Raw genomic sequence first — 230,686 nt, 5'->3', positions numbered from 1 at the left:
CGCAGGTACGCCTCCATGGTGAAGAGGGCGTCCTCACCGGTGAACAGCGACTCGTCGAACCGCATGCCGTGCCTGTCCAGCAGCTCGCGGCGGAACAGCTTCTGCGCGCTCAGCGTGAACTTGATGTTGGAGGAGAAGACGTCGGTACGGCCGAGGGTCTTGCCCCACATGGACTTCGGCGGGATGCGGTTGATGCCCTCGACCTTGCCGAGCACCACGTCCGTGCCGTTCTCGTCGGCCATGGCCACCATGCGCTGAAGTGCCTCGGGGCCGAGCCGGTCGTCGGCGTCGAGGAAGAACACGTACCGGCCGGCCGCCTTGCCGAGGCCGACGTTGCGGGGGCCGCTGGGGCCGCCGGAGTTCTCCTGGCGGATGACGGTGACGTGCATGGGGGCGCGGGCGGCGAACTGCTCCAGGTACTCCCCGGTGCCGTCCGTCGAGCCGTCGTCGACCGCGATGACCTCGAGGCGTGCCGGGTCGATGGTCTGCGCCTCGACGGAGGCCAGGCACTCGACCAGGTACGGCATCGCTTCGTACGCCCCGATGATCACACTCACATCAGGCTGCGTCACGACGGTCACACTTCCCCCTTACTTACCAAATGACAATTTTCCCCGTATTGCCGCAATGGCAACTTGTTAGACGGACTTCTCATGGGAGCGGTTGCCCTGCGCGGGGAGATCAGTGGCGCACGTCACACGGGGTTCGGGTGTTCACCTGACAGTACGTAGGGTCGGTAAGAGTTGCTCACCGTCGGCCGGCGGCCGGGGTAAGAGCGCCCGTAAGAAGCCTGAACAACGGATTCCGCACAACGAGAAGGGCCGGCCGCGGGATCGTTCCCGGGGCCGGCCCTCGTCGGCAGTAGGGGCTGTCAGCCCGCGTTCGCACCGTCCTGGTCGTCGGCGGACGCGGTCCGCTGGCCGGGCACCGCGTTGGTCAGCTCGACGGCCTCGGCCGGGTCGGCGTTCGCGGCGCCGAGCCGGGACTGCTGGCCGACGTTGCGGGCCTCGGCCTTGAGGGCGAGGTCGTCCACCGCGGTGTTGAACTGGACGATGGACGTCGGCTCGTCCGGGCCCAGCAGATACCGCTTGAGCTGGGTGCGGGCGTCCATCAGCGGATCGGCGGACGGATCGCGCACGGCGTCCAGCAGGCCACCCAGCTCACGGGCGTCGTTGGACAGGATCACGGCGGCGCGCACCGCCGTGTTCTGGCGCTTGAACTCCTCGTGGCCGAGCTCGGCGGAGTCGGTGACCGCGTACGGCTTGCCGCTCGCGATGAAGTCGGAGACCACGGAGGAGATGTCGGAGACCATCGCGTCGGAGACGTTGAAGCAGTCGTACAGGCGCGGCTCGGCGCCGGTGATGACGCGGTGCTCGTACGACGGGAAGGAACGCCAGTAGGCGGTGTTCCACTCGGCGCGCAGCCGGGCGGTCTCCTCGTGCCTGGCCACGTCGACCACGCCGTCGCGGGTGGCCTCGGCCTCGTCGCCCCTGTCGCCGCCGGCCGCGGTCAGCTCGGCGAGCCGGGCCTCGATCCGGGCCAGGTCGGCCTTGGCCTGGGCCACCGCCTTGCCGTCGGCGGTGAAGCGGGAGTCGGCGGCGCGCTCGGCGGCGGCCTTCTCGACCAGGGCGGTGATCCGCTTGTGCGCGGCGCCGGCCTCCTTGCTGACAGTGCCGGTGAACGGGTGCGGCTTGTACAGGACGCGGACCGGCGGATCGGCCTTGACCAGCTTCTTCACGATGTTCACGCCGGCGAGCACGATCGAGGTGTTGCCCGGGTTGCCGTCCCAGCCCTCCCAGGTGGGCGCGTACAGCACGGTCGGGACACGTCCGTCGGGCACGCCCTGCCAGTTCTCGATGGGCGCGAGCTGCGGGCGGCCGACCTCCACGATGTCGTCGTCGCGGACGCCGACGTCGGCGATGGCGTACCGGTCGCGGCCGGCGCGGCCGGCGGTCCACACCTCGTCGTAGACCTTGCTGTACGGGTTGACGCTGGCGAGCTTGTCGCTGTCGCCGTGGCCGATGAAGACGTGTTTCATGGTGGGCACGCGCAGCAGGTGGATGTTCTTGCCCACGTTCGCGGCGTACAGGGCGACGCGCACGGTCGACAGGTCCAGGTTCATCAGGTGCACCCCTCCGGGCACGCAGATGACGGGGACCGTGGTCGGCGCGAGGCTGTTCAGGATGGCCCGCTCGCGGAGGATGATCAGCGGCCGGGTGTCCAGCTGCTCCATCGTCTCCAGCCACATGTTGACCTGGTAAGCGGAGTCCTTGGAGCCGGAGAAGTACAGGACCGTCTGCGGCTTGTAGCCGGCCAGCCAGTCGTCGACGGCGGCGAGGACGACCTCGGCCCTCGGCGGGATCTTCCGGCCGCGCACGTACGGCACGAGCACCAGGACGTACAGGACGCCGAGGCCGACGGTGAGGCCGACGCCGGCGAAGCCCGGGGCGGCGGGTGAGTCCTGCCCCGCGGAGACCAGAATGCCGACCATCGCGAACAGGTCGAGGTGGAGCATCTTCTCCGCGCTGCGGTGCAGCAGGCGGTGCGGCGGGGCGTCCGGGATGCGGATGCGGGACTTCAGGTCGATGTTGCGGGTGGCGACCGGCATCCGACGGCGGTTGCGGATCAGGGTGACCAGCGCGCCGTGCGGGGCCTGGAGGCCGTAGAAGGCGATGAAGCAGGCGACGGCACCGTAGAAGATCAGGTCGTCCGCGTGCGACAGGCGGGCCAGCAGCAGGATCAGCAGCAGCTGCCGGATCAGGAAGCGGATCGACAGACCCGCCCGGATCTTGCTGAGGCGGTTGATCAGATAGCTGCCCTTGCGGTGCAGATAGTGGTCCGCCAGGTACGTCACGGCGGCCAGCGCCGCGAAGGCGGGAACGCTCGGGACGAGCGCGGCCAGCATGAGCGCCGGGAAGCCCAGGATCATGAGCGCCGCCGCGGTCAGCTCGGCCGCGCTGCCCACCCGGGCTACGCGAATAGCGGTGGATATCACGGAGAAACCTGCTCTGGGAGGGGGAGTGCCGGTTCGCTGGAAATTATGAGAAATATGAGAGATGTGAGAGATGTGAGAGATGTGAGAGATGTACGGATTCAGGCCTCTGCTAACGCCCGGTGAACGAGCGACAGCAGAGGCCTGAAATTCCTAAAAAGCTATTGACGAATTATTACACGCCGTCCTGGCGGTCCAGAACGGTGGCCAGTGCCTGCTCGAAACCGGAGGCCTGGGCGGCGCCCGCCGTCGGGTCCTGCTGGCGGACGTCGATGACGTGGCCGGTCAGTTCCGACAGCAGCACGTCCAGGGAGGTACGGGCCACGGCCTCGGAGGAGAGCAGCGAACCCGCGGGCTCCTGGCCGAAGGCCTTGGTGCGCATCGGGGTGGCGGTGCGCTCGGGGTTGATGCAGTTGACGCGGATGCCGTCGCCCGCCCACTCGTCGGACAGCGCCTGGGTGAGGTTCACCATGGCGGCCTTGGTGGAGGAGTACAGGGAGTACTCGGCGCGGCCGCGGGTGTAGCTGCTGGAGGTGTACAGCAGCAGCTGGCCCTTGGTCTCGGCCAGGTACTTGTAGCTGGAACGGGCGATCTGCACCGGGGCCAGGTAGTTGACCTTCAGCGCCTCCTCGATGGTGGCGTTGTCGGTCTCGGCGAGCTTGCCGATGCGCAGCACGCCCGCGGTGTTGACGACGTAGTCGATCCGGCCGGTCTCCGCGTACGCCTTGGACAGCGCGTCGTCGACCTCCTCCGGGTTCTCCACGTGGGTGCCGGTGGTGGAGCGGCCCAGCGCGTAGACCTTCGCACCGTAGGACTCGGCGAGTTCGGCGATGTCCTTGCCGATGCCGTAGGAGCCGCCGAAGATGACGAGCGTCTTGCCGGTGAGCAGGGCGCGGTAGTCGTCCTCGCCGTTCTGCTCGGGGGCGGCGGTGGAGGCGAGCTGGAACAGCTTGTCCGCGATGAAGACGTCGACCGGCTGGGTCACCTTCATGTTGTACTCGTCACCCGCGACGACGTGGATCGGCACGTCCGGCAGGTACTTGAGCACGACGGAACAGTCGTCCGTGGCCTGGAAGTTGGGGTCACCGGCGGCGACGTCGTAGGCACGGCGGATCGTGGACAGCTTGAAGGCCTGCGGGGTCTGGCCGCGGCGCAGCCGGGAACGGTCCGGGATCTCGGTGATGAACTCGCCGTCCTCGCCGTGCGTGCGCGTGACGATGATGGTGTCCGCGGACGGGATGGCGACGTCCACGGCCTGGTAGCGCTCGAGCGCGGCCACACAGTCGTCGATGACGCGCTGCGAGAGCAGGGGGCGTACGGCGTCGTGGAAGAGGACGTTGAGGTCCTCACCCTCGGCCAGGCCCTCTCGAAGCGCGGAGATGGCACGCTCGGTGGTCTCGTTCCGCGTCGAGCCGCCCTCGATGATCTTCTTCACCTTGGTGAAGCCGGCCTTGGCGACGATCTTCTCGACGTCCGGCACATAGCCCGGCGCCATCAGCACGATGACGTCGTCGATGGAGTCGGCCTTCTCGAACGTGGTCAGGGTGTGCTCGATGACTGCCTTGCCGGCGATCTTCAGCAGCTGCTTGGGGATCGACAGACCCACCCGCTGGCCGGTGCCACCGGCCAGGATCACTGCGGTGGTTCGGGGCTTGGCTATGTGCTGTGACACAGGCTGACCTACCTTGGGGCGACAGGGAACCGGGAAATGGTCCCACTTCAGGTAAGGGCAGTGCAAGGTGAGCGACATCCCATGCATATGTGAGCGCAACCTGTCATTCACCTTGCGCTCCTGGTGATTGGGTCCGGGTCTCGCGAACCCCCGTGAATTTGCTGTGAGTAAGTCCACAGGTCGGTCACGGGAGAGCGCCAAGACCCCTTCAGCGCCGCCCGAGCCGCTTCAGGCGGCGGTGTCCGAGTATCCGCACGAGTTCCCTCGACGACGCCTGGTGCACGTCCCGGACGGAAGCCTGCCCGGCCGCCGCGGCCAGGGCTCCGTACAGCGCCCGGGCCGCGGCCTCCGGGGCGATCCGGGGCTCGGCCGGCCCGGGCTCCGGCTGCTCGGGAACGGCGGACAGCAGCGCCGGATCGCCGAGGACCCGCACGCCCAGCGCGGCGATCCGTCCGGCCGACTCCACGCCGATCGCGGCCGCCCGCTCGACCGCCCAGCGCGGGGTCACGATCTTCACCTCTCCGGGCGCGGGAGGGCTTGCGTTCTTCATATGGGGCACGGCGCCGCCCCGCACAAGACGGGAATACAGCTCGTCCGGCAGTCCATTGCCGCGGAATTCGACATTAAGATTCCGCAGCATTTCGGTCTCGGCGAGGGTAAGAGACCGATTGGCGGCGTCCGGAACGGGCCGGAGGAGTTTCTCCGGCAGCCCGAGCAGCACCTCGAGGGTGCGCGGCAGACCACCGCGGTCACGGTCGTCCACCACGACCACGGTCACCCGCCCCGGACCGACGGCCCGCGCCCAGCGCTCGACCAGCCGGTCGTGCCGGTGCCGGTGCCAGAAGCTCGGATTGGGCTTCTCGTACGGCGGCCTGCGGAGCATGTGCTCCAGCCAGTCGGCGTAGCCCATGCGCAGCCCGTTCTGCACGTACTGCTGCCACTGCGAGGGCATGATCTTCACCAGGGGACGCAACGTGACCAGCACATGCACCCGGTCGCCACCGAGCTGCCACCTGGTCCAGCAGCCGCCGCCAGTGCCGGTCGGTGGGCACGGGGTCGCCCATCATCGCGGGCCGGGCGCAGGCGGCGAGGGCGGCTTCCATCGGGTGCCGGGTGTGGGCCGGGAACGCGACACCGTGCTCCCCCAGCCGGTCCTTCGCGGCGAACAGTGCGCCCTGGAGGGCCGTGGTCCCGGTCTTGTGCGGGCCGATGTGCAGCAGCCGGGTGCCGGGCGGCAGGGGTGTGGGTTTCGTACAGTCCGTTTCCATGGTCACGAGACGGTAAGAGACTTACCTGAGGCTTACCTGAGAGCGCCGTGGGACCCCGCTGAGTCCCACGGCGCGCGCACGGACACACGCGCCGCACGGACACACGCGCCGCACGGACACACGGGCCGCACGGACCCACGGGCCGCACGCCGGATGTGACGACATGCCAGAAGCGTCAGTTCGGGAACGCGGTACCGAGGCCCGCGCCGGAGGCGGTCGTGCCGAGGGTGCGGGCGGTGACCGCGTAGGAGCCCCGGGCGGTCGTACGGCCCGGGAACACCCAGAACGCGCCGGCGCCCGAGTCCTCCCGCGGCGCGCCGACCACCGGCTCGGCCCTGCCGTCGCCGTTGCCGTCCACCAGGTATGCGGTGGCCCCGAACATGTCCCCCGACTCGGCGGTCCCCGGTACACCCGCGCTGTCCTGGCTGAACACCTTGGCCCCGGCACCGGTCGCCCCCGAGCGGCCCCCCGGTACGAGGGCGAAGGTGCCGGCGTTCTTCACCCGGCCGAAGTCCTCGTACGGGACGCCCGCGAGGATGTCCGCACAGCCGTCGCCGTCGACGTCCCGGACCGACACGGACCGGCCGAACTCGTCCCCGGCCTCCTGGACGCCGGGCACCCCGGGCGTGTCCTGGGTGATCACCTGCGGGGCACCGGCGCCGAGGCCCTGCTTGCCGGCGTACACGATGCGCAGGGAGTCCTCGCCGACGACGAGGTCAGCGCGGCCGTCGCCGTTGAGATCGCCGAGCGCCACGGCGTCGGCCTTCGGCCCGTACAGGCTCTTCAGCTCGACGGGGGCCCGCAGCCCGGCGTGGCTGCCGCGCGTGGTGTACACGAAGTTGCCGTAGTTGCCCTCGTCGTCCCAGTCGTACGTCCGGGCGATCGTCACGATGTCGTCGATGCCGTCGCCGTCGGTGTCGCCGGCCGCCGCCGCGACCGTGTTCAGGTCGCCGTCGGTGAAGTCCGCGCCCTCCTGGGTCCCCGCGGGGCGACCGTCCCGGCCGAAGGGGCCGAGCAGGACACGGCCGTTGCGGGCGAGGTCCTGGTGCCCGTCGCCGTCGAAGTCACCGGCGACGGTCATATAGGCCTGGCCGATACCGGTGCCCTCCGCGGGCAGCACCCGGCCCGAGACGAACCCCTTGGGGCCGCCCCACAGCACGGTCCGGCTGCCGGCCCGGTCGATGCCGTCCTGCCGCCACCGTTCGTTCCCGGCCTCCACCAGCAGGTCGGTGTACCCGTCCCCGTCGAGGTCCGCCGTGACCAGCCGGGAGCCGAAGAAGCCGTCCTTCTCGGCGGTGCCGGGTATGCCGGGGGACGCCTGTGTGTACACCTTCTTCGCCGAGAGCCCCTTGGCGGACCCGTACAGCACCGCCACGTATCCGGCGCGGGTCCTGCCGCCCACGGTGGCGTACGGCGCGCCGACCGCGAGGTCCTCATAGCCGTCACCGTTGAAGTCCGCGCGCAGGTGCTGGGCGGGCCGCTGCGGGGCGGCGCTCGCGGCGGAGGCCGGCAGCGCACCGGCGGCGGCCAGGGCGATACCCGTGGCGATCGCGAGCGTGCGCGGGTGGAAGGGACGGGGCTGGGACGACTGGGACACGTCGGCTCCGGGAGTCGTGGAGACAGAGAAGTGCGGCGTGGCGAGGCTGAAGTACCTCTCCACGCCGCACAGTTCGACTCACCGGGGCGGGATGCGGTTGCCCTGGAGTGTGCCGGGTGTTCGGCCGACGTTCATCTCGGTGGCCCGTCCCGCCGCCCGGGGGCGGCAGATCCAGGCGGCAACGGCAGCCGACCGAGTCTTACTCGAACGGGTCGAAGTCGTCGTACTCGCGGTGCGCCTCGTCCCGCTCCGCCTGCTTGTCCCGGCGGCGCTGCGCCGCGGGCCTCGGCGCGTCGAAACGGTGGTCCTCGCCGCGGCGGCCCAGCATCTCCGCGCCGGCCATCACCGTCGGCTCCCAGTCGAAGACGACCGCGTTGTCCTCGGGACCGATGGCGACACCGTCGCCGGCCCGGGCGCCCGCCTTCATCAGCTGCTCCTCGACACCGAGGCGGCCCAGCCGGTCGGCGAGGTAGCCGACGGCCTCGTCGTTGTTGAAGTCGGTCTGGCGGACCCAGCGCTCGGGCTTCTCGCCGCGCACCCGGAACAGCGGCTCGCCGCCGATCTCCTCGCGGGTGACGGTGAATCCGGCGTCGTCCACGGCCTTGGGCCGGATGACGATCCGGGTCGCCTCCTCCTTCGGCTTCGCGGCGCGCGCCGTGGCGACCAGCTCACCGAGCGCGAACGACAGCTCGCGCAGCCCGATGTGGGCGACCGCCGAAACCTCGAACACGCGGTAGCCGCGGGCCTCCAGATCGGGTCGGACCATCTCGGCGAGGTCCTTGCCGTCCGGCACGTCGACCTTGTTCAGGACGACGATCCGGGGCCGGTTGTCCAGGCCGCCGTACTCCCGCAGCTCTGCCTCGATGATGTCGAGGTCGGAGAGCGGGTCGCGGTCGGACTCCAGGGTCGCGGTGTCCAGCACGTGCACCAGCACGCTGCAGCGCTCCACGTGCCGCAGGAACTCCAGGCCCAGGCCCTTGCCCTGGCTGGCGCCCGGGATCAGACCCGGCACGTCGGCGATGGTGTAGACGGTCGAACCGGCGGTGACGACACCGAGGTTCGGCACGAGCGTCGTGAACGGATAGTCGGCGATCTTCGGCTTGGCCGCGCTGAGCACGGAGATCAGCGAGGACTTGCCGGCGCTCGGGTAGCCGACGAGGGCCACGTCGGCGACGGTCTTCAGCTCCAGGACGATGTCATGGAGGTCACCGGGCTCGCCGAGCAGCGCGAAGCCGGGCGCCTTGCGGCGGGCGGAGGCCAGCGCCGCGTTGCCGAGGCCGCCCCGGCCGCCCTGCGCCGCGATGTACGAGGTGCCGTGGCCGACCAGGTCGGCGAGCACGTTGCCCGCCTTGTCCAGCACGACCGTGCCGTCCGGCACCGGCAGGACCAGGTCCTGGCCGTCCTTGCCGGAACGGTTGCCGCCCTCGCCGGGCTTGCCGTTGGTGGCCTTGCGGTGCGGGGAGTGGTGGTAGTCGAGAAGTGTCGTCACCGACTGGTCGACGGTGAGGATGACGTCACCGCCACGGCCGCCGTTGCCGCCGTCCGGGCCGCCGAGCGGCTTGAACTTCTCGCGGTGTACGGAGGCACAGCCGTGACCTCCGTTACCCGCGGCGACATGCAGTTCGACGCGGTCCACGAAGGTGGTCATGGTTGGGTGCCTCCAGAAAACGATCGGTATGTCTAGCTCTTAACACGCGAAAGGCGGACCCGCCTTCCCGTCCGGGAAGTGAGGTCCGCCTCGCGAAACGTTCGGTCTGAGCCGTGAAGTCCGAGGACTCAGGCGACCGGAACGACGTTCACGACCTTGCGGCCGCGGTGGGTACCGAACTCCACCGCACCGGCCTGCAGGGCGAACAGCGTGTCGTCGCCGCCACGGCCGACACCGGCGCCGGGGTGGAAGTGGGTGCCGCGCTGGCGGACCAGGATCTCACCCGCGTTGACGACCTGACCGCCGAAGCGCTTCACGCCGAGCCGCTGGGCATTGGAGTCGCGACCGTTCCGGGTGGACGATGCGCCCTTCTTGTGTGCCATCTCTTCTCAGTCCCTTACTTCGCAGCCGTGGGGATCGACGTGACCTTGATCGCCGTGTACTGCTGGCGGTGGCCCTGCCGACGGCGGTAGCCGGTCTTGTTCTTGTAGCGCAGAATGTCGATCTTCTGGCCCTTGTGGTGGTCCACGACCTCGGCCTGGACCTTGATGCCGGCCAGCACCCACGGGTCGCTGGTCACAGCGTCGCCGTCGACAACGAGCAGGGTCGAGAGCTCGACCGTGTCGCCAACCTTGGCAGTGGAAATCTTGTCAACCTCAACGATGTCGCCGACAGCAACCTTGTGCTGGCGACCACCGCTGCGCACGATGGCGTACACGCGGATCTCTCTTTCGCTCGAAGAAACGGCACCCCCGCAGGCCAGCCGCCCAAAACACCACGGACGACCTCTCCCGGCCCGCCTTGCGTCCAGGAGGAAGAGGTTTACGGGGATGTGGCGTGCTCAGTGGACACGCCGACGGTCAAGGTTACGGGGCCATGACCTGGAGGGTCAAACCGGGCCCCGCCGGGTGTGGGGCCGGTCACGCGGACCAGCCCCACAGCGCGGGCGTCAGCCCTCGTCGGTGGCCTCCGAAGCGGCGGCGACCGTGGTGGTCTTCTTCGCCGTCGACTTCGCAGCGGCCGTCTTGGCCGCCTTCTTGGCCGTGGTCTTCTTGGCCGCCGTCTTCTTCGCCGCGGTCTTCTTCGCCGCGGTCTTCTTGGCGGCGGCCTTCTTCGCCGTGGCCTTCTTGGCGGTCTTGCGGACCGCCTTCTTGGCCGGAGCCGTCACCTCGGCCACCTCCTCGGCCGTGACGTCGCCGGCCGGGGCCTCCTCCGCCGCGGCCGACGGGACGACCACGACGGCCGTCTCCTCGGACGCGGTCGGCGCGGCGACCTCACGGACAGCGCGACGGCGCGGACGGGCCGGGGCAGCGGGCTCGGCGGGCGCCTCCTCGGCGGCGACCGGGGCCGGGGCCTTCTCGGCAGGTGCCTCGGCGGCGGGCTCGGCCACCGGCTCGGTGACGGTCACCACGGCCGCCTCGACGGCCGCCGGGGAACCGGCCGGCGCCGACACCTTCCGGGTCGCACGACGGCGCGTACGGCCCTTGGGCGCGGCCTCCTCGACGGCCGCGGGCTGCGGCGCCGGGACCATCTGGTCCTCGACGGCCGTGGGCTCGGCCAGGGCCTCGGCGGCCGGCTCCGGACGCACCGGGCGCGCCGCCGCCTGCTCGGCGGTGACGTCCTGCGCGGTCGGCGCCTCGGCGGCCACAGCGGCCTCGGTCTTCGGGGCCGCCTGGCGACGGGCCTCGCCCTTGGGCGCGCCCGCCGGAGCAGAGGCCCGGCGGCTCGCCCGGCGCCGCGTACGGCCACGGGTGGCCGCCGCCTCCGCTTCGGCGACGCTGCTGTACAGCTCCTCGTCCGGCGCGAAGTCCGGGGCCGGCAGGGCGACCGGCACGGCGGCCGCGGCGGCCACCTCGGCGGCGGTCTCCGCCTCGGGCTCGACGGCCTCGCCGGTCTCCACGGCCACCGCGGCGGTCTCGTGCACGTGCTCCTGGGCGTCGGCGCCCCGGCCGCGCTTCTTGCGCTTGCCGCCACCGCCGCCGGCGGACACCGGCTGCTCCATGTGCACGATGACACCGCGGCCGTTGCAGTGGACGCAGGTCTCGGAGAAGGACTCCAGCAGGCCCTGGCCGACCCGCTTGCGGGTCATCTGCACCAGGCCCAGCGAGGTCACCTCGGCCACCTGGTGCTTCGTACGGTCGCGGCCCAGGCACTCCAGCAGACGGCGCAGCACCAGGTCGCGGTTGGACTCCAGGACCATGTCGATGAAGTCGATGACGACGATGCCGCCGAGGTCGCGCAGCCGCAGCTGGCGCACGATCTCCTCGGCCGCCTCCAGGTTGTTCCTGGTGACCGTCTCCTCCAGGTTGCCGCCCTGGCCGGTGAACTTGCCGGTGTTGACATCGATGACGACCATCGCCTCGGTCTTGTCGATCACCAGCGAACCGCCGCTGGGCAGCCAGACCTTGCGGTCCAGGGCCTTGGCGAGCTGCTCGTCGATCCGGTAGGTGGCGAAGACGTCGACCTCGGAGGTCCACTTCGACAGCCGGCCGGCGAGGTCCGGGGCGACGTGCGAGACGTACCCGTGGACGGTCTCCCAGGCGTCGTCACCGCTGACGATGACCTTGGAGAAGTCCTCGTTGAAGATGTCGCGGACGACCCGGACGGTCATGTCCGGCTCGCCGTACAGCAGCGTCGGGGCGTTGCCGTTCTTCGACTTCTTCTGGATCTCCTCCCACTGCGCCTGCAGCCGCTCGACGTCCCGGCGCAGCTCGTCCTCGCTCGCGCCCTCGGCCGCGGTGCGCACGATCACGCCCGCGTCCTCGGGGACGATCTTCTTGAGGATGGTCTTCAGCCGGGCCCGCTCGGTGTCGGGCAGCTTGCGGCTGATGCCGGTCATCGAGCCCTCGGGGACGTACACGAGGTAGCGGCCCGGGAGGGAGACCTGGCTGGTCAATCGGGCGCCCTTGTGACCGATCGGGTCCTTGGTGACCTGCACGAGGACCGACTGGCCGGACTTCAGGGCGGACTCGATACGGCGCGGGCCGTTGGCCATGCCCAGCGCCTCGAAGTTGACCTCACCGGCGTACAGGACGGCGTTGCGGCCCTTGCCGATGTCGATGAAGGCGGCCTCCATCGACGGCAGGACGTTCTGCACCTTGCCCAGGTAGACATTGCCGACGTACGAGGTCGACTGCTCCTTGTTGACGTAGTGCTCGACGAGCACGCCGTCCTCCAGGACGCCGATCTGCGTGCGCTCGCCGTGCTGACGCACGACCATCACGCGCTCGACGGCCTCGCGGCGGGCCAGGAACTCGGCCTCGGTGATGATCGGGACGCGGCGGCGCCCCTGCTCACGGCCCTCGCGACGGCGCTGCTTCTTGGCCTCCAGACGGGTCGAGCCCTTGATGGACTGCACCTCGTCGGACGGCTCGGCCGGCTTGCGGGGCTCGCGGACCTTGACGACCGTGCGCTCCGGGTCGCCATCGCCGGGCTCGGTGTCGACGCCGGTGTCGCCGGCGCGGCGCCGGCGACGGCGACGACGGCGGCTGCCGGCGGTGGAGGCGCCGGCCTCGTCGTGGGCCTCCTCGGCGTCCTCCTCCTCCTGCTCGGCGGTGTCCTCGGCGTCCTGCGCGGCCTGCTCCGCGGCCAGTTCCTCGGCCTCCGCGTCGGCGCCCTCGCCCTCGACGGCCTCGCCGCGACGACGACGCCGCCCGCCACGCCGGCGGCGACGGCGCGAACCGGCCTCCTCGAAGCCCTCGGCGCCCTCCGTGTCCTCCGTCTCCTCGGCGTCCTCGGCCTCCTCGGCCTCCTCGCCCTCGGCGGACTCCTCCGGCTCCTCCTCGGCGGCGGCCTCGACGGCCCCGGTCTCCTCGGCGGCGGCGCCCCGGCGGCGACGGCGACGGCGCGTGCCGGTCTCGGCGCGCTCCTCCGCCTCCTCCTCGGGTTCCTCCACCTCGGCGGCCACGGCGGCGGCCTCGGCGGCGGCGCGCTCCGGGGTCTGGAAGGTCGGTTCGGTGAACACCGGCGCCTGGAAGACGGCGACGGCCGGGCGGGCGGGCCGGCGCGGGGCCTCGGCCTCGGGGGTCTCCGCCTCGGCCTCCGGCGCGGGCTGCGTGGGCTGCCCGGGCTCGGAGAACCCGAACACGGGGCGCACGACCCGACGCCGGGTACGACGCGGGCCGGCCTCCTCGGTGGGGGCCTGCGGCTCGGGAGCCTGCGGCGCCTGGGCGGCGGGGGCGGGCTCGGTGGTGTGCGTGGTGACGGGGGCCTCCGGGGTCTGGGCGCCGGCCTCGGCCTCGGCGGACTCGGCGATGTCGGTGGCGGGCGCGGACACCCGGCGGGTGGACCGGCGACGGGTACGGCGCGGGGCCGCCTCCTCCGCGACCGGCGCCTGGACGGCTTCCGCGGTCTCCTCCGCTTCCTGGACGGCCGGGGCGGGGGCGGCTTCGGCGGCCGGAGCCTCCTCGACGGCCTTCGGCGCACCGGCGGGCGCGGACGCACGGCGGGCGACCCGACGACGCGGACGACCGGCAGCGGCCTCCTCACCGGCACCGCTCACCTCGGCGGCAGCGACAGCCTCGGCCACGGGGGCTTCGGCAGCGGCGGCCGTGGCCTCGGCGGCAACGGGCTCGGCGGCGGGCTCGGCCGCCTTCGGCGCACCGGCGGGCGCGGACGCACGGCGGGTCGCGCGGCGGCGCGGACGCGCGGCGGAAGCGGCCTCCTCCGCGGCTGCGGGCGCCTCGACGGCGGGCTGCTCCTCGGCCTCGGCGGCAGCGGCCGGAACGACGGTCTCGGCGGCGACCGGCGCACCGGCGGGCGCGGACGCACGACGGGCGACCCGGCGACGCGAACGAGCGGCCGGAGCGGTCTCCTCGGCAGCGGGCGCCTCGACGACCGCCGCTTCCTCCTGAGCCTTCTCGGCCTCGCCGGCGGCGGACGCGACACCGGCCGGGACGACGGTCTCGGCGGCCTCGGCGGCGACCGGCGCCCCGGCGGGCGCGGACGCACGACGGGCGACCCGGCGACGCGGACGGCCGGCGGGCGCGGCCTCTTCCGCGGCGGCGGAGGCAGGGGCGGTGGCCTCAGCAGCCTCCTCGGTCACGGCAGTCTCATCGGCACCGGAAGCGACGGCGGTCGGCGCAGTGACGCTGCGCGTGGCGCGGCGGCGGGCGCGGCGGGGCGCGGCCTCCTCGCCGGAGACGACTTCGCCGCCCTCGGCGACGGTGGCGGGCTTCTCGGTCTCGGCGGCGGACGCGGCCGGAACGACGGTCTCGGCGGCCTCGGCGGCGACCGGCGCCCCGGCGGGCGCGGACGCACGACGGGCGACCCGGCGACGCGAACGGGCGGCGGGCGCTGCCTCGTCGGCAGCAGGCGCCGCAGCGGCCTCGACCGTTTCGGCCTGGGCCTCGGCGGCCGGCGCACCGGCCTCTTCCGCCTCGATCGCCGCCACGGCCTCTTCAGTGGCTTCGGCCGCAGCGGCCTCAGCGGTGTCGAGGACCTCGGCGACCTCGTCGGATTCGGCGGCCGGTATGGCCGGCACGGTCACCTCGGCGGAAGCCTCGGCCGCGCCCGGCGGGCCCGCCGGGCGGGAGGCGGCACGGCGACGCCTGCGCGGCGGCAGGGTGTCGCTGGGAGTGTTCAGTTCGGAACCCTCGCGGGGTTCGATCGGCTCGAGCATGCGGGCGTTTCTCCCGTCAGGCCCCCGGGCGCCGCGCCTGGTCCGGCGTCGGTCACCAGGGACCGTCCGCCGTTGACGTCCACGGCCCGCATTCCGCGATGGCCGCCGTCCGGGGCGCGGGCGCCGCACGGGAGCACTCTGTGTCCTGTCTCGCCGGTTCCGTACGCCTTGTCGGTACGGCCTGGCGAAAGTCTTCTGGTCGGTGCGCTGCCCGACCCAGGTGGCTCCCGAGTACGAGGGCTGCGCTACGACGTCCGTCCCTACGCGGCACCTTCCGGCGCCGTCGCGGCGGCGGCCGGTGTGGCCGTCAGGGCCTCGGCTGCCTCGCGGTCGGGCGCGAGCGGATCGGTCACCGTGCCGGTCTCTTCATCGAGCAGCCCCTGCGCCAGCCTGGTCACCGCTGCGGGGACCGGCGGCGCCAGGTCGGCCACGGCGCGGAGACCGGACAGGACGTCGTCGGGTCGTACGGCAGGCGTCACGTGCCGAACAACCAGCCGCAGTATCGCACAGGGCTGGTCGGTAGGCCTATCAGCCGGTGAACCGTGCGTTTCCAGGCTCACCACGGCCGGGCGGGCGTCGAAGGTGCGGACGCCGTTCTTGGTCATCCGCTGGACCTCGACGGTCTCCGCCCGGTTGAACACGTCGACCGCGCGCTCGGCGTCGGACATGTCGACGCCGTCCAGCCGCAGCTCCCAGACGGAAGCCGTCAGCCGGTCGGCGAGGCCCGAGGTCCGCGCCTCGACCGCCTCGACGATGTCGAGCCCGGTGGGCATCGAGTCGTCGAGGAGGACACGCAGGGTCTCCGGGTCGCGCGATGCGGTGAGCGCGATCTCCAGGTACTCCGCCTCACTGCCCGTGCCGGTGGGTGCGGCATTGGCGTACGACACCTTCGGGTGCGGCGTGAACCCGGCCGAGTACGCCATGGGCACCTCGGCGCGGCGCAGCGCACGCTCGAAGGCGCGCTGGAAGTCTCGGTGGCTGGTGAACCTCAGGCGGCCGCGCTTGGTGTAGCGCAGTCGGATGCGCTGCACCGCGGGTGCGGGCGGCGGGCCTTCGGGCTGTCGCTTGCCCAGTGTCCTAGTCCTTCGTGAGTGCGGTCGTACTGCTACCAAGAGTACGTGCCGCGGGCCCCTGAGGTTCCCGCCGGTCCACGACGGCCGGCTGCCGGGGCTCGCCGAACAGCATCCGCCGGACGTCGGCGCGGGCCTGCCGTACCGTCTCGCGGGCGCTGGTCAGCGCCTCCCGGACGGCCCGGCCCACCACCCGCGCCCCCTCGGCGGCGGGCCGCAGGACGGTGTCCCGGACGAGGTGGCCGACCGGGGTGAGCACGGTCCGGTACACCCGGCGCAGGGGCTCCACGAAGATCCACCGGAAGAGGGTGCCGAGCGCGCGCCCGACGGCCCGCGAGATCCGTCCGGCGATCCGCCAGGCGTGCCCGAGGGCGTCGCCGATCTCGCGCGCCACCACGGCGAGGAACCGGCCGACCGGCGCGAGGACCCAGCGCCACAGCGCGAGGGCGGGCAGCACGAAGAGGACGCGGAGGGTCCAGTACAGGGCGACCTCGATGCCGGTGCCGAGCGCACCGAGCAGCCGTCCCAGGCCTCGTACGCACCAGGCGACGGCACGTCCGACGGGCGTGAGGACCCGGTCGTACAGCCAACGGGCCGGGACGACGAACAGATACCGGGCCAGCCGGGCGAGGACCGTGTACACGCCGGTACCCACGACGGCGAGGACCGCTCCGATGCCCGTCAGCAGCCAGGTGACCGCATGCCCGACGGGCGTGAGCACGCGCGCGTACCCCCGGGCGAGCCCGGCACCCACCCCGCGCGCCAGCCGGGCGACGGCGTGCCCCACGGGCGTGAGCATGTACCGGTACGACCACACGGCCGGTACGACGACGAGGACGGTGCCGAGCCGGGCGAGCACCCTGCCGACGGGGACCAGGGCATGTCGCCACAGACCCGCGAACGGCCAGACGAACAAGGCCTTTCCGACCCACTGCAGTGCCCGGCCGAAGGGTCTGAGCACGGTGTCCCGCAGGAACCTTCCGGTGACGACGAGGGCGTCCCAGGCCATTCGTACCGGCACCACCAGCACCAGGACGACGATCCGCAAGGGCACGCGGATCGCGACGGTGAGGCAACCTTCCGGCTGCCGGGGCTGGGGAGGCGGCTGCTGCGGTTCCATACCGGGGTAGACGCCGGCGCCACGCGTTCGGATCCGGCGATCCAGTGCATCCGGCGATCCGGCGATCCGGCTGGAGCATCCGTGCCTTGTACGACTCCGGATAGCGCTGGGTGAACTTCACCGCGCCCTGGGGCTGCCCATGCCGGCGGGGTGCCCAGCAGGACCCGGCTGAAAAAGGAATTCCCGGCTCTCCTGGCTGTGGATCACGCGCGGGTCCCGCTCTGCTGCAGGTCCTGCTCGGTCCAGATCGTCTTGCCGGAGCGCGTGTAGCGCGTGCCCCAGTGGTGGGTCATCTGGGCGATGATGAACAGGCCCCGGCCTCCCTCGTCGTCGCTCGCGGCGTGCCGCAGATTGGGCGAGGTGTGGCCGGTGTCGGAGACCTCGCAGATCAGGGTCCGGTCGCGGATCAGGCGCACCTGGATCGGACCGCCGACGTAGCGGATGGCGTTGGTGACCAGTTCGCTGATGATCAGCTCGGTGGTGAACGCCAGGTCGCCCAGCCCCCACTCGCCGAGCTGCTTGCTGGCGGCGGTGCGGATGGTGGCCACCGCCGCCGGGTCCGGGGCCACTGCCCACTCGGCGTGCTGGTTCCGGTCGAGCAGGCGCGTGCGGACCATGAGCAGCGTCGCGTCCACGTCCACCGCCCCGGGCAGCAGGGTGGCCATCGCTGTGTCGCACAGCGCGTCCAAGGACGCCCGGTCGCCTGCCAGGACGCGGGACAGCTGCACGAGCCCGGCGTCACGGTCGACGGCCGTCTGGAGGAGGCCGTCCGTGAAGAGGGCGACGAGGCTGCCCTGCGCGAGATCCAGTTCCGTGCTCTGGTACGGCAGTCCGCCGGTCCCCAGCGGCGGCCCGACCGGCAGCTCCGGATACTCGACGACACCCGTGTGCGCCTGGACGACGGCCAGCACCAGGTCTCCGGCCCGCGCGGCGCTGCACTTTCCCGAGACCGGGTCGTACACCGCGTACAGGCAGCTCACGCCCGTGGCCGCGTCGGCGTGCGGCCTCGCGTGGTCCGGGCCCGGGCCGACCCCGCCCTCGTGCGTGGTCTGCTCGAACAGGTCGGCCAGGCGGGACAACACCTCGTCCGGGCTCAGGTCCAGCCGGGCCAGCACGCGCACCCCCGCGCGCAGGCGTCCCATGGTGGCCGCGGCACGCAGGCCATGACCGAGCACGTCCCCGACGACCAGGCCGACCCGGGTTCCCGACAGGGGAATGACGTCGTACCAGTCGCCGCCCACCCCGGAACCGCTGTCGGCGGGCAGATAGCAGCTCGCCGAGTCGACGGCGGCGTGCGGTGGCAGGCGGCTCGGCAGCAGGCTCCGCTGGAGTTTGAGGGTCACGCCGTGTCCACGGGTGACCAACGGCATCAGCAGGAGACCGATCAGCAGGGCGCCCAGGCCGAGCACGGTCACCCCGCCCGTCCTGCCGATGAGCGGCAGGTCGACGGCGGTCGTGCCGTACCCGGGGTCGGCGTAGACCACGAAGGCCGCGTAGAGGAACAGCGAGATCATCAACAGCCCGCCCAGCCCCGGCAGTACGCCCTTGAAGAGCAGGTCTCTGGTACTGCGGGTCAGGACCTTGCGGTAGTGCCAGAGGCAGGCGAAACCGGTCACACCGTACTGGAACGCGATCGCGAGACCGACCGAGTCGATCGAGTCGGCCAGGATGTTCCGGCTGACCGACGCCAGCAGGACGAACAGGGCGATCGAGGCCGCTCCCATGCCGAGGGTCCCCCAGGTCGGAGTGAGGAACCTGCGGTGGACCCGGGCGAACCGGGAGGGAACCGCCTTGTGGACCGCCATGGAGAAGACGGTCCTGGCCAGGGGCAGGATGGTGGTCTCGGCGGAGGCCAGCGCGGAGGTCAGCACCATGAGGATCAGCAGTCTCGACAGGAGCAGCCCCGTGCCCTGGCTCCCGAACACGGCCCTGCCCAGCCCGGACAGCACGTCGTCGGAGTTGTGCGTGTTGCGGAGCCCGACGCCCGAGGTGCCGACTCCCGCGAAGGCCTGTGCCGAGGTGGACACGAGCCCGTACATGACCAGGAGCAGCACGGTGGTCATGACCGCGGAGCGCCCGGGGATACGCGTGCTGTCGATGGTCTCCTCGTTGACCGCGAAGGCGGTGTCCCAGCCCCAGTAGATGAAGACCCCCGCGAGGATGCCCGCGGTCAGGGCCCTTGCCGAGGGCACCTCGAAGGGGTTGAACCACGAGGCCGACACGTGGATCGCCGTCGCGGGAGGGTCGGTGTAGACCCTGACCAGCGCGGCGACGGCGAAAAGGATCAGCATCGCCACTTCCAGGCACAGCAGCCAGCGCTGGACGGCCGCCGAGACCTCGATGCCGACGTAGCAGATCCCGGTCAGCACGGCGATCCAGATGATGCCCGCGGCGGTCGTCCAGAGCCGGTCGCCCGCGAGTTCGTCCAGCCCCACCAGGCGGAAGCCGTAGGCAGCGGCGATCTGGGCGAGGTTCGCCATGACGATGATGTTGGCGACGATGAGGCCCCAGCCGCCCATCCATCCGATGCGCGGTCCGAAAGCGCGGGTGGCCCAGGTGAACGTGGTCCCGCAGTCGGCGTTGGTCGCGTTGAGCTCCCGGTAGGCGTACGCCACCAGCAGCATCGGTATGAACGCCAGCATCGTGACGATCGGGGCCTGCAGTCCGACGCCGGCCACGATGACGCCCAGCGTGGCGGCCAGGCTGTACGCCGGCCCGGTGGAGGCAAGGCCCATGGCCACCGAGGAGAACGTGCCCAGCGCGTCGTTCTTGAGCCCTTTCCGGCCGACCCCCGTCCCGGGAGCGGGGCGGCCGGCGGACACGGCGCCGCCAAAGTGCCTCACACTTGATTGCAACGCGGGGCCACTTCCCTCCGCAACAGCGCGGGACGGCAGGGACGCCGCCCGCCACCCCGCCGGTCGGCGCGCATGACGCCCGCTGTCCCCGTTCCCCCTCTGGGCCGACGGCGAGCATCGACCGTGGACCGGTGCGGGCGAGAGCGGTCAGCGATCCCGCGGAAGTCCTTCGACGGCGGAGAACGAGGGGATGGCGCACTCCGCCCAGATCGTCTTGCCGGTGAGCGAGTAGCGAGTTCCCCAGCGGTCGGCCATCTGCGCGATCATGAAGAGACCGCGCCCGGTCTCGTCGGTGTCGGCCGCCTGGCGCATGTGCGGCGAGGTGCTGCTGGCGTCGGACACCTCGCAGATGAGCGACGCCGCCCGGATGAGGCGCAGTTGGATGGGGGCGCGGGCGTAGCGGACGGCGTTGGTGACCAGTTCGCTGACGACGAGTTCAGTGGTGAAGGCGAGCTCGTCCAGTTGCCAGGCGGCGAGCTGCCTGCCGGCCAGCGAGCGGGCCTGGCCGACGATGGCCGGGTCGCGGGGAAGATCCCACGTGGCGACGCGGTCCGGGCCGAGGGCGTGGGTGCGGGCGAGGAGCAGGATGGCGTCGTCGTCCGGTGTGCGGGAGGGCAACAGGGTGTCGAGAGCGGCGTCGCAGGCGTGTTCCAGGCTGCTGTCCGGGTGGGTGAGGGTCCGGCGCAGGGTGTGCAGGACCGTACCGATGTCGCGGTGGCCGCGCTCGCCCTGCAGCAGGCCGTTGGTGTACAGGGCGAGGGTGCTGCCCTCGGGGAGGTCGAGGTCGGTGGTCTCGAAGGGCATGCCGCCGAGGCCGAGGGGCGGTCCTGGGCGCAACTCGGGAAAGAGCGGGACGCCGGACGGCTGGACGGCGACCGGGGGCAGGTGTGCCGCGCTGGCCAGGGAACAGCGGCGGGCCACGGGGTCGTAGACGGCGTACAGGCAGGTGGTGCCGATGCCCGCCGTGGGCGCCTCGGGGTGGTATTCGGCCGCTTCGGCGGCCTGGGCGACGATGTCGTCGAGCTGGGCGAGCATTTCGTCGGGGGGCGGGTCCTGCTGGGCCAGGGCGCGGACCGCCGTACGCAGGCGGGCCGCGTCGGCGACGGCGTGGATGCCGCGGCCGGGGACATCGCCGACGATGAGGCCGAGGCGGGCCCCCGAGAGCGGGATGACGTCGAACCAGTCGCCGCCCACCCCGGTGGGGCAGGCGGCGGGCAGGTGGCGGCAGGCGGTGGTCGCCGCGCTGTGCTCGGGCGTGGTGACCCGCAGCAGGCTGTGCTGGAGGGTGAGGGCCGCGTGGCGTTCGCGGGTGAAGCGGCGGGCGTTGTCCACGCACACGGCGGCGCGGGCCACGACCTCCTCGGCGACGGTGAGGTCGTCGGCCTCGAAGGGCTCAGGGCGCCGCCACCGGTAGAAGTGGGCGACGCCGAGCGTGACGTCCCGGGCGCGCAGCGGGATGACGATCACCGAATGGATTCCCGCCTCGATCATCTTCGCGGCCCGGTGCCGGTCGTGGGCCAGCCACTCCTCGGAGTCCTCCAGCGTGGTCAGCAGCACGGGCTTCCCGGTGGCCATCGCCCGCGCCTGGGGCGTCGCCTGGTGGAAGGTGATCAGTTCGCCCACCGGGTAGCTGGCCTCCGGAGCCCCCGCCTGCACCGAGCGGACGGCGGCGCGGCGCAGCACGGCGCCACCGCCGACGGGCCCCGGTCCGGACTCCTCGCCCAGGGCGATGCCCCGCAGCAGGTCGACGGCGATGTAGTCGGCGAGGCGGGGGACGGCCACCTCGGCGAGCTCGGCGGCGGTGCGGGTGACGTCGAGGGTGGTGCCGATGCGCTCACCGGCCTCGTTGAGCAGCGTCAGCCGGTCCCGGGCCCGGTTGCGCTCGGTGACGTCGAGGATGGCCGAGGCCACCCCGAGGACCGTGCCGCACGGGTCGACGAGCCGGAACGAGGTGATGCTCCACCCCCGATGCCCTTGACCGGGCGCGGCCGTCCAGTCCCGGTGCTCCGTGGTCACCGGTTCCCCGGTCTCCAGCACCTTGCGCAGTCTGTCCTCCATCCGGTCGGCCTCGGGACCGGGGAACAGGGCGCTGACACGCTGTCCCAGCGACCTCTCCCGGGGCAGGCCGTGGATGCGTTCGAGCGCGTCGTTGACGCGGACGAACCGCAACCGGGTGTCCAGCACCGCGAGCCCGATCGGGGCCTGGGCGAAGAGCCCCTCGACCACCGCCCGGTCGGTGTCCCAGCCGCGCACCCTCTCGACCTCGACGAAGAACGTGTACCAGTGCACCTCCCCCGCGCCGGCCACCACCGGCCACGCCCGCACCACGAGTTCCACCCCGTGACCGTCACGGCGCCGTACGGCCAGCGTTTCCCGCACGCTCGCGCCCATCCGGCACCGCCGCGCCGTGGCGAGCAGCGTCGCGCGGTTCGCGTCGCTCGTCAGCAACTCGGCCGCGTTCCGGCCGACCACCGCCTCCGCGTCGTATCCGAGGATCGCGGTCGCGGCACCGCCCCACGCCGTGATCCGCCCGCCGCCGTCCAGCGCGGCCATACCGAGCGTCGGATCGGGGAAGAACGCCGACCGATGATCCACAGAGCCAGCCTCGCACGCGCCACCGCGTCCCGCATCCTGCCCGGCTCATCTGCTCAGAGACGTGGGTGACCGCCTGATACTCAAGGTGCTGGGTTGAACTGTCCGAGAACATACTGCGGCACGGCACCGAAGGAGGCGGCCGCTGCGCCGCCCCGCTCGCCCCCGCCGGCGCCTCCCTCACCCGATCGAGTGCCTCACCCCACCTCAGTGCGCGGCGCCACTCGAAGCCGGCGTCGGGCCGGCGTTCTTGACCGTCGGAGGCAGCAACTTCTGGCCGGTCGGGCCGATTTGGATGGCCGTGTCCGTCTGCGGACTGAATAAGACGGAAACAGAGGCGGTCCACGGCACGCCTCATTCAAGGAAATGGGACCGCTCTCGAACCTGGTCTGTAGTGGGGATCGCGGATGTCGGCGCCCAAGTGGCTGACGAGATTGCGTAGCCCTTTCCCATGGTCATCGCTCACGCCGACTTCACTGCCCTCCCGCCTGAGGCGGAGAACCGTACTGGTACGTCGACCGACGACAGTCAGCCACGACGTCGGGACTGCCGACCGTTCATGGCCGCCGCCCCTCATCTTTATCAGGTCGACCACAGGGGACCGTTGAGTTTCTGAACATTCGAGAGGACGCCGTCACCTGCAACCAATCGCCGGAATCGAACCCCGTTTGCAGGTGGCGGCTCGGGGAGCAGGGCGTCGGCACGGCACGGTCCGAGGCGCGGTCCGTCCTGATGCTCTGGCATCCGGGCATCGAGAATCCCGGCCCGATTACGGCGGGCCGGGATCCTGTATTGTGCGCCTGGCCGGAGGGCGCCGGCCCGATTCCGGTGGGCCGGCGTCCTCCTGCATGCGCATCAGGCGGTTGCCGGCTTTAGCCTTCGCCGAATCCGCCGCCCTCGCCGAATTCGCCCTCGCCCTTCCCGTGGCGGCAGATGACGCGGAAGCTGGCGACGACTCCGTTCTTGACCTTCACGCCGTCCTCCATCTCCTCGTGGTGCTCGCCCTTCTCGTGGTGCTCGCCCTTCTCGTGGTGCTCGCCGTTCTCGTGGTGCTCGCCGTTCTCGTGGTGCTCGCCGTTCTCGTGGTGCTCGCCGTTCTCGTGGTGCTCGCGCTCCTCGCAGTTCCCGTTCTCGTTCTCCTTCTCGTCCTCGTCCTTGAACCTCGGGCAGACGCCGTTGGCGGAGCTGTGGGGGCCGACGGTGGCGATGGGGGCGCCGTTGTCGCAGACGGCCCCACGGAAGACCTCGACCACGTTGCGGCTGTCGTTGCGGATGTTCAAGGTCTTGGCACCCAGGCCGCTGACGACGGTGATGCAGCCGTCGGGGCGGCCGGAGAATTCGCGCTCGTTGAAGAAGACCCTGCCCTCGAAGTGGCGGCGGTGCTCCCTTCCTTCTCTTCCTTCGTTGCCCTTGCCTTCGTTGTTGTTGGGGGTGCTGGGACCGCCGAGCGGCGCCGCCACGACAGCCGCCGGGGCGGACTGGGGAGACGGCGCTGAGACGGCCGAGGCGTAGGTGATACCAGTCGCGGTCAGTGCCGCGGCGGCCGCGACGGCCGTGGCGATCTTGCGGGAACGGGTCATGAACATGTCGCTTGTTCTCCCTCTGAGACTGAGAGCAGGAGCGCCCGCTGTGGCAGCCGGTGCGTGATTGAACGTACTAACACCCCCTATTGCTGTCATATCGAGCGAATCGGAATCCCGGCTTCGTGGGGCTGATCGGGTATACGGAGGCCCGCTACGGCGCTCCGAAGTTGTGCTGATGAACCATCAAAACTGTTGTCAGTAAGGATGGTTGACTGGCAATTAGCCCTTACAGGTGATCTTCTGACGTCTAGTCACCCGTGGTGGCCGTGGGTCGCCGGGAAGTGTCGGCGAGTCGCTGCTTGACATGCGGTCTGTCGTAGGTTCCAAGTGGGCACGGCCTACCCTCCGCGTCGGGCAGGTAGTGGACCTGCCCGGTAAAGCACGACGTTGGGGCCGTGATCTTCGAGGCTCGCGCCAAAGTGGCTCGTAAAGCCGTGGAGCCGACCGTCCCAGCCACGACGTACCCCTTCTGACGCCTGGTGGCTGATTGCTGTGCGCACGGCCCGGGTGCCGGCCAGGCTGGAGCGGGGCGGAAACAGGGAAGGGGGATCGACGGCCGACCGATCACGCGCAAGCCGGCTGGTCCCTCAAGACCCACTCCATCTCGGAAACGATGTACGGGGTACTTCCAGGGCCCGGCAACGGCGTCCGAGAGGGCGCCGGCGGCGCCGACGGGCGAGGGACCGAAGCGCCGACCGCAGCCGACACAGCCGCCACCTCCTCCTCCTCGCTCGCCCCCGCCGGCGCCTCCCTCACCCGATCGAGTGCCTCACCCCACGTCAGTGCGCGTGGCCACTCGAAGCCGGGGTCGGGCCGGCGTTCTTGACCGTCAGAGGAAGCAACTTCTTGCCGGTCGAGCCGATTTGGATGGCCGTGTCCATCTGGGGGCAGGCAGCTCCACACCCGCTCGAGGCACAGGCCTCTGAAACTTCGCGGGCACAAGCGAGGGACCTGCCGGCGCTAAGGTGTCGGCGCAACCGGGGCCCAAGGCACTCACCCTCAACCAGGTGCCGGCGTCTTCGTCTCAGACCGCCGGGCTGAGCATTCTGCTGATCTTGTACTAGTCCACTCCCATCGACGTCACTGCTGGACTGCTGCGAGAGGCTCTCGGCCGGCTGGTGGCTCGCCACTGATACCTTGCGGTCCAACAGGGGTGATGACGGCCTGTGGGAGGAGCGTTTCCTTCGCACGCATGAGTTGTGGACCGAATTCAGTGCCGCCGTAGCGGCGGTTTCCGTCGCAGGTCCTCGGCAAGTGACACAAGCAGCAGAACCACTGATCGGCGTCATGTTCGAGCTGGACTCTGCGGGGACCGACTGGCGCGATGCGGTGCAAGCCGGCCGACAACACGGCTTGACCGCCTTCGTTGAGAGGTTTGATACCGCCCTGGACGCGATCCAGGCGCCTCGGGCCGCCTTTCGGCAAGCCGTACGCGAAGCATTGGGTACCGACTGACGCCGTGTGCGACCAGCACGAAGTGGCGTTTCTCGACACCTATCAACGAGCTGCCAGTTCGGTCGAGGGCTACCAATCACCGCGCCGCTGCTTCAGCTTGTTGAAGCACCGTTCCACCACGTTGCGCCGCTTGTAGGCGTCGCGATCGAAGGCCGGGGGCCGTCCACCACGGCTGCCGCGGTTCAACCGGTTGCGGACCTGGTCGGCTCGCTCGGGAATGGTGTGGCTGATCCCGCGCCGACGCAGCCGGCTTCGGATCGCCCTGGAGCTGTAGCCCTTGTCGCCCAGGACGTGTGAGGGCCGCACCGGGGGCCGTCCCGGACCCGTCCTGGGCACCCGGATCGCCTCCATCACGGCGATGAACTGGGTGCAGTCCTTGGTGTTGCCGCCCGTGACGGTGAAGGCGAGCGGGCGGCCCGCGCCGTCGCAGCCCAGGTGGATCTTGCTGGTCAGGCCGCCTCGGGAGCGTCCGAGCGCCGGGTTGCGGAGCCCCCTTTTCGGGCGCCGGCGGCATGCTGGTGGGCGCGGACGATCGTGGAGTCGACCGACACCAGCCAGTCGATGTCCCCGGCGGCGCCCGCCCGGACCTGGGCGGCGCGGAGCATCCGCTCGAACGTGCCGTCCGCCGCCCACCGGCGAAAACGGGTGTGCAGCGTGGCCCACGACCCGTACCGCTCGGGCACGTCCCGCCAGGCCGTGCCTGTACGGAACTTCCACACGATCCCGTTGAGGACCCTGCGGTCGTCCAGCCGCTTGCGCCCCCGCGACGACACGGGCAGCAACAGCCGGACGAACTCCCGTTCGGCATCGGACAGTTCATGGCGACGTATCATCCGACCGTGATCCACCACTCAAGATCATTTGACGACAGACCCTAGTCGGGTGAAGGGGCTACAGAGCTGGAGCCCTGTGTGCCGCACCATTCGGTCAATGCTTTACGGGCCGCGTCGATGCGATGTTCAGGTGACTCGTCCGAGATGGCCCATGCGATATAGGCGTCTGGTCTGACCAGAACACTCTTTTTGGTAGCGCCCTTCGGGGATACGATCTCCACCTCGCCGGCCCACTCTGTGATCAGTGAGGGGAAGCCCTCCGTGTCGGACGGTGTGACAAGGACGAACCGTCGCTTACGGAGGGCTTCGTAGAGTCTGCGTCCGTCGCTGAGGGGGACGTCAGGTGCCCGCTTCCCGACAAGGGGATGCGCGCCGACCGCGGCGGCGTAGGAAATGTCGATTCCCGAGATTGCCATGGCCAGTCGTCGGGCCACTGGTGGGATTTGCAGCACCGTACGCGCTGACAAGTCACGGAGGCCGCACAATGCCCGTGGTGTGGTGAGGACGCCGCGGAGCAGTGCCCCGCTCATCCGCAGAACCCGGTGTCCCACCGGGTGCCGTTCGTTCTGATAGCTGTCGAGCAGGGTGTCTGGTGCGCGGCCACGCTGAACGGCTGCGAGTTTCCAGCTCAGGTTTGCGGAGTCCTGGATGCTGGTGTTGAGGCCCATGCCGCCGGCCGGGGAATGGACGTGGGCGGCGTCGCCGACGAGGAATACTCGGCCTACTCGGTAGCGGGGTGACTGGCGTTCGTCGCTGTGGAATCTGGAGAGCCAGCGAGGGTCGTGCATGCCGAAGTCGCTGCCGAGCGCCTGGCGGGCGACGTCCTTGATTTCTTCCAGATCGACCGAGGCGTTGTCGGGCATGGGGTGGTGGCGATTCCAGGCCATGACCCTGAACCAGCCGTCGCCGAACGGGACGACAATGGCGAAGGCGTCTCCGGTCGCCGCCACGGTGGGCGGCTGCTTCGGCGGATCAGCCATCCGGACGTCTGCGAGCATCATGGAGCGAACGGCGGAGCGGCCGGGGAATGGGAGGCCGAGGGACTGGCGCACGCAGCTGTTTCGTCCGTCTGCGCCGACGACGAAGTCTGCGCGCAGGCTGTGTTCAGTGCCGGCTGGTGTCTTCACGGTGACGTCGACACCGCTCGGGTCTTGCTGGACGCCAGTCACTTCGTGGGCCCGCATGATGTTCACGCCGTGTGTCAGGGCGCGGGACAGGAGCAGTCGCTCGGTGTTGTACTGGGGCGTCACGAGCACGTGGGGGTAACGGGTCGGCAGGTGCGACAGATCGATCCGCAGAAATTGCAAGATCGGATTGCGGAGGCCGGTCAGAAGCAGGTCGTCGGCCAGGCCGCGGGCGTCCAGTTGCTCCATCGTTCGGGCGTGAACGGCGAATGCGCGTGTCAGCTGGGATTCCCCTTCTCGCCGTTCCACGACGGTGCAGCGCACTCCGGCCTCGGCCAGGTCACCTGCGAGCAGCAACCCCGCTGGACCAGCACCGACGACCAGCACGTCAACGTCGGATCCCATGTCCTGCCCTCCGCGTGCCACAGAAGGAGTAGTAACGACCCGTGATCACCTGGCTGCCGTCCGCCACCGGTGGTGATGTTCAGGGCGGGTGGGTGACTGTGCCCGGAGTTCACTCGGGTGGCGTAAGCGGTGAATTCTCCTGACCGCAAGGACCACCGTACGAGACAGACCACTTCCTCGCCTGTCAGGCAACGACCGTCCCACTCGTACCGAAGCGGTGGTTCCAGACGCGCTGAATCGCTGCCCCGCAATTAATGTTGATCTCATGCGGCGCCGCTTTCGCGTCACATCCCCGGAGGGCGTGACGTAAGGGACCCGCGAGCGGACATCGAGAGGAGCGCAACCATGCCCTTCGCCACCGCCGAGGACGGCACGCAGATCTTCTACAAGGACTGGGGCTCGGGCCGGCCCGTGCTCTTCTCCCACGGCTGGCCGCTCACCGCCGACGCCTGGGACCCCCAGATGAAGCTCATGGTGGACAACGGATTCCGCGCCATCGCTCACGACCGGCGCGGTGGCGGCCGCTCCGGTCAGCCCTGGGACGGCAACAACCTCGACACGTACGCCGACGACCTGGCCGCGGTCATCGAAACCGAAGACCTGCACGACGTCATTCTGGTCGGGCACTCCACCGGCGGCGGCGAAGTCACCCGCTACATCGGCCGGCACGGCACGGCACGGGTCGCCAAGCTGGTCCTGCTCGGCGCGATCCCGCCGCTGATGCTCAAGACGGAAGCCAACCCTGAGGGCCTGCCGATCGAGGTGTTCGACGAGATCCGCCAGGGTGTGCTCACGGACCGCTCGCAGTACTACAAGGACCTCAGTGCCCCGTTCTACGGTGCCAACCGCGAGGGCTCGACCGTCTCCCAGGGAACGCGTGACGAGTTCTGGCTCTGGAGCATGACAGTCGGCATCAAGGGCGCCTACGACTGCATCAAGGCGTTCTCCGAGACGGACACGACCGAGGACCTGAAGAAGGTCGATGTGCCGACACTGATCGTGCATGGCGACGACGACCAGATCGTGCCCATCGTCTCCGCGGGCGCCAAATCATCCAAGATCGTCAAGGGCGCGCAGTACAAGGTCTACGAGGGCGCACCTCATGGCCTTGCGATGGTGCCCAAGTACGCCGAGATCTTCAACAAAGACCTGCTTGAGTTCGCGCGGAGTTAGCGGCGGCTCGCGCCCCGGTGAACGGCAGCACTACCGCTGGAACTGCTGGGAATCGGCGCTGTGAATTGGCCGCCCGGGAGCGCCGGCTCATCGCCTGACAGACCGCGCGTTGGCCGCATGCGCAAAGGGCATTCGCCGGCCGGCCGCCGCAAACCTGCGTGAGGCAGCGGCGGCGGTCGGCGGCGCCCCCGAACCATGTCCCGGACAACTACGTCCGGAGCGGCTGAATCTGGCTCGGCGGCCAGGTTGATCGGTTCGCCGTGTCAGCCGACCGGGCTTGCTCCTTGCTGGAAGACGTTGATGAGATTTCCGTCGTTGTCACGGATCGCGGTCGAGATACTGCCGTCGCCGAGGTCCATCTGCTCCCAGACGGTCGTCACCCCCAGATCACGGAAGGTGCGGGTCACGCTCTCGAGGTCCTCGACACGGAAGACCAGGGCCTTGTTGCCGATCGGGCGGATGTGGGCGGGGGGCTCTGCCGTCAGTTCAGGGATCCGCACACCGTTTGCGGGCTGAAGGAGCTCGAGCCGGAAACCGGGCCCCTCCAAGAAGGCAACGTCCGCTCCGATGGCGTCGAAGCGGGACTTCGCCACCAGGGTGAGGCCGAACACCCGGTTCCACCACTGGATCGACGCGTCGAGGTCACTGACGGAAATCGTCACGTTGTGGAGGCTGTAGGTGAAGAGCGGCTGGGGAGGGGTGGTCATGATGATCACTTTTCGTTGGGCGTGTGCAGTCGTTTGCGGAGGGGCACGCGAGACCTCGCGCAGTCCCGCCCGGCGGTTTCCCTGCCGTGCAGCGGAACAGTCTGTACCTGTCTACCGCCGACCCGAAGTCCCCTTGCAGTAGCGAATCCGCGGGTCGCATTTCAAAGGTAGAACTTATGGACCGTTCAGTCAAGAACGTAGGTCTCCTTCACATGCGTTGCGAAGTCAGTCGATCAATCCACTATTTGAGCGCTCGCCGCGCCGCCGGCATTCGAAAGAGAGCCGCGAACAAGGTCCTGTGCGGGAATCTGTAGAGCTCGCCCGCAGCGCTCGCGTGAATCGGTCCGGCGCCGTCGGCTGCCAGAGCGTCGTCCGGCCCGCGGTGAGGCGCAGTCGATGGCGCAGCCGCACGGCCGAAGAGGGCCCGCTCAAGGGCATGACGAAAGGGGCGGGTCGGCAACTGTGCCGGGGCGGGCGGCCGGGCCACTCGTGGGAACGTTCGGAGGGCAGGCGCGCTGGACGCTCGCGCGCCGATCCTAGGCGGGCCCACCCTGATCGCTGTTTGTCGGCATATCACCTGTGGACGATGCCGACCCGCAGGATGTTCAGTGCCGGGACAGCTGCTTGAGGGCGGCCTGGCCTATCTGCAGCAGAGCTGAGCCGTCCATGTCGGTCTTGGCGAGAAACTCGATGCCCTGCATGACGGCGAGGAGCAGTCGCCCGAGCTCCTGGGCGTCCGCGCTCGGTTCGACCGTCCCGTCGTCCTGGGCTTCCTTTACGCAGGCGATCAGAAGATCTTCGACCGCCTGATAGGTGGTCCGGGCTTGGGAGACCACATCCGGATCGTTGCTGTGCAGCTCGGACGTGCTGTTGGCCAGAAGACAGCCGCGGCGCTGCGGGTCCTCCGTGAATCCCTTGGCCACCCCCTCAACGAGCAGGGTCAGGCGTTCGAAGGGCGTCCCGGGCCCGGTGAGGACCGCCCGGACGCCGTTCAGCTGTTCCTCGCGGTAGCCGTCCAGCACGTGCAAGAACAGCTGCCGCTTGTCGCCGAAGGCGCCGTACAGACTTCCCTTGCCCAGCCCGGTGGCGTCCGTCAGGTTCTGCAGTGATGTAGCCGCGTACCCCTGATTCCAGAACTGCTCGCGCGCAGACTCCAGTACCTGGTTGTCATCGAAATTCCGCGGTCGTCCCATGGGAAGCAGCGTACGTTCTTCTTGACCCATCGGTCCAGATCGTCGGGCGCGCAGCACAGGCCCGGCTGCTCGCGGTGACGCGCCCTGGGCGTTCCCCTCGTCGCCGCCGTGCAGGGCCGCCGTGCAGGGTGAGGCCGGGCAATAGGGGGCGCGCAATGCACGGCTCTCCGTCAGGGGTTTTCCCGGCGCCCTCGCGGACAGGCCTGTGCCGGCCGCCCTGTCGCGCCTCGACAGCGTGCCCGCGGTCACGTTTTTGTCCGTGCGGTCCATAACAAGGTTCTTTACCGTATAGTCCATAACCGGGCTCGGGGCCGTCCGGTTCGGGCTGTAAAACCGCAGTGACACTTGGTGCACGACTTCTGGCGTTCGCACCGGACAGGGGTAAACGATCATGGGGCAGCTTGACGGGAAGACGGCAGTCATCACCGGAGGCAACAGCGGAATCGGACTGGCCACCGCCAAGCGATTCGCACGTGAAGGCGCCCACGTGTTCATCACCGGCCGCCGGCAGGAGGCCCTCGACGCCGCACTGGCCGAGATCGGCGGCGAAGCCACCGCCGTCAGGGGCGACGTCGCGGATCTCGCGGACATCGACCGCCTCTACGCGGCTGTCGCCGAGCGAGGCCAGCCCATCGACGTACTGTTCGCCAACGCGGGCGGCGGTCAGTTCGCTGCTCTTGAGCAGGTCACCGAGGAGCACTTCGACGCCACCTTCAACATCAACGTACGGGGAATGCTCTTCACTGTTCAGAAGGCCATTCCGCTGCTCAACGACGGCGCCTCGGTGATCCTGACCGGATCGACTGCCGCAACCTCAGGCGGCGCCGCCTTTGGCGTGTACGCCGCGTCCAAGGCCGCAGTCCGTTCCTTCTCGCGCACCTGGGCCAACGAACTAAGCGGCCGCGCGATCCGGGTGAACACCCTGGTCCCCGGCCCGATCGTCACCCCGGGCATCACCGGCCTGGCTGCCGACGCCGACCAGGCCGCACAGATGAGGCACGCCTTCGCCAGCCAGATTCCGCTGGGTCGCATGGGGCACCCGGACGAGGCCGCTGCTGCCGCACTGTTCCTCGCCAGCAATGAGAGCAGCTTCGTCACCGGATCCGAGCTTTTCGTGGATGGCGGACTCAACCAGATCTGATCGCCGCAAGAGGATGCGCTGTGCCTGTCCCGGCGAAGACGACAGTCGCCCTGTCCGCGTCGCGATCACACCGGTAGTCACACCGAACCTAACGGGTGGGCGCAGCCCCGCCAGTGTGTACGCAAATGATGGCATCCGGAACCTGAGGTTGATCCCTGGGAGTGGACACCGGGTTTCATGCGACGAGTGACAGCGTATGTGATGTGGTCAGTTGCTGTTCGAACTCGGCTGGTGTGAGGTAGCCGAGCGCGGAATGCCGACGGCGCCGGTTGTAGTACGAAAGCCAGCGGAACAGCTCCAGCCGAGTCTGTGCCTTCGAGGTCCAGTGCCTTCCGTGGAGCAACTCGCGCTTGAGGAAAGGACCCGGCAACGGCGTCCGGGACAAGGTCGACCGGTCTGGCAAGCGAGGACGCGAAGCGCCGACCGCGGCCAGCGCAATCGCCACCTCCTCCTCGCTCGCCCCCGCCAGCACCGCCATCACCCGATCGAGTGCCTCGCCCACTTCAGTGCGCGTGGCCACTCGAAGCCGGGGTCGGGCCGGCGTTCTTGACCGTCAGGGGGAGCAACTTCTTGCCGGTCGGGCCGATTTGTATCCGAGTGTCCATCTGCGGGCAGGCATCCCCACACCCGCTCGAGGCACAGGCCTCTGAGACTTCGCGGGCACAAGCGAGGGACCTGCCGGCGCTAAGGTGTCGGCGCAACCGGGGCCCAAGGCACTCACCCTCAACCAGGTGCCGGTGTCTTCGTCTCAGACCGCCGGGCTGAGCATTCTGCTGATCTTGTGCTAGTCCACTCCCATCGATCTAATAGCCAGTCGTGGATTCTGGAATAGCAGCAGTGCTCGAGGCAGCAGTAGGTGCGGCAGGTGGGTTGGTAGGCGGTTGGCTGACCCTGCTTGGCCAGTGACAGCAACGCCGTGCTGAACGGGCGCGTTGGCGCGACGACATGCGACGCCAGGCCTACACGTCACTGCGGGAGGAGCGATTCCTTCGCACGCATGAGTTGTGGACCGAATTCAGTGCCGCCGTAGCGGCGGTTTCCGTCGCAGGTCCTCGGCAAGTGACACAAGCAGCAGAACCACTGATCGGCGTCATGTTCGAGCTGGACTCTGCGGGGGAAGATCCTCACGGCCTACACCACCCGGTGGGACAGCGTCCCGTCACGACCCGGCGTAACCCGCACCGTTAAAGATCTCTAGCAACATATGAAGGCAGAACCTGGCGTGCATGTCCAGGCTCTGCTTCATGTAGTAGCGGGGACAGGATTTGAACCTGCGACCTCTGGGTTATGAGCCCAGCGAGCTACCGAGCTGCTCCACCCCGCGTCGGCGTAGGAACACCCTACGTCAATCAGCGGCATCCAGTGACCAGCCCTCGACTGACGACGCCCGTAGAGCTCCTGACACGATCTTGCGGATGTGCGGCGCGCCGGAGGGCACTGCCGAGCCTGCCTGTCCCGTCTCCGTCATCCGCGCGGTGAAGTGATGACGCCGACGATCCTGGAGAAGGCCGGCGTTGGCCTCAGCGTTTGAAGGGGTTGGCGGTCATCTCTGCGAGGGGCTGACGGATGTCCTGGGCATGGTGTTCGGCGTAGTGCGCGACGCAGGCGAGGATGAGCAGCCTGTTGACGCGGTCATCGTGGATGGTGGCGGCGTATCGTGCACGGACTCCACGGAGTCGTGTCAGTTCGAAGCCGGCGGATTCCGGTGACCGGAAGTGGAGGCGAGTGGTGAAGGCGAACTCGCTCGCCGGTACCGCGAGGAGGTTTCCCAGTCTGGAGTCGCGGCGCAGCTTGGTGCTGACGCCGGCCGACTTACCGATCAACTCGCCCAGTCCGTTCTGAATGACGGTCCACTCAACGTCACGCAGCGCCCGATTCCGCGTTTCGGCCTTGCCGAGTGGTGTGCGGTCGGCCAACTTGGCGCTGAAGTCGGTTACATAGCCGACAAGTTGGTCGAGCCCCGGGTCCGTGTACACCCGGTATTCGCTTGGGCTGCTGTATACGGTGTCCTTGTGCATGCGGGCCACCGGAGTCTGCTGTCCGTCGACGTGAACGTTGTACGTGGTGTGCGCGCGACCGTAGTCGGCCGTGACAGTGAATGAGCTGAGCGACTGGATCATCGTCGGCCGCCTCCGCCCCGTCCCACGGCTCGACGGCGGGCGTCCTCGGTGGCGGTCCGGCTCAGCTGCCCGATGAGGTGCTTGATGTCATCGACCTGGGCGCCGGCCTTCAACTCCTGGTAGATCCTGTCGGCGATCTCTTCCTGTTGCGGGCTCCGACCTGTCAGCAGTACGTCGCTGAGCCGGTCGGCCGGCTCTGCCTGCTCTCCCGCGGCGGGGGCGCGCTCGGGGCCCTGTGGGCGATAGTCGTAGTAGGAGGACATGAGTCACACTCCGAGTGCTCAGGCTGCCGGGAGCAGGCCGATACGGGCGGCGCCGACGGTAGCGTTCCAGCCGTCGCTCTTTTCGAATGCGAAGCCGTGCTGCTCGACCTCGTCGAGGAGGCTGCTGACGCTGGGTATCTCGGGCATCTCGGGCGCCTTGCTGAACTCGACGATTTGCCGGACGCCCTTATTGATCGCTTCTACGGCGTCCGAGATCTTGCCGTATATACCCTCGATGATCGCGATACCGGTGATGATGTATTTGACGATCTTGTAGATCTTGTACATCTTGTCCGCCGTGAAGAAGCCTGCGACGGCGTCCGCCAACGGATCCTCGGGCCCCAGGCCGATTCCCTCGATCATGGCATCGCCTGCGGCCATTTCTTCGGCCTGCTTGACGAGTTCCTTGATCTCATTGTTGATCAACTTATTGATTTCCCTGAGGGCGAGATGAACAAGCACGACGATGGTCTCGTAGCCCACCTTGTAGAGCTTGGCCGCCTCCTTGGCCGCATCGCCGACTCCACCCATGCCCATCGTCCAGTTGAACAGGTACGAGTCGAAGGCAGTCGCGGCCTGGCCCGTCCACTCCGTCCCGAGCTCCCAGGAGCCTTTACGCAAGGTACCGGTCACGGTGTACGCGGCATCACCCAACGCATCGTAGACGTCGTGCAGGTAGAGCAGTCGGCCGTACTTGCCGGACAGCGGGGTGAGTAGGAGCTCAACGAGGCTCTTGCCAGTACAGAACTTGAATATCGAGTCTGCACCCCTGAGGTCGCTGTTCCAGCCCAGTGCCCAGAGCTGATGCTCGATGTTCCTGGACGTGTCGTCCTCGGCGCTGTCCGGTGCCTTCAGTTCGACCTCTTCATCGTTGAAGTTGCCGACGCGGTGAAGGCCGGGAATCGCTCCGATGTCCGGGAAGTGGGAGGAAGCCTGTGGGTATATGTTGCGCAGTCGCAGCGCGACGTTCTGGTCGGTTTCCGTATAGACGGCACTCGTACGGTGGATCTTTTCACCGACCAGGACCATGCCCCGCTCGCACTGCGCGAACTTGCCGTGGAAGAAGGCCGAGACTTCTGGGATGAGCGGGCGCAGCGGGAGGAGCAGTCCGTCCAGGCCGTCGGCCTTGGCGCACTCGTTGCTGCTCCATTGCACGAGGGTGCTCAAATGGCTGCCCTGCTTTTTCGCGAGATCCGCGTAAGCGTGGAAGTCGCCCCGTGTGGGCGTGCGAAGGTCCTTCACGGCCGTCCCCCTGTGACGTCATGCCCATGCCCGGCACTCGTAGGGGACACTACATGCTGTAGTAGTGGACTTGATCCATTGTTGGCATGTTCATTGGCAAGTCATTGACTGCGTGCCCGGCTAAGAAACTTGCCGCCGCAGCCAGCCAAGCTATTACTGCGTAAGCAGAGCTCGACCGAGGACTGCTCAGCGCGGGCCTTGGCCCACAGGAACAAGGCACACGCAGCGACGGACAGGGGGCGCCGAGGACGGCGTACGGGCTGAGACAACCTCTAGAGCAGGTGGCCGTGATGACGCTCGCGCCACGTCAACTTGCCCACGCCGAGCACGAGCACTTGCTTCACTCCGAGCTGCGCGCCCGCCTTCACCGACTGGGTGTTCACGTCCCAGTTCGATGCCACCAGCACCACCACGTGGTTTCCGTCATCTGCCCGCAGCTTGATCCGGCTCTTGGGCACACCGAGCTTCGACATCTGTTCCTCGGCCTTCTCGGCGTTCTTCCCGGCCAGATCGGGCATCGTCACCGGGCCTGTCGCGACCGGTGTGGGCGCGCCCTTCCCAAAAGCGCCGCAACCGGCCAGCGCCGGCACCACCGCAAGTATGAGCGCCGCGCCGCAGATGTACTTCCTCATGCTCCACTCCTAGGCTTCGCGGTTCCGCCCCTGAGGTTTCGCCTACGTACGAAGATCCTAGGCAGCACAAGCAGCCTTCGGCTCTGCCGTCCAGCTACCGGGCAGCCGGCATATTGCCATCGCGCCAGTCGTTCACAGGCTTCCGGATGGCGGCCGCCTCAAAGGCAACGGCGTTCACCAGGCCATGCTCGGCGTCGCCCGACTCCCAGACGACGTACCCGAGCCTGGAGTGCGCGGCGCGTACGCGGGATCGTCGATCACCGTGTACGCGGCGATCGTCAGCCCGGTCGCGAGGGCCGCGCGCAGTGAGCGGAGCCAGCCGCCCTGACGACGTAGAGCACAAGTTGCAACTCAGTTGCGTTGAGCACTCCACAGCGCCGCCCACGGACTCACGAGTCACCGAACACCAACGAGCCCCCTCCCAATCAGGAAAGAGGGCTCGCGGGGCCAGGCAGTCGCGCACAGACCTGGAGGGGACCTGAGACCCACTCCACCTCGGAGACGATGTGTGGAACTCGTCCAGGGCCCGGCAGCGGCGTCCGAGAGAACACCGGCGGCGCCGAAGGACGAGGGCTCGAAGCACCGGCCGCAGCCAACGCCGCAGCCACCTCCTCCTCGCTCGCCCCCGCCAGCACCTCCATCACCCGATCGAGTACCTCGCCCACCTCAGTGCGCGTGACCACTCGAAGCCGGGGTCGGGCCGGCGTTCTTGACCGTCAGGGGGAGCAACTTCTTGCCGGTCGGGCCGATTTGGATGGCCGTGTCCATCTGGGGGCAGACACCGCAGTCGAAGCAGGGCGTCCAGCGGCAGTCCTCGACCTCCGTCTCGTCGAGGGCGTCCTGCCAGTCCTCCCAGAGCCAGTCCTTGTCCAGGCCGGAGTCGAGGTGGTCCCAGGGGAGGACCTCCTCGTAGGAGCGCTCGCGGGTGGTGTACCAGTCGACGTCGACGCCGTAGGGGACGAGGGCCTTGTCCGCGCAGGCCATCCAGCGGTCGTAGGAGAAGTGCTCGCGCCAGCCGTCGAAGCGGCCGCCGTCGTCGTACACCGCGCGGATGACGGCGCCGATACGGCGGTCGCCGCGGGAGAGGAGGCCCTCGACGATGCCCGGCTTGCCGTCGTGGTAGCGGAAGCCGATCGAGCGGCCGTACTTCTTGTCGCCGCGGATCTTGTCGCGGAGCTTGGCCAGGCGCGCGTCCGTCTCCTCGGCGCTCAGCTGCGGGGCCCACTGGAAGGGGGTGTGGGGCTTGGGAACGAAACCGCCGATCGAGACCGTGCAGCGGATGTCGTTCGAGCCGGAGACCTCGCGGCCCTTCTGGATGACGTGCGTCGCCATGTCGGCGATCTGGAGGACGTCGTCGTCGGTCTCCGTCGGCAGGCCGCACATGAAGTACAGCTTCACCTGGCGCCAGCCGTTGCCGTAGGCCGTGGCGACCGTGCGGATCAGGTCGTCCTCGGAGACCATCTTGTTGATGACCTTGCGGATGCGCTCCGAGCCGCCCTCCGGGGCGAAGGTCAGGCCCGAGCGGCGGCCGTTGCGGGTCAGCTCGTTGGCCAGGTCGATGTTGAAGGCGTCGACGCGGGTGGAAGGGAGCGAGAGGCCGATCTTGTCGTCCTCGTAGCGGTCGGCCAGGCCCTTGGCGATGTCGCCGATCTCCGAGTGGTCCGCGGAGGAGAGGGACAGGAGGCCCACCTCCTCGAAGCCCGTCGCCTTGAGGCCCTTGTCGACCATTTCGCCGATGCCCGTGATCGAGCGCTCGCGCACCGGGCGGGTGATCATGCCGGCCTGGCAGAAGCGGCAGCCGCGGGTGCAGCCGCGGAAGATCTCCACCGACATGCGCTCGTGGACCGTCTCGGCCAGCGGGACGAGGGGCTGCTTGGGGTACGGCCACTCGTCCAGGTCCATGACCGTGTGCTTGGACACGCGCCAGGGGACACCGCTTCTGTTCGGGACCACGCGGGCGATACGGCCGTCGGGGAGGTACTCGACGTCGTAGAAGGCCGGGACGTACACCCCGCCCGTCCTCGCCAGGCGGAACAGGGCCTCCTCGCGGCCGCCGGGGCGGCCCTCGGCCTTCCACGCGCGGATGATCCGGGTCATGTCGAGCACGGCCTGCTCGCCGTCGCCGATGACCGCCGCGTCGATGAAGTCGGCGATCGGCTCCGGGTTGAACGCCGCGTGGCCGCCGGCCAGGACGATCGGGTCGTCGTCCGTGCGGTCCTTGGACTCCAGGGGGATTCCGGCCAGGTCCAGGGCGGCGAGCATGTTCGTGTAGCCCAGCTCCGTGGAGAAGCTGAGGCCGAACACGTCGAAGGCCTGCAGCGGGCGGTGGCTGTCCACCGTGAACTGCGGGACGCCGTGCTCGCGCATCAGCGCCTCCAGGTCCGGCCACACGCTGTAGGTGCGCTCGGCGAGGACGCCCTCCTGCTCGTTGAGGACCTCGTAGAGGATCTGGACGCCCTGGTTGGGCAGACCGACCTCGTATGCGTCCGGGTACATGAGCGCCCAGCGGACGTCGCACTCGTCCCAGTCCTTGACGGTGGAGTTGAGCTCTCCGCCGACGTACTGGATGGGCTTTTGCACATGCGGGAGCAGTGCTTCGAGCTGCGGGAACACCGACTCGGCGGCTTCGGCAGGCATCTCGCGAACCTTCGTGAGCTGACAGGGGTGACCATCAAGCGTAACCCGGCCGAAGGGCTCCCCCGTACGCTCAGACGGCCGCCGTGGACCCGATCTCCTTCCACAGTCGCGGCAGCTCCGCCTCGGCCTGCGCCGCCCGGGCCTCCTCGCGCCCGTACAGCACCCCGTACGTGAAGGTGTTCTCCCCCGCCGCATGGGCCACCGCGGACAGCTCGCGCAGGGTCAGGCGGGTCATGACGCTGTCCTGGTGGTCGCCGAGGAGGGTGGTCAGGGACTTCATGGCCTTGGTGAGGGAGCGGGCCGGGCCGCCGAGGGCCGGGGCGGCCGCCTCGGCCGCGTACCGGGTGCGCTTGGCCTTCTTGCGGGCCTCGTGCACGGCGACGTCGCGTTCCTCGCCGGGCGGCACGTCGATCGCCTGCTCGACCAGGGCGGACACGGTCGCCAGGTCCTTGGCCGCGGCCTTGGCGAGGACCTTCCCCGGCTTCTTCCCGGCGGCCTTGCGCAGCGGCGGGTCGGCGAGGAGCGCGTCCAGGGTGTCCAGCAGGGTCAGATAGCGGCGGGAGTCCAGCACGCCGGCCAGATGGGACTGTGCGCCGCCGCGGCGGGCCTGGGCCCAGGAGGCGAGGCGTTCGGGGACCGGTCCGGCGACCAGGTGGGGCGGCAGGGCGTCCAGGGCGGCCGTCAGGCGTTCGGCCATCACCTCCTGGTCGCGGCCCACGCCCAGCTCGCCCGCGAGCCACTTCAGCTCGGCCGCGACGGGGTCGGTGACGGCGCGGTCGAGGACGGAGCGGAAGCTGCGCAGGGTGCTGCGGGCGCGACGGGTGGCGACCCGCATACGGTGCACCGAGTCGGGTATGTCGCGGCGGACGGCGGGATCGAGGTCGACCAGCACGTCCCGCTGGGCGCGCAGATAGGCGAGAACGTGGTCGCCGGCGGTCACCTGCGGCGCGGGCTTGTCCTTCCTGGGGCGCCGTCCGCCCGTCTGCTCCAGGGCCCGGGCGAGCTTCGACGGCGACTTCGAGGGCCGTACGCCCGCCCTGCGCAGCCGCTTCTCCACCAGGTCCAGGAAGGCGGGGTCGCCGTCGTCGGCCAGCTCCACCTCGATCTCGGTCCACTGGGCGGCCCCGCCCCTGCCGCCGAGCCGCTCGGCGGTCACGGCGTCGACGCTCGCCTCGGCCAGCAGGGCGCCCTCGGCGTCGACCAGGTGGCGCACGTCCCGGGCGGAGCGCAGCCGGACCAGCGGGACCAGCTCGTCGTCCCGGACCCGGGACCGGACCAGGGCGGCGATCTCCTCGGGGACGGTGTCGGAGAGCGGGGCCCGAATCTCGTCCCGCACGCCCGGTCCGACCGGGAACTTCAGATGCCAGCCGGCGTCCGAGCCCCCGGTGCGGCGGCGCAGGGTGAGGGCGGCGGCGGCCAGGCGCTCGTCGGCGGTGTCGTAGTAGGTGGCGTCGAGCTCCACCACGCCCTTGTCCAGGACGGCCGCCACTCCGCCGACGCCGGTCAGGTCGGGCAGCCCGCTGTCGTCGGACTCGTACTTGCGCTCGATCTCGCGTTTCGCATCCGCCATGGATCGAATCTAGTTGTCCGCGGGGCGGTGCGGCAGGGGCGGTCCGGGGTGAATGGCCGGAAAATTCCCGTCATCCACCCGGTGAACGACCCTCCGGAGCGCGCGGGGAACGCCAACCCCGTAGGCCCCCGCCGGACCGCCGGAGGCCTACGCCGACATGGGTCTTTGGACCTTGATCGACTGCAGCAGTCCCACGGCCACCCAGATCGCGAACATCGACGAGCCGCCGTACGACACGAAGGGCAGCGGCAGACCGGTGACCGGCATGATGCCGAGGGTCATGCCGATGTTCTCGAAGGCCTGGAAGGCGAACCAGGCGACGATCCCGGCGGCCACGATCGTCCCGTACAGCTCGGTGGAGTCGCGGGCGATACGGCAGGCCCGCCACAGCACCACGCCGAGCAGGAAGATGATGAAGCCGGCGCCGACGAAGCCCAGCTCCTCCCCCGCGACCGTGAAGACGAAGTCCGTCTGCTGCTCGGGCACGAACTGGCCGGTGGTCTGCGAGCCGTGGAAGAGGCCGGCCCCGGTCAGGCCGCCGGAGCCGATGGCGATACGGGCCTGGTTGGTGTTGTAGCCGACGCCCGCCGGGTCCAGGTCCGGGTTGGCGAACGCGGCGAAGCGGTTGATCTGGTACTGGTCCAGGATGTGCAGCTGCCAGATCGCGACACAGCCGATCACACCCATGATGAGCAGGCCGAAGATCCAGCGGTTGGAGGCGCCGGAGGCGAGCAGCACGCCCAGGATGATGGCCACCATGGCGAGCACCGAGCCGAGGTCCGGCATGAGCAGCAGGATCAGGCACGGTACGGCCGCGAGGCCCAGGGACTGGGCCACCGTCCGGTGGTCGGGGTACGGCTTGTCGCCGGCGTCCACCCGGGCGGCGAGCATCATCGCCATGCCCAGGATGATCGTCACCTTGAGGAACTCGGCGGGCTGGAGCGAGAAGCCGCCGACGACGAGCCAGTTGCGCTGGCCGTTGATGGTGGCGCCGAGCGGGGTGAGGACCGTCAGCGCCAGCAGCACCGACAGGCCGTAGAGGATCGGCACGGCGTTGCGCAGGGCGCGGTGGCCCAGCCAGAGCGTGCCGATCATCAGGGCGAACCCGATGCCGAGGTTCATCAGGTGCCGTTCCAGGAAGAAGTACGGATCACCCTGGTTGATCTCGGTGCGGTTGCGGGTCGCCGAGAACACCAGCGCGGACCCGATCAGGGACAGCGCGACGGCGGCCAGCAGTATCGGCCAGTCGAGCCTGCGGGCCAGCGAGTCGCGGGCGAAGATCCTGGTCCAGCCGGCCCGCTCGGGGCCGTACCCGGAGACGGAGAAGCTGTTCGCGCCGGTCATGAGGGCATCCTCCGGCTTCCCCGCCCGGGGATCCTGCGTGATCGCCTGCGGGTGTTGCGGTTGCCCGTGGTGGGCGAGGGCGAGGTGGCGGGCTGCTGGTCGTTGCCGTTGCTGGGGTTGCCCTGCTGGGAGGCCTCGGTGTCCTTCGCCGGGTCGCCGGCCACCTTCGGGGCGTCGATCGTGCCGTCGGTGCGGACCTTCGGCAGGCCCTTCTGCGGCTCGGGCAGCAGCGCCTTCTTGGTGTCGATGGAGCCGTCGCCCTGGACGCCGTAGAGCGCGCTGTAGATGTTGCGCACGGCCTCACCGGCGGAACCGGAACCCGTACCGGCCTGGGAGATCGTCATGATCACCGAGTAGTCCTTGGAGTACGTGGCCAGCCAGCCGGTGGTCTGCTTGCCGTAGACCTCCGCCGTACCGGTCTTGCCGTGCAGCGGGATCTTGTTCTGCGGCCAGCCGTTGAACTTCCACGCGGCCGTACCGCGCGTGATGACGCCCGCGAAGGCGTCGTCCATGCCCTTGAGGGTGGCCTGGCTGACCGGCAGCTTGCGCTGCACCTTGGGTTTGATCTCCTGGACGCTCTTGCCGTCGCCGCTGATGATCGCCTTGCCGATGGCCGGGACGTACTCGGTGCCGCCGTTGGCGACGGCGCCGTAGATCATCGCCTCCTGTATCGGCGTGACGAGGGTGTCGCCCTGCCCGATGGAGTAGTTGATCTCGTCACCCTCGCGCATCTTGTTGCCTTCGAGGCAGTTCTCGTAGGCGATCTTCTCGACGTAGGAACCGTCCTTCTTGCCGCTCTTGCACCAGGCGTCCTTGTTGGCCTTCCAGTAGTCGAGCTTCCACTGGCGGTCGGGGACCCGGCCGGTGACCTCGTTGGGGAGGTCGATGCCGGTCTCCTTGCCGAGGCCGAACTGGTGGGCGGTCTTGAAGAAGTAGTCCTTCGGCTGGCCCTTCTTGGGGTTGATGCCGCCGTCCCGCTTCCACTCCTTGTCGGCGAGGCCGTAGAAGACGGTGTCGCAGGAGACCTCGAGCGCGCGCCCGAGGGAGATGTCGCCGAAGTTCTCGCCCTCGAAGTTCTTGAAGACCTGGCCGCCGACCGAGTACGAGCTGGTGCAGGGGTAGCCGCCGTCCCAGGCGTAGCCGGCGTTGACCGCGGCGGCCGTGGAGACCACCTTGAACGTCGAACCGGGGGCCGCCTGGCCCTGGATGGCCCTGTTGAGCAGCGGGTAGTCGGAGTCCTTGCCGGTGAGGGCCTTGTAGTCCTTGGCGGAGATGCCGCCCACCCACACGTTCGGGTCGTAGGTCGGCGCGGAGGCCATCGCGACGATCCGGCCGGTCTTGGCCTCCATGACGACGACGGCGCCGGAGTCGGCCTTGTAGTTCTCGTGGGTGATGTCGTCGTACTGCTGGCGGGCGGCCTTCATCGCCTTGTCCAGCTCGTACTCGGCGACGCGCTGGACGCGGGAGTCGATGCTGGTGACCAGGTTCGAGCCGGGCTCCGCGGCGTCCGACTTGGCCTTGCCGATGACCCGGCCGAGGTTGTCGACCTCGTAGCGGGTGACGCCGGCCTTGCCGCGCAGCTCCTTGTCGTACTCCCGCTCCAGGCCGGAGCGGCCGACCATGTCGGAGCGCAGGTAGGGCGAGCCGGTGCCCTTGGCCTGCTGGATCTCGGCGTCGGTGACGGGCGAGAGGTAGCCGAGCACCTGCGCGGTGTTGGAATTGCCCGGGCCGGGGTAGCGGCGCACGGCCTCGGGCTCGGCGGTGATGCCGGGGAAGTCCTCGGCGCGCTCACGGATCTGCAGGGCCTGCTTGGGCGTGGCCTTGTCGGTGATCGGGATCGGCTGGTACGGCGAGCCGTTCCAGCACGGCTTGGGGGTCTTGGCGTCGCACAGCCGGACCTTCTGGATGACCTCCTCGGGCTTCACGCCGAGGACGCCGGCCAGCTTGGTGAGGACCGCCCTGCCGTCGTCCTTCTGCTTGAGCAGGTCGGTGCGGGAGGCGGAGACGACCAGGCGGGTCTCGTTGTCCGCGAGGGGCACTCCGCGGGCGTCCAGGATGTCGCCGCGCACGGCGGGGTCGACGACCTGCTGGACGTGGTTGCCGGACGCCTCCTTCTGGTACTGGGCGCCCTCGCGGATCTGCAGGTACCAGAGCCGGCCGCCGAGCGTGCCGAGCAGGGAGAGGACGAGGATCTGGATCACGACGAGCCGGATCTGGACCCTTGGGGTCCGACCGGTCTCGGGGATGTTGGTCACTGCGGCTGCCTCCCCCTCTCAGTGCGATGGTGCGAGAGCGCGTACGAATGATGAACGACCAGCCTGTGAACGCGCGTTCCACGAAAGCCGACCCGTTCGGGTGAACTCCGGGGATTCCCCGGCGGCCTGACTCGTCCTCACAGCCGCTTGACCCCCTTGATCCGGCCGACCCGCGCGGAGCGGGTGCGGGCCTTGGCCTTCAGCGCGCCGAAGCCGCCGCGCTGGCTGCCGATGCGCAGGCCGGTGCCGGAGGAGAGCCAGCCGGTGGAGATGTCTCCGGCCTTGACGGCGGGGCCGGACTCGGTCAGCGGGTCGTTGTCCGCACGGCGGGCCAGCCACATGATCCCGGGGACCACGAACGGGGCCAGCAGCAGGTCGTACAGGGCCGCCGAGAACAGCAGCCCGGGCAGGCCGACATGGCGGGCGGCGGTGTCGCCGACGAGCGCGCCCACACCCGCGTACAGCAGCGTGGACCCGATGGCGGCGGCGACCACGACGGCCATCGGGCCGGTCGCCGACTTCAGGCGGCCGTGCTCCGGCCTGATGAGCCCGGCGAAGTAGCCGGTGACGCACAGCACGAGGGCGTAGCGGCCGGCCGCGTGGTCGGCGGGCGGGGCGAGGTCGGCGAGCAGGCCGGCGCCGAAGCCGACCAGGGCGCCGCCGACATGGCCGTACACCATGGCAAGGCCCAGGACGGTGAGCAGCAGCAGGTCGGGGACGGCGCCGGGCAGATGCAGGCGGGACAGGACGCTCACCTGGATCACCAGGGCCACGACGACCAGCGCGCTGGAGAGCAGGATCCGATTGAGGCGCATGGAAAGGTCAGCTCCTACTGCTGCGGGCCGGTCGAGTCGTTCGCGTTGGCCGAGGGGGTCACCGTGACGGTCACCGTCGGTGTCGGTACGGGCTTGGGCTGGGCCGGCAGGACCTCGTCGCGCGGGTCCTTCTTCGGGGCCTGGACGACCACGCCGACGATGTCGAGCTTGGTGAAGCCGACGTACGGGGTGACGTAGATGGTGCGGGTGAGGCCGCCGTTGGAGGGCTCGACACGGGAGACCACGCCGACCGGGACACCGGGCACGAACGGCCGGTCGGCCTGCGAGCCGAAGGTGACCAGGCGGTCGCCCTTCTTCACCTCCGCCTTGGCGTTGAGCAGTTCCACGCGCAGCGGCCGGTCGCCCTGCCCGGAGGCGAAGCCGAGTTCGTCGCTGCCCTCCATGCGGGTGCCGACGGTGAAGTCGGGGTCGTTGGCGAGCAGCACGGTGGAGGTGTCCGGGCCGACGGTGGTGACGCGGCCGACCAGGCCGTCGCCGTTGAGCACGGTCATGTCGCGCTTGATGCCGTCGTTGGCGCCGGCGTCGATGGTGATGGTCCAGGAGAAGCCCTGGGCCGCTCCTATGGCGATGACCTGGGCACCCTTGATGCCGTACTGGCCCTCGCCGGCGATCTTCAGCATCTTGTCGAGCTGGTTCAGCCGGCTGCGGTTGCGGTCGTCGCTGCCGAGTTTGGCCTTGAGAGCCGCGTTCTCCTTCTCCAGCCGGGCGAGCCGGGCGTGCCGGCCGCCGGAGTCCCGGATCGCGGAGACGGCGTTGCCGACCGGCTCGACCGCCGAGGACAGCCCGTTCTCGACGGGGCCGAAGACCGCGGCCGCGGCCTGCCGGGCACCATCGACCGGGGAGTTCCTGCCCCCGCGGATGTCCACCGTGATCAGCGCGAATGCGATGGCAACCAGCAGGACCAGGAGCAGCCGGCTCTCTTTCGTGTCCCTCACGTGCGGCGGCCGTGCCCTTCCTCAATAGGAATTCGGGGGCCCTTTGCTGGGGGCGATACGCGACGCGTTACGCGAAACGCAAACCCGAGGGGCCCATTTGGGGGAGCTTATGCCTCTATATCAACGATCCGCCGCACGAGAGGAGAACGTCTCGTACGGCGGAATCGAAGAGTTACGTCATCTGCGCGGCTGGGCGTCCAGGACCTGCTGCAGCGCTTCGAACTCCTCGACGCACTTGCCGGAACCGAGCGCGACGCTGTCCAGCGGATCCTCGGCGATGTGGATCGGCATGCCGGTCTCCCGGCGCAGCCGCTCGTCGAGCCCGCGCAGCAGGGCGCCGCCGCCGGTCAGAACGATTCCTCGGTCCATGATGTCGCCGGACAGCTCCGGCGGGCACTTGTCGAGGGTGGTCTTGACCGCGTCGACGATCGCGTTGACCGGCTCCTCGATCGCCTTGCGGACCTCGGCGGCCGAGATGACCACGGTCTTGGGCAGCCCGGACACCAGGTCCCGGCCGCGGACTTCGGTGTGCTCGTCGGAGTCGCCGTCGTACGCCGAACCGATGGTGATCTTGATCTGCTCGGCCGTGCGCTCACCCAGCAGAAGGCTGTACTCCTTCTTGATGTACTGGATGATCGCGTTGTCCAGTTCGTCGCCCGCGACCCGGATGGACTGGGCGGTGACGATGCCGCCGAGCGAGATGACCGCGACCTCCGTGGTACCACCGCCGATGTCCACCACCATGTTGCCGGTGGCCTCGTGGACCGGCAGGCCGGAGCCGATGGCGGCGGCCATGGGCTCCTCGATGATGTGCACCTGGCGCGCACCCGCCTGGGAGGACGCCTCGATCACGGCGCGGCGCTCGACGCCCGTGATGCCCGAGGGCACACAGACGACCACCCGCGGCCGGGCCAGATAGCGCCGCTTGTGGATCTTCAGGATGAAATAGCGGAGCATCCGCTCGGTGATCTCGAAGTCGGCGATCACGCCGTCCTTCAGCGGGCGGACGGCCACGATGTTGCCCGGCGTCCGGCCGATCATCTTCTTCGCTTCGGCACCGACCGCGAGGATCCCACCCGTGTTGGTGTTGATCGCGACGACGGACGGTTCGTTGAGTACGATTCCGCGACCCCTGACGTACACCAGCGTGTTGGCGGTCCCGAGGTCGACAGCCATGTCACGGCCGATGAACGACATTGAGTTCCCCATCCGGATTCATCTGGCCTTCCCGAGCTTTTGAGGGCATATCAGGTCGGCGAGGCGGGTGCGGTGACGCGAAGGCCTCCATCGTAAACGTGCCTTCGCTAACACTGCGCGAGGGTCTCCGCCATTGTCACCATGTGGCGCCCCGCCCCGCTTGTGGAGACGGTCCAACGGAGGCACGCGTTCCCCCGAACGGCAAGGCATATGCCAAGGGACGGCCGGAAATGTACGGCCGTCCCTGCTCAGGCGCCACCGGACAGAGCTGACGCCCACTCAGAAAAATTACCGAAAACTCAGCTCGCCGACGCTCACGCCCGGCCCGAGAAGAAGATCTTCACCTCGCGCTCGGCGGACTCCTCGGAGTCGGAGGCGTGGATCAGGTTCTCGCGGACGATCACACCGAAGTCGCCGCGGATCGAGCCCGGCGCCGCGGCGATCGGGTCGGTCGGGCCGGCGAGCGCGCGCACGCCCTCGATGACCCGCTCGCCCTCGACGATCAGCACGACGACCGGGCCGGAGGACATGAACTCGACCAGCGGCTCGTAGAACGGCTTGCCGACGTGCTCGGCGTAGTGCTGCTCCAGCGTGGCGCGATCCAGGGTGCGCAGCTCCAGCGCGGTGATCTGCCAGCCGGCCTTGCGCTCGATACGGCTGATGATCTCGCCGGTCAGGCCTCGACGGACGGCGTCGGGCTTGAGCAGGACGAGGGTGCGCTGGGTCACGGGAGGACTCCTTCTGACGGACGTCTGCGGTGGTGGGACGAGGTTACAGGGCGTGTCGGCCCGCCCGTTACGCAGCGTCAGGTGTAGACGAACCGGACTCCGCCCGGGCGGCGAATCTCGCCTTCGCCTCGTCCACCTTTCTGCCGAAGTGCACCGACGCCCACCACAGCGCCGCGAACACCGCGCCCATGAAGTACATGGTCGGGACGAAGACGCCGGAGGCGATCAGGGCGAGCTGCAGGGCCCAGCCGAGGGCCACCCCGCCGGGCCGGGTCACCATGCCGCACAGCAGCACACACAGCAGCATGGCGATCCCGCTGACCAGCCACACCGTGGAGACGGACAGGCTCGGGTCCTTCATGGCGACGAGCCCGGCGAACCCGATGACGAAGAACTCGCCGATCAAGGTCGATGCACAGAGCGTACGCATCTTCGACTCTCAGCCCTTCCCCAGCAGCAGCCGGGCCTCGCCGACGGTGATGACGGAACCGGTGACCAGCACACCGCCGCCCGCGAACTCGCCCTCCTCCTCGGCCAGCGTGATCGCGGCCTCCAGGGCGTCCGGCAACCGCGGCTCGACCTGCACCCGCTCCTCGCCGAACACCTCGACCGCGATCGCGGCCAGCTCGTCCGCGTCCATCGCCCGAGGGGTGGAGTTCTGCGTGACGACGATCTCGGCGAAGATCGGCTCGAAGGCCTCCAGCAGCCCCCGCACGTTCTTGTCGCCGCTCGCGCCCACGACACCGATCAGCCGGCTGAAATCGAACGCCTCCTGCACCGCCTCCGCGGTCACCCGGGCGCCCGCCGGGTTGTGCGCGGCGTCCAGCACGACGGTCGGGGAGCGCCGTACGACCTCCAGGCGCCCCGGTGACGACACGGCGGCGAAGGCCTTCCGGACGGTGTCGATGTCCAGCGATTCCGCGCGCTGCGCGCCGACGCCGAAGAACGCCTCGACGGCGGCGAGGGCGACGGCCGCGTTGTGCGCCTGGTGGGCGCCGTGCAGTGGGAGGTACAGCTCGGGGTACTCGCCGCCGAGGCCGCGCAGCGTGACCAGCTGCCCGCCGACGGCGACCTGCCGGGCGACGACCCCGAACTCCAGCCCCTCGCGGGCCACGGTGGCGTCCACCTCGACGGCCTTCTTCAGCAGCACCTGCGCCGCGTCGACCGGCTGCTGGGCCAGGATCACGGTCGCGTCCTGCTTGATGATCCCGCCCTTCTCGCCGGCGATCTCCGCGGGCGTCTCGCCGAGGCGGTCGGTGTGATCCAGGTCGATCGGGGTGATCACGGCGACATCGCCGTCGATGACGTTGGTGGCGTCCCAGGAGCCGCCCATGCCGACCTCGACGACGGCGACGTCCACGGGGGCGTCCGCGAAGGCGGCGTACGCCATGCCGGTGAGGACCTCGAAGAAGGACAGCCGGTACTCCTGCTGTCCGTCCACCATCTCGACGTACGGCTTGATGTCCTGGTACGTCTCGATGAACCGCTCGGCGGAGACCGGGGCGCCGTCCAGGCTGATGCGCTCGGTGATCGACTGCACATGCGGGCTGGTGTAGCGGCCGGTGCGCAGCTCGAAGGCACCGAGCAGGGCCTCGATCATGCGGGCGGTGGAGGTCTTGCCGTTCGTGCCCGTGATGTGGATCGAGGGGTACGAGCGCTGGGGCTCGCCGAGGACGTCCATCAGCGCGGAGATGCGGCTGACCGAGGGCTCCAGCTTGGTCTCGCCCCAGCGGGTGGCCAACTCGGCCTCGACCTCGCGCAGGGCCTTGTCGACCTCCGGGTCCTCGGGCCGCGTGGGTACGTCGGCCTGCGACAGCCCGCCCTGGGTGCGCAGGGTGCGGCTGCCGGCCTCGATCACGGCGAGATCGGGGTCGCGGGTGGTCTCGGCGTCGATGATCTCGTCGAAGCCGTCGAGGGGGTCGGGGGTGTCGCTGGTGCCGGGGTGGTCGCTCACGGTGCCAGTCTACGGAGCGGGCGGTGGCTTCGCGGCGCTGGTATGGGGTGGCTTGCCTTGTCGCCCGCGTGCGGGTGCGCGGGGGCTGGTCGCGCAGTTCCCCGCGCCCCTTGGGGAGCTGCGGTGCCGCCCGCTTGTCAGCGCCGCCGCTGCGGGCAGTCGTGCCTCCCCCAAGCGCCATGAAGGCCTGGGGGGACCTCAGGCGGCACGAGTGGGCGGTGGGGGTCCCCCCGCTCGAGCGAAGCCCAGAGTGGCGGCGGAGGCACCTCCCAGCGAGCAGCGCCCGTCCCTGGGTGCGCGAAGACCCCCGGTGCCTGAACAGCTCCGGGGGTCTTCAGCGCCGTACGAACCGTCAGGCCTGCGGCAGCCTCTCCAGCTGCGCGGCAATCCGCGCGATGTCCTCCTCGGCCTTGGCCAGGCGCGTGCGGATCTTGTCCACCACGCTCTCCGGGGCCTTGGCGAGGAACGCCTCGTTGCCGAGCTTGGCCTCCGCCTGCTGGCGCTCCTTCTCCGCCGCCGCCAGGTCCTTCGCGAGGCGCTTGCGCTCGGCGGCCACGTCGATCGTGCCGGAGAGGTCGAGGGCGACCTCGGCACCGGCGACCGGCAGCGTGGCCGTGGCCGTGAAGGACTCGCCCTCCGGCTGCAGACGCAGGAGCTGGCGGATGGCGGCCTCGTGCGGGGCGAGAGCCGTACCGTCGAGCGTCAGGCGGGCCGGGACGCGCTGGCCGGGCTGCAGGCCCTGGTCGGCGCGGAAGCGGCGGACCTCGGTGATGACCGACTGCAGGGTCTCGATCTCCCGCTCGGCGTCGGCGTCGCGGAAGCCGCTGTCCTGCGGCCACTCGGCGATGACGACCGACTCGCCGCCGGTGAGGGTCGTCCACAGGGTCTCCGTGACGAACGGGACCACCGGGTGGAGCAGCTTGAGGGTGACGTCGAGGACCTCGCCCAGGACCCGCTTGCTGACCTCGGCCGGCTCGCCGCCCGCCTGGAAGACGGTCTTGGACAGCTCGACGTACCAGTCGAAGACCTCGTCCCAGGCGAAGTGGAAGAGGGTGTCCGACAGCTTGGCGAACTGGAAGTCGTCGTAGTACGCGTCGACTTCGGCGACGACCGAGTTCAGGCGGGAGAGGATCCAGCGGTCGGTCGCCGACATCTTCGACGGGTCCGGCAGCTCGCCCTCCACCGTCGCGCCGTTCATCAGCGCGAAGCGGGTGGCGTTCCAGATCTTGTTGGCGAAGTTGCGGGAGCCCTGGACCCAGTCCTCGCCGATCGGGACGTCGACGCCGGGATTGGCGCCGCGCGCGAGGGTGAAGCGGAGCGCGTCGGAGCCGTACTTGTCCATCCAGTCCAGCGGGTTGACCGCGTTGCCGAAGGACTTCGACATCTTCTTGCCGAACTGGTCGCGGACCATGCCGTGCAGGGCGATGGTGTGGAACGGCGGGGTGCCGTCCATCGCGTACAGGCCGAACATCATCATCCGGGCGACCCAGAAGAAGAGGATGTCGTAGCCGGTGACCAGGACGGAGTTCGGGTAGAACTTCGCGAGCGACTCGGTCTGTTCGGGCCAGCCGAGGGTGGAGAAGGGCCACAGGCCGGAGGAGAACCAGGTGTCGAGGACGTCGGTGTCCTGGTGCCAGCCCTCGCCGGTGGGGGCTTCCTCGTCGGGGCCGACGCAGACGACCTCGCCGTTCGGGCCGTACCAGACGGGGATCCGGTGTCCCCACCACAACTGCCGCGAGATGCACCAGTCGTGGAGGTTGTCGACCCAGTCGAAGTACCGCTTCTCCATCTCCTGCGGATGGATCTTGACGCGGCCGTCGCGGACGGCGTCGCCGGCGGCCTTGGCCAGCGGGCCGACCTTGACCCACCACTGCATCGACAGACGCGGCTCGATGGTGGTCTTGCAGCGCGAGCAGTGACCCACGGAGTGGACGTACGGCCGCTTCTCGGCGACGATCCGGCCCTCGGCGCGCAGCGCGGCGACGATGGCGGAGCGGGCCTCGAGCCGGTCCAGGCCCTGGAAGGGACCGTGAGCGGTGATGACGGCGTGCTCGTCCATGATCGTGATGGACGGCAGGTCGTGCCGCTGGCCGATCTCGAAGTCGTTCGGGTCGTGGGCCGGGGTGACCTTGACGGCGCCGGTGCCGAACTCGGGGTCGACGTGGGTGTCCGCGACGACCGGGATGGAACGGTCGGTCAGCGGGAGCCTGATGAGCTTGCCGACGAGGTGCTGGTAGCGCTCGTCGTCGGGGTGGACGGCGATGGCGGTGTCGCCGAGCATCGTCTCGGCACGGGTGGTGGCGACGACGATCGTGTCGTCCCCCTCGCCGTACTTCATGGAGACGAGCTCGCCGTCGTCGTCCTGGTACTCGACCTCGATGTCCGAGATGGCCGTCAGACAGCGCGGGCACCAGTTGATGATGCGCTCGGCGCGGTAGATCAGCTCGTCGTCGTACAGGCGCTTGAAGATGGTCTGGACGGCCTGGGACAGCCCCTCGTCCATGGTGAACCGCTCACGCGACCAGGCGACACCGTCGCCGAGGCGGCGCATCTGGCCGGAGATCTGCCCGCCGGACTCGCCCTTCCACCGCCAGACGCGCTCGACGAACGCCTCACGACCGAGGTCGTGCCGGGACTTCCCCTCCTTGCCCAGCTCCCTCTCGACGACGTTCTGCGTGGCGATACCGGCGTGGTCCATGCCGGGCTGCCACAGCGTCTCGTAGCCCTGCATGCGCTTACGGCGGGTCAGGGCGTCGATGAGGGTGTGCTCGAAGGCGTGGCCCAGGTGCAGGCTGCCCGTGACGTTCGGCGGCGGGATGACGACCGTGTACGGCGGCTTGTCGCTCTTGGCGTCCGCCTCGAAGTAACCGCGCTCTACCCAGCGCTCGTACAGCGGCCCCTCTACATCGGCCGGCGCGTACTGGGTCGGCAGTTCGGAGTCGGGCGCGGGTGGCTGCTGCTGAGCGTTGTCGGTCACGGGGGTCAGTTTAGAGGTGTCACGGGGCGGTCCCGAAACGCGTTTGTTGTGTAACGGTGCGCCCCCCGGTGCCGTGCGTTTCCTGTGCCTGGTCCAGGATGTCAGGAACACATAAGCATCTGGAGGGGAACCCAGAGATGAGCAACAACCAGCCGGGCCCGTACGGCGGGCCGCCCCAGCAGCCGGGTCCGTACGGCCAGCAGGGGCAGCCGGGTTCGTACGGTCAGCCGGGGCCCTACGGCCAGCCGGGCCCCTACGGCCAGCAGCCGCAGGCCCCGCAGCCCGGCTACGGCTACCCCCAGCAGGCGCCTCCGGCTCCGCCGCAGCCGGGGTACGGCTACCCCCAGCAGGCTCCCCCGCAGCCGGGTTACGGCTACCCGCAGCAGGGCGCGCCGCAGCAGCCGAACCCGTACGGCCAGCAGCCCTACGGCATGCCCCAGCCCCCGGCTCCGGGCGGCGGCAAGAAGAAGACGGGCCTGATCATCGGCGCGGTGGCCGTGGTGGCGGCCGTGGCGGTGGGCGTGTACTTCGCGATCAGCGGCAGCGGAAGCGGTGGCAGCGGAAGCGTCGCGGACGACGGCCCGCACAAGCTGATCGCTCCGGCGACGGTGATCAACGGGACGTACAAGAAGTCGGCGACCTCAAACGGTGACGAGGTCACCTCGTCCGACCTCAAGGACTTCGAGAAGGCCGGCGTCAAGAACCCGACGGGTGTCAGCGGCTCGTACCAGAACGGCAAGGGTTTCACCGCCAGGGGCCTCTCGTTCAGCGGTGTGTACGGCACGATCGACGACCCGGGAGCGGTCCTCGACGCCGTGTTCGCCAAGGCCAAGGCGGCGTCCGAGAAGGACCAGGGCGGCTCGGACACGAAGGGCAAGCTGATCGGCAGCCCTCAGACGGTCAACCCGTCGGGCTTCTCCGACGGCATCATGAAGTGCCAGGTGATCCAGGTCGACGACACCAGTTCGTCGGCGGGGTCCGGTGGAACGCCGAAGACGGTCAAGGTTCCGGTCTGCATCTGGGCCGACCACAGCACGGTGGCCCGGGTGTCCGGGTTCAGCCTCGCCGCGCTTGCCTCCGGTAACGGCGGCACGATCGATGACACGGCGGAACTGGCAGCCAAGATCCGCAACGACGTACGCGTCAAAGCCTGAGCGGTCGGCAACAGCCTCGGGGGCGCCCCGCGCAATCCAGCGGGACGCCCCCGAACGCTGTCCGCGCTTGCCGGAGTAGCCGTTACGAGCGGCACAACCCCCGCAGCCGCCACCAGGGCTGCTGCCGCCAAAGCCCGCCTCGCTCTATTCACTTTGAACCCACCCGCGTGTGCGGCAGGCCTCAAACGGACGGTGCCCGGCACAGTACGTGCCGGGCACCGTCCGCGGCTTCGCCGATACGGCTACGCCGACTTCTGCTCGCCCGAGCCCCGGCCCCGGGCGTCCCGCGGGATCAGGGTCGGGTTGACGTTGGAGAGGACCACGTCGGCGGTGATGACGACGCGGGCCACGTCCTTGCGGGACGGGACCTCGTACATGACGCCCTGGAGGACTTCCTCCATGATGGCGCGGAGGCCTCGGGCGCCGGTCTGGCGGAGGATGGCCTGGTCGGCGATGGCCTCCAGGGCCTCGCGCTCGAAGTCCAGCTCCACGCCGTCGAGTTCGAAGAGCCGCTGGTACTGCTTGACCAGGGCGTTGCGGGGTTCCACCAGGATCTTCAGGAGCGCTTCGCGGTCGAGGTTGTGGACCGAGGTGATCACCGGGAGGCGGCCGATGAACTCCGGGATCATGCCGAACTTGACCAGGTCCTCCGGCATGACGTCCTCGAAGACGTCCTTCGACTCCAGCTCGCGCTTGGAGAGGATGGTGGCGCCGAAGCCGATGCCCTTGGCGCCCGCGCGGGCCTCGATGATCTTCTCCAGGCCGGCGAAGGCACCGCCCACGATGAACAGGACGTTCGTCGTGTCGATCTGGATGAACTCCTGGTGCGGGTGCTTGCGGCCGCCCTGGGGCGGGACCGAGGCCGTGGTGCCTTCGAGGATCTTCAGGAGGGCCTGCTGGACGCCTTCGCCCGAGACGTCCCGGGTGATCGAGGGGTTCTCGCTCTTCCTCGCCACCTTGTCGATCTCATCGATGTAGATGATCCCGGTCTCGGCCTTCTTGACGTCGTAGTCCGCCGCCTGGATCAGTTTCAGGAGGATGTTCTCGACGTCTTCGCCCACATAACCGGCCTCCGTCAGCGCCGTCGCGTCGGCGATCGCGAAGGGGACGTTCAGCATGCGCGCCAGGGTCTGCGCGAGCAGGGTCTTGCCGGAGCCCGTGGGGCCCAGCAGGAGGATGTTGGACTTCGCCAGCTCGATGGCGTCGTCACGGCCGCCCGGGCCGCCGTTCTCGCCCGCCTGGACCCGCTTGTAGTGGTTGTACACCGCGACGGACAGGGCCTTCTTCGCCGCCTCCTGGCCGACTACGTAGCCCTCGAGGAACTCGTAGATCTCGCGGGGCTTCGGGAGTTCCTCCCAGCGCACCTCGCTCGTCTCGGCGAGTTCCTCCTCGATGATCTCGTTGCAGAGATCGATGCACTCGTCGCAGATGTACACACCGGGCCCTGCGATGAGCTTCTTGACCTGCTTCTGGCTCTTGCCGCAGAACGAGCACTTGAGCAGATCGCCGCCGTCACCGATGCGTGCCACGGTGTGCTTCCCCTTCGCCTGGGAGACGCCTGGACGCTTTCGAATCCAGCGGCTCCTGGTGCTGCCTTATGTCCGACGGTACCTTGCCGGGCCCGGTGTTCGGGCCCCTCTTGGCAGGGTTCACTTTGACGTGCACCGTGCCAAGAGGGGCAAGGTGTGTGCCGCTCCGCCTCAGCGGACCGCGGCGTTGTTCAGCTTGCGGGTGGAGATGATCTGGTCGACGAGGCCGTACTCCAGCGCCTCCTCGGCCGTGAGGATCTTGTCGCGCTCGATGTCCTCGCGGACCTGCTCGATCGGCCGGTTCGAGTGCTTGGCCAGCATGTTCTCCAGCTGCTCACGCATCCGGGTGAACTCGTTGGCGATGATCTCCAGGTCGGACAGCTGACCGCGGCCGGTGGAGCCCGCCGGCTGGTGGATCAGCACGCGGGAGTTCGGCAGCGCCATGCGCTTGCCCGGGGTGCCGGCGGCGAGCAGGATGGCCGCGGCGGAGGCCGCCTGACCCATGCAGACCGTCTGGATGTCGGGCTTCACGAACTGCATGGTGTCGTAGATCGCCGTGAGAGCGGTCATGTCGCCACCGGGGCTGTTGATGTAGATCGAGATGTCCCGGTCCGGGTCCATCGACTCCAGGCACAGCAGCTGCGCCATGACGTCGTTGGCGGAGGCGTCGTCGATCTGGACGCCCAGGAAGATCACGCGCTCCTCGAAGAGCTTCGCGTACGGGTCGTACTCGCGGATGCCCTGGGAGGTGCGCTCGACGAAGCGCGGAATGACGTAGCGACTGTCGGGGCGGGGCCCTTCGTACATGCCGCTGGCGGCGCCGGGGAAGTTGCTCATGGGGTTCACCGTCCTGGTGGCGTTCGGGGGCTGGTGTCTCGTCGGTGCGTGGCGCGGCCGGGCCGGTCAGGCACCGGTGCCGCCGCCTCCCGGAACACCCGAGGCGTGCGTGATGATCTCGTCAATGAGACCGTACTCCTTGGCCTCCTCCGGGGTGAACCAGCGGTCGCGGTCGCCATCGCGGATGATCGTCTCGACGGACTGGCCGGAGTGCTGCGCGGTCAGCTCGGACATGGTCTTCTTCGTGCGCAGCAGGTACTGGGCCTGGATCTTGATGTCCGAGACCGTACCGCCCAGGCCCGCGGAGCCCTGGTGCATCATGATGTCCGTGTGCGGCAGGGCGAAGCGCTTGCCGGCGGTGCCGCCGGTGAGCAGGAACTGGCCCATCGAGGCCGCCATGCCCATGCCGATCGTGACGACGTCGTTCGGGATGTACTGCATGGTGTCGTAGATCGCCATGCCGGCCGTCACCGAGCCGCCGGGGCTGTTGATGTAGAGGTAGATGTCCTTGTCCGGATCGGCGGCGAGGAGCAGCAGCTGCGCGGTGATCTTGTTGGCGATGTCGTCGTCAACCTGCTGGCCGAGGAAGATGATCCGCTCGCCGAGCAGCCGGTTGTAGACCTGGTCGCCGAGGCCACCACCGATGGAAGGCTCGCCGGCGGCTGAGGGCATCAGATTCGTCACGTATCCACCTGCTCGTCTTACGACGGCGCCGGGCCGTCTCATTGTTCTGCCTTTCATGGACCCTAACGCGAGGGTCCCTTCGGGGAATCCCGGAGATGGGGGTGTTCGCCGGGGGCGTAGCGCTCCGCATGGGGGCCGGTGCGGTTCGTGCGGGGTGGTGCGGGTGATCGTCGGGGTGCGGGTGGGTGGGGGCTGTTCGCGCAGTTCCCCGCGCCCCTTCGGTCGGCTGCTCCCCCCGCATACGACACAGGCCCCCGGGAGAGACTCTCAGGGGCCTGTGTACGCGCTTCAGAGGCGCCGTAGGGCTGCTCAGCCCTCGGCGTTCTCCTCGGAGGTCTCCGACGCCTCGGCGGCCTCGGTCTCCTCCTCCTCGTCGTCCAGGTCGACGATCTCGCCGTTGGTGTCCTTCACCGTGGCGGCCTCGACCACGACGGCCAGGGCCTTGCCGCGGGCGACCTCGCCGACCAGGAGCGGCACCTGGCCGCCCTCGACGACGGCCTGGGCGAACTGGTCGGGGGACATGCCGGAGGAGGCAGCGCGCCGCATGAGGTGCTCGGTGAGCTCCTCCTGGTTGACGTTGAGCTGCTCCTTCTTGACCAGCTCGTCCAGGACGAACTGGGTCTTGATGCCCTTGACCGCGGCCTCGCGGGTCTCGGTGTCGAACTCCTCGGCGGTCTTGCCCTGGATCTCCAGGTACTTGTCGAGGGTCAGGCCCATCTGGCCGAGCTGGTGGTGCTCCAGGTTGTGCTTGCGGGTGTTGATCTCGTCCTCGAGCAGCTTCTCGGGGACGGGGACCTCGACCAGCTCGAGGAGCTTCTCCAGGACGCGCTCCTGGGCCTGGGTGGCCTGGTCGAACTGCTTCATGTTGGCCAGGCGCTTGCGGCTGTCGGCCTTCAGCTCGTCGAGGGTGTCGAACTCGGAGGCGAGCTGCGCGAACTCGTCGTCCAGCGCGGGCAGTTCGCGGGCGGCGACCTGGGTGACCTTGACGGTGACCTCGGCCTCCTGGCCGGCCGCCGAGCCGCCCTTGAGCTCGGAGGTGAAGGTGGCCTCGCCACCGGCCTCCAGGCCCTTCACGGCGTCGTCGATGCCGTCCAGCAGCTCGCCGGAGCCGATGGTGTAGGAGACGCCGTTGGCGATGCCGTCCTCCAGCACCTCGCCGTCGACCTTGGCCTCGAGGTCGATGGTGACGACGTCGCCGTCCTCGGCGGCACGCTCGACCGGGGCGGTGGAGGCGAAGCGCTCGCGCAGCTGCTCGACCGACTTCTCGATGTCCTCGTCGGTGACCTCGACGGCGTCGACCTCGACCTCGATGCCGGAGTAGTCCGGGATCTCCAGGGCCGGGCGGATGTCGACCTCGGCGGTGAAGTTCAGCGTCTCGCCGTCCTTCAGCTCGGTGATGTCGACCTCGGGCTGGCCCAGCGGGCTGAGCTCGGCCTCGTTGACCGCCTCGGTGTAGAACTTCGGAAGCGCGTCGTTGACGGCCTCCTCGAGAACGGCGCCACGACCGAACCGCTGGTCGATGACCCGGGCCGGGATCTTGCCCTTGCGGAAGCCCTTCACCGTGACCTGCTGGTTGATCTTCTTGTACGCCGCGTCGAGGCTGTCCTTGAGCTCCTCGAAGGGCACCTCGACAGTGAGCCGAACCCGGGTCGGGTTCAGGGTCTCCACGGCGCTCTTCACGGTTCGGTCTCCTTGTGGCTGACTTCTTGGATTTCGCCGGAGCCAGACAGGTCCGGCGGATTCGCCGCCCGGAGGAGTACGTAGGCCGTGAGGGCCGGGTCACACGGGCGCGCAGCTTGCATAGTAACCGCAGCGGGTCAGCGCCCCAAAAGGCGATCATCACGACGTCGTGAGCAGATGCGTGAGCATTGGTCGGGGTGGCGGGATTTGAACCCACGGCCTTCCGCTCCCAAAGCGGACGCGCTACCAAGCTGCGCCACACCCCGTCTGGTGCGACACGTAGGGTACATGCCCCGGGCGGATCCGTCGGCAGCATTCTTCGAGGCGGATCACCTGGTCGAACTCGTTGGCCTCGGCGGCGGGCGACCCGCTACGATGCACTCCAGTGCCGCGGTCACGGACCTGCGGCGCTCGTGCGGGCGTAGCTCAATGGTAGAGCCCTAGTCTTCCAAACTAGCTACGCGGGTTCGATTCCCGTCGCCCGCTCTGTACGGCGAAGGCCCAGGCAAGAGGATGATTCCCGCTGCCTGGGCCTTCAGCCGTTCCCGGGGCCGTTCGGCCCTCCGCGCCCCCGGCGCGCCGCGTCCCCGGCGCGCCGGACACAGGGAGAGCCCGGACCGCGGATCGCCCGTAAGATGACATTTAAGTCAGCCGCGCTCGCAAACCCTGGAGAGCGCGTATGCCACGAGACATAGATTTCACGGCCTTCTGCGAGGCCGCACCGAGCCCGTATCTGGTGCTGGACAGGGATCTGGTGATCCGCTACGTGAATCCGGCATATCTTCAGATCACCGGGCGAACCAGGGACGAGCTGATGGGGAAGTACTTCTTCGACGCCCTGCCGGAAAACCCCGGCGCCCCCGGGGGCGACGCCGGACACCTGAAGGCGTCGATGCTGGAGGTCCTGGACACCAGGAAGCCGCACACCCTGACGCTGCAGCGGTACGACATGCCCGTCCGCCACCAGCCGGGCACGTTCGAGGAGCGGTGGTGGTCCGAGGTCCACACCCCGATTCCCGGACCGGACGGCACGGTGGAGTGGATCGTCCAGCAGGCCGACGACGTCACCACCTTCGTCCGCTCGGGCCGGGCAGGTCGCTCCACCGGACGGGACGAAGGCATAGCGGCCGAGCTCTACGTCAGGGCGCGAGAGCTGCACCGGCTGAACCAGGAACTGCGCCAGGCCCACGCCCGCGAACGCCAGGTCGCCGTGACCTTGCAGGAGGCCATGCTCGACGACGCCGACCTGCTCCGGCACGCCAACATCGCCGTGCGGTACCTGCCCGCGACCTCCTCACTCAACGTGTGCGGCGACTGGTACGACATCGTCGACCTGCCACCCGACCGCTACTCGGTGGCGGTCGGAGACGTGGTCGGCCACGGCCTGCACGCCGCGGCCGTCATGGGCATGCTCCGCAGCGCTCTGAGCGCAGCCATCCGGGCCCTTCCCAGCCCGGCCCAGGCCCTGGAGATCCTGGGCCTGTACGCCCGCTCCATGGAGGGCGCGACGGCCGCGACCGCGGTCAAGGTACTCGTCGACCCCCGCACCAGACTGATCATCTACAGCAGCGCCGGGCACCCACCGCCCGTCCTGCTCCACCGCGACGGCAGGTCCGAGTTTCTGGACCAGGCCACCGATCCGCCGCTCGGCGCCCGTCCGCACCACGTCCCCCGCCCCCAGGCCAGCGCGACCTACACCCGGGGAGACACGCTGGTGCTCTACACCGACGGGCTCATCGAGCGCCGCGACCACGACATCTACGCCGGACTGGCCCGCCTGACCAAGGCCCTGGCCGAGATCACCACGCTCGCCCCCGACCAGCTGGCCGACACGCTGCTGGCCCGCCTCGGGGTCGCCGAGGGCGCCGGCGACGACATCGCGCTGGTCGTCATCCGCCTGTGACGGAGAGCGGCGCCGCCCGTGCGGCATCGCCGGTCCGCACCCCCTGCACGGCCCGTCGAACTGCCACGGGCGGCACGCGCGGGCCCCGCTCCGGTCAGCAGCTCCGGTCAGAACTTGATCGAGCTGATCGAGTCCGCTATCGAGTTCAGGAAGCGGTCGATGGACGGGGCCATGCCGGTCGAGGCGAGGAAGAAACCGAAGAGGACCGCGACGATCGCGGGGCCCGCCTTGATGCTCCCCCCTCTCAGGAGCACTACCAGGATGATCGCCAACAGCACCACCACAGACAGTGAAATGGCCACAACTGATCACACCCTCGGTCGGTCCGCTCTCCCGGCCCGGAGGCACGCCCCGCGCACCCCCGCCAGAACCATCGTGCCACCAACCCGGCCCGCCCATGCGGCCCGTGACACGACGTCGGACACCCGACCGGCGCGGACGAAGCACCGCACGGTAATTCGACCGGGCCGCCCACGCATGACTCCCCTGGAAATCACGCGACTTCGTTTCCACCTCCACACATCCTGTGCGCAGGTAATTCGAATTGATGGCACAGAGACGCCGTATGCCCCATTTAGTCGGGATGAATCGGGACATCGAGGGTGAGTCGACGGCCCCTGTGTGCGCACCATCACGTAGACAGAGATGTCGAGTTCTGTAAATCGACGGGTATCCGAAGGCGTTAACCAGGAATGACTGCTGGGGTTTTACGAAATCCCACAGACGACGCTAGGGTGCCTGAGATGTTTGACGCCGCCTCGTCCCCCGGCCAGAACCGCAGGCCGCTCCCCCCGGCACAGTCGCCGGCGGAGGGAGTGCCCAGTCCGCGTACCCCGCCGAGTACGCAGGACCGGCAGACGAACGCGGACAGACCCGGCAAACAGCGTGAGAGCCAACAGCGCGCCGGCAAACAGCGCGACTCGTTCTTCGACAACGCCAAGTACCTGGCGATCGTGCTCGTCGCGATGGGTCACTCGTGGGAGCCGCTGAAGGGCGACAGCCGGATCCTGGAGGGCATGTACACGGTCGTGTACTGCTTCCACATGCCGGCGTTCATCATCATCTCCGGCTTCTTCTCGCGCAGTTTCGACATGCGCCCCGACCGGCTGAAGCGGCTGATCACCGGTGTCGTGGTGCCGTACGTCCTCTTCGAGACGGCGTACCCGACGTTCAAGAACCTGATCACGGGCTCGCACGAGGAGATCAGCCTCCTCGATCCCTGGTACCTGACCTGGTTCCTGGTCGCCCTGTTCATCTGGCGGCTGACGACGCCGATCTGGAAGCTGGTGCGCTCGCCGTTCGCGGTCGCCCTCGGCATCGCCATGCTGGCGTCCGTCACCCCGAACATCGGTGACGACCTCGATCTGCAGCGCGTGCTGCAGTTCCTGCCGTACTTCGTGCTCGGCCTGTGCATGAAGCCCGAGCACTTCCAGCTGGTGCGCCGGCGCTCGGTGCGGATCGCCGCGGTGCCGGTGTTCGCCGCCGCGCTGGCCGTCGGCTGGTGGGCGGTACCGCGCATGAACACCGCCTGGTTCTACCACCGGGACTCCGCACAGGAGCTGGGCGCGCCCTGGTGGTGCGGCCCGGTGATGACGCTGGCGATGATGGGCTGCTCGCTGCTGCTGACGGCGTGCTTCTTCGCCTGGGTGCCCGGCCGGAAGACGTGGTTCACGGCCCTGGGCGCTGGCACCCTCTACGGCTATCTGCTGCACGGCTTCCTGGTGAAGTTCGCCGACTACCGCGGCTGGTTCGACCACCCCTGGCTGCACCGCCCGCTCGGCGAGATCCTGGTGACCCTCGCGTTCGGCGCCGCCGTCACCCTGCTGTGCACCAAACCCGTACAGCGCGTCTTCCGGTTCGCGATGGAGCCGAGGATGGAGTGGGCGTTCAAGCAGGACGCGGCGGAACTCGCCCGCGACCGGCAGCGAAAGGAACGTGAGCGCGAGAAGGTCAGCGCCTAGCACCCCGGCTCGCCGCCCCGGCCCCCGGCTCCGACTGACCGAGAAGTGCGCGCATCCGGGCGTACTTCTCGGTCAGTCGTGTCCGGGTCGGCTCGTCCAGGACCGCGAGCCGCTCCGGATCGGCGTTGTGCGCCAGGTCGGCCTCCTTCACGAGCCGTGCGCCCGGAGTCGCGAGGATCCGCCCCGCATACGCCTCCGGCTCCTCCCCCGGCCGCTTGGTGAGGGCGTCCACGATGGCCTTGGTGCGGGCGCTCAGGGCGGCCTGTTCGAGCCACTGCCGGGTGAGCGCGTCGTCCTCGACGGAGTCGTGCAGCCAGGCCGCCGCGATCTGTTCCGCGTCCCCGCCCCGGGCGCGCACACCGGCGGCGACGGCGGCGAGATGTTCGGCGTACGGCCGTCCGGCCTTGTCGGTCTGGCCCTCGTAGGCGGCGCGGGCGACGGCCTCGACCTCGGCGAGCGTGAGCTGAGTCATCGGCCCAGTGTCCCGCGGCGCGGAGGCCGGGCGAGCGGGCAGGGGACCGCATACCCGCCGAAAGCCCACCGAACGCCCGGCCGGCGTCCGCCGAATGCCACCGAACGCCCTCCGAACGTCCACCGGAAGCTGCCGACGGCCCACCGCCCCCACCCCCGTCGGCCGGGTCCGCGAAGTCGGCTGATCAGTGGGTCGTCAGCGGGGCCGGCCGACGGCAGATCAGCAGCAGGGCCCGGTCGTCGTTGACGTCCTTCGCGACCGCCTCGATGAGGTGCCAGGCGGCACCGTGGAAGCCGCCGGCGACATAGCGGTCGGCCTCGCCGGTGAGCCGGTCGATGCCCTCGACGATGTCGCGGTCGGACGTTTCCACCAGACCGTCCGTGAACAGCATCAACACGTCACCGGGGCGCAGCGAGCCCTTCACGGGGTCGAACTGGGCGCCGTCGTACACACCGAGGAGCGGACCCTCGGCGGCCTTCTCCTCCCAGCGTCCGCTGCCCGCGCTCAGCTGCAGCCCCGGCGGATGTCCGGCGGTGTACAGCTCGTAGTCGCCGGAGTCGAGGTCCAGGACGAGATGGATGGAGGTGGCGAAGCCCTCGTCCCAGTCCTGGCGCAGGAGGTAGCCGTTCGCGGCCGGGAGGAAGGCGTGCGGGGGAAGGGAGCCCAGGAGGCCGCCGAAGGCCCCCGACAGCAGCAGGGCGCGCGATCCCGCGTCCATGCCCTTGCCGGACACGTCCGTGAGCACGACCTCCAGCGTCCGGCCGCCGTTCGTCCGGGCCGCGACCACGAAGTCCCCGGAGAAGGACTGACCGCCCGCCGGCCGCAGCGCCATCTCGTGGTGCCAGCCCTGCGGCAGCTTCGGCAGCTTGCTCTGCACCCGGATCCGTTCGCGCAGGTCGAACAGCATGGTGCCGCCACGCCGCCAGGGCACCCCGACCCGGCTGCGGAACTGGGCCGTGAGCAGGCCGAAGAAACCACACGCGGCCACCACCAGCACCACGCCCGGAGTGACCCGCGACGGCCCCTCGGTGTACGGCCCGAGCCGCACCGACTCCACGATCAGCGCGGTGGCCCCCGCCGCGTACAGGCCGAGCAGGCTCGCCGGGCGCAGCAGCAGGCCGCCGGCGATGATCGGCAGCACCAGGGTGGCCGGGGAGCACCACACCGAGTCGACCAGGGTCATGGCCATGAGGACCGGGATGGTGAGCAGCAGTCCGGCGAACGCGATCCAGTCGGAGCCGTCGCCGCGGAAGTAGTCCACGGCGCTTCTGCGCAGGCCGGTGCGGGCCCGGTGCCACTGCATCTTCCACCGGGCCGTGAACGTCTCGGCCTTCGCGCGCCGCTCTCGTCCTGCTGCCATTAGTTCGCGACCCTATCCATCGGACCGGCTGCTTGGCACGGGAGGTCTCACTTGTCCCCCGTGCGAGGCTCGACTTCGCGGTTCGTCGTCGCTCGTGGTCGTTCGTTCGTCGTCGTTTCGTCGTCGGTTCGTCCTCGGTTCGTCCTCACAGTGAACGGCACGCGAGTCCATCGCGCCGCCGTCCGGGAGAAATTCGCTGGCTCGCCCCGCGATGCCCTGCTAGTCATGGCTCATGGCGTCTGACCGGCGAACCGAGTTGAAGGTGCTGCGCGAGTCCGACTGGGACCGGTGGTACGACGTGCTGTACCGGGCCTTCGGCGCCTCGGCGGCATCGCCCGAGGAGCGCGAACTGGACAGGTCGGTGACCGAGTTCGACCGTTCCCTGGCCGCGTGGAACGGGGACGAGATCGTCGGCACGACGGGGGCCTTCAGCTTCCGGATGACCGTGCCGGGCGGTGCCGCGGTCCCGACGGCCGGCGTGACCATGGTGAGCGTGGCGGCCACCCACCGGCGGCGCGGGGTGCTGACCTCGATGATGCGCCGGCAACTGGACGACGTACGGGCGCTGGGCGAGCCGCTCGCGGCGCTGACCGCGTCCGAGCCCGCGATCTACGGCCGCTTCGGGTACGGCGCGGCCACCTTCCGTACGACCGCCGAGATCGACACGGGCCGGGTGACGCTGTCCCTGCCGCCCGGCGTGGACGACGTACGACTGCGCTACGCCGCGCCCGCCGACGTCCTCGGCGCCTGCGAGGCGGTCTACGCGGCGCTGGTGCCGCTGCGGCCCGGCATGCTGGCCCGGCAGCCCGGCTGGGAGCGGGCCGGTCTCCTCGACCCGGAGAGCGAGCGGGGCGGGGCGTCGGCGCTGCAGTGCGTGGTGGCCGAACGGGACGGCGAGGTGACGGGATACGTCCGCTTCAGGACCAAGATCGGCTGGGGCGAGGCCGGGCACGACGGCACGGTCCAGCTGAAGGACCTGGCCGCGCTCGATCCCGTCACCGAGGCGGCGCTGTGGCGGTTCCTGCTCGGCATCGACCTGATGACGACGCTGTCGGTGGGATCGCGACCGGTCGACGACGCCTGGCGCTACCTGGTCTCGGACACCCGCCGCTGCCGGCCGCGCCTGAGGGACGACGCGTACGTCCGTCTCGTCGACGTGGGTGCGGCACTGTCGGCGCGTACGTATCAGGCGCCGGTGGACGTCGTACTGGAGGTGGAGGACGCCTTCTGCCCGTGGAACGCGGGGCGCTGGCGCCTGACGGGGGACCCGAAGGGCGCGTCCTGCGAGCGTACGACCGACACCGCCGATCTCTCCCTCTCCGTACGGGAGTTGGGCGCGTCCTACCTCGGCGGCGTGACGCTGCTGTCGCTCGCGGCGGCCGGACGGGTACGGGAGCTGCGGCCGGGCGCGCTGCCGGAGGCGTCGGTGGCGTTCGGCTCCCCGGTGTCGCCGTGGCTGCCGCACGGCTTCTAGACCGCCGGGTTCCGGTTCGCTTGCCGTACCCCCGGCCTTGACGACGTACAGCACGGCGAAGGGGGTCCTTCACCGTGCTGCAGTCGCGGAGGAGGGCGGATCAGCCCACGGAGACCTTGTCGGCCGGGGCCCCGACCGCGGGGGCCGGGCGGTTCGCCGTGAGCTTCTGCTTCACCAGGGCGATGATCACCACGACCGCTGCCACGGCCACCGACAGCAGCACGGTGTTACGGCCGCTGCTCGCGCCCTTGGTGTCGGTCAGCATGTAGCCGAGGACGCCGACGATGAAGGCGGCCGTCACCCAGGTCAGGTACGGGTAGAGCCACATCTTCACGACGAGCTTCTCCGGCGCCTCCCGCTGGATGATCCGGCGCATGCGCAGCTGCGAGAGGCAGATCGCCAGCCACACGAACAGGGCGACCGCGCCACTGGAGTTCAGCAGGAAGAGGAAGACCGTGTCCGGGTACGCGTAGTTGAAGAAGACCGCCACGAAGCCGAAGACGACCGAGGCCAGGATCGCCGCCATCGGCACACCGCGGGAGGTCGTGCGGGCGAACGCCTTGGGGGCGTCACCGCGCTGGCCCAGCGAGAACGCCATGCGGGAGGCCGTGTACAGGCCGGAGTTGAGGCAGGACAGCACCGAGGTCAGGATGATGACGTTCATGATCTGACCGGCGTTGGGGATGCCGAGCGAGTTCAGCGCGGCGACGTAGGAGCCCTGCTTCGCGATGGACGGGTCGTTCCACGGCAGCAGCGAGACCACGACCAGGATCGAGCCCAGGTAGAAGACGCCGATGCGCCAGATGATGCTGTTGGTGGACTTGGTGACCGCCCGCTGCGGGTCCTCCGACTCACCGGCCGCGAGCGTGGCGATCTCGCTGCCCATGAAGGAGAAGACGACCAGCAGCACACCGGTGAGGATCGAGCCGGGGCCGTGCGGCAGGAAGCCGCCGTGGTTCGCGAGGTTGCCGAAGGAGGCCTTGTCGGTGTGCACCCCCGGAAGCACGCCGAAGATGGCCAGCAGGCCGACGACGATGAACGCGCCGATCGCCACGACCTTGATACCGGCGAACCAGAACTCGAACTCGCCGTAGGAGCCGACGGAGACCAGGTTGGTCGCGGTCAGCACGGTCATCACGATGAGCGCCCAGCCCCACTGCGGCACACCCGGGACCCAGCCCGAGAGGATCTTGGCGCCGGCGGTGGCCTCGACGGCCAGCACGACGACCCAGAAGAACCAGTAGAGCCAGCCGATGGAGAACCCGGCCCAGCGGCCGAGGGCACGGTCGGCGTGCTCGGAGAAGGAGCCGGAGGTGGGGTTGGCGGCGGACATCTCGCCGAGCATCCGCATCACGAGGACGACGAGGGTGCCGACGAGCGCGTACGACAGGAGGATGCCCGGTCCGGCGGTGGCGATACCGGAGCTGGAACCGACGAAAAGGCCGGCTCCGATGACACCACCGATCGCGATCATCGTCAGGTGGCGGTTCTTGAGTCCTGCTTGGAGGCCCGAACCAGGGGTCATGGACGGATTTCCTTTACGCGAGGAGGAGCATCTCGCACGAGCGGTGTACGAGTCGGTCCAGTGAATCCGAGGCGAACGGATTCGGGAACCTCTGAATCCGTATCGTTACTTGAGGTTCCCTTGAGGTTCTATGGTCCTGCTCACATTTGCCGAGGTCGGACGGAATGTTCTTCGAGGTCTGGCGGAGGCCTGACCGGGACCTGCCGGGGTGCCGCGACCCGAGGCTGCTGCCCGGAATGGGGCGTGTCACACTCATGGCATGCGCGTGTATCTCGGCTCCGACCATGCTGGCTACGAACTCAAGAACCACCTCGTCGAGTGGCTCAAGGCGGCGGGTCACGAGCCCGTCGACTGCGGACCGCACATCTACGACGCCCAGGACGACTACCCGCCCTTCTGCCTCCGCGCCGCCGAGAAGACGGCCGCGGACCCCGACGCCCTCGGCATCGTGATCGGCGGCTCCGGCAACGGTGAGCAGATCGCCGCGAACAAGGTGAAGGGCGTGCGGGCGGCGCTGGCCTGGAGCGAGGAGACGGCGACGCTGGGGCGGCAGCACAACAACGCCAACGTGGTGGCTGTGGGTGCGCGCATGCACAGCACGGAGGAGGCGACGAAGTTCGTCGAGGTCTTCCTCAACACGCCGTTCTCCGGTGACGAGCGCCACATCCGGCGGATCGACATGCTGTCGGCGTACGAGACGACGGGCGAGCTGCCGCCGATCCCGGCGCACCACCCGCAGGCGTAGGGCTCAGGCAGGCCACCCCCTGGGGGCTCCGCCCCCAGCCCCCCGTTTCGCCCACCCACTCACCCGGCTCGCTCGGCCGGAAGGGCGCCGTCTCGGGGCTCCGCCCCGGCCCTTCCTGTCCGTTCACTCCCGGCCGGCCGAGACGGGTGGGCGGGCGGGCGGAAAGCGAAGGAAAGGACACCCCCGCCTTGCCGGAAGGGCACACCATCCATCGGCTGGCCCAGGACTACGCCGAGCGCTTCCACGGCACGGCCCCCCGTGTCACCAGCCCCCAGGGCAAGTTCTCGGACGCCGCCGCCCTCCTGGACCGCGCCGGACTGACGGCCACCGAAGCCCACGGCAAGCACCTCTTCCTCCGTTTCCGGGACACCGACTGGGTCCACATCCACCTCGGCCTCTTCGGCAAGGTCGGCTTCGGCGACGCCCCCGCACCCCCGCCGACGGACACCGTCCGGCTCCGGCTCGCGAACGACACGTCGTACGTGGACCTCCGCGGCCCCACCACCTGCGCCCTGATCACCGGCGCCGAGAAGCAGGCCGTACACGACCGCCTCGGCCCCGACCCGCTCCGCGAGGACGCCGACCCGCACGCGGCGTACCGCAGGATCTCCCGCAGCCGTACGACGATCGCCGCGCTGCTCATGGACCAGAAGATCGTCGCCGGCGTCGGCAACGTCTACCGCGCCGAGGTGCTGTTCCGGCACGGCATCGACCCGTACCGCGCGGGCAAGGACATCACCCCGGCCGAGTGGGACGCCATCTGGGCCGACCTCGTCGAGCTGATGCACGAAGGCGTCCGGCGGAACCGGATCGACACCGTACGGCCCGAGCACACCCCGGAGGCCATGGGCCGGCCGCCCCGCGTGGACGATCACGGCGGCGAGGTGTACGTCTACCGCCGGGCGACCCTGCCCTGCCACATCTGCGGAACCGGGATCCGCACGGCCGACCTCGCCGCCCGGAACCTCTTCTGGTGCCCCACCTGCCAGAAGCAGTGAAACCCGAAAGAGGCTCGCCCCGGTCGAGGAGACCTACGACCCGGCGAGCCTCTTCCGAAGGAGCTGCGGCGTCAGCGCACCTCGTGCTAGCGCTTGTTCGCGAACTTCCAGGCGGTGGGCAGGGCGCCCATCGCCAGGGCGGCCTTGAGGGCGTCGCCGAACAGGAACGGGGTGAGGCCGGCGGCGACGGCCTGGGAGAGGGAGAGGTGGGCCGCGAGGGCCAGGTAGGGCACGCCGACGGCGTAGATGACGGCCTCGCCGAGGAGCATCGTGCCCGCCGTGCGCAGCGGCGAGCGGTCGGCGCCGCGCCGGGCCAGCGCGCCGACGGCGGCCGAGGCGAGCAGCATGCCGAGGACGTAGCCGAAGGAGACCGAGGCCGCGCCGGAGGTGCCGTCCGCGAACCAGGGCACGCCCGCGACACCGGCGAGCGCGTACAGGGCGAGGGAGAGGAAGCCGCGGCGGGCGCCGAGCGCGGTGCCGACGAGCAGCGCGGCGAAGGTCTGGCCGGTCACCGGCACCGGGGAGCCGGGCACCGGGACGGCCACCTGGGCCGCGAGGCCGGTGAGCACGGCGCCGCCGACGACGAGGGCCGCGTCGCGGACGCGGGACGCAGGCAGCAGGTCGGCGAGGACTGCGCCGGGGCGGGCGGTGGCGGTGGCGGTGCTCATGGGGACTCCGCGGGTGAGTGGGCAGGCGGGAACACCGTGACGCTATACCGCGCCGCCCGCGTCGATCACCGTCACCGGTCGACAAAGGCGTGCGGCGGGGGTTGGTGGGCTCCGGACAAAGGGTGGCGGTGACACCGGGTTCGACGTGATGCCGGTCACTGAGGTGGAGTGGCCTGCGGTACCTCGCCATCTGACGGTGCCTCTGTAAGGTCCGGCCAAAGCGCCGCGGGGACCGTCTCGCCCGTCGGTCGCCGTCTGGGCAGCGCCGGGGCGTTTTGCTAGCTTCGAACGCATGGTTGCCCAGGCCCGGTACTTCACCTCGCGTCGCTATGTCGACCTGCGACGCCAGGGCACGGCCACCTGTCGCCGCCCGGGGTAGGGGCGGACCGCTCGGCACGCCTCTCCTTCGCACCCCCGAACTCCGAGACGTGTCGGCCCCGTTTCCCGAGGACGGTCCTCCATGCCCCGTACCGCGGTATCCACCCTTGTCTCTCCCGTTCCGCGTGCCGCCGACAGCGACCGGCGGCGCACCAGCGCCAGTGTCGTGCTGCGGTCCGTGCTGGAGCACGGGCCGGTGGCGCGCAGCACCATCGCCCGGCTCACCGGGCTGTCGCCCGCCTCGGTGACCGAGCACTGCGCCCGGCTCACCGAACTCGGTCTGATCCGGGAGTCCGCGCAGCCGCGCCGTTCGGGCGGGGTCGGCCGGCCGCATCTCCCCGTCGACCTGGACGACACGGGGTTCCTGGTCGGCGGGGTGCATGTGGCCGTGCCGTACACGACGGTCGCGCTGCTGGACCTGCGCGGCCGGGTGGTGGCCCGGCGTGAGCTGAAGCACGAACGGACCGATCCCGGCTGGGTGCTGGCGCGGGCCGCCGAGGGGCTCTCCGGGCTGCTCGCCGGGGTGCCGGGCCGCCGGCCGCTGGGGGTCGGGGTGGCCGTCGGCGGCTGGGTGGACCGGGAGACGGGGAGCGTGGTCGAGCACGAGCTGCTGGGCTGGCGCGAGGTGCCGGTGCGGGAGGTGCTCGGCGCCCGCACCGGCCTGCCGGTCCATGTGGACGGGCACGCGCGGGCGTTGGTCAACGGGGAGCGGCTGTTCGGACGGGCCCGGGGCAGCGGGAGCGTGCTGCATCTGTTCGTGGGCAATGTGGTCGACGCGGCCTTCGCCACCCATGACGAGGTGCACCACGGGCCGCGTTCGGCGGCCGGGGCGATCGCGCATCTGCCGGTGCCGGGCGGCAGCGAGCCGTGCCCGTGCTCTCGTACCGGCTGCCTCCAGGTGGAGCTGAGCGAGCGGACGTTGTGCCGGCGGGCCCGCGCGGCCGGGGTGATCGGCTCGGCCAATCCGATGCACGTGGTGGCCGCGGCGGCGGCCGGGGACGCGGTGGCGCGGCGGCTGCTGGTGGAGCGGTCCCGGGCGACCGGGCGGGCGGCGGGGCTGCTGCTGGACGTGCTCAATCCGGAGACGGTCGTGGTGACCGAGGTGGGGGTCATCCACTTCGAGGACTGCCTGAGCGCGCTCAGAGAAGCCGTCGGGACACACCGTGCGGCGGCCGTTCTGCCGACGAGTTTCCCGGATTCCGTGCTGGCGGTGGCCGCCGGGTCGGTACTGCTGGACGTGTTGTTCCGGGATCCGCTGGACGTGTCACCTGAGGATATTTAATTCAGAAACTCGGAATGTTGACAGGGATCACCGGAAGGCAGGAACATGCTGGTCATGAGCCCGCTTACCAGCTGTCGCACCCTTTGTTGCTGACACATTGCCGCGCGTGAAGCGCGTGTTTCCGGCTCTTTGCTCTCTCTTTCTCCCGGTCTCCGGATCCGGAATTCCCACTGCCTTTCCCCTGCCTTCCCCTCCTTTACTCCGGGGAGTACTCCCATGCACCGTCGTGTCTTTCTCACCTCCTTGCTGGGCGCGTCCGCCGCCGCAGTGGGCGTCAGCGGCTGCGCCAAGGGCGACGCGTCCGCCGACACCAAGGGCGCCGCCACCAGGCCGCTCGCCGACAAGGTCCCGGCCGGCACCAGCCTGAAGATCGCCTCCTACCAGAACGTCCAGCAGCTGCAGTTCCGGCTGGCGAAGCTGCCCGGGCTGCCGTTCACGGTGTCGAACTGGCTGAACATCGGGGCGGGCCCGGACGTCATCAACGCCTTCCGCGCCAAGTCCCTGGACCTCGCCAACAACGCGGGCATCCCGCCGATCCAGGCGCACTACCAGGGCTTCGACGCGAAGATCGTCGCGATCGACCTCACCCGCAAGCCCAACTACCTCTTCGCCACCAAGCCCGGCAGCGACATCCGCACGGTCGGCGACTTCAAGGGCAAGCGGCTCGCCTTCTCCCAGGGCCAGGCGCAGGGTGTCGTGCTGCTGCGGGCGCTGAAGCGGGCGGGACTGGCGTACGACGAGGTGAAGCTGGTCCCGCTGACCAGCAACCAGTTCCTCACCGCCCTGCAGTCCGGGCAGGTCGACGTGGCCCCGCTCGGCAACAGCCAGGCGCCCGCGTATCTGAAGCAGTACGAGCCGAAGGGCGCCCGCACCATCCCCACCGATGTCGTCGACCTGCTCAACCTGCTGTGGGCACCGCAGTCCGTGCTGAACGACCCCGCGAAGGCCGCCGCGATCGCCGCCTACATCCCGCAGTGGGCCAAGGGCCAGGTGTGGCAGTACGAGCACCCGGACGTCTGGAACGAGGAGTTCTACGTCAAGACGCAGAACCTGACCCTGGAGCAGGCCCGGGGTATCACCCGGCTCGCCAACAAGCCGCTGTTCCCACCCCGTTGGGACGAGGCGATCAAGTGGGAGCAGGAGACGGCCGACCTGCTCGCCGAGGGCGGCTTCGTGAAGAAGTTCGACGTCTCCTCGCTCTTCGACCACCGCTTCGAGTCGATCGCCGCCAGGGCCGTACCCGAGGAGTACCGGAAATGACCGCCGTGACCACGACGACGACCGCCGTCGCGGCGGCGCAGGCCCAGGACGTACCCCAGGTCCGCCGGCGCCGCCGCCTCTCCCCCGGCCGCCGGCTGCCCGCCGCCCGGCTGATCGGACCGCTCTTCGTCCTCGCCCTGTGGGCGGCCGCCTCCGCCGCCGGAACGCTCGACACGGGTGCGATCCCGGCGCCCTGGACGGTCCTCAGGACCGCCGGTCACCTGTGGACCGACGGCACCCTGACCACCGACATCCTGACCTCGCTGAAGCGGGCCGGGTACGGCTTCGCGATCGGTCTGGCCGCCGGCGTGCTGCTCGCGCTCGCCTCCGGGCTCAGCCGCACCGGGGAGGCGCTGATCGACGGGACCGTGCAGTTCAACCGGGCGATCCCGACGCTCGGCCTGATCCCGCTGTTCATCCTCTGGCTGGGCATCGGGGAAACCTTCAAGATCGCCATCATCGCGATCGTCGTCTACATCCCGATCTATCTGAACACGCATGCCGCGCTGTCCGGCATCGACGGCCGGTACGTCGAACTCGCCGAGGTCCAGGACCTGTCGAGGCTCACCTTCATCCGCCAGGTGGTGATCCCCGGCGCACTGCCCGGATTCTTCGTGGGACTCCGGCTCGGTGTGACGGGCTCCTGGCTGGCCCTGGTGGTGCTGGAGCAGATCAACGCCACCAGCGGCCTCGGCTACATGATGTTCCAGGCCCAGAACTACGGCCAGACCGACGTCATCCTGGTCGGCCTGCTGATCTACGGCGTCTTCGGCCTGATCTCCGACAGCGTGGTCCGTCTCGTCGAACGGAGGGTGCTGTCGTGGCGCCGCACACTGAGCAACTGACCCGCCCCGCCGTCCGGATTCACGGCCTGACCCGGTCCTTCGACGGCCGTACGGTGCTCGACGGCATCGACCTCGACCTGCCCGCCGGCCAGTTCACGGCGCTGCTCGGGCACAGCGGCTCGGGCAAGAGCACCCTGCTGCGGGCCATCGCCGGACTCGACCACGGGGTCGCGGGCGGCGGGCGGCTCAGCGCCCCCGAGCGCGTCTCGGTCGTCTTCCAGGACTCCCGGCTGCTGCCCTGGCGCCGGGTGCTGGAGAACGTGCTGCTCGGCACGGACGGCAGGGACGCCGAGGAGCGAGGCCGGGCCGCGCTGGAGGAGGTCGGCCTGAAGGGCCGCGAGCGGGCCTGGCCGGGCGAGCTGTCCGGCGGCGAGGCCCAGCGGGCCGCGCTCGCCCGCTCCCTGGTCCGCGAGCCCGAACTCCTGCTGGCCGACGAGCCGTTCGGCGCGCTGGACGCGCTGACCCGGATCAGGATGCACGGCCTGCTGCGCGACCTGTGGCGACGCCACCGGCCGTCCGTGCTGCTGGTCACTCACGACGTCGACGAGGCGATCGTGCTCGCCGACCGGGTCCTCGTCCTGGACCAGGGCCGCATCGGCCTCGACCTGACCATCGACCGCCCCCACCCCCGCTCCTACCGGGAGCCGGTCCTGGGCGAATACCGCGAACGACTGCTGACCGCACTGGGCGTCACGGAGGATCACCGGTGACACAGAGAAGGCTCCATCTGAACGCGTTCCTCATGAACACGGGCCATCACGAGGCCTCCTGGCGGCTTCCGGAGAGTGACCCGTATGCGCACGTCGAGCTGAAGCACTATGTACGGCTCGCCCGGATCGCCGAGCGCGGCACCTTCGACTCCCTCTTTCTCGCCGACGGCCCCCAGCTGTGGAGCAACCTCGCCCAGCGGCCGGCCGGCGCCCTGGAACCGCTCACCCTGCTGACCGCGCTGGCGACGGCCACCGAGCACATCGGGCTGATCGCCACCGCGTCCACGTCGTACAACTCGCCCTACAACCTGGCCCGCAAGTTCGCCTCGCTCGACATCATCAGCGGTGGGCGGGCCGGCTGGAACATCGTCACCACGGCCGGAGCCGAGGCCGCCCGGAACTTCGGGCTCGACGCCGAGCCCGCGCACGCGGAGCGGTACGCCCGCGCGGCCGAGTTCCTCGACGTGGCACTGAAGCTGTGGGACAGCTGGGAGGACGACGCGATCGTCGCCGACAAGGCGGCCGGCGTCTGGGGCGACGACCGCAAGATCCACCCGCCCCGGCACCGGGGCACGTACTTCAGCGTGGCCGGTGCCCTCAACGTCCCGCGCACACCCCAGGGTTACCCGCTACTCGTGCAGGCGGGGTCGAGCGAGGACGGCAAGGCCTTCGCCGCCCGGTACGCGGAGGCGGTCTTCACCGCCCAGCAGACCCTCGCCGACGCCCAGGCCTTCTACACCGACCTCAAGTCCCGTACGGCACAGGCCGGAAGGGATCCCGGGCACATCAAGGTGCTGCCCGGGATCGTGCCCGTCCTCGGCTCGACCGAGGCGGAGGCACGGGCGGCGGAGCAGCTGCTGGAGGACCACATCGTGTACGACCACGGAGTGGAACGACTGGAAGGACTGCTGCAACTCCCGGCCGGAACCCTGCAGTTGGATGCCCAGCTCCCGGCCGGCCTGCCGCCCGAGTCCGCCGTCGAGGGCGCCAAGAGCCGCTACACGCTCGTGGTCGAGCTGGCCCGGCGCGAGCGGCTCACCGTCCGGCAGCTGATCGGCCGGCTCGGCGGCGGGCGCGGCCACCTGACCTTCGCCGGGACGCCCGAGCAGGTGGCCGGCCAGATCGAGACCTGGTTCACGCAGGGCGCCGCCGACGGCTTCAACATCATGCCCGCCGTACTGCCCTCCGGCCTGGACGCCTTCGTCGAGCACGTCGTACCGCTCCTGCGCGCCCGCGGCCTGTTCCGCGACGAGTACGGCCCCCGCCAGACCCTCCGGGAGCGCTACGGCCTCCCCCGTCCCGCCAACCAGTACCTGAGCCCGGCCCCCGCCCTCGTCTGAAAGGACCCGCACATGTCCCTCGACATCACCAAGGTCACCGCCCGTATCGGCGCCCGCGTCTCCGGCGTCGACATCACCAAGCCACTCGCCCCGGAGGAGGTCGCCGCGATCCGCGAGGCACTGAACGTCCACAAGGCGCTCGTCCTCGACGCCGCCGGACTGGACGACGCCGGGCAGCAGGCCTTCGCCCGCCACTTCGGGGACCTCACCACCGCGCACCCGACGGTCGGCGCGGTCGACGGCGCCCCGAACGTGCTGCCCGTGGACAGCGAGCGGGGCCGCGCCAACCACTGGCACACCGACGTCACCTTCGTCCTCAACCCGCCGCAGGCCAGCACCCTGCGCTCCATCACGATCCCGCCGTACGGCGGCGAGACCCTGATCGCCAACGCGGCCGCCGCCTACCGGGACCTGCCCGAGCCGCTGCGCCGGCTCGCCGACACCCTGTGGGCCGAGCACACCAACGACTACGACTACGCCGTACCGCAGGAGGAGATCGACGAGGAGAAGGCCGCCCAGCGCGCCCAGTTCACCTCCATCAGGTACCGCACCGCCCACCCGGTGGTCCGGGTCCATCCGCTGACCGGGGAACGCGGGCTGTTCATCGGCGGGTTCGCGCAGCGGATCGTGGGCCTGTCCGTCGGCGAGTCCCGCAAGATCCTCGACCTGCTCCAGACGTACGTCACCCGCCCGGAGAACATCCTTCGCCACCGCTGGGCGGAGAACGAACTCGTCCTCTTCGACAACCGGATCACCCAGCACTACGCCATCGACAACTACGACGGCCGGCCGCGCCGGCTGCACCGGGTGACCGTCGCCGGTGACGTCCCGGCCGGCATCGAGGGCAAGGAGAGCTACTCGATCGAGGGCGACGCCTCGCACTACACGCCGGTGCTCGCGGCGGCGTAGCGATCCGTTCACCCTCCGTACGGCGGGTGTCCGGATACTGGGCGGCCCATTCGCCGGAGCGGACGGGCCGCCCAGACTGGCGGGGTTTTTGCCCGCCCATTGCCTTGCCCGGGAGAGCCCCGCCCATGCCCAGCAGCACGACCACCGAGACACCGCCACAGCAACGGGACGGCGGTGCCTCCCTCTCCCACGGCCTCAAGCAGCGCCATCTGTCGATGATCGCCCTGGGCGGGGTCATCGGCGCGGGTCTGTTCGTCGGCTCCGGCGCCGGCATCGCCGCCGCCGGTCCGTCCATCGTCATCGCCTACACGCTCTCCGGCCTGCTGGTGATGCTGGTGATGCGGATGCTGGGCGAGATGTCGGCCGCCTACCCGTCGTCGGGCTCGTTCTCCGCGCACGCCGAGCGGGCGATCGGCCCCTGGGCGGGCTTCGCCGCCGGCTGGTCCTTCTGGGTGCTGCTGTGCACGGCCGTCGGCCTGGAGGGCATCGGCGCCGCGAAGATCGTCCAGGGCTGGCTGCCGGGCACCCCGCAGTGGATGTGGGTGGCCCTGTTCATGGTGGTGTTCTGCGGCGCGAACCTGACCGCGGTGAAGAACTTCGGCGAGTTCGAGTTCTGGTTCGCCGCGCTGAAGGTCGGCGCGATCAGCCTGTTCCTGATCCTCGGCGTGCTGGCCATCGCCGGGGTGCTCCCCGGCACCCACTCCCCGGGCGCCGCGAACCTGAACGACTTCATGCCGCACGGCAACCAGGGCCTGCTGGTCGGCCTGCTCGCCTCCGTGTTCGCCTACGGCGGCCTGGAGACGGTCACCATCGCGGCCGCCGAGTCCGAGAACCCGGTCAAGGGCGTGGCGTCCGCCGTGCGCACCGCCATGTGGCGCATCGCCCTGTTCTACATCGGCTCGATGGCGGTCGTCGTCACCCTGGTCCCGTGGGACTCCGAGGAGGTCGTGGCGAAGGGCCCGTACGTCGCCACGCTCGACCACCTCGGCATCCCCGGCGCGGGACAGCTGATGAACGTGGTCGTCCTGGTCGCCCTGCTGTCCGCGATGAACGCCAACATCTACGGCTCCTCGCGCATCGCCTACTCGCTGGTCGAGCGCGGTCAGGGCCCGAAGGCGCTGGTGAAGCTGTCCGGCGGGGTCCCCCGGATCGCGGTCCTCACCTCCTGCTTCTTCGGGTTCGTCTGCGTGCTGCTCAGCTACTGGCGCCCGAACGACGTCTTCCCGTGGCTGCTGAACATGATCGGCGCGGTCATCCTGGTCGTCTGGATCTTCATCGCCGTCTCCCAGCTGCTGCTGCGCCGCCGTATCGAGCGCGAGGCGCCCGAGAAGCTGGTCGTGCGCATGTGGGCGTTCCCGTGGCTGACCTGGGTCGCCCTGGCCGGCATGGTCGCGATCTTCGTCCTGATGGCCCGCGAGCCGGGCACCCGCGTCCAGCTGTACTCCACCGGCGGCATGACCGTGTTCCTGGCGGTCGTGGGCTACCTCTGGCAGCGGGCCCGCGCCCGGCGCTGACACCCCGGCGACGGAAGAGGCCCCCGCGTGCGACGCGGGGGCCTCTTCCGTTGCCCGAGTCCGCCGCCCGAGCACTCTTGTTGTTAGCGTGTAGTTGCAAGAGACTTGCAATAAGGTTCTCGAAGGGGATCACCCATGCCCGTCTACTCGCTGCCCGCCCTGCCCTACGACTACTCCGCGCTCGCCCCCGTGATCAGCCCGGAGATCATCGAGCTCCACCACGACAAGCACCACGCGGCCTATGTGCAGGGCGCCAACGACACGCTGGAGCAGCTCGCCGAGGCGCGGGAGAAGGAGGCGTGGGGATCCGTCAACGGGCTGGAGAAGAACCTGGCCTTCCACCTCTCCGGGCACATCCTGCACAGCATCTACTGGCAGAACATGACCGGCCCGAAGGACGGTGGCGGCGAGCCGCTCGCGGCCGACGGCGTGGGCGAACTGGCGGACTCGATCAGGGAGTCCTTCGGCTCCTTCGCCGCCTTCAAGGCCCAGCTCTCCAAGGCCGCCGCCACCACCCAGGGCTCCGGCTGGGGCGTGCTGGCGTACGAGCCGCTGAGCGGCCGGCTGATCGTGGAGCAGGTCTACGACCACCAGGGCAACGTCGGCCAGGGCTCCACCCCGATCCTGGTCTTCGACGCCTGGGAGCACGCCTTCTACCTCCAGTACCGGAACCAGAAGGTGGACTTCATCGAGGCCATGTGGCAGGTGGTCGACTGGCAGGACGTGGCCCGCCGTCACGCGGCCGCCACGTCCCGCACCGACGCGCTGCTGCTGGCCTCCTGAGAACGTCCGGCCCCGTGATCGTCTTCTCACCCCTCACGGCGGCAGGCGGATGAAAGGAGGGCCCCCGCGCGGACGTGACGCGCGGGGGTCCTCCCCTCACTCCTGCTCGCAGGGCACGTTGAGGGAGAGCAGCGCGGTGTGCGCGCCGTCGACCCGGATCCCGCTCACCGCCGCGTTGCGCAACGCCGGGAGGACCCGGCGGTATTCGGCGAGCGGGACACCGAGCAACGAGCACAGCGTCAGCCGCAGCAGGGTGTTGTGGGCGACGACCAGGACCCGCCCGCCGGGGTGGGCGGCGGCGATGCGGCGCAGGGCGGCACTCCCGCGCCCGGCCGCCGCGCGGGGGTCCTCGGCGCCGGGGAAGGGATGCGCCACCGGGTCCGCGCGGAACGCGTCCGCCGCCTCGGGGTCCTGCGCCGCGAACTCGGCGAGCGTACGGCCCTCCATCGCCCCGAAGTCGCATTCGCGCAGGCCGGGTTCGCGGTGCGGGACGAGGCCGAGCGCCCGGCAGGCGGGGTCGGCGGTGGCGATCGCCCGGGACAGCGGCGAGGTCCACACCGCGTCCACGGGGTGCGCGGCGGCCCACCTTCCCAACGCCTCGGCCTGGGCGTACCCGGTGTCGGTGAGCGCGACATCGCTGACTCCGGCATACCGGTTCCCGGCATGCCAGACGGTCTGTCCATGACGGGCGAGGAGCAGGGTCGCGGAGGTCATGGGCAGCAGTATCCCCGGGGGATCGCCGCGGGCGGAAAGCGCTGGTGGTGACCGCCCGGCATGCGAGGAGCGGGTGGGTGGCGCACGATGAACGCATGTCCGCCCAAGACATCGCACGCGGCGGCGGGCGGCGACTCGCCCGGGCCGCGGTCACGATCGCGCTGGCCGCCTGTGCGCTGCTGCAGGCCGCGGGTTCCGCGCCGGCCGCGTCCAAGGACGACAAGGTCGCCCTGCGGACGCTCGACGACATCGTCAAGGGCCACTACAAGGCCGCCACCGCCCACTTCGACAAGGACATGCGCAAACACCTGCCGCCGAAGGGGCTCGAACAGGTGTGGAAGAGCTATCAGGCCCAGTTCGGGCGCTACAAGTCGCACCAGAAGCCCAAAGATGCCAAGTCCGGCCGGTACACCGTGGTCCGGGTGCCCCTGCGCATGCAGCACAGTGCCGGCGAGTTCCGCCTGAGCTTCGACAAGTCCGGTGCCGTCGCCGGCCTGTTCTTCCTCAAGCCGGGCGTGCCCCTCCCGAAGCCGTCGCCCACGTAGTCACCGCTCCAACCGGGCCAGCGCATGCGCCGCCACCTCCGCCGGCAGCCATCCGCGCAGCTCCAGCTCCCCCACCAGCCGTGCGTACGGCTCGGCGAACCGCGCCGTGCGGCCGGGCCGCGGCTCGACCGTCGTACCCACCCGGGCCATCGAGTCGGCGACGGCAGCGAGGCGCGGCCCCGCGCCCGTGCCGTACGCGGCCAGCGCCGCCATGCCCAGCGCGGGTTCCGGCCGCTCGGGGACGCGGACCGGGCGGCCCAGGACGTCCGCGCGCACCTGGGTCCAGTAGGCGCTGCGGGCCGCGCCCCCGGTGAAGGTGAGGGGGCCGTCCACGCGGGCGCCGAGGTGGTGGAGGTAGTCCAGGCAGAGGCGTTCGGCGAAGGCCACGCCCTGCAGGAGGGCCGCCCACAGGTCGGCGTCCGACTCCGGGACGCCGAGCAGGAGGGCGGTGGCGTGCGGGGCGTGGAAGGGGAAGCGTTCGCCTGGTGAGACCAGCGGGTAGGCGACGGCACCCGAGGGCTCGTACGCGGCGGCGCGGGCGTCCAGTGCGGCCGGGTCCGCGGCCGGGAAGCGGGCGGTGAGGACGCCGGCACCGACACTGGAGGCGCCGCCGGGCAGCCAGGTGCCGTCCGGGGCGCGGTGGTTGTAGACCACGCCGGCCGGGTCGCGGACCGGCTCGGTGGTGGCCCCCTTGAGCACCAGCGTCGTGCCGAGCACCGCGTTCCACGCGCCCTCGTGCAGGGCTCCGGCGGCGATCTGGGCCGCGCAGCCGTCGGTCATGCCCGCGACGACCGGGGTGCCGGCGGGGATCCCGGTGGCGTCGGCGGCGGCCGCGCAGACCTCGCCGAGCGGGGTGCCGGGCCGTACGACGTCCGGGAGGGCGCCGGCCGGGAGTCCGGTGAGGTCGGGCCAGCGGTCGCGCTCCACGTCGAACGCCGTCTTCAGGGCGTGGCTGGAATCGGCCGGGACGCGCCCGCCGGTCAGCCGTGCGGTGATCACGTCCGGCTGGTGCGCCACCCGCCCGGCGCCGTACCGGCCGACGAGCCAGCGCGCCTTCGGAAGTGCCCAGCTGTCCTGCACGGCGAGGCCCGCCGAGCGCAGCCGGCCCGCCTCGGCCGAGGCGCGCCCGTCGTCGTACATGAGCGCGGGGCCGACCGGGCGTCCCGTGTCGTCCGTGAGCAGCACGGTCCCCGAGGTCCCGCACACCGCGAGCCCGCCCACCCGAGCGCGCACCCCGGCGAGCGCCTTCCGGCAGGCCGCGCACACCGCCTCCCACCACTCGCCCGGGTCCTGCTCGTGCAGCACCCCGTCCCGCAGCCCGCGCACCAGGGGTGCGGCGCCGCCGCCGAGGACCGTGCCGTCGGCCGTCACGAGCAGCGCCCGCACCCCTTGGGTACCGAGGTCGATCCCGAGCCACGCCACCGCCATCCGAACCTCCGCACATCGCGAACGCCCCTGTGAAGTTCCCGCTCCCCACTGAGATTTCCCCCTGTTTTCTTCGTGCACAAGGGATTGACGGCCTTCCCGTGCCGTTACACCCTCGGTTGGCGAGTCGACTCGCCCTGTGACCCAGCCGGGCGACCGGGACGACGGACAGGACGCGATGAGCACTGGCGCACGGCAGGCTCAGGGGCCCGCCGCCCGGCAGGCGGCCATGGCCGAACTCGTCCTCGCCGAGGGCTCGGCGGCCGCGGCCGAGCTGGCCGAGCGGTTCGGGGTCAGCCTGATGACCATCCACCGGGACCTCGACGAGCTCGAACGGCAGGGGATCGTACGGAAGTTCCGGGGCGGGGTGACTGCGCAGCCGTCCGGGGTGTTCGAGTCGAACGTGCAGTACCGGCTGAAGACCATGCGCCCGCAGAAGGCCGCGCTCGCCGCGCACGCCGTGCGGCACATCGAGCCCGGCATGGCGATCCTCCTGGACGACTCCACCACCGCCCTGGAGATGGCCCGGCGGCTGGGGCTCGGCGAGATCACCCCGCTCACGGTCGTCACCAACTTCCTGGAGGCGATCAATCTCCTCGCCGGGCAGCGCGGCATCCATCTGATGGCGCTGGGCGGCGACTACGACCCGCTGCACTCCTCCTTCCTCGGGGTGTCCTGCGTGGAGGCGGTGGAGCAGCTGCGCGTGGACGTCGGTTTCCTGTCGACGTCCGGGGTGCACGGCGGCTACGCCTACCACCAGGAGCAGCACATCGTCTCCGTGAAGCGGGCCATGCTCGACGCGGCCGCCCGCAGCGTGCTGCTGGTCGACCACACCAAGCTGCGCCGGGTCGCGCTGCACCGGGTGGCCCCGCTCTCCCGCTTCGACCTGCTGCTGGTGGACGACGGAGCCTCGCCCGAGGCGCTGGCAGACCTGGACGAGCACAAGGTGCGCCACGAGGTGTGCGCCACGGACCCGAAGGAGCGTGCATCCCCGTGACGACCTCCCGTGTGCGTGTGGTGGCCGCCGGCGACCGCTTCGTCCTGCCGCCGCTGATCACGGCCGCCCTCGGCGAGGAGGCCGACTGCGAGGTGCGGGAGCTGATGCTCGGCTGGCCGCTGGAGCCCTTCGGTCCGGTCGCCGAGGTCAGCGAGGCCAGCGACGCGGAGGACGAGCTGATCGCCGCCCTCGACGGCGCCGAGGTGCTGGTCACCCAGATGGGACCGGTCACCGCCCGCGTCCTCGCCGCCTGCCCCGCGCTGCGGCTGGTCGTGGTCTGCCGGGGCGGACCGGTGAACGTCAACCTGGAGGCGGCCGGGCGGCACGACGTGCGGGTGTGCTTCGCGCCCGGCCGCAACGCCGCGGCCACCGCCGAGTTCACCGTCGGCCTGCTGCTCGCCGCCCTGCGCCGCATCCCGCAGGCTCACGGTCTCCTTGCCGGACAAGGGAGTTGGGACGGTTCGGCGTACTACACGTACGAGCACAGCGGTGTCGAGCTGGAGGACCTGCCCGTCGGGCTCGTCGGGTACGGCGCGGTGGGCAGCCGGGTCGCGCGGGTGCTGTGCGCCTTCGGGGCGCGGGTGATGGTCCACGACCCGTACGTGCGCGGCGAGATGCACGGGCTGCGCCTGGCCTCGCTGGACGAGCTGCTGCGCCGCTCGCAGGTCGTCACCCTGCACGCCCGGCTGACGGAGGAGACCCGTGGCCTGCTCGGCGCCCGTGAGCTGGCGCTGCTGCCGCCGGGCGCGGTGGTGGTCAACGCGGCCCGCGGGGCGCTGCTGGACGAGGACGCGCTGTGCGACGCGCTGGAGAACGGGCGGCTCGGCGCGGCGGCCCTGGACACCTACGCCCGCGAACCGCTCCCCGCGGACTCCCGGCTGCGCGCGCTCGCCGAGCGGGTGGTGCTGACCCCGCACCTCGGTGGGGCGAGCCGGGCGGTGGCGGAGAAGGCGGCACGGATCGCGGCGGCGGAGGTGGGCCGCTGGGTGCGCGGGGAGCCGCTCGCGCACTGTCTGACCTGAGAGCACCCGGGGGTGTCATGTTCGTCGGGATCGATGTGGGCACGTCTTTGGTGAAGGCTGCCGCCTTCGACCGGGCCGGCCGCCAACTGGGCGTCGAGGCACGGCCGGTGAACCTCGATGTGCGCCACGGGGCCGTGGAGCAGTGGATGCCGGCGGTGTACGCGGCCGTGTCCGGCACGCTGGGGGTCCTGACCGGGCGGCTGGCGGAGCCCGTGGAGCTGGCCGGGCTGACCGGGCAGGGCGACGGGGTGTGGCTGGTGGACGCGGAGGGCCGTCAGGTGCGGCCGGCGATCTCCTGGATGGACGGCCGGGCGCACGAGCTGGTGGACCAGTGGCTGGCGGACGGCACCTTCGAGGCGGTCTTCCGGCGCACCGGCAGCGCGATGTTCCCGGGCTGCCCGGGCCCGCTGCTGGCCTGGCTGGACCGGCACGAGCCGGCGTCCCTGGACCGGGCGGCGGCGGCCGTCGCCTGCAAGGACATGGTGTTCCAGCGGCTGACCGGTGCCGAGCGGGCGGTGACGGACGTGTCGGACGCGTCGATGCCGTTCCTGGACCCGCGCACCCGGCGTTACGACAACGAGGTGGTGGAGCTGCTCGGCCTGACCCACCGGGGGCGGCTGCTGCCCCCGATCGGCGACCCGATCGCGACCGGCGAGGCGGCCGGCGGGGGGCTGCCGCCCGGCACCCGGCTGGCGAACGGCCCGTACGACCTGCCGGCCTGCGCGCTCGGCGCGGGCGTCACCGCACCCGGCGACGGGCTGCTGATCGTCGGCACCTGTCTGGCGAGCCTGGTCGCCACCACCGAGCTGGACCTCGCCGGCGAACCGGCCGGGCTGTACATCTCCACCGACCGGCCGGGCCACTGGCTGCGCGCGATGCCCGCGATGGTCGGTACGGCGGCCCTGGACTGGGTGCTGGCCACGGCCGGCGCCCGGCACCAGGAGCTGGACGCCCTGCTGGCCGAGGCGCCGCCCGGCTCGTTCGGGGTGCGGGTGCTGCCCTACTTCGCGCCCTCGGGGGAGCGCGCGCCCTTCGTGGAGCCGGGGCTGCGGGCCGAGCTGCTCGGTGTCTCGCTGGAGACCCGGCCCGCCCACCTGGTGCGCGCCACCTGCGAGGGCATCGGCTACGCGGCCCGGCACTGCCTGGACGCGGCGGGCCTGACCGGGACGCTCGCGGTGTGCGGCGGCGGCACCCGCAGCCCGGCCTGGATGCGGCTGCTGGCGGACGTGCTGGGCCGGCCGCTCAGGGTGATGGAGGGCGAGACCGGGGCGCGGGGCGCGGTGCTGGCGGCGGCCGAACGGTACGGCGCGCCCCTGGACACCGCCGCCTGGACCGAGCCGGCCCGGGTGATCGAGCCGGACCCGGGCCGGACGGCGTACTACGCGAAGGGGTACGAGGAGCACCTGGAGCTGCTGGCCCGGGCAAGGGAACGGGCCCGGCGCTGAACGGCACCGGGCCCGAGCACCGACCGGGACCTACAGGTTGCTGAAGTCCGGACCGTTGGTGCGCGTCCGCTTGATCTCGTAGAAGCCCGGCACCGAGGCCACGGCGAGCGTTCCGTCCCACAGGCGGGCCGCCTCCTCGCCCTTCGGGGCGGGGGTGACGACCGGGCCGAAGAAGGCGATCTGCTCGCCGTCGGGGCCGGGCACCGCGATGACCGGGGTGCCGACGTCCTGGCCGACCTTCTCGATGCCCTCCTTGTGGGAGGCGCGCAGTTCGGCGTCGTACGCGAAGTCCTGCTGCTCGGCGTAGTCGATGAGGTCGGCGGGCAGGCCGACGTCCGCGAGGGCGCCCGCGACGGCCTCCAGGGTCGGGCCCTCGCCGTTGTTGTGGATGCGGGTGCCGAGCGCGGTGTACAGCGGGCCGAGGATGTCGGGGCCGTGCTTCTGCCAGGCCGCGGTGACCACGCGGACCGGCTGCCAGGCCTTGGTCGCGAGCATGTCCCGGTACTCCTCGGGCAGCTCGTCCAGCCTGTTCTCGTTGAGGACGGCGAGGCTCATGATGTGCCAGCGGACCTCGATGTCGCGGACCTTCTCCACCTCCAGCACCCAGCGGGAGGTCATCCAGGCCCAGGGGCACAGCGGGTCGAACCAGAAGTCGACGGGGGTCTTGCCGGACGCGGGGGCGGTCTCGGACATGGTTCTCCTCAGCGAAAGACTCTTTTCAGCGCTCAACGACGTCCTCGCGACCCGCATTCCCTGCTGCCCGCTGTCAGGGGCACGTGGCAGGATCGGTCCTGTTCCGCCTCATCCACGCGATCACAAGGGAGTGCCGTCCGTGCCCGGTGAGAATCTGTCCCGCGACGAGGCCCGGGAGCGGGCCGCCCTGCTGTCCGTAGACGGGTACGACGTTTCCCTGGACCTCAGGTCCGCCGTCGGCGACGGGAACGGCGAGCCGCGTACGTTCCGCTCGGTGACCACGATCCGCTTCCGCTGCAACGAGCCGGGCGCGGCGAGCTTCGCCGATCTGATCGCGCCGAGCGTCACCTCCGTCTCGCTCAACGGCCGGGACCTGGACCCGGGCGAGGTCTTCGACGGGTCGCGGATCGCGCTGGACGACCTGGCCGCGGAGAACGAGCTGGTGGTGGACGCCCAGTGCGCCTACTCCCGCACCGGCGAGGGCCTGCACCGCTTCGTCGACCCCGAGGACGGCGAGGTCTACCTCTACACCCAGTACGAGCCGGCCGACTCCCGTCGCGTCTTCGCCAACTTCGAGCAGCCGGACCTGAAGGCGCCGTACCGCTTCGAGGTCCAGGCCCCCGAGGGCTGGACGGTGTGGAGCAACGGCGCGGGCGAACTGGCCGACGGGGTCTGGAAGTTCGCGGAGACCAAGCCGATCTCGACGTACATCACGTGTGTGGTGGCGGGGCCGTACCACTACGTGACCGACTCCTACACCCGCACCTTCGAGGACGGCACCAAGCTGGAGATCCCGCTCGGCGCGATGTGCCGCAAGGGTCTCGCCCCGCACTTCGACGCCGACGACGTCTTCCTGGTCACCAAGCAGGGCCTGGACTTCTTCCACGACCACTTCGACTACCCGTACCCGTTCGGGAAGTACGACCAGGCGTTCGTGCCCGAGTACAACCTGGGCGCGATGGAGAACCCGGGTCTGGTGACCTTCCGCGAGGAGTACATCTTCCGCGGCAAGGTGACGCAGGCGTCGTACGAGGGCCGGGCCAACGTCGTCCTGCACGAGATGGCGCACATGTGGTTCGGCGACCTGGTCACCATGGAGTGGTGGGACGACCTGTGGCTGAAGGAGTCCTTCGCGGACTTCATGGGGACGTTCGCGAACGTGGGCGCGACCCGCTTCAAGGACGCCTGGATCACCTTCGCCAACCGCCGCAAGGCCTGGGCGTACCGCGCGGACCAGCTGCCGTCGACGCATCCGATCACGGCGGACATCCGTGACCTGGAGGACGCCAAGCTGAACTTCGACGGCATCACGTACGCCAAGGGCGCATCGGTGCTCAAGCAGCTGGTGGCGTACGTCGGCCAGGACGCGTTCCTGGAGGGCGCCCGCCGCTACTTCAAGCGGCACGCGTACGGCAACACCCGCCTCGGCGACCTGCTGTCGGTGCTGGGCGAGACCAGCGGCCGGGACATGTCGGCGTGGGCGCGTTCGTGGCTGCAGACGGCCGGGGTGAACTCGCTGACGCCGCAGGTGCTGCTGGACGCGGAGGGCAGGGTGGCCGAGCTGGCGGTGGTGCAGGAGGCGCCGGAGGCGCATCCCGAGGAGCGTCCGCACCGGGTCGCGGTGGGCCTGTACCGGCGTACGCCCGAGGGCGCGCTGGAGCGGTACGCGCGCGTGGAGACGGACGTGCACGAGCCGCGCACGGTCGTCGCCGACCTGGCCGGCGCCGAGGCCCCGGAGCTGGTCCTGGTCAACGACGACGACCTGACGTACTGCAAGATCCGCTTCGACGACACCTCGCTGGCCACGCTCAAGGAGCACCTGGGCGCGCTGACCGACCCGCTGGCGCGGGCCCTGTGCTGGTCGGCGCTGTGGAACATGACCCGGGACGCGCTGCTGCCGGCGCGGGACTTCGTCGCTCTGGTGCTGCGGTTCGCGGGCCGCGAGTCCGACATCGGGGTGCTGCAGATGCTGCACGCGTGGGCGAACTCGGCGCTGGTGCACTACGCGGCGCCCGCGTGGCGGGAGACCGGCGGTGAGCTGCTGGCGGAGGGTGCGCTGCGGGAGCTGGAGGCGGCCGAGCCCGGCAGCGAGCACCAGCTGGCGTGGGCGCGGTTCTTCGCGACGGTCGCGTCCGGCGAGACGGACCTCGCCCTGCTGAAGGGTCTGCTGGACGGCACGGAGGCGATCGACGGCCTGGAGGTGGACCAGGAGCTGCGCTGGGCGTTCCTGGAGCCGCTGGCGGCACACGGCGTGGCCGACGAGTCCGTGCTCGCCGCCGAACTGGCCCGCGACGACACGGCGTCCGGCAAGCGCCACCAGGTCCGCTGTCTGGCCGCCCGCCCTTCGGCGGCGGTCAAGGCGCAGGCGTGGGCGCAGGTGGTGGAGTCCGACGCGCTGTCGAACGCGCTGGTGGAGGCGACGATCGCGGGCTTCGACCAGCCGTCGCAGCGGGAGCTGACCGCGCCGTACGCCGAGAAGTACTTCGCGGCGATCGAGCGGGTGTGGCGGGAGCGGTCGATCCAGATCGGCATGGACGTGGTACGGGGCCTGTTCCCGGCGCTGCAGGACCGCGCCGGGACGCTGGAGGCGACGGACGCGTGGCTGGAGGCGCACCGGGACGCTGCTCCGGCGCTGCGCCGTCTCGTCCTCGAGTCGCGGGACGACCTGGCGCGGGCGCTGCGGGCACAGGAGTGCGATGCGACGGCGGCCGGCCACTGACCCTTGGCCTGAGCTTCCCCGGTCGGTGACCGTTACGAAATTCAGGCAAACATAGCCGTAACCCCTGGTCCGCACCTGATCGGACCAGGGGTTTTCCGTCCCTATTCGGCACCCGAACACCTGACCTTTAGTCCCAGCTTGTCCGCATTCTTCGACGGCCGTGTAACAGCGGTTAAAGGTGGGACCGGGCACGGGAATCCCGACGCCATGACGCACAACACCCCGCTCTCCCCCCGCCCCCTCCGCCACCTCTCCGAGGTCCACCGCCGCGTCCTGACGGCGGCTCAGCTCCGCGCCCACGGTGTGACGACGGCCGAGCTGACCGAGCAGTGCCGGCCCGGTGGCCCCTGGCAGCTGCTGCTGCCGAACGTGGTGCTCCTCCACCCCGGCCCCCCGACGAGCGAGGAACGTCTGCACGGGGCGCTGCTGTACGCGGCGCGCGAGTCCACGCCCGGTGTCCCGGCCCAGCCGACGGCCGAGGAACCGCACCGCCCGGTCTACGCGGACGCGATGATCACGGGCCTCGCGGCCCTCACCCTCTACGGCTTCTCCGCCACCCCGCCGCTCCTCTCCCTGGACCACGTCGACGTCCTGGTCCCCCGGCTGCGCCGGCTGCGCTCCGCCGGCCACGTCCGCGTCCTGCGCACCCCGGCCCTGCCCACGCCCAACGCGGTGACGGGCCTGCCGGTGGCGCCGGTGCCACGGGCGCTGGCGGACGCGGTGGCGGAGCTGACGGACGCGGAGGCGGTGCGGCGGCTGCTGACCGAGGCGGTGCGCGGTGGGCACTGTGAACCGGCCGCCGTCGTACGGGAGTTGACCCAGGCGAAGCTGCTCAACCGCCCGCACGTGGTGAACGCGGTGGACGCGCTCGTGGCGGAGGGCCGCTCGATCGCCGAGGACCGCCTGTACCGGATGGTCGGCGAGTACGGGCTGCCCGACCCGGTCTGGAACGTCGACCTGCGGCTGCCCGGCGGCCCGCACCTCGGCGGCCTGGACGCGTACTGGCCGGACCAGGCGGTCGCCGTCGAACTCGACACCCGGGCGCCCCGCCAGGACGACGACGCCCTCTGGTCCGAGTACGCCCGCAAGCGCGAGCACCTGGAACGCCTCGGGATCACGGTCGTCCACGTCACGCCGAAGAAGCTCAGGGACGCGATGGAACAGCAGGCGGCGGTGGTCCGTACCGCCCTGATGGCCTCGGCGGACCGCGATCCGGCCGCGTATGTCGTGGTGCTTCCCCGGTAGTGACGGACCGGGGCGTCGAGAGGCCGCGGGGAGCCCTCAGGAGGGGAGAGGAGGGGCCGCCGGGGCGATTCCGGTGGCCCCTCCTCGTGCTCACGGTCCCCGCGTGACGCTGCGTTCTCACCCGAACGGAGGAGCCTCGCGGGCGGCGCGGTCCGGGCCACGAAAGATGAGAGGTATGCGACATCCCCGGACAGCCGCGTGTTCGGCGGCCCTCCTGCTCGCCACGGCCTGCGTCGCCGCCGCCCCCGAGACGGCACGGACGGCACCCCGGACGCCGGCCGTGGGCTATGTGGCCCTCGGTGACTCCTACTCCGCCGGGCTCGGCGCCGGCGACTACCTCCCCACCGGCACGAACTGCAAGCGCAGCAGCCGGGCGTACCCGGTCCTGTGGGCCTCGGCGCACAAGGTGACGTCCTTCGCCTTCCCCGCGTGCAACCATGCCCGGACGAGCGACGTCCTGTCCGGCCAGCTCGGCGCGCTCGGCGCCGGCACCAGGCTGGTCACCCTCACCGTCGGCGGCATGGACGCGGGCTTCGCCGGGGTCATGACGACCTGCGCACTGGGCGGCACCAGCCGCTGTCTGTCAGCCGTCGCCGACGCCCGCACCGCGGTGGACAGGTCCCTCGGGGACAGCCTGGACCGGCTCTACTCGGCCATCAGGGACCGGGCTCCCGCCGCCCGTGTCGTGGTGCTCGGCTATCCCCACCTGTACCGCCTCAGAGGCACCTGCGAAATCGGCCTCCAGGACAGCGCGCGCGCCGCCCTCAACGACGGCGTGGACCACCTCGACGCGCTGATCGCCCGCCGCGCCGCGGCCCACGGGTTCACCTTCGCCGACGTCAGGCCCGCCTTCGCCGGCCATGAGATCTGCTCCCGCAGCCCCTGGCTGCACAGCGTCGACGTGCTGGCTCCCACCGAGTCGTACCACCCCACGTCACCGGGCCAGTCGCACGGCTACCTTCCGGTACTCGACCGAGTTTCCTGACGGGGTCCTGACAGGTCGAGCCGTACGCTCCGGTCCATGCCTGCCGAATCCGTGACCCTGCGCCCCGTCGGGGAGGACGACCTCCCCCTGCTGGAGCGCTTCCTCAGTGAGCCCGAGACGGCGGGGCCGTTCCAGTGGTACGGGTACGCCGACCCGCGGCGGTTCCGGCAACGCTGGACGGAGAACCGGCTGCTCGGTGAGGACGGCGGCCAGCTGATCGTCGCGGCCGGAACCGAGCCGCTGGGGTTCGTCGCCTGGCGGAAGGTCGTCGTCTCGGCCTCCACCTACTGCTGGAACATGGGCGCCCAGCTGCTGCCCGAGGCCCGCGGCCGCGGCATCGGCACCCGGGCCCAGCTACAGCTCGTCCGCTACCTCTTCGCCCACACCCCCGTGATGCGCATCGAGGCCGACACCGAGGCCGAGAACATCGCCGAGCAGCGGGCCCTGGAGAAGGCCGGGTTCACCCGCGAGGGCGTACTGCGGGGCATCGTCTTCCGGGACGGCCGGTGGCGCGACGGCGTCGCCTACAGCGTGCTGCGCCACGACCCGCTGCCCACCGACGTGTGAGGCGTACACCTCGTCCAGCAGGGTGGCGTAGGCCGCGATCATGCGGGTGCGGCTGAAGCGCTCCCGGGCGGCCTCCAGGGCCGGGGCCAGTTCCGTGCGGCCGGCGGCCGCGGCGGACCACGCGAGCGCGATCGCACCCGGGTCCGGCGGGGTGATGAAGCCGTGTCCGGTGACGATGGCCGCGCTGTCGCCGACGTCGGTGGTCACCGGGACCGCCCCGCACATCATGCCCTCGATCAGGCACAGCGGCGCCGCCTCGCCGGAGGCGGAGGTCAGGGCGACGACGTCGGCCGCGGCGTAGACGGTCTCCATGTCGCCGCGCACGCCGAGCAGGCGCACCCGGTCCGCCAGGTGCCGGTCCTCGCCGAACGCGGTCTCGATGTCGGCCCGCAGCGCCGGGTTCTCGCCGCTCATGCCCGCTCCGCACATCAGGACCCGGCCCTCGGGCTCACGGGACAGCCAGGCGCGGGCCGCCCGCAGGAAGAGCGGAACGTTCTTCATCGGGGCGTAGCGGGCCGCGAAGACGACCACCGGGGCCGGGGCCGGGATGCCCAGGGACGCGCGGAACGACAGCCGCGCGGCCGCGTCGGGGCGGAAGCGCAGGAGGTCCACCCCGTTGGGGATGACGTGCAGCACCTCACCGGGGACGCCCGCCGCCTCGTACGCCGCCCTGGTCGACTCCGCGCAGCACACGCACGCCACCACCTTGCCGTCGGCGATGGCGGCCTTCAGCTCGTCCAGGGCCGGGCCCTGGTTCTCCGGGTCGGAGCGGTGCAGGCCGACCACGATCGGCCGACGGGGCAGGCCGCCCTGGTTGAGCAGGGCCAGCGGCTGCTCCTTCAGCGAGAGGATCACATCCGCACCGGCCATCGACCGAGCCGTTTCGGCCAGCTCGGGCCCGCCGAAAACGTTCGCCGCGAGCGAGCCGTCCACCAGGCCCGCACTGCGGCCGAGCGAGGTGACGCCGACCCCGCCGGCGGTCAGCGCCCGGTAGCAGTGGTCGTCCTCCATGCGCTGCCGGGTGGCCTCGCGATGGACCTCGCCATGGATGCTGAGCACCCGGTGGGACTGGCCGCCCTCGGCCAGTCCCAGTACGACGTCGCTGTGCACGATCCGGGCTCCTCCGGAGAAGAAGCCCTCGTAGACCGACAGCACCCGCAGTCCGCGCCTCGTACGCACGCGACCACCCGCCTTGCATAACAATGATCGAGAAGATCGAGCCATCCCCGTCCAAAGCGGGTTAGCCGATATGAGGCGGTACGGACATTGCGTCCGGGTTAACGCGGAATGACGCGGATGAAACGGTGGCTAACAGAATTCCCCGTCGATCACCGACTGCATGTCCCCGGCCCAGTCGCCGTTGAAATTGAGGGCGATCGCATGCTTGCCGTCGGCCGTCGTCATCACCGAGGACCCGGACCCGTGGATGCCGCCGTTGTGCCCCCAGACATGAACACCGCAGGTCAGCCGGGTGTCCATGAGTCCGAGGCCGTAGCGCGCGTTCGGGATGCCCTTGGCCTCCACGGTGGTCTTCATTTCCTTCAGCTGCTCGGGCGGCAGGAGCTTTCCGCCGAGCAGGGCGCTGTAGAAGCGGTCGAGATCGGCGGAATCGGAGATCATTTCTCCCGCGGCCGAGGCCAGCGACGGATTGAGGTTCGTGACGTCGTACACCGGCGCCGTCGGATCGGTGAATTTCGAGTAGGCGCGGCTGCTCGGGCGGGGGACGGTGACCCGGGTGCCGGGGAGCGAGGTGCCCCGCAGTCGCAGCGGCGCGATGATGCGGCGGTCGATCTCGGTGGCGTACGAGTGGCCCGTCACCTTCTCGATCACCATTCCGGCCAGGACGTAGTTGGTGTTGGAGTACTTCCAGGACGTGCCCGGCGCGAAGTACGGCGCGTGCTTCATGGCGATCGCCACCAGCTCTCCCGGGGCGAACGTGTCGTAGCGGTGCCGCGAGAAGCCGTCCGCGGTGAAGACCGCCCGGCCGAAGTCCGCGTCCCTGGTGTAGTCGAAGATGCCGCTGGTGTGGTTCAGCAGCTGCCGGACGGTGATCCGCCGGCCGTCGTGGCCCTGCCCGTGGACCACGCCCGGCAGCCACGTCTCCACGGTGTCGTCCAGCGACAGCCGGCCCTCCGCCTCCAGTTGGAGCAGGACGGTGGCGACGAAGGTCTTGGTGACGCTGCCGACGCGGTAGCGGTCGGCGGTGGAGCGCGGCCGGCCCGTCCTGAGGTCACCCACCCCGGCGGTGGTGGACCAGGTGCCGTGGCCGTCCTTCGCGGTGGCGGTCACCCCGGGCACGCCGGCCGCGACCGCGGCCTCGACGGCCTTGCGGGTGCCGGCGTGTCCGTCGCCGTCGGGCGCGGCCACAGCCGGAGCCGCCAGGGCCGCCAGGGCCGCCGAGAGGAGTACGGCTGTGGTGGCCATCAGGGTCGTGCGTACGCGCATATCTTCCCCCAACCTGTGGTGTACGTGCGGTCGGAGGAAGAAACCTGCGTCGGCCGGGCAAAGGTTGCCCGGACTAGCCCGGTTGGGTGAACCTCAGCCCTTTTTCAGCACCAGCTCCGTGTTCCGGTCGGCCGCGCTGCCCGCGAGGGTCTTGTTGGCGCCGGGGGCGTTGTAGGCCAGCTCGCGGTAGAGCGCGGCGAGGCCGGTCTGGGAGAGGTCGGCGAAGTCGGTGCGGTGCGGGGCTGCGGACTCGATCAGGGTGGTGAACAGCGAGATCGTGCCGTCCTTGTTGTCCACCAGCTCGATGATGCGGGCCAGGTGGGGGTAGTCGACGTGCGAGGCGGTGGAGATCTCCCAGAAGGAGCGGCCGCCGGAGGCCTGGTGCGGGGTGATGACGTTCTTGTGGATGTGGCCGTTCACCCAGGCCAGGACGTTCGCGTGGGCGGACAGGACCGAGATCACCTCGGCGCCGCCGTGCCGCTTCTCGCCGGGTCGGGCCGGGTCGGGGCGGGTGTTGTCCATCGTCTTGCTGGTGTGGTGGCTGAAGACGACGGCGTAGGAGTCCTTGTTGTCCTTCAGCGTCTTGTCCAGCCAGTTCAGCTGGGCGGTGCCGATGGAGCCCTCGTAGTGGCCGCCGGCGTCGGTGGTGTCGAGGCTGATGCCGATGACGTCGTCGGAGATGCGGAAGGCGTAGTACTGGGTGCCCGCGTCGAGGTTCGCCGAGGAGTAGCCGTGCCCGACCGGGCCGAGGCCCTGGTGGGCGGGGTCCAGGTGGGCCTTGAGGTAGTCGGCCTGGGTGTACGGCGCGCGCTTCTCGTCCGGCGTGACCGAACGCATCGAGCGGGCGTGGGCCTTGAGGAAGTCCCGGTAGCCGGCGGCCTTGGGGTCGGTGGCGTTCTTGATGGCGTCCTGGAGTTTCCTGGCGTCCGCGTCCGAGACGCTGAACAGCTTCTTGCCGCCGATGGCCGCCTCGGCGAGGTACGGGTCGCCGTGGGAGCCGTAGCAGCCGAGCGGCAGGGCGTCGTGGTTGCCGACGGTCGAGTACCAGGGCAGCTTCAGGCCGGGGCTCTGCACCTCGCGGACCGCGGCGGCCAGGAAGCCCTTCAGCTGCGGGAAGCCGAGCGCCTTGTCGCCGTCGCGCAGGGTGGAGTCCGGCTGCCAGTACAGCTTCAGACCGCTGTTCTGCACGCCCTCGTAGTGCTTGGGGTCACCGGAGTTGGGGGTGATCCGGCCGCCGCTCATCACCTTCATGAACCACTCCAGTTCGGAGTGGGCGTTGTTGTCGGTGTTGTCGCCGGTGGTCATGACGAAGTGCAGTGGGGCACCGGTGACGGGGGCGCCCCGCAGCGCGTTGACCCGTTCGACGAGCGAGATCGCGCCGGGCACGGTGAGCGCCTCGTGCGGACGCCAGGCGTGCGCGTCGTGGGAGCGCAGGTACTCCAGGCGCAGCGGGTGCTGGACGTCCTGCAGATGCAGGTCGGTGAACTGCACGAACGCGGCGAGGGCCGTACGGCGGCCCGCCCGGCCCGACTTGGGCGCGGCCAGTTCGCCGCGCACCACCCGGCTCCAGCCCGCGCCGTCGCCGAGCCGCCGGTAGCCGGAGCTGCCCAGCGGCGCGGCCACGGAGGCGAGGGTCGTGCCCTTGGTGTAGGGGGCGAGCGGGGCGGCCGCGGGGGCCTGCCGGGAGTGGGCGACCGGCGCCGCGGCGGTGGTGGCGGCCTGGCTGTCCGTGGGACGGAGGGCGTAGCCGACGCCCGCGGAGAGCGAGACCGCTCCGGCGGCGGCGAGGACGGTACGGCGGTTGACCTCCAGGGCGGAGGCGGCGACAGAGCGTATGCGCGACATTGGCGCGATCTCCCCGAGTGCGAACGCGTCGGCAGTGGTCGCGGGTCGTCGCTTCCGCGAACAACCCGCTCGCTCTGGATGGTTCGCACCGGGGATGACCTGCGCGTGAACGCGGCGGCAACGCGCAGCGCCGATCACCGTACGTGGATCACGGGGTACCGGTCGCGGTCATGGAGTGGATTGTGCGCGGCCGGGGGGCGGTCACTCCTCGTTCATCTCCTGGGGTACGGGAGGGGTCTCGGCGGTGAGACGACCGTTCGCGGGGCGTTCCCGCCAGAGCCGCAGCGCGACGTCGACCAGGTGGACCCGGTTCAGGTCCGGTACGACCGAAAGCTCCTGCCACGCCGCGAAATCGGTGGACCCGCCCATCTCGTACCGGAGTTCGCCGCCGACGACCTCCCCCTCGTAGATGAGGCGCAGGGCATGGTGGTCGGTCTCCGGGGTGAGGCCCCGGCGGGTGAAGAGATGACGGCGCGAGTCCACGCCGAGGAGACCGGTCACCTCGATGCGGTAGCCGGTCTCCTCGGTGACCTCGCGGCGGACGGTGTCGTACGGGTCCTCGCCGTGCTCCATGCCGCCACCCGGCAGCACCCACTCGGGAGTTCCGTCGGGCCCGGGTGAGCGGGCCAGGAGGAGCTGTCCGTCACGGACGCACACGGCGTAGGCCGCCACCCTCAAGTTCCGTCGCATGGACGGACGTTAGCGCGCGATGTCCGGATTCGCCGGTGAGTGTTCCGGCGCCGACCAGCGCAGCGGCAGAGCGGCGGGGGTCCACAGGGCCTCGGTGACGGTGAAGCCTGTGCTGCGCTCGCCGGCCGCCGTGAACTCGGTGCGGGCCTCTCCGGTGAGCTGGAGGGTGGTGCCCGTGGTCCAGTCGAGGAAGAGCAGTCCGGCGCGGGGGTTGCTCCGCAGGTTGCCGAGGGTGAGGAACATGGCGTTGCCGGGGTAGTCGGGCCAGGTCAGCTGGTGGGGGGAGGTGACCTGGACGAAGCCGGGGTTGCCGCCGCGGTGGCTGACGTCGGCTCCGCCGGGGTGGGCGGTGGCGATGAAGAAGGTGTCGGCCGAGCGGATGAACTCCGTTGCCTGCTGGTCGAGTTCGGTCAGCCTGCGGGGGTTGCCCGGTGTGCGGTCGTCGAGTGTCTCGTACGTCTCCCTGCGCTGGATGTATTTGGGGCAGTTGGAGAACACCTGGTCCGCCTCTACGACGAAGCCGCGGGGGGTTGGCCTCAGCCGGCCGTTCAATCGCATGCGGCGGCGGGTTCGGGGGTCCAGGGCGATGGTTCCTGTATGGGTGCCGGGGGTTTGCAGCGCGGTCGCAAGGGGGGTGTGCAGGCCGTCACGCGGGTGCGGGTCGTTCGTGGTTGCTCGCACAGTTCCCCGCGCCCCTCGAGGTTGACTGTCCGGCCGCCCGCCAGACCCATGCCCGGCACCAGTGACGACCGACATCTGCCGCGGACCCGTCGCCCGGACGAACCCGGGACTGCCCGTGAGCGCCGACGCCCACACCCTCCCCGTCTCCGGGGCCGCCGCGCCCACCACCAGCAGGGGCTGGAGTTCCAGGAAGGCGGCCGCGATCGGCTTGATGTCCTGGCCGAGGGAGCGGCCCACGTGGTCGGCGCGGTCGCGGACGCCGAGCAGTTGCTGCACGGCGAGCGAGCCCGCGTGATAGGTGGCCATGGTTAGAAGAAACCGCAGGTCGGTGCGGACGAGTGGGGTGCCGGGGCGCCGTCGGGGCCGAGGGGGGCGGAGATCTCCAGGCGGATGCCGTCCGGGTCGTGGAAGAAGATCCCGCCCGAGGTGCCGCCCTCGCGGTGGGCGACCACGCCGTCGTGGGCGAAGTCCACCCCGGCGGCCCGCAGCGCGGTCTCGTACTCCCGCACGCGGTCGATCGAGTCGGCGTCGAAGGCGAGGTGGTGCAGTCCGGGGCGACCGCTGTCGTACGACCCCCGCGCCTGCTGCCAGAGGGTGACGAGCGGGGCGCCACCGGCCTCCCCCAGCATCGCCCAGCGCTGGTCGTCCTCCTTGCCCTCGGCGAGCACGGCGAAGCCGAGCAGGTCGCGGTAGAAGGCGAGCGAGCGGTCGAGGTCGGTGATGTTCAGGCCGGTGTGCGCGATGCGTGGGGTCATGGGCTCATCCCTTCGATATATCTAACCGTTGTACTTGAGATTAGACGGTTAGAGGCGAGATCGTCAACCGGTCACGTACTCTTGAATGGTTAGACGAGAAGGAGTGCCCGATGACCACCCCCCGCGATCCCCGCCCGCTCACCGGAGAGCCCCTCGCGCTCGACCTGCTCAACACCCGGTGGAACCGGGAAGGCGTGACCCAGGACCTGCTCGACGGCACCGAGGGCCTGGCGGTGTGGCTCCTGAGCAACGGGCTGGCCGGGGATCACGCGGCCGACGCGGAGGTGCTGGAGCATCTGCGCGAGGCGCGCGCGGCGCTCAGGTCCGCGGTGGACGGGGGACCGGCCCAGGCCGCGCCGCTGGTGGACGCCGTCCTCGCACATGGGCGGATCCGGGCCCGGCTGACCCCCGACGGCCCGGCCGAGGAGCCGGAGTTCGCCGATGCGTCGTGGGGGCCGGCCTGGCTCGCCGCCCGGAACTACCTGGAGCTGCTCACCCGGGGCCCGGAACGCATCCGGACCTGCGCCGGCGGCAGCTGCATCCTGCACTTCTTCGACACGTCCCGGAACGGCACCCGCCGCTGGTGCTCGATGGCCGCGTGCGGCAACCGCGCGAAGGCGTCCCGGCATTACGCGCGCTCGAGGGAGGGTTGACCCTTAGCGGGTTTTCCCCATACCTCGATATCGATTCGGTCAACGGTCCCCAAAATTCTGTCCCTTGGGTAAAGCTGAGCGCTCTCGATCGCTCGCTCCTTTACCTGAGGGATGCCGATGACCCATATATCCGAGCGCAGCCCGCTGCCCGGTCCGAGACGCCTGGCCCGCGTGGCCGTGGCCGTGGGCGTGGTGGCCGCCCTGTCCGCGGCCGGGCCGATACCCCTGGCCCTCGCCGCGGACACACCCCCCGCCACAGCCGCCGGCTCCGGCGTCAAGTCCGCCCACGACAAGCTCGGTTCGGACGACGCGGACCTGCTCGCCGAGGCCAAGGCCGACGGCGACAAGAACGTCACGATGATGATCGCGACCGCCCCGGGACAGACCGAGCAGGTCGCCGAGGAGCTCGACGCGGTCAAGGGCGGCTCGGTGGGCCGTATCTACGACAAGCTCGGTTACGTGCGCGCCACCGTGCCGACGGCCAGGGCCGACGCCGCGATCAAGGCCGCCGCGAAGCTCTCCTCGGTGCACGCCATCGACCTCAAGCAGGACATCCCGCTCGACGACCCGTCGCCGAACGGAACCACGTCCGGTTCCACGACGGGTACTTACCAGGCTCCCGGCAAGAACACCCCGGCGAAGAACCCGTACAACCCGTCCTTCGAGACCGGTGCCGTCGAGTTCGTCCAGGACCACCCGAAGTGGGACGGCCGGGGCATCACCATCGGCATCCTGGACTCCGGAGTCGACCTCGGCCACCCGGCGCTGCAGAAGACCACCACCGGCGAGCGGAAGATCGTCGACTGGGTGACCTCGACCGACCCGATCGTGGACGGCGACGCGACCTGGCGTCCGATGGTCACCGCCGTCTCCGGGCCGAGCTTCTCCTACGGCGGCGCGACCTGGACGGCGCCTTCCGGGTCGTACGAGGTCAGCACCTTCAAGGAGTCCGCGACCACCGGCGGCGACGAGCAGGGCGACCTGAACCGGGACGGCGACACGACCGACAGCTGGGGCGTGCTGTACGACCCGGCGGCCGGCACGGTCACCGTCGACCTGGACAACGACCACGACTTCACCGACGACACCGCCATGAAGCCGTACAAGGACGGCTACCAGGTCGGGTACTTCGGCACCGACGACCCGAAGACCGACGTCGTCGAGCGGGTGCCGTTCGTCGTGCAGATCCGCAAGGACGTGCCGATGGACCCCTACGGCGGGTCCTGGGTCGGCAAGAAGGCGGACTTCGTCAACATCGGGGTCATCGAGTCCGAGCACGGCACGCATGTCGCCGGCATCACCGCCGCGAACGGCCTGTTCGGCGGGAAGATGAACGGCGCCGCCCCCGGCGCGAAGATCGTGTCGTCCCGCGCCTGCACCTGGACCGGCGGCTGCACCAACGTGGCCCTCACCGAGGGCATGATCGACCTGGTCGCCAACCGCGGTGTCGACATCGTCAACATGTCGATCGGCGGCCTCCCGGCGCTGAACGACGGCAACAACGCGCGCGCCGAGCTGTACACCCGGCTGATCGACACCTACGGCGTCCAGCTGGTGATCTCCGCGGGCAACTCCGGGCCCGGCGCCAACACCATCGGCGACCCCGGCCTCGCGGACAAGGTGATCTCGGTCGGCGCGGCCATCTCCAAGGAGACCTGGGCGGCGAACTACGGCTCGGCCGTGGAGAAGAAGTACCAGATGATGCCGTTCTCCTCGCGCGGCCCGCGTGAGGACGGCGGCTTCGCCCCGACGCTGGTCGCGCCCGGCGCCGCGATCAACAGCACCCAGACCTGGCTGCCCGGCTCCCCCGTCCCGGAGGCGGGCTACGCGCTGCCGGCCGGCTACTCCATGCTCCAGGGCACCTCGATGGCCTCCCCGCAGGCCGCCGGCGCGAGTGCGCTGCTGCTGAGCGCCGCCGAGCAGAAGGGCATCGACCTGACGCCGGCCGGGCTGCGCACGGCGCTCACGTCGACGGCCGACCACATCAAGGGAGTTCAGGCCTACGAGGAGGGCGCGGGCCTGATCGACATCGTGGACGCCTGGGAAGCGATCAAGGACGGCGCCTCCGCGCACGACTACACCGTCGAGGCACCCGTCGACACCGCGCTCGACCAGGCGCTGAAGACCCCCGGCCACGGCACCGGCCTGTACGACCGCGAGGGCGGCCTGAAGGCCGGCGAGAAGAAGACGTACGACATCACCCTCACGCGCACCTCCGGCCCGGACCGGGCGGTCCGGCACGAGCTGAGCTTCGAGAACAACGCCGGCGGCACCTTCCGGATCCTCGGCGACGACGCCGTACGGCTGCCGCTGAACCGGCCGGTGACGGTGAAGGTGCAGGCGGCACCGGGGTCGGCCGGCATCAAGAGCGCCGTCCTGGACGTCGACGACCCGTTCACGGAGGGGATCGACAAGCAGATCCTGACGACCGTCGTCGTCTCGGCCCCCGTCGACTACACCTACTCGGCCTCCGGTTCGGTGCAGCGCAACAGCACCCGGTCGTACTTCCTGACCGTGCCCGAGGGCGCGAAGTCGCTGGAGGTGGCGATCGGCGGACTGAAGGACAAGAGCCAGACCCGGTTCATCGCCGTCCACCCGTACGGCGTCCCGGTCGACAACACCGGCACCCCGTACTGCTACCCGAACTACCTCGACGGCAACGGCTGCAAGCCCGACGTGCGCTCCTACGCCGACCCGCAGCCGGGTGTCTGGGAGGTGGAGGTGGAGTCCCGCCGTACGTCCCCGCTGCTGGACAACCCGTACACGCTGGACGTCTCCGTGCTCGGCGCGGCCTTCGACCCGGAGACCGTGACCGTGCCCGAGGCGAAGGTGGGCAGCCCGGCCGCCGTCTCCTGGAAGGTGACCAACACGTATGCCGCCCTGGCCGGCAAGCCGGCCGGCGGCCCGCTCGGCTCGGCCAGGACGGCGCGCCCGTCCATCAAGGAGGGCGAGACACAGACCACCACGGTGGACGTCCCGGCCGGCGCCACGTCCCTCGACGTCGCCATCGGCAACGTCTCGGACGCCTCCGCCGACCTGGACCTGACGGTGTACGACGCGAGCGGCAAGCAGGTCGCGCAGTCCGCCGACGGCGACTCCGAGGAGGCGGTCTCCCTCCCGTCGCCGGCGGCCGGTACGTACACCATCAAGGTCGTCGGCTACGCGGTGCCGTCCGGCGCGACCGACTACGACTACCGGGACGTGTTCTTCTCCCCCACGCTCGGCTCCGTCACGGTGGACGACTCGGCCCCGGTCACGCTCGGCACGGGCGACTCGGCCACGGTCACCGGGCAGGTCACGGCCGCCGCCGCGGCCCCGGCGGGCCGTGAGTTCTTCGGCCAGGTCCAGCTGGTGAACGCGCGCGGCACGGTCGCGGGCGTCGGCAGCGTGAAGATCGAGAAGGTCACACCGTAACGGAGTGGCCCGGTGAGGGGCGGGTGTCCGGGGGGACACCCGCCCCTCACGGCTTGTCGGTGGGCGCCTCCTCGGCGGGGCAGGTCACGTGCCGGGACGTTGGCAGCGCCTCGGTGATCCAGGCACGGTTGACGGCCACGCGGGTGTCGCCGACGGCCCACAGGCTCGCGTTCTGCTGCCCCACGCCGACCTGGACGAGCACGTGCTGGCCCTTGCGCGGGGCCGGCCGCGCACCGCCGTCGAGCAGGAAGCCGACCTCGGACGGTCCGTGCGGAGGCTGGTACGCGGGCTTGTAGGAGCGGATCACCTGCAGCGTGATCCGGCTCCAGGGGGACTCCTTCTGCGGCTCCACCCCGGCCACGGTGCCCTCCACGACCAGCCTGGAGCAGGCCAGGTCGAGTTCCGGGTCGGACGGCCGTCCGCCGTCCCCGGAGACCTTGGCCCGGGCGTCGCCCACGCTCTTGCCCGAGGAGTCCGCGGCGGCACTGTTGTCGTCCGAGCCACCGGACTGCGTCACCATCCAGCCGAACCCGACGACCACCGCGAAGGCCGCGGCCCCGGCGAGCGCCCCGAACGCGACCCGCAACGCCCGACGCGGTCCGGAGGGCCGGCCGGGGCGCGGGGGACGCGGGGGGCGGCGCCCGGCACGCGCCGGCCGTGTGCCGCCGCGCGGCCGGGACACCGGCCCGGGATGCCCGGCGCGCTCCTCGGGCACCGTCTCCTCACCGGTCAGCGCCTCCGCGATCCAGGTCAGCTGCTCCTTCAGCACCGCCACATCGGCCTCGGCGGCCCGGTGTTCGGCAAGGAAGCCGGGATCGCGCTGGGCCTCCTCCGGCAGCGGTTCCCCCGTGACGGCCGCCATCAGCGCGTCCATACCGCCGTACTCCCCGGCGTCTCCTCCTCCGGCGGTCACGTCACACCACCTCGCCCTCGTGCAGGCGGTCGCGCAGCGCGCGGACCGCCGTGTGCAGCCTGCTCTTGAACGTGCCCTCGGGGATGTCCAGCTCCTCGGCGATGGCCCGGACGGGCAGGTCGGCGAAGAAGCGCAGGACGACCACCTGCCGCTGGGCCGCGGGCAGGTCGTCCAGGCCCTGGGCGACGGCGAGGGAGAGCAGGCTGGTCTCCTCGCCGGAGGCGTGCGCGGGCTCGCGCAGCGCGGCCAGCCGCTCCCCCAGCCGCTCCTGGCGCCGCTTGGCCCGGTGCCAGTCCATGGCGAGGTTGGAGGCGACGACCGCCGCCCACGCCGACACGTCCCGCGGCGCCTCCCGGCCGCTCGCGGTCCGCTCCAGCAGCCGCAGCCGTACCTGCTGCACCCCGTCCGGCAGGTCCGACTGCGGCACCCCGCCGAGCGCGAGCACCGCCCGCACCCGGCGTTCCTGGGCCGCGTCCAGCGGGTCGTCGCCGGTACGGTCCGCGCGTTCCCCACGGTCCGTACCGGCGGCGTACGCCCCCTGGTCGCGGCGCGCCCCTCCGCGCAGCACAAGCCACCCCCTCACGCGTTTGCCCCTACGACGCGGCAGCGGGCCGAAACGTTCGGACCGGTTTCCGGCGGTCCGCAGAGGCGTACGTCACACCGCAGTGTGTCCGGGAACCGTACGGGCAGGGGCGGGACAGCACAGCTTGCGGCCCGGGCGGGCGGTGGGGGGAATTTCTCCAGCTCAGCGGGGGTTCCGTCGGACGTACGGAACCGTCCGCCGGGTGATCGTGTCCCACTCCTCGGGCACGCCGCGCAAAGAATTGGACAGGTGGACCGGGGTCGGCCGCATGATGGAAAAGCCCCGGTCATGCACGAGACACAAAGAGGGAGTCGCTGTGAGGGTCGGAATCGTCGGAGCCACCGGTCAGGTCGGCACGGTCATGCGCAGGATCCTCGCGGAGCGGAACTTCCCGGTCACCGAGCTGCGCCTGTTCGCCTCGGCCCGTTCGGCCGGCACCGTGCTGGACGGGGTGACGGTGGAGGACGCGGCGACCGCCGACTACACCGGCCTCGACATCGTGCTCTTCTCCGCGGGCGGCGCGACCTCGAAGGCGCTGGCCGAGAAGGTCGCCTCCCAGGGCGCGGTCGTGATCGACAACTCCTCCGCCTGGCGGCGTGACCCCGAGGTTCCGCTGGTGGTGTCCGAGGTGAACCCGCACGCGGTCGCCGACCGCCCCAAGGGCATCATCGCCAACCCGAACTGCACCACGATGGCCGCGATGCCCGTCCTGAAGCCGCTGCACGAGGAGGCGGGCCTCGAGGCGCTGGTCGTCGCCACGTACCAGGCGGTGTCCGGCTCGGGTCTCGCGGGCGTGGCCGAGCTGCACGGCCAGGCGCAGAAGGTGGTCGCCGACGCCGACAAGCTGACCCACGACGGCGCGGCGGTCGACTTCCCCGAGCCGCAGGTCTACAAGCGGCCGATCGCCTTCAACGTGCTCCCGCTGGCGGGCTCCATCGTCGACGACGGTCTGAACGAGACCGACGAGGAGCAGAAGCTGCGCAACGAGTCCCGCAAGATCCTGGAGATCCCCGCCCTGAAGGTCTCCGGCACCTGCGTGCGCGTCCCGGTCTTCTCCGGTCACTCCCTCCAGGTCAACGCCCGCTTCGCCCGCCCGATCTCCCCGGAGCGCGCCACCGAGCTGCTCGCGGGGGCCCCGGGCGTCGCCCTGTCCGACATCCCGACCCCGCTCCAGGCGGCCGGCCAGGACCCGTCGTACGTCGGCCGCATCCGCCGCGACGAGACGGTGGACAACGGCCTCGCCCTGTTCGTCTCCAACGACAACCTCCGCAAGGGCGCCGCGCTGAACGCGGTGCAGATCGCGGAGCTGGTGGCGGCGGAGCTGTCCGCGAAGTAACCCTGCCGAACGGCACAGGGGCGGTCACGGTCACGTGGCCGCCCCTGTCGTGTCCCCCGGCCGCCGTGCGAGGATCGCTGGCCCGGATTCCGAGCGGGAGGTGGCCGTGGAGACGTGCGCGAGCTGTGGGGGCCCTCTTCCGGCGCGGGACGGCCGCCGGGGCCGTGGTGCGGTGTACTGCTCGGCGGCGTGCCGGCAGAGGGCCTACCGGGAGCGGCAGGACGGCGGCGGGGGCCTGGAGGAGCTGATCGAGTCGGTCGGCCGGCAGGCGGGCGCGCTGGTGCCGCGGCCGGCCTCCGCGCTGTACACGGGCGTGACCGAACTGTCCGCCTCCGTGGCCCGGTTGCGCCGTATCGCGCGTGTCGCGCAGGAGACCCTGGGAAGCGGGGACCATTCCGTCACGGAGATCCATGTGACGGAAGACGGCGGGTCCGGCAGCTCGGATTCCGTCACCCACTCCCCCGTGACGGAATCCGACGAGCCGGCCCTGTGCGAACCGCAACTCGACAAGACCTCCTTCGACGAGACCGCCTTCGCCGCCCTCACCGAATCGCACCGCCGGGAGATCCGCGCCCACTGCTACCGCATGACCGGCTCCTACGACGACGCCGAGGACCTGGTCCAGGAGACGTTCCTGCGGGCCTGGCGGGCCCGGGACGGCTATCAGGGCCGGGCGAGCGCCCGTACCTGGCTGTACCGCATCGCGACCAACGCCTGCCTGGACTTCCAGCGCCGTACCGCCCGCCGCCCGCAGCACTACGAGCCGCTGCCCGGCATGGACCACGGCCCCGGTGAGCCGCCCGCCCGTATCACCTGGCTGCAGCCCTGTCCGGACGTCGAACTGCCGGACGGTGCCGCGGAGGCGCGCGAGACCGTGGAACTGGTGCTGCTGGCCGCTCTCCAGCACCTGCCCGCCCCCCAGCGCGCCGCGCTCGTGCTGCGCGACCTGCTCGGACTCACCGCCGCAGAGACGGCGCAGGCCCTCGACACCTCCGTGGCCTCGGTCAACAGCGCGCTGCAGCGCGCCCGTCCGGCCCTGCGCGCGCATCTGCCGGCGAGCCGTACGGACTGGACGGCCACCCCGCCCACGGACGCCCAGCGGGCCACGCTCCAGCGGTACATGGCGGCCGCCGAGCGGCTCGACTTCGACGCGATGGCCGGGCTGCTGGCCGAGGACGTCACGCTGACGATGCCGCCCAATCCGTTCTGGTTCACCGGCCGCGAGGCGCTGCTGGCCTTCCTCCGCCCGAGCCTCGACCCCGCGTCGCCCATGTTCTTCGGCCACTGGCGCCATCTGCCCGCCCGCGCCAACGGGCAGCTCGCGGCCGGGGGTTACGTCCGCCGCCCCGGTACGAACGTCTACCGCGCCCAGGTCCTGGACGTGCTCCGCTTCGACGCCGCCGGCCGCATCGCGGAGGTCACGTCCTTCGAACCGCACCTCTTCCCGGCGTTCGGACTGCCGCTGCGGCGGTGAGCGATGAGCGCACGGGGTGCCGTACGTCTGCACAGGTGAACCGGACAACGTCTCCCAGGGAGTTCACCATGCTGCTCACGGACAAGACCGCGATCGTCTACGGCGCCGGCGGCTCGATCGGCGGTGCGGTGGCCCGCGCCTTCGCCGAACAGGGCGCCCACGTCCATCTCGTCGGCCGTACCCGCGAGACGCTTCAGGCGGCGGCCGCCGGCCTCAAGGACGCCGAGGTCGCCGTCGTGGACGCCCTCGACGAGGCGGCGGTGGAGGAGCACCTCGGGCAGGTCGGCGACGTCGACATCTCGTTCAACCTCGTCACCCGCGGCGATGTGCAGGGCGCGCCGCTCACCGAGATGCCCGTGGACGACTTCCTGCGGCCGGTGATCAACGGCGTCCGCGCCAACTTCATCACCGCGCGGGCCGCCGGGCGCCGCATGGCCGAGCGCGGCTCGGGCGTCGTCCTCACCCTCAACAGCGGCTCCGCGCACGGCAGTCCGATGATGGGCGGCACGGGACCGGCCGATGCCGCGATCGACACGCTCGTACGGAATCTGGCGATCGAGCTGGGTCCGCGCGGGGTGCGGGCCGTGGGGCTGTGGGCGGCCGGGGTGCCGGAGACGTTCACCGTCGAGAAGCTGTCCGCCGTCAACCCGGCCATCGACGAGGCCGCCGTCCAGGGCATCGTCGGCCACCTCGCGGGCATGCGCATGACCCGCCGCAACCCCACCCTCGCCGAGGTCGCCGCCACCGCCGTCTTCCTCGCCTCCGACCAGGCCGCCGGCATCACGGGCACCTTCGTCAACGTCACCGGCGGGATGGTCGCCCGCTGAGCCGGGCAGGGGGCCCGGTGCCGGCGAGCCCCGCGCATGCGAAAGGGCGCCCGGCACGCAGGCCGGGCGCCCTTGCCGCCGTGCTACTTGCCGGCCGCCGCGTCCGCCGCCTGGGCCTTCAGGGCCCGCTCGACGCCCGCGCGGGACTCCGAGACCAGGCGGCGCAGGGCCGCGTTCGGCTCGGCCGCCGCCAGCCAGGTGTCGGTCTTGGCGAGGGTCGCCTCGGAGACCTGGACCGCCGGGTACAGGCCGATGGCGATCTGCTGGGCGATCTCGTGCGAACGGGATTCCCAGACGCCCTTGACGACCTCGAAGTACGTGTCGGCGTACGGCGCCAGCAGCTCGCGCTGGTCGGTCTGGACGAAGCCGCCGATCACCGCCTCCTGCACCGCGTTCGGCAGCTTGTCGGAGTCGACCACCGAGGCCCAGGCCTCCGCCTTCGCCTCCGGCGTCGGGCGGGCCGCGCGAGCGGTGGCCGCGTGCCGCTCACCGGCCGCGGTCTTGTCCCGCTCGTACTCGGCCGCGATCTCCGCCTCGTCGAAGCGGCCGACCGCCGCGAGCCGCTCCACGAACGCCCAGCGCAGCTCGGTGTCCACGGCCAGGCCCTCGACGGTCTGGGTGCCCTCCAGCAGGGCCTCCAGCAGGTCCAGCTGCTCCGGGGTGCGGGCCGTCGCCGCGAAGGCACGCGCCCAGGCCAGCTGGTGGTCACCGGCCGGCTCCGCCGCACGCAGGTGGGCCAGCGTGGCGTCGGTCCAGCGGGCCAGCAGGGCCTCGCGGGCGGCGGGGTCGGCGTACAGGTCGACGGCGAGCTTGACCTGGCGGTGCAGCGACTGCACGACGCCGATGTCCGACTCCTTGGCGATGCCGGACAGGACCAGGGAGAGGTAGTCCCGGGTCGCCAGCTCCGCGTCCCGCGTCATGTCCCAGGCGGACGCCCAGCACAGGGCCCGCGGCAGGGACTGCTCGAAGTCGCCGAGGTGCTCGGTGACCGTCTTCAGGGACTCCTCGTCCAGGCGGACCTTGGCGTAGGAGAGGTCGTCGTCGTTGAGGAGGATCACCGCCGGACGGCGCTTGCCCGTCAGCTGCGGTACGGCCGTCAGCTCGCCGTCGACATCCAGCTCGATCCGCTCGGTGCGCACCAGCTTGCCGCTCGCGTCGTCCAGGTCGTACAGGCCGATGGCGATCCGGTGCGGGCGCAGGACCGGCTCGCCCTTGGCGCCGGCGGGCAGGGCCGGGGCCTCCTGGCGGACGGCGAAGGAGGTGACGACCCCGTCGGCGTCGGTGGCGATCTCCGGGCGGAGGATGTTGATGCCGGCCGTCTCCAGCCATTTCTTCGACCAGGTCTTCAGGTCGCGGCCGGAGGTCTCCTCCAGGGCGCCGAGCAGGTCGGACAGGCGGGTGTTGCCGTACGCGTGCCGCTTGAAGTAGGCCTGCACGCCCTTGAAGAACTCGTCCTGGCCGACGTACGCGACGAGCTGCTTGAGGACGGAGGCCCCCTTGGCGTACGTGATGCCGTCGAAGTTGACGAGCACGTCGTCCAGGTCGCGGATGTCCGCCATGATCGGGTGCGTGGACGGCAGCTGGTCCTGCCGGTACGCCCACGTCTTCATCGAGTTGGCGAACGTGGTCCACGAGTGCGGCCAGCGCGAGCCGGGGGCGGCGGACTGGCAGGCGATGGAGGTGTAGGTGGCGAACGACTCGTTCAGCCACAGGTCGTTCCACCACTCCATGGTGACGAGGTCGCCGAACCACATGTGGGCCAGCTCGTGCAGGATCGTCTCGGCGCGGACCTCGTACGCCGCGTCGGTCACCTTGGACCGGAAGACGTACTGGTCACGGATGGTGACGGCACCCGCGTTCTCCATCGCGCCCGCGTTGAACTCGGGCACGAACAGCTGGTCGTACTTCGCGAACGGGTAGGCGTAGTCGAACTTCTCCTGGAACCAGTCGAAGCCCTGCCGCGTGACCTCGAAGATCGCGTCCGAGTCCAGGAACTCGGCGAGGGAGGGGCGGCAGTAGATGCCGAGCGGCACGCTCTGCCCGTCCTTCTCGTACACGCTGTGCACGGAGTGGTACGGGCCGACGATCAGCGCGGTGACGTACGACGAGATGCGCGGGGTCGGCTCGAAGGACCAGACGTTGTCCTGCGGCTCCGGGGTCGGCGAGTTCGAGATCACCGTCCAGCCCTCGGGCGCCCGCACGGTGAACCGGAAGGTGGCCTTCAGGTCCGGCTGCTCGAAGGAGGCGAACACCCGGCGGGCGTCCGGGACCTCGAACTGGGTGTAGAGGTAGGCCTGCTCGTCGACCGGGTCGACGAAGCGGTGGAGGCCCTCGCCGGTGTTGGTGTAGGCGCAATCCGCGACGACCCGCAGGATGTTGCGCCCCTCCAGCAGCCCCGGCAGGGCGATCCGCGAGTCCTTGAAGACCTCGGCGGGATCCAGCTGGTCGCCGTTGAGGACCACCTCGTGGACGGCCGGTGCCACCAGGTCGATGAACGACTCCGCCCCGCCCCGGGCGACGTCGAAGCGCACCGTGGTCACGGACCGGTAGGTGCCGCCCTCCTGCGCGCCGGAGAGGTCGAGATCGATCTCGTACGAGTCAACGGTGAGCAGCTCGGCCCGCTGCTGCGCCTCTTCGCGAGTCAGGTTTGTGCCAGGCACGCGGTCATCTCCTCGTTATGTGTGGGTTGCGCCATCCTTCCATGCCCCCCACCGGGAACGCGATGTCCGGTTCCCGCCGGTGGGCGGGGCGTCGCGGCAGGACGCTGAACGTATGACGACGACACGGACGACGACGCGCAGGCCCACAGGCACGACGACGGCGTACACCGCCCGGCCCATCACCCCCGCGGTCCTTCGGTCTCTGCGGGCCACCGATGACGCCGGCCGCCCTCTGCGGCCCTTCACCGACGAGGAGGGCGGCGCCCCGCTGCGCTGCTGCCTGCGCCGCAGCGAGCCCGGCGAGCGGATCGCCCTGGTCTCGTACGCGCCGCTGCGCCGCTGGGCGGCCGAGACGGGCGCCGACCCCGGCGCGTACGACGAGCAGGGCCCGGTCTTCATCCACGCCGAGGAGTGCCCGGGCCCGGCGCCCGACCCCGCCCTGCCCTTCACGAACGCCCACCGCGTGCTCCGCCGGTACTCGGCCGACGGCCGGATCCTGGGCGGCCGCCTGACGGCCGACGACTTCCCGTCCGCCCTCACCGAGGCCTTCACCGACCCGGAGGTGGCGCTGGTACATGTGCGGGCGGTGGAGTACGGGTGCTTCCTGTACGAGGTGCGGCGCGGCTGAGAGCGGCGGGGAACGGGACCTCAGGCCTCCTGGATGCGACGGGCCGCGGCCACGAGCTCGGCAGACAGGGCGGGCGGTGCCTGGGAAGGGGAGCACGCGGTCGTGTTCGCATGACCTGCGCGGCCATGGGCTGAAGCCGCGTTCCGCAGAGCCTCCAGCACAGGGGTCACCGCGGGCCCCGTCTCGCCGCCCCTGCGCACCGCCGCCGTCACATGCCGCACCGGCCCGTCCGCCCCGAGGTCGCGCATGACGACTCCGTCGCGGCGGGTCGCGGCCATGCGGGGGACCAGGGCCACGCCCATGCCCGCCTCGACCATGGCGAGGATCGCGGTCCAGCCGGAGGCCGAGTGGCCCTGGTGGGGGGTGAAGCCGGCCGCCTCGCAGGCGCGGCGGGTGATGTCCGACCAGGGGCCGCTGCCGCCGAAGATCCAGGGGTCCGCGGCCAGGTCGGTCAGGTTCAGGGAGTCCGCGCGGGCGAGGAGGTGGTCGGGGGGCAGGGCCACGTCCAACGGGTCGGCCAGCAGAGGGACTTGGGAGAAGCGGGGGTCCGCCGCGCTGGGGGCCGACGCCGCGAGGGACAGGGCGAGGTCGACCTCGCCGGCCGTCAGGAGGTCGTAGGCCTCGGCGGCCTCCGCCTCCCGGACCCGGACCGTCACCCGGGGGTGCGTGTCCCGCAGGGCCCGTACGGCGGGTACGACCAGGGCGGGTACGGAAGTGGAGAACGCGGCGACCCGGACCTCCCCCGCCTCCCCCCGGGTGTACGCCGCCAACGCGGCCTCCGTGCGCTCCAGTTGTTCGAAGACCGGCTCGGTATGGGCCAGCACCAGTCGGGCCGCGTCGGTGAGCCGTACCCGGCGGCCCTGTGCCTCCAGCAGGGTCACGCCGAGCTGCCGGGCGAGATTGGTGAGCTGCTGGGAGACCGCGGACGGGGTCATGTGCAGGGCCTCGGCCGTCGCGGTCACGGTGCCGCGCTCGCGCAGGGTGCGCAGGATCTGCAGCTTCCGGATGTCCCACTCGGCCATGCCCGGAAAGCTACACGTCAACGCCGTGAACCCGCGCCCAGCACCACCCCGCCCAGGATCAGCGCCATCGACAGCAGCTGCGGCAGCCCTGTCCTCTCGCCGAGTACCGCCCAGGAGAGCAGGGCGACGCAGACCGGCTGGAGGTGGTAGACGATGCCCGCGCGGGTCGCGCCGACCAGGGCGATGGCCCTGTTCCAGGCGAAGAAGGCCACCGCTGAGGAGGCGACGCCGACGTAGAGGAGGGGCAGGACGGTGGCGGGTGTGGGGTGGAAGGAGCCCTGCACGGTCACGCTCACCGCCTGCGCGGGCAGGAGCAGGACCGCGCCGGTCAGGAACGTGGCGAACAGGAAGCCGGTGCCGTGGAGTTCGACGGGCCTGCGGCGCAGCAGCGCGCTGTAGCCGGCGAAGCAGCAGGCCGCCGCGACCATCCACAGGTTGCCGGGTGAGAACGCCGTACCGCCGCCGAACAGCAGGGTCACGCCCGCGCAGGCGATGAGCAGGCCCGTGGTGCGGCGCGCGCCGAGGCGTACGCCGCCCAGCCGTTCGAAGACCGCCATGAGCACCGGCGACGCGGCCATGATCAGGCCCATGGTGGCGGCCGGGGTGGTCAGTCCCGCCTGGTTGACGAGGGTGTTGTAGGTGGCCACGCCGAGGAGGGAGGCGAGGAGGACGTAACGGGCGTGACGGCGCAACAGTCTCCGCTGCCGCCAGGCCTGGCGGGCGCCGAAGGGGGCTACGGCGAGGAGTGCGATGACCCAGCGCCAGAAGGCGTGCTGGACGGGCGGGACGCTGTCGTGCAGACCGCGGGAGGTGACGAAGCTGCCGGACCAGACGAGGGTGGCGAGGGCGGCGAGGGCCAGGCCGGTCGCGGGGGCGGCGGCCTTGCGGGCGGGCGCGGAGGCGGGTGCGTCGGAGGTGGTGGTCCTGGGCAGGACGGCGGCCACGGGGCTCCTTTCGGTGGGTGGTGTGCTCCTACCGTCGCAGCGCCCGATCCATCAGGTCCATCGAAACTTTCCGACCATTCTTTTCAGTTGAACCGAACGATCGGGGCCGGCCTCCACCGAGCTGCCCCACCAGCGTCGCTCCGAACGCCAGAACCATGCCCGCCACCTGCACCGGTGTGAGCGCCTGACCGAGGGCCGCCCAGCCGACCGCGGCCGCCGTGAGCGGGGAGAGCGGGCCGAGGAAGGCGACCTGGGTGGCGGTGAGCCGGCCGATGCCACGGAACCAGAGCCAGTACGCCACCGCCGTGTTGGCCAGGGCCAGGTAGAGGTAGCCGCCCACGGCGCGGGCGTCCAGGGCGGGCGGGGCCCCCTCGGCCAGGACGGAGAGCGGCGCGATGAGCAGGCCGCCCGCGGTGAGCTGCCAGCCGGTGAGCGCCGGCGGACCCACGCCGTCCGGGCGGCCCCACCGCTTGGTCAGCACCGTGCCGGCGGCCATGGAGGCGGTGGCGGCTACGGCCGCGAGCACGCCCACGGCATCGAGGGTTCCGGTTCCCTGGAGGACGACGAGACTGACCCCGCTCGCGGCGGCGACCCCGGTGACGAGCGTGCGCGGGGCCGGCCGCTGCCCGAGCAGCAGCGCCGAGAGGCCGACGACGAACAGCGGCTGGACCGAGCCGACGACGGCGGCCGTACCGCCGGGGAGCCGGTACGCCGACACGAACAGCAGCGGGAAGAAGGCGCCGATGTTCAGCGCGCCGAGCACCACCGACCGCCACCACCAGCCGCCCCGCGGCAACACCCGGGTCAGCGCCAGCAGGAGCAGCCCGGCGGGCAGGGCCCGCAGCAGGGCCGTGAACAGGGGGCGGTCCGGCGGAAGGAACACGGTGGTGACGGCGTAGGTGGTGCCCCACGAGACGGGCGCGAGCGCGGTGAGCGGAACGGTCAGGGATCGGTTCACGGCCGGGTCCTTCGGGTTCCTTCGGTACCGGCGAGGACAGGGGCCGGGGTCCGGGCGGAGGCCGAGGACTGGGCGGAGGTCGAGGCCCGGGCGGAGGTCGAGGCCCGGACGGGGGTCTGGGCAAGGGTGCCGCCGCGGGCCACCGTCGCCGGCAGCGGTCGTACCGCCTCCGCCGGAAGTCGGGGTTCCGTTCGGATCAGGAGGGCTGCGGCGACCGCCGAGGTCACGATGAGGACGGCCCAGGGCGCACGGCCGTCCAGGGCGAGCAGGGCCGTGAACAGGGAGGGCGCCACGGCCTTCGCCAGGGACCAGGACATCTGGTACGCCGCCAGATACCGGCTGCGCACCGCTTCGGGCGCCGCCGCCACCGCGAGCACCTGGGCGGCGGGGCTGTGGATCAGCTCGCCGAGGGTGTAGACGACGACCACGGCGACCAGGGCCCCGCCCAGCACCGTGTCCGAGCCGGGCCGTACGGTGCCGAGGACGATCTGCGCGGCGAAGGCGGTCGCGAACAGGCCCCCGCCCAGCGCCGCCGCCCGGGTACGCCGGGCCCCGGCCCCGCGGACCCGTGCGCCGACGCCGACCCCGGCGACCGCGCACAGCACGGTGTTGAGGGTGAACGCGGCGCCGGTGAGCATCGAGGGTCCGTGCAGGCACTCCACCATGAAGAGGGGGAAGAGGACCGACAAGGCCGAATAGCTCAGCGCGTTGAGGAAGTTGGCGCCGGTGACGACCAGGAAGGGCCGGTCGGCGAGCACGAGCCGGTAGCCGGAGCTCGCCCGGCGCGCGACCGGGGCCGCACCTGCCGTACGCCCCTGACGCGCGTGCCTCAGGGGCCGCAGCAGCAGCGCCGCGAGCGCGAAGGAGAGGGCGTTGCCCCAGGCCGCGTACGTGTAACCGGCGCTGCCCGCGAGGGAGATGACCAGCGTGGCCAGGAGCGCGCCGGCCCCGTTGCCGGCGTTCTGCAGGGCGCGCGTCGACGCCTGCAGCCGGTCCTGCCCCGCCCCGCTCGCCACCTCGCCGATCAGGGACTGCTGGGCCGCCGGGAAGGCCCGGTCGGCGGCGGCCGTGACCAGGGCGACGGCCGCGAAGGCGGGGAGGGAGTGGGCGAAGGGATAGAGGGCGAAGCCGGCGACCCGGACGCCGTACAGCGCGTACTGCACCCGCTTCGCGCCGTACCGGTCCACCGCCGTCCCGGCGAGCGGGAGCGCCGCGATGCCCGCGAGGCCGGTGACGGTGAGCACGGCGCCCACGACCGTGAAGGACAGCCCGGTGACGGCATGGAAGAAGACCAGCGTGAACGGGACGTACATGCCGGTGCCCATGCCGTTGACGGCGGCGGTGACCGGCAGGGTCCACTCGCCGGGGATGCGCTCGTTCGTTCCTGCCACCATGACCCCCTGAAGTAACTTGGTAGAAAGTAGCTTAGCATCAAGCAACTTTCTGGCAAGTCACTTACCTTCTTGCTGGCAATCACCCGGAGGGCCATACTCGGCACATGAGCGCAGGCAAGGATTCGGTGGACGCGATCATCGACCAGTGGGCGGCTGTACGGCCCGACCTCGACTCCCGGGCGATGGAGGTCTTCGGGCGGATCTACGGCCTTTCCCGCACCATGGGCGACCGCATGGAGAAGGCGTACCAGCCCTACGGCGTCTCACGCGGCGAGTTCGACGTGCTCGCGACCCTGCGCCGGGCCGGCGAGCCGTACACCCTCTCGCCGCGCCAGCTGTCGGCCACCCTCATGCTCACCACCGGCGGGATGACCGGGCGCCTCGACAAGCTGGAGAAGGCCGGCCTGCTGCGCCGCTCCCCCGATCCGCACGACCGCCGGGGCCTGAAGGTGACCCTGACCGAGAAGGGGCTGGACGTCATCGACCGGGCGGTCGGCGCGGGGCTCGCGGTCCAGACGGAGGCCCTGTCGCGCCTCGACGACGAGCAGGTCGGCCAACTGGCCGACCTGCTGAGGGAGTTGCTCGCGGGGACGCTGCAGGCGCCGCACCGGGAAGAGGGCTAGCCGCCCACGTGCGCGGCGACCGCCGCCTCGATGTCCGCAGCGTCCGCCGCGTCGGCGGCCCAGGCCGCGTATCCGTCGGGGCGGACCAGCACGGTCGTACGGCGGCCGCTCGCCCAGTGCGCCACGGTCAGCCGGTCCGCGCGGCCGGACCCCGCCTCGTACGGCTGCGGGGTGACCAGCACGAACCGGCCGCCGCGCAGCGCCTCGTAGAGGCGGCCGCCGCCGGACAGGGCGACGTCCGGGACCCGGGTGCCGGTGAGGCGGTGGGCGCCGCGCGGTGCGGGGTAGCGGTAGCCGACGCCGGTGACCTGGCCGGCGACCTTGCGCCGGGCGGGGCCGACGGCGTTCAGGAACGTGGTGAGTGCGGCGCGGGCCGCGAGGGTCCAGGGGCGCTTGGCCATGGCGAGGCGGACGATCCCGCCGCTGCTGCGCAGCACCGACCTGCCCACGGGGTGCCGCTCGGCCTGGTAGGTGTCGAGCAGCGCGGGGTCCGCGTGGCCGGTGACGACCGCGGCCAGCTTCCAGCTCAGGTTGGCCGCGTCCTGGAGGCCGGTGTTCATGCCCTGGCCGCCGGCCGGGGTGTGCACGTGCGCGGCGTCGCCGGCCAGGAAGACCCGGCCGGCCCGGTAGGCGGGCGCCTGCCGTTCGTCGCTGTGGAAGCGGGACATCCAGCGGGCGTCGTGCATCCCGTAGTCCCGGCCGAGGGCGAGCCGGGTGATCTCCTGGACCTCCGCCAGGTCCAGCGGCTCGGTGTCGGGGACGTTGCGGCCGCGGTGCCAGCCGATCACCCGGTAGTAGCCGTCGCCGAACGGCGCGAGGAAGGCGAAGGCGTCGCCGACGGCGTTGACGGTGAGCAGGGTCGGCGGCTTCTCCGCGAGCCGGACGTCGGCGAGGACGACGGACCGGATCACCGACTTGCCCGGGAACGGCAGCCCGATCGCGTCCCGCACGATGCTGCGCATGCCGTCGGCGCCGACGACGTACGCCGCCCGCAGCCGCTCCGTACGTCCCTCCGGCCCGCGCGCCTCCACGGTCACCCCGTCGGCGTCCTGCGTGAGCCCGGTCAGCTCGGTCTCATGGCGGAACTCGGCCCCCGCCTCGACCGCCCGGCGCTCCAGGACCTTCTCGACCTCGTACTGCGGGAGGACGAGCAGGTGGTTGAAACGGGAGGGGAGGGCGGCGAGGTCGACGGTGAGCCGGCCGAAGAGGTTGAGACGGTCGAGGGGTTGACCGGCCTTTTCGAGGTCGTCGGCGAGAGCGCGGGCGTCGAGCTGTTCCAGGGTGCGGGCGTGCAGGACGAAGGCGCGGGAGAGGTTGCTGATCTTGTGGGGGCGCTTTTCGAGGACGGTGACCGGGACGCCGGCGGTGGCGAGGTCGCCGGCGAGGAGCAGGCCGGTGGGGCCGGAGCCGACGACGATGACGGATCCGGGCGTGCCGGTGACATCGGTGGTGCTGGTGCCGTTGTTGCCAGTGGTGCCGGTCATGGTGGCCTCCTGGATGTCAACGCCCGTTGGCCAACACTTGTTGGTCAACGCTTGTTGGCAACAGTAGGAGCGGTCTGCCGGGGAGTCAACACTTGTTGGCCCACACGCGTTGGCCTACGCTCGTTGGCATGACCGGCAGCACGAAGACGAACCAGGCGCGCCGCTCCGACGCCACCCGCACCGCCATCCTCGACGCCGCCCGCGAGCGCTTCGCCGCCGACGGCTACGAGCGGGCCACCATCCGGGCGATCGCCCGGGACGCGCACATCGACCCGTCCATGGTGATGCGCTACTACGGCAGCAAGGAGGGCCTCTTCGCGGCGGCCGTCGCGCTGGATCTGCGGCTGCCCGACCTGACGCGGGTGCCGCGGGACGAGGTGGGCCGGGCGCTGGTGAGCCACTTCCTCGATATGTGGGAGGAGAACGAGGAGCTGACGGCCGTCCTCCGGGTCGGCGCCACCAACCAGGCCGGGGCAGAGCGGATGCAGGGCGTCTTCCGGGACCAGCTGCTGCCGCTGGCCCGGCAGGTGTGCCCCGACCCCGAGCAGGTTCCGGCGCGGGCCGCGCTGTGTGCCGCGCAGCTGCTCGGACTGGCCCTCACCCGCTATGTGCTGCGCCTGCCGGCGGCGCGGGAACTGCACCGCGAGGAACTGCAGGCGTGGCTCGGGCCGACCGTACAGCGGTATCTGACCGCGCCGAGCCCTTGAGCGGGACCGCCACGGCAAGAACCGAATACGGCACGCACGACGAAAACACCGAGGGCGCCGACCCCACCCGGGTACGGCGTCGCACGCGTACCGGCGGGAGGACAGGCGCCCCCGGCGAGGGAACCGGTGTCCGGTCAGGCCTTGGCGTCGGCCCCGGACTTCACCTTGGACGAGGGCTTGATGGTCCTGATCTTGGACTTGTCCAGCGCCATCACCAGACCGGCGATGACCACGAACAGCGCGATCGGGATCAGCACGTAGAGGCCCAGCGTCTGGATGACGCTCAGGCCGGGGCCGGGGTCGTCGCCGTCGTCGCGGGTCAGCGCGAGCGCGGGGGACGACATGAGCAGCATCATCAGCGTCGTACCGGCGGCCAGGGCGCCGGCGCGCAGGGCGTTCTTCTTGTCCACGATCTCAAGTTAGCGAACCACCCGGAAGGGCGCGCGCCCGGGGTCCCGTACCGGGGGTTCACACGCCCTTGGCCTGCTCGAACACATGGAGTAGTGCCCGCAGTCGCGGGGAGGCCGTCAGTTCCTCCAGCGGCACGGGCCGGCCGTCGCGGTCCGCGATCGGCAGCCGCCAGTTCGGGTACTGGTCCCAGGTCCCCGGGAGATTCTGCGGGCGGCGGTCGCCGACACCGTCCGGGAGCCAGACGCCGATCAGCCGGGCCGGGGTGCGCAGCAGGAAGCGGTGGACGGCGCGGATCTCCTCCTCCTCGTCGCTGCCGGGCGGTCCGGCGGCCGCCAGGTCCAGCAGGCCGAGGCTGCCCAGCAGGGCGAGCCACTCGGCGGTGTCGGCGACGGCCTCGGCGCGTTCCTCGGTCGCCGGGCGGGTGAGCAGGCCCAGCCGGTCGCGCAGGTCGACGTGGTCGCCGGTGAGCCGGGCGGCGGTGGGCGGCAGGTCGTGGGTGGTGGCGGTGGCCAGGCAGTCGGCGCGCCAGCGCTCGGGCGGCAGCGGGCGTCCGTCGCCCTCCCAGTCTCGTTCGAACCACAGCACCGAGGTGCCGAGCACCCCGCGCCGCTGCAGCGTCTCGCGCACCCCGGGCTCGACGGTGCCGAGGTCCTCGCCGATGACGACGGCCCCGGCGCGGGTGGCCTCCAGGGCGAGGATCGCGAGCATGGCGTCGGCGTCGTAGCGGACGTAGGTCCCTCCGGTGGGCGGGCTGCCCTGGGGGACCCACCACAGCCGGAACAGGCCCATGACGTGGTCGATGCGCAGGGCGCCGGCGTAGCGGAAGAGGGCGCGCAGGAGCTCGCGGTAGGGGGCGTAGGCGGTGGCGGTGAGCCGGTCGGGGCGCCAGGGCGGCAGGCCCCAGTCCTGGCCGCGGGCGTTGAAGGCGTCGGGCGGGGCGCCGACGGACATGCCTGCGGCGAACACATCCTGCTGGGCCCAGGCGTCGGCGCCGACGGGGTGCACGCCGACGGCGAGGTCGTGCACGATCCCGACGGGCATGCCTGCCTCGCGGGCGGCGCGCTGGGCGGCACGCAGCTGGCCGTCGGTGAGCCAGGCGAGGCGGGCGTGGAACTCCACCCGGTCGGCGAGGCCGGCGCGGGCGCGCGCGGTCTCGGCCGAGCGGGGGTCCCGCAGGGCCGACGGCCACTGCCGCCAGTCGCAGCCGTGGATCTCGGCGAGGGCGTACCAGGTGGCGTGGTCGTCGAGGGCCTGGCCGTGGGCGGCGCGGAAGTCGTCGTAGGCGGCCCGGCGGCCGGGGCCGAGGGGGACGGCCAGGACCAGGTCCAGCGCCTCGCGCTTGACCTCCCACACCGCGTCCCGGTCGATGAGGGCGCCCTTGTCGAGGACGGCGGCGCGCAGCCGTTCGGCCCGCTCCAGCAGGCCGCTCAGCCGCTCGCGGTCCGGGGCGTACGCGTACTCGGGGATGTCCTCGATCCGCAGATGCACCGGGTCGGGGAAGCGGCGGGAGGACGGGCGGTACGGGGAGGGGTCGGTGGGGGCGCCGGGCACGGCCGCGTGCAGCGGGTTGACCTGGACGAATCCGGCGCCGGCGGTGCGTCCGGCCCAGCCGGCCAGCTCGGCGAGGTCGCCGAGGTCTCCCATGCCCCAGGAGCGGCGGGAGAGCAGGGAGTACAGCTGGACGAGGAGGCCGTACGAGCGGCCGGGCGGGGCGGGCAGCCGGTCGGGGGCGACGACGAGGTGCGCGTGGCCGGTGCGGCCGTCGGGTGCGAGGGCGGTCACCCGGTGCACGCCGAGCGGCAGGTCCGCGGTGGTGTCCCGGTCCTCCCCCGCCTCGGTCTCGACGCGCAGGCGGGTACCGGGCGGCAGTGCGGCGAGGGCGGCGGGGCCCTGCGGGTCGCCGGCCCAGTGCACGAGCGTCGGCGGCAGCAGGCGCTCGCGCAGCTCGCGTTCACGGGCGGCGAGGGCGGTGCGTACGGCGGCGGGCCCGGCCGCGTCGACGCCGAGGGCGGCCAGGGCGGCGACCACGGCGGAGGCGGGGACCGGGACGTCGCGGCCCGGGGCGGGGCTGTATGAGGTGGCGACCCCGTGCAGCCCGGCGAGCCGGGCCAGGTCCTCGTCCGCGAGGTCCGCAGGGTCCTCGAACGCCGCGGTCATCTACGGCCTCGCGCCGGAGCCGCCGGACTCGTACGAGCCCGCGCCGTAGGTGTCGGACTCGTACGAGCCCGCGCCGAAGGCGTCCGACTCGCTGGTCAGCGGGGTGGCCTCGGCGAGCGGCGGCTCGCTGGTCAGGGGCTCGGCGTCGGGCAGGGGCGGCTCGCTGGTCAGCGGGGCCTGGGCGCAGGCGCTCTCCGCGCTGAACACGCACAGCGCGGCGTCGCCGGTCGGGGCGGACGGGGCCGCCCCGCGTTTCCACTGGGCCGGGATCGGGAGTCGAGCCGGTGCGACCACGGGGGTCTCCTTCGGGTGACGGTCGGATGCTGCGGTTTTGAACGGATTACGGCAGGCCTACCCCGTGTCGGCGTCCGCACTCCCGAGAGCCACTCGAACACACCTCCACGCCGATCCACTGATCACTATTCACTCAGTACATGTATCGAGTGCATAATGATCGCCATGAGCACCCGCCACATCCTTCTGGGTCTGCTCGCGGCAGGGCCGAGCCATGGCTACGACCTGAAGCGACGCCACGACGAACGCTTCCCGCAGGCCCGTCCGCTGGCCTACGGGCAGGTCTACACGACCCTGCAGCGCCTGGTCCGGGACGGCCTCGCGGAGGTGGAGGGCACCGACGCGGACGGCGGTCCGGAGCGCACGCTGTACCGCTCGACGGACGCCGGTGCGGGCGAACTGGCCCGCTGGGCACAGGAGATCGCCCCGCCGGCGCCCTTCGTGGCGAACGAGATCTTCGCCAAGGTCGTCGTGTCGATTCTGGCCGACGGCGACCCGGCCGCCTATCTGCGTGCCCAGCGGGCCGCGCACATGGAGCGGATGCGGCAGCTCACGGCCGTCAAGACCGACAGCAACGCCGATCTGGCGACCGTGCTGTCGGCCGACTACGCCCTCAACCACCTCGACGCCGACCTCCGCTGGATGAACACCACGGCGGCCCGGCTGACCATTCTGACCGCGGAGGTCGACGGAGCATGACCCACCAGGGGGACACCTCGGCCCCGGTTCTCACGGGCCGGGGCATCGTCAAGGACCACGGCAGGACGCCGGCGCTGCGCGGCGCCTCCGCCGACCTGCACGCCGGCGAGATCCTCGCCGTGACGGGGCCCAGCGGCAGCGGCAAGTCCACGTTGCTGCACTGCCTCGCGGGCATCGTCCGCCCGGACGCGGGCTCGGTGGTCTACGCCGGGCAGCGGCTGGACCGGCTCCCGGAGAAGCGGCTGAGCGAGCTGCGCCGCACCGACTTCGGCGTGGTCTTCCAGTTCGGGCAGCTGATCCCGGAGCTGACCGCCGTGGACAACGTGGCGCTGCCGCTGATGCTGGCGGGCGCCGGCCGCGCCGAGGCCCGGGAGCGGGCCGGTACGTGGCTGGAGCGGTTCGGGGTGCGCGGGCAGGAGGCGTTGCGGCCCGGCGAGATGAGCGGCGGCCAGACGCAGCGGGTCGCCCTGGCCCGGGCGCTGGTGACCGGGCCCGGGGTGGTCTTCGCCGACGAGCCGACGGGCGCGCTGGACTCGCTGGCGACCGAGCAGGTGATGACGGCCCTGGTCCACACGGCCCGCGAGTCGGGCGCGGCGGTGCTGCTGGTCACGCACGACGCCCAGGTGGCGGCGTACGCGGACCGCGAGGTGCGGCTGAGCGACGGCGCCGTGGTGCCGGCGGAGGTGACGGCATGACGGCATGGACTCTCCCCGGAAGGACGGCAGAGGCACGCCCCGGGACCCGCGCCGGTGTGTCGGTCGACGCCCGGCTGGCCTGGCGGCTGGTCCGGGGCTCGGACCGGCGGGAGTGGTGGCGGCTCGGGCTGACGGCGGCCGGGGCCGCGCTCGCCACCGGGTTCGCGCTCGCGGCCGTCGCGCTGGCCTCGCTGCACGGCCAGTACCAGGTGTCCTTCGGCCACGGCCTGCTGAACCAGCCGGGCGAGCGCTCGGGGGCGGTCTTCGGCCTGCTGCTCCTGCTGGTGCCGGTGCTGGGGTTCCTCGGGCAGTGCGCGCGGATCGGCGCCGTGCACCGCGACCGGCGGCTGGCCGGGCTACGGCTGGCGGGCGCCGGCCCGGCGCAGGTGCGCCGGATCGCCGCGCTGGAGACGGGGGCGGCCTGTCTGCTGGGCTCGGTCCTCGCCACCGCCGTCTGCGTCGCCGTCCTGCTGGGCGTGTGGAGCAGCCCGACCTCCTGGGCCTGGGCCGGGACCGTGCTGGTCCTGCTGGGGGTGCCGGTGCTGGGCGCGGTGGCGGGCGCGCTGGCGCTGCGCCGGGTGGTGGCCTCGCCGCTGGGCTGGGTGCGCCGGGTACGGCCGAGCAGCGGGCGCGGTCCGGGGCTGCTGTTCGTCGCCGGTGTGCTGCTGGTGCTGCTGCCGGCGCTGTGGGCCGTGACGAACACCTCCGGCACCGACCGCGGCCAGGCGCCGCTGATGGTGTTCGCACTGGTCATCGCGGTCGGCGCGGGCACGGTGTGGCTGGCCGGGGGCACGGCCGGGGCGGTCGGGCGACTGCTGGCGGCACGGGCCCGCGGTGCGGCGACGCTGATCGCGGCGGAGCGGCTGCGCGACGACCCCTGGGCGGCGGCCCGCACCCACGCGGCGGTGCTGCTGGTCACCGTCGTCGGCACGGGCTTCGCCGGGGTCCGGCGGACGCTGCTGGCCGACCTGCGCCGGGCGAGCCTCGACCACTCGCTCGGCACGGACATGGCCTTCTACACGACGGGCATCGATCTGACCGCCGTCGCGATCCTCGTCGCCCTCCTGATCACCCTCTCCGGTCTCGCCGTCGGCACCGCCGAGTCGGTGGCGAACCGCCGTCGGGGCCTGGCCGCACAGATCGCCTCCGGGGTCCCCTGGGCGGTGCTCGGCCGGGCGCTGCTGCTGGAGACGGCGCTGCCGCTGGCCCCGGCGGTCGTGCTGGCGGGCGCGGGCGGCACGGCGATCGGCCTCTGGTACGCCTCGCTGACCCAGGGCCGGCCCACCCTGGGCGTGCCGTACACCGCGCTGCTGGTGCCGGTGGGCGTGTACGCCTGCTGCCTGCTCGCGGCGGCCGCCTCGCTGCCCCTGCTGCGCCGTTCGGCACGCCCGGGGGAACTGCGGTACGCGTGAGCCTCGAGGCTCCGGGGGAACTGCGGTACGCGTGAGCCTCAAGGCTCCGGGGGCACGGGGGGCTCCCGGAGCCGGTTCGCGCCCTTGCCTCGCCTGCGCGAGGTCCCGGCGGGTACGCGAAGGCCCGGATCGCCGTCAGGCAGAAATGCCGTCGATCCGGGCCAGGGCATCGTCCGCGCCGTACGGCTGCAAGTAGGGCAGCCAGCGCGGATCCCTATGCCCGGTGCCGATGATGCGCCAGGCCAGCCCGGTCGGCGGAGCCGGTTTGTGCCGCAGACGCCACCCCAGTTCGACGAGGTGACGGTCGGCCTTCACGTGGTTGCAGCGGCGGCAGGAGGCCACCACGTTGTCCCAGACGTGCTTGCCCCCGCGACTGCGCGGGATGACGTGGTCGACGCTGGTTGCGACGCCACCGCAGTACATGCACCGGCCCCCGTCGCGCGCGAACAGCGCACGTCGGGTGAGAGGAACGGGCCCCCTATAGGGAACCCGGACGAATCGCTTGAGCCGGACCACGCTGGGTGCGGGGACTGTGACGGTTGCGCTGTGCATAAAGGCGCCGGATTCCTCGAGGGAGACAGCCTTGTTCTCCAGGACGAGGATGAGCGCGCGGCGGAGCGGTACGACGCCGAGCGGCTCGTACGACGCGTTGAGAACCAGGACATGCGGCACGGGTGCCTCCTTGGGCGTCGGCGGCGCGTGGCTCGCGCCGGGACGATCTGCAGTCAGTCTCCCCTCATGCCTGGTGGAAGCGCCACCATGTCCCGGTAACGGGCTGGGAGTGTTTTCGACCACACCCCATTCATCCCCCGGATCATGACCAGTTCAAGCCAGGGTGAGTCCCGTCTCTCCTGTGCCCCTCCTTGGCAGATCCGCGCGAGGCACACACAATGCCCCGTTAGTGTGGTGGCCCTGTCCGTCCGGTGACCTTTCCGTGACCTTGAAGACCTTGACCGCCCGCCGGCACGGACCGCGCAGCACCTGGAGGTATCTGCCGTGTCGTCCTTGCCCGCCGTCCTGCTGGCCGCCGGTGCGTCGCCGACGCCGTCCCCCTCCCCCTCCGGCTCGACGGAGCCGGCCGTGCCGTCGCTCCAGGACGCCCAGGAGAGCGCGACGAACGCGGCGAGCTGGGTCGAGCAGAACTGGTCGACATGGCTCGCGATGGGGCTGCAGATCCTGCTGATCCTGGTGGTCGCGGTCGCGCTGCGCGCGATGGTGCGGCGGGCGATCACCAAGCTGATCGACCGCATGGGCCGCACCGCCGAGGCCGTGAACGGCACGGCGCTGGGCGGTCTGCTGGTCAACGCCGAGCGGCGCCGGCAGCGCTCGCAGGCGATCGGCTCGGTGCTGCGGTCGGTGGCGAGCTTCCTGATCCTCGGTACGGCCGCGCTGATGGTGCTGTCCACCTTCAAGATCAACCTGGCGCCGCTGCTGGCGTCGGCCGGTGTGGCCGGTGTGGCGATCGGTTTCGGCGCCCGGAACCTGGTCACCGACTTCCTCTCCGGCGTGTTCATGATCCTGGAGGACCAGTACGGCGTCGGTGACGTGATCGACGCGGGCGTGGCCACCGGCGAGGTGATCGAGGTCGGGCTGCGCGTGACCAAGCTGCGGGGCGCCGACGGCGAGATCTGGTACGTCCGCAACGGTGAGGTCAAGCGCATCGGTAACCTCTCGCAGGGCTGGGCGACGGCGGGGGTCGACGTGACGGTGCGGGCGAGCGAGGACCTGGACCGGGTCAAGGCCACGCTGGACGACGTCGCCGAGCACCTGAGCAAGGAGGAGCCCTGGAACGAGCTGCTGTGGGGCCCGGTCGAGGTCCTCGGCCTGGACTCGGTCCTGATCGACTCCATGGTGGTGCGGGTCTCGGCGAAGACCATGCCGGGCAAGGCGCTGACGGTCGAACGCGAGCTGCGCTGGCGGATCAAGCGGGCGTTCGACGCGGCGCACATCCGCATCGTGGGCGGCGCGACGTCGGTCGAGGACGCGGAGGACACCCCGGACCCGGCGGCCTCGGTGGCGGCCCCGTCGGTGTACTCCAACGCGGACTCCGCGCAGGCGAAGGCGACGGCACCGATCGCTCCGCAGCCTCCTGCGGCTCCGGGCAAGTAGCCGGGCGACGACCGGGCAACGAGGGGAACGGTTCCAGCACACTCGTTCGAGTGAACAGGCGGGGCATTCCGGCGCGCGGTGCGCGTGGGGTGCCCCATCGTTCTGCCCATGAGCACCGATTCCGGTCGGCAGAAGTCCCGCTCGTCGGCACGGGCAACGGATACCGGTTCACCGACAGGCCCGGGACCACGACAGCGCTGATCATCCCCGACGTGTACGCATGGCACCTAAGGGCGACCAGTGCCGACGAATCGCACTTCGCGACCCACCCGGGCTGGTACCCCGCCGACATGCTCAAGCTGGTCGGCGAGGTCACCTCCACCAACCACGAGACCGACACCGGCCCCAAGTTCCGCACCTACGCCGCCGTGGGAGTCCCGATCTACGTCCTGGTCAACCGCCACTCCAAGACGGCCCACTGCTACACGGACCCTGTCCTCCCCGGCGACGACCCCACCGAGGCCTACTACGACACCGACACCAAGGTCAGCCTCGGCGAACCACTCCCCCTCCCGGAGCCGTACCCCACCCTCGACACCGCCCCCTTCGTCACCGACTGACCAGCCGCGCTATCTGACACAGCGCGACGAACGCACTCGTCCTGCGCAGGCCTGAGCCGCTCGTCAGGTTGCCGTCGGTGTGGATCTCCATGTGGGCCTCTCCCGAGGAGTCGTCGAAGGTCACCGTGCCCCTGACGGAGCGCCGGCCCCGGAACGGGCGCCAGCGGAAGTGGAGTTCCTCGCCGTTCAGCACATCCCACGCCCGCTCCGACGTGCACAGGTCGGCCCTCAGGCGCGCGGCGCGGTCGGGCGGAAACGTGTGCCTCTGGGTGGCGGCCAGCACCTCGGCCGTGAGCGGTATGCCGGTGCCGCGGGCCCGGCGGACCAGGGCGCCGTACAGGTAGAGGGCGACGGGGAAGCAGATGAACGCGCAGATGGCGGGCTCCAGGCTGACGTCGGCGACCGCCGACCAGGACAGCCCGTCGTCCGCGGCGTCCAACATGCTCAGCGTGATCATCAGCGGCAGGAAGTCGGCCATCGTGGCCGTCCACAGCTTCCACAGGAGTCTTCGGTCGGGCACCTTCACCATCCGCTCGTCAACGGCCGGGCCACTCACCCGGACAAGCGGATCAAAGATCAGCACGCTGTGAAGCGGATGTACAGCCCTGCCCTTTGAGATAACGACTCCGTCTCCTCGGCGCCGTTGTCTATTGACGCCCCCTTCGTCCTGGGCTTACGTTCCTCCCACCCCAATAGGAAAGTTTCCTAACAATGATCTCCGGACGGCCAGTGATCAAGACTGGACGTTCCCGCCAGGTCATTGAGAAGCTGGGCGGCTGGAAAGGCAGGTGTCGACGCCATGGCAGGAACCGCCGGTACGCCGGGCACCCCGCGCGTGCTGCGCGCCATGAACGACCGTGCCGCCCTGGACCTCCTGCTGGAGCACGGTCCGCTGTCGCGCACCCGGATCGGGAAGCTCACCGGCCTGTCCAAGCCCACCGCCTCGCAACTGCTGGCCCGCCTGGAGGCGGCCGGACTGGTCCGGGTCACCGGCACCAGCGAGGGCCGGCCCGGCCCCAACGCCCAGCTGTACGCCGTCAACCCCACGGCCGCGCACGCCGCCGGGCTCGATGTCACCCCCACCCGCATCCGCGCCGCCGTCGCCGACATCACCGGCCGGACGGTGGGGGAGTACGAGCTGCCCACCCCCGGGCGGCGGCCCGCACAGCCCGTCGTCCAGCAGGCCACGGAGGCGCTCGACGGGGCCGTCAAGGCCGCCGGGCTCGCCCGGTCCGATGTGCACCGGCTGGTCATCGGCACCCCGGGCGCCTTCGACCCCACCACCGGGCGGCTGCGCTACGCCTCCCACCTCCCCGGCTGGCACTCCCCCACCCTGCTCGACGAGCTCGCGGCCGCCCTGCCGATGCCGGTGGAGTACGAGAACGACGTCAACCTCGTCGCCCTCGCCGAACAGCGGCTCGGGGCGGCCAAGGGCCACGCGGACTTCGTGCTGCTGTGGAACCAGGAAGGCCTCGGCGCCGCCCTGGTCCTCGGCGGCCGGCTGCACCGCGGCTGGACCGGCGGCGCCGGCGAGGTCGGCTTCCTGCCGGTACCCGGCACGCCCCTGGTGCGGCAGGTGACCAAGGCCAACAGCGGCGGCTACCAGGAGCTGGCCGGCTCCCAGGCCGTACCGAAGCTGGCCCGGGAACTCGGCATCCCGGATGTGCCGTCGGGGTCGTACACCGAGGTCGCCGCCGAGCTCGTGGCCCGGGGCGCCGATCACGCCTCCGGCCCCTACCGGGAGCTGCTGCGGACCTACGCGACCCGGCTCGCCACCGGTCTCGCCTCGCTCGTCTCCGTCCTCGACCCCGAACTCGTCGTCCTGAGCGGCTCCGCGCTGACGGCCGGCGGCGAGGGCCTGCGCGCCCTCGTCCAGGCCGAGCTGGAGGAGCTGGCCGCGGCCCGCCCCCGGCTGGTCGTCGGCGACGTCCACGAACACCCCGTTCTGCGCGGCGCGTTGGAGTCCGCGCTCGTGACCACCCGCGACGAGGTCTTCGACACCTCGCGCTGACCCCCGGCAGCACCCTCCTCCGTCCACCCGCCCCAGGGAGACCTCGCCATGCCCGACGTCATACCTTCAGTTGCCCGAAAGACGGCTTTTGTCCTGACCGCGTCGCTGGCTCTGCTCACCACCGCCTGCACCGGCCAGTCCAACTCGGGCGCCACGGACGACGCCTCGAAGGACACCACCATCAACTTCTGGCACGCCTGGAGCGCGCCGAACGAGGTGAAGGCCGTCACATCCCTGGTCGCCGGCTTCGAGAAGGCGCACCCCAACATCCATGTGAACGTCGTCGGCAACATGACGGACGACAAGATCAACCAGGCGCTGCGGTCGGGCGGCGACAAGGCGCCGGACGTGATCTCCTCGTTCACCACCAACAATGTGGGCAAGTTCTGTTCCTCGGGCGCGCTGGTCGACCTCAACCCCTTCTTCAAGAAGTCCGGGATCGACCCCGAGAAGACGTTCCCGAAGCCCATGAACGAGTACACCCAGTTCGACGGCAACCGCTGCACGGTGCCGCTTCTCGGTGACGCGTACGGGCTCTACTACAACAAGACGGCGTTCGAGAAGGCCGGTATCGCGAATCCGCCGAAGACCTGGTCCGAGTTCGAGGCCGACGCCAAGAAGCTGACCATCACCGACGGGGACTCCTACAAGCAGCTCGGATTCATGCCGGACTACCACGGCTGGGAGTCCACCACCGAGCACTACTTCGCCCAGTTCTCGCCGACGTACTTCGACAAGGACGGCAAGTCGGACCTCGCCAAGGACCCGGCTTTCGAGAAGGGCTTCGCACTCCAGAAGCGGCTCGTGGACGAACTCGGCGGATTCCAGAAGCTGGAGAAGTTCCGGGCGACGCTGGGTGACGAGTGGGGCCCCAAGCACCCCTTCCACACCGGTCAGGTCGCCATGCAGCTCGACGGCGAGTGGCGGCTCGGGATGGCCGAGCAGGCCAAGCCGAAGTTCGAGATCGGAGTGGCCCCGCTGCCCGTGCCCGACGAGCAGGTCGCGCAGTACGGCAAGGGCTACATCACCGGCACCGTCGCGGGCATCGCCGCCACCAGCCACAAGCAGAACGCGGCCTGGGAATTCGTCAAGTACATCACGACGGACACGAACGCCGTGGTCGGATTCGCCGACGACATCCACAACGTGCCGTCCACGCTGGCCGCGCTGAAATCCCCGAAGCTGACGTACGACCCTCGCTTCAAGACGTTTCTCGACATCGCCGCCGACCCGAACTCGGCCACGACTCCCGCCTCCATCAACGGCGGCCAGTACCTGGTGACGATCCAGCAGTTCGGGTACGACTACGAAAGCGGCAAGGTCACCGATCTGAAGGCCGGGCTGAAGAAGACGGCCGCGCAGATCGACACGGACATCGCGCAGGCGAAGTAGCCGATGAGTACGGTCACTCTGGCGTCGAAGCGCCGCCGCGCGGCGCTTCGCACCGTCGCCTTCATGTCGCCCTGGCTGATCGGCTTCGCGGTCTTCTTCGCGTATCCGCTGATCTCGACGGTCTATTTCTCCTTCATGCACTACGACGGCTTCAGGCCGCCGACGTGGAGCGGAGGGAAGAACTGGCGTTACGTCTTCGAGCACTACCCTCTCTTCTGGCCGGCCCTGCGCAACACGCTGTGGCTGGTGCTGGTGATGGTGACGCTCCGGGTCGTCTTCGGGCTCGGCATCGGACTGCTCATCACCAAGATCAAGGCGGGCACGGGGGTCTTCCGCACCCTGTTCTACCTGCCGTACCTGGCCCCGCCGGTCGCCGCGACCATGGCCTTCGCCTTCCTGCTCAACCCCGGCACGGGCCCGGTCAACTCGATCCTGCAGAAGGTGGGCATCCCGGCGCCGGGCTGGTTCAACGACCCCGCCTGGTCCAAGCCGGCCCTGACCCTGCTGGCGCTGTGGGGCATCGGCGACCTCATGGTCATCTTCATGGCCGCGCTGCTGGACGTGCCGACCGAGCAGTACGAGGCGGCCGAGCTGGACGGGGCCTCGGCCTGGCAGCGCTTCCGGTACGTCACCCTGCCGAACATCTCCCCGATCGTGATGTTCGCGGTCGTCACCGGCGTGATCCAGACCATGCAGTACTACACCCAGCCGCTGATCGCCGGGAAGGTCGCCTCCGGGGTGATCCAGGGCGCGGGCACCCAGTTCGAGCCCGGCTACCCGGACAAGTCCACCCTCACCCTCCCCCAGCTCGTCTACAACCTCGGCTTCCAGCGCTTCGACTACGGCTCGGCCTGCGTGGTGGCGCTGGTGCTGTTCGCCCTGTCGATGGTGTTCACCGGGTTCCTGATGCGGCGCCGGGGCGGTCTCATCCAGGCAGGTGACTGACCATGACCCAAGTACTGGACCAGCCGGTGAAGCCGGCACCCCCGGTCGTGTCCGTGGCCGAGCGCGCGGCCCGGCGCAGGGCGCTGTTCGAGTGGATCGCGGTCCACTCCCTCGGTGTCGCCGCCGCGCTGTTCTTCACCCTTCCCTTCGTGTTCGTGTTCCTGACCTCGCTGATGAGCGACACCCAGGCGCTCAGCCGCGATCTGATCCCGCACACCTGGGAGTGGGGCAACTACCAGAAGGTCTTCGACACGCCCGGCTTCCTGACCTGGTGGAAGAACACGCTGATCTACGCCGGCCTGGGCACCGTGCTCACCGTCGTCACCTCGATCCCGGTGGCGTACGCGCTCGCCAAGTTCCGCTTCCGGGGCCGCAATCTGTCGCTGATGCTGGTGATCTCGATGATGATGCTGCCGCCACAGGTGATCATCATCCCGATGTACCTGTTCTGGGCGAAGCAGCTGGACCTGTCCGGCACGCTGTGGCCGCTGATCATCCCGATGGCGTTCGGCGACGCGTTCTCCATCTTCCTGCTGCGCCAGTTCCTGATGACGATCCCGAACGAGTACCTGGACGCGGCGCGGGTGGACGGCTGCGGAGACCTCAGGACGCTGCTGAAGGTCGTCCTGCCCATGGCCAGGCCGGGCATCGCCGCCGTCGCACTCTTCCAGTTCTTCTACGCCTGGAACGACTACTTCGGCCCGCAGATCTACGCGTCCGAGAACCCCGGCGCGTGGACGCTGAGTTACGGCCTGGAGTCCTTCAAGGGCGCCCACCACACCGACTGGAACCTCACGATGGCCGCGACCGTGCTGGTCATGGCCCCCGTGATCCTCGTGTTCTTCTTCGCCCAGAAGGCGTTCGTCGAGGGCGTCACGCTCACCGGAGTGAAGGGTTAACCCATACATGAAGCTCACCGTGGTCGGCGGCGGCTCGACCTACACCCCCGAACTCATCGACGGCTTCGCACGCCTGAGGGACACCCTGCCGGTCGAGGAACTCGTCCTCGTGGATCCGGCGGCGGAGCGCCTGGAACTGGTGGGCGGGCTGGCCCGGCGGATCTTCGCCAAACAGGGTCACCCCGGCCGGATCGTCACCACCGCCGACCTGGACGCCGGCGTCGACGGCGCCGACGCCGTGCTGCTCCAACTGCGCGTCGGCGGCCAGGCGGCCCGCGAGCAGGACGAGACCTGGCCGCTGGAGTGCGGCTGCGTCGGCCAGGAGACCACCGGCGCGGGCGGCCTGGCCAAGGCGCTGCGCACGGTCCCGGTCGTCCTCGACATCGCCGAACGCGTCCGCCGTGCCAACCCGCGCGCGTGGATCATCGACTTCACCAACCCGGTCGGCATCGTCACCCGCGCCCTGCTCCAGGCCGGGCACCGGGCGGTCGGCCTGTGCAACGTGGCGATCGGCTTCCAGCGGAAGTTCGCGGGGCTGCTGGGCGTGGCCCCGGCCGACGTCCATCTCGCCCACGTCGGGCTCAACCACCTCACCTGGGAGACGGCGGTACGGCTGGGCGGCCCCGAGGGCGAGAACGTCCTGCCCAAGCTGCTGGCCGAGCACGGCGACACCGTCGCCGACGACCTGCACCTCCCGCGCCCCCTCCTGGACCGCCTCGGCGTGGTCCCCTCCTACTACCTGCGCTACTACTACGCCCACGACGAGGTCGTACGCGAACTGCGGACCAAGCCGTCCCGGGCCGCGGAAGTGGCCGCCATGGAGCGGGAGTTGCTGACGATGTACGGCGACCCGGCCCTGGACGAGAAACCGGCGCTGCTCGCCAGGCGCGGCGGCGCCTACTACTCGGAGGCGGCCGTGGACCTGGCGGCGGCGCTGCTGGGCGGGGGCGGCAGCCCCTACCAGGTGGTGAACGCCTTCAACAAGGGCACACTGCCCTTCCTCCCCGACGACGCGGTGATCGAGGTGCAGGCGGCGGTCGGGCCGGCCGGCCCGGTCCCGCTGCCGGTGCCGGAGCCGGACCCCCTGTTCTCCGGGCTGATCGCGAACGTGACGGCGTACGAGGACCTGGCCCTGGAGGCGGCGCTGCGCGGCGGCCGCGACCGCGTCTTCCGCGCCCTGCTCGCCCATCCGCTGATCGGCCAGTACACGTACGCCGACGCCCTCACCGACCAGCTGATCGCACACAACCGGGAGCACCTCGCGTGGGCCTGACCTCACCTCTTCCCGCAGGGGTTCTCGCCATCGACGCCGGCAACAGCAAGACCGACGTGGCCGTGGTCACCGCCGCCGGGGAGGTACTGGCCACGGCCCGCGGCGGTGGTTTCCGGCCGCCCGCGGTGGGGGTTGCGGCGGCGCTGGACGCGCTGGCCGACCCGGTGGGGCGCGCCTTCGCGGACGCGGGTGTCACGTCCGTCTCGCACGTCTCGGCGTGTCTCGCCAACGCCGATCTCCCCGTCGAGGAGGAGCAGTTGGCGACCGCGCTCCGGGCGCGCGGCTGGGGCGCGTCGGTGGAGGTGCGCAACGACACCTTCGCGATCCTGAGGGCGGGCGTAGCCGAGCCGCGCGGGGTGGCCGTGGTGTGCGGGGCGGGCATCAACTGCGTCGGGATGCGCCCCGACGGCCGTACCGCGCGCTTTCCCGCCATCGGCCGTATCTCCGGTGACTGGGGCGGGGGCTGGGGCCTGGCGGAGGAGGCGCTGTGGTTCGCGGCCCGCGCGGAGGACGGCCGCGGCGAGCCGACGGCGCTCGCTCGCACCCTGCCCGGCCACTTCGGCCTGCCGACGATGTACGCGCTGATCGAGGCACTCCACCTGGAGCACGTCGGCCACGACCGCCGGCACGAGCTGACCCCGGTGCTCTTCGCGACGGCCGCCGAGGGCGACGCGGTGGCCCGCTCGATCGTCGACCGGCTCGCGGAGGAGGTCGCGGTGATGGCCACGGTGGCGCTGACCCGCCTGGACCTGCTCGACGAGGAGACGCCGGTCCTGCTGGGCGGCAGCGTCCTGACCGCCGGTCACGCCCTGCTCGACGACGGCATCCGCGACCTGCTGACCGCCCGCGCCCCCAAGGCCGACGTCCACGTGGTCACGGCGAGCCCGGTCCTGGGCGCGGCCCTGCTGGGCCTGGACCGACTGGGCGCGGCCCCGGAGGCAGGGGAACGGGCGCGGGGTCACTGGGAAGGGTGAGCGGGGGTACTGCGAGAGGTAGCCGACCCGGGGGAACCGAACAGTTGCACACGGCGTATTCATGAGCAGCGCACACTGCGATCCGATCAAGATCCAGTGAAGGCCGGTGCGGATGTCGGTCCGGGCGGCGATACTTGGCGGCGAACGGATGACCCTGGGGGAGGTCGAGTGACACACCCGCCGAAGAGCACAGCAGCGCCGCCACCGGCGGGCCCCGGCATGGCCGCCGCCCCCGGCATCCCGCGTCAGCCCGCCCATCCCGCCCCCGCCGGCCCGCCCGCGCCGTCCGCCCGGCGCACCGCCTTCGCCGAGGGCGTCGACCGGCTGCGGGGCGCGGCGACCACCGAGCCGGGCCGGCTGCGGCTCATCGGGGCCGTACTGGCGCTGCTGGTCGTGGCGTTCGGCGCGGTCACGGCCTGGCAGGCCAGTGAGCGGGCGGCCGCCGCCGACGACGTGCTGCACCGCAGTCAGCCGCTCAGTTCCGGCGCGGCGGACATCTACCGGTCGCTGGCCGACGCCAACACGGCCGCCTCCAGCGGGTTCCTGGCCGGCGGACAGGAGACGGCCGCCTCCCGGGACCGGTACGAGAAGGACATCCGGACCGCTGCCGCCGGGCTGGTGACCGCGGCCGCGAACGCCGAGCCCGGCTCCGCCTCCGAGACGACCATCGCCCGGCTGAACAAGCTGCTGCCCGAGTACAAGGGGCTCATCGAGCGGGCGCGGACGTACAACCGGCAGGGCTACCCGGTCGGCGGCGCGTATCTGCGGTACGCCAACGAGAAGATGCAGAAGGAGATGCTCCCGGCGGCGGAGGACCTCTACACCAAGGAGAACCAGCGGCTGGCCGCCGACTACGGCGACGCCACCCCGTATCCCTGGGTCGCCATCGCGCTCGGCGTGCTCGCGCTGGCCGCGCTCGGCTGGGCCCAGCACCGCACGTACCGGCGCACCAACCGCGTCCTCAACCACGGCCTGGTCGCCGCCTCCGCCGCCACCACGATCGCCCTGCTGTGGCTGGTCGTGGGGCACGCGGTGGCCCGCTCGGAGCTGAACGGCTCCTACGACCACGGCATCCGCTCGCTGACCGTGCTGCACGACGCCCGGATCGCCTCCCTGAAGGCGCGGGGCAACGAGAACCTGAGCCTGGTGGCGCGCGGCGCCGAGACCATCACGGTCGACGGGCAGACGTACGACGCGTACTACTACGACTTCGACAAGGACATGACCACCCTCGGCAAGGGCCTGACCCAGGCCGCGAAGCTGGCCGACGACCAGGGCGGCAGCGCACCGGTGAAGTCGGCCGAGGGCAACATGGCGGTGTGGAAGCAGCGCCACACCGCGGCCCGCACCGAGGACGAGAACGGCAACTACCAGCAGGCGCTGGACAAGGTGATCGGCGCCAAGGGCGCCACCGGCGAGTGCTTCGACAGCGTCGACCGCAATCTCGCCCAGGCGATCGGGCATGAGCAGGACGAGTTCGCGCGGGCCGCCGGCGACGGCCGGGACGCCATGGCCGGGCTGCCGGTGGGCGCGGCCGTGCTCGCGGTGCTCGGCGCGGCCGGCGCGGTCTTCGGCATCGGCCGCAGGCTTTCGGAGTACCGGTGACAGGGGGCATGACGATGTACGCGGCACGTGTACGGGCCTCCCTGCGGGGCTGGGGCGGCGTCGGCGCGATGGCGGTGCTGTGCGCGCTGGCGCTGGCGTTCGTCCTGCTGCTGCCGTGCACGCAGCAGCTGCCGCAGCACCGTCCGCAGCGCACCGGTCAGGCCGTGGCCGCCGGTGTGCAGGCCCGTGCCGCGGACTGCAAGGACTCCGAGGCGCAGAACCAGACCCTGTCGCCGTCCGGCGCGGACGGCCCGACGATCGACGCGATCAAGGCCCGTACGGGCGCCAAGCGGAAGCTGATCGTCGGCGTCGACCAGAACAGCTACCACTGGGGCTACCGCAACCCCAACACCCAGGGCGCGGAGCTGGAGGGCTTCGACATCGACCTGGTGCACCGGATAGCGCAGGACATCCTCGGCGACCCGGACGCGGTGCAGTTCAAGGCGATCCCGACCAGCCAGCGGATCTCCGCGATACAGGACGGGCGGGTGGACATGGTCGTACGGACCATGACGATCACCTGCGACCGGCTGTCCCAGGTGGCGTTCTCCGCGCCCTACTTCAAGACCGGGCAGCAGGTCCTCGCACCCAAGTCGTCGTCCGTCACCGGCTACAACGGCACGCTGGCGCACAAGAGGATCTGCACGGCGGCCGGTTCGACGGCGTACACCAAGCTGGACGCCGACAAGAAGGACGGCACCCTGCCCGCCTCCACGGACATCTCCACCACCGTCCCGAACCAGCTCGACTGCCTGGTCCGGCTGCAACTCGGCGAGGTGGACGCCGTGGTGACCGACGGCGCGCTCGCCGCCAGCCAGGCCGCGCAGGACCCGACCGTCGAACTGAAGGGCGGGGCGTTCACCACCGAGTACTACGGCGTGGCGATGAAGAAGGACGCCTCCGATCTGGTACGCCGGGTCAACCGCATTCTGGTGGGCTACCGCTCCAGCGGCTGGCAGGCCTCCTACGACACGTGGCTGTCGGCGACACTGGGGAAGGACTCCAGCGCGTCCAAGCCGCCCGCGCCGCAGTATCTGCGCGCGAGTTGAGCCACATCCGACCGGGAACTTGAAGCAGCGAGAGGTGATCGATGGGCGTCACGGACCCCGCCGGGCCGGTGATGGACCGGGACGAGGTGGACCGTGCGCTGGCGCGGCTCGGCCAGGAGCACGAGGCGATCGAGACCTCGCTGCTGGCCCTGCAGGACCACGCGGGCCGCAGACTCCTCGAAGGCGCCGAGCTGACCGGTGTCACCGAGGCACGCTGGCAGGCGACGGAGGCGCGGATCACCCAGCTGTGGGGCTACTTCGACGCCTACGCGGCCGCCCTGCGCTCCGCCCGCGAGATCCGCGCCCGGCGCCGCTGGTCCAGCCGCGAGGACCTGGTGGAGCTGACCGGTCTGCTGCGCGGCGAGTCCGTCACCGTGGCCGGGAACGGGGTGCTCAGCGAGTCCTACTCGCTGTCCGCGCTGGTGGACCGGATGAACGAGCTGTACGCGACGAGCCTGGACCTGGTCGTGGCCTGCGACGCGGTGTGGTCGGCGCTGCCCGCGCGGATCGATTTACTCGCCGCGGAACTCCAGCGCACCCGCAAGCTCGCGCACTCCGTCGGCGTACGCCCCGGCGAGCACCCCGCCGGTGACGACCTGGAGCGGATCACCCGCACGCTGACCAGGCTCAGGGAAGACGTCGTCTCCGATCCGCTCGCGTTCTGGGTGCCCACGGAAGGCAGTTCGGCGCCCGGCGGCGGCCGCCCCGACACCACGGTGTACGACCGTGAGGCGCGCGCCCTGGAGGACGTGCGCCGGGAGATCGACGCCGTGCTGACGGTCCGGCAGGACGCGGAGGCGCGGCTGATCCGGCTGCGGGACGTGCTCTCGCGCGCCGACCGCACCCTCGCCGAGGCCCGCACCGCGCGCGGCGAGGTGCTGGCGAAGATCGCGGCGACCGAGGTGCCGGTGGTCAGCGGCCCGCCGACCGTGCTCCAGGAGCAGCTGGCGACGGCGGCCGAGTACCGCAGGCAGGCCCAGTGGCACCGGCTCTCCCCGCTCCTGGAGTCCCTGGAGCAGAAGGCGGAGGACGAACTGCTGCGGGCCCGTGAGTCGTTGACGGCGGTCACCGCGCCGCTCGCGGTCCGCGCCGAGCTGCGCGGCCGGCTCGACGCGTACAAGGCGAAGGTCGCCCGGCACGGACTCGCGGAGGACCCGTTCCTGGTCGAGCGGTACGACGCGGCGCGGCGGATGCTGTGGAGCGCGCCCTGCGACCTGCGGGTGGCCGAACAGGCCGTGCTGCGCTACCAGCAGCTGGCGGCGGAGCTGCTCGGCGGCGCGGGCGCGCCTCAGGACCGTAAGGGGGACCAGTCATGAGTCAGCCGGGGCAGACCTGCCAGCGGCCGGGCTGCGAGGGTGCGTACGAGGACGTCGGCGGCGGCGAGCTCTACTGCGACACCTGCGGCCTCGCCCCGGTGGTGTCGTCTGGGGGTCCCCCCTCTGGGGGAGGGATGGTCGGTTCGCAGGCGACCGGGATCACCAGGGGCGCGGCGGACAGCGGCAGCTCGCGCAGCAGCTCGCGCACGTCCTCGCAGTCGTCGAAGTCGCGCCGCTCGGTGTCCGGGCGGCTCTCGCGGTCCCTGTCGGGCCGGTCCAGCGCGCGTTCGGTGTCGGTGCGCAGCTCCGGTTCGGCGTCGGGGACGTCGACGCGTGGGCGGCTGGGCGCCGGGCTGGTGCACGTTCCGCAGGTGCCGCGGCCCGACCCGCGCGCGATGGTGCTGGAGAACCCGGAGGTGCCGGAGCGGAAGCGGTTCTGCTCGCGCTCGGACTGCGGGGCTCCGGTGGGGCGGGCGCGGGGTGACCGTCCCGGCCGTACGGAAGGTTTCTGCACCAAGTGCGGGCACCCGTACTCCTTTGTGCCGAAGCTGAAGGCCGGGGACATCGTGCACGGCCAGTACGAGGTCGTGGGCTGTCTCGCGCACGGCGGGCTCGGCTGGATCTACCTCGCCGTGGACCGGGCCGTCTCCGACCGGTGGGTGGTGCTCAAGGGCCTGCTGGACACCGGTGACCAGGACGCGATGGCCGCCGCGATCTCCGAGCGGCGCTTCCTCGCGGAGATCGAGCACGCCAACATCGTGCGGATCTACAATTTCGTGGAGCACCTGGACCAGCGCACCGGCTCCCTCGACGGCTACATCGTCATGGAGTACGTCGGCGGCAAGTCCCTGAAGGAGATCGCCAACGCCCGCCGCACACCGGACGGCAGGCGCGATCCGCTGCCGGTGGAGCAGGCCTGCGCGTACGGCATCGAGGCGCTGGAGGCCCTCGGCCACCTGCACAGCCGTAACCTCCTCTACTGCGACTTCAAGGTCGACAACGCCATCCAGACCGAGGACCAGCTCAAACTGATCGACATGGGCGCGGTGCGCCGCATGGACGACGACGAGTCGGCGATCTACGGCACGGTCGGCTACCAGGCGCCCGAGGTCGCGGAGGTCGGCCCGTCGGTGGCGAGCGACCTGTACACGGTGGGCCGTACGCTCGCGGTGCTCACGTTCGACTTCCAGGGCTACACCAACGTCTACGTGGACTCGCTGCCCGACCCGGACACCATCGACGTCTTCCGCCGCTACGAGTCCTTCTACCGGCTGCTCGTCCGCGCCACCGACCCCGACCCGGCCCGCCGGTTCGCCTCCGCGCAGGAGATGGCCGAGCAGCTGACCGGTGTGCTGCGCGAGGTCGTCTCGCTGCAGAGCGGGCAGGCGCGGCCCGCGCTGTCGACGCTGTTCGGGCCCGAAGTGAAGGTCACCGACCGCGAGTTGTTCCCCCGGCTGGAGGGGGATGTGTCCCGGCTGGGGACGCGGCCCGTGTCCAAGGCCACGCCCCCCGGCCCGGCCGCGCTCCCGCCCGCCCTCGTCAAACCCGTCGACACCCCCGCCGGCGCGCTCGCCCTGCCGGTTCCGCTGGTCGATCCGGGCGACCCCAACGCGGGTTTCCTGGCGGGTCTGATGACCTCCGCGCCGGCCGAGCTGATCGCGGCCCTGGACGCGGCGCCCGCGCAGACCGTGGAGACCCGGCTCAGGCAGGTCCGCGCCCGGCTGGAGAGCGGCGACCACCAGGCCGCGCTGATGAGCCTGGCGCAACTGGAGGAGGAGCGGCCCGACGACTGGCGGGTGGTGTGGTACCGGGGCGTGGCCGCCCTGGTCACCGGCGACTTCGAGGGCGCCGCGCTCTCCTTCGACGCCATCTACGACGCCTTCCCCGGCGAGGCCGCGCCGAAGCTGGCGCTCGGTCTGTGCGCGGAGGTGCTGGGCCAACTGGACAACGCGTCCGAGTACTACCACCTGGTGTGGGCGACCGACCCGAGTTTTGTGAGCGCCGCCTTCGGGCTCGCCCGGGTGCAGCTCGCGGCCGGCAACCGGCAGGGCGCCGTGCGCACCCTGGAGTCGGTGCCGGAGTCCTCCATCCACTACACGGCCGCCCGGGTCGCCGCCGTCCGGGCGCGGCTCAGACAGCGCACCGCGACTGCCGGTGACGTACCGTTCCTGGACGACCTGACGGCCGCCGCCGGGCAGGTCGAGGCGCTGGACGCGTACGGTCTGGACCCGGCGCGGCGCGAGCAGTTGTCGGCGGAAGTCCTCGGCTGTGCGCTGGACTGGATACTCTCCGGTGGCCAGGGCACCCCGTCCGCGGCCGGCGGTCGGGTGCTGCTGGGCAGCGGTCTGGACGAGCGGGGCCTCCGCTTCGGCCTGGAGCGCGCCTACCGCACGCTGGCCCGGCTGGCGACCGGCGGCGAGGAGAGGATCGAGCTGGTGGAACGGGCCAACCGTTACCGCCCCCGAACGTGGGTGTAGTTGATGTCGCAGATGCCCCAGCAGGCCGCACTGGCGAAGTGCCCGAGCTGCGCGGAGCCCGTCGAGCCGGGTGACCTCTTCTGCGGAGCGTGCGGGTACGACCTCTCCGTCGTACCCGCGCCGCCGCCGGACCATCCGACGCTCACCATGAGCGGCTCCGCGACCGGTTCTCCCGGGGACGGCGTGGACTGGCCCGCCCCCGAACCGGGCTCCCCGCCCGCGGTGCATCTGCCGGCGGACCTGGCCGGCACCGACTCCGGCGGCGGTGCCCTGCCCGAGCACGAGCCCGGCACGGACCCGCACGGCCACGAGCCCGGCACCGGCGACCACCACCACGGGCCCGGCGCCGGCGACCACAACCACGAGCCAGGCGCCGAGGAGGCCGCACGGCAGCCTGCCGGTTCCGGAGTGCGCTTCGACCGGCCCGCGGAGCCCGACGAGTACCCGTTGCAGGCGCCGGACCCGCGGGTGGCCGAGACCCCCGGGAACACGGCCGTGCCGGAGGAGCCCGCACAGGTGTGCGTGGCGTGCCGGACCGGCCGGGTGGACAGCGACGGCTACTGCGAGAACTGCGGGCACGCCCAGCCCCGCGAACGCGACCACATGGAGCGCGAGTCGGGCCCGGTGGCCGCCGTCAGCGACCGCGGCCTGCGCCACCACCGCAACGAGGACGCCTTCACCGTCGGCCACACCGCGCTGCCCGACGGCACCCCGGCCGCCGTCGCGATCGTCTGCGACGGCGTGTCCTCCGCGACCCGCCCCGACGACGCGTCGACGGCCGCCTCCCAGGCGGCCGGTGACGCGCTGCTGACCGCCCTGCCGCGCGGTACGCATCCGCAGACGGCCATGCACGAGGCGATCGTCGCCGCCGCCCAGGCCGTCAACGCGCTCGCCGAGGAGCCCGCCACGGCCCGCGAGCACGCCCCGCACCAGAACGCCCCGGCCTGCACGATCGTCGGCGCGGTGGTCGCCTCCGGGCTGCTGGTCGTCGGCTGGGTCGGCGACAGCCGCGTCTACTGGGTGCCGGACGACCGCAGCGCGCCCCCGGCCCGGCTGACCGAGGACGACTCCTGGGCCGCGCAGATGGTCGCCGCCGGCCTGATGAGCGAGGCCGAGGCGTACGCCGACGAGCGCGCCCACGCGATCACCGGCTGGCTCGGCGCGGACGCCTACGAACTGGAGCCGCACACCGCGTCGTTCAAGCCGGACCGGCCCGGAGTCGTGGTGGTGTGCACCGACGGCCTGTGGAACTACGCGGAGACGGCCGAGGAGATGTCCGAGGTCGTACCGTCGGACGCGGCCGCGCGCCCGCTGCACGGCGCCCGGGTGCTGGTCGGTCACGCCCTGGACGGCGGGGGCCACGACAACGTAACAGTGGCCGTCGTACCGTTCCCGGCGCCGCCGCAGGGGGCAGGATCGGCCTGAGGCCGCGGCCACGGGCCGGGGGTCACGGGTCGGAGGGGACCGGCCTGTTCACAGCCAGCACCCTGCATCGGCAGGGCGGTCAAGGGGGATTTGAGTACGCATGGCCATTTTCGCGAAGTCGCACGTGCCGCAGTTCTCGATGGACGTCTATCAGAACGAGTACCTGCCGGAGGGCGGGCGCGAGGTCAACGCGATCGTCACGGTGACCTCGACCGGCGGCGGCACGGCCGGCAGCGCCGCGGCACCGGTGTACGCGCGGGGCCAGGGCCCCTCCGCCGCCGTGGCGCTCATGGTCGACTGCTCCGGTTCGATGGACTACCCGCCGACCAAGATGCGCAACGCCCGGGACGCCACGGCCGCCGCGATCGACACCCTGCGCGACGGCACGCACTTCGCGGTGATCGGCGGCACGCACGTGGCCAAGGAGGTCTACCCGGGCGGTGGACGGCTCGCGGTCGCCGACCCCGCCACCCGCGAGCAGGCCAAGCAGGCGCTACGACGGCTCAGCGCGGGCGGCGGTACGGCCATCGGCACCTGGCTGAGACTCGCCGACCGGCTGCTGAACTCGGCGGACGTCACCATCCGGCACGGCATCCTGCTCACCGACGGCCGCAACGAACACGAGTCGCCCCAGGACCTGCGGGCGGCACTGGACGCGTGCGCCGGACGGTTCACCTGTGACGCGCGGGGCGTGGGCACCGACTGGGAAGTGAAAGAAGTCACAGGGATCGCCTCCGCGCTGCTCGGCACCGCCGACATCGTCGCCGACCCGGCCGGTCTCGCCGCCGACTTCACGCGGATGATGGAGACGGCGATGGGCAAGGAGGTCGCGGACGTCTCCCTGCGGGTGTGGACTCCGGTCGGCACGGCCATCCGCTTCGTCAAGCAAGTCGCCCCCACCGTCGAGGACTTGACCGCTCGCCGCACCGAGGCCGGGCCGCGCGCCGGGGACTACCCGACCGGATCCTGGGGCGACGAGTCCCGCGACTACCACCTGTGCGTGGAGGTCCCGGCGGCCGGCCTGGGCCAGGAGATGCTCGCCGCCCGGGTCTCGCTGGTCGTGCCGCAAGCGGACGGATCGGCGCAGAACCTCGGTGCGCAGGGCCTCGTACGGGCGGTGTGGACCGACGACATGACCGCCTCCACCTCGATCAACCCCCAGGTCGCCCACTACACCGGCCAGGCCGAACTGGCACAAGCCATCAAGCAGGGCCTCGATCTCCGCAAAGCGGGCGATTTCGATGGCGCAACGGCCAAACTGGGGCGTGCCGTTCAGCTCGCCAACGCCTCCGGGAACGCCGATACTGCGAAACTGCTTGCGAAGGTGGTGGACGTGGTCGACGCCGCGACAGGTACTGTGCGGTTGAAGACGAAGGTCGCGGAGGCGGATGAGATGACTCTGGAGACCCGGTCCACAAAGACTGTTCGTGTAAAGAAGTGACCCTCGAAGAAGTGACCCTGGAAGCGTAGGAGAAGGGGAAGCACCGACATGCCGACCTGCCCGAACGGACACCAGTCGGGTTCCGACGACTGGTGCGAGGTCTGCGGTCACCGCATGGCCGGTGCCGTACCTCCGCCCCCGCCGCCCCCGCCGCCGGGCGGTTACGGCTTCCCGCCCCCGCAGGGCACCCAGGCCGGCGGACGCCCGCCGGCCGGGGCGGCCCCGGAGCCGGAGCTGTGCCCGCAGTGCCGTACGCCCCGCGAGGGCGGCGCGCCCTTCTGCGAGGAGTGCCGGTGGAACTTCCTGACCAACACGGCCACCTCGTACACCCCGGCCGCGCCGCGCCCGGCTCAGCCGCGGTTCCAGCCGCCGAGCGCGACGTACGGCGGCAATGACGGGTACGAGTACCAGGGCTCGCGGCCCTCGCAGATGAACCGGCCCGCCGAGCCGATCCCGTCCTTCGGCAGCGAGCCGTCGGGCCCGACGCCGTTCGCCGGCGAGCGCGGCCCTTCGGGACCGCCGACCTCACCCGGCCCGGGTGGTCAGGGTGTTCCCGGTGGCTTCGGCGGCGGCCCGGGGCAGGGTGGTCCGGGTTCCGGCGGTCCGTCCGGTTTCGGCGGCGGCCCGGGTCAGCCTCAGGGCCAGGGGCCCGGCGGTCCCTCCGGTTTCGGCGGCGGACCGGGTCAGGGTGGTCCGGGCTCCGGCGCTCCGTCCGGTTTCGGCGGCGGACCGGGTCAGCCTCAGGGCCAGGGGCCCGGCGGACCCTCCGGTCCGCCGGCCTTCGGTCGTGAGCCGTCCGGTCCCGGTGGCCCCTTCGGTCGAGAGCCCTCCGGTCCCGGTGGCCCCACTCCTCCCGGTGTGCCCGGTCCCTCCGGCTTCGGCGGCGACCCGTCGCGTCCGGTGCCGCCCCCGCCCGGTCCCGGCGGTGCCGCTCAGGCGTTCCAGCAGCCGGGTCCGCCCGCGCCGCCCGTGTTCCCCGGCGAGCCCGGCCGGCCCGCCGGCGGTCCGCCGCAGGGTCCGGGCGGTGGGCAGCCGGGCGGTCCCCCGTCTCCCGGCCCCGCCTTCGGCGGTGACGACGACTGGGTGATCTCCCCGCCGTCGGCCTCCGGCCCCGGTGGCGGTCAGGGCGGCGGGTACGGCTACCCGCAGCCCGGCGCCACGCAGGCCCCGCCCGGCCCGGGTTTCCCGCAGCAGCGGGTCACCTGGACGGCGACCGTCGGCCCGGACCGCGACTACTTCATGGCGATGATGCAGCGCTCGGGTCCCGAGGCCGCGGGCCTGAACCTGCCCGCGTACTCGCCCGAGCAGCAGCGCACGCTCGGCGGCAACCAGGTCACCATCGGCCGCCGCCGGCACTCCACCGGCGACACCCCCGACATCGACCTGTCGACGCCACCGGAGGACCCGGGCGTCTCGCACCAGCACGCGGTGCTGGTGCAGCAGCCGGACGGCAGCTGGGCGGTCGTCGACCAGAACTCGACCAACGGCACCACGGTCAACATGTCCGAGGAGCCCATCCAGCCGTTCGTGCCGGTGCCGCTGCAGGACGGCGACCGGGTGCACGTGGGCGCCTGGACGACGATCACCATCCGCCGGGCCTGAGCGACATCGGGGACGGTCACGGGAGGGGCCAGGCGTAGGGCCCCTCCGGCTCGTGCAGCCACGCCCAGGCACGCTCGCCGTCGACCGTGACGCCGTACCGCTCGCGCTCCGGCTCGCCCTCGCGCTCCCACAGTGCGTAGCCCTCCTGCGGATCGAGAGTGCCCCGGGTCAGCGCGAGCAGGAAACGGAACGTGTCCTGCTCGCGGGCCCGGCCCGGCAGCCCGGCGAGCGACACCACCTCCGGCCCCGGCCTGCCCTCGCCGCGCAGCGGTACGAAGAAGGCGGCCGTGGGCAGGAAACGGCCCTCGCCGTGGGTCGCGTCCCGCACCGTGAGCGCGAGCAGGCCGGTGGCCAGCGGGGTCAGGATGCGGGCGCCGGGGCGGCACTGGGCGAGCCAGGCGCGCGGGACCGTGGACAGCTCGCAGGTGGCGATGATCCGGTCGAACGGGGCGCGTTCGGGCACTCCGCGCGCGCCGTCGCCGGTGACGACGGCCGGGTGGAATCCGGCCGCCTGAAGGTGCCGGCTGGCCGACTCGGTGATCTCCGGTTCCAGATCGACGGTGGTGACGAGGTCGTCGTCGCCGAGCCGGTGGGCGAGCAGGGCCGCGTTGTAGCCGGTGCCGGCGCCCACCTCCAGGACCCGGTTGCCGTCCTCGACCTCCAGCGCGGCCAGCATCCGCGCCATCAGGGAGGGCTGGCTGCTGGAGGAGACCAGCTCGCCGTCGCGCAACCGGGTGGCCAGCGGAACGTCCGCGTAGGCGCCGCGCACCCAGCGCTCGCGGGCCTCCGGGTCGGGGCTCTCGCCCCAGCGGCGCTCGTAGCCGCGCGGCCCGACGACGTAGTAGTACGGCACGAACACGTGCCGGGGCACCGCCGCGAACGCCTCCCGCCACACCGGGTCCCCGGCCCAGGCCCCCTCGGCGTCGATCTCCCGCACCAGCGCCTCCCGCGCGGCGGCGGCCAGGCGGTCGGTCTCGGTGTCGTAGGGACCCATGGCTCCACAGTAGGGGTGAGCGGGTCCGCGACCGGGGCGGGCCGGGCCGCGGGGTCCTAAGCCTCGAGTCCTGGGTCACCCGGTCTGAGACGATGGACGGGTGAATGAGATTCGGCGCGGCACGCTTCAGGAGCAGACCTTCTACGAGCAGGTCGGCGGGGAGGAGACCTTCCGCCGGCTGGTCCACCGTTTCTACGAGGGAGTCGCCGGGGATCCGTTCCTGCGGGCGATGTACCCGGAGGAGGACCTGGGACCGGCCGAGGAGCGGCTGACCCTGTTCCTGATGCAGTACTGGGGCGGCCCCACCACCTACAGCGACAACCGCGGCCACCCCCGACTGCGCATGCGGCACGCCCCGTTCGCGGTGGACCGGGCGGCGCACGACGCGTGGCTGCGGCACATGCGCGTGGCCGTCGAGGACCTCGGGCTGTCCGAGGAGCACGAGACGACGCTGTGGAACTACCTGACGTACGCCGCCGCGTCGATGATCAACACGCCGGACTGACGAACAGCGGTCACTGAACGCCGCATTCCGGTCACGCGTGGCCGGATTACGGTCACGATCTGGTATAGACCGCTCGACAACCGCTTACCCATAGCCGGTCGGCTCTGTCAGCATCACCCGAAGGTCTGGGGATGTTCAGGTCCGGACACACGGGGGCCGGGTGACGGGGTTCGTCTTCTCACGCGCGCGTGCGCACCGGTTGCTGCTGGGTGCCGCGTTGCTCACCGTGGTGCTGACCACCGCGGTACTGGCGACTCTCACCGCGTACTCGGCGGCGATCGGCGACGCCGCGCTGCGCCATGTGCTGGCCGATCCGCAGGGCGCCGCCGACACGGCGCTGATCGTCAAGGCGGACGTGCCGGCTGCCGGGCGGGCCGCCGCCGACGCCGTCGTCCGCAAGGGTGCCCGGAAGACCTTCGACGGCCTGCCGGTGACGCTCAGGACCCTGAGCCGCTCGGGCCCGTACGCGCTGCCCCGCTCGCTGCAGCCGCCCGCGGACCGGTCCGGCGACCCGGACCTGACCTACCTCGCGGCCCTGGACCGCACCCAGCTGCGGCTGACCGCCGGCCGCCTCCCGCGCCGTACCGAGGGCACCGACGGCACGGTCGAGGTCGCGCTCCCGCAGTCCGCCGCCCGGGCGCTGCGGCTCGCCCCCGGCGCACGGCTCACCCTGACCGACCGGCTGGACGGCCCGGCGGTACGGGTGCGGATCACCGGGCTGTACCGCCCCGTCTCGGTGACGGCGCCGTACTGGCAACTGGACGACCTGCTCGGCCGTGGCGTGAAGAAGTCCGGATTCACGACGTACGGCCCGCTGCTCGCCGACCCCTCCGTCCTCACCGGCGGCCGGGTCAGCGCGGGGACCACGGCGTGGCTCGCGTCGGCGGACTTCGGCCGGATGACGACCGCGCGGATCGGCCGGCTCCGTACGGCGGCGCGGGCGGGGAGCGCCGGGCTGCGCGACCGGGCCGCGCTGCACGGTACGACGGTGGCGCAGACCTCGCTGCCGGACGTCCTGGACCGGGTGGACCGTTCGTTGCTCGTCGCCCGCTCCACGCTGCTGATCGTCACCCTGCAGCTGGTCCTGCTCGCCGGCTACGCGCTGCTGCTGGTGGCCCGGCTGCTCAGCACCGAACGGGCCGACGAGACCCGGGTGTTGCGGGCGCGCGGTGCCTCCCGGACCCGGCTCGCCGCCCTCGCCGCCGCGGAGGCGCTGCTGCTCGCGCTGCCCGCGGCCGGGTGCGCGCCCCTCCTCTCCGGCCCGCTCACCGCCCTGCTCGCCGGGCACGGCCCGCTGGCCCGCCTCGGCCTGCACCTCGACCTGCCCCCGGCCGGCCGCCCCCTCGTCTGGCTGGTCGCAGCCACGGCGGCCCTGGGCTGTGCCCTGGCGGTGACGGTCCCGGCGGTGGTGAGCACGGGGGCGTGGGACGGCGGAGGCCGGCAGCGATCACTGCCGCCGCGGCGGGGCGTGCGGCGCTCGGCGCAGGCCGGCTCGACACCGTACGGCTGGAGTCGAGGGCGCTCGACGGAGGCCGGCTCGACACCGTACGGTTCGGGTACGCGGCGCCCGGCCAAGGCCCGCTCGCCGTGGCCGCGCCGTCCCGGGGGCCCGCGCCCGGCCCGCCCCGCCTCCGGCGGGCTCCTCCCCGCTCCACTCCGCGCGGGTGCCGATCTCGGGCTGCTCGCGGTCGCCGGGGTGGCGTACTGGCAGTTGGGGCGGCAGGGGTCGGGAGGCGTGGCCGCCGACCGGTCCGGGGCGCTCGGGGTCGATCCGCTGCTGGTGGCCGCGCCCGCGCTGGCGCTGCTCGCCGGGACCGTGCTCACGCTGCGGCTGCTGCCGCCCGTGGCGCGGTTCGCCGAGCGATGGGCGGCGGGCGGGCGCGGGCTGCCGGTGGCGCTGGCCGGCTGGCAGTTCAGCCGGCGCACCGCACGCGCCGCGGGCCCGGTGCTGCTGCTGGTCCTCGCCGTCGCGCTCGGCATGCTCGCGATCGGGCAGGCCGCGTCCTGGGGCCGCTCGCAGGACGACCAGGCCGACTTCCGCGCCGGGGTGCCGGTGCGGGTGGTGTCCGCCGGGGAGGGCGGGCTCGGCCGTACCGACCTGTACGCGCGGCTGCCGCACGTGCGCGAGGCGGCGCCGGCCGTCCGCGTCTCCCAGCCGCTGTCCGGCGACCGTACGGCGACCGTGCTGGCGCTGGACACCGGGCACGCGGCGGACGCGGTGCTGATGCGCCCGGACCTGGCCGATGTGCCGGTACGGCCGTTGCTCGCCGGGCTGGCGCCGCAGGGCTCCCTGGCCGGGACCCGGGTGCCCGCGGGCACCGCCCGGCTCGGGCTGACGGCGAGCCTGCACAGCTCGGCGGGGCCTGGGGTGGTCACCGATGTGACGGTGACCCTGGCCGACCGGTACGGGGTGCCGTACCAGCTGTCGTTCGGACAGCTCCCCGCCGACGGGCACCCGCACCCGCTGAGCCTCGACGTGAGCGCCGCGCCCGGCCCGCTGACCCTCACCGGGCTCCGTCTGGACATGACCCAGCCCCGCAAGCGGGCCGAACACCGGCTCACGCTCGGCGCGTTGACGGCGACCGGCACCGACGGCCGGGCGCACCCGCTCGCACTGCCCGCCCGCTGGAGGACCACCGCGGAGGCCGCGGGCGACGCCGTCGCGAGTCCGGCCACCAGCCCGACCCGCCCCGAGGTCACCGGCACGCACACGTTCGTCTACAGCACCGGCTACCTCCCCGGGACCGACGCATGGCAGGTCGCCTCCGTCACGATCCGGCTCGCGGTGCCGCAGCGCGCCCCGGCCGCGGTGCCGGCCGTGGCCACCGACCGCTATCTGGCGTCAGCCGGGGCCCGGGTCGGACAGCGCGTGGACCTGACGATCGGCGACCACACGCTGCCGGTCCGGATCGTCCGTGCGGTGCGCGGGCTGCCCGCCACCGCCGACCCGACGGCCACCGGCGCCCGCGACGGCGGCGCCGTCCTGCTCGACCTGCGCGCCGTGAACCAGGTGCTGCAGGCGCGGTACGGCGACAGCGCGACGCCGGACGAGTGGTGGCTGGGCACCGCGCCGGGCGCCGCAGCGGGAGTGGCGGCCGCCGTACGGGCCTTGCCGGACGTGGACCCGGGGCAGGTGGTGGTGCGCGACGAGATCGCCGCCGAGCTGCGCGACGACCCGTTCGGGGCGGGTCCGACGGCCGCGTTCACGGCGGCGGCCGTGGTGGCGGCGGCGCTCGCCGCGGTCGGGTTCGCGGTCGGCGCGGCGGCCGCGCAGCGGGCCCGCGGCGCCGAGTTCGCCGTGCTGCGCGCGCTCGGTGTGCCCCGCCGCCGGCTGGCCCGTACGGTCGCCGCCGAGCAGGCCGTCCTGGTGGGCCTGGCGCTCGCGGTGGGCCTGGGCCTCGGCATCGTACTGGCCCGTGCCGTCCTGCCGCTGATCGTCCTGACCGGCGAGGCCACCCTCCCGGTACCGGACCTCCTGGTCCAACTCCCGCCCATCCGCGTCGCGTTGCTGCTCTGCGCGGTCGCGGTGGTCCCCCTCACGGTGGCGGCCCTCCCGACCCTGCGCCGCACTGACCCGGCTCGGGCGTTGCGTGAGCAGGGGGGTGAGTGAGGTGGACTGTGCCGAGAAAGGGGCGGGCGAGACCGGCCGGCTCGGACGCCGCGCGGCCCACCTGGCGGGAGAAGCGGACCGCCCCGAGAAGAGGGCAGCCGAGACCGACCGGCTCCGGTGCTGCGGGACCCACGCCGAGAAAGCGGCCGGTGGGCTCGGCCGTAAGGGCCCGTGTGCCGCCGTGCCCGGTGCCGTACCGGGGCGTGCTGCGGGCCGCGTGGGCCGTTCGGTGCGGGACGTGCGCGCGGCGGTGTCTGTCAGGGCGCGCCGGCGCGAGGGAGGTGGGTGACGTGAGACGTCCGGCGCCGCGTGTCGTCGCGCCCTGGGTGCGGACGCGGCTGCGGGCCGCGCCCGGTGCCGCCGGCGCGCTCGCGCTGCTGGTCGCGCTGGCCGCGTGCCTGGCCGCCGCCTTCCCGCGCGCGGTCGACCGGTACGAGGACGCCGGCCTGCGGCACGCGTTCGCGCAGGCGCGCCCCGACCACACCACCGTGCTCGTGGAGGCGCCCGCGCCCGACCTCGGCCTGGCGGCCGGACAGCGGGCCACGGCGATGCGCCCGGCCGCCCTGGAACGGCAGTACCGGCAGATCCTCCCCACGGTCCGCGGCCCACTGACCGTCGACCGCGCCCAGTCGGCGTACGGCGTCGCCGGCACCGCGAACCCGGAGGTGCCGGACGCCTTCCTGCCCCGCCCCTCCGGACTGCCCGCCCGCGTCTCGCTGTTCGCGCCGAGCGGCCTCGGCGAGCACGCGCGCCTCCGCGCCGGGCGCATGCCGCGTGCCGGCCGCCCGGTGGACGCGAACACGCCCGGGGTGGAGGCCGCCGTGACCGCCGCCACCGCCAAGTCCCTCCACATCGAGCCCGGTTCGGTCATCCATGTCCCCGGGGCCGGCCGGCGCCCACTCGCGGTCCGGGTCACCGGCATCCTCGACCCGCGCGACCCCGACGGCGCCTACTGGTCGACCGTGCCCGGCATGCGCACCCCGTCCCTGGTGAGGATCCCCAGCGCGGGCGGCGACCCGCCGGCGTACTGGCTCGGCGCGCTGCTGCTCCCCCCGGAGGCGGCACCCGCCCTGCTGGGCACGGTCACGCGCCCGGTCCGCTACTGGTTCCTCGCCCCTGACCCGCACACCCTGCACGCCCACGACCTGGGCCGGCTGAAGTCGTCCGTGGCCGCACTGGAGTCCGGCCCCGGGCTGCAACGCGTCCGCGCCGTCACCGGCGACAACACCGACGTCGGCACCGGCCTGGACGACACCCTCGCCTCCTTCGCCGAGTTGCGCTCCGGCATCGCCCCGCTGGTGTCCGTGGCCGCCGCCGGCACCGGTACGGTCGTCGTGGTCGTCCTGCTCATGACGGGCGGCCTGGCCGCCGACCGGCGCCGCGCCGAACTCGCCCTGCTGCGTGCCCGTGGCGCGTCCCTGCCCGCGCTCGCCGGCCGGCTGCTGGCCGAGACCGCCGTGGTCGCCGTACCGGCCGGCGCACTCGGCCTGGCCACGGCCCTGCTCACGGTCCCGGCCGGCCGCACCGCTCACGCCGTGGCCGCCGCGGCCGCCGTCACCGTCGCCGCGTGTGCCGCCCTGCCGCTGCGCGCGGCCCTGGCGCACCGCGCGGTGCGGGCGACGGCCGACCGCGCGGACGTGGCGACCGTACGGCCCTCCCGGCGCCGTACGGTAGCCGAGCTGACGCTGCTGGTGGCGGCGGCCGGAGCGGTCGCGGCGCTGCGGCGGCAGGGCGCGACCGGCGACCAGCTGTCCGCCGTGGCCCCGGTCCTGGTCGCCGTCATCGCCGCACTCCTCCTGCTCCGCCTCCACCCGCTGCTGCTGCGCCGCCTGACCGGCCCGGCGGCACGCCTGCGCGGGGCCACCGGCCATCTCTCCCTCGCCCGCGCGGGCCGCACCCGGACCTCCGCGGTGCTGCCGCTGGTGGCTCTGCTGACCGCGCTGACCACGGCGGCGTTCGGCGGCTCGGTGCTGGCGGGCGTGGCCGACGCCCGGAACCAGGCGGCGCTGCTGACCGTCGGCGCCGACGCCCGCGTGGACTCCGACGCCGCGCTCCCGGCGGCGGTGGCGGCCCGGGTGCGCGCCGTGGACGGGGTGCGGGACGTGGCGGCCGTGAGCATCGACTACCAGGCCAAGCCGGTGGACGGACAGGAGTCGATCGCACTGGTGGGCGCGGACCCGTCGTCCTACGGCGTGTTGACGTCCCGCACGGGCCTCGGCGCCTTTCCTCCGGGCGCGCTGGCATCGGGTCATGGCCCCCTGCAGGCCGTGGCCTCCCCGTCCGTCGCCGCCGAGTACGGCACCCGGCGGCCCCTCCCGGTCCGGCTGTCGGACGGCAGCACGGTCACCGTGCGCATCGCACTGGTCCGCGACGCCACTCCGGCGGTGTCCGGCGGCAACTTCCTCGTCGTGAACCGGGCCGGCCTGACCTCCCCCGCCGACCGCCCGACGGCCCTGCTGCTGACCGGCGACCGCCTGGACGCGGGCGCGCTGCGGCACGCGGCCGGCGGCTCCGCCGACGTCCACCTCCTGGCCGCCGAGCGCGCCCGGTACGCCGACTCACCGCTGCAGTCCGGCGCCGAACACGTCTACACGGCGGCGGCGGCCGCGGGCGCCGGCTTCGCCGTACTGGCCCTGCTCCTGGCGCTCCTCCGCGCGGCCCCCGAACGCGCTGCGCTGCTGGCCCGCCTGCGCACGATGGGACTCACCCGCGCGGCAGGCCGCCGCCTGCTGATCCTGGAGTCCCTCCCCCAGGCCCTCCTCGCCGCCCTCGGCTCCACCGTGACCGGCTGGTCCACCATCCGCCTCCTCTCCCCCGGCATCGACCTGACGACCATCGCCCTCTCCTCGGCCCAATCCCCGCTGTCCGAAGCCGAGTTGAAGCCGGACACCTGGTCCCTGACGGTCCCGTCGGCCGTGGTCGTACTGGTGACGGTGGGGATTGCCGCGCTACAGGCGTGGTGGACGGGTCGAAGGGGCTCCGTGACGGAACTGCGGGCGGGGGACGGCCGATGAACGTACGCACGCCGCAACACCGGGCACCCACTCAGGAGACCTCATGGCAACGCCCCCGAGCCTGTCCGACCTGGCGAACCGCGTCGCGGAAACCCGGAACCAACCCGCCTACGGCCACGACGCCCTGATCACCTGCGACCGCCTCGTCCGTATCTTCTCCGCGGACGGCATCGAGGTCCAAGCCCTCCAGGGCCTCGACCTCCTCGTCCGCGAAGGCGAGCTCATGGCCCTCGTCGGCGCCTCGGGCAGCGGCAAGTCCACCCTGATGAACATCCTCGCCGGCCTGGACACCCCCACCGCCGGCGCCGCCCGAGTCGCCGGCCACGACCTGCTCACCATGACCGCGCGGGACCGCCTGGCCTACCGCCGCAGCACCGTCGGCTTCGTCTGGCAGCAGACCTCCCGCAACCTGCTCCCGTACCTCACCGCCGCCCAGAACGTCGCCCTCCCCCTCCAGCTCTCCGGCACCCGCACCCGTAAAAGCCGCCGCGCCCGCACCGAACGCGCCGTAGAACTCCTGGAGTTGCTGCAGGTGGCCGACTGCCGCGACCGCCCCCCGCACGAGCTGTCCGGCGGCCAGCAGCAGCGCGTCGCGATCGCCGTGGCCCTCGCGAACGACCCGGCGGTGCTGCTCGCCGACGAACCCACCGGCGAACTCGACTCCCGGACGGCCGCGCAGATCTTCGACGCCTTCCGCACGGCCAACGAGACGCTCGGCACCACGATCGTCATCGTCACCCACGACCAGGCCGTGGCCGGCGAGGTCCGCCGCACGGTCGCCATCCGCGACGGCCGCACCTCCACCGAGGTGCTGCGGCGCAGCGAGATCGACGCGACGACCGGCCACGAGACGGTCGTCGCCCGCGAGTACGCCATGCTCGACCGCGCCGGCCGCCTCCAGCTCCCCGCCGACTACCTCCGCGCCCTGGACATGCGCGAGCGCGTGGCCCTGGAACTGGAGTCGGACCACATCGGGGTGTGGCCGGACGACACTCATTGAAGGCTCCCCTCCCTGAAGGGAGGGGATTGGTCACCCTCCGGGGCTGAGCGGGGATTTACGGCTCAGGCCGCCACCGGAGCCAGCGGCTCAGGTGGTCTTACGCCCTCGACACCGTCCGGGTTCCAACCTGCCCGGACCAGCATCACGCGGGCGGAGTTCTTGTCCCTGGGGGACACGGCTCCACACACGGTGCAGGTATACGTTCTCATCGACAGAGGTAGTGCGTGCTTGGTTCTCGCTCCGCACTTGGCACAGTCCATCGTGGTGTGCGCCGGGTGCACGAGACGGACGTCCCGCCTGTGCTTGCGGCCCATCTCGACCAGGGCGCGCTTGGTCGCGGCGATGGCGGCATCGGCCGCCTTGCGGGCCATGGTGGTCTTCGCCAGGAACTTCGGCCTGAAGTCCTCCACCGCAACCCCGTCGTGGCCGCGCATCACCCGCTTGGCCCACTTGCGGGCGGTGTCCTCCCGCTGCCTCGCGATCTTCTTGTGCAGCTTCGCCGCCTGGGCCTGAGCCTTGCGGTAGCCGGCGGATGCGGGCTGTCCCTTCGAAGGCCGGCGCCGGGCCATCATCCGCTGGTACCTCGCCAGCCGCTGCGCGGCCCGCTTGCCGTGCTCGGCATGGGGGAGATCGTAGGCGTCGTCGGTGGTGGTGGCGGTCTCCTTCACACCCCAGTCCACGCCCAGGACGCGGCCGGTCTCAGAGAGCGGCTCAACCTGAGCCGGGACGACGAAGGACCCGTACCAGTGGCCCAGGCTGTCCTGGTACACCCGCACACTCGACGGGTCGGCGGGCAGGTCCCGCGACCACACCACCGTCAGCACGATCTGGCCCGCAAGGTGCAGGCGGCCGTCCTTGAGGCGGAAACCGCGCTTCGTGTAGTTGAGGCTGCACCGGGCCTCCCGCTTCTTCTTGAAGCGGGGCATCTGGGCCCGGCGGTGCATCGGCAACCGGTCCTTGATGTCCTTCAGCGCTTTGGCACGGGAGTTGGCAAAGTCCCGAATCACCTGCTGCTGCGGCACGCTCGCGCCCTCAGCCAGCCATGGCGTCACCCCGCGTGCCTCGGTCAGCATCTTGTCCAACTGCCCCGGACCACAGGTCACCTTCTCACCCGTCGCCCGGTTCTTCGCGTGCACCTGCTGGGACTTCGCGACGCACTCATTCCAGATCCACCGGCAGCGCGCCCACTCCGCCTCAAGTGCGCGCCGCGCGGCAGCCGACAGGCGCACACGGAAGGTGTACCGGGCATGCCCGGTGTCCTTCGTGGTCGCCTCTGCCGTCATGCATCCGAACCTACCTGAGAGGACTGACAGTTGAGAGTTCTTGATCATTGCGGGCGACATCACCGCCGTGCGGGGTGGACGCCGGATCGCCCTGACGGCGACCCGGCTATCCCTGCCCTGCTCCGCAGGAGTCCGATTCCTCCCCGGCCTGAAGGCCAGGGCATCCTCGGAGGAACCCGGTGAACGCGGAGGCTCAGCGCACGCTGACACCCAGCGAGCCGAGGCCGGCCCGCCGTACGGCGACGGACCCGTACGGGGTGCGCAGCCTGAGCCACGCCCCGGAGGAGAGCAGGGCGGTGTCGGCCGGATCGGTGCCCGGCCGCAGGAAGCCCAGCGACTGTGCGGCGTGCACGGCCCGCACCGGGAGCCCGGTCGGTCCGATCTCCCGGGACCAGATGTCCCGCCCGATCCGGTCCAGCTCGGGGCGGGTACGGCCCTCCGGCGCCAGCTCCTCCGTACGGGACCGGAACTCGGTGACCGCCGCGGCGACGGTCGCCCGCAGCGCGTCCGGCGCGGGCAGCCCCGGCACGGGCTGCCAGCCGACGCGCGGCGGCAGCACTCCGGCCCACGGCGGACCGGTGACGGCGGCCGGCACGGCGGCGGTGCCCCCGCGTTCGTCCACGGACTCCAGGAACTCACCGGCGGAGACGGTCACGTCGAGGGTGACGTCGAGGCCCTTCTCATAGGGCTTCGCCAGCCGTACCGCACGGACGGCCAGCACCTCGAAGGACGGCGGCCGGCCGAACACGGCGAGCGCGGTCCCGGCCGCCTGCAGGCGCACCGCGGCTCCACGGTCGTAGTGGAGCAGCCGGGAGAGGAAGGCGGCGAGGTCGGCCGCCTCCGTCTCGTCGGCCAGGTGGAGCACCGTCATGCGGCGACGGCCTCCTCGTCGGCGTCGTCGGCCGCGTCCATGTACTCCTGGAGGAACTCCCGCTCCTCCGGGGTGATCCGGCGCGGCCGCTGGGCCTCGAAGTCGAACGGCACGATCACCGTCGAGGCCCGCACATAGACCAGGTCGGCGTCCTTCACCTCGTAGGCGATGGTGAAGGACGCGGCCCTGATCCCGGTGACCCACAGCTCGATGTCGACCGGGTGGTGCCGGTGGACGAGCTGGCGCTTGTAGTCGATCTCGTGGCGCGCCACCACGGACCCCTGCTTGAACTCCTTGTCCGGGCGGAACAGGAAGTCGATACGGGCTTCCTCCAGGTAGCGGAGGAAGACCACGTTGTTGACGTGGCCGTACGCGTCCATGTCCGCCCAGCGCAGCGGGCAGCGGTAGATGTGGCGCAAGACCGATCAGCCCCGGGTCAGCTTCTTGTAGGTGGCACGGTGCGGACGCGCGGCGTCCGGGCCGAGCCGCTCGATCTTGTTCTTCTCGTACGACTCGAAGTTGCCCTCGAACCAGAACCACTTGGAGTCACCCTCGTAGGCGAGGATGTGGGTGGCGACGCGGTCGAGGAACCACCGGTCGTGGGAGACGACCACGGCACACCCGGGGAACTCCAGCAGAGCGTTCTCCAGGCTGCTGAGGGTCTCCACGTCCAGGTCGTTGGTGGGCTCGTCGAGGAGCAGCAGGTTGCCGCCCTGCTTGAGGGTGAGCGCCAGGTTGAGGCGGTTGCGCTCACCACCGGAGAGGACACCGGTCGGCTTCTGCTGGTCCGGGCCCTTGAAGCCGAACGCGGACACGTACGCCCGGCTCGGCATCTCGACCTGGCCGACGTTGATGTAGTCGAGCCCGTCGGACACGACCTCCCACAGCGTCTTCTTCGGGTCGAGGTTGGCGCGGCCCTGGTCGACGTACGAGATCTTGACGGTCTCGCCGACCTTGATGTCACCGGAGTCCGGGGTCTCGAAGCCCTGGATCATCTTGAACAGGGTGGTCTTGCCGGCGCCGTTCGGGCCGATGACACCGACGATGCCGTTGCGCGGCAGCGTGAAGCTGAGGTTGTCGACGAGGACCTTCTCCCCGAAGGCCTTGTTGAGCTGGTCGACCTCGACGACGATGCTGCCGAGCCGCGGGCCCGGCGGGATCTGGATCTCCTCGAAGTCCAGCTTCCGCATCTTCTCGGCCTCGGCGGCCATCTCCTCGTACCGGGCGAGACGCGCCTTGGACTTGGCCTGCCGCCCCTTGGCGTTCGACCGCACCCACTCCAGCTCTTCCTTGAGCCGCTTCTGCCGCTTGGCGTCCTTCTGGCCCTCGACCTTCAGACGGGAGGCCTTGGTCTCCAGGTAGGTGGAGTAGTTGCCCTGGTACGGGTACGCGCGCCCGCGGTCGAGCTCCAGGATCCACTCGGCCACGTTGTCCAGGAAGTACCGGTCGTGCGTAATGGCGACCACGGTCCCCGGGTACTTGGCGAGGTGCTGCTCCAGCCAGTTCACCGACTCGGCGTCGAGGTGGTTGGTGGGCTCGTCGAGGAGCAGCAGGTCGGGCTGCTCCAGCAGCAGCTTGCAGAGCGCGACGCGGCGCTTCTCACCTCCGGAGAGGTTGGTGACGGGCCAGTCGCCCGGGGGGCACCCGAGCGCGTCCATGGCCTGCTCCAGCTGAGCGTCCAGGTCCCACGCGTTGGCGTGGTCCAGCTCCTCCTGCAGCTTGCCCATCTCGTCGAGCAGCGCGTCCGAGTAGTCGGTCGCCATCAGCTCGGCGATCTCGTTGAACCGGTCGAGCTTGCCCTTGATCTCGGCGACACCGTCCTGGACGTTCTCCAGGACCGTCTTCTCCTCGTTCAGCGGGGGCTCCTGGAGCAGGATGCCGACGCTGTAGCCCGGGGACAGGAACGCGTCGCCGTTCGACGGCTGCTCCAGCCCCGCCATGATCTTCAGCACGGTCGACTTACCGGCACCGTTCGGCCCGACGACGCCGATCTTCGCTCCCGGCAGGAAGTTCAGGGTGACATCATCGAGGATCACCTTGTCGCCGTGCGCCTTGCGCGTCTTGCGCATGGTGTAAATGAACTCAGCCAAGAGAAACCGTCCGGCAGCTTGAAATCTGGCAGTGGGCAGATACACCCCATCTTGCCTGAACGCCAGGCTTGGGTGTTAACCCGTTTGGTTCGGGGGCTGTGACCTGGGGTTTCGGTGGGGGCGGCGATGGCTTGTCCGTCACTGTCGGTCGTCCGCGGGTGGCCTCGGGCAGCCTCGCACGGCCCACGGACGGACCAGGAAGCAGAGTCCCCGCGCCCTCGCGCCGGGCTATCGTGCCGCTGTGACCAGCGCAGCGGAGCGCCCCATCCTCTTCCTCGACGTCGACGGTCCGCTCATCCCGTTCGGGGCGTCGTACGACTCCTCGACGTCTTTCGATCAGGGGAACCCGCTGCTTGATCGACTGGATCCCGGCATCGGATCGCGCCTCCTCGCCCTGGGCTGCCATCTCGTGTGGGCCACGACGTGGATGGAGGATGCGAACGAGGCCGTCGCTCCGCGCCTGGGACTGCAGAAGCTCCCCGTGGTGCAGTGGCCGGACTCCGGCGCCGACGAGGGACCCCGAGGCCTGCACTGGAAGACTCGCCCCTTGGTCGAGTGGGCCGACGGTCGACCGTTCGTCTGGGTCGACGACGAAATCAGCGCCATGGATCGCTTGTGGGTCGATGCCCGACATCCTGGGCCGTCGCTGCTCCATCGCGTCGACCCGGCCAAAGGACTCGTGGAAGCCGACTTCTCCGCGCTCACCGCTTGGCTCCGCGCCATCGCGCCGAGCTGAGCCGCAAGGCCAGGCGATGCGAAGGCCCGGGCAGGCCTTGGCCCGCTGGGCCCAGCGCCGCCTGCGATACCCCCACGACGGACCCGGCACTCCTCAGGACGGACCCGGCAGTCCTCAGGACTGACCCGGCGCCGAGAACGACGAGGTGTGCGGCCGGACCGCGTGTCAGCCGTCGGCCTGTTCGCGCTTGCGCAGCAGGACCAGGACCGCGCCGCCGATCACCACGAAGCCGATGGCCACGCCGGCGATCAGCGGGGTGATCGCGGAGCCGCCCGTCGCGGCGAGGTTGGTGTCGGGGGCCGTGGTGCCGCCGACCGAGGCGGGGCTGGGCTCGTTGTGGACCTTGGTCGTCTGCGTGGTGATCACGCCCTGCGTCCTGCAGTCGAGGACCCCGGTGAAGCGGTGACTGAAGCCGTGGGCCCCGGTGATCGTGAAGTCGTAGGCCTGGTCCTCCTGGAGCGGGACGGTCACCGTGCGGGAGGCGCCCGCGGGAATGGTGTGCTCGACGCCCATCAGCTCGAAGGTGAAGGGCTTGTCGCCCTTGTCGGCCGCGAAGATGTCCAGACCGCCCTTGGCGCAGTTCTTCCGGGCCGACACCGCGGGTATCGCGCCCTCGGCCGCCCAGGTGGCGGTCGCGGTCGCGGAGACCGTGGACTCGCTGGAGCCGGCCAGGATCTGGGTCTGGCTGCGGCTGTCGGAGGCGAAGGCACGCCCCACCGGCACCGTGGTCGACGCCTGCACGGTCAGCTGCGCCGTGCCGTTCGTGGCGTCCTCGGGAATGTCGAAGTACAGCTGGGTGCCGTCCTGCGCGGACGTCATCACCTTGCCGGTCTTGTCGATGATCCGCACCCCGCTGGTGGCCGCGTCCGGCGGCGGGCTCACCGTGACGGTGCCCGCGTTGGTGTGCACGGTCACCGGTCCCAGCACGTCCCCCGGCCGGCCGGAGACCGCCGGCGGGTCCAGGGTCAGCGAGGCCTGCGGTTCGCCGAGGTCGCGGGCGCTCTTCTGCAGATAGTCGGCGAGCTTCTCGGCCTGCGGGTCGACGGCGTCGACCTTCGCGTGGTCGGAGTAGCGCCAGATGGCCACCTGGGTGCCGGCTGCCGCGTCCTGCTCGGTCAGGGTGCCGGTGCCGGCCTGGCGGGCGAGCGCGGCGAGGTCGTTGACCTGGGGATAGGAGTTCTGCAGGATCCAGCGGATCCGGCCGGCGTCCTTGTTGCCGCCCAGCGAGGTGCCGCTCCAGGACGTCTCCTGGTAGAGGGCGTCGCGCTGGGTCGGGTTGTTGAGGTCGACGCAGTACGTCTGGAGGGTGCCGCCGCCGTCGACGGACATCTCGAACAGGCCGGCCTCGACACGCTGGTCGCCGCCGTCCTCGTGGATCACCGCTTCGCCGTAGGTCTTCAGGCCGTTGATCGTGGCCGTCGCCCCGCCCTGGGTCTGCGGTGTCCCGGCGGTCCCGTCCGCCACCGCCGTACCGGCGCCGGACAGCACACCGGCTGCCATGAGGCCGGTCACCGTCGTGGCGGCGGCCAGGCGGGCCGCTCCGGTGGAACGGCGGAACCCACAGAACGCAGCAAGCACAGAATTCCCCTTCGAGCAGGACCCGTTGGACGTGGGGGACGGTCCCACCAGCAGAATCGGCAGCCCCTAGGGGCACGCCCGGCATCCTATGGATCAGCTGGAGCCTGTCCCGCCGGTCGGATGATCCGATGGGCGATCCGATCCATAATCGTTATCGCCGGGACCGTCCATGAGCTGGGCATATCGACAAATCCACCGGTTCGTACGGGGCGTTCGGCAACCGGGCGCCCCGGTCCGGCTCCGCCTGGCGGCCTGAGCGTCCTGAACCGGGATGCTGATGTCACGTCACCGCCACTGGCTCCGCAGCCTGTTGAGAAATGCCGCTGCCCTCGTCCGGGGTGCCGGCGGCAGGCGGTGTCTCCCAGTTCGGCTCCGGCCGGGTCGCCGTCGGCGCTGCCTCCGGCTTGGCCGAGCGCTGGAAGGCGGCCGTACCGCGGGAGAGGTCGTGGCCGATCGCCACGGCGTCGATGTCGGCGGAGGCCCACTGCTGTTGCCCGTCGCGCACCTCCGTGCGCACCTTCAGCCGGCCCTGTACGACGACCGGCTGGCCCACCTCCACACACGCGGCCACGTTCGCCCCGAGCTGTCGGTTGGCCCACACCGTGAAGAAGTTGGTGTGCCCGTCCGTCCAGGCGTTCCGCTCCCTGTCCCAGTAGCGCGCGGTCACCGCCAGCCGGAACCGGGCCGACGGCCCCGCCGCCGACTCCCGGTACACCGGCCGGGTCGCCACGTTGCCCACCACGCACACGATCGTCTCGTTCATGTCCTCGCTCCCCTCCCCCGCCCGGCCCCTTCCGGCCGGGCGGACACCCGCACGGGCCCATCCCGTACGGCCGTGTCTGTCATGCGGATCTGTCATCCCGGTCTGTCATGCGGACCCGCCCTGCGAGCGCCGCGAACCCAGACTGCCTCCGCCGGGCCGAGCCCGCTGAGAGCTGTGGACGACCACCCCACCTGTGGAAAACCCCGCCACCCGCACGAGTGACCGCTGACGCAGGCCGGCGTTGTCACCCCGTGCCCGCACGCGGCCTCACCCGGCCCCGAGCCCCGAAAAGCGGCCGAGGGGCCCCGGAAACACCTTCCGAGGCCCCTCGCGCTCACATCTCCCCCGCGTTCACGTCCCCCCGCGCCCGCATCTCCCCTTGCGCTCAGATCTCCCCCGCTCCGGCTCTCACCCCACTCCGGTCCCGCTCCGTACGACGCGTACGTACTGCTCCCGTACCTCCCGGTACCGCAGGAGCTCCGCCGCCACCGGATCGAGCACCCGGGCCCGGCCGCAGCCGGCGGCCGCCTCCCGGAGCCGGCGTTCCGCCTCCTGGCCGTAGCGCCGGGCCGGGCCTCTCGCCGCCATCCGGCAGCCCCACTCCACCAGCGGTCCCCCGACGATCCCGCAGGCCATCAGCAGTACCGGAACCCCGAGGTTGGGCGCCATGACACCGACGATCTGGCCGAACAGCCACAGGCCGCCCACGACCTGCAGCAGGGTCATCGCCGCCTGCACCAGCACGGCCGCCGGCCACCAGCCCGGCCGCGGCGGCCGCCCAGGCGGCAGTCCCGCCCGCGCCGCCAACTCGTCCAGCGCCTCCGACAGCCCCTGCGAGCCGCGTACGGCCGCCTCGCGCACCGCCTGCGCCCATGGCGCCGGCAGCCCGGCCGAGGCCCGGTCGGACACCGTACGGACCGCCTGTTCGACGCGCTGGCGGGCGGTGGCCTCCTCGTCGGGCTGGGCCGTCCGCACCGGGATGCGGCCCGTGGTGGATTCGCCCCGGAACCGGTACCAGCGCCACAGCCGCAGCCAGGGTGTGCCGCAGGCTCGGCCCGCGTTGCGCAGCCAGGCCCGCTCGGCGGCGTCACCCGCCGCGATGGCGCCCACCGCGTCCGCGAGCCGGTCGGCGAACTCCTCACGCGCCTCCTCGCTGAGGCCGACCCGCCGCCCGGCGGCGTACACAGGGCGCAGATCGGCCGCGGCGGCGTCCACGTCGGCCGCCACCCGGCGGGCCGCCGCGCCGCGCTCCGCCACGAACTGGCCGAGGCTCTCGCGCAGTTCGCCGACGCCGTCGCCGGTGAGCGCGGACAGCGCGAGCACGGTGGCGCCCGGTTCCCCGTGCTCGCCGAGCGCGATGCCGTCCTCGTCCAGCAGCCGGCGCAGATCGTCCAGGACCTGATCGGCGGCCTCCCCGGGCAGCCGGTCGATCTGGTTCAGCACGACGAACATGATCTCCGCGTGGCCGGCCATGGGCCGCAGATAGCGCTCGTGCAGCACGGCGTCGGCGTACTTCTCCGGGTCGACCACCCAGATCACCGCGTCGACCAGCTTCAGGATCCGGTCGACCTGCTTGCGGTGCTCCGCGGCGGCGGAGTCGTGGTCGGGCAGGTCGACCAGGACCAGCCCGCGCAACTGCGCCTCGGCCTCCGGGCTCTGCAGCGGACGACGACGCAGCCGGCCCGGGATGCCGAGCCGGTCGATGAGGCTCGCCGCGCCGTCGCTCCAGCTGCACGCGATGGGCGCCGCGGTGGTCGGGCGGCGTACGCCGGTCTCCGAAATGGCCACTCCGGCAAGGGCGTTGAACAACTGCGACTTACCGCTGCCGGTAGCGCCCGCGATGGCCACGACGGTGTGCCGGCCGGAGAGCTTGCGGCGGGCCGCCGCCTCGTCCAGCACCCGGGCCGCCTCGGCGAGGGTACCGCTGTCCAGGCGGGTCCGGGACAGCCCGACCAGCTCGCGCAGGGCGTCCAGCCGGGAGCGCAGTCGGCCGTCGTACGCCAGCGGGGCCGGGATCTGGCTGCCCGGTCCGCGGCCGCCGCTCTCCAGGGCGGAGGCGCGCTCGGCGGCGAGGGCCGCGGTGGTGGCCTCCGTGACGCGCCGGGCGATGAGGCCGTCGTCCCAGGGCCCGGAGGGCTCGGAGGAGTCGGAGGGCTCGGAGGAGTCGGAGGAGTCGGAGGGCTCCCCGGATCGGGCGGACTCCGACGGCCGCGACGGCTGCGAGGGCCGCGAGGGCTGCGAGGGCTGCGAGGGCTGCGAGGGCTGCGAGGGCCTGTGTTGCTCGGGGGCGGCGGTTGTGTCCACGGGGGCGCGGGAGGCGGGGGAGGCGGGGGAGGCGGGGGACGACGCGAATGCGGGCATGGGCGGGAGGGGCGGCATGGGCGGGAGCGGGGGCAGGGGTTTGGCCGTCGGGGTGGCTGTGCGTGGCGTGTTGTCTCTGCTTGTCGTGCTGGCCTTGTTTGCAGGGGCCGGTGTGGCTGCGGGAGTAGAAGTGGTTGTCGGGGTGGCTCTGGCTCCGGGGGTGAACGCGTCGTTTGTGGGGTGTGGGAGCAGGTCGGGCAGACAGAGCTGGGTGCCTCCGGTCTCCGTGGTCTCCGGCCCTTCCTCGCCCCCCACGCGCGCGTGCCGCTCGTTCCACAGACTCTCGGGGACGGAGGCGGAGTCGGCGATGTCTCTGTCTTCCGCCCGCCCGCCGACAGTGTGTGCTTCGTCGGGGCGGGCGTAGGGTCCGGCGACAACAGCGCGGCCGGGGTTGTCGGAGCCGCCGGAGGCGTCGGCGATTCCGCGGGCCTCGGACACCTCAGAGCCGTAGGACGTGTCGGAGGCATCCGCTACGCCGCGTTCCCGATCCGCGAGGTACCCGTCCCTGACCGCCGCTCCATCGCCGGAACCGCCACCCACTCCGCTCGAGCCACCCCCAAGACGCTCTGCACGCTCGGCGACACCGGAACCCGCGCCGTGATCGTCGCGATCCAAGTAGGCCACGCGCTCCAGGCGATCCATGTACTCGAGGCGTTCCACGTGCTCGATGTGCCGGTCTTGCTCGATGTGCCGGTCTTGCTCGATGTGCCGGCCTTGCTCGATGTGCCGGCCGTACTCGACGTGCTCAGACCCCAAGTGACCGCCCTGCTCCACTCGCCCGATACCGGTGTCGTTGTCGTGGCTGCCGCGCTCCATGTCCCTCATGTGTCCCACGCGCCTCATGTGGTCGGTGTGATCCGTGTGGTCCTGGTCAGTGACGGCCGTCACCGGTCACCTCTCCTTCTGCAGTACGGACAAGGCGGCGATGAGCACGGCCTGGGGCTCGGGATGGACGTCCAGGGCGTCGAGCGGGGCGAGGCGCCGCTCGCGTTCGGCATGCAGAACGCGGTCCACGTGCTCGTCCAGCAGTCGGCCGGCCCGGTCGCGCAGCCGTAGCGCGCCGTGCGCGCCGATCCGCCCCGCGAGCCCCTCGCCCGCGCTGCGCGCCCGGCGTCCGCCGAGCAGTGCGGTGGCGACCAGGGCGCCGACGGCTTCCGGATCGGGTGCGGCGGTGGCGCGTTCCAGTTCGCGCACCTCCTCCTCGGCGTACTCCTCCAGCTCGCGTCGCCAGCGCCGTACGGCGACACCGATACGGTGCTCGGTGCTCTCCGCGGTGGACTCGCCGGCGGCGAGGGCCGGGTCGGCTCCGGCCGGCTCGCGTCGCCAGGCCTCGTCGATCTTCTCGTCGGCGGCGGTGACGGAGCACAGCAGCAGGGCGGCCAGGCTCGCCACGAGCGCGTCGAGGAGTTCGCCGGGGGTGCAGTCCAGCGGGAAGGCCCGCCATCGTTTGAGGGCGTCCCCGGCGAGTACGGCGCCGGACTGGAGCCGGCCGCGCACGCGCGCGTGCTCACCGTCGTAGGCGGCGTCCACGGCGGAGACGAGCCGGACGGCGGCGGCGTGCTGGGCGGCGGCGGCACTGGCCAGCTCGGGCATGCGGGACTTGAGGGAGTCGAGGAGGCCGTACGCCGTACGGGCCATGACCTGCTCGCGTGCGGCAGGGTCCTGGGCGTGGTGCACGAGCCAGTCCTTCAGCGGCGCGACCGCGGTTGCGGGCAGCAGGCCGGCGCCCCAGGCGGACTCGGGCAGCTCGGGCACGGTGAAGCGGGGTACGTCGCCGAGCCCGGCCTTGGTGAGCAGGGCGCCGTACTGCCGGGAGACCTCGGAGACGACCTGGTGGGGCACGCGGTCCAGGACGGTGACGAGGGCGGCGTCGTACTCCTTGGCGGTGCGCAGCAGCTGCCAGGGGACGGCGTCGGCGTAGCGGGCGGCCGTGGTGACCATGATCCAGATGTCGGCGGCGCAGACGAGCTCGGCGGCGAGGACGCGGTTGCCGGCGACCAGGGAGTCGATGTCGGGGGCGTCGAGGAGGGCGAGTCCGCGCGGGAGCGTGTCGGCGCTCTCGATGCGCAGCACGCGCGCGGGGTGGCCGCCCGGGGGCATGAGGTCGTCGGGATCCTCCTGGGGCGCCCACACGCGCGTGAAGCCGGGCAGCACGCGCATCTCGCTGAACCAGTGATGATCCTCCGGATGGCAGACCAGCACCGGCGTGCGCGTGGTCGGCCGCAGTACGCCCGCCTCACTCACCCGTCTGCCGACGAGCGAGTTGACGAGCGTCGACTTCCCGGCGCCCGTGGACCCGCCGATGACGGCCAGCAACGGCGCCTCGGGCTCCCGTAGGCGCGGTACCAGGTAGTCGTCGAGCTGTGCGAGTAGTTCGTCGCGGTTGGCACGCGCGCGTGGGGCGCCGGGCAGGGGCAGCGGAAAGCGTGCGGCGGCGACACGGTCGCGCAGTGCGGAGAGTGTGTCGAGCAGCTGAGGCCGTACGTCCAAGGTCACCACATGCGAAGAATGCCCAATTTTGGGGGATTTCTGAAGCATATAGACATGTCTGCGTGCCGACGGGACAGAAAGGACGCAAGGGGCGACTGGGACATGGGCACAGCTCAGGCATAACGAGTGCACAACACCCGGTGCGTCGGACGCCAAAAGCGGTGCACGATTCGTACCTGCCTGCGATTATCGGGATCGCTTCACTGAACCTCCACATCGAGCCACGGAGGCGAAGCGACAGGGTCGAGGAACACGGAGCTTTATCCTTGGTCCCGCCACCAGGCCCCCGTAGCTCAGTGGATAGAGCAGGCGCCTTCTAAGCGCTTGGCCGCAGGTTCGAGTCCTGCCGGGGGCGCCCAGCCTCAGCCCTCCCATCGGGAGGGCTTTTTGCTGGTCAGGGGACGTTTCGCTCGACACGGGTCAGCCCCGGACACCCCCTTGGTGATCAAGGGCGCGGTCCGGGGCTGTCCGGCTGTCAGCGGGTTTTCGCGGGTGGCCGTGTCGAATACGTGTCGAAGTTCTCGACCGGTCGAAGATCAGCCAACGCCCGACTCCTCCGCCTCCGGGAGGTCGCCCGCGGCTTCCAGCCGCCGTTTGAGATCCGGCAGCTGCCCGTCGACGCACCGGGCGTAGGTCGCCAGGAGCACGGCGACACTGTTCCCGGCCCACTCGGCCACCTGGGCGGGCGGGATGCCGTCGTTGAGCCACTTCGTCAGGCGCGTGTTCCGGTTGTCGTACACGCGCCGCCCAGTGGGCGACTCGAAGACGTGCGGGGGCAGTACGGCTTTGCGCGCGCTGCGCCACGCCCGACGGATGACGGAACCGGCGAGGATGCCATCGGTCTCCCCCTGGAAGAGCAAATCACCCGGCTGGAGCTGCTCGTCCTCGATGTGCTGCCGCAGAATGCGCGTCAGAGCCGGATGCCCCGGTACGGTGCGTGTCTCGCCCTCAGCACGGCCTTTCAGGTCGCGTTGCTCGTGGATCTCCCCCGTGTCGGTCCACTGCTTGCCCACCTCCGGGGTCGCCGTGTGGATCAGCAGCTCGCACCACTGGTCGTCGGCGTCGGGCTCGGGGAGGGTCTCGTCCTCCACCCGCATGGCTACGGCTTCCTCGGGCCGCGGGCCGCAGTAGTACAGCGTCGCGAAGAAGGCATGGAGCCGCTTGCCGCCGCGCGGCCGGCGCCGGATCCAGTCGAGGATCGCCGCCGCCTGCTCGGGGTTCAGCAAAGACCGCTTGTCGACGGCATTCGTGGTCTTCGTGACCGCCGTCGAATCCTTGCCCTTGGGAAGGGGGTTGGTCCGCAGGATGCGCCGTCGGATCGCGTACTTCATGGCGACGTTGAGGATCCGGCGGTTGCGCTTCCGGGACCAGGCCGCCGCTTGCCTGCCGTCGAGGCGGGTGTCGATGGCTTGCAGGACCTGGTCGACCTTCTCCGGGTCCTCCCAGGCCGAGACGGGAAGGGAATTCCGCTCGACCCACTTCAGGATGGCCACCACGTCTCGGGGCGCGTCCGGGCGTCGGTTCGTGTTGAACGCCCATTCGCGAAGGGCCGTCCGCACGGCCGCAGGCGCGAACGGGGTGGGCTTGGCCCGTAGCAGAGCGATGGTGGTCGCGGTCAGGGTCTTGGCGATGTTCTTGCGGCTGTTGCCGCCGAGTTGAGGCCAGCGGGCATCCACGTACTCGACTGCGAACCTGTACCAGCTCATGGCAGCCGACTTGGAACGATGCGATACCGGAAGGCCTGTAGCGACGACGAAGGCCTCGCCCTTGCCCGTGGCTCGGATGAGTTCGGAGCGGAAGCCTTCAGCGAGCGCGACGGTGTTGAAGGGCTCGCGCCAGCGCTTGCCCGCGACCACCCAACGCACCGTGTACGTGGTCTTCCGGGCGCCCTTGTAGTTGCGGGCACCTGGTGAGGACGCTGTGGCAGCGAAGGCGGGGAAGGACCCCCACACACAGCTCTGGAAGAGGCCAACGTCCAACGCTTCACCATCACGGTTCCGCTGTCGCGGCTTGCTCTGCCAGACAACTCCAAGCAGCGTGGCTGAGGTCAGGGGGGTGCAGCGAGGCACACGCGCGCCTAATCGATCGGCGCGCCCGCCATCGTGGCTGACTTGCGTCGGCTGAGGTCCGTGCCACAACCGTGCCAGATGCAGGGGTCAGTCACGGTCAACACCGGTGTCCTGCGATCGAGTACACGCCCGCTCCTGGGCTGGCGAAGCCGCAGCTCAGGCCCCAGATCATCCAGCCTCTCTCCTAAAGCGGTGCTTCCTTACCTCGTCCATGGTGCGGGGGCAGAGGGGCGATATGAAGTGCTTCTTGATCCACCTGTCCTAGAGGGGGGACGCACATGCTCGGTAGTGGAAGAGCCCTGAGCAGCTTCAAGGTCGGCGACAAAGTCACGGTAAGAGCGCCAAGTGACAGGCCCATGTACCACCAAGGGTCACATGGGACCGTTGTCACCATCGGCACCAAACGAGTCCACGTCAGGATGGACAAGGCAGCGTTTGAGAGCCACGACGGCGAGGTGGCAAACTTCCTCCCCGGGGACTTGGCTCCCGGGCATGTCGGGACGCCCCGAAACTCCGATCGCATGAACGATGCCTTCACCGCCCTCAAGCTCGCGGCCGGCACCGATCTCGTGGCCGTGGCAATGGAAGCTGGCGTCATCACTGCCGAGCAGGGTGAGCAGATCAAGGCTGTATGGGCCAGCCACTTGCAGAGATGATGAGTGCGGCCGTGCCGCCGCCGGGTCTGCTGCACGATCGGGTGACATCTGAACTGGCTTGCCATGTAGGGCGGGTGGGAAGGATGTCGCTGGGAGAAACCTGGGAGAAGATCTTCTCCCGAAGACGCCCACCTGGGCAGGAGCAAGCACTCAGCCATATCGGCACCGTCTCAGTTTCCGTCTCATTCACCACCGTTCGCGGGCGTTCAGGCGAGACCAGAGGCCCATTCCTGCACACCGACCAGCCGCCCATGAACTCAGATGCACGCCCCCGAACGCACCCCGCCACCCCACCACCACAGTTGGAAAGCCTGCGCTTGCGCCCGGGGTACCGTGAAGGTTCACACTGGCTTGTCCCCCTTTCACCCGGGCAGCAAGAGACCCCGGCCGGTAACCATCCGGCCGGGGTCTCTCTATGCGTTGTTACTCGGGGCGGATGTGCTCCGCCTGCGGGCCCTTCTGCCCCTGCGTGACATCGAACGTGACTCGCTGGCCCTCTTCCAGGGAGCGGAAGCCAGAGGCGTCGATGTTCGAGTAGTGGGCGAAGACGTCGGGGCCGCCGCCGTCCTGCTCGATGAAGCCGAAGCCCTTTTCGCCGTTGAACCACTTGACGGTACCGCTCGCCATGCCTGTCTCCCTCAAGGAAATTCGGGCCCCGCACCGTGCGGGATCCGGAGGTGATCGCCTTGGTCCGGAGAGGCGCTGAACAGCAAGAACGCCCGAGACGTGTGTCACGGGCGAACAGGACTTCGGAACCACGACTACTTGTAACGACGCTACACCGGGCGAGGCCGAAGATCACAGGTCTTATGGGATCGCGTAGGCGAATCTTTAGCGTCACGACGGCCGTTACCGGCCGACGTCGCGGCGGCTGCGGACTGCCTGCCACGCCGGCCCGGTGAGATCGACGACCATCATTCCGTCTGCAGCCTCGCGGGCGAGGATCCAGCCCTTCGCCTCGAGCCCGTCGAGCTGCTGCCGAATGTCCGGGCCCAGCTCCTCGACGAGCTGCGTCTCCAGCGGTTGCGTGCCGCCGTCCACGAGCTCCGCCAGCCGGAAGACGAGCGCTTCCTGCTCAGCGGTGATACGGAAGTCCTTGCGCTGACGCTACGTCCCTGCCGACCAGGGCGCACGGCCATAGCTAGGCCCCGACGCCATCACGGGGGGTGAAGTTCCGACGCCCTGTGTCGCGTTGGCTCGGCATCAGTGGATTGGGCAGGTACATGCCGCTCACTGAAGAAGAAACGCATCCGCCGAGAGTTCGGCATGAACAGGTCGTGCCAGACGCTGAGTTGCCCATCAGCTCCTAGTACTCCAGCCGTAGTTGTGGATCTTGATGGGCCGCCATCGACAAGTGGCCGGGCACGAGAAAAGTGAGCGGAGTGAGTACCCACTCATTGACGGAGTGAGTACTCACTCCGTACTCTCGCGGTTATGACAGCACCCAAGGAGAACCAGACCACCCGCCGTCGCGCTCCCGGCATGTCGCCGGAGCAGCGCCGCGAAATGATCATCCAGACCGCGATCCCCCTGATCGCCGAGTACGGCGCCGCGGTGACGACCGCGAAGATCGCCCGCGCAGCAGGCATTGGCGAGGGCACGATCTTCCGGGTCTTCGCCGACAAGGACGAGCTGCTGCAGGCCTGCGTGGCCGAGGCGCTCTCCCCCGAGCACGCGGTCCGCGAGCTCGACGCGATCGACGTATCCCAGCCGCTGCCCGACCGGCTCGCGGAGGCGGCCGAGGCACTGCAGGCGCACATGTCCAGGATGGGCGCGATCGCCGGCTCGCTGGGGCATCGAGGCGGCAAGCACCCCGGCACGGTGCGCGGCGCGGGCCGCAGCGAGGCGACGACCCGTATCCGCGCGGCCCTCGCGGAGCTGCTGGAGCCCGACAAGGCCGCCCTGCGCCGGCCGCCGGAGCAGATCGCGGCCCTCTTCTACGGACTGCTCTTCATCCAGCCGCGTACGGAGGACGAGCCCGACCTGACCCCGCAGGAGCTGGTGGAGGTCTTCCTGCACGGGGCGCTCTGCGGGGGCGCCAAGTAAACGCACGGAGAAGGCGCCTGGGGGTTATGGCCCTGGCCGTAACCCCCAGGCGGGTCGGGCCCAGTCTCAGCAAGAGCGGACCCTCGCGCCAGATCGCGGCGATGGCCACCGCCGTGATCGTCAGGCCGATGTTGGCGATGTCGGAGCCGTAAGCGAGGTCGGGGGAGGTCTGGGGTGGGGTCGGAGACGGATGCGGCCACCGGTGATCATCGGTGTGTGAAGACTGAAGATCAGGCGGTGGCCGCTGGTCACAGCGTAGACCCTGGGGGTTGGGACGATGACTTCGCAGGGCTGATGCGGCGCATAGCCGGACGGTTCGCGCGTGCCGAACCCCGTCGTCGGGTGGGGAAGTTCGTCCGAGGGCTACTGGCGGACCTGCCGCGGAAGAACTGCTGGACGATCGCGGAGTGGGCCGGTGAGGCCACACCCGATGGGATGCAGCATCTGCTGGAGCGGGCGAAGTGGGACGCGGACGCAGTCCGTGACGATCTGCGTCAGTACGTCGTCGACCACCTGGGCGCGGAGCAGGCGGTGCTAATCGTCGACGAGACGGGCGATGTGAAGAAGGGGCAGACGACGGTCGGGGTGCAGCGTCAGTACACCCGCACGGCGGGCAGGATCGAAAATGCGCAGGTGGCGGTCTACCTGGTGTATGCCACCGAGCATGGACACGCCGCTGTGGACCGGGAGTTGTACCTGCCCCGTATCTAGGCCGAGGACCCTCAGCGATGCCGGGCAGCCGGGCTGGAGTCCGACACCACGCGCTTTGGGACCAAGACGCAGCTGGCCGCGGCGATGATCGAGCGGTTCTGCGAGGCCGGGCACGCGGTCGGCTGGGTGACCGGGGACGAGGTCTATGGAGGCAACCCCGCCCTGGCGCAGATGCTGGCTGAGCGCCAGATCGGTTCTGTCATGGCCGTCTCGTGCCGCACCGAAGTCCGCACGGCCGGTGGGAAGTTCCGCGTCGATTCACTGGTACGCAAGGTGCCGCGCACCGCCTGGCAGCGAATGTCCGCCGGAGGCGGCGCGAAAGGGCCGCGCCACTACGACTGGGCCGCCATCGGCCTGCTCCCGGAGGCCGTCGCGGGCATCTACCGGCTGCTCATCCGCCGCAACCGCACCACCGGCGAACTGGCCTACTACCGCTGCTTCAGCCCCCATCCGGTGCCGATCGGCACGCTGGTACGCGTCGCCGGGATGCGCTGGAGGATCGAGGAGACCTTCCAGGCCGGCAAAGGACTCGCCGGCCTGGACGAGCACCAAGTCCGCCGCTACACCCCCTGGCTGCGCTGGGTCACCCTGGCCATGCTCGCGCATGCCTTCCTCGCCGTCGTCCGCGCCCGCGAGCACCGCGATCACCCCGTCCCCGACGGGCTGATTGCACTCACCTGCAACGAGATCCAGCGACTGTTCGCCACCCCCTCAACGCCGCCCGACAACCAACGCGAACACCGTCTGCGCTGGTCCCTATGGCGCCGCCGGCACCAAGCCCGGGCCCGCACATGCCACTACCGCCGCCGCACAGCCACACCATGAAGATCCACAACTACGGCTGGAGTACTAGGCCGCCGAGCGGGCCGCCGGGTCGCTTTCTGGGCCGTCCCTGGGCCGTCCGGGGCCGCTCAACAGTGGCCAATGACGACCGACGGCGACCGCCAGGCGCTCAGGCCCACCGCTCCTGAGCAGGGAAAACCCAGCTCCCCAAGATCCCCGACAAGACCTCCGGGGCAACAAATGTGGAACGATCAAGCCCCCTGCCTGCGGTTTTGCTGCGGGCAGGGGGCTTCTGGGTGCGCCCGGGGGCCACCTGTGGACCGTCAGGCGCTTGATCGGGCCGTCAGCGTGTGGACTCGTGCGGACCGGCCGGTTCGGGCAGCAGTCGAGCGCTGAGACGGTCCGCGGTCGGCCAGCGGACGTCGTGGACCCAGCCCAGCTTCTCGAATACCCAGATCAGGCGTGCCGCCGGGTCGAGCTGGCCCGGCAGCACGCCGTGGCGCGCTCCCGTGGGGTCGGCGTGATGTGAGTTGTGCCAGCTCTCGCCGAAGGACAGCAGTGCGAGCGGCCAGAAGTTGGTGGCCTTGTCCCGACTGGCGAACGGGCGCCTGCCCGCGACATGGCAGACCGAGTTCACCGACCAGGTGACATGGTGCAGCAACGCCATCCGCATCACGCCGGCCCAGAAGAACCCGGTCAGCGCGCCGGTCCAGGTGCCGGTGACGAGCCCACCGACCAGCGCGGGGGCCAGGAGCGAGACGGCGGCCAGTGGCCCGAAGAGCTGACCGATGAGCCGCAGGTCAGGATCGGCGGCGATGTCGGGCGCGAACCTGGCCCGGTTGCTCAGTTCACGCTTCAGCATCCACCCAACGTGCGCGTGGAGAAGCCCCTTGAGCAGCGCGCGCGTGTCGGTTCCGAAGCGCCAGGGCGAGTGCGGGTCGCCCTCGCGGTCGGCGAAGGCGTGATGGCGGCGGTGGTTCGCCACCCATTGGATTGGCGAGCCCTCGACCCCCAGCGAGCCCGCGACGGCAAGGACGATGCGCAGGCCCCGCCTTGCCTTGAACGAGCGGTGCGTGAAGAGGCGGTGATAGCCGACCGTGAGACCGGCCAGGGACACGAGGTAGGCAACCACGGCCATGCCGAGGTCCAGCGCGGACAAGCCCCATCCCCACACAAACGGCACCACGCCGATCAGGCAGATCAGGGGACCGACGACGAAGATCCACATCGCGACGCCCGCCGCAGCCGTCTGCGGGGCGTCGAGCAGCGGCTTGACTCCACCCGTGGTGTCGGCGTCGCCTTCGGCGACGGCCTGTTCAGGACGGTCGGTGTCGCTCGGGTTCATCGGTTCCTCGCCGTTGCTCGAGCTTTTTCGGACGGAGTGCCGGACCCACCCGGTTCACGCGCGCGTGCGCGCTATCGAGCACGCTCGGCGGCCCACGGCACACGATCGCACCGGACGGCATCCGCGCAGGTCATCGCTCATGTCCAGGGTGTGAACGTCGTGGGACTGAATCTCCTTCACGTCGTGGCGGGAGCTTGAGTCCTCGTCCGGTCCGGGGGCCGACGCGGAGAAGCCGGCCGGGCACCCATGGCGGTGGCAGTGGGTCAGACCAGGTATGCGAATCCACGAACCCTCAGCGGCTGAAGAGGGTCCAGTGCGTACGCAGCTGAATGGTGGTGTACGCCCCCAGTAACCCACCAACAGAGCCGAGCCTCGCCCAGCAGCAGGGCAGCGTCAGCCACAATCCCGCGTACAACTCGTCTCCCTTGCTCGCTCCCGAGGATCAGCAGCTCGCCACCAAGACGATCGACATCGTCCAGGCGAGTGTCGCAAGGCGTACGCGGCCGGATAGGCGCCAGATGCACGGGGCGCACTCAGCGCACCGACACGTTGCAGTGTCGGCCTGGCCGTCTCAGCTTCCGTCTCATTCAGCCCGGTTCACGGCCGTACAGAGGAGACCGCATGCCGGACGCGACGTACGAGCCGGCCGCCCATGAACGCAGGTGAACGCCCCTACACAAAGCCCAAGACCCCACCAACACAGTTGGAAAGCGTGCACATGGCGCTAAGGCCGGCGCACTGCTCGCGTGGGTGGTCAGCCTCGCTGTCAGTCCTGAGCTGTACCGTCCCGCCCATGGCTGAGAGACCAACTACAAGCTGGCGTCATGGCATAGCGGAGGAAGCCGAGGAGCTTGCCGCGGGCACCCTGGATCCCGAATGCGCCTGTATGGCAGAGCTGTTCCCCGAGGGGCTGCTTACGGCGACCGACGCAGTCCTCGACACCTTCGAGGGCGAGCTTGCCGGGCTTGGCGAGGCCAGCGACGAGCAGGTCTTCGCAGTGGTAGAACGCGTCGTCCTGGCCCTCAACGCGGTGAACAAAGCCCACAACGGAAACGCCTTCGAGACCGACGAACGTGAGGAGCTGTGCGACTACATCGACCAGTCGCTCACCGAACACGGCGTCGATGTCGTCGTCCTGACCGCCCGCCGCGGACTGGGCCGCTACCAGCTCACGGACAAGTGGCGGAAGTGGTAGGACCGCTCACTGGCGCCACCCGCCGAGCATCGCACCACTGGCGCACCACAAGCGCACCAGATCGAGCGGGGAACAGCGGGGAATCACGGTGAAAGCGGCCCCGCACCACGAGGCCACCGTGTCGCCCTTCGCCCAGCTCAGCACGCGAACCCGCCGCAAATCTTCACAGCTTCCCAAGCTGAGAGCCCGGCATCTACCCTTCGCTCATGGCCGACATCGAGCTTCCGCGGGGCTTGGTCGCGTTGCAGATCGACGTGTATGCAGCTCGACTGAGGCTGGTTGAGCATGTACGGGCGAACGGGCCCGTGCGTGACTGGAGCCCTGACGCCGATGCTGAAGGGGCGGATCTGCAATACGCCTGCGAGGTGAGTGAGGCCGTTCTTCAGAAGGCGATCGATGAGAGCGGCCTGGAGCGGAAGCACGGCCGGCGCGCTCTTCGCCGAGCACTCATGGCGGCGGCCGCACCGCAGATGGTAGGCCAGCCCGGAACCACGCCGGACCGCACGTGAGTGTCTAACTGCGTGACAACGCCGATGTTCCGCTGACATCCAATGCTGACATCAACGACCCCGGACGGCGGCGGCAAACAGCGGCCATGTATGGCACCGGTTCACGAGGCGAGCCCCGACCAGGCCAAGGGGAGATCGAACTCCTAAAGCGGGTGTCGCAGGTACGAACCCTGCCAGGGAAGAGGCCCCGGACCAATTCCTGGTCCGGGGCCTTCCTGCCCGTGTGGCACGTCGACGGGTGACAGCACAACCGCGGCGGGCGAGATCTTTGCTGGGTCAGCCGGTGCAGTTCGGGATGGCAATGTCGCTGCCCGCGCAGTTGGTGGGCCGGTTGCCGTTGACCCGGGAGGAAGTCAGGACGACGCTGCCGCCGGCGTTGAGGACGCCGCCGGGAGCGGTGCTGGCCGTGTTGTTGTTGACGTTGCTGGACACAATGGTCGTCGTGCCGCCTCCGAAGTTGGCGACGCCCCCGGCCCGTCCGGCGTTGTTCTCGTTGACGTTGGTGTCGACGATTCGCAGGGTTCTGTCGTTGGCCACGCCACCTCCGGCAGCGCCGGCTGTGTTATCGATGATGCGGCTGTTGGAGATGGTCATGTTTCCGTCGTTGGCGACGCCGCCGCCGTTCACGTTGGCGCTGTTGCCCATGATGGAGGTTCCCACGATGCGGGTGGTGGTCCCGAAACCGGCGCCGATTCCGCCTGAGAAGTTGCCGTGGTTATTGCGGATGGCGCTGTTCGTCACGGTCAACCGACCGTGGTTCGCGATGCCGCCGCCGAAGTCCGGCGCATCACCGTTGGTGATCGTGGCGTCCGTGAGCATCAGGTTGCCGTTGGGGCTGACGGACAGAATGCTGAAGCTGGCCGTGGACACACGGGTGATGGTGCTGTGCCGGGCGTCAACGATGATCGGGGTGTCAATCTCCGGCAACGGTCCGGAGAGCCCATAGGTGCAGCCCGGCGCCAGTACCAGGGTTCCGCCCCCTGCGGTGTTGGCGTCCGTGATGGCGGTGAACAGGGCACTCGGACTGCACGGGACGATCGTCTGCGCCGATGCGGGAGTGGCGGTGGCGACGACCGTTGCGAGGGCTCCGGCACACATTGCCTGCGCAACGAGTGCCGAAGACGTACGGGTAAACATGAATGGGTGACTCCTTCGGGAAGTCCCGGGTCCGCAGGTTGCTCCCGGCACCGAAGGCACGGCGCCGTATCTCGGGGAGTGGTGTTGAGTTGCCCTCGTCGACGCGTGGCAGTTACGGGTTGAGAAGGGAAGCCGCTCGGACGGTGGAGCCCTTTCCGTCCGACGGCCGACAGGAGGCATCCGGGACTCAGCCGAACAGCCCAGACCGGCGCCCCGTCCTGTCACCCGTGCCACGTTCCCTGACCGAGGACGGCCCTTGACCGCTGATGACTGTGTGGCCTCTGACAGACACAGGGTCGAATGCGTCTCGAAGTCAGGGTGCAAGCCTCCAGCAGGCCGCAAGACTGCACAGGTCAAAGGCCTACTACGGGCGAACCAGCGATGCGCCTTCTTAGCGCTTGGCCGCAGGTTCCAGTCCTGCCGGGGGCGCCCAGCCTCAGCCCTCCCATCGGGAGGGCTTTTTGCTGGTCAGAGTGGGTACAGACGGACGCAAAAAAACGCCGGACACTCCCCCGGTGATCGCGGGGGCAGTCCGGCGCTGTCCGGCTGTCACCGGGTTTCTGCGGGTGGCTGCGGTGAATACGCGGAGAAGTTCTCCAGGCGCCGTCAGGCGGTCTCAGCCAGGTCGGGGAGGTCCCCGCGAGCCAAAATCCGCTGTTTGAGGTCCCCGAGCTGCCCCGAGATGCATCGGGCGTAGATGGCCGGCAGTACCGGGACACTGTTGCCCGCCCACTCGGCCACCTGCGCCGGTGGGATGCGGTCGTTGAGCCAGTTGGTCAGGCAGGTGTGCCGGAGGTCGTACACCTGCCTGCCGAGCGGCGAGGCGAATTCCTCCGGAAAGAGCACTTCGGCGCGAGCGGTCCGCCACGCTCGGCGGATGGCTGAGCCCGCGAGCATGCCGCCCTTCTCGCCCTGGAAGAGGAAATCTCCCGGCTTCAAGCTCTCCGCCTTGATGTGCTCGCGCAGGATCCGCGTCAGCGACGGGTGCCTCGGCACGACGCGCGTGTCATCAGAAGCGCGTGCTTCAGCCCGCCCTCTTCATGGATCTCGCCGTCATCCGTCCAGTTCCTCCAGGCCTCCGGCTGAGCGGTGTGGAACAGCAACTCGCACCACGGGTCTTCGGCGTCCTCCGCAGGCAGGCGGACGTCCGCAACGCCCATCGCCACAACCTCCTCCGGGCCGTGACCCGGCGTAGTGCATCGTGGCGAAGAAGGCGTGGAGCCGATCGCCGCTGCGGGGACGCCGGCGTACCCAGCCCAGCAGGCGCGCCGCCTGTTCCGGGTTGAGCAGGGACCTCTTGTCGACGGCGGATGACGTCTTGGGCGCCGCCCCTCCTTCCTTCGGCAGGGGGTTCGCCCGCAGAATCCGGTGCTTGACGGCGTAGTCCATGGCCACGTTCAGGATCCGCCGGTTGCGCTTGACGGAGCTTGCCGCGGCACGCGTGCCGTCCGACTTCGAGCCGACGGCCCGAAGTACCTCGTCGACCTTGGCGGCGTCCTCCCATGCCTCCATGGTCAAGGTGTTGCGCTCCACCCACTTCAGGATGGTGGCCATCTCGGGGGGAGCGTCCTCCCGGCGCCGCGCGTTCTGTCTGTCCGCCCAGACCAGCACCATCCGCGAAGGCCCCAGCCCCGACTACTACTTGAAGAAGCGAGCCGAGGGCCGCAAGCACGTCCAGGCCGTCATCGCCCTCGCCCGGCGACGTGTCGATGTCCTGTGGGCCTCCTGCCCGACGGCAGACCCTTCGCCTTCCATCCACCCGTCGCCCAAGCTCCTCCACGGGGCCAGCGCATCCCGCCCATCTGGCGATAGCCTGCGGCCCGAATCAGAAGGGAGGGTCCAGTGGGCTTCGACGCAGAACGATCAGCGCGCATCGCTGCCATGCAGGAAACCGCCCGGCCCGTCTGGGAGGCAACCCGCGACACGGACGCACTCCAGCAGTTCCTCAAGGACAACGGATGCCACGGAGTGGAAGCCGTGTTCGTCACCATGAACCTGCTGAACTGCGATCTTGCCGAAGCTCAACGAGCCTTCTTCAACGCCCCGTGCCGCGACGCCGAACGCCGCTTCCACAACTACGTCATGGACCTGCTCGAAGAGGCCGCCGACATCGACGCGGGACAGCACCAGCGGCCCAGCACAGGCCCTTGAATCGGCCATGAGGACTCCGCCGACCCACGTCATCGGCCGCAATGCCGCAGGATGCTCACGACTCAGGCGATCGACGGCTCACCGCATATTGCCGTAGCGACGGGCCAACGGGTGGATGACGTCCGCCACGTAGTCCGCCAGCTGACCGGAACTTGCCTCGCTGACACGCGCGCCTGACCGGTCGGCGGACCCCGACGCCGACAGGCGCGGACAGCGGCGGTCAGCGCCGATCCTCAGCGGACGCTCTTCCTGGACCCGGCGTCGGCTCGCCGACGCCGTAGAGCGGCGTGATCGACCCGACCGCGCGGCCCGGAACGTGAAGAACGCGAAGGACGGCGGTCGGCCGACCCGCCCGAGCTGGAGGGGCCCACCGACGTCACGGTCATGGCAGCCCATCGGCTACGGCTGGGCAGCGAACTGCCTTCGAACCAGCACAAGAGCAATCCAGCCCGCCAGCATCACGAGAGCGCCCGTCGCGGGCCACTGGCCACCCACCAGGACGCCGAATGCCGCCAAGGAAGCACCGAGCATGGCTACGGCAGCAGCGGCCGACTCAGCTCGAAGCTGTCGAGCAGAACGCCTGCTCGCTGAAGGCCTGACGAGTTGACGGCCGAGAAGGACCTGAAGACCGTTGATCGCGGCCAGCAGAGCCGTAAGAGCGCCAAGGACGCCGAGAGCGATGGGCATGACGTGAAGCTACACACCGAGAGGTCGGCCGCCGCACTCGGGTAAGGAAACGGCGTGAGGGCCAGGACCCGGCTGACCTCGACGGGCCCCGTGCCAGGTGCGTGCCAGACCCTGAGGGGGAACCCCGGGGAACCCCGGGGAACCCGGGGAACAGCGGGGGGCCCAACAGCCTGGGACGAAGAACCGCCCACCTGCCCTCAGTGCGATGGTTGGCTCATGGTCGGTGCCGGCGCAGGTGCGCGGTACGAGCCGGGATCCGGGACTACATCACCCGGTTCTGGCCCGACGCGCTGAACGCCAGGAACCAGGCGGCCCCTGGGTCAACCACGACCGTCGTCCTGGGCACGCAGCGCAACGACACGGACGACAGCACGGTGCGTCAGCTGTCGGACAGCGTGAAGTCCGTGCAGGCCTGGTACACCACCGACGGCGGCGCCACCTGGCACGCCGCCACCGCGAAGCCGTCCGGCGGCAACTGGACCATCGCCGTCCACAATCCGGCCTCCGGCCGCGTCGGCCTGCGCTCGACGGTCACCGACACCCACGGCGACAGCTCGACGACCACGGTGTACAACGCGTACGCCATGAGCTGAGGGCCACCAGACCTCCCGCTGCCACACTGGCGGCCCGCCCGAGGGATTTCCCCGGACGGGCCGCCGGCCGGCGATCGGGACACAGCAGCGAAGTACACGCGAGACGATCTCGCCAAGGCCTACGGCGCCCGCCTCCGTGGTGAGAGCGCCCGCCTCCGTGGTGAGAGCGCCGCCTCCGTGGGTGAGAGCGCCGCCTCCGTGGGTGAGAGCGCCGCCTCCGTGGTGAGAGCCACTGGTGCCGGCGCACTGGTTGAGCCAAGCTGCGGCACATGGACTGGATGCCGCTTCTCTCCACACTGACCGGTGCCGTCATCGGCATCACAGCCACCTTGATCGCCGATCGCAACCGGTGGCGGCGGGAGGAGGCCAGGCATGCGCTGGAAGTGCGACGCGAGGTGTACACGGAGTTCGTGTCCGCCCTCAAGGCGGCAGGAGAAGAGATGCGGGCCGTCGCCTTGGGCGATCACATGTCCGAGTCGGCGCGTGACGCGGCCGTGAGGGAGGCCGTCCGTGGCACCGGCCTCTACACAGCCAGCGAACGCCTCTGGCTCGTGGGCCCGCCGCAGGTTGTAGCGGCGGGTAACGAGGCGTTTCACGGCCTGCGCGCGATACGCGACGCTTACGCTCGGGGGGTGGCAGTCGGTTCCGACGAGGAAGCGTCCCTGATAGGAACGCGTCGCACGGCCATGGCTCAGATGCGTCGTCTCATGCGTGAGGACCTGGGCGTTGGGCCCCTCGGGATCGAGTGATCGTCACCAGTCCCCGAGAACGGACCTGTCCAGGCAGCTCCGACGGCGAGATCGTCTCAACACAGCGATCACCAGAGACCCGAGGAAGACCAGCCAACGCCGGATCCTCCGGCGCGGGGACTGACTTCGCCGTCGAAACGCCCCTCCGGCAGTCGACTCGGTGGCCATGGCGCCGCCGCCCCTGTACTGAAAGGCAACTTCGGCGACTTCTGGGTTGACTGGGCGGGCACGTCAGGATGAGTGTGGTTGATCAATTCCTGGTGATGGGGGGCACCATGTCGTTGCGGAGGTTGCGGGGGTGGGCCCTGGTGGTGGCCGTCGTGATCGGCTGGGGGGCTGCGGGATGCGAGTCGGGGGCGCACGGCAGCAGCAGGGCGGTCATCGCAGTCGACACGCCGACAGCCCTGGCTGATCAGGTCGTTCACCTGAAGATCGGTGGTCTGGAGCCACACGACGAGATCACCGTCGGCTCGTCGGCGACCACGCACGACGGCAAGGTATGGCATGGCCGGGCGACATTCACCGCGGACGACCACGGCCTCGTCGACCTCTCCACGACGCGGCCGGTGTCGGGGACGTACGACACGGTCGACGGTATGGGCCTGTTCTGGTCGATGAGGCCCGCGACCAGCGTTCCGAACAGTGAAGACTTCGCCCCTCTTTACCCTGAGCTCTCCCCCTCATACACCGTGAAGATCACCGTGACAGCGCATGGGCGGCAGTTGGCGAGCCGCACGCTCACCCGTGAATGGGAGGCCGAAGGAGTCAGTGCCCGAACGCTCACCCTGGCCCAGGACAAGGTCGTCGGAGAGATGTTCCTGCCCCGCCCCGGCACTCCCCGGCACCCGACCGTGCTGGCCTTCGGCGGATCCGAAGGCGGTGTCAGCGGCATGAAGTTCGCGGCGGCTCTGCTGGCCTCCCACGGCTACCCGACGCTGGCTCTCGGCTACTTCTCGATGCCCGGCCTGCCCGCCAGACTGCACAACATCCCATTGGAGTACTTCGCCACCGCCGCCCGCCTGCTGGCGGACCAGCCTGGTGCGGACCCCGCACACATCATCGCCATGGGCTACTCCCGAGGCAGCGAACCCGCCCTGCTCCTCGCCGAGGACTATCCCGATCTGATCCACGGCGTCGTCGTGTACTCGCCGTCGTCCAACGTCAACCCGGGATACCCAGGCAGGGGCAACGCCTGGACCAAGGACGGGCAACCCATTCCCCAGGGCGGCATCCCACTGGATCACCTCAGCGGACCACTGCTGGCCATCGCCGGCGCGGACGACGCCCTATGGCCATCACCGACCTATGTCGAAGCGATCACCGACGAGTTGCATGCGGACCACGACCGGCACCCCTATCAGGCGCCGGTCTACCCCAACGCCGGACACGGTGTCGGTACCTTCCCCTTCCTCGCGGAGACCACAGGTAGCGCCGAGTCCCTGGGCGGCAGTCGAGCCGGCAACGCCGTCGCGAAGGAACACGGCTGGCCCAAGGTCCTCGCCTTCCTCGCCGGCACCCGGAAGTGAGTGTCAAGGGCGGTGCGCATGGAAGCCCCGGGGGCCGCCCGCGACTTCCGGGCACAGGGCTCGTGAGGGTTACGCCGCCACGTCCGACGAGCGCTGGGACTCTTCCGTGATCGCCTTCTGCGCCAACGCGTTCACCGCGGCGTTGAAGCGTTCCATCGGCGTCGGGTGGTCGGGGCCCAGGACGTAGTCCTTGAGGGTGCGGCGGGCCGGGGCCATCGGGTCCGGGTGGGGGGAGCGGATCGCGGTGAGGATGTCCGGGAGGCGGGTGCAGGCGCGGTCCAGGAGGTAGGCGCCGCCCGCCGTGGTGTAGGCGGCGCGGAACGCGGCGTCGGGGAGGTCGCGGGCATTGGTCAGGACGTACGGCTTGAGGCTCGCCACGAAGTCGGCGACCACCGAGGAGACGTCGCTGATCAGCATGTCGGCCTGGTTGAAGCAGTCGTACAGGGAGGGGAGTTGTCCCGTGATCACGTGGTGGCAGAGCGGGCCGCTGCTCTCCCAGAAGAGGCGGTGCCATTCCGACCGCAGCTGCTGCCACTCCGTCTCCCCCGCGCGGTCGGGGACGCGCGCCTCGCGCAGTTGTGCCGCGTCGTCGCCCCCGTGCCGGCCGGCGAGTTCGTCGAGACGGGCCCGGATCTCGCGCAGCCGGGGACGGGCCGCGGCGACGGCCGCCTGCGCCTCCGCGGCGCCGCGTCGCTCGTTGTCGGCGCGCAGCAGCTCCCGGATCGCCCGGTCGGCCGTCGCCGCCTCGGCCGAGCGCTTGCCGGTGAGGGGATGGGGCTTGTAGATGATCCGGACGTTCTGCGCGAGGAGCTTCTCGATCAGGGGCACGCCCATCGGGATCAGGGAGGTGTGACAGTCGTCGTCGCTCCAGCCCTCCCAGGTGGGGGCGTAGAGGACCACGTGGAGCGGACCGGGGGTGTGGCCGGCGTGCAGGCGGACCGGGGACAGCTGCGGGCGGCCCACCTCCACGATCGCACTGTCGCTGATGGCGTGCCGGACCCGCTGGTACCGGTCGCGGCCCGCGCGGCCGGCCACCCAGATCTCGTCGTACACCTTGCTGACTCGGTTGCTGCTGGCCAGTTTGTCGCTGTCGCCGTGCCCGATGAAGACGTGCTTGGCCTCGGCAACGCGCAGCATGTGGACGTTCTTGCCCGCGTTGCCGGGATAGAGGACGACGCGTACGGCGGAGAGTTCCAGCTCGGCCAGGTCGTCCGCCCTCGGGACGCACACCACCGGGATCCAGGTGCGGCTCAGGTAGCGGAAGGAGGCGCGCTCGCGCAGGTGATCACCGGGCGCAGGTCCAGCTGCTCCAGCGTCTCGATCCACATGTTGACCTGGTACATGAAGTCACGGGAGACGGCCGCGAAGCTGAAGTACAGGGCCACCTCCGGGCGATGTCCGGCCAGTTGGCGGTTCACGGCGGCGAACACCTCGTCCCGGGTCGGCATGCGGCGCGTCCTGCGGTACGTGACCAGGATGGCCACCACGGACGCCGTGCTCGCTCCGATCGTCAGCGCGAAGCCCGCGTAGGCGGCCCACCCGCTCCCGACGGCCGCCGCCACCAGGAGCCCGGCATGGGCCGGCAGGTCAAGGTGGAGGAGTTTGCGCAGGTGATGGCGGTAGAGGAGGGCCGGAGGCGGCTGCGGGACGGGCAGTTCGCTCATGTCGAGGTTGCGCACCACCAGCGGCAGGATGCGGCGGCGCCGGACGGCGTGGTGGACGGCCGTGTAGAACATCATCATCGCGAAGTGCGCGCTGAAGGCGGCGAGTCCGGCGACGAGCACCGCGTCCGGCGCGTCCAGCCGGCTGGCCCACGCCAGCAGCATCACCGCACGTACCGCGAACCGCATGGTGCGGTCGAGATGGAGCGCCGCCAGCCGGCGCACGAAAGCGGGAGCCCGCACATGCAGCGCCTCGTCCACCACGTACGTCACGGCCGTCGCCGCCACGAAACCCCACAGGGACGGCAGCAGGGCGAAGACCGGCAGCACGGCGAAAGCGGCACCGAGCAGGAGCACGAGAAGCAGGTCGGTCGACCTGCGCACGCGCAGGACTCCGCACAGCCGACGGATCGTCATGGGCAGGTTTCCTCTTCCGGGATGGCGCGCTGCCGGGGGCGTGCGCCGCTGTTCACCCATTCGACGTAAGAAGAAGGTGAGAAGTTGTATACCAGGAAAGAAGAAGGAGTTCGGGTTCCGTTTACCCGGGAGGAGAGACGACGTGCGACTTCGCTGTGCGGTACTGGACGACTTCCAGGGCGTGGCCGTCGAGTCGGCCGACTGGTCGGTGATCGAGGACGAGGTCGAGGTAGTGGCGCTGCGCGAGCACCTCGACGGCGAGAACGCGCTCGCCGCGGCCCTCGCCGGCTACGACATCGTGGTCACGCTGCGCGAACGCGTCCCGTTTCCAGGCTCGTTGCTCACCCGCCTGCCGCGGCTGAAGCTCATCGTCGCCTCCGGGATGCGCAACACCGTCATCGACTACGCCGCCGCCGAGAAGCACGGCGTCACCGTGTGCGGCACCGACAGCTCGGGTATCCCGCCCGCCGAGCTGACCTGGGCCCTGCTGCTCGGACTGGCCCGCGGGATCGTCCAGGAGAACACCGCGCTGCGCACGGGCGGCCCCTGGCAGTCCACCGTCGGCACCGATCTGCACGGCGCCCGGCTCGGTGTGCTCGGCCTCGGCAGGATCGGCACCCGGGTGGCCCGGGTCGGGCTCGCCTTCGGCATGCGCGTCAGCGCGTGGAGCCCGCGCCTCACCAAGGAGCGCGCCGCGGAGCACGGCATCGAACTCGCCGCGTCCAAGGAGGAGTTGCTCGCGAAGAGCGACTTCGTCTCCGTCCAGGTGCCCGGCGGTGACGGCACCCGCGGCCTCATCGGCGCCGCCGAACTCGCCCTGATGAAGCCGACGGCCTACCTCGTCAACACCTCACGGGCGTCGGTCGTCGACCAGGACGCCCTGCTGGCCGCGCTGCACGAGGGAAGGATCGCGGGCGCCGGTGTCGACGTCTTCGACATCGAGCCGCTGCCCGCCGCCCACCCCCTGCGCACCGCGCCCCGCCTCCTCGCCACGCCCCACCTCGGCTATGTCTCGCGGGCCAACTACGCGACGTACTACGGCCAGGCGGTGGAGAACATCCGCGGCTATCTGGCCGGGACCCCGCTACGGCTGCTGCCCTGAGCGCCGGCGGTCCGGTGCTACGGCTCCTGCGCCGAGCCCCGGGCGGACCGGCCGTGGCCGCGCACGCAACAGCGCCGGACCTCCCTCGTGTCGTCGGGGAGGCCCGGCGCCGTCCGGCTGTCGCCGGGTCGCCACAGCACCTCAAGGGCGCCGTGCCGCCCGACTCGCACCGCTGCGGCGTACGGCGCGACCGGTCAGAGCGCCTTGCTGTTGCAGCCCATGTCCGAGCCGAGGTGGGTCTGCTGCGCACCCGGGGAACCTTCGCCGTTCAGCAGGTTGCCCGCCAGGCCGTTGAAGGCGCCGACGCTGCCGAGCACATCGATGTTCATGTCGTGCGAACGGCACTCGATGCCCTGGGTGACGTCGAGTTCGTCATGGCCCGGCTCACCGTGTGCGAAGGCGGTGTTGAGGCCGAGCGAGCCGACGCTGCCGAGGACGGCGGCACCCACGAGGACGGCCTTGTGGAACTTGCGCATTACTTCTCCGTTGGTCGAGCGGATGCGATCTGCACGTCACGAGCGGCAGACCGAGTGGGACGGCGGACGTCGTGAGGAGCGTCAGCCGATTCGGGGCAGACCCAGCTGGCCGACGGGGGGCGCCGCGACCTGCCCGAGGCCGAGCGGGGCCACCTGCGGTTCGCCCGGCGCGACCAGGGGGTTGACGAGCGGGTTCACCTGGGGGTTCACCTGCGGGTTGACCTGGGGGGCGACCCGCGGCGGGGCCTCCGTGGCGCCGAAGGTCTGGGGTACCGAGACCTGCGGGGCGACCCGCGGCATGACCTGCGGCGCCGACTCCGGGCTGACCTGCGGCATGACCTGCGGCGCCGACTGCTGAGGGGCCTGCTGCGGGGCGTACGGCCCGTTGGAGGCCTGCGCGGACCCGCCCGACGAGGCGGAGGCGGTGGCGTAGCCGGTCTGCTGCTGCGGCGGTGCCGGGGGCGGCGGCGGGGCCTGCGTCATCGGCGGGGAGTACGGCTGCGGGGCGGCGGCCTGTGCGGTGCCCACCGAGCGGGACACGGCCTGGGCCTGCGGACCACTGGGCGGCGGCGCGTACTGGGGAGCCGGGTACTGCGGCGCGTACTGGGGCGCCGCGTACTGGGGCGGCGGGTACTGGGGTGCCGCGTACTGGGGCGGCGGGTACTGCGGCGCCGAGTACTGCGGTGCGGGGTACTCAGGAGCCGACGCTGGAGCGGCACCGCTGTACCCCGCGGGATAGTCGGCGGCCTGGCTGACGCCGGCGCCGATGGCGGACAGACCGCCGGCCGCTGCTGCGACGAGCGCGGCCTTGTGAAGCTTGCGCATGAAACCCTCGGCCCTTCAAATACCTGAACAGGGAAATCCGTTGTATTCGGTGTGGTCGCGCGTGCGCACAGTCCGATGTTCGTACTGCACCGCTACAGGAGTGACTCGATCGGCTGCACACGGACCTACGCCGGAGCCGACAGCGAATTCCCTTGCCCTCCGTGATCCGTGCTCGCTGCCCTGCTCCCAGCTGGGAACGAGTTCTCCCCCGTTGCGGTCACGGCGCCGAAAACGGCGTCACCCATTTGCTGTTGACCGCCGGATGCGCCGGACCAGAATTGCAGAGGGGTGCGACCTCGGTGTCACGGCACACGGAGCCTGGGGCAAATGGGTGACCACGCCCGGCATCCCGTATCCCTTTCACCGCTTGCCTCGTTCCCAACTCGGTCAGAGCGATGGTCCACAACAGCCGTACAGGGCAGCAAGAACAGCAGCACCTGCGCTCAACAGCAGCAGCATTTCCACACGTTCCGATGCACAGGTCAATGAAGGGCCGAGGGTTTCATGCGCAAGCTTCACAGGGTCGCGCTCGTCGTCGCAGCAGCCGGCGGTCTGTCCGCCGTCGGCGCCGGCCCGAGCTCCGCCGCCGTTCCCGCGTACGGCGGTGGCGCTCCGCTCCCCGTTTCGCAGCCGGACGCCCAGGCGGACTCGGCGACCTCCTCCCAGGCCAGCGTGCAGAGTTACGGCTCACCGGCCCCGTATGCGGCCCCGCAGCACGGTGCCGAGGTCACCCCGCAGGTGAACCCGAACCTGAGCCCGCAGGTCAACCCGCAGCTCTCCCCGCAGGCGGCCCCCCAGCCGGCGCCGGGCGGCCTGGTGGGGCAGACCAACCTCTTCCGCCCGTCCCAGGAGTGCAGCCCGCAGTCCCTGCTCAACGCGGCCGTCCCGGTCGCCCTGCTCGCCGCGTCCGAGACCCACGGCATCGAGTGCACCCAGGCCAACACGCAGTCGAACGCCCTCGCCCACGCCAGCACCCACTAGGTACGCCGCACGGCCGCACTCACCAGGCCCGACGCACGGCCGCATGCCAGGTCCCGAACGGGCCCTTCGAGGAATACTCCCGAAGGGCCCGTTCGGCATTTCATACGACTTTCGGTCGCTTTCGACGTGTGATCACAAAACCGGCGCGTCGCTGTCCGCTTTGGGTTATTTCTGATTAATCTCCCGTAACTGTAAGGCAGCGATCTGCCACGGATCGCACCCACTTCACTCCACGGAGAAGACATGCACAAGCTTCGCAAGGCCGCCGTCCTGATCGCCGCCGTCAGCAGCCTCGGGCTCATGGGCGGCACCGCCCACGCCGGCGGTCAGGAAGGTGGCAAGGGTGGCGGCCACGGCGACAAGTTCAGCGTCCTGCAGAGCTCCAACTGCAAGTCGCACGACCTGAACCTGGACATCCTCGGTGAGGTCGGCCTCCTCGACGGCCTGGCGGGCGACCTGGCGAACGGCGAGGGCGACCCGGGCGCGCAGGCCACGCACCTCGGTTCGACCATGGGCTGCAACAACAGCGCCTTCTGAGGCGCACCGCCAGCGCGCGGCCAGAGCTGAAAATGGTCCCGGCACCGAACCCGAGGTTCGGTGCCGGGATCATTTTTGTGCACCGGTGAGCATTCAGGGTGACAAGAATTCTGAATTCGGTGCGTCGCTGGTTGTCTTCGGTTATTTCCTATTAGCCTCCATAACGGCACTAAGTCGATCTCTGACAGATCGCATCCACTTCACTTCCACCGGAGTAGACATGCACAAGCTGCGCAAGGCCGCCGTCCTGGTCGCCGCCCTCGGGAGCGTCGGGCTCCTGAGCGCCGGTGCCGCTCACGCCGATCAGGGTTGGGGCAAGGGCGGCAACGGCCCCCGCTTCAGCGTCCTGCAGAGCACCACCTGCAAGTCCCACGACCTCAACGCCGACGTCCTCGGCGAAGTCGGCATCGCCGACGGCCTGCTGGGCAACGCGCTGAACGGCGACGGCAACGCCGGCGCCCAGGCGTCGAACCTCGGCTCGTCCATGGGCTGCAACAACAGCGTCGGCAAGTAGCCGACCTCTTTCCCCGGTGTCCCCGGCCACAGGCGGGGGCACCGGGGAAATCCATGATGCCGAAAGGCCCTGCCCCTCGAATGCCGAATGCCGGACCGGGAACGATCCCGGTCCGGCATTTTCGTGCGCGGTTCAGAATGCGATGTGCGGCTTCCTGAACCGGGGCTTCTGGAAACCTTTGGGCAGCTTCACATGGTTGGAGCAGTCCACGGTGGGCCCCACCTTCGTCGTACCGCCGTCGAGCAGGTCGTCGTCGGGAAACACCACGCGCGACCGGTCGATCGTCGAACAGTCCTGCGTCTGCCTGATGGCATGCCGGCCGTGGTCGTCGGTGCGGGTCTCGCTCTTCCGCACGCAGACGGTGTCGCCCGTGGCGGTGCTCCTGCAGTCGCCCCTGGGGCCGTCGGCGTGCGCAACGGCGGCGCCGGCGCAGACCACCGCGAGACTTCCGACGAGCCCCGAGAGGGTCGCGATCTTCTGTCGAGTGAACATGTGCTGCTTTCCTTCGGCTTGGAGAGCTCTGGAAGTGGGGGTACGACCGCAGCCCGGACGCGCACCCCCGAGTGGGGTGCCACGCGTCCGGGCTGCCTTCGCCATGAGGTGTTGCTCAACACACCGTCACGCCACCCGGGTTGGTCCGGGGACGGGGACGATCGGTGCGGGGGATGTGCAAGGGGTGTTCCAAAGGATGCCGGTGCGCTGCGACCGCGAGGCGCTCACCTGCGCACCGAGGACCCGAGGGGCGGCGTTACTGGTCGTCGCCCTGACCGGCGCCCTGGCCGTAACCCTCGTCGGGCGAGGACTTGTGACCCTCGGGCCCCGCGTAGTAGCCGCCCCACGTGGCGACGGCGTTGGCCGACGAGTTGGCCACAGCGGTGAGCTGCGGAGGAAGCTCGTCGTGGTCACCGCCGGCGAAGCTGACGCCGACACCGAGGGTGGACAGTCCCGCAACCGCTGCCGCAACGATCGCAGCACGCTGGAACTTACGCATGGTTTGACCCTTTCCTACCGGGCTGGAAAGCCCTGGTTGACTACGTGCTGTGAGCATATACACACAATCCGTAGCAATTTGGGATCTGTACTCCATACGTCGTGTCGGTTCACCGGGTTATTCGCGCGGGGTTCGGCCCCGGAGGTCAGCTCAACAGGCCGGGAAACTCCATCTTGCCGTCGGCCTTGTCGGGCGCCCCCGACGTCGTGGGGGCACAGGTCACCTCCGGGCCGATCCGCATGGTCCCGTTCCCCAGGGCGGCGGGCAGGGTGAAGGGCTGTGTCGGCAGGCAGTTGTCCTGGTGGGGGAGGTTGCCGTCCTCGGGGATCTCGCCCTGGATCCGCTGGATGCAGGTGACGTTGCCCTGGATGTCGCGCGTGCAGGGACCGGGGCCCCATCCGACGTGCGCCTGAGCGACGCCTGCACAGGTCACGGCGAGGCCGCCGACGAACCCCGCGACGGCCGCGATCTTCTTGCTGCTGAACATGCGTTGCGTTTTCCTTTGTGAGGGGCGCCCGGCCTGGTGCGAGGGAACCCCCCGGGGGGTGACCCGAAGGGTTCCGCGGGCGGCGCCGAGCACGATGACGCCGACGGCCTCAGCCGCCGAAGGCGTTGTTGAACTGGCCGCAGGTGGTGTCCAGGGTCTGAGCGAGTCCGAGCACGCCGATCGGGAGGTCGTTCTCGGCCACCGTCTGCGGGCTGCACTCCTGGTAGGGGCGGTAGAGGTCGTTCACCTCAAGCCCGCCGCGGCCGTGGGCGTAGGCGGTACCCGCGCCGGCACCCATGGCGGACAGACCACCGGCTGCCGCCACTGCTGCGACCACGACCTTCTGAAGCTTGCGCATGGAACCCTCGGTTCTTCCTTGCTGGTACATCGAGGCTGATTGCCTACCGTGACTGAGCGAACACTAGCAGTAGCGAACGGTGACACCAACTGCCGTTCCGGCGTGGCGGGTTGCCAACGGGACGGTGCGAACGGCTTTTACGACAATGTGGGTTGCGCGGTCCGTACGCGGTCGCGCGCGGGCACGGACACGGACACGACCAGATCCCGCAGCCCCTCGACGTACCGCCGCATGTTCTTGTACGCGACGTCGGTGTCCGGGTAGCGGCAGGCCAGCCACAGCCCCTCGTGCAGCCGGTTGACCCACACGCACACCTGGTCGCCGTAGGACACCCGGAGCAGCGCGTAGGCCTTCTGCTCGCTCCAGCGGGAGGAGCCGGGGATCATGCGGGCGTCCACGTACGAGACGATCGAGTACAGGTCGGGCGAGGTCGGGCGGAAGTCCGCGCCGAGCAGGCGCAGTACCCGGGCCAGCGGAATGCGCGCCAGCGACCGGTTGGCCTGCAACTGGGCACGGACCGCGGTGAGTGCGCCGTCGAAGTCCCGTGTCGTGGGCACCTCGATCGGCGCACCGCCGACGTACCAGCCGACGGAGTCCGCCCACGCGGACTTCACCCGGGTGTGGAACGGCACCACCGTGCGGTAGACCGGCTGCCCGCCGAGCTGGTGCACGATCAGGCTGGTCGCGGCGAGGACGCCCACCATGCTGCCGCCGTAGGGCCGGCAGTACGCCTCGAACGCGGCGGCGGCGTCCGCGTCGACGAGCGGCTCGCGCAGCAGCTTCTGGGCGGGCAACGCGCCGCCGGGCCGCAGACCGAGGTCGACGGGGAAGTCCGGGAGCCTTCCGTCGCACCGGGCGATGAACTCCCGCCAGCGGGAGACGATCGCGTGCGTGCCGTCGATGTTGTCGGCGTTCGTCCGCTCCTGCTCGCAGAAGTCGACGTAACTGCCCACGGGTGTCCGGGCCGGGGGCCTCCCGGTGACACCCGACAGGTACAACTCGCGGATGTCGTCCGGGATGCGCTGCAGCGAGTAGGCGTCCACGTTGGTGTGGTCGAAGGCCAGGTACACGCTGGTGGAGTCGTCACGGAAGACGGCCGCGTAGATGAAGTTCGGCCAGCCGAGCGCGTCGGCCGCGACGTCGAACCGGTCCTGCAGATAACGGACCAGCGTGTCCGTGTCGGTGAAGTCGCCGACCACCTCGCGGCGCAGGGACACGTCGTGCTCGTCGAGCGTGAACCGGTGCATGTCGCCGTCGGCCCATCGGAAGCCGCTGCGCAGCGTCTCGTGCCGCAGCGTCCATCCGCGCAACGCCCTTTCCAGGGCGTCGGGATCGGCCCGGCCCGGCAGGTCGAACGCCGTACCGAGCCAGGTCGGCACGAACATCCCGTCCTCGCGCACCGAGCGCGCGGTTCTGATGTGCGACTCCTGGATGTACGCCGGCGGCCGCGGATCCGGCGGCCGCGCTGCCGCGGCCTCGACGGCCGCCGGGCTGAAGGTCCACTCGACCAGGCGTCCGGGCCGGACTTCGCAGCGTTGAATGTCAGAAATTCGCACGAGGGCGTCTCCTTCGCAGAAGACCCAGACTTGATCAGGAGGGAGCCGTGCGCGAGCGGCGGTTGCCGTGTCGCCGGCTTTTCAGCGGGACGTGTGACGCATCGAACGGCGAAGCGAACGGTGACGTCGGCCGTGTCGACAACAGCCGTGGCCTGCTGGGCCTTTGGACGCGCGGAGCCGAGCGCCGGCGCCACACGCGCCGGCGCTCCCCGCGCGACCGGGAAACCGGTCTCACTCGTACCGGTAGATCCGGCTGAGGTCCTCCAGTTCGTCGGGCGTCACGTCCCACGGGCGCAGTCGCTCGTGCCGGGCCACGATGCGGCCGTGCTGGGCGTCGCGCGAGCCGGGCGGGTCGGCCGGGAGGTAGCGGTGGCTGCGGTGCATCGACTGCCAGCGGATCCACTGCAGATCGACGAAGGAGTGATGCAGCCAGAAGACGGGGTCGTTGGGGGAGGCGCCGCCGACCATCACCCCGCCCACCCAGCGGTGCACCCGGTTGTGGTTGCGCCAGGAGACGCTGCCCCGGCCCCTCCCCCACCCCTCCAGCTTGTTGCGGAAACCCTTGGTGACCGTCGAGTTCCAGGGCGCCACGTCGTACACCGGGTCGGCCAGCGCCGCCCGGAGGTCACGGGCGGTCGGGAGCTGGATGGGGTTGCTGTGGTGGCCGAGGTCGCGGGTGAGGTAGTGGATGTCGGTCACGTTCTCATTGATCCTCCAGTGGCCCGCGCGGTAGGCGAAAGGTCCGGTCATCACCTGCCGGTCCGAGCGTCGTCCGTTGCCGCCCATCAGGTCGTCGGTCCACGGCACGGAGCCGGCCGTGCGGTCCCGGGTCCAGTCCCAGTACGGCACGGTCACCGAGTCGTCCACCCGGCGCAGGGCCCGCTCCAGCTCCAGCAGGAGCTTGCGGTGCCAGGGCAGGAAGGAGGGCGCCATGTGGGCGGAGCGCAGCCCGCGTTCGCCGTCGGGGGCGTTGTACTGCATGTGCAGCCGCACGAACTCGTCGTACTCACCCCGCCGTTTGACCTCCAGCAGGGCTTCCACGAACCGCCGCCGCTCGGTGCGGGTCAGTCTGCTGACGTTCTTACGCGTGTACGCCATGCCCGCCCCCCATGTGCGTCGGCCCGCCCATGGGTCCCGGTGCCAGATCGCGCAGTTGCTCCTCGGGCCCCAGCTCGTCGACCGCACCGCGGGCCGCGGCGAGCGGGGTCTCGTACGAGCGGTAGTGGTCGACCATGCTGAGCCAGCTGCCGTCGGCGCGGCGCATCAGGTGCAGCGGGCGGCCGTCGATCGTGACCTCCCACTGGCCGGCTGCGGCCCGGCGACCGGTGCGGACCTCGGCGCCGCGGATGTGGCGCCCGCGGTAGGTCTCGTCGAAGGCGGCGGTCCGCCGGCTGTCGTCCACGGTCCTCGGGGGCGGCTCGCAGGCCGCGGCCACCGGGACGAACGCGACGCCGACGGCCGAGGCGAGCAGCCTCCGTGTCACGTCCCGCCGTGTACTGTCCCCGGGCCGCGCTCCGTCCTCGGCGGGCGTTGCGCGCTGTCCGGCCACCGGCGCCGCTCCGACGTCTGAAACCATCGTTCACTCCTCGTCCGGTCGGGGGTCCGAAGCGGTAACCGCCGGACGCCCCGTCCGGTCACCGCCATGCGGCCGGACCGGTGACGAGTGCGCGCGGGCCGGGGCCGGAGCGGGACGGGTGCCGGAGTGTGCTCAGCCGGTCCAGAAGTCCCACCAGCGCGTCAGGATCAGCATGCCGACGACTCCGGTGTGCAGCACGGGCAGCACCCAGGTGAACTCCGCGAAGAACGCCCGTACCGGGGCCGGCGCGGGCAGGAACCGGTGGCGTACGGCGAACGAGGTGACGTACCAGAACATGATGATCGTGGCGACCCAGGCCAGACAGCACCACAGGCACAGCGCGTTGATCCGGTACAGCGACTCGAACTGCAGCCAGGACACGAACCCGATCCCGAACAGACAGCCCGCGTCGAAGGTCAGCCAGTACCAGCGGGGGAAGGCGGCACCGGCCAGCAGGCTCATGCCCACGCAGAGCACGACGCCGTAGGTCACGAGGCCGAGCATCGGGTTGGGGAAGCCGAAGGCCGCGGCCTGCGCGCTCTTCATGACGCTGCCGCAGGACACCACCGGGTTCAGGCTGCACCCGGGCGTGAAGTTCGGGTTCTCGAGCAGCTTGAACTTGTCGAGGGTGATGACCCAGGAGGCCAGCAGCCCGGCCGCCCCCGTGAGGACCAGGAGGAGCCCGAGACCGCGGCTGCCGGCGGCCGCGCGGGGTGCCTGCACCGGCGCCATCAGGCGCCCCGGCCGAGGGCCGGCAGGACGGCGTGGGCAGCGGCCGGCACGGGCCTCCCGGCGACGGCGACCACTGCGGGCCGCTCCGGCGGGGCGGCGCCGGCGACCGCGGCCGACCGTCGCGGCGGGATGCCGCACCGGGCGACCCGGGACGGCATGGGGACGACCGCACGGACCGCCTCCGGCGACAGCGGGACCGCCGGGCCCGGCCGGGCCGGACCGCCCTGGCCGCCGGGGCGGAAGGAGTGCGAGTCGCCGCGAGGTGAGGTCACCGCGCGACCTTATGGCACCCCGCGGGACGGCCCGGTCGGGCGCTCCTCCGATCGTGTGGGGCGCGGCCGGCGACCACACGATCGGAGGACGGCCGGTGAGCGTACCGGGCCGCCGCCGGGCCTTCCGGCGGCGGCACGGATCGCCGGCGCCGTGCCCGACGGGCTCCCGCGGCCCGGCCGGGACCGGACAGGGCGCCGTGGGACCTTCCCCCCGGACCAGGCCGGTCCCCCCGGACTACGCCAGTCCCTCCGGACCACGCCGGTCCCCCGGACCGCGCCCGTCCCCCGGACCACGCCGATCCCCCCGGACCACGCCCGTCCCCCCAGGACCATGCCGATCCCCCCGGACCAGGCCGGTCCCCCCGGACCATGCCGATCCCTCCGGACCATGCCAGTCCCTCCGGACCACGCCCGTCCCCCGGGACACGCCGGTCCCATCGGACCACGCCACTCCCCCCGGACCACGCCGGTCCCTCCGGACCACGCCGGTTCGGAGCGACAGGACCCTCCGGGCGAGCCGACCCCGGCGAGCGGGGACCTAGAGGCCCAGCAGCGAGGTGAGGAGGCCGAGGAGGCCGGAGAGGACTCCGTGGACCGCTCCCGACACCTGGTCGCCCTGCCCGTCGGTGGCGGCCTTCTGCAGGGTGTCGATCGCCTTGGTGAGCGTGACTTGCGCCTCGCTCACGCTGCCGTTCCTGCCGGCCAGGGACAGCTCGCCCTGGGCCGCGGAACCCGTGGAGGTGCCCGGCGCTGCCGCGCCCGCCTTGGCGACGGCGTCCTTGGCGGCCTTGACGAGCCTGTTCGCCTGGTCGGCGGAGAGCTGTCCCCTGTCGGCCTTGAGCACGGCGTCGAGCAGGGTGCTGACCGGCTGGAGCACCGTCCCGAAGAGGCCGAGGCTGTTCACATGCGTGAGGAGCTTGTCGGCACCGGGTACGGGCTCTTGGGCCGCGGCACGGTTGCGGTGCGGCGTGGCGTCGGCCGCGAAGGCGGCCGGGCCGGTGACGCCGGCCAGCAGGGCGGCACAGAGCACGGTGGACGCGACGCGCCGAACGGGTGGAACCCCCATGGACGTTCCTTTCGCTGATGAACGGGATCTTGTGCCCACCGTGAAATCGCCCACCACCCCCCGCAACCGATCGAGGGCGTTCCGGTGAACCACCGGTCCATTCGGGGCACGGCATAGGCACTGCCGGACCCCTTGACCATCCGCTACGCCCGAGTAAGTTGACTCCCCGGTAAGTCCGCGTCAGCCGAGCCGCGACCGGGGAGCCGTCATGGGCGTACGCAGGGACCTGAAACGGGCTCAGCAGCGCACCGACCTGGCGGCGCGTGCGCGCATCGAGCTGATCAGGGACGAGAGCGGCACCGTGCGCGAGGTCCGGGCCGCCGCGCTGGCGCCCCGCTGCACCGGCGGGGGCATCGCCGGCATCCCGTTCACCAACGCGCAGGAGGCACCCGACGCCGTCGTCCTGCGCCGCCGGGAGAACGGCACCTGGCGCCGGGTGACCGCCCTGGCCTTCGCCCGTGAGGTCACCGCCGTCGCCAAGGGGCTGATCGCGGCCGGCCTCGAACCCGGCGGCCGCGTCGCCCTGATGTCCCGCACCCGCTACGAGTGGACGGTCCTGGACTTCGCGGTCTGGGCCGCCGGCGGCCAGGTCGTCCCCGTCTACGCCACCTCGTCCGCCGAACAGGTGGAGTGGATCGTCCGCGACTCCGGCGTCCGTCTCGTCGTCGCCGAGACGGACGCCAACGCCGGGACGGTCACCACCGCCACGGCCCGTCACCCCGAACCGCCGCGTGTCCTCACCCTCGACGCGGACGCGCTCGCCGACCTCACGGCCCTCGGCCGGGACGTCCCCGACGAGGAGGTCACCAAGCGCCGTACGGCCCTGACCCCCGAGTCGGTGGCCACGATCTGCTACACCTCCGGGACCACCGGACGGCCCAAGGGCTGTGTGCTCACCCACGCCAATCTGTACGCCGAGGCGGCCAACACGGTCGAGCTGCTCCACCCGGTCTTCAAGGAGGTCACCGGCCAGGTGGCGTCGACCCTCCTGTTCCTGCCGCTCGCCCACGTCCTGGGCCGAACCCTGCAGATCGCGTGCCTGCTGGCCCGGATCGAGCTCGGCCACTGCCCGAGCGTCAAGCCGGACGAACTGCGCCCGATGCTGCGGGAGTTCCGGCCCACCTTCCTGGTCGGTGTGCCGTACCTCTTCGAGAAGATCCATGACACCGGGCGTGCCACTGCCGAGAAGATCGGCCGGGGTGCGTCCTTCGACCGGGCGGACCGGATCGGGGTGCGCTTCGGGGAGGCGTACCTGCGGAGGTTCCTCGGTACGGGCAAGGGTCCGGGGATCGGCCTGTACGCCGCCTGGGCGCTGTACGACCTGCTGGTCTACCGGCGCATCCGCAAGGAGCTCGGCGGCCGGATGCGCTACGCCATCAGCGGCGGCTCCCCGCTCGACCGGAACCTCAACCTCTTCTTCTACGCGGCCGGCATCATCGTCTACGAGGGCTACGGCCTGACGGAGACGAGCGCCGCCGCGACCATCGTCCCGCCGCTGAAGCCGCGCCCTGGCACCGTCGGCCTGCCCGTCCCCGGCACCGCGGTCCGCATCGCCGACGACGGGGAGGTCCTCGTCCAGGGCGGGGTGGTCTTCGGGTCGTACTGGAACAACCCGGCGGCCACGGACGAGGTACTGTGGGGGTCCCCCCGGACGGAGTCTGGGGGAGGCTGGTTCGCCACCGGTGACCTCGGCTCCCTCGACGGCGACGGGTATCTCACCATCACCGGCCGCAAGAAGGACATCCTCGTCACCTCCGGCGGCAAGAACGTCTCCCCGGCCGTCCTGGAGGACCGGCTGCGCAGCCGTCCGCCCGTCGGGCAGTGCCTGGTCGTCGGCGACAACCGTCCCTTCGTCGCCGCCCTCGTCACGCTCGACCCGGAAGCGGTGGCCCACTGGCTGTCGGTCCGCAGACTGCCCGCGGACACGCCGATGGCCGAGGTGGTCCGGGATCCACGGATGCGGGCCGATGTGCAGCGAGCCGTGGACTACGCCAACGAGGCCGTCTCACGTGCCGAGTCGATCCGCGCCTTCGCGCTGGTCGAGGGCGAGTTCAGCGAGGAGAACGGGCTGCTGACCCCGTCCCTGAAGGTCAGGCGGCAGGCGGTGGCGGCCGCGTACGCGGAACAGATCGAGGCACTGTACGGCGGGTGAGCCTTTCGAGCAGCACAGAAGTGCCATTCGGGTGAATTACCCGAAATCCATCCCCTTCCGGTTTCTTCGGGCGTCCATATCTCGTTCACAGTCTGCAGGTCGTGGCACGCGTGAAGCCCCCTTCGTCGGGCTCCGTGGCCGGCTTCCGATTCCCTCCGAGAGGAAGACAACGAGAGTGCGACAGACCCTGAGCAAGGGATTGGTCGTGGCTGCCGCCGCGACAAGCGCCCTGTCTCTGTACACCCCATGGGCGTTCGCGGACTCCGATCCGCTGTCGACGGTGACGGACTCACGTGCCGCGGCGCTTCCGGGCAGCATGACCGAGGACGAAGGTCTCCCGGGCGTGGCAAGCGCCATGAGGGCGATCGAGCAGGCGCAGGACGCCGTGCGGACGGCCCACAGGGACGCGGGGATGACCGAGGAGGCCGCCCCCGAGTCCCGGTCGAGCCTCCAGCGCTCCTCCGCGGGTTCCGGGAGCCACGGCGACGACGAGCCGAGCCACAAGCCCTCCCAGAGCTACGGCGACGACGACAAGCCGAGTTACGGCAAGTCCGGGAGCTACGGCGACGACGACAAGCCGGGCTACGGCAAGTCCGGGAGCTACGGCGACGACGAGTCGAGCTACGGCAGCAGCTACGGCGGCGACGAGCACTGCGGGTGCTACGGCGAGGAGGAGAAGCCGCCTCCGCCGCACCGGCACGTTCCGCCGCCCCAGCACCACAAGCCGCCGCAGACGCCGCCGCACCGGCACGTTCCGCCGCCGCAGCACCACACGCCCCCGCAGATGGCCCACACCGGCTCCGAGGGCACCATCACGGCCGCGGCCGCCGGCGGCGTGCTGCTGGTCGCCGGAACCGTCCTGTACCGGCGGGGCCGCCGGGCAGCGACCCAGAAGTAGTCGAGCGGGTGCCGGACGCCTCGCGCCCGGCACCCGCCGCCTCGCCGCGCTCGCCGTCCCCCTTTCACCCGCCCCGGTGGAGATCGGGTCAGGTCCGTCCGTCGAGGGCGTCGAGCAGTTGCGCCGACTGCGGTGAGGCGACCTTGCGGACGAAGTACATCCGGGAGGCTTCGATCGCCGGGAGATCGGCGAGGGTCCTCGTGCCCCTCAACTGCCGGTCCAGATGGTGGAAGTTGCTGAAGTCCGCGGTGACGCGCCCGGCTCGTGGCCGCAGTACCGGGTCCTCCACCTCATCGCGCCAGCCGCTGTTCCAGACGAGCGTGTGGAAGAACATCTCGTCCGGCGCGTGCGTGGTACGGAACAGGTTCTCCCAGCCGGGGTCCTCGGCCTTGCCCAGGAGGTCCGCGACGCAGTCGGCGGTCAACGCCGTCCACTGACTGCCGGCCACCGGCTCGATGTCACCGAACACGGAGGGCCTGCGCCGGGGGGTCAGCTCCGAGATCCCTCTGCGCAGCAGGGCGCGGGGAAGATAGGTCGGACCCGGTCCGGTCGGCACGGCGTCGAGACACCACCGCTTGAGGACTCGGCCGGCGGTGTCCTTGTCGTCGAGCACCCCGGCCGCCCGGCAGTGCTGACGGAACGGCGCCGAAGCGAGGTACGCGGCGAACTCGCCCACCGGCCGGGTGGGGTAGCACTGCCCGGACAGCAGAACGATGTGCTCGGAGGGCCGGGCGAACTCCAGCGCCGTGCGGTACAGGGCGAGCGTGGCGCGGACGACCGAGAAGGCTCCCCACCGCACCGCGACGCGGTCGCGGACGTAGGTGGTGCGAGGCACTCCCGCGAAGTCGGCACTTCGTGACCGTGCGTCCACATGAACGACCACCGGGTAGGGCGCCAGGCGCTCGACGAGCCGGGAGAACAGCGCGGGCTCGGTGTGAGCGAGCACGGCGAATACCGGCATCGTTCTCTCCTCCCTCGGTGGTACCGGCCTCTCCCCACGGTGATCGGGAGGCCGTCGGTCGTGTCGTGGGCTCGCTGACGCGCGGGAGGGACGTCCCCCGAATGGCGCGCTCGCCGCGGGGCCGTACCGGCACCACCGGGTGAGGCCGCCTCACACGACGTGGCCGAGCGGCATGGTGAAGCGCAGGGGCCGGAACATCTCGGCATAGCCGCAGCCGACCCTGCTGCCGTGCAGGACGGCACGGGCGCGGACCGCCTCGGCGCCCAGCTCACGGCGCGTGCCGATCTGCGAGGCGTGTGCCGCGAGGAGGGCGGTCTTCTGCTCGATCACCGGGCTGATGTCCACGCTGATGCCCGACGACAGCAGGGAGGAGCGGGGGGACTCGTACAGCAGAACGTTGTCCAGGCGTCGTGCGGCGATGCTGATGGCCTGGTGCGTCCTGACGTGGTCCTGGTGGATGTCCTCCGGCAGATGCGTGTAGACCAGATCCGGCGCCGCGTTCGCGATCTCCTCCTCGAGGCGGCTCACCAGGGCGCGCAGGGGCCCGAGTTGGCCATCCGGGCGCTGCAGCATCACCATCTTCGCCCCCAAGAGCTGCGCGGCGTGCTCCTGTTCGGCGGCGCGCAGCACGGCGTCCCCGGCGAGGGCTCCGTCGCTGACGATGACCAGGGTGATCGAGGCGCCGTACGCCGCGTGCCGCAAGAGGGCACCTCCGCAGCCGAACTCGACGTCGTCCGGGTGAGCCCCGACCGCCAGCACTCTCTTCCACATAAGCGCCCCTAAGGATCGGCTGATGGTTCGCCAATGTCCTCATCATACGCATGCGTTACTTTTTCGACGTCTTTCCCATATACACCTTTTGCGTGTCTTCATCACCGAACACACTCCCGCTCTTAATAGCGTGTTTTGTGAAGAACGCCTGATATAAGTAGTGGCCGACGAGAACGGCTGGGGCTTCTAAGGAGAGCCATGGGGCGGTCCACCAGCGTGGTGTCTGGGCAGGCGCCCTTCTCCACGCCGTACACACCTGTTCACCGCGAAGGCAGCCGGGCCCATGGGTACGGCGCGCTCTCCGTCTGCGTGGATCTCGCCGGCGCAGCGCTGCCCATGACGGCCGCGGTCCTCCGGGGCGGAGAGCCGCGTGCGCTGCTCCTGACCGGTGCCGCCGCCGTGTTGTGGCCCCTGATCGGAGTGGCGAGCAATCGCTACGCGTCCGGGATCCGGGCCGACACGGTCGATCTGCGGGCCGTGCTGAGGGACTGGCTGATCCTGGTCGGTGCCCTGGCCGTGCTGAGTGTGCTGTGCGGCCCGGGCGAGGGCCACATCGAAGCGTTCACCGCGCTGCTGCCGGTGCTGATCCTCACCGCGGCCTGCCAGAAGGTGATCCGCCGCCGGCTGCGGGCCGCCCGCAGGGACGCCCGCGCACTGCGTCGCGTCCTGGTCGTCGGCGAGGGCTCTTTGGTGGACGCCGTGGTCGCGCAGCTCGCTCAGCGCACCGACCACGGATACGTCGTCGTCGGCGCCTGCCCGGTGGGCGCGGCCCCGGTGTCCCCGGGGGTCACCGTATGCGCACGGCTGACCGGCGAGGCATCCCAGGCGCCGGAGACGGATGCGATGGGGGTGCTCGGTGCCCTCGACGAACTGGCGGCCGATGTGGTGTTCGTGGCGGTCAGCCGCCACATGTCGGGCGAGCGGCTGCGCCGGCTGTCCTGGGCGCTGCACGACCGGGGCTGCCCCCTCGTCGTGCTGCCCGGCATCGTCGACGTCGCACGCCGCCGGCTGCGGGCGGTCTCTGCCGCCGGACTGACGATGCTGCACATCGCGCCGCCCGCGCGCCACGGGATGCCGGCCCTGTTCAAGGCCGTCGTGGACCGCGTGGGCGCCCTGCTGCTGCTCCTCCTTCTCTCACCTGTGCTTGTCGCGGTGGGGCTGGCGGTTCGGCTCAGCTCACCCGGTCCCGCCCTGTACCGGCAGACGCGGGTGGGCCGGTACAACACGCATTTCTCCATGTGGAAGTTCCGCACCATGGTCGTGGGTGCGGACCGGCTCAAGAGCGAGCTGGAAGCGGCGAACGAGCACGACGGGCACATGTTCAAGATGCGGTGCGACCCCCGCATCACCCCCATCGGAGGCTTCCTGCGCCGCCACTCGCTCGACGAGCTGCCCCAGCTGTTCAACGTCCTGCTCGGCCACATGTCGCTGGTCGGGCCGCGTCCCCCACTGCCCGAAGAGGTCGTGAAGTACAACCCGGTGGAAAGTCGCCGGCTCAGCGTCAAGCCGGGGCTGACGGGGCTGTGGCAGGTGAGCGGACGCGCGGATCTGTCCTGGAACGAGACCGTCGCACTCGATCTGCGGTACATCGACAACTGGTCCCTGGCCGGAGACGTCAACGTGATGGCACGCACCGTGCGCGCGGTACTGGACGGCCAGGGCGCCTACTGAAAGGTACAGCGTCATGGCAGCACCATGGTCCCTGCGTGCTTTCACCGGTGCCGGATACGACAAGGGGCGGCCCCTGCTGGTCCAGGCCGCCTGGTTCGCCGTCCTGCACCTCGTCTTCGTCAAGTGGTGGTGCCCGGACCGCTGGCGTCCGGCGTTGCTGCGGGCCTTCGGCGCCCGGATCGGCCGGCGCGTGCTGATCCGGCACGGGGTGCGGGTGCACTGGCCGTGGAAGCTGGAGGTCGGCGACGACGTGTGGATCGGCGAGTCGGCCTGGATCCTCAACCTCGAACCCGTCACGATCGGCAACGACTGCTGCGTCTCGCAGGGCGCGCTGCTGTGCACGGGCAGCCATCTGCGCCGCTCCCCCGCCTTCGAGTACGACAACGGCCCCATCCGCCTGCGGCCGGCCAGCTGGGTCGCCGCCCGTGCGGTCGTCCTGCGCGGTGTCACCGTCGGTGAGGGCGCCGTGGTGGGCGCCGGTGCCGTGGCACACCGGGATCTGGCGCCGGGCACGGTCCTGACGGCGGGCGGCGGCGCGTCCGCGACGACTCCGTCCGCATCCGGGAAAGAGGTCAGCGCATGAGAGTGGTCCAGGTGGTCACGCTCGTCAGCGACGACGGGACCTTCGGGGGCCCGCCGAGTGTGGCGGTCGCCCAGTTGCAGGAGCTGGCCGAACGCGGCCACGACGTGCGGCTGGTGTCGTTGTGGCGGGGCGGCACGCCGGCTCCGCCCCGCATCGGCGCCGTGCCCTTCGTCTCCCGCCGGGCGCGGACCGTCGTCCCGGGACAGGGGTGCCTCGGCCTCATGCATCCCTCGCTGCTGTGGGACCTGTGGCGGACCATGGGCCGCGCCGACGCCGTGCATCTCCATGTGGGCAGGGACCTCGTGTCCCTTGCCGCGCTCGCGGTCGCCCGGCTGCGGCGCGTCGACTTCGTCGTCCAGACACACGGCATGGTCGAGCCCCGGACAGCTGCGGTCGCGCGCGTCTTCGACAGCGTCTACGTCCCCTTGCTCCGGCGGGCGCGCTGCTGCCTCGTGCTCACCGAACGGGAACGGCGGGCCCTGTCCGCCGTCCTGGGCACCGCGTGGCCACCGCTGGTGACGCTGGCCAACGGGTTGCGCCCGTCACCCCACGCGCGGCCCGAGCAGACGCGCGACACCCGCGAGGTGATCTTCCTGGCCCGGCTGCACCCACGTAAACGCCCCGAGGTGTTCGTGGAGATGGCGGCCCTGGTGCACAAGGAGATCCCGGAGGCGCGGTTCACCCTCTACGGCGCCGACGAGGGATCGCTGGGTCAGGTGGAGCAGCTCATCGCCGACCGCGGGCTGACCGATGTCGTGCGCTACGGCGGTCCGCTGGAACACTCCGCGGCGCTGGAGGCCTACCGCAAGGCCACCGTCTATGTCCTGCCCAGTGTGAACGAGCCGTTCCCCATGACGGTTCTGGAGGCGCTGGCCGAAGGAACGCCCGTCGTGTGCACGACCAGCTGCGGCATCGCGGAGGAACTGGCGGACAGGCAGGCCGCACAGGTCACCGACGGCAGCGCGGAGGCCCTGGCCGAGGCGGTGAGCCGGCTGCTCGCCGACGAAGGGCTGCGCCGGCGGCTGGTCGACGCCGGCCACCGGGCGGTCGAGGAGGTCTTCTCCATCCGCGCGGTGGTGGACCGGCTGGAGGCCGTCTACCGGGACCGGTCCCGCGGGAGGGATGCGTCTCGGCGCGCGGTGCGCTCCCGGTAACGGGGAGGACGGAACCGGCGGACGGTGTCCCGCGGGGACACCGTCCGCCGGCCGGGACGGCTGTGCCGGCTCAGCGCGCCGAGGTGCCGGTCGCCGTCCTGAGGATGTCCTCGAAGCGGGAGGCGGAGCCCTCCAGGGCGAACTCCCGCTCGGCCAGGACGCGGCTCTGCTTGCCCAGGGATGCGGCGAGTTCCGGGTCGGACAGGACGTCCCGGACCCAGTCGGCGGCGTCCTCCAACGAGGATTCGTCCGGCGGGAAGACCGCCGAGCCGGCCTGGTCGAGCAGCTGGGCGGCCAGGTTGTCGGCGGGCATCAGACCGAGAACCGGGCGCCCGGCGCACAGGTAGGACAGGGTCTTCGACGGGACCGAGAACAGCCCGGCGTCCCCTTCGAGAAGGACGACGAGCACGTCGCCCGTGCCCAGGACCTCGGGCAGCCTCCGGTAGGGCTGAAAGGGCAGCAGCGTCAGCTCGACCCCGCGGGCGGCGGCGGCCTCCTCGAGGACGGACACGGCCGGGCCCTCGTTGACGACGACGAGGCGCACCCGCTCGCCCCGCCGGCGCAGGCGCTCCACCAGCTGTACCAACAGCACGGGATTGTGCTTCAGACCCAGGGTGCCGGCGTAGAGCACGGTCTTCACGCCACTCAGCCACTGCTCCTGCGACCACGCGTTGTCCCTGGCCACGGGGACGATCTCGTCCAGCGGCGCCCAGTTGGGGATCACGGTGACCTTGTCGGCGGTGCCCCAGCGGCGGTGGACCTGGACGAAGGAGTCGGCGATCACCACGATGGCCGCGGACTGGCGTGCCGCCCACTTCTCGCCTGCCCCGAACACCTTCGCAGCGACGCCCATCGCGCCTGCGACGTCGGCGGCGGCGAAGCTCTCGAGCGCGACGGCGGTGATGTCCTGGTGCCACAGCACCCAGGGGATGCGCAGCCGCTTCAGGACCGCCGCGGTCACGGCGAGGACCGGGATGGGCAGGTTGGACAGCAGCGCCACGTCGGGCCGCTCACGTCCGACCTGCCGGGCCAGTTCGATGCCCAGCCGGGTCTCCTGGAAGAGCCGGTGGACATAGGCCTGCTTCCTCAGCACCATGCGCTCTCCGATGGTGGCGAAGCGCAGGCCGGCGACATCGGCCGCGAGATCACCCTTGCCGCTGCGATAGGCCGCGCAGGTCGAGTGGACCACCGCGTGTCCGCGGCGTGCCAGCTCCCGGCTGAGCTGGGCCTGGAAGGGGTGACCGCTGTAGTCGTGAACGAAGATCCTCATCGGCTTTTCGCGTCCTCGCACCCGGGCTCAGCCCTGGGTGCGCTTCACCTGGTCGTACACCCAGGCATAGGTCCTCTCCAGGCCGTCCGCGAGCGGGATCGAGGGCTCCCAGCCGTAGATCTCGCGGATCATGGTGTTGTCGGAGTTACGGCCGCGCACGCCCTGCGGCGCATCGGTCCGGTAGCTGCGCTCGCAGCGGATGCCCGCGATCCGCTCGACGACGTCGACGAGCTGGTTGATGGTCACCAGCTCCGAGGAGCCGAGGTTGACCGGAGCGCCGCTGTTCCCGCGCATGATCATCTGGGTGCCGTGCAGACAGTCGTCGATGTACATGAACGAACGGGTCTGCTGACCATCGCCCCAGATCTCGATCCGGTGGTCGCCCGAGAGCACGGCCTCGGCCACCTTGCGGCACACCGCGGCCGGGGCCTTCTCACGGCCGCCGGCCCATGTGCCGTGCGGGCCGTAGACATTGTGGTAGCGGGCGACGCGGGTGGTGAACCCGCAGTCCTCCGCGTAGTGCCGGCACATGCGCTCCGAGAAGAGCTTCTCCCAGCCGTAGCCGTCCTCCGGCTGCGCCGGGTAGGCGTCCTCCTCCTTGAGCGCGGTGACGTCCGGGTCCGTCTGCTTGCCGGCGGCGTAGACGCACGCGGAGGAGGAGTAGAAGTAGCGCTCGGCACCCGCCTGGTGTGCGGCCTGCAGCATGTGGGTGCTGGTGAGCACCGACATCATGCACGCGGCCTTGTTGTTCTCGATGAAGCCCATGCCGCCCATGTCCGCGGCCAACATGTACACGTGCCGAGCCCCTTGGACGCCCTCCCGCGCGCCGTCCAGGAGCGACAGGTCCGCGGTCACGTTCTCGGCGTCCTCGTGGACCTGGTACCACTCGTGCCGGGGCTTGATGTCGACGGATCGGACCGTCAGCCCCTGGGCCAGCAGGGCTCCCACGAGGTGCCCGCCGATGAACCCCCCGCCACCGGCTACGACGGCGTCTACCTGCTCGTTCATGGACAACTCCTCGGGTGAAGGGGGGGATCTGGGCTGCGGCCGGCCGTGTCACCGCCGAGGTCCGCTCGCCCAGAATATTCACTTACGTCCCTTTTGCCCGCATTGGCGCGCCCTCGGCTCCCGCATCCCCACTGCCGCCAACAGGGGCGGATCACGCCGGATTTATTCGCGCCTGAGACGATTTGCGGCCTAACGGCGCTATATCTCTGCCGGTGAGGTTTCCGCAGCGGCACTCGCCGACCATCCCCGTCCCGGTGCGGGGCACTCGCGTCCGCAACGTGCCCGCGGTCTGCGTCCTGGCCGTCGTACTGATCGTCCTGCTGCCGGTGCTGGTCCTTCGGCCGCACAACGGGCCACTGCCCCTGGCACTCGTGCTGCAGGGCGTCGTCGTGGCGCACGCCGGTGGCGCCCTCACCCGGGTGCTCACCGCGCCCAGGATCCGGCTCGTCGGCCTCGGCTTCTGGATGTTCTCCTACATCTGGCTGGGCCTGGCTCCCCTGCCGATGCTCGCCTCGGACACCTATCCCTGGCCCTACCGGGCCGGCGAGGAGACCTCCCTGCGGGCCGTGGCGCTGGTCGAACTGGGGTTGCTCGCCTACAGCGCCGGAACCGCCCTCGCCGCCCGGCGCTCACATCTCCGCGCCGTCCGGCCCGGAAGGCTGGAACGGCTGCTCGCGCGCCGCGTCTCCCCCTGGCGGGTCCTGCTGTTGTGCGGCTTCGCCCTGGCGGTGGCGGCGCTGCTGATTCCCGGTCAACCCGGTGGAATCGGCGCCTATTTCACCAGTCGCGAGGCCGTCCACGAAACCGGCGCCCTGGACGAGGGCCCGGACGCCTTCCTGCAGCCGCTGCGCAGCTGGTCCCTGTCCGTGCCCGCCTTCTGGGCCCTGCTGGGCCTGCTGCGCCTGCCGCGCCTGCCGAACGGTGACCGCCTGCTGCGCCGCCTGCGGTGGCTGCTGCTGCCCCTGCTCGCCGCGGTGAACCTCATCGTCAACAACCCCATCAGCAAGCCGAGGTTCTGGGCCGGCACGGTACTGCTGACGCTGCTGTTCAGCGTGCCCCGGCTGTGCCGGCCCCGGGCCTCCCGCGCCCTCGCCGTCGCGGTCCTCGCCACGGTGCTCGTCGTCTTCCCCTACAGCGACTACTTCCGCTACGACGACCGGCACGCGGTCTCCGTCGTCTCGCTGTCCGAGCAGTTCACCACCAAGGGCGACTACGACGCCTTCCAGCAGGTGCAGACGGGACTCGACTATGCGCGGGAGAACGGGTTCTCCCCCCGGCAGGCGCTCGGCCCGGTCTTCTTCATGGTGCCGCGCTCGGTGTGGCCCGACAAACCCGACGACACCGGCATCGCGCTGGCGCAGTACGCGGGTTACGACTTCCTCAACCTGTCGGCGCCCCTGTGGATCGAGAGCTACCTGTGGGCCGGACCGCCCGCCGTGGTCCTCGTGTTCTGCCTGCTGGGCGTGGCAGCACGCAGGATGGACGAGGTCCGGGACCGCCTGCTCGACCGGCCCGGCACCGTGGCGATTCTCGTGGTACCCGCCTTCGCCTTCTACCAGTTGATGTTCCTGCGCGGCAGCCTGCTCGGCATCACCGGCCCGATGCTGCTGCTGCTGACCGTACCGCTGCTCATCTCCGCGCCGGCTCGCCGGGCAGCCCGGCTCGCCACACCGTCGCCGCTGTCCGCCCCCACCCCACACGCATCACTTCCTCACGCAGGAGGACACCTGTGACCGGCCCCATCCCCTTCGACGACCGTTTCGACGAACCGGAACAGCTCCGCGAGCAACTGCGTCTGCTGCTGCGCCACCGCGTCGCGATGGCGCTGGGAGTCGCCCTGGGCCTGCTCGGCGGGCTGGCCGCGGCGTGGTACGGCGCCGGCACCTACAGCTCCACCAGTGAGGTTCTGGTCCGCCCCGGCGCCGACCCCTTCGACACGGTCAGCGTGCCCGTCGACAACCAGATCAGCATGACCACGGAAGAGCAGATCGCCGCCGGCGCGACCGTCGCCGTCCGTGCCGCGCACACCCTGGGGCAGCCGGAGAGCCGGGCCGGTGCCCTGCAGAACCATCTCCGGGTCACCAACCCGGGGAAGTCCCAGGTGCTGCGCTTCGAGTTCACCGCCGGTGGCCCGGCGCAGGCCGCACGGGGCGCCAACGCCTTCGCCGAGGCTTATCTCGCCGACCGCAGGAGCCGTAACGACGCGGCGGTGCGGCGGGCCGTCGCCGGCGTGGAGCAGCAGATCACCGCCCTGACCCGGCAGGCGAAGAAGGGCAGGGACGACAGCAGCGGCTCCTCCGCCGCGAACAGCGACATCAGCAGCCTGAGCAAGCGCAAGTCCGAGATCAGCGCTCGCGACACCGACGGTGGCGACGTCGTCCGTGAGGCCGTGGCACCCACCAGGCCCGCGGGGCCGGGGACGGCGAGCCTGGTCTTCCTCGGCCTGGCCGGAGGTGCCGTCCTGGGCGTCCTGCTGGCCTGGCTGTGCTCGGCCCTCGACAGCCGGGTACGGTCGGCCCGCGAGGTCCAGGCCGCCCTGGGCGCTCCGGTACTGGCCATCCTGCCCCCCGGCCCCCGCACGGGCGACGCCCTGCTGACCGTCGGCCGCACGGACGGCGCCCGGGCCCAGGCCTATCGGTCTCTGGCCGTCCGCACCGGGCTTTCGGGCGGCACCGGTTCCCTCCTCGTGGTGGCGCCGCAGGCCGACGACGCCGCCGGGGCGGTCGCCGCGAACCTGGCCGCGGCCTTCGCGGAGTGCGGCCGGCAGGTCGTGCTCGTGGACGCCGCCCCCGACACGCCCGGCCTCGCGGCCTGCCTGCCTCTGGTGCCGGCCGAGGAGCGCACCGGATCGGAGACCTCCCTGCCCGTGGGGGGCGTCCTCGTCGACGCGGGCTCCGCGGGACGGTTCGCCCTCTGCCCCGGTGACGCAGCCGGCCGTCCCCCGCACACCGACGAGTCCCCGGCGATGGACCAGGCGGCGTCCGGCACCGGCTCGCCCACCACGGTCATCGCCGGCAGGCCCCTGCTGGAGCACCCCCATGCGCTGGCGACGGCCCAGCACTGCGACGGTGTCCTGGTGGTCACCGGAAGTGACACCCGGCGGGACGACCTCAGGCAGGTGGGCGAACTGATCAGCTGCTCGGGCCTGCGCCTGCTGGGCGCCGTGGTCGACACCGGACGCGCGTGGCGCGCTGCCGCCCTGCTCCACCGCGCGCAGCCCCGCTCCGGGGCCGAGAGCGCCCTGCCGGCCACGCAGCCCGCGGGGGAGCACGACACGCTCACGGCCACCAGAGGATGACGGCGCCCGGGGCGGCGGCCCCTCCCGCCACCACCGGAGCCACTGCCCGCAGCACGGTCGCCGCCGCCGCCCGGGGCGGGCTGTGGGGCGCGGTGGGTTCCGTGACGAACGCCGTGTTCGCCTTCCTCCTGGTCGGCCTGATCACCCGGGCGGCCGGAGCCGAGGGAGCAGGGGCGATTTTCACGGGCGTCGCCGTGTTCACCATCGCCAGCAACGTCTGCAAGCTCGGCGCAGACACCGGACTCGTCCGTTTCATCCCCGGGGATCTCGCTCTCAACGGCGGCCGCTCGGTGGGCCCTTTGCTGCGCATGGCGGTGCTGCCGGCGGTGGCCGCCGCCACCGCGACCGCCGGGCTGCTGCTGTGCCCCGGTGTGGCCACGACGCTCCTGCCGCACCTGCCGCGCGCCGACGCGCTCGCCCTGATCCGGTTCTTCGGCCTGGTCCTGCCGGCTGCCACGGTCAGTCTCGTCCTGCTCGGCGCCACGCAGGGCTACGGCACGGTGGTGCCGTTCGTCTCCGTGGAACAGATCGGCAAGCCCGTGCTCCGGGTGCTGATCGCGGTGCCCGTGGCGTACTGGGCGCCCGGAATGCTGTCCCTGGCGGCGGCCTGGCTGCTGCCGGCAACGGCCGGCCTGGCGGCCGCGTGGCTGGGCCTGCGCCGCTGCCGGGCTCCGCACCCCACGGTGGCCCCCGCCCCCACGGCTGTCCCCGCGCGCGAAACGGCCGTGTCCTGGAGGGAGTTCTGGGTCTTCTCGGCACCTCGCGCGGTCTCCTCCGTCTTCGACATCAGCGCGGTCTGGGTCGGAGTCATCCTGCTGTCGGCGCTGGCCACCAACGCCGAAGCGGGCATCTACACGGCCATCGGCCGCGTCGTCACCGCGGGCACCCTCCTCCAACTCGCCGTACGCCTGGCCGTCGCGCCCCAGCTCAGCCGGCTCCTCGCCCTCGGCGAGGCGGCCGAAGCCCATCACCTGCACCGCATCTCGACCTGCTGGACCGTCCTCTTCTCCTGGCCGCTGTTCGTCCTGATCGCCGGCTTTCCGCGCACCGTCCTCGCCGTGTTCGGGCCGGAGTTCACGCAAGGAGCCCCCGCCCTGGTCATCCTGTGTGCCGCAGCCGTCGTCAATGTCGCGGTCGGCAACGCCCAGACGGTGCTTCTCATGGCCGGCAAGAGCGCCTGGCACCTGGCCTGCACCGCCGCGGCGTTCGCGGTGCAGCTCACCGTGGGCCTCCTCGCCGTACCCCGGTGGGGCATCCTGGGCGCGGCCGTCTCCTGGGGTGCGGCCGTCGTCGTGGAGAACCTCTCGGCCGCCCTGCTGGTCCGGCTGCGCCTCGGCTTCACGACCGTGGCCGCCGGCTACACACGCGCCCTCGGCATCGCCGCGGCCGTCTCGGTGGTGCTGGCAGGTCTGCGCACCCTGACGGGTGACACTCCGTCAGGACTCGCACTGAGCCTGACTATCGGAATGTTCGTATTTGGTACTTTCCTCTGGCGATACCGTACGCCGCTGGGAGTGAGCGAGCTGGCCCAGGTGCTGCGCCGTCGCACCGTGTGAGGTATCGCCCTCAACCTGCCCGCCCCTTTCCCCCGAGGTGTCTCTTGCACCAGAGCAAGCTCCGCGAGAAAGCGGTCACGGGTCCGGCTGCCGCCCTGATGTGCGCAGGCGCCCTGCTCTGCTCTCCCGCCGCCGCGGCCACGCCGCGCGAACCGGCGACGTTCTCCGCCGATCCGCTGCCCACCTGGCAGACGGACGGCATCGTCTGGTCCCTGGCCTACGCCCGCGGTGTCGTCTACGCCGCGGGCAGCTTCCACGCCGTCCGCCCGCCGGGTGCCGCCGCCGGCACCCGGCAGATCCCACGGCACAACTTCGCCGCCTTCGACGCCGTGACCGGGCGGCTGCTGCCCTGCTCCCCCTCCTTCACCGGCGGCGTCGGCCCGTACAGCGGTGGCACGGTACGGGCCCTGAAAGCCTCCCCCGACGGGCGGGTCCTGTACGTGGGCGGCAACTTCGGCCACGTCGGTTCCGCGGCCGTGGCCAACGCCGTGGCCCTCGACACCGCCCACTGCACCCTGCGCAAGGACTTCCGGCCCGCGGTGTCCGCCACCGTCCGCGCCATCGACACGACCGGGAAAACGGTGTACCTCGGCGGCGACTTCGACCAGGTCGACGGCCAAAGCAGGCATCGCGTCGCCGCCCTGTCCCGCACGGGTTCCCTCCTGCCCTTCAAGGCGGACGTCGACCTTCCCGTCCGTGCCCTGGCGGCCGTTCCCGGGCAGCACGAGCTCCTGGTCGGAGGCGACTTCGAGTGGGTCAACGGCGCACAGGCCCACTCCCTGGTCGCGCTGGACGGCACCGACGGAGCGACGGTGCGCACCTTTCCGGGCTGGCTGCCACCCGGTTCCAGGGTCAAATCGATCGCCCCGGGCACCTCCCGCTTCTACATCGGCGCCGAGGGGGATGGGCTGGGCGTCTTCGACGGACGCATCGCGGGCCGGCTCCGTGACGGCACGATGGTGTGGAAGGACACGTGCCTCGGCGCCACGCAGGCCGTGCTGCCCCACAACGGTGTCCTCTACAGCGCCTCCCACGCGCACGACTGCTCCCGGACCCCCGGAGGCTTTCCCGAACGAGGCATCCGGCACACCCTCCTGGCGCAATCGGTCACCGACAGGAGAATCCTGCACTGGTTCCCCGACACCGACGGCGGACTCGGCGAGGGAGTGGGTCCACGCGCCCTGACCGTGGCGGGGAGCACCCTGTGGGTCGGAGGTGAGTTCACCCGGGTCAACGACCGGCCACAGCAGGGACTCACCCGCTTCGGCACCGCGGCCCCCGCGAGCGTGCCCCGGGCCCCCGCGCTCAGGCTCCTGTCCACACGCCCCGGGGAGGTCACCCTCGGCTGGCGTGCCGCGTGGGACCGCAACACCTCGGCCCTGACGTACCGGCTCTACCGGGACGGAAAGCTGATCTCCCGGCAGACCGCGGCATCCACGTCCTGGGAACTGCCGGACATGAGCTACACCGACTCCGTGGCCGCCGGCACCCGCCACCGGTACGCGATCGAGGTCACGAACGCCACCCGCACCTCCCCCCGGCCCTCCTCGCTGTCCGTGACGGTGCCCGCGCGGGGCGGCCGGACGAACGGGACGTGACAGCCGTGGAAACGACACTCACCGGGTATGCGCCCGGCGTCTGGGACCTGTTCCACATCGGGCACCTCACCATCCTGCGCGAGGCACGCCAGCGCTGCGACCGCCTCGTGGCAGGAGTGGCCTCCGACGAGCTGACCAGTCACCTCAAAGGCAGGCCGCCGGTGATCCCGCTGGCCGAGCGTCTGGAGATCGTCCGCGGTGTCCGGCACGTCGACGACGTCGTCGTGGAGACGCACGGGGACAAACTGCAGATCTGGAAGCAGGTCGGCTTTCACGTCGTGTTCAAGGGAGACGACTGGAAGGGCACCCCGAAATGGGACATCCTCGAACGCCGTTTCGCGAAGGTCGGTGTAGAAGTCGTCTACTTCCCCTACACCGTCCACACCTCAAGCACGCTACTGCGCAGCGTGCTGGAGCTCATGCAGCTCGCGAAACCACTTCAGCAAGAAGGCGGGCAGGAAGAGGACATGAGCCACTGTCAGCAAGCAGTACAGGGCAAGGAAGAGGTCCGGACTGCCCAGAAATAGGAAGCAGACGCAGGTCGTGCCGTAGTCGACGGGCAGGAGCAGGACAGATCCCCACGCCGAGGCGGCACCCCGCCCCGTCCCCGCCACCACCCGGCCCTTGAGCTGCTGCGTGAGAATACCGGCGAAGAAGATCACCACCGCCGCGACCTGGAACACCATGGGCGCCAGCAGGAAAAGCGGGTCGGGAAGGGCGAAGAAACGGTAGAACGCCACCAGCACCACCAGATGCAGAGTGACGATCTTGACGCAGTCCAGCACATGGTCCAGCCATTCGCCCGACATGCTCGTGGCGCTCCGGCTCCGCGCGAGCTGACCGTCCGCGGCGTCCAGGGCGAAGCCCAGGGCCAGGGCCACGCCGACACAGACCGACATCACGGGCTCGGGCCGCAGCAGGGCCACGGCCGCCAGGGCGGGAAAAGTGAACAGGGCACCGAGCAGCGTCAGCTGATTGGGGGTCGCACCGACCTGGAAGGCGAGCGCCGCCATCACACGGCCGGCCGGGCGATTGACGAACCGGGTGTAGACCGACACCCCCTTCGCCGGCTTCTGTGCCGTCGACAGTTGCCTCAGCATCTCCGCGAACTCGGCCATAACCCTCCTTGGTGACAACCACGTGAGAAAGGAAGGCAACTATGACAGAAGTGAGTGGCGATAAGGCCCAAAATCGTCGGGGTATTCTGCGCGGCGGAACATCGTTGCTGGTCGCGGCGGCCCTGCCCGCGAGCAGCGCTTGCGCCAAAAGTGCGTCCGCCAAAGACAAGCGCGTCGGGCCGATGTCGTCGATCAACGTCGTCGATCTCGGCGCCGTGGGCGACGGATGCACCGATGACACACGGGCATTCGAAACCGCCTACGCTCTCGCCGCCGCCCACGTCCGCGACGGGGTCGGCCGGCTGGTGGTGGAGATTCCCGCCGGCGACTTCCTCATCACCCGCCCGTACGCCCTGCTGAACGGCGTCGCCCCGCCCCGGCCCGCGAACGGTCTGCGCTTCGTCGGGGCGGGCAAGAACATGACCACCCTCGTCTTCCGCCCGGGCACCGGCCCGGGCTCCTACTTGTGCCGCAACGAGGACAGCTGGGCGAACATCTCCTTCGAGCGCATGCAGTTCCGCTCCGCAACACCGGGCGCGTCCTTCTTCAGTTCGTACTCCACCGGGGAGGCCCAGGACTACCGGTTCTACGAGTGCGAGTGGCTCGGGGAATGGGAGTACGGCCTGGCCCTCGACGGAACGAACACCAACTCGGAGATGCTGTGGCAGGCCTGCACGGTCGCCGGCAGCTACCGAAGGGCGTTCCTCTACTCGGGGCTCACCGGGCACAAGCAAACCAGCCCGAACGACCAGGACCAGTTCCTGAACTACTGGTTCACCGACATAAAGGTCGAATACGAGTGGGGCAACTTCCTTGAGTTCCCCTACGGCGGATCCATCACCTGCCGCGGCGGCTCCTACATCATCACCGGCAAACGCCCTGTGAGCACCAAGGAGTACGGCACCACCAGCACCTTCTTCCGCTTCCCGGTCAGCGAGCACCACGACTCGGTGCAGCGCTTCCACGCCCAGGACATCCGGTTCGAGGTGCGCAACCCGGACGCGCGGGTCATCGACTGCGTGTGGAGCAGCGGAACGGTCCACTTCACCGACTGCGACGACACCGCGAACGCCTTCAAGGACTTCTCCGCCGAAGTCCGCCCGCACCAGTACACGGTGGGCCCGCGGGGACCTCTGATCCGCTACGACTCCTGCCAGCTCGTGGGCCGCCACCAGTACCGGACGACCCACCGGCAGGAGGCCCTGCCGACCGTCGTCCGCTACGACATGTGCCTGCTGCGGAACCACCCCCGGGCCGAGTTCGCCGTCACCGACGGCCCCGGCCCCGCCCCCTTCGTACGGTTCATCGACTGCATCGACACCGGGTCCACGGGCGCCATGGCCCCCCCGGCTGCGCCCACCACCCCCGCGGCGTCGCCCGGCCCGGCCCCGCCCAGACGCTGAGGGGGGCTCGGGACGTTCCGGGCCCCCCTCAGCCGTGGGTCGCTCAGGAGTAGTTGGTGGGCTTGAGACAGAAGTCGATGCGGGTGAGGTGCGCGTACTTGCCGTTCGACTTGACCGGGGCGTGCAGCGGTCCGTCCGCGGCGATGCCGCCCGGGTGACCGTTCGAGCTGTCGTAGGTGAACACGCTGGACCCGGCCGTGCCACCCGTGGCGGTGACCCTGACAGCGGCACGGTGAGCGGATCCGGGGATGCTGAAGCTGAACACCTGGCCCTGGTTGGTGCTGCTGACGGTGAGCTGGAAGCGGCCGTCACCGGGGATCGCCACGTTCCTGGTCGCGGGGCTGGTCACGCTGACCGCGGTCGTGCCCGAGGGGCAGGGCGGCGGAGGTGGCGGCGTCTGGCACGCGCACCCGGACGTGGGGGGCTTCGTCTGGCACGACGAGCACCCGGTCGTGGGGGTGGTCGTCGTCTTGCACGACGTGCACGCCTGCGCCGCTCGGGGCACGGCGTAGGCCGACGCGGGGCCGACAGCGGTGCCGAATGCCACGGTCGCGGTCAGGCCGGCGCCGACGAGCCCCGCTCCCCAACCCAATCGCCGTGAACGCGCCTTTGTTCGGGCAGCTACTCGCATGACGAGCACTCCTCCTCGTTGCCTGGGTACCAGAGCTCGGGTACCTGATCTCGCCCGACATTCGCACGAATAACATGCCGTCGCGGCTTACGACTCCTTTTCCTAGGCCATTCGAGCTTCAGTAAGAGCCTGAAGGGCTGAGCGCGCCGTCGCGGCGCCGCGGTATCCGGGGGCCGGCTGTCTACTTTCGAGTTCCATGCATCCAAGGAAAAGCATGGCCAGGACCGCCACCACGGCTTCCGCAGTGGTCCTCCTCGCGGCCGCATCGCTCACCTCCGCTTTCGGCGCGCAGGCGCGCGAGACAAAGAGCCTGCGCGAGGTGAAAACGCCGCGTAGCGAGAAGTCACTGCATGGTGAAACCACTCTGACCGCCGCCCCGTTGGCCACCTGGCAGACGGACGGCATCGTCTGGTCGGTCGAGTACGCACGCGGTGTGGTGTACGTCGGCGGCACCTTCGGCCGCGTCCGCCCGCCCGGCGCGAAGCCCGGCCGGAAGGAGGTCGCCCGGAAGAACTTCGCCGCGTTCGACGCGGTGACCGGCAAACTGCTGCCGTGCGCCCACTCCTTCACGGGGAGCGCAGGGACGGTACGGGCGCTGAAGGCGTCGCGCGACGGCAAAGTGCTGTACGTCGGCGGGTCGTTCGGCAGGGTCGACCACACCGGAGTGGCCAGTGCGGTCGCGCTCAACACGGCCGACTGCTCGCTGCGGCGGGACTTCCGCCCCGCCGTGGCGGCGCCCGTACGGGCCATCGAGACGACCGGCACGACCGTGTACCTGGGCGGCGACTTCACGGTCGTCGACGGCCGGGAGAGAAAGCGCGTCGCGGCGTTCAGCCGCGGCGGCGTCCTGCTGCCGTTCAAGGCCGACGTCGACGAACCGGTCCGGGCCCTCCTCGCCGCGCCCGACCGTGACCAGGTGCTCGTCGGCGGCACCTTCCACAACGTCAACGGCAGGCCGGCGCAGGCACTGGTCTCGCTGAATCCCACGACCGGTTCGACGGTGAAGTCGTTCCCGGGCTGGCTGCCGGAGCGATCCGCGGTGACGTCGCTGACCCGCAACGGCAACCGCTTCTACCTGGGAGCCGAGGGCGAGGGGACGGGCATCTTCGACGGCCGTATCGCGGGCCGGCTGTCCGACGGCACGATGGTCTGGAAGGACACCTGCCTGGGCGCCACCCAGGACGTCCTCGTGTACAAGGACGTCCTGTACAGCGCATCCCACGCCCACTACTGCGGCCTCACCCGCGGAGGCTTCCCCGACGGACCCCGACGGCATTTCCTCGCTCAGTCGACCCGTGACAAGACCATCCTGCACTGGTTCCCCGACACCGATGACGGAATCGGTGAGGGAGTCGGCCCCCGAACGCTCGTGATGGCCGGCGGAATCCTCTGGGCGGGCGGCGAGTTCACCATGGTCAACGGCAAACACCAGCAGGGTCTCACGCGCTTCGGTGCCGGCCCCGGCGACACCGCCCCGGAAGCGGCGCCCCGGCTCACGGGCGAGCGCGCTCGCACCGGAAAGGTGAAACTCACCTGGCGGGCCACATGGGACAGGGACGACGCGGAGCTGACGTACCTGATCTACCGGGACGGTGTTCTGGTGGCCTCGCCGAAGCGGCGGTCGGTCGAATGGGACCGGCCGACCATGACGTACACGGATTCCGTCCCTGCCGCCTCCCACCACCGCTACACGATCGCCGTCACCGACGGAAGGCGCACGACGCCCCGCTCGAAGCCGCTCGACGTGACCGGCTGAAGGAGCCGGTCACATGGTGATGGACTCCCTGCTCTGGTTGGGTACCAGGACCGGCTTGGGGTGCGTGCCGAGCAGTTCGCGGTACACGTCGATCACTGCGTCCGTGGTCTGCTGTGCGTCGTGGGCGGCGAGCACATGCGCGCGGCCCTGCGCGCCCAGTGCGGCGCGCAGCGGTGCGCGCCGCAGCAGCGCGGTCAGCGCCCGCGCCAGCGTGTCGGGGTCCTCCGGCGGCACCAGACAGTGCGGCAGATGGCCGGGCGGCAGGCTCTCGCGCGCCCCGTCCACGTCCGTGACCAGGACGGGCCGGGCACACGCCATGGCCTCCAGGGGGACGAGCGCCATGCCCTCCCAGCGGGACGGCAGGACCACGACGTCGGCGGACCGGTACCAGGGGGCGGCGTCGGATGCCGGGCCGGCGAACTCCACCGACGCGGGCGCGAGCGCGCGCAGTCGGCCCGCGTCCGGACCGTCGCCGACCAGCACCAGCCGGGCGGCGGGCTCCTGCCGCACCACGGCGGGCCAGGCCTGAAGGAGCACGTCCTGGCCCTTCTGCCGGCACAACCGTCCCACGCATACGACGAGTGGGCCCGCTCCGGGCCGGGCGATGCTCCCTTCCGGCCGGAACCGGCGCGTGTCGATGCCGTTGGGAATCACCTGCCACTGGGCGGTGATGCCGCTCCGCTCCCCGGTACGCCGCTCCGCCTCGCTCACGCACAGGACGCGTGTCGCCCACCGCGCCCCGAACTGCTCCCACCGCAGGGCCGCTTGGGCCATGGCCCCGTCCACGGCCTCGAACGACCACGCGTGCGGCTGGAAGACGGTCGGGAGACGGCCACGCACCGCGAGCCGTGCCGCGAGCCCCGCCTTCGCGCTGTGCGCGTGCACCAGGTCGGGCCGCGCCTCGCGCAGGAGGCGCGCCAGCCGCCGTACCTCACCGGGAAGTCGGGGCCCCGGCGCGCGGGTCGCGTCCCAGGCCAGCACCCTGCAGCCGGCCGCGCGCAGGGCGTCCGTCAGCGTGCCGCCTCGCGGGCAGGCCACGGTGACACGCAGCCCGGCGGCCACCTGTGCCGCCGCCAGGTCCGTCACGAAGCGGGCGACACCGCCCTCGACGGGCTGCGTGACATGCAGGACGTGCGGCTCGGGTGCGGCGGACCGCGTCGTACGACGCGGGACGGAACCGAGGGGAATGCGCATGACCAAGGCTTCCCTTCCGAAGAAACATTCCGAACCCGTCACTGAACGTGTGAACGTGGGTTCGGCATAAACACATCGGATCCGTGAGGAAACACTAGCCGCTTATCCGTCTTTTCCCGGGAAGCCGTCAACCGTGTCGGAAACACGCCCTCATTCAGGGGATTTATCCGATAAGAATGTTGCGCAGTCATTCAGGATGTATGAGTTCCGGGAACCCGTCTCCGTGGAGTTTCCCGCGGCGCCTTTCACTCGTTAGCCCAGCGGAAGCCAGATGAAAGGAACCCAATGAAGAATCTGAAGGCTGCCGCGCTGGTGGCCGGCGCTCTGGCCATCGCCGGCGCTGCGGCGCCCGCTGTTGCCGCGGACCTGCCGGGGCAGGGCCTCCTCGAGGACGGGAAGTCGGTCGCCCGTACCCTGCCCAACGCAGCCGAGATCCCGACGGGTGAACTGGCCAGCAACGTCAAGCAGACGGCGCAGGGCGTGAAGAAGTCCGGCGTCGTCAAGACCCCCGTCTTCGGCGGCGCCCTGCCGAACCCCCTCAACGGCAAGCCCCCCACGCTTCCGGCCCTCAAGTAGAGGACATACCCTGCCGGGCCGCAAAGGCCGGCTCCGCCTGCCGCGGAGCCGGCCTCTTCGTGTGCGGGAAAAGCAGATGGCGGCCCGTCGAGCGTCGGCGGGCCGCCAGGACGAGGACTGCTCAGAACAGGAAGCCGCCGACGTACGGGGCCTTCTGCGACTGGTCGACCTTCTCCGTGTTGCACGCGGCGTAGTGCGAGTTCGGCGCGATGGTCGCGGCGCCGCCGAGGACGCCGACGGCGCCGTTGGACCACGGCGCGATGCAGCGGCCGTCGACGAGCGAGCCGTTGGAGACGACGAGGCCCTGCTGAGGGGAGTTCACGACGACCGGGGACTCCGAGAAGCCGTCGCCGCCGGTGACGTTGGTGTTGTTGTCGTCGGCCGTAGCGACGCCACCGGTCGCCAGGACGAGGCCGGCGGCCAGGACGGACAGGGCCGTAACCTTCTTACGCATAGATGCGCCTTTCGGATGGAAGGGGAGGGTCGAGCGGGAACGTCTGCCGACGTCCCCGCCCTGCTCCGGGATGGTTCGGAGCGCAAAGGGGGCTCAGAAGAGCAGGCCGCCCTGGTAACCGGCCTTCTGCGACTGGTCGACCTTGGCCGTGTTGCAGGCGGCGTAGTGCGAGTTCGGCGCGATGGTCGCGGCGCCGCCGATGACGGCGCCGACGGCGCCGTTGGACCAGGGCGCGACGCAGCGCAGGTCGACGAGCGTGCCGTTGGAGACGACGGCGCCCTGCTGCGGGGCGTTCACGACAACCGGGGACGACGAGAAGCCGTTGCCGCCGGTGACCGTCGTGCAGTTGTCGGCTGCGGCAGTGCCGGCGGCCGCCAGGACGACGCCCGCGGCGAGGGCGGAGATGGCCGTAACCTTGTTACGCATGGAGTGTCCTTTCCGGACTGCGAGGGGGTTCACCTGCTCGGAATGACTCGAAGCAGGGGTCAGAAGAGCAGGCCGCCCTGGTAACCGGCCTTCTGCGACTGGTCGACCTTGGCCGTGTTGCAGGCGGCGTAGTGCGAGTTCGGCGCGATGGTCGCGGCGCCGCCGAGGACGCCGACGGCGCCGTTGGACCACGGCGCGATGCAGCGGCCGTCGATGAGCGAGCCGTTGACGACAACCACCCCCTGCTGAGGGGCGTTCACGACGACCGGGGACTCCGAAAAGCCGTCACCACCAGTGACGTTCGTCGTGTTCGAGTGGGCGGAGGCAACGCCAGCGCTGCCGCAGAGCGCGCTAAGGGCGAGTGCAGTGACGACCGCGAACTTCCTGGTCAACTCGGTTCCTTCCTGGATTCACGGTAAGCCGCGCTTACATAGCAAGAAACCGAAATATGCGGCGAAAAGTCACGCGGACCAGGCCCATTCGCGTTGGATTCCACCGGATGGCGCAGCGACGCCGCGCACCGTTCACCCGGACGCACGTGCCGGGATTTCACCGACGTGCGTCCGGCCCACTGGCAAGGAGGAGTCCAGTGGGCCGGACAGGCTTTAAGGCATTTCCCCCGCACGCATCGAGCGCCGGGTGGGTGTGCAGCTAAATGGTCCGGCTGCGACCTCTGGGCCTGCGGCTTCGAGGGGCCGGACGGGGGCCGTACCACGCGGCCACCGGGCGATTCGTCCCGCGGCACTGCGGCGTCGCCCGCGGATCGGGATCTCCGGCGGACCGGAACCGGATCAGAGTGTCGGAATTCCGGTCCCACCTCTGTCTCGCGAACAGAGGGGAGCACATGGCAGCGAAAGCATGGTGAACGGGAAGACTTCCGCCGCGCCGACTCCTGACGGTTTCCGTGTCACCCCTGGTTGAGCAGGCTGCCGACACCGGCGCTGGTCGGCCCGTTCAGCGGGTGGACCTGAACGGAGCCGGAGCCGAGTGGGTTCTTCACCGGAATCGCGGGCTTCTTGTTGCTCCTGCGGCCCATACCGTCCAGGTACACCCCGGAGACCTTGGCCGCCTTGTTCTTGCCGGTGACCGTCGACGACTGGGCGTCGAACGCGCTGCCCGTGGTGAGGTTGCCCTGCTTGGCCACCCGCATCACGGTGTCTGCCGCGGGCACGAGCGCCGGAGCCATCTCGGTCTGGGACATGAGGCCGAGCGGGCCGGTGTTTTCCTGGGCAGGTGCCTTGGTGACGGCCGAAGCCGCCACGGCGGAACCACCCACAAGACCCGCACCAATGGCCAACGCCGCAGTGGTGAAAACTGCCTTCTTCATGATTCACCTCACTTGAAGTTACCTCTGATCCGACAGATGCAGAACATAGCAGTCCGCAGTCCGCTCAAAGCGAGGCGCTACTCCATACGCGTGAATACAAAGGGAGTGAAGAAGCGCATTACTTCGGATTCCCTGGAGTTATTCACATGTGGTCGGCGAATCGATTGATCGTAAAAGAAAACTATGAGACCACGTCTTTTCTGGCGAATCCCCGGAAGGCCAGCGCGAACAGCACCAGCGCGTACGTCACGGAGATCGCGGTGCCCTGGATCATGCCGGACCACTCCGGATGCGGCTGGACGGCGTCGGCCCAGGCGAACTGCCAGTGCGCGGGCAGGAAGTCGCGCCAGTGGCCGAGCGCGGTGACGGCGTCCAGGACGTTGCCGACGATGGTCAGGCCGACCGCGCCGCCCACCGCGCCGAGCGGGGCGTCCGTCTTCGTCGACAGCCAGAACGCCAGCCCGGCGGTGACCAGTTGGGACACGAAGATGTACGCCACGGTCACCACCAGCCGCTGCACCGCCGTGCCCGTGTCCAGCGCACCGCCCGTCGGTATCTGCAGCGGACCCCAGCCGTAGGCCGCCGTACCGACCGCGAGGGCGATCACCGGGAGCAGGATCATCGCGGCGAGGCTCAGCCCGAGCGCCACGGCCAGCTTGGACCACAGCAGCCGGGCGCGGGGCACGGGCGCGGCGAGCAGATAGCGCAGGGAGGACCAGCTCGCCTCCGAGGCGACCGTGTCCCCGCAGAACAGGGCGACCGGGATCACCAGCAGAAAGCCGGCCGAGACGAACAGGTTCACCGCGGCGAAGTTGGCGCCGGACGCGGTGGCCGTGTCCATCAGGGTGATCTGGCCGTCGCGGCTGGAGGGGTCGCCGCCGATCGCGAAGGCGATCAGCAGCACGAACGGCAGCAGGGCCAGGACGGCGCCCATGATCAGGGTGCGGCGCCGCTTGAGCTGGCGGACCAGCTCCACCCGCAGGGGCAGGGTGTGCCGCGCCGAAAAGCCGGAGGCGACCTCGGTGAGCGCGCTCATGCTGAACCTCCGATCAGGGTGAGGAAGGCGTCTTCCAGGCGGCGGTGCGGGCCGACCGAGGCGACCGGCACCTCCAGCCGCACCAGCTCCGCGACCAGCCGCTCGGCCGTGCCGCCGGGGTCCAGCCGGATCAGCAGCCCGTCGTCGGTGCGCACGGCGGAGGCGACGCCGGACAGCGCGGCCACCTTCTCCACGACCGGCTCCTCCACGGGTGTGGCGGTGCCGACCAGCAGCGTGTCGCCGGAGCCTACGATCTCGCCGACGGGACCGGCCTGGACGAGCCGGCCGCGGTCCATCACCACCAGGTGGGTGCAGGACTGCTCGACCTCGGCGAGGAGATGGCTGGAGACGATGACCGTACGACCGCCGGCCGCGTAGCGGATCATCACCTCGCGCATCTCGCGTATCTGGGGCGGGTCGAGGCCGTTGGTGGGCTCGTCGAGGATGAGCAGGTCGGGCAGGCCGAGCATGGCCTGAGCGATGGCGAGGCGCTGGCGCATGCCCTGCGAGTAGGTGCGCACCGCGCGGGCGAGCGCGTCGCCGAGCCCGGCGATCTCCAGCGCCTCGTCCAGGTGGGCGTCCTCGGGCGGGCGGCCGGTGGCCTTCCAGTACAGCTCCAGGTTCTCCCGCCCGGTCAGGTGCGGCAGGAAGCCCGCGCCCTCCACGAAGGCACCGACCCGCGACAGCACCGGGGCGCCGGGCCGGATGGCGTGGCCGAAGACGCGGATCTCGCCGTCGTCCGGGGTGATCAGGCCCATCAGCATGCGCAGGGTGGTGGTCTTGCCGGCGCCATTGGGGCCGAGCAGGCCGAGGACCTGGCCCTTCTCCACCCGGAAGGACACCTCGCGCACCGCGTACCGGTCGGCGGACTTCGCGTACCGCTTGCTCAAGTCCTTGATGACGAGCGGGACTTCGGCCAGCTCGGGGTCGGGGGCCGGGCCGGCCGTACGGCGGCGGGCGGTGAGCAGCAGGGCGAGCGCGACCGCGGCGCCGGCCGCCGGCAGCCACCAGACCCAGGCGGGCAGGGGTGCCGCGGCGGTGGTGACGGCGGGGGCCGTCGGCACGCTCAGCGCTCCCCCCTCGAGGGAGACGGTGTACGTCGCCGGTGCGGCCGGTGAGGCGTAGCCGAGGTCGGTGGAGGCGAGGACCAGGCGGAGCCGGTGGCCCTTCTGCACCTCGTGGTCGATCGCCGGGAGGGCGAGCGTGACGTGCTTGCCGGCCTTGGCGCCGGTCACCCGGAAGGGGGCGACGAGCTGGGAGGGCAGCACCTGCCGGGTGCCGTCGGGGCCGACGTCGTAGACCTTGCCGAAGAGGACGGCGTCGTCGCTGGTCGAGGTGATGTGAACGGTCGCGGTGGGGGTGCCGGTGATCTGCAGGTCGCGGGTGAGTGGCGCCGAGTCGAACCTCGCGTACTGGCCGGGGAAGTCGAGGGAGACGCCGAGGCCGAGCGCGGACAGCTGGCTGAGGCCGCCGGTGCCGCCGAGTCCGGGCAGGGCGGAGACGCCGGGCGGGCTGGCGCCGGCCGGGTTGGTGACGTGCTGGGTGCCGCCGGTCAGGGGGACGGCGCGCGGGTGGCTGCGCAGGCCGGGGTAGGCGTCGGCGGTCGCGCCGCGCAGCTGGGCGGTGCCGTCGGTGGAGTTCACGCCGCCGGTGCGGGTGATGCGGAAGACCGGGCCGGTGCCGGAGCTCTTGTCGCCCTTCAGATACCGGTCGAACCACGCACGCACGCGTGCCTGCACCCGGCCGGTCTCCATGTCGCCGCCGTCATGGCCGCCCGCGATCCAGTCGACGTCCACGGGGGCGCCGTTCGCGCGGATCGCCTTCTGGGCGGCGTCGGACTGGGCGAGGGTGAACAGGGAGTCCGTCTGGCCCTGTAGCAGCAGCGTGGGCACCTTGATGCGCGCGCCGACGGCGGACGGCGAGCGCTCCTGAAGGAGCTCGCGGGCGGCCGCGTCCGGGGTGCCGGACTCGGCGACCCTGTCGTACATCCGGCACAGCGCGGGCTCGAAGCGGGCGCAGCCGCCGCCGGTGTTGAAGAAGACCCCGGCCCACAGCTTCTTGAACACGCCGTCCGGGAACAGGGCGTCCGCGAGGTTCCAGTAGGTGATGGCCGGGGCGATGGCGTCCACCCGGTGGTCGTATCCGGCGGCGAGAAGGGAGACCGCGCCGCCGTAGGAGCCGCCGGCCATGCCCACGCGCGGGTCGCCGGGTTTGTCGAGCTGGACCTCGGGCCGCTTCGCCAGCCAGTCGATGAGCCGGGAGACGTCGGCGACCTCGCCCTTCGGGTCGTTGAGCCCGATCTTTCCGGTGGACCCGCCGAAGCCGCGCGCGGACCACGTGAGGACCGCGTACCCGTCCCCGGCGAGGTCCTCGGCCTGCTGGCGCATGTCGGCCTTGCTGCCGCCGAAGCCGTGCGCCAGCAGGACGGCGGGGTGCCGTCCGGCGCCGGCCGGGGTGAAGAACGACGTGTCCAGGCGCACGCCGTCCACCGCCATGACCTGGTCGGTCCTGTGCACCGGGGGCGTGTCGGCGGACGCGGCGGCCGTCCAGGTGCCGGCACCTGCCAGCACCACGACGGCGGCCGCGCCGGCGACGAGCCGACGCGGCCTCTTGAGCAGCCCCCGCAGCGAGAGCCGGCGAAGATCCATGCCTCAACGGTACGGGGCGGCACCGACAACCGCGGGAGCCGGTGGGCTGAACCCCCGGCCCTCCCCCAGGAGTACGGGGCCTGCCCGGCGTACACCAGCCGTGGTACGAAGGCGCATGGACATTCGCCGGGCCACCACCGTCGCCGAAGTCGTCGCCGCCGATCACCTGTTCGACCACCCGGCGCGCGCCGAGTGGGCGGAGCGTTTCCTCACCACTGCCGGACACCATCTGCTGCTGGCGTACGCCGACGGCGGGCCGGTCGGCTTCGTCAGCGGCGTCGAGACGGTCCACCCGGACAAGGGCACCGAGATGTTCCTCTACGAGCTGGAGGTCGCGGAGCCGTACCGGCGCCGGGGCATCGGGCGGGCGCTGGTGGAGCGGCTTGCCGTGCTGGCCCGGGAGCGGGGGTGCTACGGCATGTGGGTCGGGGTGGACGCCGGAAACGACGTCGCCCTTGCCGCGTATCGCAGTGCGGGCGGCAAGGACGACGGTGCGTGCACGGTGATGGCGTGGCAGTTCTGACTACGCCTGCGCGCCCTCGGTGAGCGCGGCGGCCGGAGCGACCGGCGTGCCCTCGGCGGCCTGCTCCTCCTCGTCGAGCCGGATGTCCTCCGGCAGGGACACCAGCCAGCGGGTCTCGCGGCGCGGGCGGAGGTAGAAGGCCCAGTAGAGGGTGGCGACGGCGGTGATGCCGCCGGTCCACCACAGGTACGTCGGGTCCTGCTCGACCAGGATGTAGACGAGGACGGCGATCAGCAGGACCGGCATCGCCGGCCACAGCGGCATCCGCCACGCCTTCTTGGTGCTGTGCGCGCCGCGCCGGGAGAGCAGCGAGGCGATCGCGACCAGCAGGTAGAGGCCGGTGACGGCGACGCCGGTGACGCCGTAGAGGGTGTCCAGGTTGACGAAGCAGAGGAAGGCACCGGGGACGCCGACGACGAGGGTGGCGACCCAGGGGGAGCCGAACCGGCCGAGCTTGGCGAGGGCGGTGTTGACCGGGGCGGGCCAGGCCTTGTCGCGGGCGGAGGCGAACAGGACGCGGGAGTTCTGGATGACCATGACGATGCCCGCGTTGATGATCGCGAGGGCGACGCACAGGCTGACGAAGGTGCCGACGGCGGAGTTGCTCCAGGCGATGACCATGCTGGAGATGTCGCCGCCGGTCAGGGTCTTCAGGTCACCGGCGCCCAGGGTGATCGCCACGACCGGCACCAGGATGACGACGCTGGAGATGGCGAGGGTCGCGAGGACGGTGCGGGCGACGCTGCGGCGCGGGTTCTCCAGCTCCTCGGAGAGGTAGATGGCGGTGGAGAAGCCCTGGGTGGCGAAGAGGGCGATGGCGAGCCCGGAGAGGACCATCATGGCCGTGACCGGGTTGACGTGCGTGTGCTCGCCGGCCACCTGCAGCGAGCTCACGAGGCTGCCCGCGCCGCGGTGGGAGTGAGTGAAGCCGAGCGCGGCGACGACTCCGGCGGCGACGACCTCCAGGACCAGGAAGATGCCGGTGATCCAGGCGTTGGCGCGCAGGTCCAGCAGACCGGCGAGGGTGGCCGCGATCATCACGCCGGCGCCGGTCATGGACGGGTCCAGGTGGACGACCGGGGCGAGGTAGTCGGCGGTGCCCATGGCGATGACCGGAGGGACGATCATCACGACGAGCAGCGACATGACGAAGGCCAGCCAGCCGGCGAGCCGCCCGGCGAGGGTGGAGACGATGGCGTACTCGCCGCCCGCGCTGGGGATGAGGGTGCCCAGCTCGGAGTAGCAGAAGGCCACGGGGATACACAGGAGCGCGCCGATGGCGAGGCAGAGCGCCGTCGCCGTGCCCAGGCTGGAGAACAGGTCGGGCACGATCACGAAGAGCGTGGAGGCGGGCGTGACGCAGGACAGCGTCAGCAGGGTGCCGCCGACCACGCCGATGGAGCGCTTGAGTTGCTGAGGACTGTGCGCAGCGCCCACGGCGGATGTCCCGGCAGGGCTGGACGTGTCGGTCATGCGGCGGTTCCGATCGACTCGTGTGACGTGAGGGTGGGGCTCGGGAGCGCGCTATCGCCTCCGGCGGATCGTGGTGCGTGTGTGTCTCGTCCGCTCCCGGCGGTGCTTAGGGAACCCCGACGAAAACCGCCGCGTCAATGGGTGTTCACCTACGGAATCCGTAGCAAAAAAGCGGTCAACAACGGATTCCCGTATCAACGGTCCACATTCTCGGGCTGTTGCGGCTGTACGAGAATCGCAGCGCCCCGGCCCAAAAAAACAGGGCCGTCCGCATAGCGGACGGCCCTGTCAGGCCCTTGGCGGTCGTTCAGTGGTTGCGCGGGAAGCCCAGGTCCACGCCTGCCGGGGCGTCGGCCGGGTCGGGCCAGCGGGTGGTGACGACCTTGCCGCGGGTGTAGAAGTGCGTGCCGTCGTTGCCGTAGATGTGGTGGTCGCCGAAGAGCGAGTCCTTCCAGCCGCCGAAGGAGTGGTAGCCCACCGGCACCGGGATCGGCACGTTCACGCCGACCATGCCCGCCTCGATCTCCAGCTGGAAGCGGCGGGCCGCGCCGCCGTCCCGGGTGAAGATCGCGGTGCCGTTGCCGAACGGCGAGGCGTTGATGAGCGCCACGCCCTCGTCGTAGGTGTCGACGCGCAGCACGCACAGCACCGGCCCGAAGATCTCGTCCCGGTAGGCCTTGGCGCTGGTCGGCACCCGGTCCAGCAGCGAGATGCCGATCCAGTGGCCGTCCTCGAAGCCCTCCACGGTGTAGCCGGTGCCGTCGAGCACCACCTCGGCGCCCTCGTCGGCCGCGCCGGAGACGTACGACGCCACCTTGTCGCGGTGCGCGGCGGTGATCAGCGGGCCCATCTCGGACGTCGGGTCGTTGCCCGGACCGATCTTGATCTTCTCGGCGCGCTCGCGGATCTTCTCCACCAGCGTGTCACCGATGGCACCGACGGCCACGACCGCCGAGATGGCCATGCAGCGCTCGCCCGCCGAGCCGTAGGCCGCCGAGACCGCCGCGTCGGCGGCCGCGTCCAGGTCGGCGTCCGGCAGCACCAGCATGTGGTTCTTGGCGCCGCCGAGCGCCTGCACCCGCTTGCCGTTCGCGGAGGCCGTGGTGTGGATGTAGCGGGCGATCGGGGTCGAGCCGACGAACGACACCGCCTTGACGTCGGGGTGCTCCAGCAGGCGGTCGACGGCCACCTTGTCGCCGTGGACGACGTTGAAGACGCCGTCCGGCAGACCGGCCTCCGCCAGCAGCTCGGCGACCCTGATCGACGCCGACGGGTCCTTCTCGCTCGGCTTCAGCACGAACGTGTTGCCGCACGCGATGGCCATGGGGAACATCCACATCGGGACCATCGCCGGGAAGTTGAACGGCGTGATGCCGGCGACGACACCGAGCGGCTGGCGGATCGCCGCCACGTCGACCCGGCTCGCGACCTGCGTGGACAGCTCGCCCTTCAGCTGCACGTTGATGCCACAGGCCAGGTCGACGATCTCCAGGCCGCGCGCGACCTCGCCGAGCGCGTCGGAGTGCACCTTGCCGTGCTCGGCCGTGATCAGCTCGGCGATCTCGTCGCGGTGGGCGTCGAGCAGCGCGCGGAACCGGAAGAGGATGGTCGTGCGCTGGGCCAGCGAGGACTGGCCCCAGGTCGTGAAGGCGTCCTTGGCGGCCGCTACCGCCGTGTCCACCTCCTCGACCGACGCGAACGCGACCTTGGTGGTGACCGCGCCGGTCGCCGGGTCGGTGACCGGCCCGTACGTGCCCGACGCGCCTTCGACGGTCTTCCCGCCGATCCAGTGGTTGACGATCTTCGTCATGCCCAGAGACTCCTTATTACAGATGGCGGCGTCGGGTCGAGACGTGCCGTTCGTACAGCTCTCGTGCCTTGACCGCGGACGGTCGGGTCGCGGTCTCGGCCACAGGAACATCCCACCAGGCCTGCGCCGGAGGCGCGCCCGACACAGTGTCGGACGTTTCGGTCTCCACGTAGACACATGTGGGAGTGTCGGCGGCGCGCGCCTCGGCGAGCGCCGCGCGCAGTTCCCGTACGGTCTTCGCGCGCAGGACCCGCATGCCCAGGCTGGCCGCGTTGGCCGCGAGGTCGACCGGCAGCGGGGCGCCCGTGTACGTCCCGTCCCCGGCCTGGAACCGGTAGGCGGTGCCGAACCGCTCGCCGCCCACCGACTCCGAGAGCCCGCCGATGGACGCGTACCCGTGGTTCTGCACCAGCAGGATCTTGATCGCTATGCCCTCCTGCACGGCCGTCACGATCTCCGTCGGCATCATCAGATACGTGCCGTCGCCGACCAGCGCCCACACGTTCCGCTCCGGCGCGGCGAGCTTCACGCCGAGCGCGGCCGGGATCTCGTAGCCCATGCAGGAGTAGCCGTACTCCAGGTGGTACTGGTCGTAGGACCGCGCCCGCCACAGCTTGTGCAGGTCGCCCGGGAGTGAACCGGCCGCGTTGATGATGACGTCCGACTCGTCCACCAGGGCGTCCAGGGACCCGATGACCTGCGGCTGGGTGGGCCGTACGTCGATCTCGTCGGCCTCGAAGCAGGCCTCGACGCGCTGCTCCCAGCGTTCCTTGTCCTCGGTGTACTCGGTGACGTACGACTCCCCCACCTTGTGCCCGTGCATCACCAGCGCCTCGGTCAGCTCGCCCAGGCCGCTGCGGGCGTCGGCGACCAGCGGGAGCCCGGACAGCTTGTGTCCGTCGTACGGCGCGATGTTGAGGTTGAGGAAGCGGACGTCCGGGCTCTCGAAGAGGGTGCCGGAGGCGGTGGTGAAGTCGGTGTAGCGGGTGCCGACGCCGATCACCAGGTCGGCGGTGCGGGCCAGCTCGTCGGCGGTCGCGGTGCCGGTGTGCCCGATCCCGCCGACGTCCTGCGGATGGTCGTACCTGAGGGAGCCCTTGCCGGCCTGGGTGGAGGCGACCGGGATGCGGGTGGCCGCCGCGAACTCGGCGAGGGCCAGTTCGGCGCGGCTGTGGTGGACTCCGCCGCCCGCGACGACCAGCGGCCGGCGCGCCTGACGGATCGCCCGGACCGCCTCCGCCAGCTCGGTCGGGTCCGCGCCCGGCCGTCGTACCGTCCACACCCGCTCGGCGAAGAACTCCTCCGGCCAGTCGAAGGCCTCCGCCTGCACGTCCTGCGGCAGGGCGAGGGTGACCGCGCCGGTCTCGACCGGGTCGGTGAGGACCCGCATGGCCTGCAGGGCGCTCGGGATCAGCTGTTCGGGGCGGGTGACGCGGTCGAAGTACTTCGACACCGGGCGCAGGGTGTCGTTGACCGAGACATCGCCGGCGTACGGCACCTCCAGCTGCTGCAGGACCGGGTCCGCGGGGCGGGTGGCGAAGACGTCGCCCGGCAGGAGCAGGACGGGGAGGTGGTTGATGGTCGCGAGGGCGGCTCCGGTGACCAGGTTGGTCGCGCCGGGGCCGATCGAGGTCGTCACCGCGTGCGTGGACAGACGGTTCGACTGGCGGGCGTAGCCGACGGCCGCGTGCACCATGGACTGCTCGTTGCGGCCCTGGTGGTACGGCATGACGCCGGCGTACTCGATCAGCGCCTGGCCGAGCCCCGCGACATTGCCGTGGCCGAAGATGCCCCAGGTGGCGCCGATCAGCCGCTGTCGTGCGCCGTCGCGTTCGGTGTACTGGGCGGCGAGGAAACGGACCAGCGCCTGGGCGACGGTCAGCCGGGTCGTGGTCATCGGTACCCCCCTGTGCTCTCTACGTGATCCGGATGGAAGCAGATCCGCCACTCCCGGGTCTCGCCCGGGCCCGCCATGACGTTCAGGTAGTACATGTCGTGCCCGGGCTGGGCGATGGACGGGCCGTGCCAGCCGTCGGGGACGAGGACGGCGTCGCCGGAACGGACCTCGGCCAGGACGTCCGAGCCGCCCGCACGCGAGGGGAACACGCGCTGGTAGCCGAGCCCGCCCGGGCCGTCGATCTCGAAGTAGTAGATCTCCTCCAGCTCGGACTCCTCGCCCGGCCGGTGCTCGTCGTGCTTGTGCGGCGGGTACGACGACCAGTTGCCGCCCGGCGTGATCACCTCCACGGCGATCAGCCTGTCGCAGTCGAAGGAGTCGGCGGAGGCGAAGTTGCGCACCTTGCGGGCGCAGCTGCCGCTGCCGCGCTCCTCGACGGGGACCTCCGGCGCGGGGCCGTAGCGGGCGGGGAGTCGTCGCTCGCACTTCGCTCCTGCCAGGGCGAAGCGGCCTCCCGCGCCGGAGGCGATCTGGACCCGGGCGTCCCGGGGAACGTACGCGAAGTCGGAGACGTCCGCGAACACGCTGTCCCGGCCCAGGAGT

At 71.0% G+C, this 230,686-nt stretch carries 189 protein-coding genes, 4 tRNA genes and 7 pseudogenes (2 of these 200 running past the window's edge); 86 read left to right on the top strand and 114 right to left on the bottom strand.

Annotation, left to right across the window (positions count from 1 at the left end; genetic code table 11):
* From SRB17_RS02565 to SRB17_RS02490, 16 genes and pseudogenes are all read right to left on the bottom strand, one after another.
* Positions 1–527 carry the beginning of a glycosyltransferase family 2 protein gene (locus SRB17_RS02565; protein WP_153535615.1) on the bottom strand. 634 nt of this gene lie to the left of the window's left edge, so the window shows 527 of its 1,161 coding nt (coding positions 1–527); the start codon lies at positions 525–527; its stop codon lies beyond the left edge, outside the window.
* A gap of 344 nt (positions 528–871) precedes the next feature.
* Positions 872–2,965 carry a hypothetical protein gene (locus SRB17_RS02560; protein WP_323374868.1) on the bottom strand — a complete coding sequence of 698 codons (2,094 nt, stop codon included), beginning with the start codon at positions 2,963–2,965 and terminating at the stop codon, positions 872–874.
* A 202-nt stretch (positions 2,966–3,167) separates the two neighbouring features.
* Positions 3,168–4,664 (bottom strand): bifunctional cytidylyltransferase/SDR family oxidoreductase, encoded by a 1,497-nt coding sequence (locus tag SRB17_RS02555; protein ID WP_323374867.1) that lies wholly within the window; start codon positions 4,662–4,664, stop codon positions 3,168–3,170.
* A 208-nt stretch (positions 4,665–4,872) separates the two neighbouring features.
* A pseudogene (locus SRB17_RS02550) lies at positions 4,873–5,932 on the bottom strand (hypothetical protein).
* Between the two features lie 175 nt (positions 5,933–6,107).
* Complete coding sequence (locus SRB17_RS02545) at positions 6,108–7,529, bottom strand: FG-GAP-like repeat-containing protein (protein ID WP_153534201.1); 1,422 nt, start codon at positions 7,527–7,529, stop codon at positions 6,108–6,110.
* Between the two features lie 199 nt (positions 7,530–7,728).
* A complete protein-coding gene (gene obgE / locus SRB17_RS02540) occupies positions 7,729–9,177 on the bottom strand; it encodes a GTPase ObgE (protein ID WP_153534199.1) in 1,449 nt (482 codons plus the stop codon).
* 128 nt (positions 9,178–9,305) lie between these two features.
* Positions 9,306–9,560 (bottom strand): 50S ribosomal protein L27, encoded by a 255-nt coding sequence (rpmA, locus tag SRB17_RS02535; protein WP_055703572.1) that lies wholly within the window; start codon positions 9,558–9,560, stop codon positions 9,306–9,308.
* 14 nt (positions 9,561–9,574) lie between these two features.
* Complete coding sequence (gene rplU, locus SRB17_RS02530) at positions 9,575–9,895, bottom strand: 50S ribosomal protein L21 (RefSeq protein WP_009188585.1); 321 nt, start codon at positions 9,893–9,895, stop codon at positions 9,575–9,577.
* 231 nt (positions 9,896–10,126) lie between these two features.
* Entirely contained in the window at positions 10,127–14,797 is a 4,671-nt protein-coding gene (locus tag SRB17_RS02525) for an Rne/Rng family ribonuclease (RefSeq protein WP_153534196.1), read from the bottom strand.
* 260 nt (positions 14,798–15,057) lie between these two features.
* Positions 15,058–15,828 carry a TIGR03936 family radical SAM-associated protein gene (locus SRB17_RS02520; protein WP_323374865.1) on the bottom strand — a complete coding sequence of 257 codons (771 nt, stop codon included), beginning with the start codon at positions 15,826–15,828 and terminating at the stop codon, positions 15,058–15,060.
* Between the two features lie 46 nt (positions 15,829–15,874).
* The gene (locus SRB17_RS02515) at positions 15,875–16,987 is read right to left on the bottom strand and encodes a hypothetical protein (RefSeq protein ID WP_153534194.1); all 1,113 of its coding nucleotides are present in this window, start codon (positions 16,985–16,987) and stop codon (positions 15,875–15,877) included.
* Between the two features lie 203 nt (positions 16,988–17,190).
* Positions 17,191–19,809, bottom strand: coding sequence for an amino acid permease (locus SRB17_RS45925; protein WP_323374864.1), 2,619 nt, complete (start codon positions 19,807–19,809; stop codon positions 17,191–17,193).
* Between the two features lie 180 nt (positions 19,810–19,989).
* On the bottom strand, positions 19,990–22,437 hold the full coding sequence (locus tag SRB17_RS47465; RefSeq protein ID WP_153534191.1) for a SpoIIE family protein phosphatase: 2,448 nt from the start codon (positions 22,435–22,437) through the stop codon (positions 19,990–19,992).
* Positions 22,438–23,306: 869 nt separating this feature from the next.
* Positions 23,307–24,020 (bottom strand): hypothetical protein, encoded by a 714-nt coding sequence (locus SRB17_RS45905; protein WP_228395821.1) that lies wholly within the window; start codon positions 24,018–24,020, stop codon positions 23,307–23,309.
* Positions 24,021–25,553: 1,533 nt separating this feature from the next.
* Positions 25,554–26,305: pseudogene (locus tag SRB17_RS45900) on the bottom strand (IS5 family transposase); the annotation flags it as partial.
* Between the two features lie 41 nt (positions 26,306–26,346).
* Positions 26,347–27,834, bottom strand: coding sequence for an FAD-dependent monooxygenase (locus SRB17_RS02490; RefSeq protein ID WP_153534189.1), 1,488 nt, complete (start codon positions 27,832–27,834; stop codon positions 26,347–26,349).
* Positions 27,835–28,179: 345 nt separating this feature from the next.
* Between SRB17_RS02490 and SRB17_RS02485 the strand changes: the two genes are divergently transcribed.
* Entirely contained in the window at positions 28,180–29,007 is an 828-nt protein-coding gene (locus tag SRB17_RS02485; protein WP_153534187.1) for an alpha/beta fold hydrolase, read from the top strand.
* A gap of 263 nt (positions 29,008–29,270) precedes the next feature.
* Here the strand turns inward: SRB17_RS02485 and SRB17_RS02480 are convergent, their stop codons facing one another.
* The gene (locus SRB17_RS02480) at positions 29,271–29,714 is read right to left on the bottom strand and encodes a VOC family protein (protein ID WP_228395863.1); all 444 of its coding nucleotides are present in this window, start codon (positions 29,712–29,714) and stop codon (positions 29,271–29,273) included.
* Positions 29,715–30,319: 605 nt separating this feature from the next.
* Positions 30,320–30,907, bottom strand: a complete 588-nt coding sequence (locus tag SRB17_RS45265; RefSeq protein ID WP_194293878.1) for a TetR/AcrR family transcriptional regulator — start codon at positions 30,905–30,907, stop codon at positions 30,320–30,322.
* Between the two features lie 391 nt (positions 30,908–31,298).
* On the opposite strand from SRB17_RS45265, the gene SRB17_RS02470 reads away from it, so the two are divergent.
* Positions 31,299–32,048, top strand: coding sequence for a glucose 1-dehydrogenase (locus SRB17_RS02470; protein WP_153534181.1), 750 nt, complete (start codon positions 31,299–31,301; stop codon positions 32,046–32,048).
* A gap of 175 nt (positions 32,049–32,223) precedes the next feature.
* On the opposite strand, the pseudogene SRB17_RS02465 reads toward SRB17_RS02470, so the two are convergent.
* The 17 genes and pseudogenes from SRB17_RS02465 to SRB17_RS02385 all read right to left on the bottom strand — a co-directional run.
* Positions 32,224–32,403, bottom strand: a pseudogene (locus SRB17_RS02465) (IS3 family transposase); the annotation flags it as partial.
* Positions 32,404–33,298: 895 nt separating this feature from the next.
* Positions 33,299–33,372: transfer RNA gene (locus SRB17_RS02460), tRNA-Met, on the bottom strand.
* Between the two features lie 196 nt (positions 33,373–33,568).
* Complete coding sequence (locus tag SRB17_RS02455) at positions 33,569–34,168, bottom strand: hypothetical protein (protein WP_153534178.1); 600 nt, start codon at positions 34,166–34,168, stop codon at positions 33,569–33,571.
* Positions 34,165–34,431 carry a hypothetical protein gene (locus SRB17_RS02450; protein ID WP_153534176.1) on the bottom strand — a complete coding sequence of 89 codons (267 nt, stop codon included), beginning with the start codon at positions 34,429–34,431 and terminating at the stop codon, positions 34,165–34,167. The genes SRB17_RS02455 and SRB17_RS02450 overlap by 4 nt, the downstream gene beginning before the upstream one ends.
* Before the next feature lie 18 nt (positions 34,432–34,449).
* The gene (locus SRB17_RS02445) at positions 34,450–35,673 is read right to left on the bottom strand and encodes a hypothetical protein (protein ID WP_153534174.1); all 1,224 of its coding nucleotides are present in this window, start codon (positions 35,671–35,673) and stop codon (positions 34,450–34,452) included.
* 272 nt (positions 35,674–35,945) lie between these two features.
* Positions 35,946–36,305 carry a PASTA domain-containing protein gene (locus SRB17_RS02440; protein ID WP_153534172.1) on the bottom strand — a complete coding sequence of 120 codons (360 nt, stop codon included), beginning with the start codon at positions 36,303–36,305 and terminating at the stop codon, positions 35,946–35,948.
* Positions 36,306–36,971: 666 nt separating this feature from the next.
* Positions 36,972–38,942, bottom strand: coding sequence for a TIGR03960 family B12-binding radical SAM protein (locus SRB17_RS02435; RefSeq protein WP_153534170.1), 1,971 nt, complete (start codon positions 38,940–38,942; stop codon positions 36,972–36,974).
* Positions 38,943–39,012: 70 nt separating this feature from the next.
* Positions 39,013–40,512, bottom strand: a complete 1,500-nt coding sequence (locus SRB17_RS02430; RefSeq protein WP_153534168.1) for a CYTH and CHAD domain-containing protein — start codon at positions 40,510–40,512, stop codon at positions 39,013–39,015.
* Between the two features lie 147 nt (positions 40,513–40,659).
* A complete protein-coding gene (gene rodA, locus SRB17_RS02425; protein WP_153534166.1) occupies positions 40,660–41,856 on the bottom strand; it encodes a rod shape-determining protein RodA in 1,197 nt (398 codons plus the stop codon).
* A complete protein-coding gene (gene mrdA, locus SRB17_RS02420; protein WP_323374863.1) occupies positions 41,853–44,111 on the bottom strand; it encodes a penicillin-binding protein 2 in 2,259 nt (752 codons plus the stop codon). Before mrdA ends, rodA begins: the two co-directional genes overlap by 4 nt.
* A 137-nt stretch (positions 44,112–44,248) precedes the next feature.
* Entirely contained in the window at positions 44,249–44,926 is a 678-nt protein-coding gene (gene mreD, locus SRB17_RS02415; RefSeq protein WP_153534164.1) for a rod shape-determining protein MreD, read from the bottom strand.
* Positions 44,927–44,940: 14 nt separating this feature from the next.
* The gene (gene mreC, locus SRB17_RS02410) at positions 44,941–45,882 is read right to left on the bottom strand and encodes a rod shape-determining protein MreC (protein ID WP_323374862.1); all 942 of its coding nucleotides are present in this window, start codon (positions 45,880–45,882) and stop codon (positions 44,941–44,943) included.
* Positions 45,883–46,059: 177 nt separating this feature from the next.
* Positions 46,060–47,079 (bottom strand): rod shape-determining protein, encoded by a 1,020-nt coding sequence (locus tag SRB17_RS02405; protein ID WP_153534162.1) that lies wholly within the window; start codon positions 47,077–47,079, stop codon positions 46,060–46,062.
* 314 nt (positions 47,080–47,393) lie between these two features.
* Complete coding sequence (gene ndk / locus SRB17_RS02400) at positions 47,394–47,807, bottom strand: nucleoside-diphosphate kinase (RefSeq protein WP_323374861.1); 414 nt, start codon at positions 47,805–47,807, stop codon at positions 47,394–47,396.
* 67 nt (positions 47,808–47,874) lie between these two features.
* Complete coding sequence (locus tag SRB17_RS02395; protein ID WP_153534160.1) at positions 47,875–48,237, bottom strand: DUF4233 domain-containing protein; 363 nt, start codon at positions 48,235–48,237, stop codon at positions 47,875–47,877.
* Positions 48,238–48,246: 9 nt separating this feature from the next.
* Positions 48,247–49,761 carry a bifunctional tetrahydrofolate synthase/dihydrofolate synthase gene (gene folC / locus SRB17_RS02390; protein ID WP_323374860.1) on the bottom strand — a complete coding sequence of 505 codons (1,515 nt, stop codon included), beginning with the start codon at positions 49,759–49,761 and terminating at the stop codon, positions 48,247–48,249.
* A 352-nt stretch (positions 49,762–50,113) separates the two neighbouring features.
* A complete protein-coding gene (locus tag SRB17_RS02385; RefSeq protein WP_323374859.1) occupies positions 50,114–52,738 on the bottom strand; it encodes a valine--tRNA ligase in 2,625 nt (874 codons plus the stop codon).
* Between the two features lie 137 nt (positions 52,739–52,875).
* Between SRB17_RS02385 and SRB17_RS02380 the strand changes: the two genes are divergently transcribed.
* The gene (locus SRB17_RS02380; RefSeq protein ID WP_153534158.1) at positions 52,876–53,892 is read left to right on the top strand and encodes a hypothetical protein; all 1,017 of its coding nucleotides are present in this window, start codon (positions 52,876–52,878) and stop codon (positions 53,890–53,892) included.
* A gap of 242 nt (positions 53,893–54,134) precedes the next feature.
* On the opposite strand, the gene clpX is transcribed toward SRB17_RS02380, so the two are convergent.
* The 5 genes from clpX to SRB17_RS02355 form a co-directional block, all read right to left on the bottom strand.
* Positions 54,135–55,421, bottom strand: a complete 1,287-nt coding sequence (gene clpX, locus SRB17_RS02375) for an ATP-dependent Clp protease ATP-binding subunit ClpX (RefSeq protein ID WP_189948500.1) — start codon at positions 55,419–55,421, stop codon at positions 54,135–54,137.
* A 171-nt stretch (positions 55,422–55,592) separates the two neighbouring features.
* Positions 55,593–56,258, bottom strand: coding sequence for an ATP-dependent Clp protease proteolytic subunit (locus SRB17_RS02370; RefSeq protein ID WP_059249543.1), 666 nt, complete (start codon positions 56,256–56,258; stop codon positions 55,593–55,595).
* A gap of 66 nt (positions 56,259–56,324) precedes the next feature.
* Complete coding sequence (locus SRB17_RS02365) at positions 56,325–56,930, bottom strand: ATP-dependent Clp protease proteolytic subunit (protein ID WP_194293922.1); 606 nt, start codon at positions 56,928–56,930, stop codon at positions 56,325–56,327.
* 321 nt (positions 56,931–57,251) lie between these two features.
* On the bottom strand, positions 57,252–58,622 hold the full coding sequence (gene tig, locus SRB17_RS02360) for a trigger factor (protein WP_323374858.1): 1,371 nt from the start codon (positions 58,620–58,622) through the stop codon (positions 57,252–57,254).
* 189 nt (positions 58,623–58,811) lie between these two features.
* Positions 58,812–58,888 (bottom strand) — tRNA-Pro (locus tag SRB17_RS02355).
* 149 nt (positions 58,889–59,037) lie between these two features.
* Here SRB17_RS02355 and SRB17_RS02350 point away from each other — a divergent pair.
* Together SRB17_RS02350 and SRB17_RS02345 are read left to right on the top strand one after the other, a co-directional pair.
* Positions 59,038–59,108, top strand: a tRNA-Gly gene (locus SRB17_RS02350).
* 193 nt (positions 59,109–59,301) lie between these two features.
* The gene (locus tag SRB17_RS02345) at positions 59,302–60,525 is read left to right on the top strand and encodes a PP2C family protein-serine/threonine phosphatase (protein ID WP_153534154.1); all 1,224 of its coding nucleotides are present in this window, start codon (positions 59,302–59,304) and stop codon (positions 60,523–60,525) included.
* A gap of 107 nt (positions 60,526–60,632) precedes the next feature.
* Here SRB17_RS02345 and SRB17_RS02340 read toward each other — a convergent pair whose 3' ends face one another.
* Positions 60,633–60,827 (bottom strand): hypothetical protein, encoded by a 195-nt coding sequence (locus SRB17_RS02340; protein ID WP_323374857.1) that lies wholly within the window; start codon positions 60,825–60,827, stop codon positions 60,633–60,635.
* Between the two features lie 441 nt (positions 60,828–61,268).
* Here SRB17_RS02340 and SRB17_RS02335 point away from each other — a divergent pair, with 441 nt between their 5' ends.
* Positions 61,269–62,486 carry an acyltransferase family protein gene (locus SRB17_RS02335; RefSeq protein WP_153534151.1) on the top strand — a complete coding sequence of 406 codons (1,218 nt, stop codon included), beginning with the start codon at positions 61,269–61,271 and terminating at the stop codon, positions 62,484–62,486.
* Here the strand turns inward: SRB17_RS02335 and SRB17_RS02330 are convergent.
* Both SRB17_RS02330 and SRB17_RS02325 read right to left on the bottom strand, forming a co-directional pair.
* Positions 62,476–62,958, bottom strand: a complete 483-nt coding sequence (locus SRB17_RS02330; RefSeq protein WP_153534149.1) for an HD domain-containing protein — start codon at positions 62,956–62,958, stop codon at positions 62,476–62,478. The genes SRB17_RS02335 and SRB17_RS02330 overlap by 11 nt on opposite strands.
* A 184-nt stretch (positions 62,959–63,142) precedes the next feature.
* Entirely contained in the window at positions 63,143–64,318 is a 1,176-nt protein-coding gene (locus SRB17_RS02325; RefSeq protein ID WP_153534147.1) for a PP2C family protein-serine/threonine phosphatase, read from the bottom strand.
* 232 nt (positions 64,319–64,550) lie between these two features.
* Between SRB17_RS02325 and SRB17_RS02320 the strand changes: the two genes are divergently transcribed.
* Positions 64,551–65,792: a GNAT family N-acetyltransferase gene (locus SRB17_RS02320; RefSeq protein WP_153534145.1), complete on the top strand. Its 1,242-nt coding sequence runs from the start codon at positions 64,551–64,553 to the stop codon at positions 65,790–65,792.
* A gap of 100 nt (positions 65,793–65,892) precedes the next feature.
* On the opposite strand, the gene SRB17_RS02315 is transcribed toward SRB17_RS02320, so the two are convergent.
* Entirely contained in the window at positions 65,893–67,317 is a 1,425-nt protein-coding gene (locus tag SRB17_RS02315; RefSeq protein WP_153534143.1) for an amino acid permease, read from the bottom strand.
* A 259-nt stretch (positions 67,318–67,576) separates the two neighbouring features.
* On the opposite strand from SRB17_RS02315, the gene SRB17_RS02310 reads away from it, so the two are divergent.
* Positions 67,577–68,062 carry a ribose-5-phosphate isomerase gene (locus tag SRB17_RS02310; RefSeq protein WP_153534141.1) on the top strand — a complete coding sequence of 162 codons (486 nt, stop codon included), beginning with the start codon at positions 67,577–67,579 and terminating at the stop codon, positions 68,060–68,062.
* Positions 68,063–68,250: 188 nt separating this feature from the next.
* Positions 68,251–69,060: an Fpg/Nei family DNA glycosylase gene (locus tag SRB17_RS02305; protein ID WP_153534139.1), complete on the top strand. Its 810-nt coding sequence runs from the start codon at positions 68,251–68,253 to the stop codon at positions 69,058–69,060.
* A gap of 86 nt (positions 69,061–69,146) precedes the next feature.
* On the opposite strand, the gene SRB17_RS02300 is transcribed toward SRB17_RS02305, so the two are convergent.
* Positions 69,147–69,728 (bottom strand): biotin transporter BioY, encoded by a 582-nt coding sequence (locus SRB17_RS02300; protein WP_153534137.1) that lies wholly within the window; start codon positions 69,726–69,728, stop codon positions 69,147–69,149.
* A 460-nt stretch (positions 69,729–70,188) separates the two neighbouring features.
* Here SRB17_RS02300 and SRB17_RS02295 point away from each other — a divergent pair, with 460 nt between their 5' ends.
* The 8 genes from SRB17_RS02295 (at position 70,189) to SRB17_RS02260 (ending at position 78,749) form a co-directional block, all read left to right on the top strand.
* Positions 70,189–71,388, top strand: a complete 1,200-nt coding sequence (locus SRB17_RS02295; RefSeq protein WP_153534135.1) for an ROK family transcriptional regulator — start codon at positions 70,189–70,191, stop codon at positions 71,386–71,388.
* A 216-nt stretch (positions 71,389–71,604) separates the two neighbouring features.
* Complete coding sequence (locus SRB17_RS02290; protein ID WP_153534133.1) at positions 71,605–72,648, top strand: ABC transporter substrate-binding protein; 1,044 nt, start codon at positions 71,605–71,607, stop codon at positions 72,646–72,648.
* Complete coding sequence (locus SRB17_RS02285) at positions 72,645–73,493, top strand: ABC transporter permease (protein WP_153534131.1); 849 nt, start codon at positions 72,645–72,647, stop codon at positions 73,491–73,493. The genes SRB17_RS02290 and SRB17_RS02285 overlap by 4 nt, the downstream gene beginning before the upstream one ends.
* Positions 73,469–74,203: an ABC transporter ATP-binding protein gene (locus SRB17_RS02280; protein ID WP_323374856.1), complete on the top strand. Its 735-nt coding sequence runs from the start codon at positions 73,469–73,471 to the stop codon at positions 74,201–74,203. The genes SRB17_RS02285 and SRB17_RS02280 overlap by 25 nt, the downstream gene beginning before the upstream one ends.
* Complete coding sequence (locus SRB17_RS02275) at positions 74,200–75,543, top strand: LLM class flavin-dependent oxidoreductase (protein ID WP_323374855.1); 1,344 nt, start codon at positions 74,200–74,202, stop codon at positions 75,541–75,543. The genes SRB17_RS02280 and SRB17_RS02275 overlap by 4 nt, the downstream gene beginning before the upstream one ends.
* Before the next feature lie 12 nt (positions 75,544–75,555).
* Positions 75,556–76,452, top strand: coding sequence for a TauD/TfdA dioxygenase family protein (locus tag SRB17_RS02270; protein ID WP_153534129.1), 897 nt, complete (start codon positions 75,556–75,558; stop codon positions 76,450–76,452).
* Positions 76,453–76,577: 125 nt separating this feature from the next.
* Positions 76,578–77,966: an amino acid permease gene (locus tag SRB17_RS02265; protein ID WP_153534127.1), complete on the top strand. Its 1,389-nt coding sequence runs from the start codon at positions 76,578–76,580 to the stop codon at positions 77,964–77,966.
* 135 nt (positions 77,967–78,101) lie between these two features.
* Positions 78,102–78,749, top strand: coding sequence for a superoxide dismutase (locus SRB17_RS02260; RefSeq protein ID WP_153534125.1), 648 nt, complete (start codon positions 78,102–78,104; stop codon positions 78,747–78,749).
* Between the two features lie 96 nt (positions 78,750–78,845).
* On the opposite strand, the gene SRB17_RS02255 is transcribed toward SRB17_RS02260, so the two are convergent.
* Entirely contained in the window at positions 78,846–79,463 is a 618-nt protein-coding gene (locus SRB17_RS02255; protein ID WP_153534123.1) for a histidine phosphatase family protein, read from the bottom strand.
* A 95-nt stretch (positions 79,464–79,558) separates the two neighbouring features.
* On the opposite strand from SRB17_RS02255, the gene SRB17_RS02250 reads away from it, so the two are divergent.
* Complete coding sequence (locus SRB17_RS02250) at positions 79,559–80,008, top strand: DUF3887 domain-containing protein (protein WP_153534120.1); 450 nt, start codon at positions 79,559–79,561, stop codon at positions 80,006–80,008.
* Here the strand turns inward: SRB17_RS02250 and SRB17_RS02245 are convergent, their stop codons facing one another.
* Positions 80,009–81,436 (bottom strand): FGGY-family carbohydrate kinase, encoded by a 1,428-nt coding sequence (locus SRB17_RS02245; RefSeq protein WP_153534118.1) that lies wholly within the window; start codon positions 81,434–81,436, stop codon positions 80,009–80,011.
* A gap of 175 nt (positions 81,437–81,611) precedes the next feature.
* Between SRB17_RS02245 and SRB17_RS02240 the strand changes: the two genes are divergently transcribed.
* Genes SRB17_RS02240 through SRB17_RS02230 form a run of 3 tightly spaced genes read left to right on the top strand, consistent with a single transcriptional unit; the run spans position 81,612 to position 84,897 of the window.
* On the top strand, positions 81,612–82,430 hold the full coding sequence (locus SRB17_RS02240; protein ID WP_153534116.1) for a DeoR/GlpR family DNA-binding transcription regulator: 819 nt from the start codon (positions 81,612–81,614) through the stop codon (positions 82,428–82,430).
* Positions 82,427–83,452 carry a 2-hydroxyacid dehydrogenase gene (locus tag SRB17_RS02235; RefSeq protein ID WP_323374854.1) on the top strand — a complete coding sequence of 342 codons (1,026 nt, stop codon included), beginning with the start codon at positions 82,427–82,429 and terminating at the stop codon, positions 83,450–83,452. Before SRB17_RS02240 ends, SRB17_RS02235 begins: the two co-directional genes overlap by 4 nt.
* A gap of 17 nt (positions 83,453–83,469) precedes the next feature.
* On the top strand, positions 83,470–84,897 hold the full coding sequence (locus tag SRB17_RS02230; RefSeq protein WP_153534113.1) for an FGGY-family carbohydrate kinase: 1,428 nt from the start codon (positions 83,470–83,472) through the stop codon (positions 84,895–84,897).
* Between the two features lie 30 nt (positions 84,898–84,927).
* Here SRB17_RS02230 and SRB17_RS02225 read toward each other — a convergent pair whose 3' ends face one another.
* A complete protein-coding gene (locus SRB17_RS02225) occupies positions 84,928–85,590 on the bottom strand; it encodes a DsbA family protein (RefSeq protein ID WP_153534111.1) in 663 nt (220 codons plus the stop codon).
* 139 nt (positions 85,591–85,729) lie between these two features.
* On the opposite strand from SRB17_RS02225, the gene pepN (SRB17_RS02220) reads away from it, so the two are divergent.
* The 4 genes and pseudogenes from pepN (SRB17_RS02220) to SRB17_RS02205 form a co-directional block, all read left to right on the top strand.
* The gene (pepN, locus tag SRB17_RS02220; protein WP_323374853.1) at positions 85,730–88,309 is read left to right on the top strand and encodes an aminopeptidase N; all 2,580 of its coding nucleotides are present in this window, start codon (positions 85,730–85,732) and stop codon (positions 88,307–88,309) included.
* Positions 88,310–88,516: 207 nt separating this feature from the next.
* Complete coding sequence (locus tag SRB17_RS02215) at positions 88,517–89,554, top strand: hypothetical protein (protein ID WP_153534109.1); 1,038 nt, start codon at positions 88,517–88,519, stop codon at positions 89,552–89,554.
* A 175-nt stretch (positions 89,555–89,729) separates the two neighbouring features.
* Positions 89,730–90,539: an SGNH/GDSL hydrolase family protein gene (locus tag SRB17_RS02210; RefSeq protein ID WP_153534107.1), complete on the top strand. Its 810-nt coding sequence runs from the start codon at positions 89,730–89,732 to the stop codon at positions 90,537–90,539.
* A gap of 36 nt (positions 90,540–90,575) precedes the next feature.
* Positions 90,576–90,944 (top strand): annotated as a pseudogene (locus tag SRB17_RS02205) (GNAT family N-acetyltransferase); the annotation flags it as partial.
* On the opposite strand, the gene SRB17_RS02200 reads toward SRB17_RS02205, so the two are convergent.
* The 6 genes from SRB17_RS02200 to SRB17_RS02175 form a co-directional block, all read right to left on the bottom strand.
* Entirely contained in the window at positions 90,894–92,261 is a 1,368-nt protein-coding gene (locus tag SRB17_RS02200) for a glycosyltransferase (protein WP_323375105.1), read from the bottom strand. The pseudogene SRB17_RS02205 and the gene SRB17_RS02200 sit on opposite strands and share 51 nt — an antisense overlap.
* 153 nt (positions 92,262–92,414) lie before the next feature.
* Positions 92,415–93,551: a serine hydrolase domain-containing protein gene (locus SRB17_RS02195; protein WP_228395820.1), complete on the bottom strand. Its 1,137-nt coding sequence runs from the start codon at positions 93,549–93,551 to the stop codon at positions 92,415–92,417.
* 93 nt (positions 93,552–93,644) lie between these two features.
* Positions 93,645–95,396 carry a TIGR03767 family metallophosphoesterase gene (locus SRB17_RS02190; protein ID WP_153534103.1) on the bottom strand — a complete coding sequence of 584 codons (1,752 nt, stop codon included), beginning with the start codon at positions 95,394–95,396 and terminating at the stop codon, positions 93,645–93,647.
* A gap of 201 nt (positions 95,397–95,597) precedes the next feature.
* Positions 95,598–96,086, bottom strand: a complete 489-nt coding sequence (locus SRB17_RS02185; RefSeq protein ID WP_153534101.1) for an NUDIX hydrolase — start codon at positions 96,084–96,086, stop codon at positions 95,598–95,600.
* Positions 96,087–96,095: 9 nt separating this feature from the next.
* Positions 96,096–97,073, bottom strand: a complete 978-nt coding sequence (locus SRB17_RS02180; RefSeq protein WP_153534098.1) for a pyridoxamine 5'-phosphate oxidase family protein — start codon at positions 97,071–97,073, stop codon at positions 96,096–96,098.
* Positions 97,074–97,075: 2 nt separating this feature from the next.
* A complete protein-coding gene (locus SRB17_RS02175) occupies positions 97,076–97,522 on the bottom strand; it encodes a VOC family protein (RefSeq protein WP_153534096.1) in 447 nt (148 codons plus the stop codon).
* 110 nt (positions 97,523–97,632) lie between these two features.
* On the opposite strand from SRB17_RS02175, the gene SRB17_RS02170 reads away from it, so the two are divergent.
* Entirely contained in the window at positions 97,633–98,175 is a 543-nt protein-coding gene (locus SRB17_RS02170; RefSeq protein WP_153534094.1) for a CGNR zinc finger domain-containing protein, read from the top strand.
* A gap of 117 nt (positions 98,176–98,292) precedes the next feature.
* Positions 98,293–101,589 carry a S8 family serine peptidase gene (locus tag SRB17_RS02165; RefSeq protein WP_153534092.1) on the top strand — a complete coding sequence of 1,099 codons (3,297 nt, stop codon included), beginning with the start codon at positions 98,293–98,295 and terminating at the stop codon, positions 101,587–101,589.
* A gap of 46 nt (positions 101,590–101,635) precedes the next feature.
* Here the strand turns inward: SRB17_RS02165 and SRB17_RS02160 are convergent, their stop codons facing one another.
* Positions 101,636–102,502: a hypothetical protein gene (locus SRB17_RS02160; protein WP_323374852.1), complete on the bottom strand. Its 867-nt coding sequence runs from the start codon at positions 102,500–102,502 to the stop codon at positions 101,636–101,638.
* A gap of 1 nt (position 102,503) precedes the next feature.
* On the bottom strand, positions 102,504–103,070 hold the full coding sequence (locus SRB17_RS02155) for a sigma-70 family RNA polymerase sigma factor (protein ID WP_416237030.1): 567 nt from the start codon (positions 103,068–103,070) through the stop codon (positions 102,504–102,506).
* A gap of 331 nt (positions 103,071–103,401) precedes the next feature.
* Between SRB17_RS02155 and SRB17_RS02150 the strand changes: the two genes are divergently transcribed.
* The 3 genes from SRB17_RS02150 to SRB17_RS02140 all read left to right on the top strand — a co-directional run bounded on the left by SRB17_RS02150 (position 103,402) and on the right by SRB17_RS02140 (position 106,722).
* Complete coding sequence (locus SRB17_RS02150) at positions 103,402–104,421, top strand: aspartate-semialdehyde dehydrogenase (RefSeq protein ID WP_323374851.1); 1,020 nt, start codon at positions 103,402–103,404, stop codon at positions 104,419–104,421.
* Between the two features lie 100 nt (positions 104,422–104,521).
* A complete protein-coding gene (locus SRB17_RS02145; RefSeq protein WP_323374850.1) occupies positions 104,522–105,895 on the top strand; it encodes an RNA polymerase subunit sigma-70 in 1,374 nt (457 codons plus the stop codon).
* Between the two features lie 68 nt (positions 105,896–105,963).
* Complete coding sequence (locus SRB17_RS02140) at positions 105,964–106,722, top strand: SDR family NAD(P)-dependent oxidoreductase (RefSeq protein WP_153534088.1); 759 nt, start codon at positions 105,964–105,966, stop codon at positions 106,720–106,722.
* An 83-nt stretch (positions 106,723–106,805) separates the two neighbouring features.
* On the opposite strand, the gene pepN (SRB17_RS02135) is transcribed toward SRB17_RS02140, so the two are convergent.
* Positions 106,806–109,382 carry an aminopeptidase N gene (pepN, locus tag SRB17_RS02135; RefSeq protein ID WP_323374849.1) on the bottom strand — a complete coding sequence of 859 codons (2,577 nt, stop codon included), beginning with the start codon at positions 109,380–109,382 and terminating at the stop codon, positions 106,806–106,808.
* A 112-nt stretch (positions 109,383–109,494) separates the two neighbouring features.
* Here pepN (SRB17_RS02135) and SRB17_RS02130 point away from each other — a divergent pair, with 112 nt between their 5' ends.
* On the top strand, positions 109,495–110,010 hold the full coding sequence (locus SRB17_RS02130) for a DUF1203 domain-containing protein (protein WP_153534086.1): 516 nt from the start codon (positions 109,495–109,497) through the stop codon (positions 110,008–110,010).
* Between the two features lie 20 nt (positions 110,011–110,030).
* Here the strand turns inward: SRB17_RS02130 and SRB17_RS02125 are convergent, their stop codons facing one another.
* From SRB17_RS02125 to SRB17_RS02110, 4 genes are read right to left on the bottom strand one after another with little or no spacing between them, the layout of a single operon-like run.
* Positions 110,031–111,032 carry a LysR family transcriptional regulator gene (locus SRB17_RS02125; RefSeq protein ID WP_153534084.1) on the bottom strand — a complete coding sequence of 334 codons (1,002 nt, stop codon included), beginning with the start codon at positions 111,030–111,032 and terminating at the stop codon, positions 110,031–110,033.
* A gap of 17 nt (positions 111,033–111,049) precedes the next feature.
* Complete coding sequence (locus SRB17_RS02120) at positions 111,050–111,976, bottom strand: DMT family transporter (RefSeq protein WP_416237014.1); 927 nt, start codon at positions 111,974–111,976, stop codon at positions 111,050–111,052.
* Between the two features lie 28 nt (positions 111,977–112,004).
* On the bottom strand, positions 112,005–112,934 hold the full coding sequence (locus SRB17_RS02115; RefSeq protein ID WP_323374848.1) for an EamA family transporter: 930 nt from the start codon (positions 112,932–112,934) through the stop codon (positions 112,005–112,007).
* On the bottom strand, positions 112,931–114,328 hold the full coding sequence (locus SRB17_RS02110) for an MFS transporter (RefSeq protein ID WP_194293877.1): 1,398 nt from the start codon (positions 114,326–114,328) through the stop codon (positions 112,931–112,933). Before SRB17_RS02110 ends, SRB17_RS02115 begins: the two co-directional genes overlap by 4 nt.
* 104 nt (positions 114,329–114,432) lie before the next feature.
* On the opposite strand from SRB17_RS02110, the gene SRB17_RS02105 reads away from it, so the two are divergent.
* Entirely contained in the window at positions 114,433–114,951 is a 519-nt protein-coding gene (locus tag SRB17_RS02105) for a MarR family winged helix-turn-helix transcriptional regulator (RefSeq protein WP_153534082.1), read from the top strand.
* Here the strand turns inward: SRB17_RS02105 and SRB17_RS02100 are convergent.
* A complete protein-coding gene (locus SRB17_RS02100) occupies positions 114,948–116,435 on the bottom strand; it encodes an FAD-dependent monooxygenase (protein WP_153534080.1) in 1,488 nt (495 codons plus the stop codon). The two genes, SRB17_RS02105 and SRB17_RS02100, sit on opposite strands and share 4 nt — an antisense overlap.
* Positions 116,436–116,563: 128 nt before the next feature.
* Between SRB17_RS02100 and SRB17_RS02095 the strand changes: the two genes are divergently transcribed.
* Positions 116,564–117,142 (top strand): TetR family transcriptional regulator, encoded by a 579-nt coding sequence (locus SRB17_RS02095; protein WP_153534078.1) that lies wholly within the window; start codon positions 116,564–116,566, stop codon positions 117,140–117,142.
* Between the two features lie 134 nt (positions 117,143–117,276).
* On the opposite strand, the gene SRB17_RS02090 is transcribed toward SRB17_RS02095, so the two are convergent.
* From SRB17_RS02090 to SRB17_RS02080, 3 genes are read right to left on the bottom strand one after another with little or no spacing between them, the layout of a single operon-like run.
* Entirely contained in the window at positions 117,277–117,552 is a 276-nt protein-coding gene (locus SRB17_RS02090; RefSeq protein ID WP_323374847.1) for a hypothetical protein, read from the bottom strand.
* Positions 117,553–117,610: 58 nt separating this feature from the next.
* On the bottom strand, positions 117,611–119,710 hold the full coding sequence (gene malQ / locus SRB17_RS02085) for a 4-alpha-glucanotransferase (protein ID WP_153534076.1): 2,100 nt from the start codon (positions 119,708–119,710) through the stop codon (positions 117,611–117,613).
* Positions 119,711–120,004 carry a hypothetical protein gene (locus tag SRB17_RS02080; RefSeq protein ID WP_153534074.1) on the bottom strand — a complete coding sequence of 98 codons (294 nt, stop codon included), beginning with the start codon at positions 120,002–120,004 and terminating at the stop codon, positions 119,711–119,713. It abuts the gene before it with no gap.
* A gap of 165 nt (positions 120,005–120,169) precedes the next feature.
* On the opposite strand from SRB17_RS02080, the gene SRB17_RS02075 reads away from it, so the two are divergent.
* The 3 genes from SRB17_RS02075 to SRB17_RS02065 are packed head-to-tail and all read left to right on the top strand — an operon-like array spanning position 120,170 to position 122,810.
* On the top strand, positions 120,170–120,703 hold the full coding sequence (locus tag SRB17_RS02075) for a PadR family transcriptional regulator (protein WP_153534072.1): 534 nt from the start codon (positions 120,170–120,172) through the stop codon (positions 120,701–120,703).
* Complete coding sequence (locus SRB17_RS02070) at positions 120,700–121,398, top strand: ABC transporter ATP-binding protein (protein WP_153534070.1); 699 nt, start codon at positions 120,700–120,702, stop codon at positions 121,396–121,398. The genes SRB17_RS02075 and SRB17_RS02070 overlap by 4 nt, the downstream gene beginning before the upstream one ends.
* Positions 121,395–122,810: an ABC transporter permease gene (locus tag SRB17_RS02065; protein WP_153534068.1), complete on the top strand. Its 1,416-nt coding sequence runs from the start codon at positions 121,395–121,397 to the stop codon at positions 122,808–122,810. The genes SRB17_RS02070 and SRB17_RS02065 overlap by 4 nt, the downstream gene beginning before the upstream one ends.
* A gap of 135 nt (positions 122,811–122,945) precedes the next feature.
* Here SRB17_RS02065 and SRB17_RS02060 read toward each other — a convergent pair whose 3' ends face one another.
* On the bottom strand, positions 122,946–123,482 hold the full coding sequence (locus tag SRB17_RS02060) for an HNH endonuclease (RefSeq protein WP_023550692.1): 537 nt from the start codon (positions 123,480–123,482) through the stop codon (positions 122,946–122,948).
* 324 nt (positions 123,483–123,806) lie between these two features.
* On the opposite strand from SRB17_RS02060, the gene SRB17_RS02055 reads away from it, so the two are divergent.
* Entirely contained in the window at positions 123,807–124,919 is a 1,113-nt protein-coding gene (locus SRB17_RS02055; protein WP_323374846.1) for a mechanosensitive ion channel family protein, read from the top strand.
* A 212-nt stretch (positions 124,920–125,131) separates the two neighbouring features.
* The gene (locus tag SRB17_RS02050; protein ID WP_153534064.1) at positions 125,132–125,479 is read left to right on the top strand and encodes a Uma2 family endonuclease; all 348 of its coding nucleotides are present in this window, start codon (positions 125,132–125,134) and stop codon (positions 125,477–125,479) included.
* On the opposite strand, the gene SRB17_RS02045 is transcribed toward SRB17_RS02050, so the two are convergent.
* Entirely contained in the window at positions 125,469–126,062 is a 594-nt protein-coding gene (locus SRB17_RS02045; protein ID WP_323374845.1) for a hypothetical protein, read from the bottom strand. The genes SRB17_RS02050 and SRB17_RS02045 overlap by 11 nt on opposite strands.
* Before the next feature lie 216 nt (positions 126,063–126,278).
* Here SRB17_RS02045 and SRB17_RS02040 point away from each other — a divergent pair, with 216 nt between their 5' ends.
* The 13 genes from SRB17_RS02040 to SRB17_RS01980 all read left to right on the top strand — a co-directional run bounded on the left by SRB17_RS02040 (position 126,279) and on the right by SRB17_RS01980 (position 143,888).
* Positions 126,279–127,490: an ROK family transcriptional regulator gene (locus SRB17_RS02040; protein ID WP_153534062.1), complete on the top strand. Its 1,212-nt coding sequence runs from the start codon at positions 126,279–126,281 to the stop codon at positions 127,488–127,490.
* A gap of 48 nt (positions 127,491–127,538) precedes the next feature.
* Positions 127,539–128,882, top strand: a complete 1,344-nt coding sequence (locus tag SRB17_RS02035) for an ABC transporter substrate-binding protein (RefSeq protein ID WP_194293876.1) — start codon at positions 127,539–127,541, stop codon at positions 128,880–128,882.
* Between the two features lie 3 nt (positions 128,883–128,885).
* Entirely contained in the window at positions 128,886–129,827 is a 942-nt protein-coding gene (locus SRB17_RS02030; RefSeq protein WP_153534060.1) for a carbohydrate ABC transporter permease, read from the top strand.
* 2 nt (positions 129,828–129,829) lie between these two features.
* Complete coding sequence (locus SRB17_RS02025) at positions 129,830–130,726, top strand: carbohydrate ABC transporter permease (protein ID WP_153534058.1); 897 nt, start codon at positions 129,830–129,832, stop codon at positions 130,724–130,726.
* Between the two features lie 7 nt (positions 130,727–130,733).
* Positions 130,734–131,999, top strand: coding sequence for a 6-phospho-beta-glucosidase (locus tag SRB17_RS02020; protein ID WP_153534056.1), 1,266 nt, complete (start codon positions 130,734–130,736; stop codon positions 131,997–131,999).
* On the top strand, positions 131,990–132,973 hold the full coding sequence (locus SRB17_RS02015) for an N-acetylglucosamine kinase (RefSeq protein ID WP_323374844.1): 984 nt from the start codon (positions 131,990–131,992) through the stop codon (positions 132,971–132,973). The genes SRB17_RS02020 and SRB17_RS02015 overlap by 10 nt, the downstream gene beginning before the upstream one ends.
* Positions 132,974–133,141: 168 nt before the next feature.
* Positions 133,142–134,578: a hypothetical protein gene (locus tag SRB17_RS02010; protein ID WP_323374843.1), complete on the top strand. Its 1,437-nt coding sequence runs from the start codon at positions 133,142–133,144 to the stop codon at positions 134,576–134,578.
* Between the two features lie 14 nt (positions 134,579–134,592).
* A complete protein-coding gene (locus SRB17_RS02005) occupies positions 134,593–135,627 on the top strand; it encodes a glutamate ABC transporter substrate-binding protein (RefSeq protein ID WP_153534054.1) in 1,035 nt (344 codons plus the stop codon).
* A 41-nt stretch (positions 135,628–135,668) separates the two neighbouring features.
* Entirely contained in the window at positions 135,669–136,943 is a 1,275-nt protein-coding gene (locus SRB17_RS02000; RefSeq protein ID WP_153534052.1) for a hypothetical protein, read from the top strand.
* Positions 136,940–139,420 (top strand): serine/threonine-protein kinase, encoded by a 2,481-nt coding sequence (locus SRB17_RS01995; RefSeq protein WP_153534050.1) that lies wholly within the window; start codon positions 136,940–136,942, stop codon positions 139,418–139,420. The genes SRB17_RS02000 and SRB17_RS01995 overlap by 4 nt, the downstream gene beginning before the upstream one ends.
* Before the next feature lie 3 nt (positions 139,421–139,423).
* On the top strand, positions 139,424–140,845 hold the full coding sequence (locus SRB17_RS01990) for a PP2C family serine/threonine-protein phosphatase (protein WP_153534048.1): 1,422 nt from the start codon (positions 139,424–139,426) through the stop codon (positions 140,843–140,845).
* Positions 140,846–140,945: 100 nt separating this feature from the next.
* Complete coding sequence (locus SRB17_RS01985) at positions 140,946–142,286, top strand: vWA domain-containing protein (protein ID WP_153534046.1); 1,341 nt, start codon at positions 140,946–140,948, stop codon at positions 142,284–142,286.
* Positions 142,287–142,334: 48 nt separating this feature from the next.
* Positions 142,335–143,888, top strand: coding sequence for an FHA domain-containing protein (locus SRB17_RS01980; protein ID WP_153534044.1), 1,554 nt, complete (start codon positions 142,335–142,337; stop codon positions 143,886–143,888).
* A 16-nt stretch (positions 143,889–143,904) separates the two neighbouring features.
* Here the strand turns inward: SRB17_RS01980 and SRB17_RS01975 are convergent, their stop codons facing one another.
* On the bottom strand, positions 143,905–144,882 hold the full coding sequence (locus SRB17_RS01975) for a methyltransferase domain-containing protein (protein ID WP_153534042.1): 978 nt from the start codon (positions 144,880–144,882) through the stop codon (positions 143,905–143,907).
* 100 nt (positions 144,883–144,982) lie between these two features.
* On the opposite strand from SRB17_RS01975, the gene SRB17_RS01970 reads away from it, so the two are divergent.
* The 4 genes from SRB17_RS01970 (at position 144,983) to SRB17_RS01955 (ending at position 153,011) form a co-directional block, all read left to right on the top strand.
* Positions 144,983–145,387, top strand: coding sequence for a globin (locus SRB17_RS01970; protein WP_323374842.1), 405 nt, complete (start codon positions 144,983–144,985; stop codon positions 145,385–145,387).
* A gap of 160 nt (positions 145,388–145,547) precedes the next feature.
* Positions 145,548–148,997 carry an ABC transporter permease gene (locus SRB17_RS01965; RefSeq protein ID WP_323374841.1) on the top strand — a complete coding sequence of 1,150 codons (3,450 nt, stop codon included), beginning with the start codon at positions 145,548–145,550 and terminating at the stop codon, positions 148,995–148,997.
* 290 nt (positions 148,998–149,287) lie between these two features.
* A complete protein-coding gene (locus SRB17_RS01960; protein WP_323374840.1) occupies positions 149,288–152,011 on the top strand; it encodes an FtsX-like permease family protein in 2,724 nt (907 codons plus the stop codon).
* A gap of 43 nt (positions 152,012–152,054) precedes the next feature.
* Positions 152,055–153,011, top strand: coding sequence for an ABC transporter ATP-binding protein (locus tag SRB17_RS01955; RefSeq protein ID WP_153534040.1), 957 nt, complete (start codon positions 152,055–152,057; stop codon positions 153,009–153,011).
* A gap of 62 nt (positions 153,012–153,073) precedes the next feature.
* Here SRB17_RS01955 and SRB17_RS01950 read toward each other — a convergent pair whose 3' ends face one another.
* From SRB17_RS01950 to ettA, 4 genes are all read right to left on the bottom strand, one after another.
* Positions 153,074–154,294 carry an RNA-guided endonuclease InsQ/TnpB family protein gene (locus tag SRB17_RS01950; protein WP_153534038.1) on the bottom strand — a complete coding sequence of 407 codons (1,221 nt, stop codon included), beginning with the start codon at positions 154,292–154,294 and terminating at the stop codon, positions 153,074–153,076.
* Between the two features lie 193 nt (positions 154,295–154,487).
* Complete coding sequence (locus SRB17_RS01945) at positions 154,488–155,165, bottom strand: hypothetical protein (RefSeq protein WP_153534037.1); 678 nt, start codon at positions 155,163–155,165, stop codon at positions 154,488–154,490.
* Positions 155,162–155,584, bottom strand: a complete 423-nt coding sequence (locus SRB17_RS01940; RefSeq protein WP_153534035.1) for an acyl-CoA thioesterase — start codon at positions 155,582–155,584, stop codon at positions 155,162–155,164. Before SRB17_RS01940 ends, SRB17_RS01945 begins: the two co-directional genes overlap by 4 nt.
* A 6-nt stretch (positions 155,585–155,590) precedes the next feature.
* Complete coding sequence (gene ettA, locus SRB17_RS01935; protein WP_153534032.1) at positions 155,591–157,255, bottom strand: energy-dependent translational throttle protein EttA; 1,665 nt, start codon at positions 157,253–157,255, stop codon at positions 155,591–155,593.
* Positions 157,256–157,496: 241 nt separating this feature from the next.
* Between ettA and SRB17_RS01930 the strand changes: the two genes are divergently transcribed.
* Entirely contained in the window at positions 157,497–157,991 is a 495-nt protein-coding gene (locus SRB17_RS01930; protein ID WP_323374839.1) for an HAD domain-containing protein, read from the top strand.
* Positions 157,992–158,156: 165 nt separating this feature from the next.
* Here the strand turns inward: SRB17_RS01930 and SRB17_RS01925 are convergent, their stop codons facing one another.
* From SRB17_RS01925 to SRB17_RS01910, 4 genes are all read right to left on the bottom strand, one after another.
* Positions 158,157–159,491: a Cys-Gln thioester bond-forming surface protein gene (locus tag SRB17_RS01925; RefSeq protein ID WP_194293916.1), complete on the bottom strand. Its 1,335-nt coding sequence runs from the start codon at positions 159,489–159,491 to the stop codon at positions 158,157–158,159.
* 358 nt (positions 159,492–159,849) lie between these two features.
* Positions 159,850–160,332: a single-stranded DNA-binding protein gene (locus tag SRB17_RS01920; RefSeq protein WP_153534030.1), complete on the bottom strand. Its 483-nt coding sequence runs from the start codon at positions 160,330–160,332 to the stop codon at positions 159,850–159,852.
* A gap of 408 nt (positions 160,333–160,740) precedes the next feature.
* On the bottom strand, positions 160,741–162,693 hold the full coding sequence (locus tag SRB17_RS01915) for a YfjP family GTPase (RefSeq protein WP_228395819.1): 1,953 nt from the start codon (positions 162,691–162,693) through the stop codon (positions 160,741–160,743).
* Between the two features lie 891 nt (positions 162,694–163,584).
* A complete protein-coding gene (locus SRB17_RS01910; RefSeq protein WP_323374838.1) occupies positions 163,585–165,192 on the bottom strand; it encodes a dynamin family protein in 1,608 nt (535 codons plus the stop codon).
* Between the two features lie 273 nt (positions 165,193–165,465).
* On the opposite strand from SRB17_RS01910, the gene SRB17_RS01905 reads away from it, so the two are divergent.
* Positions 165,466–165,538: transfer RNA gene (locus SRB17_RS01905), tRNA-Arg, on the top strand.
* A 181-nt stretch (positions 165,539–165,719) separates the two neighbouring features.
* Here the strand turns inward: SRB17_RS01905 and SRB17_RS01900 are convergent.
* Positions 165,720–167,162 carry a tyrosine-type recombinase/integrase gene (locus SRB17_RS01900; RefSeq protein WP_228395818.1) on the bottom strand — a complete coding sequence of 481 codons (1,443 nt, stop codon included), beginning with the start codon at positions 167,160–167,162 and terminating at the stop codon, positions 165,720–165,722.
* 611 nt (positions 167,163–167,773) lie between these two features.
* On the opposite strand from SRB17_RS01900, the gene SRB17_RS47460 reads away from it, so the two are divergent.
* Positions 167,774–167,908: a hypothetical protein gene (locus tag SRB17_RS47460; protein WP_267133399.1), complete on the top strand. Its 135-nt coding sequence runs from the start codon at positions 167,774–167,776 to the stop codon at positions 167,906–167,908.
* Positions 167,909–168,331: 423 nt separating this feature from the next.
* Here the strand turns inward: SRB17_RS47460 and SRB17_RS01895 are convergent, their stop codons facing one another.
* On the bottom strand, positions 168,332–168,535 hold the full coding sequence (locus SRB17_RS01895; RefSeq protein ID WP_055489114.1) for a cold-shock protein: 204 nt from the start codon (positions 168,533–168,535) through the stop codon (positions 168,332–168,334).
* 222 nt (positions 168,536–168,757) lie between these two features.
* On the bottom strand, positions 168,758–168,949 hold the full coding sequence (locus tag SRB17_RS01890) for a hypothetical protein (protein ID WP_228395817.1): 192 nt from the start codon (positions 168,947–168,949) through the stop codon (positions 168,758–168,760).
* A gap of 393 nt (positions 168,950–169,342) precedes the next feature.
* On the opposite strand from SRB17_RS01890, the gene SRB17_RS01885 reads away from it, so the two are divergent.
* Positions 169,343–169,954 (top strand): TetR/AcrR family transcriptional regulator, encoded by a 612-nt coding sequence (locus tag SRB17_RS01885; protein WP_153534024.1) that lies wholly within the window; start codon positions 169,343–169,345, stop codon positions 169,952–169,954.
* A 294-nt stretch (positions 169,955–170,248) separates the two neighbouring features.
* Positions 170,249–171,490: pseudogene (locus SRB17_RS01880) on the top strand (IS701 family transposase).
* Between the two features lie 301 nt (positions 171,491–171,791).
* Here SRB17_RS01880 and SRB17_RS01875 read toward each other — a convergent pair.
* Positions 171,792–172,793: an acyl-CoA desaturase gene (locus tag SRB17_RS01875; RefSeq protein WP_153534022.1), complete on the bottom strand. Its 1,002-nt coding sequence runs from the start codon at positions 172,791–172,793 to the stop codon at positions 171,792–171,794.
* Positions 172,794–173,586: 793 nt separating this feature from the next.
* On the opposite strand from SRB17_RS01875, the gene SRB17_RS01870 reads away from it, so the two are divergent.
* Both SRB17_RS01870 and SRB17_RS01865 read left to right on the top strand, forming a co-directional pair.
* Positions 173,587–173,988 (top strand): hypothetical protein, encoded by a 402-nt coding sequence (locus tag SRB17_RS01870; protein WP_153534020.1) that lies wholly within the window; start codon positions 173,587–173,589, stop codon positions 173,986–173,988.
* Between the two features lie 206 nt (positions 173,989–174,194).
* On the top strand, positions 174,195–174,497 hold the full coding sequence (locus SRB17_RS01865) for a hypothetical protein (protein ID WP_153534018.1): 303 nt from the start codon (positions 174,195–174,197) through the stop codon (positions 174,495–174,497).
* A gap of 276 nt (positions 174,498–174,773) precedes the next feature.
* Here the strand turns inward: SRB17_RS01865 and SRB17_RS01860 are convergent, their stop codons facing one another.
* The 3 genes from SRB17_RS01860 to SRB17_RS01850 all read right to left on the bottom strand — a co-directional run bounded on the left by SRB17_RS01860 (position 174,774) and on the right by SRB17_RS01850 (position 177,188).
* On the bottom strand, positions 174,774–175,634 hold the full coding sequence (locus SRB17_RS01860; protein ID WP_153534016.1) for a hypothetical protein: 861 nt from the start codon (positions 175,632–175,634) through the stop codon (positions 174,774–174,776).
* A gap of 606 nt (positions 175,635–176,240) precedes the next feature.
* The gene (locus SRB17_RS01855; protein ID WP_153534014.1) at positions 176,241–176,630 is read right to left on the bottom strand and encodes an integrase; all 390 of its coding nucleotides are present in this window, start codon (positions 176,628–176,630) and stop codon (positions 176,241–176,243) included.
* A gap of 57 nt (positions 176,631–176,687) precedes the next feature.
* Entirely contained in the window at positions 176,688–177,188 is a 501-nt protein-coding gene (locus tag SRB17_RS01850) for a hypothetical protein (RefSeq protein WP_153534012.1), read from the bottom strand.
* Between the two features lie 22 nt (positions 177,189–177,210).
* Between SRB17_RS01850 and SRB17_RS45895 the strand changes: the two are divergent.
* From SRB17_RS45895 to SRB17_RS01830, 5 genes and pseudogenes are all read left to right on the top strand, one after another.
* A pseudogene (locus tag SRB17_RS45895) lies at positions 177,211–177,446 on the top strand (hypothetical protein); the annotation flags it as partial.
* A 30-nt stretch (positions 177,447–177,476) separates the two neighbouring features.
* A complete protein-coding gene (locus SRB17_RS01845) occupies positions 177,477–177,785 on the top strand; it encodes a hypothetical protein (protein WP_153534010.1) in 309 nt (102 codons plus the stop codon).
* An 896-nt stretch (positions 177,786–178,681) separates the two neighbouring features.
* A complete protein-coding gene (locus SRB17_RS01840; protein WP_228395816.1) occupies positions 178,682–179,065 on the top strand; it encodes a hypothetical protein in 384 nt (127 codons plus the stop codon).
* Positions 179,066–179,334: 269 nt separating this feature from the next.
* Complete coding sequence (locus SRB17_RS01835) at positions 179,335–179,814, top strand: hypothetical protein (RefSeq protein ID WP_228395815.1); 480 nt, start codon at positions 179,335–179,337, stop codon at positions 179,812–179,814.
* Positions 179,815–180,089: 275 nt separating this feature from the next.
* Positions 180,090–181,340 (top strand): acyl-CoA thioesterase/bile acid-CoA:amino acid N-acyltransferase family protein, encoded by a 1,251-nt coding sequence (locus tag SRB17_RS01830; protein ID WP_153534008.1) that lies wholly within the window; start codon positions 180,090–180,092, stop codon positions 181,338–181,340.
* Positions 181,341–181,409: 69 nt separating this feature from the next.
* On the opposite strand, the gene SRB17_RS45890 is transcribed toward SRB17_RS01830, so the two are convergent.
* Positions 181,410–182,666: a hypothetical protein gene (locus tag SRB17_RS45890; RefSeq protein ID WP_228395814.1), complete on the bottom strand. Its 1,257-nt coding sequence runs from the start codon at positions 182,664–182,666 to the stop codon at positions 181,410–181,412.
* The gene (locus tag SRB17_RS45885) at positions 182,591–183,418 is read right to left on the bottom strand and encodes a hypothetical protein (protein WP_228395813.1); all 828 of its coding nucleotides are present in this window, start codon (positions 183,416–183,418) and stop codon (positions 182,591–182,593) included. Before SRB17_RS45885 ends, SRB17_RS45890 begins: the two co-directional genes overlap by 76 nt.
* A 142-nt stretch (positions 183,419–183,560) precedes the next feature.
* Between SRB17_RS45885 and SRB17_RS01820 the strand changes: the two genes are divergently transcribed.
* Complete coding sequence (locus tag SRB17_RS01820) at positions 183,561–184,520, top strand: D-2-hydroxyacid dehydrogenase family protein (protein WP_323374837.1); 960 nt, start codon at positions 183,561–183,563, stop codon at positions 184,518–184,520.
* Positions 184,521–184,714: 194 nt separating this feature from the next.
* Here SRB17_RS01820 and SRB17_RS01815 read toward each other — a convergent pair whose 3' ends face one another.
* Entirely contained in the window at positions 184,715–184,996 is a 282-nt protein-coding gene (locus SRB17_RS01815) for a hypothetical protein (protein ID WP_153534004.1), read from the bottom strand.
* Between the two features lie 81 nt (positions 184,997–185,077).
* Positions 185,078–185,821, bottom strand: a complete 744-nt coding sequence (locus SRB17_RS01810; protein ID WP_153534002.1) for a hypothetical protein — start codon at positions 185,819–185,821, stop codon at positions 185,078–185,080.
* A 504-nt stretch (positions 185,822–186,325) separates the two neighbouring features.
* On the opposite strand from SRB17_RS01810, the gene SRB17_RS01805 reads away from it, so the two are divergent.
* The 3 genes from SRB17_RS01805 to SRB17_RS01795 all read left to right on the top strand — a co-directional run bounded on the left by SRB17_RS01805 (position 186,326) and on the right by SRB17_RS01795 (position 187,853).
* The gene (locus tag SRB17_RS01805; RefSeq protein WP_153534000.1) at positions 186,326–186,802 is read left to right on the top strand and encodes a hypothetical protein; all 477 of its coding nucleotides are present in this window, start codon (positions 186,326–186,328) and stop codon (positions 186,800–186,802) included.
* A gap of 243 nt (positions 186,803–187,045) precedes the next feature.
* Complete coding sequence (locus tag SRB17_RS01800) at positions 187,046–187,339, top strand: hypothetical protein (RefSeq protein ID WP_153533998.1); 294 nt, start codon at positions 187,046–187,048, stop codon at positions 187,337–187,339.
* 220 nt (positions 187,340–187,559) lie between these two features.
* Positions 187,560–187,853 (top strand): hypothetical protein, encoded by a 294-nt coding sequence (locus SRB17_RS01795; RefSeq protein ID WP_153533996.1) that lies wholly within the window; start codon positions 187,560–187,562, stop codon positions 187,851–187,853.
* 132 nt (positions 187,854–187,985) lie between these two features.
* Here the strand turns inward: SRB17_RS01795 and SRB17_RS01790 are convergent, their stop codons facing one another.
* From SRB17_RS01790 to SRB17_RS01745, 10 genes are all read right to left on the bottom strand, one after another.
* On the bottom strand, positions 187,986–188,345 hold the full coding sequence (locus SRB17_RS01790; protein ID WP_153533994.1) for a hypothetical protein: 360 nt from the start codon (positions 188,343–188,345) through the stop codon (positions 187,986–187,988).
* Between the two features lie 256 nt (positions 188,346–188,601).
* Positions 188,602–188,844: a hypothetical protein gene (locus SRB17_RS01785; RefSeq protein WP_153533992.1), complete on the bottom strand. Its 243-nt coding sequence runs from the start codon at positions 188,842–188,844 to the stop codon at positions 188,602–188,604.
* Positions 188,845–188,989: 145 nt separating this feature from the next.
* Positions 188,990–189,331, bottom strand: a complete 342-nt coding sequence (locus SRB17_RS01780) for a hypothetical protein (protein ID WP_153533990.1) — start codon at positions 189,329–189,331, stop codon at positions 188,990–188,992.
* A 109-nt stretch (positions 189,332–189,440) separates the two neighbouring features.
* Positions 189,441–189,689, bottom strand: a complete 249-nt coding sequence (locus SRB17_RS01775) for a hypothetical protein (protein WP_153533988.1) — start codon at positions 189,687–189,689, stop codon at positions 189,441–189,443.
* Positions 189,690–189,826: 137 nt separating this feature from the next.
* Complete coding sequence (locus SRB17_RS01770) at positions 189,827–191,245, bottom strand: condensation domain-containing protein (RefSeq protein WP_323374836.1); 1,419 nt, start codon at positions 191,243–191,245, stop codon at positions 189,827–189,829.
* Positions 191,246–191,476: 231 nt separating this feature from the next.
* A complete protein-coding gene (locus tag SRB17_RS01765; protein ID WP_153533986.1) occupies positions 191,477–192,343 on the bottom strand; it encodes a tyrosinase family protein in 867 nt (288 codons plus the stop codon).
* On the bottom strand, positions 192,327–192,728 hold the full coding sequence (locus SRB17_RS01760; RefSeq protein WP_416237013.1) for a tyrosinase cofactor: 402 nt from the start codon (positions 192,726–192,728) through the stop codon (positions 192,327–192,329). The genes SRB17_RS01765 and SRB17_RS01760 overlap by 17 nt, the downstream gene beginning before the upstream one ends.
* 225 nt (positions 192,729–192,953) lie before the next feature.
* Positions 192,954–193,553, bottom strand: a complete 600-nt coding sequence (locus SRB17_RS01755; protein ID WP_153533982.1) for a vitamin K epoxide reductase family protein — start codon at positions 193,551–193,553, stop codon at positions 192,954–192,956.
* Entirely contained in the window at positions 193,553–193,825 is a 273-nt protein-coding gene (locus SRB17_RS01750) for a hypothetical protein (protein WP_153533980.1), read from the bottom strand. The genes SRB17_RS01755 and SRB17_RS01750 overlap by 1 nt, the downstream gene beginning before the upstream one ends.
* Before the next feature lie 538 nt (positions 193,826–194,363).
* Positions 194,364–194,891: a hypothetical protein gene (locus SRB17_RS01745; protein ID WP_153533978.1), complete on the bottom strand. Its 528-nt coding sequence runs from the start codon at positions 194,889–194,891 to the stop codon at positions 194,364–194,366.
* 208 nt (positions 194,892–195,099) lie between these two features.
* On the opposite strand from SRB17_RS01745, the gene SRB17_RS01740 reads away from it, so the two are divergent.
* Both SRB17_RS01740 and SRB17_RS01735 read left to right on the top strand, forming a co-directional pair.
* Positions 195,100–197,043 carry an AMP-dependent synthetase/ligase gene (locus tag SRB17_RS01740; RefSeq protein ID WP_153533976.1) on the top strand — a complete coding sequence of 648 codons (1,944 nt, stop codon included), beginning with the start codon at positions 195,100–195,102 and terminating at the stop codon, positions 197,041–197,043.
* 343 nt (positions 197,044–197,386) lie between these two features.
* On the top strand, positions 197,387–197,941 hold the full coding sequence (locus SRB17_RS01735; protein WP_194293875.1) for an LPXTG cell wall anchor domain-containing protein: 555 nt from the start codon (positions 197,387–197,389) through the stop codon (positions 197,939–197,941).
* Positions 197,942–198,029: 88 nt separating this feature from the next.
* Here SRB17_RS01735 and SRB17_RS01730 read toward each other — a convergent pair whose 3' ends face one another.
* Positions 198,030–198,902, bottom strand: a complete 873-nt coding sequence (locus tag SRB17_RS01730) for a beta-1,6-N-acetylglucosaminyltransferase (protein WP_153533974.1) — start codon at positions 198,900–198,902, stop codon at positions 198,030–198,032.
* Positions 198,903–199,052: 150 nt separating this feature from the next.
* Positions 199,053–199,673, bottom strand: coding sequence for a PIG-L deacetylase family protein (locus tag SRB17_RS01725; RefSeq protein WP_153533972.1), 621 nt, complete (start codon positions 199,671–199,673; stop codon positions 199,053–199,055).
* 198 nt (positions 199,674–199,871) lie between these two features.
* On the opposite strand from SRB17_RS01725, the gene SRB17_RS01720 reads away from it, so the two are divergent.
* Genes SRB17_RS01720 through SRB17_RS01710 form a run of 3 tightly spaced genes read left to right on the top strand, consistent with a single transcriptional unit; the run spans position 199,872 to position 203,081 of the window.
* A complete protein-coding gene (locus SRB17_RS01720) occupies positions 199,872–201,344 on the top strand; it encodes a sugar transferase (RefSeq protein WP_153533970.1) in 1,473 nt (490 codons plus the stop codon).
* Positions 201,345–201,357: 13 nt separating this feature from the next.
* Positions 201,358–201,927 (top strand): DapH/DapD/GlmU-related protein, encoded by a 570-nt coding sequence (locus tag SRB17_RS01715; RefSeq protein ID WP_153533968.1) that lies wholly within the window; start codon positions 201,358–201,360, stop codon positions 201,925–201,927.
* Positions 201,924–203,081, top strand: coding sequence for a glycosyltransferase (locus SRB17_RS01710; RefSeq protein WP_153533966.1), 1,158 nt, complete (start codon positions 201,924–201,926; stop codon positions 203,079–203,081). Before SRB17_RS01715 ends, SRB17_RS01710 begins: the two co-directional genes overlap by 4 nt.
* 70 nt (positions 203,082–203,151) lie before the next feature.
* On the opposite strand, the gene SRB17_RS01705 is transcribed toward SRB17_RS01710, so the two are convergent.
* Entirely contained in the window at positions 203,152–204,351 is a 1,200-nt protein-coding gene (locus SRB17_RS01705) for a glycosyltransferase family 4 protein (protein WP_153533964.1), read from the bottom strand.
* Positions 204,352–204,378: 27 nt separating this feature from the next.
* On the bottom strand, positions 204,379–205,359 hold the full coding sequence (locus SRB17_RS01700) for an NAD-dependent epimerase/dehydratase family protein (RefSeq protein ID WP_153533962.1): 981 nt from the start codon (positions 205,357–205,359) through the stop codon (positions 204,379–204,381).
* A 212-nt stretch (positions 205,360–205,571) separates the two neighbouring features.
* Between SRB17_RS01700 and SRB17_RS01695 the strand changes: the two genes are divergently transcribed.
* The 5 genes from SRB17_RS01695 to SRB17_RS01675 are packed head-to-tail and all read left to right on the top strand — an operon-like array spanning position 205,572 to position 212,338.
* A complete protein-coding gene (locus SRB17_RS01695) occupies positions 205,572–207,092 on the top strand; it encodes a hypothetical protein (protein WP_323374834.1) in 1,521 nt (506 codons plus the stop codon).
* Positions 207,089–208,657: a hypothetical protein gene (locus SRB17_RS01690; protein WP_153533960.1), complete on the top strand. Its 1,569-nt coding sequence runs from the start codon at positions 207,089–207,091 to the stop codon at positions 208,655–208,657. The genes SRB17_RS01695 and SRB17_RS01690 overlap by 4 nt, the downstream gene beginning before the upstream one ends.
* Positions 208,654–210,213, top strand: a complete 1,560-nt coding sequence (locus SRB17_RS01685) for an oligosaccharide flippase family protein (RefSeq protein WP_153533958.1) — start codon at positions 208,654–208,656, stop codon at positions 210,211–210,213. Before SRB17_RS01690 ends, SRB17_RS01685 begins: the two co-directional genes overlap by 4 nt.
* A gap of 44 nt (positions 210,214–210,257) precedes the next feature.
* Positions 210,258–211,811 (top strand): fibronectin type III domain-containing protein, encoded by a 1,554-nt coding sequence (locus SRB17_RS01680; RefSeq protein ID WP_228395812.1) that lies wholly within the window; start codon positions 210,258–210,260, stop codon positions 211,809–211,811.
* A 5-nt stretch (positions 211,812–211,816) separates the two neighbouring features.
* Positions 211,817–212,338: an adenylyltransferase/cytidyltransferase family protein gene (locus tag SRB17_RS01675; protein ID WP_323375103.1), complete on the top strand. Its 522-nt coding sequence runs from the start codon at positions 211,817–211,819 to the stop codon at positions 212,336–212,338.
* Here the strand turns inward: SRB17_RS01675 and SRB17_RS01670 are convergent.
* Positions 212,234–212,929 (bottom strand): annotated as a pseudogene (locus SRB17_RS01670) (CDP-alcohol phosphatidyltransferase family protein); the annotation flags it as partial. The gene SRB17_RS01675 and the pseudogene SRB17_RS01670 sit on opposite strands and share 105 nt — an antisense overlap.
* Positions 212,930–213,111: 182 nt before the next feature.
* On the opposite strand from SRB17_RS01670, the gene SRB17_RS01665 reads away from it, so the two are divergent.
* Positions 213,112–214,332, top strand: coding sequence for a glycoside hydrolase family 55 protein (locus tag SRB17_RS01665; RefSeq protein WP_228395811.1), 1,221 nt, complete (start codon positions 213,112–213,114; stop codon positions 214,330–214,332).
* Positions 214,333–214,375: 43 nt separating this feature from the next.
* Here the strand turns inward: SRB17_RS01665 and SRB17_RS01660 are convergent, their stop codons facing one another.
* The gene (locus tag SRB17_RS01660) at positions 214,376–214,597 is read right to left on the bottom strand and encodes a hypothetical protein (protein WP_153533954.1); all 222 of its coding nucleotides are present in this window, start codon (positions 214,595–214,597) and stop codon (positions 214,376–214,378) included.
* On the opposite strand from SRB17_RS01660, the gene SRB17_RS01655 reads away from it, so the two are divergent.
* Positions 214,581–214,844, top strand: coding sequence for a hypothetical protein (locus SRB17_RS01655; protein WP_153533952.1), 264 nt, complete (start codon positions 214,581–214,583; stop codon positions 214,842–214,844). The two genes, SRB17_RS01660 and SRB17_RS01655, sit on opposite strands and share 17 nt — an antisense overlap.
* 333 nt (positions 214,845–215,177) lie before the next feature.
* A complete protein-coding gene (locus SRB17_RS01650; RefSeq protein ID WP_228395810.1) occupies positions 215,178–216,719 on the top strand; it encodes a fibronectin type III domain-containing protein in 1,542 nt (513 codons plus the stop codon).
* 9 nt (positions 216,720–216,728) lie between these two features.
* Here the strand turns inward: SRB17_RS01650 and SRB17_RS01645 are convergent, their stop codons facing one another.
* Positions 216,729–217,913, bottom strand: coding sequence for a glycosyltransferase family 4 protein (locus SRB17_RS01645; RefSeq protein ID WP_153533948.1), 1,185 nt, complete (start codon positions 217,911–217,913; stop codon positions 216,729–216,731).
* 285 nt (positions 217,914–218,198) lie between these two features.
* On the opposite strand from SRB17_RS01645, the gene SRB17_RS01640 reads away from it, so the two are divergent.
* Positions 218,199–218,489 carry a hypothetical protein gene (locus SRB17_RS01640; RefSeq protein ID WP_153533946.1) on the top strand — a complete coding sequence of 97 codons (291 nt, stop codon included), beginning with the start codon at positions 218,199–218,201 and terminating at the stop codon, positions 218,487–218,489.
* A 121-nt stretch (positions 218,490–218,610) separates the two neighbouring features.
* On the opposite strand, the gene SRB17_RS01635 is transcribed toward SRB17_RS01640, so the two are convergent.
* The 6 genes from SRB17_RS01635 to SRB17_RS01610 all read right to left on the bottom strand — a co-directional run bounded on the left by SRB17_RS01635 (position 218,611) and on the right by SRB17_RS01610 (position 224,380).
* Entirely contained in the window at positions 218,611–218,943 is a 333-nt protein-coding gene (locus SRB17_RS01635; RefSeq protein WP_153533944.1) for a hypothetical protein, read from the bottom strand.
* 93 nt (positions 218,944–219,036) lie between these two features.
* Positions 219,037–219,369: a hypothetical protein gene (locus SRB17_RS01630; RefSeq protein WP_153533942.1), complete on the bottom strand. Its 333-nt coding sequence runs from the start codon at positions 219,367–219,369 to the stop codon at positions 219,037–219,039.
* Positions 219,370–219,428: 59 nt separating this feature from the next.
* Positions 219,429–219,761, bottom strand: coding sequence for a hypothetical protein (locus SRB17_RS01625; protein WP_153533941.1), 333 nt, complete (start codon positions 219,759–219,761; stop codon positions 219,429–219,431).
* A 515-nt stretch (positions 219,762–220,276) separates the two neighbouring features.
* Positions 220,277–220,696: a hypothetical protein gene (locus tag SRB17_RS01620; RefSeq protein ID WP_153533940.1), complete on the bottom strand. Its 420-nt coding sequence runs from the start codon at positions 220,694–220,696 to the stop codon at positions 220,277–220,279.
* 181 nt (positions 220,697–220,877) lie between these two features.
* A complete protein-coding gene (locus tag SRB17_RS01615) occupies positions 220,878–221,732 on the bottom strand; it encodes an ABC transporter permease (protein ID WP_153533939.1) in 855 nt (284 codons plus the stop codon).
* Positions 221,729–224,380 carry a CocE/NonD family hydrolase gene (locus SRB17_RS01610; RefSeq protein ID WP_153533938.1) on the bottom strand — a complete coding sequence of 884 codons (2,652 nt, stop codon included), beginning with the start codon at positions 224,378–224,380 and terminating at the stop codon, positions 221,729–221,731. Before SRB17_RS01610 ends, SRB17_RS01615 begins: the two co-directional genes overlap by 4 nt.
* A 115-nt stretch (positions 224,381–224,495) precedes the next feature.
* On the opposite strand from SRB17_RS01610, the gene SRB17_RS01605 reads away from it, so the two are divergent.
* A complete protein-coding gene (locus SRB17_RS01605) occupies positions 224,496–224,903 on the top strand; it encodes a GNAT family N-acetyltransferase (RefSeq protein WP_153533937.1) in 408 nt (135 codons plus the stop codon).
* On the opposite strand, the gene SRB17_RS01600 is transcribed toward SRB17_RS01605, so the two are convergent.
* From SRB17_RS01600 to iolB, 4 genes are all read right to left on the bottom strand, one after another.
* A complete protein-coding gene (locus SRB17_RS01600; RefSeq protein ID WP_153533936.1) occupies positions 224,904–226,376 on the bottom strand; it encodes an APC family permease in 1,473 nt (490 codons plus the stop codon).
* Positions 226,377–226,683: 307 nt separating this feature from the next.
* Positions 226,684–228,186, bottom strand: coding sequence for a CoA-acylating methylmalonate-semialdehyde dehydrogenase (gene mmsA, locus SRB17_RS01595; protein WP_153533935.1), 1,503 nt, complete (start codon positions 228,184–228,186; stop codon positions 226,684–226,686).
* Between the two features lie 16 nt (positions 228,187–228,202).
* Positions 228,203–230,083: a 3D-(3,5/4)-trihydroxycyclohexane-1,2-dione acylhydrolase (decyclizing) gene (gene iolD / locus SRB17_RS01590; protein WP_153533934.1), complete on the bottom strand. Its 1,881-nt coding sequence runs from the start codon at positions 230,081–230,083 to the stop codon at positions 228,203–228,205.
* Positions 230,080–230,686, bottom strand: the 3' portion of a protein-coding gene (iolB, locus tag SRB17_RS01585) for a 5-deoxy-glucuronate isomerase (protein WP_153533933.1). The gene runs 233 nt beyond the window's last position; only the last 607 of its 840 coding nucleotides appear in the window; the start codon falls outside the window, past its right edge; it ends in the stop codon at positions 230,080–230,082. The genes iolD and iolB overlap by 4 nt, the downstream gene beginning before the upstream one ends.

The organism is Streptomyces sp. RB17 (assembly GCF_009604455.1).
Taxonomy (GTDB): Bacteria; Actinomycetota; Actinomycetes; order Streptomycetales; family Streptomycetaceae; genus Streptomyces.
Note: the sequence above shows the minus strand (reverse complement) of the source record. Positions and strands in the feature narration are given on the sequence as shown.

What these genes read in the sequence shown, in the direction of transcription:
- SRB17_RS01740 (WP_153533976.1), top strand. Translation starts at nt 195,100, where the DNA reads ATGGGCGTACGCAGGGACCTGAAACGGGCTCAGCAGCGCACCGACCTG.
- SRB17_RS02370 (WP_059249543.1), bottom strand. Translation starts at nt 56,258, where the DNA reads ATGAGCAACTTCCCCGGCGCCGCCAGCGGCATGTACGAAGGGCCCCGC.
- SRB17_RS01980 (WP_153534044.1), top strand. Translation starts at nt 142,335, where the DNA reads ATGCCGACCTGCCCGAACGGACACCAGTCGGGTTCCGACGACTGGTGC.
- SRB17_RS02035 (WP_194293876.1), top strand. Translation starts at nt 127,539, where the DNA reads ATGCCCGACGTCATACCTTCAGTTGCCCGAAAGACGGCTTTTGTCCTG.
- SRB17_RS02065 (WP_153534068.1), top strand. Translation starts at nt 121,395, where the DNA reads ATGACGGCATGGACTCTCCCCGGAAGGACGGCAGAGGCACGCCCCGGG.
- SRB17_RS02030 (WP_153534060.1), top strand. Translation starts at nt 128,886, where the DNA reads ATGAGTACGGTCACTCTGGCGTCGAAGCGCCGCCGCGCGGCGCTTCGC.
- SRB17_RS01955 (WP_153534040.1), top strand. Translation starts at nt 152,055, where the DNA reads ATGGCAACGCCCCCGAGCCTGTCCGACCTGGCGAACCGCGTCGCGGAA.
- SRB17_RS45265 (WP_194293878.1), bottom strand. Translation starts at nt 30,907, where the DNA reads ATGGGACGACCGCGGAATTTCGATGACAACCAGGTACTGGAGTCTGCG.
- SRB17_RS02025 (WP_153534058.1), top strand. Translation starts at nt 129,830, where the DNA reads ATGACCCAAGTACTGGACCAGCCGGTGAAGCCGGCACCCCCGGTCGTG.
- SRB17_RS01640 (WP_153533946.1), top strand. Translation starts at nt 218,199, where the DNA reads ATGAAGAATCTGAAGGCTGCCGCGCTGGTGGCCGGCGCTCTGGCCATC.
- mmsA (WP_153533935.1), bottom strand. Translation starts at nt 228,186, where the DNA reads ATGACGAAGATCGTCAACCACTGGATCGGCGGGAAGACCGTCGAAGGC.
- SRB17_RS02335 (WP_153534151.1), top strand. Translation starts at nt 61,269, where the DNA reads ATGTTTGACGCCGCCTCGTCCCCCGGCCAGAACCGCAGGCCGCTCCCC.
- SRB17_RS01650 (WP_228395810.1), top strand. Translation starts at nt 215,178, where the DNA reads ATGGCCAGGACCGCCACCACGGCTTCCGCAGTGGTCCTCCTCGCGGCC.
- SRB17_RS02330 (WP_153534149.1), bottom strand. Translation starts at nt 62,958, where the DNA reads ATGACTCAGCTCACGCTCGCCGAGGTCGAGGCCGTCGCCCGCGCCGCC.
- SRB17_RS01870 (WP_153534020.1), top strand. Translation starts at nt 173,587, where the DNA reads ATGGCTGAGAGACCAACTACAAGCTGGCGTCATGGCATAGCGGAGGAA.
- SRB17_RS02440 (WP_153534172.1), bottom strand. Translation starts at nt 36,305, where the DNA reads ATGAGGAAGTACATCTGCGGCGCGGCGCTCATACTTGCGGTGGTGCCG.
- SRB17_RS01975 (WP_153534042.1), bottom strand. Translation starts at nt 144,882, where the DNA reads ATGGGTCCCTACGACACCGAGACCGACCGCCTGGCCGCCGCCGCGCGG.
- SRB17_RS01685 (WP_153533958.1), top strand. Translation starts at nt 208,654, where the DNA reads ATGACGGCGCCCGGGGCGGCGGCCCCTCCCGCCACCACCGGAGCCACT.
- SRB17_RS02040 (WP_153534062.1), top strand. Translation starts at nt 126,279, where the DNA reads ATGGCAGGAACCGCCGGTACGCCGGGCACCCCGCGCGTGCTGCGCGCC.
- SRB17_RS01710 (WP_153533966.1), top strand. Translation starts at nt 201,924, where the DNA reads ATGAGAGTGGTCCAGGTGGTCACGCTCGTCAGCGACGACGGGACCTTC.
- SRB17_RS01635 (WP_153533944.1), bottom strand. Translation starts at nt 218,943, where the DNA reads ATGCGTAAGAAGGTTACGGCCCTGTCCGTCCTGGCCGCCGGCCTCGTC.
- SRB17_RS01815 (WP_153534004.1), bottom strand. Translation starts at nt 184,996, where the DNA reads ATGCGCAAGTTCCACAAGGCCGTCCTCGTGGGTGCCGCCGTCCTCGGC.
- SRB17_RS02285 (WP_153534131.1), top strand. Translation starts at nt 72,645, where the DNA reads ATGACCGCCGTGACCACGACGACGACCGCCGTCGCGGCGGCGCAGGCC.
- SRB17_RS01715 (WP_153533968.1), top strand. Translation starts at nt 201,358, where the DNA reads ATGGCAGCACCATGGTCCCTGCGTGCTTTCACCGGTGCCGGATACGAC.
- SRB17_RS02070 (WP_153534070.1), top strand. Translation starts at nt 120,700, where the DNA reads ATGACCCACCAGGGGGACACCTCGGCCCCGGTTCTCACGGGCCGGGGC.
- SRB17_RS01885 (WP_153534024.1), top strand. Translation starts at nt 169,343, where the DNA reads ATGACAGCACCCAAGGAGAACCAGACCACCCGCCGTCGCGCTCCCGGC.
- SRB17_RS01745 (WP_153533978.1), bottom strand. Translation starts at nt 194,891, where the DNA reads ATGGGGGTTCCACCCGTTCGGCGCGTCGCGTCCACCGTGCTCTGTGCC.
- SRB17_RS01835 (WP_228395815.1), top strand. Translation starts at nt 179,335, where the DNA reads ATGGACTGGATGCCGCTTCTCTCCACACTGACCGGTGCCGTCATCGGC.
- SRB17_RS02295 (WP_153534135.1), top strand. Translation starts at nt 70,189, where the DNA reads ATGCCCCGTACCGCGGTATCCACCCTTGTCTCTCCCGTTCCGCGTGCC.
- SRB17_RS01720 (WP_153533970.1), top strand. Translation starts at nt 199,872, where the DNA reads ATGGGGCGGTCCACCAGCGTGGTGTCTGGGCAGGCGCCCTTCTCCACG.
- SRB17_RS02095 (WP_153534078.1), top strand. Translation starts at nt 116,564, where the DNA reads ATGACCGGCAGCACGAAGACGAACCAGGCGCGCCGCTCCGACGCCACC.
- SRB17_RS02265 (WP_153534127.1), top strand. Translation starts at nt 76,578, where the DNA reads ATGCCCAGCAGCACGACCACCGAGACACCGCCACAGCAACGGGACGGC.
- SRB17_RS01830 (WP_153534008.1), top strand. Translation starts at nt 180,090, where the DNA reads ATGTCGTTGCGGAGGTTGCGGGGGTGGGCCCTGGTGGTGGCCGTCGTG.
- SRB17_RS01610 (WP_153533938.1), bottom strand. Translation starts at nt 224,380, where the DNA reads ATGGATCTTCGCCGGCTCTCGCTGCGGGGGCTGCTCAAGAGGCCGCGT.
- SRB17_RS01705 (WP_153533964.1), bottom strand. Translation starts at nt 204,351, where the DNA reads ATGAGGATCTTCGTTCACGACTACAGCGGTCACCCCTTCCAGGCCCAG.
- SRB17_RS01985 (WP_153534046.1), top strand. Translation starts at nt 140,946, where the DNA reads ATGGCCATTTTCGCGAAGTCGCACGTGCCGCAGTTCTCGATGGACGTC.
- SRB17_RS02165 (WP_153534092.1), top strand. Translation starts at nt 98,293, where the DNA reads ATGACCCATATATCCGAGCGCAGCCCGCTGCCCGGTCCGAGACGCCTG.
- SRB17_RS47460 (WP_267133399.1), top strand. Translation starts at nt 167,774, where the DNA reads ATGAACGATGCCTTCACCGCCCTCAAGCTCGCGGCCGGCACCGATCTC.
- SRB17_RS02225 (WP_153534111.1), bottom strand. Translation starts at nt 85,590, where the DNA reads ATGTCCGAGACCGCCCCCGCGTCCGGCAAGACCCCCGTCGACTTCTGG.
- SRB17_RS02315 (WP_153534143.1), bottom strand. Translation starts at nt 67,317, where the DNA reads ATGACCCCTGGTTCGGGCCTCCAAGCAGGACTCAAGAACCGCCACCTG.
- SRB17_RS01925 (WP_194293916.1), bottom strand. Translation starts at nt 159,491, where the DNA reads ATGGCAGCCGGTGTGCTGTCCGGCGCCGGTACGGCGGTGGCGGACGGG.
- SRB17_RS02470 (WP_153534181.1), top strand. Translation starts at nt 31,299, where the DNA reads ATGGGGCAGCTTGACGGGAAGACGGCAGTCATCACCGGAGGCAACAGC.
- SRB17_RS45905 (WP_228395821.1), bottom strand. Translation starts at nt 24,020, where the DNA reads ATGTTCATGACCCGTTCCCGCAAGATCGCCACGGCCGTCGCGGCCGCC.
- SRB17_RS01645 (WP_153533948.1), bottom strand. Translation starts at nt 217,913, where the DNA reads ATGCGCATTCCCCTCGGTTCCGTCCCGCGTCGTACGACGCGGTCCGCC.
- SRB17_RS02300 (WP_153534137.1), bottom strand. Translation starts at nt 69,728, where the DNA reads ATGAGCACCGCCACCGCCACCGCCCGCCCCGGCGCAGTCCTCGCCGAC.
- SRB17_RS02130 (WP_153534086.1), top strand. Translation starts at nt 109,495, where the DNA reads ATGACGACGACACGGACGACGACGCGCAGGCCCACAGGCACGACGACG.
- SRB17_RS01785 (WP_153533992.1), bottom strand. Translation starts at nt 188,844, where the DNA reads ATGCGTAAGTTCCAGCGTGCTGCGATCGTTGCGGCAGCGGTTGCGGGA.
- SRB17_RS01600 (WP_153533936.1), bottom strand. Translation starts at nt 226,376, where the DNA reads ATGACCGACACGTCCAGCCCTGCCGGGACATCCGCCGTGGGCGCTGCG.
- SRB17_RS02365 (WP_194293922.1), bottom strand. Translation starts at nt 56,930, where the DNA reads ATGCCCTCAGCCGCCGGCGAGCCTTCCATCGGTGGTGGCCTCGGCGAC.
- SRB17_RS02100 (WP_153534080.1), bottom strand. Translation starts at nt 116,435, where the DNA reads ATGACCGGCACCACTGGCAACAACGGCACCAGCACCACCGATGTCACC.
- malQ (WP_153534076.1), bottom strand. Translation starts at nt 119,710, where the DNA reads ATGACCGCGGCGTTCGAGGACCCTGCGGACCTCGCGGACGAGGACCTG.
- SRB17_RS01995 (WP_153534050.1), top strand. Translation starts at nt 136,940, where the DNA reads ATGAGTCAGCCGGGGCAGACCTGCCAGCGGCCGGGCTGCGAGGGTGCG.
- SRB17_RS02255 (WP_153534123.1), bottom strand. Translation starts at nt 79,463, where the DNA reads ATGACCTCCGCGACCCTGCTCCTCGCCCGTCATGGACAGACCGTCTGG.
- SRB17_RS02435 (WP_153534170.1), bottom strand. Translation starts at nt 38,942, where the DNA reads ATGCCTGCCGAAGCCGCCGAGTCGGTGTTCCCGCAGCTCGAAGCACTG.
- rodA (WP_153534166.1), bottom strand. Translation starts at nt 41,856, where the DNA reads ATGACCGGCGCGAACAGCTTCTCCGTCTCCGGGTACGGCCCCGAGCGG.
- SRB17_RS01605 (WP_153533937.1), top strand. Translation starts at nt 224,496, where the DNA reads ATGGACATTCGCCGGGCCACCACCGTCGCCGAAGTCGTCGCCGCCGAT.
- SRB17_RS02230 (WP_153534113.1), top strand. Translation starts at nt 83,470, where the DNA reads ATGTTCGTCGGGATCGATGTGGGCACGTCTTTGGTGAAGGCTGCCGCC.
- SRB17_RS01810 (WP_153534002.1), bottom strand. Translation starts at nt 185,821, where the DNA reads ATGCGCAAGCTTCACAAGGCCGCGCTCGTCGCAGCAGCGGCCGGCGGT.
- SRB17_RS01850 (WP_153534012.1), bottom strand. Translation starts at nt 177,188, where the DNA reads ATGGCCACCATCCTGAAGTGGGTGGAGCGCAACACCTTGACCATGGAG.
- SRB17_RS02180 (WP_153534098.1), bottom strand. Translation starts at nt 97,073, where the DNA reads ATGGCCACCTATCACGCGGGCTCGCTCGCCGTGCAGCAACTGCTCGGC.
- SRB17_RS01920 (WP_153534030.1), bottom strand. Translation starts at nt 160,332, where the DNA reads ATGAACGAGACGATCGTGTGCGTGGTGGGCAACGTGGCGACCCGGCCG.
- SRB17_RS01630 (WP_153533942.1), bottom strand. Translation starts at nt 219,369, where the DNA reads ATGCGTAACAAGGTTACGGCCATCTCCGCCCTCGCCGCGGGCGTCGTC.
- rpmA (WP_055703572.1), bottom strand. Translation starts at nt 9,560, where the DNA reads ATGGCACACAAGAAGGGCGCATCGTCCACCCGGAACGGTCGCGACTCC.
- SRB17_RS01615 (WP_153533939.1), bottom strand. Translation starts at nt 221,732, where the DNA reads ATGAGCGCGCTCACCGAGGTCGCCTCCGGCTTTTCGGCGCGGCACACC.
- SRB17_RS02140 (WP_153534088.1), top strand. Translation starts at nt 105,964, where the DNA reads ATGCTGCTCACGGACAAGACCGCGATCGTCTACGGCGCCGGCGGCTCG.
- SRB17_RS02490 (WP_153534189.1), bottom strand. Translation starts at nt 27,834, where the DNA reads ATGGGATCCGACGTTGACGTGCTGGTCGTCGGTGCTGGTCCAGCGGGG.
- SRB17_RS02185 (WP_153534101.1), bottom strand. Translation starts at nt 96,086, where the DNA reads ATGCGACGGAACTTGAGGGTGGCGGCCTACGCCGTGTGCGTCCGTGAC.
- SRB17_RS02480 (WP_228395863.1), bottom strand. Translation starts at nt 29,714, where the DNA reads ATGACCACCCCTCCCCAGCCGCTCTTCACCTACAGCCTCCACAACGTG.
- SRB17_RS01775 (WP_153533988.1), bottom strand. Translation starts at nt 189,689, where the DNA reads ATGCGCAAGCTTCAGAAGGTCGTGGTCGCAGCAGTGGCGGCAGCCGGT.
- SRB17_RS01790 (WP_153533994.1), bottom strand. Translation starts at nt 188,345, where the DNA reads ATGTTCACTCGACAGAAGATCGCGACCCTCTCGGGGCTCGTCGGAAGT.
- SRB17_RS02270 (WP_153534129.1), top strand. Translation starts at nt 75,556, where the DNA reads ATGTCCCTCGACATCACCAAGGTCACCGCCCGTATCGGCGCCCGCGTC.
- SRB17_RS01950 (WP_153534038.1), bottom strand. Translation starts at nt 154,294, where the DNA reads ATGACGGCAGAGGCGACCACGAAGGACACCGGGCATGCCCGGTACACC.
- SRB17_RS02325 (WP_153534147.1), bottom strand. Translation starts at nt 64,318, where the DNA reads ATGGCAGCAGGACGAGAGCGGCGCGCGAAGGCCGAGACGTTCACGGCC.
- SRB17_RS02245 (WP_153534118.1), bottom strand. Translation starts at nt 81,436, where the DNA reads ATGGCGGTGGCGTGGCTCGGGATCGACCTCGGTACCCAAGGGGTGCGG.
- SRB17_RS02290 (WP_153534133.1), top strand. Translation starts at nt 71,605, where the DNA reads ATGCACCGTCGTGTCTTTCTCACCTCCTTGCTGGGCGCGTCCGCCGCC.
- SRB17_RS01620 (WP_153533940.1), bottom strand. Translation starts at nt 220,696, where the DNA reads ATGAAGAAGGCAGTTTTCACCACTGCGGCGTTGGCCATTGGTGCGGGT.
- SRB17_RS01800 (WP_153533998.1), top strand. Translation starts at nt 187,046, where the DNA reads ATGCACAAGCTTCGCAAGGCCGCCGTCCTGATCGCCGCCGTCAGCAGC.
- iolD (WP_153533934.1), bottom strand. Translation starts at nt 230,083, where the DNA reads ATGACCACGACCCGGCTGACCGTCGCCCAGGCGCTGGTCCGTTTCCTC.
- SRB17_RS02125 (WP_153534084.1), bottom strand. Translation starts at nt 111,032, where the DNA reads ATGGCCGAGTGGGACATCCGGAAGCTGCAGATCCTGCGCACCCTGCGC.
- SRB17_RS02525 (WP_153534196.1), bottom strand. Translation starts at nt 14,797, where the DNA reads ATGCTCGAGCCGATCGAACCCCGCGAGGGTTCCGAACTGAACACTCCC.
- SRB17_RS02515 (WP_153534194.1), bottom strand. Translation starts at nt 16,987, where the DNA reads ATGGAACCGCAGCAGCCGCCTCCCCAGCCCCGGCAGCCGGAAGGTTGC.
- SRB17_RS02110 (WP_194293877.1), bottom strand. Translation starts at nt 114,328, where the DNA reads ATGGTGGCAGGAACGAACGAGCGCATCCCCGGCGAGTGGACCCTGCCG.
- SRB17_RS01700 (WP_153533962.1), bottom strand. Translation starts at nt 205,359, where the DNA reads ATGAACGAGCAGGTAGACGCCGTCGTAGCCGGTGGCGGGGGGTTCATC.
- SRB17_RS02250 (WP_153534120.1), top strand. Translation starts at nt 79,559, where the DNA reads ATGTCCGCCCAAGACATCGCACGCGGCGGCGGGCGGCGACTCGCCCGG.
- SRB17_RS01895 (WP_055489114.1), bottom strand. Translation starts at nt 168,535, where the DNA reads ATGGCGAGCGGTACCGTCAAGTGGTTCAACGGCGAAAAGGGCTTCGGC.
- SRB17_RS02455 (WP_153534178.1), bottom strand. Translation starts at nt 34,168, where the DNA reads ATGATCCAGTCGCTCAGCTCATTCACTGTCACGGCCGACTACGGTCGC.
- SRB17_RS02105 (WP_153534082.1), top strand. Translation starts at nt 114,433, where the DNA reads ATGAGCGCAGGCAAGGATTCGGTGGACGCGATCATCGACCAGTGGGCG.
- SRB17_RS01990 (WP_153534048.1), top strand. Translation starts at nt 139,424, where the DNA reads ATGTCGCAGATGCCCCAGCAGGCCGCACTGGCGAAGTGCCCGAGCTGC.
- SRB17_RS01795 (WP_153533996.1), top strand. Translation starts at nt 187,560, where the DNA reads ATGCACAAGCTGCGCAAGGCCGCCGTCCTGGTCGCCGCCCTCGGGAGC.
- SRB17_RS02450 (WP_153534176.1), bottom strand. Translation starts at nt 34,431, where the DNA reads ATGTCCTCCTACTACGACTATCGCCCACAGGGCCCCGAGCGCGCCCCC.
- SRB17_RS01945 (WP_153534037.1), bottom strand. Translation starts at nt 155,165, where the DNA reads ATGACGGTGCTCCACCTGGCCGACGAGACGGAGGCGGCCGACCTCGCC.
- SRB17_RS01915 (WP_228395819.1), bottom strand. Translation starts at nt 162,693, where the DNA reads ATGCCCGCATTCGCGTCGTCCCCCGCCTCCCCCGCCTCCCCCGCCTCC.
- SRB17_RS02005 (WP_153534054.1), top strand. Translation starts at nt 134,593, where the DNA reads ATGTACGCGGCACGTGTACGGGCCTCCCTGCGGGGCTGGGGCGGCGTC.
- SRB17_RS02345 (WP_153534154.1), top strand. Translation starts at nt 59,302, where the DNA reads ATGCCACGAGACATAGATTTCACGGCCTTCTGCGAGGCCGCACCGAGC.
- SRB17_RS01665 (WP_228395811.1), top strand. Translation starts at nt 213,112, where the DNA reads ATGTCGTCGATCAACGTCGTCGATCTCGGCGCCGTGGGCGACGGATGC.
- SRB17_RS02380 (WP_153534158.1), top strand. Translation starts at nt 52,876, where the DNA reads ATGAGCAACAACCAGCCGGGCCCGTACGGCGGGCCGCCCCAGCAGCCG.
- SRB17_RS02170 (WP_153534094.1), top strand. Translation starts at nt 97,633, where the DNA reads ATGACCACCCCCCGCGATCCCCGCCCGCTCACCGGAGAGCCCCTCGCG.
- SRB17_RS02215 (WP_153534109.1), top strand. Translation starts at nt 88,517, where the DNA reads ATGACGCACAACACCCCGCTCTCCCCCCGCCCCCTCCGCCACCTCTCC.
- SRB17_RS02430 (WP_153534168.1), bottom strand. Translation starts at nt 40,512, where the DNA reads ATGGCGGATGCGAAACGCGAGATCGAGCGCAAGTACGAGTCCGACGAC.
- SRB17_RS01765 (WP_153533986.1), bottom strand. Translation starts at nt 192,343, where the DNA reads ATGGCGTACACGCGTAAGAACGTCAGCAGACTGACCCGCACCGAGCGG.
- SRB17_RS01860 (WP_153534016.1), bottom strand. Translation starts at nt 175,634, where the DNA reads ATGTTTACCCGTACGTCTTCGGCACTCGTTGCGCAGGCAATGTGTGCC.
- obgE (WP_153534199.1), bottom strand. Translation starts at nt 9,177, where the DNA reads ATGACCACCTTCGTGGACCGCGTCGAACTGCATGTCGCCGCGGGTAAC.
- SRB17_RS02020 (WP_153534056.1), top strand. Translation starts at nt 130,734, where the DNA reads ATGAAGCTCACCGTGGTCGGCGGCGGCTCGACCTACACCCCCGAACTC.
- SRB17_RS02210 (WP_153534107.1), top strand. Translation starts at nt 89,730, where the DNA reads ATGCGACATCCCCGGACAGCCGCGTGTTCGGCGGCCCTCCTGCTCGCC.
- SRB17_RS02395 (WP_153534160.1), bottom strand. Translation starts at nt 48,237, where the DNA reads ATGCGTACGCTCTGTGCATCGACCTTGATCGGCGAGTTCTTCGTCATC.
- SRB17_RS02405 (WP_153534162.1), bottom strand. Translation starts at nt 47,079, where the DNA reads ATGTCGTTCATCGGCCGTGACATGGCTGTCGACCTCGGGACCGCCAAC.
- SRB17_RS01805 (WP_153534000.1), top strand. Translation starts at nt 186,326, where the DNA reads ATGCGCAAGCTTCACAGGGTCGCGCTCGTCGTCGCAGCAGCCGGCGGT.
- SRB17_RS01655 (WP_153533952.1), top strand. Translation starts at nt 214,581, where the DNA reads ATGCTGAAGCTGAACACCTGGCCCTGGTTGGTGCTGCTGACGGTGAGC.
- SRB17_RS01725 (WP_153533972.1), bottom strand. Translation starts at nt 199,673, where the DNA reads ATGTGGAAGAGAGTGCTGGCGGTCGGGGCTCACCCGGACGACGTCGAG.
- SRB17_RS02190 (WP_153534103.1), bottom strand. Translation starts at nt 95,396, where the DNA reads ATGTCGCGCATACGCTCTGTCGCCGCCTCCGCCCTGGAGGTCAACCGC.
- mreD (WP_153534164.1), bottom strand. Translation starts at nt 44,926, where the DNA reads ATGCGCCTCAATCGGATCCTGCTCTCCAGCGCGCTGGTCGTCGTGGCC.
- SRB17_RS45885 (WP_228395813.1), bottom strand. Translation starts at nt 183,418, where the DNA reads ATGACGATCCGTCGGCTGTGCGGAGTCCTGCGCGTGCGCAGGTCGACC.
- SRB17_RS02240 (WP_153534116.1), top strand. Translation starts at nt 81,612, where the DNA reads ATGAGCACTGGCGCACGGCAGGCTCAGGGGCCCGCCGCCCGGCAGGCG.
- SRB17_RS02000 (WP_153534052.1), top strand. Translation starts at nt 135,669, where the DNA reads ATGGGCGTCACGGACCCCGCCGGGCCGGTGATGGACCGGGACGAGGTG.
- SRB17_RS02320 (WP_153534145.1), top strand. Translation starts at nt 64,551, where the DNA reads ATGGCGTCTGACCGGCGAACCGAGTTGAAGGTGCTGCGCGAGTCCGAC.
- SRB17_RS01865 (WP_153534018.1), top strand. Translation starts at nt 174,195, where the DNA reads ATGGCCGACATCGAGCTTCCGCGGGGCTTGGTCGCGTTGCAGATCGAC.
- SRB17_RS01875 (WP_153534022.1), bottom strand. Translation starts at nt 172,793, where the DNA reads ATGAACCCGAGCGACACCGACCGTCCTGAACAGGCCGTCGCCGAAGGC.
- SRB17_RS01780 (WP_153533990.1), bottom strand. Translation starts at nt 189,331, where the DNA reads ATGTTCAGCAGCAAGAAGATCGCGGCCGTCGCGGGGTTCGTCGGCGGC.
- SRB17_RS02260 (WP_153534125.1), top strand. Translation starts at nt 78,102, where the DNA reads ATGCCCGTCTACTCGCTGCCCGCCCTGCCCTACGACTACTCCGCGCTC.
- SRB17_RS02195 (WP_228395820.1), bottom strand. Translation starts at nt 93,551, where the DNA reads ATGCGCGTACGCACGACCCTGATGGCCACCACAGCCGTACTCCTCTCG.
- SRB17_RS02075 (WP_153534072.1), top strand. Translation starts at nt 120,170, where the DNA reads ATGAGCACCCGCCACATCCTTCTGGGTCTGCTCGCGGCAGGGCCGAGC.
- SRB17_RS02175 (WP_153534096.1), bottom strand. Translation starts at nt 97,522, where the DNA reads ATGACCCCACGCATCGCGCACACCGGCCTGAACATCACCGACCTCGAC.
- SRB17_RS02310 (WP_153534141.1), top strand. Translation starts at nt 67,577, where the DNA reads ATGCGCGTGTATCTCGGCTCCGACCATGCTGGCTACGAACTCAAGAAC.
- SRB17_RS02485 (WP_153534187.1), top strand. Translation starts at nt 28,180, where the DNA reads ATGCCCTTCGCCACCGCCGAGGACGGCACGCAGATCTTCTACAAGGAC.
- SRB17_RS01755 (WP_153533982.1), bottom strand. Translation starts at nt 193,553, where the DNA reads ATGGCGCCGGTGCAGGCACCCCGCGCGGCCGCCGGCAGCCGCGGTCTC.
- SRB17_RS01730 (WP_153533974.1), bottom strand. Translation starts at nt 198,902, where the DNA reads ATGCCGGTATTCGCCGTGCTCGCTCACACCGAGCCCGCGCTGTTCTCC.